This is a genomic window from Kribbella voronezhensis (assembly GCF_004365175.1).
GTDB lineage: Bacteria > Actinomycetota > Actinomycetes > Propionibacteriales > Kribbellaceae > Kribbella > Kribbella voronezhensis.
Map to the genome: position 1 here is coordinate 1259533 of NZ_SOCE01000001.1, position 230686 is coordinate 1490218.

The following is a 230686-nucleotide window of genomic DNA, read 5'->3' on the forward strand; positions in this document are numbered from 1 at the left end:
AGGCCGCTATCCTCACAAGGTCTCTGACCGCTTCATGCTGTGCCAGATGATCACGCCACTCACGGGCATTTTTCACCTGAGTCTCGACAAGCATTCGCTCACTGATTGTCGTTTCGTCGGGATGTTCGCCACTGCCATAAAGATAAGAGGGTCGAATCGTTAGATTCATTGATTTGGAAATTCTGATTGAATCAGGAGCCTTCAAGTGCAGGGAGGCTGACTCAAGGCGACCGTCTGGCGAGTACTTTTGCTCCGCATCGAGACTGTGTAGCCCGACCCAGGCACCCAAACCTTCGACCTGAGATCGAAGGCCGTTAAGTCGCGAGTAACGAGCCGTGCCTCGCGCGCCAAGCACGGCATAGTCACTTGCTAGAATCCCTACGCCAACGCCGCTCGGCCAGACCGCATTCCATGTTCGAACGCGACAGCCGACCAGAACCACCGAACCATTGTGGTCATGAAACTCAAAGGCGTCAGGTGGATCGCTCGAAGCCCGGGGGCCGTCTGCGTCGACGAACGTTGCAGCGCCGAACCAGTCTCGCTGCGGATGGGATTCCTCACCGTGGACCCAGGGAATAGAGATCTCGATGTCACCATCGTCAGTCTTGATGAGCTGTGCAGCGATATAGGGCGTGTCAGCGCGGCCATCAGCCAAAAAGCCAACTCGCGGCTGGCCGACAACCAGTATGTTCTTACCCACCATCAACACCCACTAGAACTCAGTCCGAAGAGCTGGCCTCAGGCTGAGCCTAGTCGGGTGCACTGCCAGCTTCTCTTGGCCGCGCCGAAGGCGCGCCTTGAACGGCTTTGTTAGGACCTGGCAGGAGGAGCGACCGCCGCGCCACCTGGTTCGCCTAGTCGGCCTGGAAGGCGGTGACCTCATCCGGCAACAGCAGCCTGAGTGCGGCCGCCGGCACCCAACGGCCACCTCCGCGCGGGTCGCGTTCCAGGAGGCTCACATACCCGTAGATGCCGTCAGGTTCGCCGACCCACATATGCAGCAAGGCGACCTCGAATCGAGTCGGCGTGATACGTCGCTCGACATGCTGAGCCGGGCTGCGATACCACGCGCGACTGTTGGGCCGTTCGCCGTTCTCGTCGTAGCGCAGGTTCAGCACCGCTGCATACCAGCTCGCCGCCTCCCCCGCGAGGCGCTGAACCACCCACTCCCGACTGGCTTCGTCCCGCACGCCGTAGCCGTGCTGAGGCACTGGCGCCTCGGCATCCCATACACAGGCGTACCGCACAGAAACCTCCCGATTCGAATATCTATTCGAACCTAAGGCAAGCGCCGGGTCTCCGCAATCCGGGGCTCGGCCAGCCGCGCGGGGGCTGACAGAACTGACAGAACCGACAAAACCCCGCCGAAGGGAGGTTCTGTCAGTTCTGTCAGCGGCGCTTCAGACGCGTGGCGACTCAGGTCGGGACTTACGCGGCCTGGCCGCGTGCCAGGTCTGGATGGTGCGCGGCTTCCAGCCAGGCGACCGGCCGAACATCCGATCGGGGGCAGGGATCTGGTCTCGTGTGACGTAGGCCCGGACCGTTGACGCCGACACACCTAGAAAGGTCGCCACGTCATCAGTCATCCACCAGTCCGAGGGCAGGCCCTCGGTGCCCTTGTCTGTCATTGGGTCACTTCTCCCGCCAGCTCAGAGGTGAGATCTCCAGAGCCACATCCGCCACCCGCTTCGCGGTCTCGGTCTTCAGTGCTGCGCGTGACGAATCGATCCAGCTCTGGACTCGCTGAACACCAAGGTCCCGATACTCGACCGCCTGAATCAGACATTCGAGCTTGTCAGCATCCCGAGCACAGATCGCCTCTAACGATTCCTTCGCTTCATACTCCTCAACTGCTTTCAGTACCGAATTGGCCAGTGGTTCAGCCATGCCCGCTACCTGGTCAACCGTGATCTCCACATTTCCCTTGGCTTCCACGTACGGCCGCGCACTGTGCGGGATATCGCCGATTCTCGTCTCTTGCGAGTCATGCCAAAGACCCATGTAGGCGGCCTTGGCGGGGTCGCCGCCCTCGGCCGCTGCAATCAGGCCAGCGAGCTGAGCAACTCGGAGGCTGTGCTCGGCAATCGACTCAGGATCGCGGACGCCGGCGTGCCACCATCCGGACCGTCGCTGACGCTTCAATACGCCCATCTCGAAGGCGAAGGCGGCAATAGCAGCGGCTTCCTTCTGGCTTTTCTCGTCACTCATTCCGCTACTCCCTCAGTTTCGCCCAGCGAGCTGTGTCGCAAAGCGTAGATTGGCCAGTTCTTGCCTAGCATGTCTTCCCAACTCACCTGCATCGGCCTGCTCAATTGCAGCCAAAGTCCTCTGTCGTAGCTCCGAGTCGGACTCAAGAAGCTCCTTTCTCGCCATCACAAGACACAGGAGGCTATGAATATTCATCTCCGCATTACGCGGATCATGCAGATGAGTAATCAGGTGTTCTATAAGCCGCCTGCCCGACCAGGACCGCGCACCCAACTCCACCATTTCACCATCATCTGCGAACGTATCGGGAATCTCCCCTAGCCAGTATGCCCAGTAGGTGAGGCTCGCAAGCGTCTGATTATCGCTCGCTAGCGTCCCTTGAATGAAATGTCGAACTGGCTCCAGGTCACCCTGACGCGCGATAGCCAAGGACGCAGTCCGACTGAGAATGCCTGACGGCAAATCCCGTTCATCAATAGAACGCGCCGCAGTTCGCCTATGTTCCCTGGTCAACCACTGCGCAGATTCTTCTCGCTCATCAAATGCCAACATGTAGGTAGCCTGTCGCCTGAGCAGCGTCGTCGTATTTCCGGCCATTTCCGCCGATGTAAGCATCTGATCGAAGAAGCTTTGTTGCATAGCCTTTGACAGCTGAGGACGATCGGCCACTGGACCGCGCGCCTTCGGCAGAGGCAGGTGCCTAACCGGCCCGGGAATTATCCCCGTGAACGGCCAGGTCACCAGCCCCACAAAGCTGCGCCGATGGACGCTGCTCGCGAGCGGATTATCCCACAGGGGCAGAGGTGCGGCGCCAGCTCGGACGGCAGTCGTCAGAAAGGCATCCGCCTCCACAGCCGAGGGCAGTAGCGATGTCGCGACAGCTGGCACACCCATCACCGTGAGCCGCTGACACAGGCGGGTCAGGTCAGCGGCGCGCAATGCAGACAGCGGCCGACGCCCGCTCTCCCATCCTTGGATCGTGTTGTCGTCCACGCTGAGGCGCTCAGCCAGGTCCACCTGCGTACAGCCAAGAGAGCCGCGCATGAGCTTGAACAGGTAGCCAGAAACGACGCCAAGTTCAGGCGTTTCGCCGGAACCCTGCGAGCCAGTCAGGGTTTGCCCTCGACCCATCCGGGTTAGCACCGCCTTCCGCGCCTGATCGACCGTCAACTACCCGTACTAGTGGTCAGTTCATCACGAGTCCCATCGACGGCACGGTTGAGACATGCCGACTACACCAGTGTTGCAATACAGCGCGATTGCTGTAAAGCTGTACAGCGTCGGCGCTGTACAGAACCTTGCTTCTGAGCCGACAGAGCGACGCCCCGGCGGGTGCAACCGCCGAGGCGTCTGGGTCGCACTAATCCATTCGCGTAGAGGAGCACTACCCGTGAACATCATCCACCTTCCCGCCGGTGACGGCGACGGCCCGTCGGCTCAGGATCTGGCCTCGATCGAGCGTGAGTGGCCGCTGATCGAGGCCGAGCTCGCTCTGCTGGACGCCGAAATTGCCTACATCACCGCTGGTCCGGCCGCGTCGGCGCTGGACCGCCGCCGGGTTCGCCGCGCACAGCGCCGCGTCCTGACCGTCGGCCGCGAACTGACCGCCGATCAGGCAGTCGCGGACGGTGCCGCGTGAAGCGCCACGCTGCCGCCGCGCCGAAGCCGGACGCTGCTCCGCTGGACCTGGCCGGCGCCTACGCCGAACGGCTCGGAGTCGAGACCAGCGGCCACGTGGGCAACGAGCTAGTTGCCCAGTTCGAGCACCTGTCGCAGTTCGTGCTGTCGGGCGACTTGACCTCGATGCGTCCCGGTGCGGTGTCGGCCGAGGCCGCGACCGCCTACGGCGAGTTGTGGGTGCTGACCGCGTTCCTGTCCGACGCCTGCACCGCCCTGACCGGATCGGAGATTCGGCGATGACCACGACTGAGGTTGCTACCAGCAACAAGCCGACCGGCGTGGACCGGCTGCGATCGCAGGCGGCCGAGGCGTCGCAGGTACGGGCGCTGTCCACCCACCCCGACGTGGTGGCTCTGCGAGTGGAGTCGGTCCGTACGCAGGTGGACGTGTTGATGTGGGTCGGGATCCTGCTCGGTCTGGCCTTCACGATGGTGAACGTTCAGGCGTTCGCGGCACGCGGCGCGACGCTGGTGTCGCTGCCCTGGCTCGCCGCCTGGCTGCTCGACCCGATGGTGTCGCTGGTCCTGATCGCGGTCCTGCGGGCGGAGCAGATCACCGCCCGGTATCAGGTCCCGAAGATCAGCAAGTGGATCACCGCAACGAAGCTATTCGCGTTCGCTGCGACCTTCGCGATGAACACCTGGTCATCGTTCCTCAAGCTCGACGCCGCCGGGATCGTGCTGCATGCGATCCCGCCAGTGTTGATCCTCTGCGCTGCCGAGACCGCGCCGGTACTGCGGGACCGACTGACCGAAGCCGTGATGCGGGCCGAGCGAACCGCTGCCCTGGCTGACCCGCACAAGGCCGCTGAGCCGCTCGCGATGCCGGTCGTTACGCAGGAGATGCCCCCGCCCCCTGCTGCCCTGGAATCGGCTCCTGAGGCGACGCGGGAGGCATCTCCCCACGCCGCCGCCAAGACGCCGCGTAAGCCGTCCAGCAAGCCCCGCAAGAAGGCCGCCGCAAAGGCGGGCCGCAAGTACCTGTCCGACTACGTGACCGACGCCCTGGCCGCTGTCGAGCCGGGCATTGATGCCGACGTGATCACCCCGGCATGGGCACGCAAGACGACCGGTTGCTCTGCCGGGCTGTCGGCCAAGGTCGCGGCCGGTGTGCGCGACCAGCTCGCTACCGCTGCGGTGTCCTCGATCGAGAGGACGGCTGCCTGATGACCGTCTACGTGGACGACATGCGCCGCCGCGCGCGGGTCGGCCGGACGGTGGCCCGCTGGTCGCACCTGGTCGCCGACCACCCCGACGAACTGGCCGCGTTCGCTGCCCGACTCGGGCTGAGGCCCGAGTGGCTTCAGGACGCGGGTAAGCCGAGCGAGCACTACGACGTCACCGACTCGATTCGGTGCCGCGCCTTGGAGCTGGGCGCGGTCCCGATGTCCTACCTGACGGAGATGGGCCAGTTCATCGCCGCCAAGCGCCAGAACGCCAACACAGACAAGGAGAACGGCCGATGATGGCGACCAAGCGCACCCGTACCGCCGCGCACCGTCCGGCTGTCCGCCGTCGCCGGTTCCGTCACGACACCCTCACCGCCCTGGACCTGTTCTCGGGGTTCGGTGGCCTGACGCAGGGCATCGAGCACGCCGGGTTCGACGTGATCACCGCCGCGAACCACAACCCCTACAAGGTCGAGGTGCACGAGGCGAACCACCCCACGACCGAGCACTTCATCGCCGACCTGGCCAACCCCGAATCGTCCGACTACCACGACGTACGAGACCTCCCGGCCGCCGACCTGCTCACCGCCGGCGTCTCCTGCGTGAACCACTCCCCCGCAAACACGATGAAGGCTTACGACCAGGGCCTGACCCTGTTCGACCTGGAAGACCCTGACTACGACGAACGGGTCACCAAGTCAGAGCGCGACCGGGCCACGGCCAACTGTGTCCTGCACTACGCCGCGATGCACCACCCCCGGCTGATCCTCGTGGAGTGCACGACCGAGCTGCAGTCGTGGGGCAACCTCGTTCCTGGTAAGCGGAAGGTCGGCGACGGCTCGACCTACCGTTGGTGGCTGAAGCAGTTCGAGCTTCTCGGCTACCGGTGCCAGGTGCTGTTCCTGAACTCGATGTTCTTCGGGGTCGGGCAGTCCCGCAACCGCGGCTTCTGGGCCTTCTCCAAGGCGTACCTCCCGGCGCCGGACCTTGAGCACCGGCCGCCGACCTGGTGCGACGGCTGCGAGACGATCGTTGAGGCCGTCTGGACCTGGAAGACCGGCATCCCGCCCACCGGGTCGGTCTGCTACGGCAAGCAGTACGAGTACCGGTGCCCGTCGTGCCGTCGCCCGATTGTGCCGCCGTTCACGCCGTCGCTGGACGCGCTCGACCTGTCCAACCTCGGGACCCGCATCGGGGACAAGCCGATCCGGACGTTCAAGGACGGCTCGACCGGACCGATGGCCGCCTCCACGATGGCGCGGGCCGAGCGGTGCCGCCGCCGGTTCGGCGACTTCCCCGCAGTGCTGATGCCCGCCAAGGCGAACCATGGCAGCGAGAAGCACCCGTGGCAGCCGATGTCCACCCAGACCAGTCAGCAGGAGACCGCGATCCTGTCTACCGGTGCACTGGCCGTGGACAACTTCCAGGGCACGGCACGCGGTGCCGGTGAGCCGCTGCCGACCCAGGGCGGCTCGGAGACCATGGCGCTGCTGTCGAGTGGTGTCGTCCCGTTCCGCAAACACACCACCCCGACGATCCACGGCGAGGCGATGCCGACTGTCACGTCCGAGCAGGTTCCCGGGGTGTTGTTCTCCGGCTGGTACAAGCAGAACGGGTCCACCGGCACCGAGACCGCACCGCACCCGGTCACCGACCCGCTCGGCTCGCTGACGTCCCGCGACACCACCGCGCTGCTGATCGCTGAGTGGCGTGAGGCTCTCGCAGATCTGACGCTCGAAGACTGCTACTTCCGCATGATGGCCACCCACGAAGTCGGCCGGGGGTGCGGCTTCGACGTGACCTTCGGCGACCACCAAGGCACCTACGTCGTATGGGGATCTGCCCGCGACCAGGTGGACGGCTACGGCAACGCCGTCACCCCCGCTATCGGCCAGTGGGTCGGCGGTCGCATGCGTGCGGTACTCCACAGCGAGGAGGTGGCGGCATGAACTTCGGCATCGCAATGTCAACCCTGGCAGGAGAAAACCCGTTGGCGCTCAAGCTCTACCTGCTGACCCGGACCGGGAACGTGGACTACGACGAGGCAGCGGCGATGGTCGTCGCGGCCTGCGAGCTGTGGCCGGCGCGGGCCATCGCGGCAGCCTCCCACGCCGCCGAGCCCGACGCCGAATGGACCTCACCGAACCACTCCACCTGCGACCTCATCGGCCTGGCCGCCGAGGGCATCACGCCCCGCGTCCTGCTGATCGACGTGAAGGGATGCTGACCATGCCCAACGACGAAACCGACAACGTTCACCGGCTGTACGACGAGACCGTTCAGGACACCGTTCACGACGACATTCATGACGACGCTCAGCCCATCGTTCACGGCGATGCGGAGCGGGTGGACACCGAAGACGTTCACGACAGCGATGGCGACGTGATCGAAGGAGAGGTGCTGACCGATGAGGAGTCGGCCGAACTCGACCGCCGGTTGGAGTCTCGCGGCGCGCTGGTCGTGCGACGTGCGATGGCACCCGCACGGGTTGCGAAGTCGGCGGCGGTCGCGGTCAGGTCCCACGAGCCGACCGTGAAGGTTGGCAAGGCGACCTTGCGGCACACCTGGACGGTGGTGCAGGGCGCGGAGTCGTTCGCCAAGCGCGCCTACGACGCCTCCACCTTCGGTATGTATCGGCGTCAGATGAAGGCTGCCGAGGCGGCCGGTGACCGCGAGGCGCTGAAGGAGTGGGCCGACCGCAAGGAGATGGCCACCGAACGCCGCCACAAGCGGCTGATGGACCTGCCCCGGCTGTTCATCGGCCTGGTCAAGGTGCTCGCCGCGACGCTCATCGGTATCCCGCTGGCGGTGTTCGTGATCGCGGTGCTCACCAAGCTCACCGGCAACGGATCGTTCACCGGCGTCTGGCTGGGGTTCTTCGCGGTGATCGGCTTCGTGATCGCTGCGGTGTCGTTCGTGTGGGGGCTGTTCCTGATCGCCGCGCCGTTCCTGCTGGTGTTGGCCATGTACCGCGAGGGTAAGCGCCGTGCGGCGCCGCCGAACTGGCTCGTCACGACCGGCGAGAACGAGTGGGATCTCGACATCGATGAAACGACGATCGCGCGCGCGTTGGACTCGCTGCGCATCCCGAACATCACCCGCTACCTGAAGGAGGGCTACAAGCTGCAGTTCATCACCCCGGCGCGGCAGCAGGGACGGGGCACTCACGCGCTTATCCGGCTGCCTGGCGGTGTGCCCGCAGCCGAGATCTCTAAGCGTCGCGTTGCTCTGGCGACCAGCCTGCACCGCGCTGGCTCGGAGGTCTGGCCGACCACCGGCGATGAGGCCGGGATCTTGGATCTGTGGATCGCCGACAAGGGCGCGCTCGTGGGTGGTCCTGGCGCGTATCCGCTGTTGTCCGAGGGGCTTGTGGACGTGTTCAAGGGTGTCCCGGCGGGCAAGTCGCTGCGCGGTGACGAGCTGCGTGAACCGGTGATGGGCCGTAACTCGATCGTGGGTGGTGCGCCGGGTCAGGGCAAGTCGTCGGCGTCGAAGACGTTCGTGGCCGGCTGCGCGCTGGACCCGACTGTTGAGATGCGGATCTGGGTGCCTGATCAGAACTTCGATTTCGAGCGGTTTAAGCGACGTTGTTCGCGCTACGTCATGGGTGCCGATGACGAGTCGATTCGTCAGATTCGCGACGACCTCAAGGAAATGTTCGAGGAGATGGGCCGTCGCGGCGACCTGCTGAAGGTCTACGAAGTCGAGCAGGTCACTCGCGAGCTCGCGGACAAGAACGTCGGCCTGCACCCGCTGGTCGGTCTGCTGGAAGAGGCCCACGTGGCCTTCCAGCACGAGGAGTACGGCGAGGAGATCTGCAAGTACGCCGTCGCGCTGGTCAAGCTCGGACGCAAGCGTGGCATGCATTTCCGGGTCTCTACTCAGGCTCCGACCGCCACGTCCCTGCCGAAGGATGTCACCCGCAACTGCACCAACAACGTCGCGTTCTACGTACAGGACTACGTCGCGAACGATGGCTTGCTGGGACAGGGCGCGTACAAGCAGGGGGTGCGGGCAACCGACCTGATCCCCGGTGAGAACCGTGGTACGGCGATCGTGAAGGGCTTCACCGCCGCGAAGTTCGAGACGTTGCAGTGGTACTTCCTGGATGGGGCCGAGGGCAACGACCAGATCACGCCCATCATCGACCGTGCTCTGGCCGCGATCAAGAAGCGCGAGCTACCCGCGCCCGGCGAGCTGAGGCGACCGGAGATCGAGACCCGCGACCTGCTCGCCGACCTGGACGAGGTTCTCGGCAACGACCCGGTACCGATCGCCGACGTGCCCGCCCTGCTGCGCGACCTCGCCCCGACCTGGACGCCCTACCAGACCCTGTCCGGCAAGGCCCTGGTCAAGATCCTGGCCGCCGATCACGGCATCAAGGTCCCCTCGACCGGAAACAAGTTCCCCCTCAATCCTGCTACCGTCCGTAACGCCATCGTGCTGCGGGACCGCGACGCCGGCGCGGCCGACGGCACCGAATTCGACGGCGAACCGATCGCCAGTTAGCTCCGAGTCCGGGGCCGGAAACCCCGCTCAGTGCGGCCTGACCAGCCCGTTTCCGACCCCGGTTAACTCGCCTCACTCGGTAACTAATCGCAGGTCAGAGCCATGTTCAGTCGATCTCACTCGCTGAGTGAGGAACCTAACCCGATCACCGGCAGCTAACCCAACCCCAGAATCCCCGGCGACGACCCGGCCTCCGGTCCTCGCCTCTACCTCTCACGCCCAGAACTGACTACAGAAGGTGACTGACTGTGGTGCCCGCGAATCATCTGCTGTTCCTGTTCGCCTCGACCGTCCTGCCCGCCAGCGTCGTCACCAGCAACCAGCCGATGACCCACAACCAGCGCGTCGCCGTCTGGATCGGCACCGGCCTGGCCGCCGTCGCGCTCTACCTGCTCGGCTGCTGGATCTTCCCCTTCGCCAACTGCACCAAGTGCGCCGGTTCGGGCAAGTCCCGCGCCCCGCGCGGCAAGGCGTTCCGCAACTGCCGCCGCTGCAAAGGCACCGGCCGTCGGCGTCGCGTCGGCACCGTCCTGCTCGACCACCGCGCCGCCCGCAAAGCCTCCCGCAAGCACTGACCCGACCAACCCTCAGGAGACCCGCACATCATGGCCACCGCACCCCGCAAGCGTTGCAAGAAGACCACCGACCAGACCGAGGCGCTGACGCCCGCACAGGAGTACCGGGCCGCGCTGGAGGAGTTCACCTCCTACTCCACCAACAACGAGACCGCCGAAGCCCTCGACGCCCGCGACCGGCTCGACCGGGCCGAGACCCGCCGCCGCTGGTGGCACTTCTGATGGCCGCGCGGCTGATGGACAAGGCGAGCCTGCACCCGGCCGCGTCGCGCCACATCGAACTGTGGAACGGCAAATTCGCTCTCGGCTGGGAGCTGAACGGCACACCAGTGTTCAAGTTCAAGTGGGCGCCCGGCGGGCTCGCCACCCGCCGCCAGCTCCGTGCGATGCGGATGTGTCCGGGCGGCCAAGAGCCCTACGCGGTGCTCGTGTGGCGCAACGGACAGCGCTGGGCCTGGCTGTACCGGCTCGACCTCGCCCGGCCGTCGCGGACACCGTCACCCGACCAGCTCAACGCCTTGGACAAGGCCATGCAAGCTCGCCGCACCTGCGGGCTGTGTGGGCAGGTCCGTGACTACTGCATCCCCACCTCGGACGGCCGATGCGTCGAGTGCATCGACGCCGCCGCCTGGACCACCGCCGCCTGACGAAAGCTACTCGAGGAGGACCCTTCCCGTGTCAGATCTGCTGACCGCCGCCCTGAACGCTGCCGAGCACGGCTGGCCCGTGTTCGTGCTCGGACGCTCCAAGCGACCCGTAGCCAACTGCGACGCCTGCCCGCTCGACGCACATGACCCGGCAAGCTGCGATCACCTGACCTGCCACGGATTCCACGCCGCCACCACCGACCCTGCCCGCGTCGCCGCGATCGTCGCCGCCGTACCGGCCGGACAGCTCGCTGTCCGTACCGGCGCGGTCTCCGGCCTGCTCGGCATCGATGTCGACCCCGCCCATGGAGGCAACGACAGCCTCGCCGACCTGATGGACGCCGAACTCGTGCCGCGCACCCTGCACGTGCACACCGGCAGTGGTGGCCTGCACCTGTACTACCGCCACCCCGGCGGCTACCTGATGTCGCGGCCGATGCCGAACCGGCCCGGCATCGACATCAAGGCCGACGGTGGCTACCTCGTCCTGCCCCCGTCGATCCACCACCGCACCCACCGCCCCTACACATGGGGCCAGACCGCCACTGACGTGGAGATGCCCCCCGCCGGACTGCTCGACGCCTGCGAGCCCCCAACGCCCGTCAGCACCCCGCAGAAGCCTCTACCGGCCACGTGGAAGGCGCGGGGCATCTCCCACCCCGACAAGCTCCTCGCCGCCCACCTGGCCGCCGTGGACAACGCCCCCGAAGGCAAACGCCGCACCACCCTCTACGGAGCCGCCAGAGGCGTCGCACGGCTGATCCTGGCCGGTGCGATCGACCACGCCGACGCCGTCACCGTACTGACCGACGCAGGCCACCGAGCCGAGCAGACCGACCGCGAGATCCGAGCCGCCATCACCGGAGCGTTCAAGGCAGAAGGGATCGCAGCATGACCGCCGCCGAACACCTCCCCGACTGGCTCCCACCGCTCACCGAGCCACCCGAAGACCCCTACGAACCCACACCGCCGACACCGATCAGAACCAACGACAAAACCTCATACACACCATTGCATCACGATCGATCGGGCGAGTTCCCGGCCGTCGTCGTGCCCGCCGGCCACAGCGAAGCCGACGCCGTGCAATGGGACGGCGACCCCGTGCCACTGAAGACCAACCGGCTCCTCCGACCGTTCCCGGTCGAGGTCTTCCCCGGCTGGCTGGCCGACCAGGTCACCGCGGTCGCCGAAGCCACCCAGACACCGATGGACCTCGCCGGATCAGTCGCGCTCGCCTGCCTGTCCACGGCAGCCGGCGGCAAGGTACTGGTCCAGGTCGATCGGTCCTGGATCGAACAGGTCAACCTCTACACCGTCACCGCCTTGTCGCCCGGTTCGCGCAAGTCGCCGGTGTTCAAGGTCATGACCGCACCTCTGTCCGCCGCTGAAGACGCGCTGCGGGAGATAGCAGCAGAAGCACGCGTAGAAGCCGAGCTGGCCGCCCGCGTCGCTCACGCCCGCGCCGAACAACTCGCCAAGAAGGCCGAAGTCCTCACCGCCAACCCGCAAGAAGCACTCGCCGACGCCACCGCCGCCGCGAAGGAAGCCGCCGCGATCACGGTGCCTGACCTGCCCCGGCTGATGACCGACGACGTGACCCCGGAGTCGTGTGTCTCGTTGATGGCCGCGCACGGCGGGCGGATCGCGGTCCTGTCGGCCGAAGGTGACGTGTTCGCCACCCTCACCGGCACCCGCTACTCAGCCGCACCCAACCTCGGTGTGTTCCTCAAAGGCCACGCCGGCGACAAGATCCAGGTCGATCGCAAAGGCCGCGAGTCCGAAACGATCGAGCGTCCCGCCATGACGCTCGGAGTCACCACCCAACCCGGCACCCTGCAAGGACTCGCCGCACAATCCGGCTTCCGTGACCGAGGCGTCCTCGCACGGATCCTCTACAGCCTGCCCACCAACACCGTTGGACAGCGCAACAACCTCGCCCAAGCCGTCCCCGAAGAGATCGAGACCACCTACGCAGACGCCCTGCGCACCCTCGTCCTGGTGCTCGACGGCCACGACACCCCGCACCAACTCGTCCTCACCCCCGAGGCTCGGCAAGTCCTGCTCGACTTCCAAGACTGGATCGAACCAAGGCTGCACCCGCAGACCGGCCAACTCGCCGCCATCACCGACTGGGCATCCAAGCTCGCCGGTGCCGTCGTCCGGCTGGCCGCCCTGCTCCACCTCGCCCACACCTTCACCACCGGCTACGCCACCCCCATCACCGCCGACACCATGCACAACGCCCAACGCATCGGCCGCTACTACCTCGACCACGCACTCACCGTCTACGACCTCATGGGCCAAACCCACCCCGCGCTGGAAGACGCACGCCAGATCCTCGCCTGGATCACCAAGCACTGCGCACGAACCGGCCGCGACACCTTCGCCCGCCGCGACGCCCTACGCGGCCTCCAAAGCAACCGCTTCGCCATCGCTACCGACCTCGACCCCGGCCTGGACCTCCTCACCGACCACGGCCACATCAGGCCCAAGGCCAAGGAGAAGAACAGCAAGGGAGGACGTCCCGCCTCCACCACCTACGACGTACACCCACAGGTCCTCGCAACCACAGGGAGGGACTGATGACACCAGAGGTTTTGTCAGTTCTGTCAGTTCTGTCAGCCCACATCGCTGCCCAGAGGAGCTATCTCGCATGACCGACTCCAACGTGTCGCCGCTGGTGCCGACCCGCGCTCTCTACACCGTCTCTGAAGCCGTTGTCCTGCTGAACTACAGCCGCAGCCAGGTCTACGAGCTCATCCGTATGGGCCGCCTCCAAACCGTCTCCGAGGGTCGGAGCCGTCGGGTCCCGGCTGAAGCCATCACCGAGTACGTCAACCTGCTGAAGATGGAAGCGAAGGAGGGCGGTAGTGCCGCAGCGGCGTAGCCAGGGCGACGGCGGAATCCACTGGGATGCCAGCAAGAAGCGTTACATCGCGGTTGTCTACCTGGGCCCTCCCGTGGGCAATGCAAAGCGTCCCCGGCTCACAGCGAGTGCCACGACCAAGACCGAAGCCAAAGAGAAGCTCAAGGAGAAGCTGAAGCAGGCGCAGGACCGTGCAGCACTCGCGGCCAAGGACTACACCGTCAAGGAGGCCGTCAACGACTGGTTCGACTTCGGCCTGCACAAGCGGCATCCCAGAACGGTCAAGAATCTGCGCAGCCTGGCGAACAAGCACGTCATACCCCACGCCATTGGCACGCAGAGGCTTCAGGAGCTGTCCGCCGACGAGGTTGACGAATGGCTTGGCGAGAAGGCCAAGAGCCTCAGCACGGACACTCTCCGCCGCCTCCACTCCATCCTTCGTCGATCGATCACACGAGCCCAAGCGAGAGAGAAGGTGCACCGCAACGTGGTGATGCTCTGCGAGATCCCCAACGGCGTAGGCGGCAGACCGTCGAAATCACTTACTGTCGGCCAAGCGCAAGCGCTGCTAGAGGCCGCCGCAGCATCACCGCTGCACGCCTACATCGTCGTCTCCATCCAGACCGGCGCCCGAACCGAGGAGCTGCGGGCACTGACCTGGGCCAACCTGGACCTCGATGGCCGGCCGAACGCGGAGCCTCCTGTACCGCCGTCGATCCGGGTATGGCGCTCAGTACGAGAGGGCGGCGACACCAAGACGTTCAAGTCCCGTCGGACGCTGGAGTTGGCCGTACGGTGCGTGGACGCGCTGAAGGCTCACAGAGAACGGCAAGACGTTCGGCGGCAGGCAGCCGGAAGCCGCTGGCAGCACCACGACCTGGTCTTCGCCACCGAGATCGGCACTGAACTCGATGCTGCGAACGTGCGTCGCGCGTTCCGAAAGGTCGTCAGGGAAGCAGGACTCGACCCAACGAAGTGGACGCCCCGCGAACTACGGCACAGCTTCGTCTCGCTGCTGTCGAGCAAGGGTGTCCGGATCGAAGACATCTCGCGGTTGGTCGGGCACGCCAGCACGACCGTGACGGAGAAGGTCTACCGACACGAGCTGCGACCGGTGCTCACGGAAGGCGCAACGAAGATGGATGAAATCTTCCCCAGCCAGGGCGACGGGGAGGCCAACGAGAAGCCGTAGCCTCCCGATTAGCCTCCCGGGTCAAATATCAGAGGCCCTTTCCCAACCGGGAAAGGGCCTCTGACCTGCGGTGGAGCTTAGGGGATTCGAACCCCTGACCTCTTCCATGCCATGGAAGCGCGCTACCAACTGCGCCAAAGCCCCTTGCGTTCTTGCGACTGCGAAAGTCTAACTGACAGCTGGTGTGAAAGAAAAATCGGGGTGGGCGGGTGGGTGGTTGCCCTTGAGTGAGGCGTGGAGGACCGGGCTTGCGGGGTGCGGGAGAGGGGGTTCAGCGTTGGGGGTCGTCGCTCATGACTGGTTCGGGGAGGGAGCCGGCGTTCCATTCCTCGATGCGCCAGCCGGCTCGGCCGGGGAGGAGGGAGACCCAGTTGCAGTTGGAGAGGCCGCCGAAGGCGGGCCAGTTGGCTTGGGGGATGCCTAGGAAGAGGCAGATGCCTACGCGGGCCGCCAGGCCGTGGGTGGCTACTACGACGGTGTCGGAGGGTTCCGCGTGTTCTACGGCGCGTTGGAGGGCCGGGGCGAAGCGGGCGGCTACCTCTTCGACGGTTTCGCCGGCGGTGCCTCGGCGTTGGGGTTCGCCGGAGCGGATGCGGGCGGCGGCTTCGGGGTGAAGGGCGGCCAGCTCTTCCATCGTCATGCCGGCCCAGTCGTCGACGTTGATCTCGCGGAGAGCCTCGTCGTACTCGACCTTCAGGCCGGTGAGGGCGGCGAGTTCACCTGCGGTGGCGGCTGCGCGCTGGAGGTCGCTGGAGAACAGGCGCGTGGGCGCGAGCGAGGCGAGGCGCAGGGCGGCGGCGCGGGCCTGGGCGAGGCCGACATCGTCCAGTGGGATGTCGGCCTGGCCCTGGATCTTGTCCTGCAGGTTCCATTCGGTCCGGCCGTGCCGCCAGACGATCAGCCGGCCCGCGCTCATTCGGCCGGAGCCGAGGGCGCAGCGAGGTGAGCGTCGGCGGAGACCTCAGAAGCGGAGGCGTCCGAAGCCGAGCCGTCCGTGGCAGAAGGAGCGTCTTCCTCGCCCGAGCGCGGCAGGACCGGCGCGGGCTCGGGGATCTTGCCGTCGGGGCCGGGGATCGGGATCAGCGGGCAGTCGCGCCACAGCCGCTCGAGGGAGTAAAAGTTGCGCTCCTCGTCGTGCTGGACGTGGATCACGACCTCGAGGTAGTCCAGCAGCACCCAGCGGCCCTCGCGGGCGCCTTCGCGGCGTACCGGTTTGGCGTCGAAGTCGACCCGGAGCTTCTCCTCGATCGCGTCGACGATCGCGCGGACCTGGCGGTCGTTGGACGCCGAGGCGACCAGGAACGCGTCGGTGATGGCGAGCTGCTCGGAGACGTCGAACGCGAGAACGTTCTCGGCCTTCTTGTCGTGGGCCGCCTCGGCTGCTGCGGTGAGCAGCTCGACGACGCGTTCGGTGGCAGGCATTTGTTCCTTACTGATGGTTGATGTAGAGGTCGCGCTTGGCGATGTACTGGACGATCCCGTCGGGTACGAGGTACCAGGTCGGGTTGCCTTTGGCGACGCGCCGGCGGCACTCGGTGGACGAGATGGCCAGGGCCGGTACTTCGAGCAGGGTGACCCGGTCGGGCGGGAGCTGGTCGAGTGGGAGCTCCAGCGATTCCGTCCCGGGCCGGGTACAGCCGACGAACCGGGCGAGTTTGAACATCTCGTCCACGTCCCGCCAGGTGAGGATCTGGGCGAGCGCGTCGGCACCGGTGATGAAGAACAGCTCGGCGTCGGGGAACAGCCCGGACAGGTCGCGCAGGGTGTCGATCGTGTACGTCGGGCCGGGCCGGTCGATGTCGACCCGGCTGACCGTGAAGCGCGGGTTGGAGGCGGTGGCGATCACCGTCATCAGGTACCGGTCCTCGGCGGGCGAGACCTCGCGATCCGACTTCTGCCACGGTTGACCAGTCGGGACGAAGATCACCTCGTCCAGGTCGAAGTACGCCTGTACTTCGCTCGCTGCCACCAGGTGGCCGTGGTGGATGGGGTCGAAGGTACCGCCCATCACGCCGATGCGCCGGCCGGGCCGTACCACGGAGTCCGCCATCGTGTTCAGCCGCTCAGCTGTGCGGCCGGCCCTTGCCCATGATCACCGTGACGGCCAGCAGCGCGACCAGCACGAACAGGGCGAACCCGCCGTACCACCAGGGCGAGATGTGCGACGCCTCGCCGGCGGCCTCTTCGACAGCCGCCAACTGCGGCAGGAGCAACGTAAGCATGAGGCGAAGCCTATCTCCTGCCCACCGACAGGAACGCGACCGGTGGCCAGTGGCGGCCCTCGGAAGGGCGCCGGGCCTGCCGGTCGCGCGGGTGGTGGGTCAGCTGTGCCGGATGTAACGGGTCAGCAGCCTGCGCCATGCGGACGGCGCGGCGGCCGCACGCTGGTGCATGGCGGCGACACGGTGCATCTCGTCGATGTGGGCACGGGCAACTTCAGGGGTGATCATGATTCCTTCGCAAGGTCTGTGGACGGTGTCGGAGCGACTGACTCCGACACTTCAAATTGTACGATATGCAGTGTCGTTACACAAACGAATTAAAGGCAGATCGCTTGATCTCCCTACGAATCTGCGGTGAACGAAGGAGTAACCCAGGATGGATGCGATCGATCGGCAGCTGGTCGAGGCACTGCGGGCGAACGGGCGGTCGAGCTGGGCCGAGCTCGGGCGGGTCGTCGGCCTGTCCGGGCCGAGCGTCCAGGAGCGGGTGAAACGGCTGGAGGACCGCGGCGTACTGCTCGGCTACCGGGCCGTCGTGGCGCCGGACCAGGTCGGGCTGGGGACGAGCGCGCTGATCGGGCTGTTCCAGCGCGACGACGTGGAGACCGACGACATCGTCGAAGGCGTGCGGCAGATCGAGGCGGTCGAGGACTGCTGGTTCGTGGCGGGCGACCAGGAGCTGGTGGTGAAGGTCCGGGTGCCGGACGTGACGCAGTTGGAGGCGGTGGTCGGCAGCCTGCGCCGCGTCAACGGCGTGGTCCGCACCCGCACCACGGTCGTCCTCTCCACCCGCTGGGAAGCCCGCCCCGCTCCCCTGCCCGACTGACAGCCCGTACTACGTGGCCTTCGGCTGGCCGCCATTGGACAGCTGAGCTGGACTGGACAGTACTGCGGGGTCTCGGCGCGTGTAGAGGACCGCACCGGCACCCAGAGCGAGCAGAGCGGCTGCCGGGTAGAGGACCCGAGGGGCGTGTTCGTAGACGGTGCCGCCGATGGCGGGTGCCAGGAACATGCCGCTGATGGAAGCAGCGGCGTACAGGCTGGAGAAGCGGCCGACCATGCCTTCCGGCGCAGCGTCTGCGACATGCGCGGTTGCTGTCGGCTTGTAGAGCATCTCCCCCGCTGTGATGAACGCAGCCGCGACGACAGCGCCACCGAGCACCGGCCAGACACCCAGCGCCGCATAGCCGAGCCCGACGAGCACGACCCCGACAGCGATCACCCGCAGCGCGTGATGGCCGCGGAGGTGAACAGCGAGCGGCGCCTCGAGTACGACGATGATCACTGAGCTCAGACCGATCAGTACGCCGTACGCCACCGCAGGCGAGCCGGCGTCGTGCAGTAGCAGCGGCACGGTGGCGTAGAGCTGCCGGTACACCGTGTCGACCACCACGATCGCCCCTAGCAGCACCAGCACGGATCGGTCGCGCAGGAGCGCTCTCCACACGCCAGAAACCACAGCGGTCGCCGTGCGCACGCCCGCTGGCACATACCGCCACACCACGGCTGCCAGCACCAGACTGCTCACGGCGTCGATCACGAAGACCAGGGAGAAGTCGTACGCCGCCAGCAGGCCGCCGAGCGGAGGGCCGATCGTGAAGCCGGCATTGCTCGCCGAACGCGACAGTGCGATCCCCTCGCGACGCCGTTCAGCGGGGAGCGCTGTCGCGACCAGACCGCTCAGGTTGGGCCTACTGGCGCCGCCACACAGTCCGGCGACCGCTGCCAGCGCAGGGAGCGCCACCGTCGGCACTACAGGCATCGCGAGACACGCTGCCGCCCAGGCGAGCTGACTGCCCACAGCAGCAGTACGCAGGCCGAAACGGTCACCGACCCAGCCACCGCTGAGGTTGCCGAACAACAGCCCCACGCCGTACGCCGAAGCCGCCAGGCCGGCCCGTTGCGCCGACAGACCGCGGTCCTGCACCAGATAGAGCGTCAGGTAGATCCACGCCAGCGACCCGGCCGAGCTGACCAACTGCCCGGCCATCACCGCCTTCAGCCACCCGGGCAACTCCCCTATCCGCCGCCAGTAACCGCGCATTGACAACCCCCGGGTTCTAGTGAGTTCCTGTTAGGAACTTAATCCGCCGGATAGCGTGGTGGCAACCTGATAGGAGGGTCCTGTGCGGCGCAGCAGCTATTCGCCGGAGCCCGATTGTGCGATCGCGCAGTCTCTCGCGGTGATCGGCGACGGCTGGGAACTCCTGATCGTCCGCGATCTCGCCCGCGGGGTCGATCGGTTCGACCTGCTGGCCGAATCGCTGCAGATCTCCCGGAAGGTGCTGACCGAGCGCCTCAACGGCCTGCTCGACAGCGGGATCGTGGACCGTACGGCGTACCAGGAGCACCCGACGCGGTACGCCTACCACCTCACTGCACGCGGCAAGGCCCTGCTCCCGGTGCTCGTCGCCCTGCAGGACTGGGGCGATCGCTGGCTCCTCGGCGACGGCGAACTCACCGGCACCAACGCCGCCGACGACGCCCCGGCCCATCGCGTCCACGAGCTGACGGGACGCCGGATCCCTGCCGATCTCTTGCTCCCGGCAACAAACGCAAACGCCGTACTGCGTGACGTGGTTGCCGCCGACGCCAACGCGACGGTGATCTTCGGCTACCCGGCGACGGGCCGCCCGTCACCGCTGCCGGCGAACTGGGCCGACATCGCGGGCACGGCGGGATGCACCCTGGAGAACAGACTGTTCGCAGAGCGCGCCACGGACTTCGCAGCTGCCGGCATCGCAGTACACGGTGTCAGCACGCAACGCCCCGACGAGCATGAGGCCTTTGCGAAGGCAGAGAACATCCCTCATCCGCTGCTGTCCGACACCGACCTGACCTTGGCCGCCGCGCTCCGGCTACCGACCTTCCGCGCCGGTGGATACGAGCGATTGAAGCGGATCGTCCTGGTGGCAGCGCCGGATCGGACCATCGCAGCGGTCCGCTACCCCGTGACCGACATCCCCGAGGCAGTCAGCTGGGCCTTCGACACGGCCCGCCGACTGGCGACGGGATGACAGCGGTCGAGGTCTGGTGGGCGAAGATCAGTGACGTCCGCTGGGAACTCGTCGCGGAGCTCGACGCGGCCGAGCGCGGGCGACTAGCGGCGTACGCGCGGCAAGAGGACAAGGACCGCTTCCTGCTCGGCTGCGCGGTGACGCGTCGGGTGCTCGGGATGCACCTGATGATTCCGCCGGCCGACGTGCGGCTCGACCGGACCTGCGACGACTGCGGCCGCCCCCACGGCAAGGTCCGCACGCACGAGATGGAGCTGTCCGTCTCACACTCGGGCGACCTGATCGCGGTCGCCTTTCACCCCAGTACGCCGGTCGGCCTCGACGTGGAGAAGGTGGATCCCGGGATCGACGCGGACTCGCTGGCCACGGTGAGCCTGGCCGAGGTGGAGGCGAAGGAACTCGCGAAGTACGAGCCGGCGGATCGGGCGCGCGCCTTCACGACGTACTGGACGCGCAAGGAGGCCGTCGTGAAAGCGACCGGGGACGGGATGCGGGCCGACCTGCGTCGCGTCGTCGTCAGCTCACCCGAGCAGCCGGCCGCCCTGCTGAGATGGCCCGGGTACGCGGGGCGCGTGCGACTCGTCGACCTCGAGGCCGGTTCCGACTACGCGGCCGCGCTCGCGGTCCTCACCGGCGACCCGGTCACCGTCCACTCGATCGACGCCGCTCCCCTGCTGAAGCAGACCGCCTAGTCGCGGATCTGGCCCTCGCCGATCACGACGTACTTCGTCGACGTCATCTCCGGCAGTCCCATCGGCCCCCGCGCGTGCAGCTTCTGGGTCGAGATCCCGATCTCGGCGCCGAACCCGAACTCGCCGCCGTCGGTGAACCGGGTGCTCGCGTTGACCACCACCGCGGCCGAGTCGACCGCCTGGACGAAGCGTCGCGCCGCCGCCTGCGATTTGGTGATGATCGCCTCGGTGTGACTCGAGCTGTACTTGCGGATGTGCTCGACCGCGGCCTCCAGCGACGGCACCACGGCCGCCGACAGATCCAGCGAGTTGTACTCCGCGCCGAAGTCCTCGTCGGTCGCCGGGACAATGTCCTTGCCCGCAGCAACAACCGCCGGGTCGCCGTGGACGGTCACACCCGCGTCGGCCAGCGCGGGCAGCGCGGCGGCCAGGAACTCATCGGCGACATCCGCGTGCACCAGCAGGGATTCGGCCGCGTTGCAGACACTCGGCCGCTGGGTCTTCGCGTTCAGCAGGATGGTCAGCGCGAGGTCCAGATCGGCCTCGGCATCGACGTACACGTGGCAGTTGCCGACCCCGGTCTCGATCACCGGCACGGTCGACTCCGACACCACCGTCTGGATCAGCCCGGCACCCCCGCGCGGGATCAGTACGTCGACGAACCCGCGCGCCTGCATGAGTTCCTTGACCGCGGCGCGATCGCCCGGCACGCCCTGGATCACGTCGGCAGGGAGCCCGGCCGACGCGGCGGCGGACCGCAGTACGTCGATGATCGCGGCGTTCGACGCGGCCGCCGAGGACGAACCGCGCAGCAGCACGGCGTTGCCCGACTTGAGGCAGATCCCGGCGGCATCGGCCGTCACGTTCGGACGCGCTTCATAGATGATGCCGACCACGCCGAAAGGCACCCGGACCTGGCGGAGCTCGAGCCCGTTCGGCAGCGTGTACCCGCGGACGACCTCGCCCACCGGGTCGACCAGCCCGGCAAGCTGTGCGAGCCCGGCGGCCATCGCGTCCACCCGGCCCGCATCGAGCGCCAACCGGTCCACCGTCGACTCCGGCGTACCGGCTTCGCGCGCGGCGGCGACATCCTTCGCGTTGGCCGCGACGATGGTGTCCGCGTTCTCGCGCAACGCGGCCGCCATGGCGTGCAGCGCGGCATCCTTGGTCGCGCGCGAGGCCGCGGACAACGCGTACGACGCCTCGCGGGCCTGCCGGCAGATTTCGATGATCTCGCTCACCCACCCATCGTAGGACGAGGCGATACGAGCGTGCGTCGGCGTCTCAGAGCAGAACGAGGTCGTCGCGGTGGACCACCTCACGCTCGTACGCCGCGCCGAGTTCGCGGGCCAGGTCGCGGGTGGAGCGACCGAGGAGGTCGGGGAGCTCGGCGGCGTCGTAGTTGACCAGGCCGCGCGCGATCACCACTCCCGCGGGTGACACGAGGTCGACCGGATCGCCTGCGGAGAAGGTGCCCTCGACCGCACTGATGCCGGCTGGGAGAAGGGAGGACCGGCGTTCTATGACAGCGCGGACCGCGCCGTCGTCGAGTTGGAGGCGGCCTTGTCCGGAGGTGGCGTGGGCCAGCCAGAGCAGCCGGGTCTTGCGACGGCGCCCGGTCGGGTGGAAGAGCGTGCCGACCGGCTCGCCGCGCAACGCCTCACCGACCCGGCCGGCCGAAGTGAGAACGACCGGAATCCCTGCCTCGGTGGCGATCGCGGCCGCTTCGACCTTGGTCTGCATACCGCCGGTGCCGACGCCGGACGAGCCGGTGCGGCCGATCTTGAGCGGCAAGAGATCGGCCGGGCCGCGGACGTCGGTGATCATCGTCGTCCCGGGTTTGCGCGGATCCCCGTCGTACAGGCCGTCCACGTCCGACAGCAGAACCAGCAGGTCGGTGTGGACCAAGTGGCTGGTCAACGCGGCCAGGCGGTCGTTGTCGCCGAAGCGGATCTCGGTGGTCGCGACCGTGTCGTTCTCGTTCACGATCGGGACGACGCCGAGCTCCAGCAGGCGCGCGAAAGTCCGGTAGGCATTGCGATAGTGGCTGCGCCGGGTGACGTCGTCGACGGTCAGCAAGACCTGGCCGACCTTGAGGCCGTGGGCCGCGAAGGCGTCGCTGTAGCGAGCCATCAGCAGTCCTTGGCCGACCGAGGCCGCCGCCTGCTGGGTGGCGAGATCCTTCGGCCGCGAGCGCAACCCCATCGGGGCCAGCCCGGCCGCGATCGCACCGGACGAGACGAGCACGACCTCCGTGCCCTTCACCCGCCGGGCAGCGATCGCGTCCACCAGCAGACGCAACCGCTCCAGGTCGATCCGGCCGCGCTGGGTCAACGACGACGAGCCGACCTTCACCACGATCCGCGCAGCCTTGACGACCTCTGGACGGTGCAACAGGTCCCGCATCAGTCTTCCTGACTCAGTGGGCGCATCAGCGGGGCCGGCGTCGTCGACGGCCTCCGGTCATGCGTTCTGGTTGTTGCTCTCAGCATCGATATCGATGATCTCACCGGCGGCGAACCGACGCTCGGCCTCCAGCTCTTCGGCGGCGGCCAGCTCGCGAGCCTGTTTGCGCGCGAGCCGCTCGGCGGCCTTCTGAGCCGCCTTCGCCTCCGCCGGTGTCAGGTCGACCTCGTCCTCGACCCAGCCCTTCCCGTACTCCGACAGGTCGGCCGGGCGCTCGAGCTGGCCCTCCCGCCGCAGGTGGTACTCGTAGTCCTTCTCCTTGCGGCGCTGCGCCGCGGGGCGATCCTCGTCCAGTCGCTGGTCCTCGCCGCGGCGCGCCAGCAGTTCCGCACCGGCCTGGACCTCGGGGGCGAAGTCGAAGACGACCGCGTTCGGGCCGTCACCGATCGACACCGCGTCGCCCGCCACCGCGCCCAGCTCGAGCAGTTGACGCTCGACCCCGAGCCGGTTCAGCCGGTCCGCCAGATAGCCGGTCGCTTCGGCGTTGTTGAAGTCGGTCTGCCGGACCCAGCGCTCGGGCTTCTCACCCTGGATCAGCCAGCCACCGTCCGGGGTCTTCTTGACCTTGAACTCCTGGCCGCCGGTCGCGCGCGGACGCAGGATGATCCGGGTGTTGTCCGGCTTCTCCTCCTCGGCGCGGCGCTTGGCGACGATCTCGGCCATCGCGAACTTCAGCGCGTCGAGGCCTTCGTGGCTCGCGGTCGAGATCGAGAACACCTTCAGGCCGCGCTCCTCGAGCTCGGCCGTCACCATCTCGGCGATCTCCTTGGCGTCCGGCACGTCCACCTTGTTCAGCGCGACCAGTCGCGGCCGGTCCTCCAGGCCACCGTGCGCCGCGAGCTCGGCCTCGATCACGTCGAGGTCGCTCAGCGGGTCCCGGCCGGGCTCGTACGTCGCGCAGTCGATCACGTGCACCAGAGCCGCACAGCGCTCCACGTGCCGCAGGAAGTCGTGCCCGAGCCCGCGTCCCTCGCTAGCACCCTCGATCAGGCCGGGCACGTCGGCCACGGTGAAGATGTGCTCACCGGCGACGACGACCCCCAGGTTCGGGATCAGGGTGGTGAAGGGGTAGTCCGCGATCTTCGGGCGGGCCCGGCTGATCGCGGCGATCAGGGACGACTTGCCCGCGCTCGGGAAGCCGACCAGACCGATGTCGGCGACGACCTTGAGTTCGAGGACGATCGTGCGCTCTTCGCCGTCTTCACCGAGCAGGGCGAACCCGGGGGCCTTGCGGCTGGAGCTCGCCAGCGCCGCGTTTCCCAGACCGCCCTTGCCGCCGGCGGCCGCGACGTACTCCGCGCCGTGGCCGACCAGGTCGGCGAGGACCTCGCCTTCCGGCGTACTGACCACTGTGCCGTCGGGGACGGGCAGGATGATGTCGCCGCCCTTGCTGCCGGCCTGGTGATCGCCCTTGCCCTGCGTGCCGTTCGGGGCCGAACGGTGCGAGGAGCGGTGGTAGTCCACCAGCGTGGTCTGGTCGAGATCGACGCGCAGGATGACGCTGCCGCCGTCACCGCCGTTGCCGCCGTCCGGACCACCGAGTGGCTTGAACTTCTCGCTGTGCACCGAGGCGCAGCCGTTTCCGCCGTTGCCACCGGTGACGTGCACCGTGACACGGTCGACAAAGCTGGGGATCGCCATCGGTGTTCAACTTCCTGCTGGGTGAATGCTGTACCGCGCCCGCCGAAACGAGCGCCCTTCCTGCTGCCGTACTACGCCCCGCCGGGGCGGAACGCCTTCTTACATAGCCGAAGGGCGGGTCGCGCTATTCCGCGACCCGCCCTTTCGACAACTACTGCAAAGGCTTCAGTATCTCCGGGTGGCGAAATTACTCCGCCGGGGCCGGGACGATGTTGACGACGCGACGCCCGCGACGGGTGCCGAACTCGACGTGGCCCTCGGCCAGCGCGAACAGGGTGTCGTCGCCACCACGGCCGACCAGGTTGCCCGGGTGGAAGTGGGTGCCGCGCTGGCGGACGATGATCTCGCCGGCGTTGACCAGCTGGCCACCGAAGCGCTTCACGCCGAGCCGCTGTGCGTTGGAGTCGCGACCGTTACGGGTCGACGCTGCTCCCTTTTTGTGTGCCATGTCTGTCTCAGCTCACTTCTTCTTGGCGTCGATCGCGGTGACCTTGACCTGGGTGTAGTGCTGGCGGTGCCCCTGGCGCTTGCGGTAACCGGTCTTGTTCTTGTACTTGAGGATGTTGATCTTCGGGCCCTTGGTGCGGCCGAGGACCTCGGCCGATACGGCCACCTTGGACAAAGCGGCGGCATCGGCCGTCACGGTGTCGCCATCGACGACGAGGACTGCGGGCAACGACACCGTGTCGCCGACCTGATCAGTCAGGCTGTCGATCTCGATGACATCGCCGACGGCGACCTTCTGCTGGGTGCCGCCACTGCGCACGATCGCGTACACCGTGGATCTCACTCTCTGTTTGTTCGGAAGTCTTACGGGGCCTGCACAGACCTACTGGTGCGGCCCACACAAAGGAGGCACGCGAGACGCGCGCCGAAGGACAAGAATACGGCGCGCGTCACGAGTGGGTCAAACCGGGGTGGACGCCAGCTCCGGGGCACTGACCTGCTGGTCGGTACCACTGTTGCCTGCGTCACCTTCATTACTGCTCGCGTTGCTCCGGCTACGGCTGCTCCGCCGCCTCCGGGTACTGCCGTTCCGCCCGGAGCTGTTCTGCTCGGAGCTGTTCTGCTCGGACTTCTCCTCCGAGCCGCTCCGGTCATCTGCCGAGGCGCTCCGGCCGTCTGCTGAGGCGCTCTGAGCGACCGTGGAAGACTCGCCGTCGGTCACCGCACCCTCGGCTCCACCGGTGTGCTTCTCGCCGTTGGCGAGGGTGGCTGCGGCGATCTGGGCCAGCTTCTGGGCGGCGTCACCGTTCGACGGCGTGTCGGCCGGCTCGGTGTGCTCGGCGACGTTCTCGCCCCGACCGCGACCGCGGCCGCGGCCCCGGCTGCGGGAGCTCTTCTTCGCGCCCTCGCCGTCACCGCCCTGGTCACCACCCTGCTGACCGCCCGAGTTCTGGCCGCCCGAATTCTGATTGCCTGAATTCTGATTACCCGAATTCTGGCCGCCGGAGTTCTGCTGGCGGTTGCGGCCGTCGTCGGCGCGGCGGCGCGACTCCTTCGGCTCGTCGTGCAGGATCAGCCCGCGGCCACCGCAGTGGTCGCAGTTCTCGCTGAACGCCTCCAGCAGGCCGGTCCCGATCCGCTTGCGCGTCATCTGGACCAACCCGAGCGAAGTCACCTCGGCGACCTGGTGCTTGGTCCGGTCGCGGCCCAGGCACTCCACCAGCCGGCGCAAGACCAGGTCGCGGTTGAGCTCCAGCACCATGTCGATGAAGTCGATCACGATGATGCCGCCGATGTCGCGCAGTCGCAGCTGGCGGACGATCTCCTCGGCCGCTTCCAGGTTGTTCTTGGTCACCGTCTCCTCGAGGTTGCCCCCGGAGCCGGTGAACTTGCCGGTGTTGACGTCGACGACCGTCATCGCCTCGGTCCGGTCGATGATCAGCGAACCACCCGACGGCAGCCAGACCTTGCGGTCGAGCGCCTTCTTGATCTGCTCGTCGATCCGGTAGTTGGAGAACACGTCCCCGTCACCGGACCACTTCTCGACCCGCTCGGCCAGGTGCGGCGCGACGGACGCGACGTACTCCTTGACCTGGTCGAAGGCGTCGTCGCCGGAGATGACCAGCTTGGTGAAGTCCTCGGTGAACAGGTCGCGGACGACGCGGATCAGCAGGTCCGGCTCGCCGTGCAGCAACTGCGGCGCCTGACCGGACTTCGACTTCTTGTCGATGTCCTCCCAGTACGCCTGCAGGCGGCTGACGTCGGCGGTCAGCTCCTCCTCGGTGGCGCCCTCGGCCGCGGTGCGCACGATCACGCCTGCCTCGTCCGGGACGATGTCCTTGAGGATGGTCTTCAGCCGGTTCCGCTCGGTGTCGGGCAGCTTGCGGCTGATCCCGCCGTTGCCGCCGCGCGGCACGTACACGACGTACCGGCCGGGCAGGCTGATCTGGTTGGTGAGCCTGGCGCCCTTGTGGCCGATCGGGTCCTTGGTCACCTGGACCAGGACCGCCTGGCCGGACTTGAGCACCGATTCGATCTTGCGCGGGCCGTTGCCGGCGCCGAGCGTCGCCCAGTCGACCTCACCGGCGTACAGGACTGCGTTGCGGCCCTTGCCGATGTCGATGAACGCGGCCTCCATGCTCGGCAGCACGTTCTGCACGCGGCCGAGGTACACGTTGCCGATCAGCGAGCTCTGCTCGGCCGTGGTCACGTAGTGCTCGACCAGCACGTTGTCCTCGGACACCGCGATCTGGGTCAGGTCGTCGCGGGCCCGGATCACCATCGTCCGCTCGACCGACTCGCGCCGGGCCAGGAACTCGGCCTCGGTGACGATCGGCGCGCGGCGGCGGCCGGCGGCGCGACCCTCGCGGCGGCGCTGCTTCTTGGCCTCCAGCCGGGTCGAGCCCTCGACGGCGGTGATCTCGTTGGAGGTGTTCTTGCTGCGCGGCTCACGGACCCGTACGACGATCTCTTCCGGGTCGTCCGGCGCGGAGGCCGCTTCCTCGCCCTTGCGGCGACGGCGACGGCGGCGACGGCGCGACGAGCTGCCCGCGCCTTCCGCGTCGTCCTCTGCATCGTTGTGATCGTCGGTGTCGTCCGCGTCGGAGTGGCTCTCTGCCTCGTCCTCGGAGTCGTCGTCGTTCTCGTCGGCGCTGTCCTCGGAACCGTCCCCGGCCTTGCGGCGACGACGGCCACCGCGGCGACGGCGGCGACGACGGGTGCCCTCGGCACCGTCCTCGCCGTCGGCGTCATCCGCCTCGGCGTCGGACTCGGTGGCCTCGGTGTCGGTGGCGTCTTCCGGCTCGATCCGGCGGGCCTCTTCGAGGACCGGCTCGGCGCGGTCGGCGGCGACCTCTTCGGCATCGCGCGTACGGCGGCTGCGCCGACGGCTCCTGGTGGCCGGCTGCTCGTCCGCGGCCTCGACCGCGTCGGATTCGACGGCCGCGGTCTCGGTGGTCTCAGTGGCTTCAGCCGCGCGCTCGGCGGCGGTCGAGCGGCGCCGCGTACGACGTCCGCTCGGTGCGACGGCGTCGTCGGGGTCCGCGCCGGCCGGGGTCGCCTCGACCGGGCTGGTCGCGGCGGCCTGCGCCGGGACCTCGGTCGGAGCCTGGAACAGCACGGCGGCTGCGGCAGGCGCCCGACGCCGGCGACGGGTGGACGTCTCCGCGGGCGCTGCCAGGGCTGCGGCCTCGGCGGCCAGCGCCTCGGCAGCGGCGGCTTCGGCAGCCGCGGCGGCCTCGGCTTCGGCGAGGGCCTCCTCGTCGACCTCGGCTTCGGCGACAGCGTCGTCGGTGGCAGAACCGTCAGTGACCGGGGTGGTTCCCGCGTCGGCGACCGGACCGTCGGTCACAGGGGTGTCCTGGGCCTGCAGGTCGGCCTTGCGGGCGGCGGCGCTCTTGCGAGTGCTGCGCTTGCGCGTGGTCTTCGCCGGCGCGGCGACCTCAGCAGCGGCCTCGGGCGCGGGCTCAGCCTGCGCCGCCGGCTCGGTGGCTGATTCGTCAGTCAGTTCGGGGAAGGCGTCCTGCGACGCGGCGGCCTTCTTGGCCGGACGCTTGGCAGCGGCCTTTTTCACGGTCCGCTTGGCGGCCGTCTTCTTCGCGGCGCGCTTCGCCGGCGCGGGCGCCGGATCGGCGGACTCGGCGTCGGACTGCGTGCTGATCGCGGTCTCGACCGGCTCCGCGCTGTGGCTACCGGCCGTGTTGTCGGCGGTCTGCGCACCGGCGTCGGTGGGGGCGGCCTTCGCCGCGGCCTTCTTGGCCGGGCGCTTGCGGGCCGTCTTCTTGGCAGCCGCCTTGGCGGCCTGCTCGGGGGCGGTGGCGGCCGTGTCGGCCGTCTGGGTGTCGTTCGGCTCGTTTTCGAGCATGTGGTGCGGGTCTCCTCTGGCCCTCCGGCGCATCCTGCGACCCCTGTCACGGGTCCGGCGCAGCCAGAAAGCGGTCTCGGTCTCGCCGCTCCCGGCAGTCGATGCCCGGTCCGGCGGAAGCCTCCTGGTCCCGCTCCCCCGCGCTCGTCAGGGCACAGATGGAGCGGCGGCGTCGCCCTCCGCTACATGCGTCTGGTGGTCGACCGCCTGGCCGGTCGCGGTCGCCTGGGTGGCGTCGCGGTCACGAGCGAGCGGATCGTCCACAGTGCCGGTTGCCGCGAGAAGCGGGCCCTGGGCGAGCCTGGTCAGAAGAGCCGGGCCCGTCACCGGAAGCGTCGCTACTTCGAGCACGCCGGCGAGAACGTCGTCGGGTCTCACGGCCGGGGTTCCGTGCCGTAACACCACTTGCAGTATCGCACACGTCGCAACCGGCGCCGGTTCACTGCCGACCGCGAGTCGGAGTACGGCGTCCCGACAGTCGAACGAGCGAAGTCCCCGCTTGGTCATGCGCTCGACCAGAATTTCCTCCCGGCCCAGGAACGCCTCGACCGCTCGCTGGGCCTCGGCCGGATCCACGCCTGGCAACGCGATCAGCCACTCGCTCGCCTCCAGCTGGTCGGCCAGCGAGCCGGGGCCCGCGACCACCACCTCGAGGATGTCGAGCCCGGGCGGCAACGCGGCGTCCAGCTCCGCCTTGACCTGCTCGGCATCGCGCTGCTGTGTGAGCGAGATCTCCAAGTACTCCGCCTCCGACGCAGCCCCGGTCGGCGCGGCACCGGCGTACGAGATCTTGGGGTGCGGGCTGAAGCCGTGCGAGAAGGCGACCGGCAGGTCCGCCCGCCGGACGGCGCGCTCGAACGCCCGCTGGAAGTCGCGGTGCGAGGTGAACCGCAGCCGCCCGCGCTTGGCGAAGCGGATCCGCAGCTTCTGCACGGCGGGAAGCTGCTGGGACGGCGGAGCCTGAACTGGTGCCACGCGCTCATTCTCGCAGCACCACCCACTCCGAGCGGAATCACCGCTGCGCGCATCGAGCCCCTGGCTGTACGGCGGAACTTCCGGGCGCCGGTTCGCCGCGCTCGCGAGGCGCCTACCCGGCGTCGTACGGCATCATGAGGGCTCGGGGAACGTGAGGGAGAGGACATCGATGACGGAACCGGCGCAGTCGCCGCGGCCCGAACCGGACCGCACCACCGGAGTCGACGACCCTGGTGAAGGCGACGGCAAGGGCATCTACTGGGTGCTGAAGCACGTGATCGTCGGCCCGCCGGTGCGGCGGTTGTTCCGGCCGAAGGTCGAGGGCGCGGAGAACATCCCGGTCACCGGTCCCGCGATCATCGCCAGCAACCACCTGTCCTACGCCGACTGGATCTTCATGCCGCTGGTCGTGCGCCGCCGGGTCACCTTCGTGGCCAAGTCCGACTACTTCACCGGTGCCGGCATCAAGGGCACCTTCCAGCGCGGGTTCTTCAAGGGCACCGGCCAGGTCCCGATCGACCGGTCCGGCGGCTCGGCGTCCGAGGGCGCGATCCGGGCCGGGATGAAGGTGCTCGAGCGCGGCGATCTGTTCGGCATCTACCCCGAGGGCACCCGCTCCCACGACGGCAAGCTCTACAAGGGCCGGACCGGCGTCGCCCGGCTGGCGCTGGAGGCGAAGGTGCCGGTGATCCCGTGCGGCGTGATCGGGACCGACGTGGTCGCGCCACCCGGCAAGATCGTCGCCTCGCTCGCCTCCCCGACGGTGAAGTTCGGCGAGCCGCTGGACTTCTCGCGGTACGACGGGATGGAAGGCGACCGGCTGATCCTGCGGGCCGTCACCGACGAGATCATGTACCGGATCATGGAACTGTCCGGCCAGGAGTACGTCGACATGTACGCCACCAAGGCCAAGGCCCTGGAGGGCCGGGCGACCACCGGTGCCCCGAAGAAGGTCCGCAAGTCGGACACCTGATCCAGAGGGTGAGACAGCATGGCGCTAGGCTGGGAAACCGTGGACGGACCGATCGCATACCAGGGTGAGCCAGGGGCCAATTCGGCGATGGCGTGCACCGAGATGTTCCCCGAGCGGGAACAGTTGCCCTGTACAACGTTCGAGGACGCGCTGGAGGCGGTGAGCACCGGGCGCGCCGGGCTGGCGATGATCCCGGTCGACAACTCGATCGCCGGCCGGGTCGCCGACATCCATCACCTGCTGCCGGACTCCGGGCTGCACATCATCGGCGAGTTCTTCCTGCCTATCCACTTCCAGCTGATGGCGACGCCCGGGACGTCGATCGAGTCGATCCGGACCGTTCGCAGTCACGTGCACGCGCTCGGGCAGTGCCGCAAGATCATCCGCGAGCACGGCTGGTCGACGGTCGTCGCCGACGACACCGCGGGGTCGGCGCGCGAGGTCTCCGAGCTGCAGGACCCGACGATCGCCGCGCTGTCGCCGCTGGCCGCGGCCGAGCTCTACGGACTGGACATCCTCGCCCGCGACGTCGAGGACGAGCACCACAACACGACCCGGTTCCTGGTGCTGTCCCGCGAGCCGCACGTGCCGCCGGTGGGTTCCGGGCCGACGATCACGAGCTTCGTCTACCGGGTCCGCAACGTGCCGGCCGCGCTGTACAAGGCGATGGGCGGCTTCGCGACCAACAGCGTCAACATGACGAAACTGGAGAGCTACCAGCTCGGCGGCTCGTTCTTCGCCACCCAGTTCTACGCCGACGTCGAAGGCCACCCCGAGGACCCGAACGTCGCGCTCGCCCTGGAGGAGCTCGCCTTCTTCTCGGTCGAGGTCCGCCTCCTCGGCGTCTACCCGGCCCACCCCTTCCGCGAACAGATCGCCGAGCCGGCCGCGAACCGGGCCCTCCGCCCCCACCACTGACACCCGCTTGCCGGAGCCGCCTGCGTAGGGTCGTGGGATGGAGATCGTCGGCGTCGGTGAGCAGGGGTTGTTCCGGGCCACGTATGCGGTGATCCAGGCTGCGACCCGGCGGGAGTTCCCCTCGGCGATCCCGCTGGATGAGGCGTGGAGGTTGGTGGAGTCGCCGCCCGCGGAGTACAGGTTCAGTTGTCTGGCGGCCGTTGACGACGATGAGGTTGTCGGCGGCGCATGGCTGACCTGGTCGCTGGCGGAGAACCGGCAACTACTCGTAGCCGAACTCGGCGTCGAGGCTGGACGTCGTAGGCAGGGCGTCGGGTCGGCGCTGCTGGACGCAGTGAAGGCCGCGGGCCTCGCGGACGGCCGAAACGCCTTGCTGTGCGAGACATTCAGCCCGTACGGCGATGGGCCGGGCGCGGGCGCCGCGTTCGCCGAAGCGCGCGGATTCACGCAGCAGTACGCCGCCTTGCACCAGGTGCTCGACTTCCCAGTGGCCGGCCTGGCCGAGAAGGCCGCCGAGATCGCTCCCCACCACCGCGACTACTCCCTCGCCACCTGGCCCGACGGATGCCCGGAGGAGTACGTCGAGCAGTACTGCGGATTGCTCAGCCTCATCGACGACGAGGTCCCCCTCGACGACCTCGAGATCGAGGCGAAGCGCTGGACGCCCGAACGCCTCCGCTCGGTCGAAGCACGTCGGCGTACGGCGGGCCACCTCACCAGTACGACGGTCGCCATCGCGCCGGACGGGATCCTCGCCGGCTACACCGAGCTGACGGGCAAGCCCCAGCAACCGAACCGCCTCGATCAGCACGACACCCTGGTCCGCCCCGAACACCGCGGCCACCGTCTCGGCCTCGCACTCAAAATCGCCAACCTGCAGGCTCTCCACGCGCGAACTGCCGGACCTGCCACGATCCACACCACGAACGCGGCCGCCAACGCCCCGATGATCGCCGTCAACACCCAACTGGGCTTCCGCCCGGTCGAACACCAGCACCTCTGGGTCGCCACCCTCGACTGACCACGCGAACACCGCCCGGTCTGCTGGCGGCGTGGACGCAGATGGGTGGCGCGGGCGAACGGGGCTGCTAGCGGAGGAACTTCCAAGCTGGGTAGGCAGTGCTCAGTACGTCGTGGTGGCCGGCCCAGTCCGTGGGGTCTCGGCGTACTGGGTCGAGGGTGTCCGGGTGGCCGCCGACGATGCGGTAGCCCCAGGTGAAAGCGGCGATCGGCTCGAGTGCGCGGGTGTGGATGACGTCGGGCGCGATCACCAGGAACGTGTCGGCGCGCCATTCGCCGTCGGGGTGTCCCGGGTTGCCCGGAGCGTCGAAGAACGTCGGCAGGTAGCCGTAGGCATAGAGCGGCCCGGCTTCGGCGAGGAACGGCAGTACGTCGACCGACACGTCGCCGTCGAAGCTCCGGGTGATCACCTGCACCCAGCCCATGACCGCGTTGAGTCCCTGCCCGTAGTACCGAAGCGTCGCCAGACAGATCGGGAAGCCGCGAAACGCTTCCGCGTCGAGCCCCGGTACGACGAGCCGGTGCCCGGAAGCCCAAGGGTCGTCGTTGGGCTGCACCCGGACGTTGATCAGCCCACGCTCGCCCCTGACCTCGAACGGCACCGAGACCTCACGTCGCATCCGGTCGTTCCTCCCCTTGCGCTTTCAAGCAATTCTCCAACGCCCGGCAAGGACAGGGCGGGACTGACTACCGGACCCTACGGGGTTGTGCACCGGCGGTGACGAGAGGAAGGTGGAATCGAGCAGCGTCTTGGGGGCAGCCTGTTCGGTGGGAGAGACGGCACCTGCCGCCTCGGCCGGAACGTGGGTCTGGGGGATCCGGGAGACCGTCCCGGTCCGGTACTACGGGTGCGCGCGCATTCTGCGGCGTCGCGTCCGGATCCGTCCTGCACGTCGCCCCCTGGGTCAGCAACAAGGGGGAAAGATGCCGAGGAAGGCCAACGGGCGAGCGGAGATGTCCCACCCGGCCGATGATCGAAGGATGCCGGGCGACCGGATGTCCGGTCCGGCCACGAACGGGCCGGTAGCCAACGGAACCGCCGGAGACACGCACGCCGGCGGCGGCAATGCGATGAGCGGCGGCGGCGCGATGAGCCCTGGTGGTGCCGGCGCGATGAGCGGCGGCGGTGGCGGCGCGATGAGTGGCGGCGGCGCGGTGAGTGGCGGGGGCGCGATGAGTGGCGGCGGCGCGATGAGTGGCGGCGGCGCGATGAGCGGTGGTGGCGCCATGAGCGGCGGTGGTGGCGCCGGGACGGGCGGCGGAATGCCAGGCGGTGGCATGTCGGGCGGTGGCATGTCGGGCGGTGGTATGTCAGGCGGCGGGGGCGACTCGGGCCGCGAGGACTATCCGCCGACGCGGCGCGCCTGCGGTGTGATGGAGGTGCACCGCCGGTTGCTGAGCACCTCGGCCGAGTACGTGCTGGCCAGGTCCGCTCTGGAGAACGCGACAACGCAGTACGTGGCCCGCCAGCAACGTTTTGCCGGTGTCGCGAGGATCCCCGTCGTCGTGCACGTCGTCTGGAACACCGCCGCGCAGAACATCTCGCAGGCCCAGATCGACAGCCAGATCGAAGTACTGAACCACGACTTCCGCGCCACCAACTCCGACATCGGCTTCGTCCCCGCGCCGTACACCGGACTGGTCGCCGACGCGCGGATCGAGTTCTCCCTCGCCACCGAGGATCCGGACGGCAACCCGACCACGGGTGTCACCCGGACCCAGACCAGTCAGGCCTCGTTCGGCACCGACGACAAGGTGAAGAAGACGGCGACCGGTGGCATCGATGCCTGGAACCCGGACAAGTACCTGAATCTGTGGGTCTGCCAGCTCGGCGGCGGCCTGCTCGGGTACGCGCAGTTCCCGGGCGGCCCGGCGGAGACCGACGGCGTCGTGATCCTGCACAGCGGCTTCGGCACCACCGGTACGGCGGCCGCGCCGTTCGACCTCGGCCGGACAGCGACGCACGAGATCGGGCACTACCTCAACCTGTTCCACATCTGGGGCGACGACGGCACCGGGTGCAGCGGCAGTGACGAGGTCGCGGACACCCCGAACCAGGGCGGCCCCAACTTCGGCGTACCGACGTTCCCCAAGCTGTCCTGCAGCAACGGGCCGAACGGCGATCTGTTCGTCAATTACATGGACTACACCGACGACCGCGGCATGGTGATGTTCACCAACGACCAGGTGGCGCGGATGGAGGCCTGTCTGGACACCGCGCGGCCGGATCTCAACCAGGGTTCGGGTACGACGTCCGCGGTACCGGAGCCGGCCGGGCCGGTGGTGTCGTGGGGCACGAACCGGCTGGACGCGTTCGTCGTCGGTACCGATCGCGCGCTGTGGCACAAGTGGTGGGACGGCTCGAACTGGGGCCCGTCGGTCAGTGGTTACGAATCCTTGGGTGGTGTCTGTATGAGTGCTCCGGAAGTCGCGTCCTGGGGACCGAACCGGCTCGACGCGTTCGTCCTCGGCATCGATCACGCCCTGTGGCACACCTGGTGGGACGGCTCCGCGTGGAACGGTTTCGAATCGCTGGGCGGGGTGTGCATGAGCCCGCCGCGGCTCGCGTCCTGGGGACCGGACCGGCTCGACGCGTTCGTCGTCGGCACCGACCGGGCGCTGTACCACAAGTGGTGGGACGGCTCGGCCTGGAACGGTTTCGAGTCCCTCGGCGGCACCTGTATGAGCCCGCCGGAAGTGGTTGCCTGGGGCACCGATCGCCTCGACGTGTTCGTGCTCGGTCCGGACAACGCGGTGTGGCACAAGTGGTGGGACGGCTCCGCCTGGGGTGGCTTCGAGTCGCTCGGCGGTGTCTGTACGTCGCCGCCGACCGCCGTTGCCTGGGGACCGGACCGGCTCGACCTGTTCGTCGTCGGCACCGACTCCGCGCTCTACCACAAGTGGTGGGACGGCTCGTCGTGGTCGGCCGACTGGGAGAACCTGGGCGGTATCTGCGCCGGCGCGCCGACGGTGGTCTCGTGGGGTGAGGGCAGGCTCGACATCTTCGTCACCGGTATCGACTCGGCCCTGTACCACAAGTGGTACGACGGGTCCTGGTCGACCGACTGGGAGTACATGGGTGGCGTCTGCGTCGGTGAGCCGCGGGTCACCGCCTGGGGCGCCGACCGGCTGGACGTGTTCGTCGAAGGTATCGACAGCGGGCTGTACCACAAGTGGTGGGACGGCTCGGCCTGGGGACCGTCGGTGACCGGCTACGAGCCGCTGGGTGGCGTGATCGCCGACTTCAAGCTGGCCCTGCCCGAAATGGCAGCGCCGGAACCGGCGGCGCCGGAACCGGCGGCGTCGGCGAGGCAAGTGGTGATGAACTGAACACCGCCGACCTGATCGGGCGGTGGACACACTCCTTCGAGGAGGACCACGACGGACTGACCGTCTACCGCCGCGACGACTTCGCCTTCCCGCCGGCCCGTGGCCGGCGGGGGGTGGAGTTCGGCCCGGACGGCGCCTTCGTCGAATGGGCGATCGGCCGCGGGGACGCCCCGGAACCCCGCCGCGGCCGGTGGCAGCCGTCCGGGGTGATCACCCGCGCCGGCGCGATGCCCGGTACGGCGTCCGGTTGGGGGCGCGTCGTCAGCGTCACGCCCGACCGGCTGGAACTGACTTGGCAGGAGTGACATGTCTACGAGACCACCAGTCCGCTATCACGTCGTCGCGACCGGCGAAAACGTCGAGGGCGCCTCGTCAGCACGGTTCGGCGACCAGGCGATCCTGTGGGTCCCGGCCGGTGAGCGGCTCGGCCGGGGTTCGCGGACCGCACCCGGCCTGCTGGTCGTCACCCAGGTCGGCCGGAGCTTCCAGGACGAGTACCCCGAAGTGGTGCCGCTGCTCGATCACGGCCGGCACCTGGTCATCTCGACCGCCGACAAGCCGCGGAAGAGATCGAACCACTGCTGGCGGATCGAGCCGCTCCAGCCGGGGAGCTACGTCGAGGTCGCCGCACCGAAGGCAGCCCGGGTCGACCCGACCGTCACGAACCTGCTCGACCGGCTTTCGCCGACGTCGTACGAGGCGGATCTCACCTGGCTGGCCAGCCTGCCCACCCGGCACTCGCTGAGCGCGTCGTTCACCGCCGCCGTGGACTTCGCCGAAGCCAGAATGGTTGCTCTGGGCTACAAAACGACGCGGTTGCCGATCACCGTGGGAGCCGGGCGCTCGGAGAACCTGATCGGCGACCGTCCCGGGCTGGGGCCGGGTTCGCGAGGGTTGGTGGTGATCACCGCGCACCTGGACTCGATCAACCTCGCCGGCGGGCCGGCCGGTAACGCGCCCGGCGCCGACGACAACGCGAGCGGCTCGGCCGGCGTACTGGAACTCGGGCGGCTGCTCGCCGGCCAGGGTTGGCAACACGACGTACGGCTGATCCTCTTCGGCGGTGAGGAGGAGGGGTTGTTCGGCAGCAAGCAGTACGTCGCCGCGCTGCCGGCTGCCGAGCGGGCGAGGATTCGCGCCGTCCTCAACCTGGACATGATCGCGTCCAGGAACTCCGCCACACCGACCGTGCTGCTGGAAGGCGCCCCTGTCTCGTCCGGGCAGATCTCGGAGCTGGCGGCCGCGGCGGCGACCTACACGGGACTCCAGGTCGAGACCTCGCTGAATCCCTTTGCCAGCGACCATGTGCCGTTCATCAACGCGGCGATCCCTGCCGTGCTGACCATCGAGGGCGCGGACAGTGCGAACGGGCACATCCATTCGGCCAACGACACCCTCGACTTCCTGGACTGGTCGCTGGCGGCGGAGATCCTCCGGATGAACGCCGCCGCACTGGCCGGCTGGCTGCTCCCCGCCACCGCCACCGTGCGCCGCCCGATCGTCGCGGGCCCGGTGGTTGCCTGGGGCCCCGACCGCCTGGACGTCTTCGTCACCGGCCCGGACTCCGCCCTCCACCACAAGTCCTGGACCGGCGACACCTGGTCGGACTACGAGACCCTCGGAGGCGTAATAGGCTAGCGGGGGTGACTCACCTGGACTGGAGTGGTTGTTCTAATGCCCGGGATGTCGGGGGGCTGCCGACGCGGTACGGCGGGCGGACGCGGGCGGGAGCGGTGATCCGGACCGACTCGCTGCACCTGCTCGACGACGCGGGGCGAGCCGCCGTTGCCGAGCTCGGACCCGGCCTCGTGCTCGATCTCCGGTCGGACTGGGAGCTCTCCGAGCCCCACCCGCTGGCCGGCGATCCGGCGTACCGGCACATCCCCTGGATCGATCCGGTCCGCGATCAGGAGTTCGTGCCGACGCCCGATCTCGCCGAGGTGTACCGCGGCAGCCTCGGGCGGAATCGTGCACAGATCGTGCAGGTACTACGTGCCGTGGCTGAGGCCCCGGTCGGCCTGCCGGTCGTGGTGCACTGCCAGGCCGGCAAGGACCGGACCGGCCTGTTGATCGCGTTGCTGCTCGAGCTGGCCGGGGTGCCGCGGGACGTGATCGCGGCCGACTATGCGGTGAGCGAAGTACGACTCGGCCTGCAGGACGGTGACCCGTTCCGCCGGACGATGCCCGAGACGATTCTCGACTCGCTGGCGCACGTGGATTCGCAGTACGGCGGGATTCGCGCGTACCTCGGTTGGCTGGGGCTGACGGCGGGCGAGGTTCATCGGCTGCTGGCGCGACTCGTGCACGTGCTGATCGAAGCGGTGGTGTTCGATTTCGACGGGCTGCTGATGGACACCGAGACGACGCTGGTCGCGAGCTGGCAGGCGGAGTGGCGGCATCACGGGCTCGAGCTGGATCTGGACGACGGGTTCTGGCCGGGTCACGGCGGTGACACCTTCGAGTCGCACCTCGCCCAGCTCGCCGAGGCGGTCGGCCCGTCGTTCGATCGGGACGAGAGTGTGGCGCGGCGAAGGGCGTACCGCGACGATCTGCACCGCGAACTGGACTTCCTGCCGGGGATCCGCGACTGGATCGCGGAGGCCCGATCAGGCGGCCTCCGCGTCGCGATCGCCAGCAGCTCGGACCGCGACTGGGTGGCCGGCCATCTGACCCGGGTCGGCGCGCTCGACCTGTTCGACCTCGTCGTGACCGGCGACCAGGTGTCGCGGCACAAGCCGGACCCGGAGATCTACCAACTCGCGCTGCAGCGGCTCGGGCTGAAGGGCGAGCAGGCAGTCGCCGTCGAGGACACCGCCCACGGCACGGCCGCCGCAGCTTCCGCGGGGATGTGGACGGTCGCGATCCCCAACCCGTTCGTCGCGGCCGAGGCCGTGGGGCATGCCGACCTGGTGCTGGGCAGCGCAGCGGACCTGCCCCTCAGCGAGGTCCTCCTGACAGTTTCGTCGACCAAAAGCTGATGACAGGGTCCACCGATCGTCGGGTGAAGTGAGTCGTCGGTGGGACGCGATGGTGTAGACCGCTCGGCAGACTTCGTCGCATGCCTCCATCACTCAGTCGGCGTGGATTCGTCGCGTCCTCCCTCGCTGTCGTCGCGGCGGCCGGCGGCGCCGAGGGCGCCCAGGCTGCTCGGTCATCGAACCCGCTCCCCCACGGCGTCGACGCGGCGCGGATCAAGCAGCTCCTGAGCCGGATGTCGCTGGCCGACAAGATCGCCCAGGTGAACATCCCGTTGGTCCTGCCGCAGTTCCTGCACGGCGACGACTCGACCGATCCGACCGGGACACCGGCGAACCAGGAGAAGTACGTCCGGGGCGGCGTCCAGGTCGGTCGCCTGAAACTCGGTCCCGGCGGTGGCTTCTTCGGCCTGGTGAACGAGTCGGTGTTCGGATCCTTCCCGCTGCCCGACGCGAAGACCCCGCGCGAGCAGGCACTCCGGCACAACGCGCTGCAGAAGATTGCCCTCGGCACCGAACTCGGCATCCCGTTGCTGCAGGTCAGCGAGGGCACGCACGGCTCGGTCGGTCCCGGCTCGACCGTGTTCCCCGAAGGGCTCGGCCTCGGCGCGACCTGGAATCCTGCGCTGATCGGTGAGGTCTACAGCGTGGTCGCCACCGAGGCCCGCGCTGTCGGCATCCACGCCGTCAGCACGGTGATGGCCGAACTCACCCGCGATCCCCGCTACGGCCGGGCGATCTGGTCGTTCAGCGAGGATCCCTGGCTCACCAGCCAGTACGTCGCGTCGCTGGTTCCCGCGTTGCAGGGTGACGACCTGCGCGCGGACGATGCGGTGATCGCCTCCCTGTGCACGTTCCCGCTCGAGTCGCCGAACATCGGCGGCCTGGAAGGGTCGGCCGTCGAACTCGGCGAGCGCGAACTCCGGTCCGTCCACCTCCCACCCTGGCGGGCCGGTTTCTCAGCCGGTGCGCTGATGACGGAGGCGAGCGAACAGGTGATCGACGGGATCTCGGTGCACGGCTCCCCGAAGTACCTGACCGGGCTTCTGCGCGAGGAACTCGGGTTCGCCGGCGCGGTGATCGGGATCGGGTTCGACGGGCTGACCCGCGATCGCGTCGCCGCCGACGACGTCGAGGCGGGCGCCCTGGCCCTGAAGGCGGGGCTGGACATCAACGTGGGCTGGCGCGATGCCTATCTGCAGTCGCTGAAGACCGCGATCGATCGCGGCCTGGTGTCCGAGCGGTTGCTCGACCGAGCGGTGACGCGCGTGCTCGCCCTCAAGCAGGTCCTCGGGCTGTTCGACCATCCGTACGTCGACGCCGAGCGGGCGCAGCGGATCGTCAACCAGCCGTCGCATCGTGCGATTGCCGCCCGGGTGGCGCGCGAGTCGATGGTCCTGCTCCGGAACGAGGGCGGCCTGCTACCGATCAAGCCCGGCGTACGGCGTCTTGCCGTGATCGGACCAAATGCGGACGATGCGCAGAACCTGCTCGGGGACTACGCGGCCGCTCCGCAGTTGCACGACGTACCGTCGATCCTGGCCGGGATCAGGGCCGTCGCGGGCTCGCGGTCGATCAGCTACGCGAAGGGCTGCGAGGTGACCGGCGACGATCGGTCCGGGTTCGCCGCGGCGGTCAAGGCTGCGAAGCAGTCCGAGCTGGCGATCGTCGTCCTGGGCGAGGAGACCAAAGGCGGCTATCTCGGGGCACGGACGAACGGTGAACTCGCCGACGTCTCCAGTCTCGACCTGTCCGGTGTACAGCAGGAACTGCTCGAAGCGGTGTCTGCGACCGGGACCCCGGTCGTGCTCGTCCTGGTGAACGGGCGGGCGCTGTCGGTGCGCTGGGCGGCCGAGCACGTCCCGGCGACTCTGGAGGCCTGGCTTCCAGGTGAGCAAGGGGGTCAGGCCGTCGCCGACGTTCTGTTCGGGGTAGCCGAGCCCGGCGGCCGGCTGCCGGTGACCTTCCCTCGCAGCGTCGGGCAGTTGCCGATGTACTACAACCAGAAAGGCTCGCGGTTCCACTCTGAGGGGTATGTCGACCTGCCCGGGTCACCGTTGTATCCCTTCGGGTTCGGGCTCAGCTACACGACCTTCTCCTGGGGCAAACCTCAGTTGACCACCGCCCGCATCAACCGGTCGGCGCAGACCGAAGTACAGGTTGAGGTCACCAACAGCGGAAAGCGTGCCGGCACCGAGGTCGTGCAGTTGTACGTGACCGATGTGACGGCATCGGTCGCACTGCCGGAGATCCAGCTGAAGGGCGCACAGATGGTCACGCTGGAGCCGGGAGCCAAGGCCACCGTGCGCCTCGTAGTACGGGCTGAGGATCTAGCTCTGGTGAACGCTGCCGGTTCGCTGGTTGTCGAGCCGGGTGACTTCGATCTGCACGTCGGAACGTCGTCCACGTCGTTTGCCGCGACGCTGCGGCTGACGGTTCGCTAGACCACGGACAGCGGTAGCAGCTTCTTGCCGGTGGGGCCGATCTGGATCTCGGTGCCCATCTGCGGGCAGACGCCGCAGTCGAAGCACGGGGTCCAGCGGCAGTCCTCGACCTCGATCGCGCCGTCCTCCTCGAGGGCGTCCTGCCAGTCCTCCCAGAGCCACTCGCGGTCGAGCCCGGAGTCCAGGTGGTCCCACGGCAGCACCTCGGCGTACTCGCGTTCGCGGGTGGTGTACCAGGCCAGGTCCACCGGCTCGCCGGCCAGCGCCTGGTCGGCGGCGGCGATCCAGCGGTCGTACGAGAAGTGCTCGCTCCAGCCGTCGAACCGGCCGCCGTCGCGCCAGACCTGCTCGATGATCCGGCCGACCCGGCGGTCACCGCGGGACAGCAGGCCCTCGATGATGCCCGGCTTGCCGTCGTGGTACCGGAAGCCGATCGCCTTCGCGTACTTCTTGTCCGAGCGGATCGCGGAGTTCAGCTTCGCCAGCCGCGCGTCGGTCTCCTCGACGCCGAGCTGCGAGGCCCACTGGAACGGGGTGTGTGGCTTCGGCACGAACCCGCCGATCGACACGGTGCAACGGATGTCGTTGCGCCCGGTCACCTCGCGGCCGGTCGCGATCACCCGCTTGGCCAGATCGGCGATCGCGAGCACGTCCTCGTCGGTCTCGGTCGGCAGACCGCACATGAAGTACAGCTTCACCTGCCGCCAGCCGTGGCTGTACGCCGCCGCGACCGTGCGGATCAGGTCCTCCTCGCTGACCATCTTGTTGATCACCTTGCGCATCCGGTCCGAGCCGCCCTCGGGGGCGAAGGTCAGGCCGCTGCGCCGGCCGTTGCGGGAGAACTCGTTGGCCAGCGTGATGTTGAACGCGTCGACCCTTGTCGACGGCAACGACAGCGAGACGTTGCTGCCCTCGTACCGGTCGCCCAGGCCCTTGGCCACCTCGGCGATCTCGCTGTGGTCGGCGGAGCTCAGGCTGAGCAGGCCGACCTCTTCGAAACCGGACTGCTTGAGGCCGTTCTCGACCATGTCGCCGATGGTGGTGATGCTGCGCTCGCGGACCGGCCGGGTGATCATCCCGGCCTGGCAGAACCGGCAGCCGCGAGTACAGCCGCGGAAGATCTCCACGGAGTACCGCTCGTGTACGGTCTCGGCCAGCGGCACCAGCGGCTTCTTCGGGTACGGCCAGGCGTCGAGGTCCATCACCGTGTGCTTGGCAGTGCGCCACGGTACGCCGGGCTTGTTCGGGGCGACCCGCTTGATCCGGCCGTCCTCGAGGTAGTCGACCGTGAAGAACTTCGGGATGTAGACGCCGCCCGACTTCGCCAGCCGCAGCAGCACCTCGTCGCGACCGCCCGGCTGCCCCTCTTCCTTCCACTCCCGGATCACCTCGGAGACCGCGAGCACGATCTCCTCGCCGTCACCGAGCACCGCGGCGTCGATGAAGTCGGCGATCGGCTCGGGGTTGAAGGCGCTGTGGCCGCCGACGAGCACGATCGGGTCCTCGTCGGTCCGGTCCACGGCGTACAGCGGGATCCCGGCCAGGTCGATCGCGTTGAGCATGTTCGTGTAGCCGAGCTCGGTCGACAACGACATCCCGAACACGTCGAACGCCCGGACCGGCCGGTGGCTGTCCAGCGTGAACTGCGGGATCTTGTGCTCCCGCATGACGTTCTCCATGTCCGGCCAGACGGCGTACGTGCGCTCGGCGAGCGTGTGCTCGCGCTCGTTCAGTACTTCGTACAGGATCTGGACGCCCTGGTTCGGCAGGCCGACCTCGTACGCGTCCGGGTACATCAGTGCCCAGCGGACACTGACCGAGTCCCAGTCCTTGCTGACCGAGTTGAGCTCACCTCCGACGTACTGGATGGGCTTCTGCACGGTGGGCAGCAGCGACTCCAGGCGGGGGAACAAGGACTCAACAGTCATCACAGAACTTCCAGCTCGAGGTCAAAGCGCCTACCAGCCTAACTCCGCTCTCCCCTGTGCCCATCATTGCGGGACGGCTGAATCTGCTCTGCCGGTCAGGTCAGATGGGCGAGGAGCAGCGGGTTGATGATGTCCGGGTGGCTGTAGGTCACCAGATGGGCGGCGTCCGGGATGATCTCGAGGTGGGCGCCGGGGATCTGTGAGGCGAGCGGGACGACGGTTTCCGGCGGGATCGAGGTGTCCGACTCGGCAGTGACCAGGAGGACGGGAGCGGTGATGTCCCCGAGCTTCTCGCGGAGGTCCAGCGCGCCGAGTGCCTCGCAGCAGGCGGCGTACCCCTCGTCCGAGGTATTGAGGAGTTGCTGGCGGATCAGTTCGACCTCGTCGGCGTGCGCCTCGGCGTACTCCGGCAGGAACCACCGCTTCAGGGTCGCCTCGGTGATGGCCTTGGTGCCTTCGGCGCGGACCTGGGCCGCCCGGTCGGTCCACATCTGCGCGCCCGCCGCCGGATACGCCGGTGGGCAGAGCAGCGCGAACCGGCTGAACCGGTCGGGCGCGTTCTCGGCCAGCCAGAGTCCGACGGCGCCGCCGAGCGAGATCCCGACGTACGCCGCCTGTTCCACCAGCAGCTCGTTCAGGAGCTCGACCACGTCACCGCCGAGGTCCTCGATCGAGTACGGGCCGGGTGGCGCCTCGGATCCGCCGTGCCCGCGATGGTCGAAGGCGACCACCCGGAACCGCTCCGACAGGGTTTCGAGTTGTGGCGCCCACATCGCCCGCGTCGCCCCGAGCGACGAGCCGAGCAGGACGACGGGTGCCTTCTCCGGTCCACTCACCTGATAGTCGAGTCGCATGATTCCTACCCTACGGACGTTGTTAGCCTGCGCCCATGAGCAACGGTGTCCCCGGGCTGGGTCAGGTCGTCGAGCTGGCCGAGGTGGTGCGGAACGGGTTCGTCGAGAGCCGGCACTTCGGGCTGGCCGTGGCGCTGGATCCGGACGGGATGCCGGTGTACGCCGCGGGGCAGGTCGACGCGGTCGTGTTGCCCCGGTCAACGGCCAAGCCGCTCCAGGCGGTCGGGAGCATCGCGGCCGGGGCCGAGCTGGAGGACGAGGAGGCGGCCATCGCGGCCGGTAGCCATACGGGTGAGGATCGGCACGTCACGCTGGTGGATCGGATGCTGGCGTCTGTCGAGCTGGGCCGCGATGCGCTGGGGTGCCCGCCGGATCGGCCTGAGGACGAGCCGACCCGGTTCCGTTTGATTGCTGAGGGCATCGAACCGGAGAAGGTCAGGATGAACTGCTCCGGCAAACATGCGGCGATGCTGATGGCAACAGTTGCTATGGGCAATAATTCTTCGGCCTACCTGGATGCCGATTCCCCCGTGCAGCGGGTGATCGCCGGTGAGATCGAACGCCTCACCGGCGCGGCGACCGGCATCGTCACTGTCGACGGTTGCGGCGCCCCGCTGCTCGGCATGCCACTCGACGGCCTGGCCCGCGCCTTCGGCCGCCTCGCGACAGCCCCAGCTGGTACGCCGGACAACCGCGTGGCGACGGGGATGCGGCGGCACCCGTACCTCGTCGGCGGGCAAGGCCATCTGAACAGCGAGGTGATGCGCCTGCTCCCCGGCGTCATCGCGAAGGGTGGCGCCGAGGGTGTGATCGGCATGGCCGCGCCGGATGGGCACGCGGTCGCGGTGAAGGTGATCGACGGGAACCCGCGCGCCACCACCGCTCTCGGCCTGACCCTGCTCGCCAAGTGCGGGGTCGACATCTCGGCGGCCGACTCCCTGCTGAGAGTGCCGGTGCTCGGTGGCGGCCGGCCGGTCGGCCAACTCGAGCTGACGATCTAGCTTCGGCTTCGAGGTTCGGCCTCCGCTTCGGCCGCGAGGTTCGGCTTCGGCTTCGACCTCGGCTTCGGCCGCGAGGTTCGCCGGGGCTGGGCTAGCGGTAGAGGGCGAGGGCGCCGGTCAGCGAGTCGATCGTGGCGCGGGGTCCGTAGAGGGCGAGGCCCAGGTATTCGAGGTCCTCGGCTTTGGTTCCGCTGATGGTTGCGGACATCTGGTCGTACGTGCGGGACCTCTGCGCCACCTGGTTCATGTCGTGCACGGTCACGCCGTCGCGAGCCACGGCCTGGGTCCGGAGCTCATGGAGTCGCTCGGCGGCTGCTCGTAGTACGGGGATCGGGTGGGCGCACATCCCGGTGTGGACGCCGCCGGAGCCATCGACGGTGTCCGCGCCGACGACCTCGTCGTGATGGTGGCCGAGGGCGACGCCGAGCAGCGCGGCAGTGTTCAGCGCGACGCCGGCCGGCGCCTCGTCGGCGATCACCACGACCATCTTGTTCGCCAGCATTTCTCTCCTTTGTGCACGGTTCGACGAGCTGAAGAGTAGGCAGATGCGCGCCGGAATTTCCTGGTCACCGAACAGAATTCGGCGGATCTGCCAAACTGGCGGACATGGACGAACTTGATACGGCGCTGCTGCGGCTGCTGCAGAATGACGCGCGCCGCACCAACCGGGAGATGGCGGCCGAGCTCGGCATCGCCCCGTCGACGTGCCTGGAGCGAGTCCGCGGGCTGCGCGACCGCGGGGTGATCAGCGGGTACCACGCGGAGGTCGACCTGCAGGCGATCGACCGGTCGACCCAGGCGATCATCTCGATCAAGCTCAGGCCGCAGGCGATGGCGGTCGCCACCACCTTCCAGGACTACGTGCAGGGCCTGCCGCAAACGCTCGCGATGTTCATGGTGTCGGGCGCCTCCGACTTCCTCGCCCATGTGGCCGTGAAGGACACGGCTGCGCTGCGAGACTTCGTGCTCGACCTGGCCAAGCGTCAGGAGATCGGCGACATCCGCAGCTCGGTCGTGTTCGAACACCACCGGCGTACGACGGTCATGCCGCTACCCGAGCGCTGACAGCTTCTCCGGGTTCGCCACCACCCGTACGCCGACCACCTGGCCGGCCTCGACCTGCAGGGTCAGCAGGTGCCGCGTGCGGTCGAGCTGCAGGTAGATCGCCGGCCCGGTGACCAGGTCGACCGGGGTCTGGATGAACCGCTTGCGCCGCGAGTACACGTGGGTGAAGTAGTGCGCCACCTTCTCGCTGCCGCGGATCGGCTTGCGAGCCGTCGGCACCTTGCCGCCACCGTCGCTCCACGCGGTGACGTCGTCGCGCAGCATCGCCTGCAGTCTGGGCAGGTCGCCTTCGCGGGCGGCAGCGACGAAGTCTTCGAGCAGTCGTTGCTGCTCGGCCCTGGTCGGCTCGAAGCGCGACCGGCCCTTCTCCAAGGCAGCGGCAGCGCGCTTGTGGAGCTGCCTGCAGTCCTCTGCGGTTCTGCCCAGGATCCCCGCGATCTCGTCGTACGGGAGGACGAAGGCGGTTCGTAGTACGTAGACAGCGCGCTGTGGCGGGGTGAGCTGCTCCATGAGGTGCAGCATCGCCATGGAGAGATCTGACTCGACTGCACTGTGTGGATCGGACAGGGCGGGCTCGGGGAGCCAGTCACCGGCGTAGCTCTCGCGGCGAGCCTGCCGAGCGCGCAGTGAATCGACAGCGAGCCGCGTCACCACCCTGGTGAGGTAGCGACGCGGCTCGGCCACGCTGTCGTGATCGACGCCGGCCCAGCGGACGTACGCCTCCTGCAGCACGTCCTCCGCGTCGTGCCAGCTCCCCAGCATCCGGTACGCCAGTCCCGCCAGGAACTGTCGGTGCTGAACGAACTCGTCGACGCTCAGGCCGGTATCCGGCACGCGACCATCATCCTGTTCCACACGTTGATGGTCGCAATCGCGAGGAGCAGGTCTGCCGTCCCCTCTTCGCCCCAGTGCTTCACCGCGTCGTCCCACACGTCATCCGGTACGCCGTGCTCGCCCAGGGTGGTCACCGCGTCGGTCAAGGCGAGCGCGGCCCGCTCCCGCTCGTCGTAGAGGGTCGACTCGTACCAGGCGGCGAGACCCATGAGGCGGCGCGTGGTCTCGCCCCGCTTGAGCGCCTGCTCGGTGTGCATGTCGATGCAGAAGGCACAGCCGTTCGTCATGGACGCCCGGATCTTCACCAACTTCAGCACCGTCGGCTCGACCTTCGACGAGGTGTACTTCTCGAGCCCGAGCACAGCCTGATAACCGTCCGGCACCAACTCGGCCCACGAAATTCTCTTGGTCATGCCACCACGACGGCCCAGGCACCCGCGGGCGTGACAACCCGGGATGTGACCCCGATCACCTTCGGCACCACCCACAACTTCGCGGGTCGCGGGAGCTTGTTCCGACCGGCGGCGGTACTGCTGCTTCCGCGTCGGCCGCGCTGATGTCCGCCGTCTGCGCCGGTGATGCTTCCGCGCGGTGGGTCAGGTGCCGCTCTTCGTACCGAGGACCTTCTTGGCCTTGTCGACGGCCAGCTTCATCGCGCCGTCGAGCTCGCCGGGCTGGCCCGCGTAGATGAAGACGGAGAGGATCACGTCGTTCACCCCGGCAAGGGCCGCCGTGGCCTCGCTCCCCTCCTGCGGTCCACTCAGACCGGTCATCCGGAACGCGAACGGGTGCTCGCCGAGCTTGGGCGCGGAGATCTCCTCCACCCCCATCGACGAGGTGCCCTGACCGGGAACCTTCAGCGTGACCTTCCGGCAGGAGTTCACCGCGGCCTTGTACGCCGACTGCAGCGCGGCCACCTTCTTCGCCTCACCCATCGCGTCCAGACCGTAGTCGATGTCCGGCCCCTCCTGCCCGGCCGAGAACGACCGGGACACACTCGCCGTCGAACCGGGTGCGGCGTCAGCGTTCAGGTACTGCACGAGCGTCTTGCACTTGGCGTCCTTGGACGAGAACGGCTTGAGCCCAGCGTCCGACGGATCTTCCGGAACGACCGACAACCCGCTGGGCAGATCCGCCAGCACCAGCAGCGCCCTGGTCAGCTGAGCCTTGGTCCGCTGCACCGGCTGCTCGCTGGTCGTAGGAGCGACGGTCGGCGTACTCGACGTGACCGGCGTGCTGGAGGTCGACGCCGAGGGGGTCACCGAAGGAGCCGGCGTACCAGTCTTCTTGTCGCCCCCACAGGAGACGAGCGAGACAGTCACCAGCGCGGCGAGCGACAACGAGACGATTTTCGACATGGTCCCTTCCAGGGCCGACCCGAACCAGAACCGCTGCAGCCTACAACCCACCCCCGCGATCCGCCCCCAGCCGCACCGCCCGCCCCACCTCCGACTCCCAATCGTCACCCAGCCGCGCGAAGTCCCCCGCTGCCCCCCACCTCTCACGAATCCGGTGGAGGACCGTCGGCCTGGAATGGCGGAGGTCAGACCTCGTGGGTGCGGAGGTGGATGTTTTGGAGGAGGCCGATGGCCAGGAGGCCGGCGAACATGGAGGAGCCGCCGTAGGAGACGAAGGGGAGCGGGAGGCCGGTGACCGGCATGATGCCGAGGGTCATGCCGATGTTTTCGAAGGCCTGGAAGGCGAACCAGCAGACGATGCCGGTGGCGATCAGCCGGCCGAAGGCGTCGCGGGCGTTGACGGCGATTCGCAGGCCGCGCCAGAGGATCAGCGCGAACAAGACGATGATGGCGCCGGCCCCGATCAACCCGAGCTCTTCCCCGGCGACGGTGAAGACGAAGTCGGTGTGCTGCTCGGGCACGAAGGCGTTCTGCGTCTGCGAGCCGTGGAACAGCCCCTGGCCGAAGACGCCGCCGTTGCCGATCGCGATCCGCGCCTGGGCGACGTTGTAGCCGATGCCCTGCGGATCCTGCGACGGGTCGGCGAACGCGGCGAACCGCGCCAACTGGTACTTCTTCAGCACGTTGAACTGGATCGCCAGCACCGCGACCACCGTCGCCGCGGTGACGATGCCGAGCATCCACCGCTTCGGGACGCCGGAGACGGCGATGATCCCGAACACGATCGAGCCGAGCACCATCACGGTGCCGAGGTCGGGTTGCAGCATCACCAGCATGACCGGCACGGCGGCCACCGCGATCGCCTGGAGGATGTCGATCGTGCGGGCGTTCTCCCGGTGGTTGGTCTCGCCCTTCTCGGCGATCAGCAGCGCCATCCCGACGATCACCGCGAGCTTCGCGAACTCGCTCGGCTGCACCGACATCCACGGCAACTGGATCCACGACCGGGATCCGTTGATCACCGCGCCGACGCCGGGCACCAGCACGAGAATCAGCCCGACCACCGACCCGGCGTACAGAACCGGGGCCAGGATGCGGACCCGGCGGTGGTCTGTCAGCGCGGCGCCGACGGCGAGCACCAGGCCGATGACGAAGTTGAGCGCGTGCCGGACCAAGAACTCGTGGGGGTTGCCGCCGTTGAGCGAGGGGCGGTGGTAAGTGGCCGACCAGATCAGCAGGCTGCCGATCGCCGCCAGCGCGAGCACGCCGATGACGAGCACCCAGTCGGCGTGCCACAGCGCCGACCGCCGGTCCATCCGCGGCCGCACCCCGCGCGACATCGTCAGCAAACTCATCGCTGCCCGGCCTTCTTCGCCGGTGGCGCGGCGGGCTTGATGTTGTAGAGCGTCTCGTAGATGTGCCGTACGGCGGTTCCGCCGGCGCCCGAGCCGGTACCGGCCTGGCTGAGCATCATCACGACGGCATACCGGTCGGTGTAACTGGCCAGCCAGGACGTCGTCTGCTTGCCGTAGACCTCGGCCGTCCCGGTCTTGGCACGGACCGGCACCTGGTCCAGCGGGAAGCCGACGAACTTCCAGGCCGCCGTTCCGGTCCGCGGAGTCTCCTTCAGGGCCTTGTCGATGTAGTGCAGCGTGGCGGCCGGGACCGGGAGCCGGCCGGCGATCTTGGCCGGGATCACCTTCGCCTTGCCGTTCGGGCCGATGACCTTCTTCGCCACCCGCGGCTCCCACAGGATGCCGCCGTTCGACAGCGCCGAGTAGGCCGTTGCCAACTGCAACGGAGTCAGCGTGGTGTCGCCCTGACCGATCGCGAAGTTGACCGCGTCGCCGGCCCGGTAGCGGTAGCCGTCCACACAGAACTCCCGGGAGAACTGCTTCAGGAAGCTCGACGTCCCGGCCGGCGGGTTGTCGGCGAGCTTGCAGTAGTAGTCCTTCTGCGCGTCGTAGTACTCCTTCTTCCAGGTCCGGTCGGCGATCCGGCCGGAGACCTCGCCGGGCAGGTCGATCCCGGTCGGCCGGCCGAGGCCGAACTTCTTCGCCATCTCGACGATCGGATCGTGGGCGTCAAGATTGCCGGACTGCCCGCCCTCCTTGAGCCACAGGTCGTAGGCGATCCGGTAGAAGAACGTGTCACAGGAGATCGCCAGCGCCTGGTCGAAGCCGATCATCCCGTAGGAGGCGGACTCGTAGTTCTTGAACTTGCGGTTGCCGACGACGAAGTTCGAGGAGCAGTCCAGCCTTGACCTGGTGCTGTAGCCATTGGCCATCGCCGCCGCGGTGGTGATCGGCTTGAAGGTCGACCCGGGCGCGAGCTGTCCCTGCAACGCCCGCGACAACAGCGGCGTACCGGAACCTGGTGAGTACAGGGCGTCCAGCTCGCGTTGGGAGATGCCGCCGACCCAGACACCGGGGTCGTACGTCGGGTAGCTGGCCATCGCGACGATCTGGCCGGTCTTGGTGTCCATCACCACGGCCGCGCCGGAGTCGGCCACGTACTTGCGCTTGGTCACCGGGTCGAACTGCTTCCGCGCGGTCATGATCGCGCCGCGGAGCTCCTTCTCGACCGATGCCTGGATCCGGGCGTCGATGCTCGTCACCAGCGTCGATCCCGGCACCGGCGCGGTCTGGCTCTGCACCCCGGTGGTGTAACCGACCGCGTCGACGATGACGTTCTTGACTCCTGGGGACCCGCGCAGCATCGCGTCGTACGTGCGCTCGAGCCCGGCCCGGCCGACCAGATCCGACCGGTGCCCGACCGAGTCCTGGCCGGCGTTGTCGAGCGCATCCAGCTCGGTCGTGGTGATCGGCGAGAGGTAGCCGAGCATGTGCGCGGCATTCACGCCGTACGGCGCCGGGTAGGCGCGCAGTGCGGTCGAGTCGGCCGCCACGCCGGGGAAGTCCTCGCGGCGCTCCATCACCTCGATCGCGACCTGCTCGCTGACGTCCTTCGCGACCGGGATCGGCTGGTACGGCGTGCCGTTCCAGCAGGCCGGCGGCTTCGAGGCGCCGGGCTCACCGCAGAGCATCGTGCGGGCCTTCAAGTCGGCAGGTTTCTGGCCGAGCACCTTCGCCAGCCTGACCAGCATCGCCTGCTGCTGCTCGTCGGGCAGCTTCGCCAGCACGGACCGGTCGACCGTGATCACCAGCGACACCCTGTTGCCGACCAGGGTCCGGCCGGCCGCGTCGACGATCGTCCCGCGCGGCGCCGGGATGAGGACCTCGCGGGTGTGATTCTCGGTGGCGGCCTGGGAGTAGTCGGCCGACGAGAGCACCTGCATGTACACGAGCCGGGCCAGCAGCGTGCTGAGCAGCGAGAAGACCAGCACGCCGATCACGAACAGGCGCAGCCGTGGCTTCAGCGGAGCTGGGTTGAAGCTGTCGAAACTCATGGCAGCACCCGACGACGCTCGCGGACCGGGACGAACCGGCGCATCACCCACAGCACCAGCGGGATCACCACGATCGCGCCGACCACGTCGTAGCCCGCGGAGATGCCGAGCCGGACGCCGAACTGGCCCCAGTCGACGGACGGATCGTGCAGCAGGGAGCCGGTCGCGCAGTACACGACGAGGGACACAGCTGCAGCCAGCACGACAGTCAGCGCCACCCCGAGCGGACCCACCGGCCCGGCCGACGCCTCGCGCCGGATCATGCCCGCGATGTAGCCCGCCAGAGCCAGCGCGAGCGCCCAGCGCCCGGCGGTGTGGTCAGCAGGTGGTGCGATGTCGAGCAGGAGGCCGCCGGTGAAGCCGGCGATCGCGCCCCACTCGGGACCACGCGCCAGGCCGAGCGCGACGACCACGATCATCACCAGGTCGCAGGTGACTCCGGCGACCGCCAACTGCGGCAGCACCGAGGTCTGCACGGTGACGGCGATCAGCAGGAAGACCGCCGCGACCGCGATCCGGAGCGAGGTCATGTCAGCCCCCGCCCTTCTCGGGCGGCACCGTGCCGCGCGGCGGCCGGGCCGGCGGCCCGGTCACCACGCCGACCAGGTCGATCCGGGTCGGGTCGACGAACGGTTTCACCACCGCGGTCGAGCCGAGGGTCCCCTGGTTCGGCGTGACGGTGGTGATCTCGCCGATCGGGACGCCCGGCACGTACGGCGCGTTGCCGCTCGAACCCCAGGTGACGATCCGGTCGCCGACCTTGGGCCGGGCCCGCAGGTCGACCAGTTTGTAGTCCAGCGAACCGGCGACGTCGCCGCGGCCGGAGACGAACCCGAGCGCCATCGTCGAGTTCAGCCGGCCGCCGACGGTCGACTCGCGATCGCCGATCAGCAGCACGGTCGCCGTGCCCTGCGTCGTCCGGACGACGCGGCCGACGAGGCCGTCCCCGTTCAGTACTGTCATGTCCGGTCTCACCCCGTCCGCTGTTCCGGCGTCGATGGTCAGTGTGTGGTTGAAGCTCTGCGCTCCCCCGATCCCGATCACCCGGGCCGGCGTGATCGTGTAGGTCGGGGCGACCTTGAGCAGCCGGTCCAGCTCCGCGGCCCGGTTGCGGGCGTAGTCGGTGGATCGCAGCTCGGTGGTCAGTTTCTCGTTGTCCGCTTGGAGTTTTTCGTTCTCAGCTTTCAACCTATCCACTTCGGCGAACCGGTCCCGCAGGTTGTCCACAGGCTGCCGGGCCGACGTCCCGGCCGACTCCAGCGGACCGAAGACAGCCGCCGCGCCATGGCGAAGCGGCTCGACCGGGGAACCTGCCGAGCGGCGCGCGTCGAGCACGATCAGCGTGAACGAGGCGAGGATCACCAGCGCCAGGATGGCCCGGCGGCGGCGGATCTCGCGCGGCAGGCCGGCCGACCTGACCAGGCCCCTGGCCGGAGTACCGAGGTCTTTGAGCATGCGCAGTACCGGTTCAGCGGCGGTCGGTGACGAGGATGCGGTTCAGGGTCTCGATGTTGTCGACGCACTTGCCGGCGCCCAGCACGACGGCGTCCAGCGGGTTGTCGGCGACGTGGATCGGGATGCCGGTCTCGTGCCGGAGCCGCTCGTCCATCCCTTTCAGCAGCGCGCCGCCACCGGTCAGCACGATGCCCCGGTCGACGATGTCGCCGGCCAGCTCCGGCGGGGTCTTGTCGAGCGTCGCCTTGACCGCGTCGACGATCGCCGTGATCGGCTCCTCGATCGCCTGCCTGATGGCGGCCGACGACACCTTCACGGTCCGCGGCAGCCCGGAGACCATGTCGCGGCCGCGGATCTCCGAATCCGGGCCGTCCGAGGACGGGTACGCCGACCCGATGGTCATCTTGATCTGCTCGGAGGTGGCCTCGCCGAGCATCAGCGAGTACTCCTTCTTGCAGTAGTTCACGACCGCCTTGTCGATCGCGTCGCCGGCCACCCGGATGGACTGCGACGTGACGATCCCGCCGAACGAGATCACCGCGACCTCGGTGGTCCCACCGCCGATGTCGACCACCATGTTGCCGGTGGCGTCGCGGACCTCGAGGTTGGACCCGAGTGCCGCGGCCATCGGCTCCTCGATGATGTAGACCTTGCGGGCCCCGGCCATGTAGCCGGCGTCGCGGACCGCGCGCTGCTCGACGGCGGTGATCCCGGACGGCACGCAGACCACGATCCGCGGTTTGGCGAAGTACCGGCGCCGGTGCACCCGCTGGATGAAGTAGCGCAGCATCTGCTCGGCGGCGTCGAAGTCGGCGATCACGCCGTCCTTGAGCGGCCGGATCGCGGTGATGTTGCCCGGCGTACGGCCGATCATCTTCTTCGCCTCGTGCCCGAACGCGACCGCCTCGCGCGGTTCGTCGGTCCGGGTGGCGACCACCGAGGGCTCGTTGAGGACGACGCCGCGCCCCCGGACGTAGACGAGGGTGTTTGCCGTGCCGAGGTCGACCGCCATGTCGCGGCCGAGCATGCTGTTCGCCATCGCAGGCGCCTCCTGCTGCTCGTAGATCTCAGGCTAAGCGCGCAGCCGGCGCCACCGAGGGACCGACACGTCCCCGTCTGCCCAGCACTGATCGTATCGGGCGTCTCACTGCTGGCGATGCCCGGGTGAGGAGTATCGAGTGGTACCGCTGCTGCCCGTGCAGCGGCACCACTCGCCCCCAGAGCTCGCCCCTCCCCTGACGGGCGAGCACTGCTCCTCCCACGGTGTGGCGGAGGCCGGTCCGGGTACGCCGGACTTCGTCACTCGCCCCGCGTCGGCAAGCTTGACCCGGCGTCCCTTCACCGCGCTTTCGCCGCGCTTTCACGCGGAACCGGGGCACAGTCGCCTTTTCCCGGTGACAATGGCCCATGGAGTTTCGGCTGCTGGGTCCGGTGGAGGTCCTCGACGACTCCGGCCGCCGGATCGAGCTCGCCGCGAACAGGTTGCGGGTACTGCTGGCCGCACTCCTGCTGCAACCCAACCGCGTGGTGGGCGCCCAGGCGCTGGTCGACACCCTGTGGGAGGACGACCTGCCCGCACGTCCGCGGTCAGCCCTCCAGACCTACATCTCGCGGCTGCGGACGATGCTCGGTACGCCGATCATCAGCACCGAGCCGGCTGGCTACCTGATCAGCGCGGACCCCGAGCAGATCGACCTGACCCGGTTCCGCGCCTTGGTCTCGGCGTCACAGGCGACGATCGATCCACACGACCGCACCCGCCTGCTCACCGAGGCGCTGAGCCTCTGGCGCGGTGAGCCGCTCGCCGGGCTGGCTGCCGGCGCACTGATCCGAGAAGCCGTGCCTGTGCTGGCAGAGGAACGCTTGCACGCGACAGAGCTGCTCTTGGGAGCACGGCTCGAGCTGGGCGAACACGCCCAGGTGATGTCGGAGCTGAGCGGTCTCACCAAGCGGCATCCACTGCGCGAGCCGCTCTGGGCGCTGTTGATGGAGGCACAGATCCGGGCCGAGCGCCCTGCCGATGCGCTGGCCACCTACAGCGACGCGTCCCGCAGACTCGCTGACGAACTCGTTCTGGATCCCGGACCGGCTCTGCGTCGCCTCCATCAGGCCGTACTCGCCACGGATGCGCGAGCGGCCGCAGTACGGACTTCTCGCGACGTTGTACCGCACCAACTGCCTTCTGTCGGGCGCAGTTTCGTGGGACGAACCAGGGAGCTAGCTGAGCTGGACCAGGCGCTACTGGGCTCGATCGGTCCAACCGCATCGGTCGCTGTGATCTCCGGGACCGCAGGAGTCGGCAAGACCGCGTTGGCGGTCGCGTGGGGCGAGCGGGTGGCTGCGGAGTTCCCCGACGGGCAGCTGTATGTCAACCTGCGCGGCTTCGACCCATCGGGCGACCTGGTGTCGCCGGAGGACGCAGTACGGGGGTTTATTGACGCGCTGCAGACTGCGCCCGGTCGTATTCCGTTCGGGGCGGCAGCTCAGGCTGCGCTCTACCGGACGCTCCTTGCGGACCGGCGGCTGTTGGTCGTGCTCGACAACGCTCGGTCGGCCGAGCAGGTGCGGCCCTTGTTGCCTGGCGGTCGAGGCTGTCGTGTCCTGGTGACCAGCAGGAATCGTCTGCCCGGCTTGCTGGCCAGCGAAGGCGCGCGGCCGGTGTCCCTGGACCTGATGGACTGGGAGCAAGCCCATTCGCTCATGGTGGGTGCACTCGGCTCTGCACGCGTCGCCGCCGAGCCTGCGGCTGCCGAGTCGCTCATAGCCCTCTCCGCGCGGCTGCCGCTAGCCCTGTCGCTCGTCGCGGCGCACGCTGCGGCTCACCCGACCTGGCCGCTCGAAACTGTCGCGTTGGACTTACGGCGTACGAAGCAAGGCTTGGACGCCTTCACCGGTGAGGATCAGATGACAGACCTGCGTGCGGTGTTCTCGTGGTCGTACCAGTTGGCGACCGGCAGCTCCGCCCGCGTCTTCAGGCTGTCCGGTCTGCACCCCGGCCCACACCTCCCCGTCGCCGCAGCAGCAGCCCTTGCCGGTACTACGCCGGAACGGGTCCGCGCCGCCCTTACAGAGCTGGAGCGGGCTCACCTGATGAGCCAGGTGGCGCCCGAGCAGTACACCTCCCACGATCTCCTTCGCGTGTACGCCGGTGAGCTGGCCAGCTCCATCGACAAGGAGCAGGAGTGCCGCCAGGCCCTGTGGCGACTGCTCGACCACTACCTGCGTACTGCGGACGCAGGCGACCAATGGCTACGGCCGCACCGCGACCCCGACGAACTGCCTGCCACGGCCGGATCGCCGTACGTGCTGAGCTTCGGCGGCTATCAGGAGGCGTTCGACTGGTTCGAAGCCGAGCACCCCAACCTGGTCGTGCTGATCGAGCACGCCGCACGGCAGGGCTTCGACGGACACGCGACACACCTCGCCCGGACGATCACGGGCTTCCTGGAACGGCGTGGACTGTGGAACACCTGGGTCGACGTCATGCGGACGGCCATCGAGGCGTCCCGGCGGTCCGGAGACCTCCCGGGTCAGGTGATGGCACACCGCTATCGAGCGCACGCTCTGGCGAGGCAGGGCCGTCTGGACGAAGCCCTGAGCGAGGCGGAGGCCGCATTGGACCTCGCAGTACGGTCTGGTGATCAGGTGGCGCAGGCGTGGTGCCAGCGGGTTGTGGCGTTCGTACTTGCGCAGCAGGAGCGGTTGAAGGAGTCGTACGACCACGACGTGATCGCGTCCGAGCTGTTCAGGGCCAGCGGGCATCGAACCGGGCAGGCACTGGCACTGAACTCACTCGGATGGCTGCACGCTTCGACGTTCGCTGAGTACGACCAGGCGGTCGAGTACTGCACTCAGGCCCAGCGGCTCTACCAGGAGGTCGACCACAAGCTCGGTGAGGCTGCCACCTGGGACCACCTCGGCTACGCCCACCGTGGACTTGGGAACCTGGCAGTGGCCGCACAGTGTTATCGAAAGGCCCTGGAGCTCTACCAGGAACTCAACGACCTCTACTACCAGGCTCTGATGCTCCAGAACCTCGGGGACATCGAGCACGAGCTCGGCGACCTCGAATCGGCCGGCGGTTGGTGGGAGCTGGCCCTGGACCTGCTGACCGAGCTCAACCACCCCACGGCCGAGATCGTGGACAGCAAACTGCGCTCGATCGATTCCTGACCGACCGAGCGCAGTACCTCACCTGGACTACGGCAGGTCGGGGAACCAGATCTTGATCTCACGGGAGGCCGACTCGGGCGAGTCCGAGCCGTGCACGAGGTTCTCGCGGTTGGACAGCGACAGGTCGCCGCGGATCGTGCCGGGCGCCGCCTTCCGGCCGTCGGTCGCGCCGTTCAGGCCACGGACCACCTCGACCGCCTCGTCGCCCTCGAGCACCAGGGCGACCAGCGAACCGCTGGTGACGAACTCGCGCAGCGGCGGGTAGAAGTCCCGCTCGACGTGCTCGGCGTAGTGCTGGTCGGCCAGCTCGCCGTCGATCGTGCGCAGGTCCATCGCGACGATGCTCAGGCCCTTCGCCTCGAACCGGCCGAGGATCTCGCCGACCAGGCCACGGCGTACCGTGTCGGGCTTCAGCAGGACCAGGGTGCGCTGCGACATTTCTCCACTCTCTCCATCTTCGATACTGCGACTTGGGCGGCAGTTCTTTGCTGACCTTGCGGCGGCCGAGCCTAACCGGCCTGGGCCTGCTGTGCCTTCTTCGCTTCGTCGATGCGCTTGCCGAGCACGTACGCCAGCACCCAGAACCCGGCGAACGCGAGGCCCAGCAGAAACATCACCGGTACGACGAAGCCGAGCCCGACCGCGGCGACCTGGATCACCCAGCCGAGAATGTAGCCGACCTGGTTGCGCAGCAGTCCGGCCGCGACGACGGCCAGCAGCGCCAGACCGAGGCAGACCGGGAGCGCAGTACTGGCCTTCACGTCGGCGACCGAGATCATCACCGGCGTGACGAGGGCCAGCACGAGTGCCTCGAAGCCGAGCACGATCGACGCGAGTGACCTCATCGCCCGGCCTCGTACGGGTTGGGCGCGCCCTTCTGCTTGCGGACCAGCAGCGTCCGGGCCTCACCGGCGGTGATGACGCTGCCGGTGATCAGTACGCCGCCGGTCCCCATCGCGATCGCGTTCTCCTCGGCCAGCCGGATCGCGTCGTCGATCGCGTCGATCAGCTTCGGCCGGACCAGCACCCGGTCCTCGCCGAACACCTCGGCCGCGATCTCGCCCAGCTCCTCGGCCGGCATCGACCGGTCGAACGAGTTCCGGGTGCAGACGACGGTCTCCATGATCGGTTCGTACGCCTCGAGGATGGCGTACACGTCCTTGTCCTTCATACAGCCCAGTACGCCGATCAGCGGGTTGAACGCGAACGCCTCGGTCACCGCGGCCGCGGTCGCCTCGGCGCCGTGCGGGTTGTGCGCGGCGTCCACGATGACCGTCGGGCTGGTGCGCACGACCTCGAGCCGCCCCGGGCTGGTCGCCTCGGCGAAGCCGGCTTGGACCAGCTCGTTGTCGATCCGGCCTTCGGTCTGTGCGGTCGCGCCGAGCAGGGCCTCGACTGCCGCGAGCGCAGTGGCCGCGTTGTGCGCCTGGTACTCGCCGTGCAGCGGCAGGAAGATCTCCTCGTACGTGCCGCCGAGCCCCTGGATCGAGATCAGCTGGCCGCCGACCGCGACCGTCCTGCTGGTGACACCGAACTCGAGTCCCTCCCGGGCGACCTGCGCGCCGACCTCGGCGGCCCGGCGCTGCAGCACCTCGAGCACCTCGAGGCTCTGCTGCGAGATCACCGCCGTACCGCCGGGCTTGATGATGCCGGCCTTGTCCTTGGCGATGGTGACCGGATCGGGACCGAGGATGTGCGCGTGGTCGACCGCGACCGGGGTGATCACCGAAACGATGCCGTCGGCAACATTCGTGGAGTCCCAGGTGCCGCCGAGGCCGACCTCGACGATCGCCACGTCGACGGGTGCGTCCGCGAAGGCCGCGAACGCCATCGCGGTCATCACCTCGAAGAACGACAGCGGGTGCTCGTTCTCGGAGTCGACGACATCGACGTACGGCGCGATCTCGGCGTACACCTCGACGAAGCGCTGCTCCTCGATCGGCTCGCCGTTCAGCGTGATGCGCTCCCGGACGGACTCCAGGTGCGGACTGGTGAACCGGCCCGTGCGCAGACCGGCCTCGCGCAGCAGGGCGTCCACCATCCGCGCGGTCGAGGTCTTGCCGTTGGTCCCGGTGAGGTGCACGACCGGGTAGGTCTTCTGCGGGTCGCCGAGCAGCTCGACCAGCCGCCGGACCCGGTCCAGGGTGGGGTCGATCTTGGACTCCGGCCAGCGGGCCTGGAGCTTGGCCGACACTTCGGCGTACGAGAGGTCACTCATCAGGTCGCCAGTCTAAGTGGCCTGTGGATAACCGGTCGTTAGCACCCCTTGACAACCACTAGGATTGCCGTATGAGCGAAGCGTCCCGTGTTCCTGACAAGCCCACCCTCGAAGGCCTCGAGGAGAAGTGGGCTGCGGTATGGAAGGAGCAGCAGACCTACGCCTTCGACCGGACCGCTTCCCGCGAAGAGGTCTACTCGATCGACACCCCGCCGCCGACCGTCTCCGGTTCGCTGCACGTCGGGCACATCTTCAGCTACACCCACACCGACCTGGTCGCCCGCTACCAGCGGATGCGCGGCAAGAAGGTGTTCTACCCGATCGGCTGGGACGACAACGGCCTGCCGACCGAGCGCCGCGTCCAGAACTACTACGGCGTCCGCTGCGACCCGTCCCTGCCGTACGACCCTGACTTCACGCCGCCGGCCAAGCCCGACCCGAAGAAGCAGATCCCGATCAGCCGGCAGAACTTCGTCGACCTGTGCGGCGAGCTGACCCACATCGACGAGCAGGCGTTCGAGGCGATGTGGCGCCAGGTCGGCCTCAGCGTCGACTGGTCCTACCTCTACACGACCATTTCCGAGGACTCCCGGCGGACGTCGCAGCGCGCGTTCCTGCGCAACTTCGCCCGCGGCGAGGCCTACCTGTCCGAAGCCCCGACGATGTGGGACGTCACGTTCCAGACCGCGGTCGCCCAGGCCGAGCTGGAGGCCCGCGAGTACCCGGGCGCCTTCCACCGGATCGCCTTCCACGGCGCCGACGGCCCGATCTACATCGAGACCACCCGGCCCGAGCTGCTGCCCGCCTGCGTCGCCCTGATCGCACACCCGGACGACGAGCGCTACCAGGACCTCTTCGGTACGACGGTCCGTACGCCGCTGTTCGACGTCGAGGTGCCGGTTCTGGCCCACCCGCTGGCCGAGCCGGACAAGGGCGCGGGCATCGCGATGGTCTGCACCTTCGGTGACCTCACCGATGTCATCTGGTGGCGTGAGCTGCAGCTGCCGATCCGCACGGTGATCGGTCGCGACGGCCGGCTGCTGCGCGAGACCCCGGAGTGGCTCGAGGGTTCGGAGCTGTACGCCGAACTGGCCGGCAAGACGATCTTCAGCGCCCGCGAGTTGACGGTGGCGAAGCTGCGCGAATCCGGCGATCTGGACGGCGAGCCGAAGCCGACCAAGCGGATGGCGAACTTCTACGAGAACGGTGACAAGCCGCTCGAGATCGTCTCCACCCGGCAGTGGTACATCACCAACGGCGGCCGGGACCCGCAGCTCAAGGCCGAGTTCGTCGACCGCGGCAACGAGCTGAAGTGGGTCCCGGAGCACATGCGGCACCGCTACCTGAACTGGGTCGAAGGGCTGAACGGCGACTGGCTGGTCTCCCGGCAGCGCTTCTTCGGCGTGCCGTTCCCGGTCTGGTACCCGCTCGACCGCGACGGCGAGCCGGACTACGCACACCCGCTGGTCCCCCGCGAGGAAGACCTGCCGATCGACCCGACATCGCAGGCTCCGGCCGGCTACGACGAGTCCCAGCGCGGCAAGCCGGAGGGCTTCCAGGCCGATCCGGATGTGATGGACACCTGGGCGACCTCCTCGCTGACGCCACACATCGTCTGCGGCTGGGAGCGCGACCCGGACCTGTTCGCCCGCACCTTCCCGATGGACCTGAACACGCACGCGCACGAGATCATCCGCACCTGGTTGTTCTCCCGCGTCGTCCGGGCCCACTTCGAGAACGGCACGCTGCCGTGGGCACGGTCGATGATCTCCGGCTTCGTCGTCGACCCCGACCGCAAGAAGATGTCCAAGTCCAAGGGCAACGCGGTCGTCCCGTCGGAGATCCTGGAGAAGTTCGGCTCGGACGCCGTGCGCTGGCGGGCCGCGATGGCCCGGCCGGGGCTGGACTCGCCGTTCGACGAGTCGCAGATGAAGGTCGGCCGGCGGCTGGCGATCAAGGTCCTGAACGCGTCGAAGTTCGTCCTGAGCTTCGGAGCGACGTCGGCCGACGCCTCCGCTGTCACCGAGCCCGTCGACCTGGCGATGCTGGCGCAGCTGCGCACAGTCATCGACGAGGCGACCGCGGCCTTCGATCGGTACGACTACACCGGTGCGCTGGAGGTCGCGGAGCGGTTCTTCTGGACCTTCTGCGACGACTACGTCGAGCTGGTCAAGGAGCGCGCGTACGGCGGTCACGGCGAGGCCGGGGCGGCGTCGGCGAAGGCGGCTCTGGCGGTCGCGCTGTCGGTCCAGCTGCGCCTGCTCGCGCCGTACCTGCCCTTCGCGACCGAAGAGGTCTGGTCGTGGTGGCAGGACGGCTCGATCCACCTGACGTCGTGGCCTGTCGCTTCGGTCGATGTCGCCTCCACGGCGCACGACCCGGCGGTGCTGGATGCGGTCGCCGAGGTCCTGGCCGGCATCCGGGGCGCCAAGTCGACCGCGCAGGTCTCGATGAAGACCGAGGTCTCCAAGGTCGAGGTCAGCGGCCCCGCCGACCGGCTCGCCCTGGCCGAGCAGGCCGAGGTCGACCTCCGCGCGGCCGGCCGGATCATCGGCGAAATCGTCTGGAGCCCCGACGAGTCCGACACCATCTCGGTCATCGCAGCTCTCTGACGGACCGGTGCGGGCGCCGGCGTACAGGCTCCTGCACGCCGGTGGTCGATCGCAGCTGTGCAACACCGTGGCAACCAACGCGGTCGGCGGTGGCGCGGCAGCACTGGCCGGGCGCCTCTCCCAGCCTCGCCGGTCTCGTGCTGTGCGGCGGCGGGCAAGTTCCGTCGCCCGTAGTCCCTTGACAGCGCCCGCTTCTCCGGAGGCGGACGCTACTTGCGTGAACCGAACGGCTACGCTGCGGAGCCAGTTGTCCCGGTGTGAAACCATCAGGACGGCAGTGGCTAGACCGTGACTTGTCCCGAGGAGCATGCCTGATGAGCGACCCGAACACCCCGGCCGATGCGGACCGCACCCCCGCGTCCGACACCCCGCCCGAGGTCGCTCCAGCCAAGAAGACTCCCACCAAGAAGTCAGCCACCCCCCGCAAACGCACCCCCCGAAAAACCACCACAGCCAAGTCGGCCCCCACCCCCACCGACTCCCCCAAAACGCCCCAGCCCCCCGAAGAACTCCCCTTCACCACCCCCTCTTCGGAAGACACCAACCCAACCCCCGCCAGCGCTCCCCCAGCCGACGCCAGCCCAACCACCCCCACCCCGCAAGCAACCACCCCAGCACCAGCCGCCGAAACCCCAGCCAGCCCGAGCGCGCCAACACCCAACAGCACGCGAAGCTCTCCTGCTGGCTCGACCAATTCCGGCACCTCGGCGGCCACCTCCGATAGCTCGACCTCAGCCGAAAGCACCACTCCGAGCCCGACGCCCGCACCTGCTACACCCACCGAGACGCCTCAGCCCGGCCGGCCAACCGCAACTCCGAGCGGCACCGCCACCACCTCAACAACTGGTGCAAGCACCGCGCCGAGTTCGCCGTCCACACCCAGCACACCTGCTGCATCTACCGAGACGGCCAAGGCTGGCTCGCCTGCCGGAACTACGAGCAGCGGCACCGCCAGCTCAAGAACCGGTGGAAGCTCTGCGCCGAGTTCGCCGTCCACACCCACGGCTTCTCCTACCGAGACGACCAAGCCCGGGTCGCCCGCCGGAACGCCGCGCAGCGATGCCGCCAGCCCAAGCACCGGCGGAAGCGCTGCGCCGAGTTCGCCGTCGGTGACCACCGCACTTGGTTCACCTTCAGCAACGAACAACCCCGGCTCGCCTGCTGCGACGCCGAGCAGCGCCACCACCACCTCAAGGACCAGCGGAAGCGTGGCGCCGAGTTCGCCGTCGGGGACCACCGCACCTGGTTCGCCTTCGGGGACGACCAAGGCTGGCTCGGCTGCTGCGACGCCGAGCAGCGCCGCCACCAGCTCAAGGAGCGGTGGAAGCGCTGCGCCGCCTTCGCCGTCCACGCCCACCACGCCTCCTTCACCTGCCGAGGCGACCAAGCCCGGCTCACCTGCTGGGACTTCGAGCACCGGCACCGTCAGCCCAAGTGCTGGAAGCGCTGCGCCGAGTTCGCCGTCGGGGACCACCGCACCTGGTTCGCCTCCGGGGACGACCAAGGCTGGCTCGGCTGCTGCGACGCCGAGCAGCGGCACCACCGCCTCCAGGACCGGTGGAGGCGCTGCGCCGAGTCCGCCGTCCACACCCACTACACCCGCCTCACCTACCGAGACGACCAAGCCCGGTTCGCCCGCCGGGACTTCGAGCAGCTCCGCCGCCAGCTCAAGGACCGGTGGGAGCGCTGCGCCGAGTTCGCCGTCGGGGACCACCGCACCTGGTTCACCTTCAGGGACGACCAAGGCTGGTTCGGCTGCTGCGATGCCGAGCAGCGGCACGGCCACCTTCAGGACCGGTGGAGGCGCTGCGCCGAGTCCGCCGTCCATACCCACCACACCCCCTGCACCTACCGAGACGAGCAAGGCTGGCTCACCTGCCGGAACCGTAAAGGCTGGGAAGTCGGCGGGGTCGTCGGGTACTGCGGGCGTCAGCTCGAGCACCGGGGCTGGTGCTGTGGGTGGTGGGGCTGGGGGTAAGGCTGCGGCGGACGCCGGTGGGGAGAAGGGCAAGAAGAAGCTGCAGTTGCGGAGGAATCCGTGGGTGACTGTGGGGGGTGTGGTGCTGGTTTTGTTGTTGCTTGCTGGGTTCGGGTATTTCGGTGGGTTCGGGCCGTTGAGTCGGTTGAATACGGCGCGCGGGATCACGCCGCCGGCGAAGTTGGCGGGGTTGGACCGCATCACCGACCCCGACATTCGTGGGCAGTTGCAGCTTGATCAGACGCGTCAGGCGCTGAGCCGGATCAACGACGGCAAGCAGGTGACGGTCGAGGCGTACGGGAACCTTGACGGCAAGCGGCTGTTCGTACTGATCGCGTTGCGCGGCAAGGTCGACATCGACAAGACGATCAAGGACTCGGGTGCCACGCCTGACAAGGTGAAGACCGTCGGCAAGTCCACCTGCGTCGAGTCGATCGCGAACCTCCCGGCCCAGTGCTACCGCGGATCGCACACGTTGACGATCATCGCCCAAGCCGCCAACGACGGAGCGACAGTCGAGGACGTCGGCCCAGTCTCCGACGAAGCCTTCACCGCAATGAAGTAGCACTCCACCGGCGGTCACCCCGAGCGAAACGGCCTGGACAGCCAAGGGCCGCGACACCATTCGACGTTGTCGTCGCCAGCCAAGATCACCGGCAGTGGCGATCACCTGATGGGAGTACCCATGTCCTCCACCGCAGCATCCACGGTCACCCAGACCGACCTGGTCCGCACGATGGACGCGTTCCTCGGCGCGTACGGGATCGACAACGGCGACTACAAGACGCACCAGCGGGATCCCGGCGCGATCCATTTCTGGGAGGCGTCGTTCATCCGGCAGACCCTGGCCGACGCCTCGCGGTTGACCGGGCTGTGGAAGGACGAGGTCAGCGACGCCTACTACCGGTACGAGAAGACTCACTCGGTGAACCGGTTCGGCAATCCGAACTGCTGGATCGCCAACGACGCGGACTGGAACGACGACTACTCCTGGGCGATCCAGTTCGCGCTGGCGGCGTACGAGGTCACCGGTGACGAGCACCTACGGGACCAGGCGAGATGGCACACCGACTTCTTCTATCGCGACCACTACGACACGGCGTACGGCGGAGGCTTCTGGCGGGAGCGTGGGACTCGGGACCAGAAGGACGTGCCCTCCAACGGGTTCGCGATCGCGGCGGCCGAGCTCGCTCGACACTTCCCGACCGCGACGGTCCACAACAACCCGATGAACACCGACAAGACTTATCTGCAGATCGCGACAGACACCTACAACTGGCTCAAGGCCAGCTTCCTGCGCGCCGACGGCGCGGTGCAGAACTCGTTCTCCGGCCGGCCATGGGATGACAACCTCTATACCTATAACGCGGGCGTCTTCCTCGAACTCGCAGCGAATCTCTACGACCTGACCAAGGACCAGACATATCTCACCGACGGCACCAAGGTCGCCGACTTCGCCCGATCCCACTTCACCACCGGACCGAACCAGCTGATCGTGGTCGAGGACGATGTCACCGGCAACGGTCTCTACCGGCCGGATCCCGTGGACAGCTACGAGATCGTGTTCAAGGGGATCCTGCTGCGTGGGCTGGCCAAATTCATCACGCTCGGGAAGCAGACGTCGTACGTGGGCTGGCTCAGTGACAACGCGCAAGCCGGCTACGAGAACCGGACGGATGACCTGCCGTCGGCTGTGTTCGACCAGACTCTCGGCAACGCGCGCTCGACCGGCGTGGCGACCGGCCTGGCCGCGATGACCTACACCCTGGCCGCAGGCGACCTCAGCGGCCGGACAATAACCTCTGCCACGTAAAGGAGGCCGGAGTCCGCCTGGCAGCGGACTCCGGCCTCCTCACACGATTGGGTGAAGCTCCCCCTGAAAGTCGTCAGGCGGTCTTTTCGCGTCGTTCGCGCTTGCGCTCGATCTGGTCGCGTGGGATCAGCGTCGGGTTGACGTTCTCCAGGACGACCTCGCCGGTGACGACGACCTTGGCGACGTCCTCACGGCTGGGCACCTCGTACATCACGTTGAGGAGCACCTCCTCCATGATCGCGCGCAGGCCGCGGGCCCCGGTACCGCGGAGCAGGGCCTGGTCGGCGATCGCTTCGACCGCGTCGTCGCTGAACTCCAGCTCGACGTTGTCGATCTCGAAGAGGCGCCGGTACTGCTTGACCAGCGCGTTCTTCGGCTCCGACAGGATCTTGATCAGCGCGTCCCGGTCGAGCGGGGACACGGTGGTGATGACCGGCAGACGGCCGATGAACTCGGGGATCAGGCCGAACTTGAGCAGATCCTCCGGCATCACGTCGGCGTACGTCCCGGCTTCGCGCGGCTTCTCAGTCTCGCGCGACATGCTGAAGCCGAGCGTCTTCTTGCCGACCCGCTGCTCCACCATGTGGTCCAGCCCGGCGAACGCGCCGCCGACGATGAACAGCACGTTGGTGGTGTCGATCTGGATGAACTCCTGGTGCGGGTGCTTGCGGCCGCCCTGCGGCGGGACGCTGGCCGTCGTACCTTCCAGGATCTTCAGCAGTGCCTGCTGGACGCCTTCGCCGGAGACATCGCGGGTGATCGACGGGTTCTCGCTCTTGCGGGCGATCTTGTCGACCTCGTCGATGTAGATGATGCCGGTCTCGGCCTTCTTGACGTCGTAGTCAGCGGCCTGGATCAGCTTCAGCAGGATGTTCTCGACGTCCTCACCGACGTAGCCCGCCTCGGTGAGCGCGGTGGCGTCGGCGATCGCGAAGGGCACGTTCAGCATCCGGGCCAGGGTCTGGGCCAGATAGGTCTTGCCGCACCCGGTCGGGCCGATCAGCAGGATGTTCGACTTGGCGAGTTCGACCGCCTCGTCCTTGGCGTGCCGGCCGGCCGTCGACGAGGCCTGCCCGTCGCGCACCCGCTTGTAGTGGTTGTAGACAGCCACCGCGAGGGCCTTCTTCGCCACGTCCTGTCCGACGACGTAGGCATTGAGGAAGTCGTAGATCTCGCGGGGCTTCGGCAGCTCCGTGAGGCCGACCTCGGAGCCCTCGTTCAGCTCCTCCTCGATGATCTCGTTACAGAGATCGATGCACTCGTCGCAGATGTAGACGCCGGGACCGGCGATGAGCTTCTTGACCTGCTTCTGGCTCTTCCCGCAGAACGAGCACTTGAGCAAGTCGCCGCCGTCACCTATGCGTGCCACCGGGACAGATCCCTTCTCTCACTAGCTGAGGCCGGTCGAGCCGAATTCGTCTCGAACCTAGATTCCGACGGTACCGCGCCTGGAGTCCGAACGCTGCTCTCCCGCACGCGTCGTGACTACGCCTGTGGCGAACGTGCAGGCCTCCAGACGGCGGCACCGCCGCAATCTCGAAGAACTCAGGCGCCGACGCCGACCGGGGTCTTGCGCGACTCCAGGACCGAGTCGATCAGACCGTACTCGACGGCCTGCTCGGCAGTGAGGAACTTGTCCCGCTCGATGTCACGGGAAACCTCTTCCAGCGACTTCCCGCTGGCATCCGACAGCATCTTCTCCAGCAGCGAGCGCAGGCGCAGGATCTCGTTCGCCTGGATCTCGATGTCGCTGGACTGACCGTAGGTGCCCTCGGTGGCCGGCTGGTGGATGATGATCCGGCTGTTCGGCAGCGCCATCCGCTTACCCGGCGTACCGGCTGCGAGCAGCACCGCGGCGGCGGAGGCCGCCTGGCCGAGGCAGACCGTCTGGACGTCGGCCTTGATGTAACGGATCGTGTCGTAGATCGCGGTCAGCGCCGTGAAGGAACCGCCCGGCGAGTTGATGTAGATGCTTATGTCGCGGTCGGGGTCCATCGACTCCAGGCAGAGCAGCTGCGCCATCACGGCGTTCGCGATCTCGTCGGAGATCGGCGTCCCGAGGAAGATCGTGCGCTCCTCGAACAGCTTCGTGTAGGGGTCGACGCGGCGCATGCCGTACGACGTGCGCTCCTCCCACTGCGGGATGAAGTAGTTCATGCTCGTGTCCTTACTACGGAGTGGGAGATCAGGAGTTCGGGCTGCCGCTGCTCAGCTGAGCGGCGCTCGCCACGACGTGGTCGATGAAGCCGTAGTCCTTCGCCTGGTCAGCGGTGAACCAGCGGTCCCGGTCGGCGTCGGTCTCGACCTGCTCGAGCGCCTGGCCGGTGTGCTCGGCGATCAGCTTGAACAGCTGCGCCTTGATGTGCAGCGACTGCTGCGCCTGGATCTTGATGTCGGAGGCCGTTCCACCCATCCCGCCGGACGGCTGGTGCATCATGATCCGCGCGTGCGGGAGGGCGAAGCGCTTGTTCTTCGCGCCGGCGCAGAGCAGGAACTGCCCCATCGACGCGGCCAGGCCCATCCCGACGGTGGCGACGTCGTTGGAGATCCACTGCATGGTGTCGTAGATCGCCATGCCGGAGTCCACCGAACCACCCGGGGAGTTGATGTACAGCCAGATGTCCTTGTTGGGGTCCTCGGCGTTGAGGAGCAACATCTGAGCGCAGATCGCGTTCGCGTTGTCGTCGCGAACCTCGGATCCCAAGAAGATGATCCGGTTGCTCAGCAGGCGCTGGTAGATGTGGTCGTCGAGTCCGCCGGATCCGTTGCCGCCCGCGGCGGTGGGGCTGGCTGCAAATGTCTCGTTCACGAAGCCGACATTACTGGTCGCCGTCGACAGACCGGAGGCCGGTCGGCAAGTGTTCGCTCACGGCGCACTGTGTCTGCCCTCAGCGAATCCCACCCACCCCATCAGCCCCGTACTACGCAGGGCCGCGCCCCGCACCACCCGCTACAACGTGCGGCAGGGCACAGCGCAGTACTACGTGGGGCAGGCGACCCGCACTGTCCGCTGCTACGTGCGGCAGGGCGCGGCGTAGTACGGGAAAGGCAGCGGCCCGGATCCGCAAGGGATCCGGGCCGTCGCTGGTGTTTCGGGGCTGTCAGGCCTTGGCGGGCTCTTCGGCCGGGGTCTCGTCGGCCGCGGCGTCGCCCTCGGCCTCCGGGTCGGCGTAGGTGCCGTCCGGCTGCAGCGTCTTGAGCTCGACGACGTTGCCGGAGGCGTCGGTGACCTTGGCGTTCTCGACCAGGTGGGCGAGCGCCTTGCCGCGGACGACCTCGGACACCAGGCTCGGGACGAGGTTGTTCTCGACCGCGTGCTGGGCGAACTGGTCCGGGCTGACACCCGAACGCTGCGCGTGCCGGACGATGTGCTCGGTCAGCTCCTGGTCGTTGACGCTCAGCTGCTGCTGCTCGGCGACCATGTCGAGCACGAACTGGGCCTTGATCGCGTCCTCGGAACGCTTCTTCAGGTCCTCGTCGAACTCTTCCTCGGTCTGCTCCTCGCCCTCGAGGAACTGCGCGAAGGTCATCCCGGAGTACCCGAGCTGCTGCTCGAGGTTCTCCTTGCGGGCGGCCAGTTCGTCGGTCAGCAGGCCCTCGGGGACCGGCACGTCGACCATGGTCAGGATCTTCTCGAGCACCGCGTCGCGGGCGTCGCCTGCCTGCTCGAGGCGCTTGCCACGCTCCAGCCGGGCGCGCACGTCGGCGGTCAGCTCGTCGGCGGTGTCGAACTCCGACGCGGTCTGCGCGAAGTCGTCGTCGTACGCCGGCAGCTCCTGCTCCTTGACCGCGGTCACCGTGACCTCGACCTGGACGTCCTCGCCCTTCAGCTCACCACCGACCAGCTGGGTCGTGAACGTGGCGGACTCGCCCGCGGACAGGCCGATCACGGCCTCGTCGAGACCGTCCAGCAGCTGGCCGCTGCCGACCTGGTACGACAGGCCGGTCGCCTGCGCCTCCTCGATCTTCTCGCCGTCCTTGGTGGCGGACAGATCGATCGTGATGAAGTCCTTGTCGGCCACCGCGCGCTCGACCGGGTTCAGCGAACCGAACCGCTGGCGCAGCGCCTCGATCTGCTCGGTCACCTCGTCGTCGCTGATCGCGATGTCCTCGACGCCGGCCTCGATACCGTCCAGGTCCGGCAGCGTGATCTCCGGGCGGACCTCGACCTCGGCGGAGAACTGCAGGCTCTCCTTGTCGTTGAACTCGGTCACGTCGACCTCAGGCCGGCCGATCGCCTTGACCTGGTTGTCCTGGACAGCCTGCGAGTACAGCTTCGGCAGCGCGTCGTTGATCGCCTCTTCGAGCACCGGCCCGCGCCCGACCCGCTGGTCGATCACCTGCGGGGGGATCTTGCCCTTGCGGAAGCCCGGCACGACGATCTGGCTGCCAATGCTCTTGTACGCCGCGTCGAGGCTCGGCTTGAGCTCCTCGAACGGCACCTCGACGATGAGCTTGACCTTGGTCGGGCTCAAGGACTCGACGGTGCTCTTCACGGTGGCGGTTCTCCTTGGTTGGTGACGTTCACAGCCGTGACCGGGCAGGCCACGCTGCAGGGTGCTGCAGGGGTTTGTCGGGGCGACAGGACTCGAACCTGCGGTCTCCTGCTCCCAAAGCAGGCGCGCTAGCCACTACGCTACGCCCCGCAGTGACCGCACGAGTCTAGTGGACGCAGACCAGTGCTCGCGCCCCCACCCCTGAATTGGGCCCTGCGAGCGAGATGTGGAATCATGTCCGAGCGCTCAACACGCACGCGGGTGTAGCTCAATGGTAGAGCCCCAGTCTTCCAAACTGGCTACGCGAGTTCGATTCTCGTCACCCGCTCCACCTGGTACGACGGGGGAAGATCCGCCCACGCGGCTCCTCCGTCGCCGCTCCCCACCCCCCAGCTACGGCACTCCTCCGTCGCACCTACGCTGCCTCGCTCTGAGCCCGCGACTTCGTGCGCCCGGCGGACGCGGGCGGTCCGCGATCTCTCGTGCGCGCTGTGCCGGCGCATGTCGATTGATCAGTGCGAGCCGGGCTGATCAGTGCGGGCCGGGCCGCGGGCATCGCCTAAGTAGGCAGAGCGTTCGCGGCCAGCTTGGTAGTTGCTCCACCAGGCGCCTAGCCACTTGACTGGATTCACGGACTCAGCCAACCACAAGGTGAATCGACCGCGGGGACGACTTAATCAAGCATGCCGCCCATGACCTTGGCCGCGGAGCCTGCCTCTGTTTGTCGGCGACGAGGCTACTGACAGACAAGTCGTTCGGTCTCAGGCGAACGGGGAGTTGAGGTTGTAGCGGTGCATGAGGTCGGGGACCCAGGTGGGGTCTATGAAGAGGCCGTACGACGTGGCGAGGGTTTCCAGGTCGGTGGGGTTCGGGGGGCCGGCTTCGACGAGCTCGGCCAGGTCGAAGAAGAAGCGTTCGAAGCCGGCGGGGGTGATGACCTCGATCATTCGCGCCTCGGTGTCGCCGGCGTTCCACATCGTGTGCAGTTCGCCGCGGGGCTTGGCGATGTAGCCGCCCGCTTCGAGGACGACCTCGTCGGGGCCGGAGCGGAAGCCGATCGTGCCGGCGGTCACGATCGAGAACTCGTCCTCGCGGGTGTGCACGTGCGGCGGCACCAGAGCGCCGACGGGGAAGGGATGCTCGACGATGGCCAGCTGGCCGCCCGTCTCCTCACCACCCAGCCGGAATCCGACGCCGATGGAGCCGATGGACCGGTCGGCAGCTTGCGGTCCCTGCAGCACCGTCAGCGGGAGCGCGCGCCCTCCTGCCGTTGCCTGTTGGAGCGTTGTCGGGACGGTTGGTGAGCTCATCTGCTTCTCCCCCGATAATTTCACTGAACAGCGATGTATAGTGAAATCAGGTGTACGCCTCACCGATCAAGGAGTCAATGCTTGGCTGCGCAGCCCGACGTACCGGCGTCCCGCGGTTACACCCTGCGGGCGCGCCAGGAACGCGTCGACCAGACCCGTCTGCGGATCACCGAAGCGACGATGCGCCTGCACGAGGAAATCGGCCCGGGCGCGACGACTGTGTCCGCCATCGCCGAGTTGGCGGGAGTGACCCGCCTGACCGTCTATCGGCACTTCCCCGATGACGAAGCGTTGGTGAAGGCGTGCTCGGCACATTGGCGAGGCCTGCACCCGCGGCCGGATGCCGCAGCTTGGGCATCCGTCGGCGACCCGATGGAGCGACTGCGTACTGCGCTGTCGGAGACCTACCGGTGGGCTCGGGGCGCGGAGCCGATGATGACGAAGATCCATCGCGATCTGCACGTCATGCCCGAGTTCGTCAGCCGATTCCTGACCCGGGACCAGCAGTCGCGGGTGGAGATCCTCAGCGAGGGCTTCCGAGCTCCGGGCAAGAAGAGCCGCCGGCTCAAAGCCGCCCTCGCACACGCCGTCGACTTCCGCACCTGGCATTCCCTGTGCATCGCCGGCGACCTCAGCGACGACGAAGCCGCCAACCTCATGCTCGCCACCGTCGCGGCGGCAATCGACAACACCTGAACCCGCAGATGAGCCGCGATACGGTTCAGGCTTAGCAGCGGGCCACGATCGGCGAGGACCCGGCCCCTTCATCGGGCAGCCGAATGGGGGGAGCGAGATGAACAGGCGCGAAGCTCAGGGCTGGCGCGGGGTGGCTGGGGGCGGCGTCGTGATCGTCGTGGGCGTGGCGCTGATAGCCAAGGACGTTCCAGTGTTCGGCGTGTCAGCGTTGCCGGTCGTAGGTGCGGGGATCTCCATGCTCACAGTGGGCCTCTACCGGCTGTTCATCGCTCGCCGAGGTCGGGGCAGGTAGGACCAAGGCTCAGCGGGAGAGGTCGAGGCGGTGGACTCCGACCTCGATGTCGTTGACGGTTTCGTGGCGGGAGAGGGTGAAGCCGAGGCGGTGGGCCAGGCGGAGGCTGGGGAGGTTCAGCGGGTTGATGACTGCGATCAGGTGGTCGTCCGGGAGGTTCGAACCAGCCCAGTCGATCCACGCGACGCAGCCCTCTTGAGCCAGGCCTTTGCCCTGGGAAGAGCGGGACAAGGCATAGCCGAGTTCGGTTTCGTTCCAGTCGGGCCACACTGAGAGACCGATGCGGCCGAGGAACGCGCCGGTCTCGCGCAGGATGACGGCGCTCTGGCCGTAGCCGCGGTCGGTCCAGGTCTGGGCCCAGCGCTCGGTCTGCTCGCGGGTGGAGTCGGGGGTCAGCGAATCGCCGCCGACGTACCGGGCGACCTCCGGATCGGAGTACACGTTCCAAAGCTCCCGAGCGTGCTCCGGGCCCAGCGGCACGAGCCGTAGCCGTGGTGTCTCGAGGATCATGCGGGCGGGGCGACGGTGGCGTCGGGGCGGTTGGAGCGGGTCAGAGAGGAGGCGATGAAACCGGTGGATTTCAGGTCTTCGATTAAAGCCCACAGGAAGGCGATCGTCTCGGGCGAGCGGGACTTCGTCGTACCGACTGCTTGCTGGATCTGCATGAAGCGGTCGGGGATCACGCGGAGGTCGGGGTGCGAGGCGACGTAGTCGGTGATCGGCTGGCGGATGCCGGCGGCAACCTCGAGGTTGTGGGTACGGAAGGCGGTGGTGCCTTCCTCGTCCTGGACGACGGTCGCGTGCTGGAGCGTGCGGGACAGATACAGGTCGTACGCCGATCCGCGCTTCACGCCGACCCGGATCCCCGGGCGGTCCACGTCGGCAGCAGAACGAATCGAGGACTCCCGCGGTACGGCGTACACGCCCTCGATCACCACGTACGGCGCGGTGAAGGCGACCTCCGCCTCGCGGGCGGGGTCGATCGCGAGGAAGCAGATGTCCGCCCGGCCCGAGGTCATCGCCTCGAACGACTTGCGCGCCGCGTCGAAGCAGATCAGCTCGACCGGTACGCCGAGCCGTGCACCGATCTCGCGCGCGATGTCGACGGTCACCCCGGCCGGTTCCTCGGCCGTCCCCTGCGCCAGCACAGGATTCCCCAGATTGATCGAGGCCCGCAGCACACCCTCCGCAGCCAGATCCTTGACCACCACATCACTCACGCTCACCATGCCGCCGACCTTACAAGCGACCCAGGCCCGGGTCAGGTCGTGTACTGATCACGACTCGTAATGACTGAGAGCCCGGTCACCGCTAGTTGCCGCGGCCACCCATTGCAGGAAGCGGCAATGGTTCACCGGGGAATGGAATTCGGGGGACAGCGGTTACCCATCTGGGGGATACTTGAAATTGCGCCGTTTTCCGGCCGCAGACCCCCTTCCGTGCCGAGCATGTTGGGAAGTGCGCCCCTCCAGATGCCCTCAGAGCCACCTGTCAAAGCGCCGTCGATTGCTGCCCCTTCGAAACGTAACCACCGGCGGAGCCAGAATCTCTGGCGACTCCGCCCCTATCTGCGCCCGCACCGCTGGCGCCTGCTGACGATGTTCTCGACCGCCATTCTCGGCGTGGGCGTCAGCCTGACCGTCCCGCTGGTCACCCGGGCGATCATCGACGGGCCGGTCACCCGTCGCGAGATCAGCCTGCTTCTCCCGCTCGGCCTGCTGGCCCTGGGCCTGAGCATCAGCGAGGTGCTGCTGGTCTGGATGCGCCGGTGGGCCCAGTCCAAGACCGTCAGCGACCTCGAGGCCACCCTGCGGCACGACCTGTACGTCCGGTTGCAGGCGCTCCCGATGGAGTTCCACAGCCGGTGGCAGAGCGGGCAACTGCTCTCCCGGGTCACCTCGGACCTGTCCATCATCCGCCGGTTCATGGGCTTCGGCCTGCTGTTCCTGGTGATCAACATCCTGCAACTGGTGGTCGTCACCATCTTGCTGCTGCGCCTCTACTGGCCGCTCGGTGTCGTCGTCCTGGTGGCCGCGGCGCCGATCATCATCGTGTCGCTGAAGTTCGAGAAGAAGTACCTGGCGATCTCCCGCCGGGTGCAGGACCAGCAGGGCGACCTGGCCACCCGGATCGAGGAGTCCGCGGTCGGCTTCCGGGTGATCAAGGCGTTCGGCCGCCGCGAGCACGTGAAGAAGCAGTTCGACGACGGCGCGGTGAAGCTCTACGACACCTCGGTGGACAAGGTCCGGCTGGCGTCGCGGTTCTGGACCTTCCTGGAGGTGATCCCGAACCTGACGCTGGTGATCGTGCTGCTGCTCGGTGCCCTCGCCGTCGGCCGGCACTCGATCACGCTGGGCACGCTGGTCGCCTTCATCACGCTGATGCTGTCGCTGATCTGGCCGGTCGAATCGCTCGGCACGATCCTGGCGATGGCCCAGGAGGCGATGACGTCGGCGGACCGGATCAGCGAGATCCTGGACACCGAGTCGACCATCACCGACGGCCCGGACGAGCTGGTGAACCCGCGCGGTCACCTGCGGTTCGAGAACGTCAGCTTCCGGTTCTCCCCCGACTCCGACGACGTACTGCACGACATCAACCTGGACCTGCCGCCCGGTACGACGCTGGCCCTGGTCGGCGCGACCGGATCCGGCAAGACCACCCTGACCGCCCTGGTCCCGCGGCTGCACGACGTGACCGGCGGGCGGATCACCATCGACGGCCACGACGTGCGCGACCTCACTCTCGCATCACTGCGCAGCGCGGTCGCGTCGGCCTTCGACGACCCCACGCTGTTCTCGATGAGTGCTCGGGAGAACATCACGCTGGGCCGGCCGGACGCGTCCGAGGAGGACGTGCAGCAGGCGCTGAAGATCGCCCAGGCGACCTTCGCGAACGACCTGCCGTGGGGCCTCGACACCCGCGTCGGCGAGCAGGGCATGTCGTTGTCCGGTGGCCAACGGCAACGACTCGCGCTGGCTCGTGCGGTGCTCGCGCGACCCGCAGTACTGGTTCTCGACGACACCCTGTCCGCGCTGGATGTCCACACCGAGGCCCTGGTCGAGGAAGCGCTGCGCAACGTGCTCGCCGCGACCACCGGCATCGTGGTGGCGCACCGGGCGTCGACAGTGATGCTGGCCGATCAGGTCGCATTGCTGCAGGACGGCACGATCACCCACGTCGGTACTCATGGCGAACTGCTCGCGACCGTTCCGGCGTACCGGACACTGCTCGCGGCCGAAGAGGAGGAGGTGCACGCATGACGACGACCCAGCAAACACCTCAGCCGACGGTCGAACAGCAGAACGACTCCTGGCGCGGGTACGCCGAAGAAGGCAACGACGAGTTGTCGAGGGCAACGACTGTCCGGCTGAAGGAACAGTCGCGCAAGTTGCTCGGTGAACTGCTGCGGCCCTACAAGAAGATGATCTGGCTGCTGATCGTGATCGTCGTGGTGGAGAACGCGGCCCGGCTCTCGGTGCCGTACCTGGTCCACCTCGGCATCGACAAGGGCATCCCGCCGATCCTGGCCGGCGAGGGCAGCAAGACCCTGGTCACCATCGTGGTCGTCGTGCTGGCCTCCGCGCTGATCCAGGCGGGCGCCCGGCAGGTGTTCCTGATGCGGTCCGGCCGGCTCGGGCAGACGATCCTGCTCGGCCTGCGCCGGCGGGTGTTCGACCACTTCCAGCGGCTCAGCCCGTCGTTCCACGACAAGTACACCTCCGGTCGGGTGATCTCCCGGCTGACCTCGGATGTCGACGTCATCGACGAGATGCTGGAGACCGGCTTCGACGGCCTGGTGACGGCACTGCTGACCCTGGTCGGTACGGCGGTTCTGCTGCTCACGCTGGACATCCGGCTCGGCTTGCTCGCGCTGCTGTCGTTCCCGGTGCTGTTCCTGTTGACGGCCTGGTTTCGTCGCAGGTCGGCGGTGGTCTACCGGCGGACGCGCGAGGCCGTCGTACTCGTGATCGTGCACTTCGTCGAGTCGATGCAGGGCATCCGCGCGGTACAGGCGTTCCGCCGGGAGCCGCGCAACGAGGAGATCTTCCACGAGGTCAACGACAAGTACCGCGAGGCGAACCTCGAGTCGTTCCGGATCAACGCGATCTTCATGCCGTCGATCAAGGGCGTCGGCAACATCACGATCGTCGCGATCCTCGCGTACGGCGGTTGGCAGGCGTACCACGGTCACGTCACCGTCGGCGTCCTGACCGCGTTCCTGCTCTACCTGCGGCAGTTCTTCGAGCCGCTGCAGGACATCTCGCAGTTCTACAACACCTTCCTGTCCGCGAGTGCCGCCCTGGAGAAGCTGTCCGGCGTCCTCAACGAGAAGCCCGACGTCGCCGAACCGGTCGAGCCCGCGCGGCCCGGCAACGCCCGGGGTCACCTCGAACTGCGCAACGTGCAGTTCTCGTACGTCGACGGCGTCCCGATCCTGCCCGGGCTCGACCTCGACGTGCCGGCCGGGCAGACGCTGGCCCTGGTCGGTACGACGGGCGCCGGCAAGACCACGATCGCCAAGCTGGTGTCCAGGTTCTACGACCCGACCGGCGGCCACGTGCTGCTGGACGGCATCGACCTGCGCAACCTGACCGAGGACGACCTGCGCACCAGGGTCGTGATGGTGACCCAGGAGAACTTCCTGTTCACCGGCACGGTCGCCGACAACATCCGGTTCGGCAAGCCGACGGCCACCATGGAGGAGATCGTCGAGGCGGCCAAGGTGATCGGCGCGCACGAGTTCATCAGCAAGCTGCCGAACGGTTACGAGACCGCGGTCGAGAAGCGCGGCAACCGGCTGTCCGCGGGGCAGCGTCAGCTGGTCGCGTTCGCCCGGGCGTTCCTGGCGGATCCGGCCGTGCTGATCCTGGACGAGGCGACCTCCAGCCTGGACATCCCGAGCGAGCGGCTGATCCAGCGCGCGCTGCGGACCATCCTGGCCGAACGCACCGCCATCGTGATCGCCCACCGCCTCTCCACCGTGGAGACGGCCGACCGGGTGATCGTCCTCGAACACGGCCACATCATCGAGGACGGCTCCCCCGCCGACCTGATCACCACCGGCGGCAACTACGCCGGCCTCCACCAGGCCTGGGAAGAGTCACTGGCCTGATCCACCGATCCTGGTCCCTCCCGGCAATCGGGAGGGGCCAGTGTCGTCTTCACGGGATCAGCAGCACCTTGCCCGTCGTACTGCGTGCTTCGAGGGCTGCGTGTGCTTCGGCGGTTTGGGTTAGGGGGTAGGTGGCGCCTATGCGAAGCCGCAGTCGGCCGGTCGCGAGCCAGTTGAAGACGGCGGAGGCGCGGTCGTGGAGTTCGGCGGGGGTGCTGACGAAATCGCTCAGGGTGGGGCGGGTGATGGTGAGGGAACCGAGTCGGCCGAGGCGGCTGAGGTCGAAGGGTGGCACAGGTCCACTCGACTGGCCCAGGAGGACGAGAGTGCCTCGTTTCTTCAAGCAGGTCAGGGAATCCTCGAAGGTCGCCTGACCGACGCTGTCGTAGACGACTGCTGCGTTGCCGGCCGCAACGGTGGTCAGCTCGTCGTACGGGACTGTCAGGTCGGCGCCTGCCTCCAGCGACAAGACGGCCTTTGCAGTGCTGGAGACAGTGGTGATGACGCGCGCGCCGCGGAGCTTCGCGACCTGGGTGAGGAGCAGGCCGAGGCCACCCGCACCGGCATGGATCACCACCACATCTCCGGGCTGAATCGCGTACGACGTGGTGGCCAGGTACTGCGCGGTCAGTCCTTGCAGCAGAATCGCAGCCGCCTCCTGGTCGCTCACCTCATCGGGAACCGGTAGCACCTTCCAAACCGGCGCGACAACCGCCTCGGCGTACGAGCATCGAACGCCTTGCCAGCAGACGCGTTGACCGACTCGCAGACCGTCGACGTCGCCCGCGAGCTCGGTGATGATGCCGCTGCCCTCACCGCCCGGCACGTAAGGGAACTCGCGAGGATAGACGCCGGTGCGCTCCTGGATGTCGAGATAGTTGACCCCGATCGCGGCCACCTTGATCCGCACCTCACCGGCGTCGAGCGCTCTCGACGGCCGATCGACGATTCTCAAATCATCCGGACCGTGGACCTCGACCTGCCTCATCGCTGCTCGTGAAACGACTCGACGACGCGCTGAACCCGTTGTGCAGCAGCGAAATCGGCCAGCTCGGGCGACGGCCGGCCAGCGATGAGATCGGCGAAGAGCGACAACCGGCTGTACTCCGAACCCTCCTCACCGGCCAGCTCGACCGGCACCCATTCGTGGCCCTCAGCAACGAACAGCTCGCGCCAGTCACGGAGCAGGAAAGACCGGCCACTCCCGCGCAGGATCCACTCGTACGTCGTAGGTCCTGGCGCGCCGGCCGATCCGGTCAGCACCACCGGGACGTCGCCCGCCAGCATCAGTCCGTACGCCGAGGCTTCGCTCGCGCCGTCCCGGTGATCGAGCCGCGTCTGCACCACCGAGAGCGGGCCGAGCAGCCGATCGGTCAGGTAGGCGAAGTGCGAGAACACCTCGCGCACGAACCCGCCCTGTTCCCGTCCTGCGACCCACGTCGCGTCCGCCTGGAACTTCCGCGGCCAGACCGGGAAGTGTAACCGGATCTCCACGCCGAGCACGTCGCCGACGAGGCCGTCGGCCAGCGCCTGCTCGACGTACCGGGTGGCGAGTCGATCCGAGAGCGCGAAGTTCACCGCGGTCGGCCGTCCGGCGGACGCCGACATCATTGCCTCCGCATCCGCCGCCGAGACGGCCAACGGCTTCTCACAGAACACCGCCTTCCCGCCTTCGAGCGCCGGTACGACGAGAGCCGCGTGGGTCGCCGGCGGTGTCGCCACATACACCGCGTCGACGTCCGCCTCGAGGACGTCGGCGGGCGTCGTACTGAACAGCACGCTCGGGTGCGCCGCCTGCAGCCGCGCGACGGTCGTCGGGTCGAGGTCGGCGGCGTGCGTGACGGCGTACCGGGGATGGTCCAGGCCGACTTCGAGGACGCGGCGGCCCATCGCGCCGAGGCCGACGATGCCGAGCCGGATCGGTTCAGTGCTCATGTCCCCATCGTCGGGCGTGAACGAGGTTTCAGTCCATCTACAGTTTGTGCATGGATAAGTTAAGTCCGGACTTCATGGACGATCTGCGCCGGTTGCGGGTGCTGCGGGAGTTCCGTGAGCGCGGCACGGTCACCGCGACGGCCCAGGCGCTGCACCTGACGCCGTCCGCGGTTTCTCAGCAACTTTCCGGGCTCTCCCATGACCTGGGCTTCCCGGTCACCCGCCGCAGCGGCCGGAGGATCGTGCTGACGCCCCGCGGTGACGCCCTGCTGAGCCATGCGGATGTGGTCTTCGCGCACCTCGAACACGCGCGTCACGACCTGCAGACGTGGGACGAGGCGCTCCGCGGTACGGTCACGATCGGCGCCTTCTCCACTGCGCTGGCCGGGCTGCTACCGACAGCTCTCGACACGCTCGCCGCCGAGGCGCCCGAGTTGGTGGTGAAGCTCCGGCAGGCTGAACCGCCCGTGCTGTTCGACCAACTGGACGCGGGTCAGGTCGATCTCGCGATAGCGGTCAGCTTCGAGGGCTCCCCAATGCTCGGCGATCCGCGCTACCACCGGGTCGAGCTCGGCCCCGACGTACTGGACGTCGCTCTACCGGCATCCCATCCGCAGGCCGCCGATCGCACCATCGACCTGCGCGACCTTGCCACCGATGCCTGGATCACCGGCAGCCCAAGCGGCTGCTGCGCCACCATCACCGCGACGGCCTGCGCCGCTGCCGGCTTCACCCCCGACATCCGCTATCAGGTGGACGACTGGCTGGCCGTGACCCAACTGGTCGCCCACGGCCACGGCGTCGCCCTCCTCCCCCGCCTCGCCCAACGAGACCTGCCCCCAACCCTCGTACTACGGCCAGTCGCGCGCCAGCAGCCCCGCCGCCACCTCTTCGCCGCCATCCCGGCAGGCGCCCAAGGCTCCCCGCTGCTCCAGAAGATCCTCAGCCACCTCACTAACTGATTCTGTCGGCCCGGGCCGGTAGCTTGGCCGGCATGCTGACCACGCTGGCCATCGAGAACTACCGCTCGCTGCGGCGGCTCGTGCTGCCATTGGGGCGGTTGAACGTGGTGACCGGGGCCAACGGGACCGGGAAGTCGAGCTTGTACCGGGCGCTGAGGTTGCTGGCGGACGCCTCGCGCAACGGCGCGGTGGCGGCGCTGGCCCGCGAGGGCGGGTTGTCGTCGACCTTGTGGGCCGGGCCGGAGAACATCTCGCGGGCCGTCCGCCGGGGCGAGCAACCGCTGCAGGGCACTGTGCGCAGCAAGGCGGTCAGCCTGCGGATGGGGTTCGCCTCCGAGGACTACGGCTATGCGATGGATTTCGGGCTGCCCCAGCCGCTGGGCGGCGAGCGCGGCGAGCCCTCGGCGTTCAGCCTCGATCCGGAGATCAAGCGGGAGGCGCTATGGGCCGGGCCGTTCCTGCGACCTGCGTCACTGCTCGTCGAGCGTGGTGGCGGTGGAGTGCGGATCCGCGACGGCGACGGCAAGTGGCACAACGGTGGGCACGCCTTGCAGCCGTTCGACAGCATGCTGAGCGAGTTCGCCGACCCGGAGCGGGCGCCGGAGTTGCTGATGCTGCGGGAGCGGATGCGGTCGTGGCGGTTCTACGACCACCTGCGGACGGACACCGACGCACCGGCTCGCCAGGTGCAGATCGGCACCCGGACGACGATCCTCGGTCCTGAGGGCGCGGACGTGGCCGCGGCGCTGCAGACGATCCGCGAGATCGGGCCACGCGGCGCGCTGGACGAGGCGATCGAGCAGGCGTTTCCCGGCAGCAAGGTCGAGATCCGCAACAACGCCGGCCGGTTCGAGATCGCCTTCCACCAGCACGGCCTGCTCCGACCGCTGTCCGGTGCCGAGCTCTCCGACGGCACCCTCAGATATCTGCTCTGGGTCGCTGCCCTGCTGACCCCGCGACCGCCCGCTCTCCTCGTCCTCAACGAACCCGAGACCAGCCTGCACCCGGATCTCCTGCCGGCGTTGGCGAATCTCGTGGTCACCGCCGCGAAGGACACCCAGGTCATCGTGGTCACCCACTCCCGCCCGTTCCTGGCCGCATTGCAAGCCGGGTCCGACCTCGACCTGCGCACGATCGAGTTGGTGAAGTCCTTCGGCCAGACCGCGCTCGAAGGCCAAGGCCCGTTGGACGAACCGCCCTGGAAGTGGCCGAGCCGCTGATCAGTGCAGGTTCTCGGCGGGGACCTGCGGCTCGGGATCCTTGACGCTTTCGAAGCGGACGAGGATGAGCGCGCCGATGGCGGTCACGACGAACCCGGCGACCGCGCCGAGGGTCCAGCCCGAGCGAACCTTGTCACCGAGGAGGAAGACGCCCACGGCAGCCGGAGTGATGGTCTGCAAGGCAATCATCGGCGTCGTTGCCAGGGTCACCGACCCACGCTGGAGAGCAAGCGAGTACAGGACGAAGGCGAGCGCACCACTGACCGGCAGCGTGTACGTCGTGGGCCCGCTGAGCAAGTCGCTCACCGAACCGTCCTGAAGCAGCCGGGCCGAGATCGCGACTCCGGCGTACCCAAGACCGGCCAGCAAGCCGAGCAGCGCGGTAGCGATGCCGTGCTTCGAGCGACTCAACAGTCCACCCAGTACGGCGATGCAGACCAATCCGATGATCAGCCCGATCGTCAGGCCGTGGTGGCGAGCACTGTCTCCCGCGTCACCGGCCGAGACCGCGAGCAGGCCGAGTCCGACGCAGACGCCGATCACGGCCGACCACTCGATCGCACTCAACTGGTCGCTCATCAACCGGGTGGCCAGCAGCGCGGTGACGACCAGACTCGCCGCGATCCCGGCCTGAGCCAGGTACAGCGGGAGCAGTCGCAATGCGACGAAGTGCAGGCCGAAGCCGGCGAGGTTGAGGGCCAGCGCACCGAGGAACGCCGGCTGCCGGAGCAACGCCCCGACGAAGGCCGCCAGCCGGCGCGGGTCGAGTTCCGAACTCGTCGGCACCCGCCGCGAACCGACCGCCTGCAAGATCGCCGCGATGCCGAAGAGCACCGCGGCTCCGAGGGCCGCGCCCAGACCGAGTACCACTCAGACGGCCTTGGTCCGGCGCGGAGACACGAAGGTGAGGTACAGACTGAGCGCCGCGTAGTACACGAGGTAGGCGAGCGAGATCGCGACGACGATCGCGTTCGGATTCGGCATCTGGGTCAGCAGTACGGCGTACGCGGCGAGCCAGACCAGCGTGGTCAGCAGGTTCATCGAGCGGAACGCCTTGGTGCGCGAGGGATAGACGTACTTCACGGGGACGAAGACCAGGATCGAGCAGATCAGCAGGATCAGCGCGGTCGCGGTGTGCCCGAGGCCGAGGATCACCACGTAGAAGGCGACCACGTTCCAGTAGCTGGGGAAGCCGAGGAAGAAGTGGTCGTCGGTCTTCGCGTCGACCCGGCAGAACTGGTAGCTCGACGCAAGCAACGGCAGCGCCGCGAGCACCGCGCCGTACCAGCCGTGCGGCAGGTAGTTGCCGGTCCACAGCAACACGATCGGCGCGAAGGCGTAGGTCAGGTAGTCGACGATGTTGTCGAGCATCGCCCCGTCGAACCACGGGATCGTCTCCTTGACCCGGAGCCGGCGGGCGATCATTCCGTCGGTGCCGTCGATCCACAGCGCGGCCAGGCCGAGCCAGAGCGCCCGGACCGCGTCGCCGTCGATCGCCGCGATCACGATGAGCAGCGCGAGCACCGTTCCGCTCGCTGTGTAGGCATGCAGTGCAAGTCCGGCCAGACGCAACCGCGTCGAGTAGACGAACGGTTCCCGCACCGCGTCGTGTGTGGTCAGGAGGGCTCCCAGAACTCGGTCGACGCAAGGCGTCGTGCCAGGTAACAAAAACCGGCCGCCGCCAGCGTCTCACAAGCGGGGTGCTCCTCCTGCCACCACCTGCCGTTGCGTTACTCGACGGGCTCCAGCACGAACTGCGGGATCTTCCGGGTGGTCTTCTTCTGGTACTCCGCGTAGTCCGGGTAGGCGGCTACGGACCGCTTCCACCACAGGTCGTACTCCTCGCCCTCGATCTCGCGGGCGACGTACTCCGAGGTGGTGGTGCCGTCCTGCACCAGGACCTTCGGGTCCGCCTTGAGGTTGTTGTACCAGACCGGGTTCTTCGGCGCTCCGCCGAGCGACGCGACCGCGGCGTACACACCGTCGTGCTCGACGCGCATCACCGGCACCTTGCGGATCTTGCCGGACCTGGCGCCACGCATGGTCATCAGGATGACACCCATACCGTTGAAGCCGGCGGTCTCGGTGCTGCCGGTCGCCTCGATCTTCTCGACGGTCTCGCGGACCCAATCGGTCGGGCTGGGGGCGTATTCATTCTCGGTTGACATGTCACCGATCGTAGCGGGTGACATGTCACCGAAAGCGTCCGTGGGTCGATGCCGCTCAGGCGCTGACGGGCTCCAGCACGAAGACAGGGATCAGGCGATCGGTCTTGGTCTGGTAGTTGGCGTAGTCGGGCCACGCCTCGACCGCGCGGTCCCACCACAGCTCGCGCTCGGCGCCCTCGAGTTCGCGGGCAACGAAGTCACGGGTGACGTCGCCGTCCATCAGCTGAACCTTGGGCTCCGCCTTCACGTTGAAGTACCAGACCGGGTGCTTCGGCGCTCCGCCGAGCGACGCGACCACGGCGTACCGGCCGTCGTGCTCGACGCGCATCAACGGTGTCTTGCGGATCTTGCCGGTCTTGGCCCCGCGCGTGGTCAGCAGGATGACACCCTTGCCGTGCTCGATGACCGCGGTCGTTCCTGCCTGCTCGATCTGCTCCACCATGTCGCGCACGAAGGGCGTCGGGCTGGGGGCGTATTCCGTTTCGGTTGACATGTCACCATCATAGGTTGACATGTCACCACGCGAAAGCCGACGCGCGGTCAGGCGACCTGGCGGGTGGCCTGCGCGCGGGCTACCCGGGCGGCGCGCTCGCGCTCCATCCGGCGGCGGGGGTCGAGGTGGTCAGGCAGGGTCGCCGGGCCGGCGATGTGCAGCAGCAGCCAGGTCAAGCGCCAGCGGAACCGGTACGCGAGGCTGAGGCCGGCGTTCTTGTCGGACATGGGGTCTCTCCTGATGCTTGGTGCGGCAATTGTTTGTACACCAATTGATAACATACTCCCATGGCTGAGAATTCCGAAGAGGTCGATCTGCTGGCGCTGGACCGTCAGGTCTGTTTCGCGCTGGCGGTGGCGTCCCGCAGCGTGATCGCGCTGTACCGGCCGCTGCTGGAGCCGATGGGGCTGACCCATCCGCAGTACCTCGTGATGCTCGCCTTGTGGGAGGAGTCACCGCTGTCGGTGAAGCAGCTCAGCGGACTGCTCCAGCTCGACCCCGGCACGCTCTCCCCGCTCCTGAAGCGCCTGGAGTCGGCGGGCTACCTAACCCGCCAGCGCGACCCCCGCGACGAGCGCTCCCTGGCCGTCCGCTTGACCGACTCCGGACAGGCCCTCCGCGAGGACGCCCTGAAGATCCCACCCGCCATCATCGCCCGCCTGGGCATGACGCTGCCCGAACTCGAGTCCCTGCACAAAAACCTGACCCGAGTGATCGCGGCCGCGTCGTCGAGTTAGCGGTGGTCCGGGCCGCACTCGGCCAGTTGAGCGGCGGTGGCGATCTTGGCTTCTATCCAGCGGCGGCGGAGGAAGTGGGCCTTGAGGAGGCGGTGGATGCCGTCGAGGACGACCAGCCGGCCGCGGTAGGCGACCAGGTGGATCGGGAAGTCGAGGTCGGCGTTCATCACGCGCTCGTAGTGGGCGCGGAAGTTCATCGGGGTGGCGGCGACCTGGTTCGGGGTGACCTTGAAGCGTTCGCCGTTCAGTTGCCACAGCGGCAGGTCGAGCATCCAGAGCAGGTCGGCGACCTCCACCGGCTCCACCTTGACGTCCAGGGCGAGGAGTTTGCCCAGTTGCCAGCGGGTCGGCGGGAACACCTCGCGCATCGACTCCGGTGTCATCGCCAGCAACTCGTCGAAGGAAACGTCCGGCGCAGCCTGGTCGGCCGCGTCCACCCCATCAATCGCCACGAGCGAGCACGCTACGCCACGCCCGGCTCGAAGCGCTGTCCTGGGACAGGATCAGGTGCGGTGGAGGGCGTCGCCTTCGAAGCGAAGTGCTGGGAGGTCAGGTGCGGTGGAGGGTGCGGAGAAGGGCGTGGCCGCGGCGGCGGAGGGTGGGACGCAGGGTCGGGAGGCAGGGCGGAGTGACCGGGTCGGCGGGGTTCATCTGGCGGTGGATGACGACGATGGCGGAGTCGTCGCCGCGGCCGCCGATCTGGACGACCAGTTCCTGGGCGGCGCCCTTGAAGCCTTTGGCGATCAGCCGTTCGGCGTGCCCGGCGAGCCGGTCCATCCCCTGGCCGATCTCGCGGTGCGGGGTCTCCACCATCCCGTCGCTGTACAGGAACAGCGCGTCGCCCTGCCGGAGCGTCCCCTTGTTCACAGTGAACTCCGGGATCTCCACCAGCCCTAGCAACGGCCCCTCGGCGTCCCGGGTCTGCCACCGCCCCGACCACGAGTCGAACAGGATCGCCGGCGGATGCCCGGCCGTCCGTACTTCGAAGTCGCCGGTCGCCAGGTTCACCGCGACCTGGACGACGGTCGCGAAGTCGTCGTCCCAGTCCTGCCGGCGCAGGTAGTGGTTCGCCGCCGGCAGGAACTCCTCGACCGGCACCACGCCGAGCAGTCCACCGAAGGCGCCGGACAGCAGCAGCGCTCGCGTCCCGGCATCGATTCCCTTGCCTGACACATCGACCAGCGCGACCTCGAGCAACTCGCCGTCGCGGATCGTCGAGACCACGAAGTCACCGGAGAACGACGCTCCCCCGGCCGACCTGATCGCCACCTCGGCCCGCCACCCGGCCGGCAACCGCGGCAGTTCGCCCTGCGCCGTCAGCGTGTCCCGCAATTCGATCAGCATCGACTCACCGCGGGTGCCCTGTACGCCGAGGCGGCTGCGCACCTTCGCCCCGGCCAGCACGATCCACGCCGCCACTCCCAGCGTCACCACGAACCCGGTCTTGGGCAGGCCCTGCGCCCGCTCGGACACGACGTACGAGCCGAGCACCAGCGTCAGCAACGTCAGCGTCACCAGTGGACGGAACCTGAGCAGCAATCCACCGAGCAACAGCGGAATGATCAGGATGGAAGTGGGTATGAACGAGGGCATCGAGAGCGCGGCAGCGCCGAGAGTGATCGTCAGCGCCAGCAGACCGACGAAGGTCAGCAGGTGCGACTGCCGCGCGTGGCGGACCGTCGAGCGCGCCTGTCGGCGGACCCGGTGCAAGCCAGCGAAATCCGCGCCGCTACTCATGGTGAGACGAATGTAACGGCACCGTGCGGTCCGCGCATCAAGTTGTCACAGTTTCTTTCGGGTCAGCCCGGTGCGCTGACATTTCGGGCACCAGAAAAGGTTGCGGCCCTCCATCAACTCGGTCCGGATCACCGAGTCGCAGACGTGACATCGTTGCCCTTGGCGACGGTAGACGTAGACCTCGCCGCCGTGGTCGTCACGGCGCGGATCGCGGCCCATCGCCTCCGGGGTGTGGTCGTCGGCGACGGTGTCGATCCGGCCGGTCTCGACGCCGTACTTCATCAGCTCCAGCAGGTCGTCCCACATCCCCTGCCACTCGCGCTTCTTCACCACGTTGCCGGCCGTCATCGGGTGCAGCTTGGCCCGGAACAGCACCTCCGCGCGGTACACGTTGCCGACGCCGCTGAGCACTTCCTGGTTCATCAGCAACCGGCCGATCGGCAGTTTGCTGCGGTGGATCCGTTTCCAGGCGAGCTCGGGGTCGGCGTCGTCGCGCAACGGGTCCGGGCCGAGCCGGGAGATCAGGGTCTCGCGTTCGCCGTCGGTCAGCACCTCGCAGACGGTCGCGCCGCGCAGATCGGCGTACGACGTGGCGTTCTGCAGCCGGAGTCGTACCTGCCCGACCGGGTCGGGGACCGGCGCGGGCCCGAAGTCGACCTTGCCGATCAGGCCGAGGTGGATGTGCAGCCAGCCGGCCCCGTCGAACTCGGCCAGGAAGTGCTTGCCGTGGGCCTCTGTCTGCCGCAGCACCTTGCCGTTGAGCAGCGCGGCGCCCTCGACGAAGCGGCCCTGCGGGCTGGACGCCTGGACGACCCGGCCGCCGAAAGCGTCCCAGACGTCGTTCGCCAGCCGGTGCAGTGTGTGACCTTCGGGCATGATTCCTCTTATGGGTGTGACAGCAGGCAAAGGCCGGGGCGGCGCGCCCACCCCGGCAGTGGTCGGTACCGGCCGCTCGATGCGCGCCCGGGATGTCTCCCGGCCGCGCCCCGGCAAACCGGCAACGGAGCGGCCGGCGCAGCCACCTCAGGAGGACGGCAAGGGCGGCAGTTCGCCGGTCTCCTCGTAGCTGTCCAGCATCTTGATCCGGCGGGTGTGCCGGTCCTCGCCGGAGTAGTCGGTGCTCAGGAACAGCTCGACGAACGAGGTCGCGTCCTGTTCGCTGTGCATGCGGGCGCCGATGCTGATCACGTTGGCGTCGTTGTGTTCGCGGCTGAGCTTGGCGGTGTCGGTGCTCCAGGCCAGCGCGGCCCGGACACCCTTCACCTTGTTCGCGGCGATCTGCTCGCCGTTGCCCGAGCCGCCGATCACGATGCCGAGGCTGCCCGCGTCCGCGACGACGGCCTCGGCCGTGCGCAGGCAGTACGGCGGGTAGTCGTCGACGGCGTCGTACACGGCCGGGCCGTGGTCGACGACGTCGTGCCCGGCACCTTGGAGGTGCTCGACAAGGTGGTTCTTCAGTTCGAAGCCGGCGTGGTCAGAGCCGATGTGCACTCGCATGGCGTGAAGTCTGTCAGGTTCTACTGACAGTCCGGGACGCCGGGGAGCTTGCGGGCGCCCGTGCCGACGTACACGTTGGTGACGTAGCCGCCGTACTTCGGTAGGTACGCCCACCACTCGCTCGAGCGGGAGGGTGCCTCGATCAGCTGCCCCTTCTTCTGGCAGCTCACCAGTACGTCCACACCTGACGGCAGCGTGCCCAGAACGCCACCCGACGTCGTCGGCTCGCTCCGAACGCGCACGCCGACGCCAACGGTCGTCAGCCAGCTACCAGCAGCCGGTACGCCGCCGGGCACGTTCAACGTGCGAGTCAACCGGGTCACGACGCTGTAGGCCTTCCCGTACGCCGTTCCGTCGGGGTGCAGCGTGTAGACGGCAACGATCGTGCGGTCTCCCGTCCCCACGGTGCCGGTGGTGTGCAGCGCCTCGCTGGTGAGGTCGAGCGTGCTCTGCTCGGGCTTGGCGCGATCCGACCGGAAGCCGCTCGATCCCATGAACCCGGACCAGCCCTGCTTGATGGCGAAGTCCTGGTCGAAGACCGACGCGATCCCGAAGTACTGGTCGAAGCCGTCGGTACCGTAGCGAGTCGCCTGGTGCAGGTTGCCGAGCACGTAGTCGCGCACCGGCGCCGGTGCCTGGTCGAGCAGGTAGCGGTAGATCCGAACGGTGTCGCCTGCAGTCAGCGCGACGTACCCCCAGAAGCCGGGGTGGGTCGCCGGCGGCCGTGCTGTGTGGGTGAGGCCGAGGCGCTCCACCATCCGGTCGACGATGTCTCCACCGCCACGGTGGTCCCAGTAGTAGCTCGCCGCATCGTCGTCGCTGCTGCGCAGCATCGGGTCCAGCCGGGCCTTGTCAGCCGCGGGCATCTCGTACTCCAGGCCGCGGTCCCACAGGTAGTCCAGCACGATCAGCAGCTTCACGACCGAGGCCGACCGGAACTGCAGTTCGGCGTTCACCTGCTCGGTGAACTGCCCGGTCTGCCGGTCGAAGACGGAGATCCCCGCCACGACGTCCGGCGGGATCGAGTCCGCAGCCGCCAGGGCCCGGCCGTCGCGAAGAAGCTTCATCGTTGAAACCTACTCACCAGAGGGGAAAGCTGTTGGTGAGCAACCTTCGCGTCAACGAGTGGAACGTTCAAGCCCTGTACGGCAGGACGAAGAGGTCTTGACGGCTGCCGCCGAAACTGCTGCGAGCAGAACCTGCTGTGAGCCGGAGCTGCTGTCAGTCGAAGATCGGGTCGCGGTCGCGGGTGCGCTTGAGCTCGAAGAACCCCTCGGTGCCGGCCACCAGCCGGACCCCGTCCCAGAGCTTGCCGGCCGCCTCACCCTTCGGCGCCGGGGTGACGACCGGGCCGAAGAAGGCGGAGCCCTCGACGGCGATGACCGGCGTACCGACCTCCATGCCGACCAGTTCCATGCCGGACAGGTGCGACTTGCGCAGGGCGTCGTCGTACCGATCGGTGTCGTGGGCCTCGATCAACGCGGCGGGCAGGCCCACCTCGGCGAGTGCCTCGGGCAGCAGGTCGGCGTACTTCGTGCCGCGGTGCTCGACGTGGATCCGGTTGCCCAGTGCGGTGTAGAGCGGCAGGAGCACCTCGTTCCCGTGCGCCTGCTCGGCCGCGATCAGCACCCGGACGATGCCCAGCTTGCGCTGCCAGTTCTCGTCGTGCTCGTCGCGCTCCTCGTTCAGGATGGCCAGGCTCATCACGTGCCAGGTCGTCTGCACGTCCCGCACCTGCTCGACCTCGAGCATCCAGCGAGACGTCATCCAGGCCCAGGGGCAGGCCGGATCGAACCAGAAATCAGCGGTGGCGGTCATGCTCCGATCGTACAAACTGCAACCAACTCGGTCACCGCCTGGCGTGGCGCGGTCACCGAGGGGCGGTGTCACGGCACCGTCGGGCCAATCGTTGGAAACGCTTTCGTATCCGTTGCTCAAGTCGGGGGGAAACCGTCGGCGAAGCTCGTCGGCAGGTGCATAGGATGCCGACATGCCTGGAACCAACCTGACGCGCAACGAAGCGCGGACCCGCGCCGGCCTGATCAGCGACGTGAGCTACTCGATCGAGCTCGATCTGACGACGGCCGCCGCCGGCGCCCCGACGTTCGCGTCGACGACCGTCCTCACCTTCGCCGCCGAGTCCGGCGCGAACACCTTCGCGGATCTGATCGCGGCGTCCGTGCGCGAGGTGACCCTGAACGGCCGGAGCCTCGACCCGGACAGCGTGTACGACGGCGCCCGGATCCAGCTGGACGACCTCGCCGAGCGCAACGAACTGCGCGTGGTCGCCGACTGCACCTACTCCCGTACCGGTGAAGGGCTGCACCGCTCGGTCGACCCGGCCGACAAGGAGACCTACCTCTACACGCAGTTCGAGGTGCCGGACGCGCGCCGGGTGTTCACCACGTTCGAGCAGCCCGACCTCAAGGCTCCCTTCACGTTCACCGTGTCCGCTCCGGCCCGCTGGGTCGTCATCTCGAACGCGCCGACGCCCGAGCCCACGCCGTACCAGGGTGACAACGGCGAGGAGTTCGCTCGCTGGGAGTTCGCGCCGACCGAGCGCATCTCGACGTACATCACTGCTGTGGTGGCCGGTCCGTACCACGTGGTCACCGATGTCTACGAGGGTCCGAACGGGTCGTACCCGTTGTCGCTGCTGTGCCGGCCGTCGCTGGCCGAGCACCTCGACACCGAGGACCTGTTCGAGGTGACCAAGCAGGGCTTCGAGCTGTTCGAGCGCGCCTTCGGTACGCCGTACCCGTTCCACAAGTACGACCAGGCGTTCGTGCCGGAGTACAACATGGGCGCGATGGAGAACGCCGGCTGCGTGACGCTGCGGGACGAGTACATCTTCCGCAGCCGTACTACGCACGCCGAGCTGGAGAGCCGCGCGAACACCGTGCTGCACGAGCTCGCGCACATGTGGTTCGGCGACCTGGTCACGATGACCTGGTGGGACGACCTGTGGCTGAACGAGTCGTTCGCCGAGTGGGCCAGCCATTGGGCCCAGGTGGTTGCCACCGAGAAGTACAACGGCGCCTGGACGACCTTCTGCAACGCGCGGAAGAACTGGGCGTACCGGCAGGACCAGCTGCCCTCGACGCACCCGATCGCCGCGGACATGGTCGACTTCCACGCCGTCGAGGTGAACTTCGACGGGATCACCTACGCCAAGGGTGCCTCCGCGCTGCGCCAGCTCGTCGCGTTCGTCGGCGAGGACACCTTCGTCGAGGCGCTGAAGGAGTACTTCGCCGACCACGCTTTCGGCAACACCGAACTGGCCGATCTGCTGAAGCCGCTGGAGAAGGCGTCCGGCCGCGACCTGGACGACTGGACCGAGCGCTGGCTGCGGACCGCCGGGGTGAACACGCTGCGCGCCGACTTCACCGTCGACGACTCGGGCGCCTTCAAGACGTTCGCGATCGACCAGACCGCCGCGGCGAACTTCCCCGTACTGCGGCCGCACCGGCTCGCGATCGGTCTGTACCGCAAGACCGACGCCGGCCTGGTTCGCACCGAGCGGTTCGAGGTCGACATCGACGGTCCGCGCACCGAGCTCGCCGAACTGGTCGGTGCGACTCAGCCCGACCTGGTGCTGCTGAACGACGACGACCTCACCTACGCCAAGATCCGGCTCGACGAGCGGTCGCGCGCGACCCTGGTCGACTCGATCGACCAGCTGTCCGACTCGCTGGCCCGCGCGCTCGCCTGGGGTGCCGCCTGGGACATGACCCGCGACGCCGAGATGCCGGCCAGCCAGTACGTCGGCATGGTGCTGCGCGGCATCCGGGCCGAGACCGACCTGACCGGCGTGCGTTCGCTGCTCGGCCAGGCGACCTCGGCGATCAACAGCTACTCGGCGCCGGAGCACCGGGCCGACCTGCGCGCGCAGTACGAGCAGACGCTGGCCGAACTGGTCGACGGGGCCGAGGCGGGGAGCGACCACCAGCTCGCGTTCGCGCGGGCCTACATCGCCGGCGTCTTCTCCGCCGCAGGCGCTGACCGGCTGGCCGGCTGGCTGGACGGCCGCGACCTGCCGACCGGGCTGGTGGTCGACACCGATCTGCGCTGGACACTGATCGTCGCGCTGGCCCGGCTGGGCCGGATCGACGCGGACGGCATCGACGACGAGCTGACCCGCGACACCACGATCACCGGGCAGGAGCGGGCCGCCCAGGCCCGCGCGGCACGGCCGAGCGCGGAGGCGAAGGCAGAGGCCTGGCGGATCGCGGTGGAGGCCGGAGACACCCCGAACGAGACCCAGTTCCGGACCATCCTGGGCTTCCAGCAGCCGGGTCAGGAGGAACTGCTGCGGCCGTACGTCGACAAGTACCTGACCGCCGCCAAGGACGTCTACACGCGACTCGGCTCGTCGATGGGCGAGAACGTCCTGGTCTACCTGTCGCCGCGCAACCTGCCGGAGGAGTCCACGCTGCAGGCCCTCACCGGCTGGCTGGACACCGAGGCCGAGTCGGTCGACGCTCCGACCCTCCGGTACGTCGGCGAGGCACGCGCCGACCTGATGCGCGCACTGGACGCCCAGCGCTGCGACGCTGCGGGGTAGTTCTTGGCTCGGAGCTCAGTACACCGGAGATAGTGTGCTGAGCTCCGATCTAGGAGACTATGCGGGTGGCTTCCCCTGATCCCGCCCTTGCTGGTGCTGCTGCTGTCGCTCTGACCGGACTGGCCGAGGCTTACCGCCCCCGGCCGATCACTCCGCTCCTCCCCTGGCGCTACCCGAACCGCCTGGTCAAGCCGTACGTCGTCACCGCCCGCGGCCGCGCCTGGGACGACCAGATGGTCGCGCTGGCCCGTACTGCGGCTTCCCGGCAGCTCGACTTCGACGACGCGATGGGCGGCATCGGCCTCGCTGTCGTCGTCCTGCACCTCGGCGACGACGGCGTCTACCTCGTCGTCCAGAGCTGGGCCAAGGACTTCCAGTCCCGCCTCAGCATCTTCTCCGGCTTCGACGTCGAAGACCTCCGCCCCGCCCCCATCGGCGCCGCACCCTGTGTGTGGGAACTAGAGGTCCTCAGCCACGAACGCGCCTCCTACGTCACCCACATCCTCAACGCCGAGGTCGACGTGGACGCCTGGCTGGAAGATGCCCTGGACACCCGCCCCACCCCACCCACCGACGGAATCCCGTCGGGCACCTGAACGCGCCCGCACCGCACCTGCTACGCCGGCCGCGGACTTTGACAGTTCATGGTTAACGATTAACTGTCAATTGGTCACCACTGTGATTCTTTGATGGGAAATCAGCACCGCTCGACGAGCAGAATCAGAAAGTGTTATCGCAAGTGCGTGGGGTGACATTCAAACGGTCGCTTGGACACCTATTGTGGCGGGTTGGTTCCGGGGCGCGATGCTTTGTCCAGAAGGAGATTCTCAACACCTGAGCAGGGCTCATTTCTTGCGGTTTCGGCATTAAGGTAGCGGCATCAGAATGCCCGACGGAACCCGGGGAGGGGCTTTGTCGTGACACACCTGGATCACCGGAAACCGCCCACCCGGGCCGCCAGGAGTAAGCACAGCGCCAGCAGTCCATCGAGCGACGCTGCCAGCCGCAAGACGACCGGCCGCTCGGCCGGCGACGGCACCGGCCGGCAGACGACGGACCGCTCGCTCGGCGACGGCACCGGCCGGCAGACGACGGACCGCTCGCTCGGCGACGGCACCGGCCGGAGGAAGACTAGCAACTCGCACAGTGCCGGCAGCCCGTCGAGCGACGGCACCAGGCGGCGCAAGGCGAGCCGGTCGCACAGTGCCATCGGTGCTGCTGTGGTCGGCGGTGCCGCGATGGTCGCCGCTTTTGCCTTCATCCTCACCAACGGCAACTCCCACACGACCGACGACAGCATCCGGACCGGCTCGCTGCCGCAGGCGACCTCGACGGTCGCGCAGCCGCGGACCAACTCGGCGCCGACGCTCGCCTCCGGCAAGGCGGACCGCAAGCCGCCGGTAGGCAAGACCACCACCAGCAAGACGACCGCGGGCAAGACCTCGGCCACTCCGAACACCGGCTCCGAGTCGCCGACCTTCCGCCGCGGCCAATGGATCGCCGTCGTCGACTCCGTCCAGGCAGACGCCGGGGTCGCGGCCGACCAACTGGCCAAGGGCCTCGCTGCGAAACTGATCGCGGCAGGCGTCCCCGCGAAGGCGCTGCTCGCCTCCGGCCAGTACCCGGGCCTAGCAAACAGCAGCTTCGAGCCGATCCGCGGCACCTGGATCGTCTACATCGGCCCGGTCAGCTCGGCCGACGCCGCCAACACACTCTGCGTCTCCCCGAAGACCCAGAAAGCAGTAGGCGCCATCCCAGCCTGCCCCACGTACGAACCAGCAACAGTCCACAACTGACCTCGTACGCCGCCCCGCCTCTCCGCGCGACCCCAGCACTGCGCTGCGCACCCTGACCCGCCGTACGCCGGCGCGCCTCACCGGCACGGCCAACTCGGCGTACGGAGGTGCTCAGCGGGCGGTCCAGCTCGAGGCGCTTTGGTTGCCGACGTCGGTGGTCCAGATCGGGTGGGGGGCTTGCCGGCCGTCGAGTGAAGCGACGTAGATGCGGGCCGAGGTGACGGGCCCGCGGCGGAAGGCGAGCTGGTCGCCGTGAGGGGACCAGGTCGGGTCCTGGTCGAGCGTGCTGCCGTCGGTGAACTGGCAGAGTTTGCCGCCGCCGATAGGGTTGCTGATCAGCGCTCGGTTGCAGGCCACGGGCGAGCCGTCCACGTTGGTCAGGAAGATCGCCCACGAGCCCTCGGCCAGGAAATGCCGGTACGCGATCACGCCCGGCAGCACCGGCGACCAGGCCGGGTCCGCGTCGGCGCCCGTCGTCACCTGGCGAGCTTTCTGCGTACCGTCGAGCGGCACCGTGAAGACGCCGGTGCCGACAGGAGAACCGGGCACGGGCCGGACCCGCTGCGCCTGGAAAGCAACCCGGTTGCCGTCCGGCGAGATAGCGGGATCGCTGACTCCGACACCTTGTCCCGATGCGGTGAAAAGCTGTTTCAGGACTTTGCCGTCCGTGTCGACCAAATAGAGCCCACTGGTCTTGCCCGCTAAACAGGCGACCACGAGCTGAGTCGGGACCTTGGTGTTCCACGCCGGGCGGGTGATGCCGTCCGCGCACTGCGCCGGCACTTTCGTGAACAGTGGACGCGCGCCGCTGCCGTCCGCGCCCGACACCCACAAAGCCGGCTTGGCGGGCGGCGTCGACCGCGTGAAGATCATCGATTTACGATCCGGCGACAGCACCGGCCCGGAGTCGACCCCGGCCGCAGCATTGCCGGCGAACCTGCTGAGCTTGACCGACTTGCCCGGATTGCCGGCGTCGGCCAGGTAGAGGCTCTGACCGTCGCCATTCTGAAGCGGGATGACGAGCTCCGACTCGCTGACCGGAATCCCTGCGAGCGGGAGAGCCTTCAAGGTCGGCGCCGTGACGGACGGCGTGACGGAGGTCGGCGCCGAGGTGACTACCGAGGTGGGTGTCGTGGCGGGCGGGTTCTGGGTCGCTTGGTTGTTGGAGTCGCCCGAGGTCAGCTGGATCGCCACGAACACACCGACGGCGAGCAACGCCACTCCCCCGGCAGCGATGGCGATCCGGCGCCGGGTCTCGCTCGAAATCGGTGTCCTGGTCGGTTTCGGCAGCACGCGGGACGCCGTACCGGTGCCTGCTGCACCGCCAGCCGCCTGTGACCCGCCTGCACCGACCGCCGGCAGCGATGCGGTGGCTCCGACAGCGGACAAGGGCGCGGTCGCCTCAGTGTCCGTGTATTGCACGGCGCCCAAGGCGATGTCGTGCTTCGGGTGGGTGTCCAGTGCCGTGGGAGTGGAGAAGCGCGACTGCAGCAAGTGGCTGACCAGGGGGATCCGCGAACTGCCACCGACGAGCACGATCGCGGTCAGCTGGTCGCTCGTCGTACCGGCGGCGCGTAGGGCCCGGCCGGTCGCCTCGACGGTCTGCTCGAGTGCGGGCGCTATCAGGGTCTCCAGCTCGGCGCGGGTCAGCCGGACCGACGTACTACGGCCTGGCAGGGTCACCGGGATCATCGTGTCCACGTCGACCGACAGGGCTTCCTTCGCCTCCACACAATCGCGGCGAAGCCTGGTCAGTGCGGTTCGTCCTTCCGGAGTGTCCAGGTCCAACTGCTCCATCGCCGGGCCGAGCGCGCCCACGACGTGCTGGAAAACGGCCTCGTCGAAGTCGACGCCGCCCAACTGCTCGATGCCCTCAGGATTGCCGAGGATGGTGAACCCGTTGCCGGTCTTCTCCAGCACGCAGACATCGAAGGTGCCGCCGCCGAGGTCGTAGACGGCCACCCGGTCGCCCGGCTGCAGGCGCGCCTGCGCGGCGTACTGGATCGCGGCCGCTTGTGGCTCGGGGCAGGTGACGGTCGGGCCGACGTCGGCCAGGGAGATCACCTGGTCGACCAGTTCTCGTTTGTACGCGCCCCAGTTGGCCGGGTAGGTCAGGACGATCTCGTCCGGTGGTGCGCCGCGGCGCTCGGTGGCGGTCGCGACCACCGAGGAGAGCAGGCGAGCGGACAGCGCCTGCGCCGAGAACGGCGTACCGGCGACCATCAGCGGGATCGGGTCGCCGATCCGGCGCTTGAACTCGCGGACGACCCGGGACGGATCGGTGGCACCACGGCGCTCAGCCGCCTCGCCGACCAGGAACTGGCCGTCCTCCTGCAGGTAGAGCACGGACGGGATCTGCAACGCCCGGTTGCCGAGGCCGAGCATGCTCGGTGGACCGCCGTTGCGCATCGCCGCGGCAGTGAAAGTCGTCCCCAGATCTACGCCCAGCCGATATCCCATTCCCCCACCTCGGATAAGCACCCCCGGGTCCGAATGGATCAGCCGACGGTGCACTCATCGTAGGGCAACGGCCTTAAAGTGGTCTTGGATCCACCGGGGGAAATCGCAGGGGGTTGTGATGCCGAAATTGTCGATCGCCGAGATCTACGATGCCGCGTTGTCCGCGGGATTCACGCCGCAGCAGGCAACCACCTGGACCGCCATCGCGATGGCCGAGTCGGGCGGCCGGACCGGCGCGCTCAACGACAAGGGCGAGCACTCGATGGGGCTCTGGCAGATCAACGTCGCGTCCGACGGCGGCCGCGCCAGCCGGTACGGCGACCTGAACGACCCGCGGGCGAACGCGAGGGCGGCGTACGCGATCTCGCACCACGGCACGGACATGCGGCCGTGGACCACGACGCACGACTCGCACAAGGGCACGGCGGCCGACTACCGCACCTACCTGGACGAGGTGGAAGCCGTCACCGGCGTGCAGGGCGACGACCGAGGAGTCGGCGGGTACAGCTCTCACCTGCCGCCGCCACTGCCCTCCACCAACGGGACAGCGCATCCCGCCATGCTGCAGCCCACGTCGTACGACCAGATCGACGCCGGACACACTGTCGTCGGGATGCAGTCGGACACCGACCACGACGGCCTGACGGACGCGTTCGAGCAGGCGGCCGGTACCGGTGTGAAGGTGGCCGACACCGATCACGACGGCCTCACCGACGGGTACGAGGTGGCCGTCAGCCACTCGAGCCCGCTGCTGGCCGACGGTGACTCCGACGGCCTGTCCGACAGTACGGAGGCGTCGCTGGGCAGCAATCCGCTGAAGTGGGACAGCGACAACGACGGGCTGTCGGACAGGGTCGAGCTCCAGTACGGCTCGGACCCGCAGCACGCGGACGCCGGTGACGGCGTGATCCCCGGCCCACCCCAACCCGCAGTACCGCAGCCCGCCGGGCAACAGCTCGCCGGGCAACAACTCGTCGGGCAACAACTCGTCGGGCAGCAAGCGGTGATGCAGCAGACAGGCGGCCAACTGCAGAGCATGCAGGCCGCCGGTACGCCGGGGCTCGGCGCCGGCTCCACCAAGGTGGAGCGGTTCGTCGACGTCGCCCTGGCACAGGAGGGCGACAAGTACGTCTTCGGCGTCCGGGCGAAACTGGACGATCCGAATCCGGACAAGTTCGACTGTTCCGAGCTGACCAAGTGGGCCGCGCACCAGGCCGGGGTGGAGATCCCGGACGGCGCGATGTACCAGTACCTCGATCTCAAGCAGAAGGACTCGCTGATCTCGGTCGACCAGGCCATGCACACCAAGGGCGCGCTGCTGTTCTACTTCTCGGACGAGCCGACGCCCGGCGGCGGCCGGCCGTCGAGGGCGCACGTCGCCATCAGCCTCGGCGACGGACGCACGATCGAGGCCAAGGGCACGAAGTACGGCGTGGGTGAGTTCACCGCGCACAACCGGTTCAACTACGCGGGCGTGATCCCGGGTCTCGATTCGTCGATGGCACCGGCCGGCCACGCGGCCGAATCCTTCCAGCCGGTCAGCGCTACTCCCGTCAGCCACTACGACCAGATCGACCTCGGTACGTCGATCGTCGCGCCACCGGATACAGATCACGATGGCCTCACCGATGCGTTCGAGAAGCTGGCGGGCACGAGCCCGACCTCGGCCGACACCGACAAGGACGGGCTGCCGGACGCGTTCGAGGCGATCAAGTCGCACACCGATCCGTTGACCGCGGACACCGATCACGACGGGGTGTCGGACCCGTTCGAGCTCTCCGCCGGTACCGACCCGGGCAAGATCCCCGGCGTCGCCGGAGTCGGCGGGCAGGGTCAGTTCGCCGAGGTGATCCGCGGCGGCGTGGTGGACAGCGACCACGACGGCCTGACCGACACGTACGAGACCAGGGCCGGGCTGAACCCGCACAGCATGGACACCGATGGCGACGGGCTGTCCGACAGCACCGAGCTGTCGCTGGGGACGAACCCGGCCGCGCTGGACTCCGATCACGACGGGATCAGCGATTCGCTCGAGGTTCAGTTCGGCGCCGATCCGGTCAACACCGGACTGGGCGGCGACCTGGGGGCCGGCACCGGCACGGGGGCGCTGACCGGAGTGGGCGACGGCCTGGATCACGAGCTGGGCGGAATCCATGGGCCGGAAGGTCTGGGCGGGACACCCGACAGTGCTCCACACTGAGACTTGGTGTCTTTCACCAGGCCGGGGGGCTTGCCGTGGGTTCTGTGGTGTTCAGGGAGAAGGTCCGACGACCGGAGCCGTCGGGTCTTTCGCGTGACCGGCTGGAACGGCCGTTGCTCGACGAAGCGGGGCCGAGTGTCGGACTGCTGCTGGCACCGGCCGGCTCGGGCAAGACGACCTTGCTCGCGCAGGTCGCCGCGACGCCGCTGCGTCCGACCGCTTGGTACCGGGCTCGGCCGGAGGATCGCACCGAGGACGCGCTCGTCCGGCACGTGACCGAGGCGCTGTCCGTGGTGTTGCCGGCGGCGCTGTCCACCTCGACGACTGTCGACGACCTGATCCTCGCCACCGAGAGCGGGGTTCCGGCGCCGGTGCAGTTGATCGTGGACGACGTGCACGAGCTGGCCGGGAGTCCGGCGGAGGCCGCGTTGGAGCGGTTCCTGGAGTTCAGGCCGCGGCACTTGCGGTTGCTGCTCGGCTCGCGTCGGCCGCTGGCGCTGAACACACCACGGCTGATCGTGTCGGGAGACCTGCTGGAGCTGGACAGCGACGACCTGCGCTTCCGGTCGTGGGAGGTCGAGGAGCTGTTCCGTTCGGTGTATCGGCAACCGCTCTCGCCTGAGGCTGCTGCCGCGCTGACCCGGCGTACGGGTGGATGGGCTGCGGGCTTGCAGCTGTTCCACTTGGCCACGATGGGGAAGTCCAGTACTGAACGCATCCGGGCCGCGACCGAGCTCGGTGGTCGGTCGCGGCTGGTGCGGGCGTACCTGACTCGCAATGTGCTGGCAGAGCTCGCTCCGGAGCGAAGGAACTTCTTGTTGGTGACCAGTGCGCTCGGCAGGCTTACCGGGCCGCTCTGCGATGAGTTGCTCGAGCAGAGCGGGAGTGCTGCGGTGCTGGAAGAGCTGGAGGCGCTGCAGTTCTTCACGACGTCCACCGACGACGGGGCGACGTACAGGTATCACCAGGTGCTGCAGACGCATCTGGAAGGCCTGCTGATCGACGAGTTGGGGGCAGCGGCGTCCCGGGAGATCCACGCCCGCAGTGCGACTCTGCTGGAGAAGGCCGACCATCCACGTGAGGCGATGCGGGCTTACGCGCTGGCTGACGACTGGGCGTCGGTAGCACGGCTGTTGCAACAGGGGAACTCGGTCGCCCACGACTGGGTCACGCGGTCGGGGCTACCGGACGACGACCCGTGGCTCGCGTTGGCGCGGGCACGACGGCTGTTCCGCTCCGGGTCGGTAGGCGCCGCCGTGACTGCCTATCGCGATGCCGAGGCACTGCTGGACGACCCTGAGTTCCAGGCGCGCTGTGCGAACGAACGCGCCCAGGCCGAGGTGTGGCTGCCACAGCCGCCGGCGTTCCCTGTACGGCGTACCGGGCAAGCGATCCGCCAAGCGCTCAGGCGGTTGCCGGGGCTCGGGCCCGGTGTGGATGCCAAGGCAGGCGTCGACCCGCTCTCGGCCGGGACGATCGCCTTGCTGGGTGGGCACTTCGACGCGGCCCGGGAGATCTTGATGCCGATCGCGGCGGACCCGGCCGTTCACAATGCCGGGCGGCTGTGGGCGGCGATCGCGGTGGTGGTGGCCGATCTCGCGCTCGGGAACTGGTCCCATGCCGAAGTACCGCTGGAGGAGGTCGCGCTCTCTGCCGAGCTCGACGAACTCCCCTGGCTGGCCCGGGTGGCGCGGGGCTTGCAAGCGACCGTATTGCTGGCGACTCGTCCCGATGACTGGCGGCCCGGCGGCTGCGCGTCGATGGTGGACGACTGTACCCGTGACGGCGACCGGTGGGGATCGTTGCTGATGGCAATCTTCGTCGGGTCGGCGCAGGTGAAGGCGGGTGACGACCAGGCCGCGATCGACTGGCTCCGGCGGGCGGCGACCGAGGCGGCCGGACTCGAGGCGCGGGTGCCACAGGCCTGGGCGCTCGCACTCGGCGCGATCGCGATGGCCAGGTTGCGACATCCGGGGACGGCTGTGCAGCTGACCGAGGCCGAGAGCCTGATCCGCTCAGCCGCCGTACCCGGTGCCCATCGACTCATCGACCATGCCCGCCAGCTGGCCGAGAGCGAACCGGTCACCAGCACCGCGGTACGGGGGTCTGCGCGGTTGTACACGCTGGGCGGCTTCCGCCTGGAGCTTGACGGACAGGCGGTGGACTGGCCACCGTTGCGCCCGCGGGCGCGAGCCTTGTTGTTGCTGTTGGCAATCAACGCGGGCAAGGATCTGCACCGGGAACGGCTGATCGACGCGCTCTGGCCGGACGCGCCCGCCGAGGCGGGGACGCATCGCTTGCAGGTGGCGGCTTCCAACGTGCGGCAGTGCCTGGCCGGTGTCGGACTGGGTGACCAGGCCGTGCAGCGCAACGGCGACGCCTACCGGCTGGTGCTTCCTGATACCTGGATCGACCTGGCCGAGTTCGAGGGACAGCTAGGACGAGCCAGGCGCTCCGGAAAGCTGGCGGACTGGTCCGGCGTACTCGATCTCTACGTGGGTGAGCTGCTGCCCGAGGTGGGCGCTGCCGAGTGGGTGCTGGCCGAGCGGGAACGCTACCGCCTGGCCGCAGCCGACGCCGCAGTACAAGTGGCCGGTCTGGCTCAGGACGCCCAAGCCCTGCGTGCCGCACACCGCGCTGTCGAGCTGGACTCGCTGCGAGACTCCTCCTGGCTTTTGCTGGCCGACCTGCAAGCAGAGCAAGGCGACCCGACCGCTGCGGCAGCGACCCGCCGCGAGCACGCCAGGATCTGTGCAGAGCTGGCAGCTCCCCTCAGTCCGCGGGGACGATCTGCACGCGATGGATGACGTGCGCCGGCTTGAGCGCCGCCACCACGTCCTTCAAGCGCTGCTCGTCGATCTCCTGCCCTGCCACCGGAAACACCTGTACTACGACGGCAGGCAGCGGCTCGCCCGGCAACGGATCAGTCGGGTCCACCGACCAGCTGGCGCCACCTGACTCGACCACCTCCGTCCGCACGCCCAGTACGGCGCTGATCGCCAGCTCGATGCCCAGACGTGTCCCCTGGCGACCGTGCAGGTCACTGGTCGAGCGCAGCAGCTCGCGCTGGCGCGCTGGGTCGTCACCGCGGTCGACTGCCAGTCCGATCCAATGCGCCAACCAGGGCAGCATGTCCTCGGGCGCAGTACCGAGGTCCAGGTACGCCGGCAGGTTGTCGAGCGCACCGATCACCGGCGCCAGTACGTCGTCGAAGCTCGCACAGAGCTGCTGCGTGAACAGGTCGGTCCGGTAGATCGACGGCAGCGTCTCGCCGAGCGGATGCGGACTCGGCAGGTCCCCCAGTGCGCCGCGCATCAGCGCACCCGCACTTGGTGTTCGTACGAGAAGACGAGAGCAGTAGCCGGTAGGTCGAGCCGCTGCACGGGTGCCGACCGTCGCCCGGTCACCGGGTCAGCAGGGAAGAGCGCGACGCTGATCTCCTGAGCCATGTCGACGCCGGGGATCCGGGCGAGCGCAGCGTGCACCTCGTGCGACTGCACCGACCGTCCGAACGGCCACCCGGTCCCATCAGGCCCACCCGTCAACGGATGCAGCAGGTCGTACAGAGCCTTGAGGACGCCCTCCTTCACTTCCTCCGGATCGAAGCGGGACCGCGCGCTCACGTCGACCACTGCCGTCAGCCCGACGTACTCCGGCGGCGCGACCAGCAGCCGCGTCCCGACCAGGCGCCGCTCGTCCAGCGTCTGGGTGATCCGCTCGAGCATGTCCTCCGGCGGGATCAGGTCGTCCCGCCGGATCCGCCCGACGGCGTCGCCGGACACATGCGGTACGACGAGGACGCGGATCCCGCCGGCATCGGCAGCCTCCGTCGCCGGTACGCATTGCACGCGGGCGGCGTCCGAGGCGACCTCGCGCGCGAGCTCCTCGAAGTCCTCCATGGTGACGGCGCGTCCGCGTGACCTGAGCAGCATCGGTCCGCGGACCTTGGCCTCGTCCAGCGTCTCCGCATCCGCTCCCCCGATCGCGGCCGCCCGGTTCTCGACCCGAGCGACGTACGGGACGCTGGACTTGAGCACCCGGACCTGCCCCCGCGCGACGTTGCCCCGCCGCCCACCACCGGTCCGGTACGCCGAGATGGCGACGCTGCTGCCCGAGGGCGGCGTCTTCCCGTAGTACTGAAGTCCCCCGTCGGCCGTCCGTACCGCGGGCCCGAACTGGATGCCACCGGCGAACGCGTCCAGCCGGAAGTGCCGATCGGTCTCGGTGGAGTCGGCGAACGTCGGCACCGGCTCCCACGTCTCGACTCCCTCGTCGTCGGTGATCTCGACGGTGCACGGCTCGTTGGAGAGCACGACCGGGTGCCGCTTCAGCGCGAACCGCTGCCCGGGCGTCCCGTCGGAGCGGCCGAGCACCTCGTGCCGGACCACCTCCGCATGCATCATCGGGACCGTGCCGCCGATGGTGAACGCCGAGGCGGACAGGATCCGCGGCGAGGCCGTGTACGTCGGTCGCCCGTCGTCCACCCTCAGCAGGCGGCACCGGATCCAGCCGGCCCGCTGCCGGGCGATGATCGAGGTCTCGTGCTGCGGCGGAACGTGGATCACGACGTCACCGGGCTTGTTCAGGCCACCGGTGTCGTCCTTGTCGAGATCGCATTCGCTCCAGCCGGAGCCGGTCCACGCCTCCCAGACCAGCGGCGGGTGCCGCGGATCCACGCCGACGCCGGACACGCTGCAGCTCAGCCGGATCGTCACCGCACAAGACGGCACCGCCTCGCTGAGACCGATCAGGAGCGCGTCGCCGGGGACGGGTTCCTCAGAGAAACAAGGGAATCCGTTCTTGCCGGACAACGCGGTGGTCAGGTCGGCCGGCGTACCGTCCGCCGGGGCCGCACCCGCTCGCGAGAACGAGCAGGGGATGATTTCCAGGTCCTGGGTGGTGGTGAAGACGATCGGCTCGTGGATGTCCGTCCGCGGCGTCGCGACCTCGGTCCCGGCCCTCACCAGCACGCGTTGGGGCTGGGGCGAGGAGAGCCAGAACGTCACCCCGCCTCGGGCGGCCGCCGGGGGCCGCAACTCGACCCCGATCAGCTCGAGGAACTTCACGTAGTTCAGGTCCGGCACGCGGTTCAGCCGGTAGATCAGCTGGTCGACCATCTGCGCGAAGGCCTCGATCAGCGTCACCCCGGGATCCGACACGTTGTGGTCGCTCCAGTCGGGGCAACGCCGCTGGACCAGTCGCTTCGCTTCGTCCACCAGCCCCTGGAAGGTCCGGTCGTCCAGATTCGGCGCGGGCAGCATCTCAGACCCCCAGCTCGGCCGGCACCGTCGTACCGGCGATCTCTTCGTCCGGAATCGTGTAGAAGGGGAAGACCAGGTTGCGCGGGTCGTTCGTGCCGAGGATGACGTAGCCGATGTCGACCAGCACACGGCCGTGGTCGATCCGGTCGTAGCCGACGCCGACGTCCTCGACCGAGATGCGCGGCTCCCAGCGTTCCAGGGCCTCGCGGACGTCGTACGCGATCTGTCCCGCGGTCGCCGCGTTCGCCGGGCCGAAGACGTGATCGTGGATCCGACAGCCGAACTCGGGCCGCATCGGCCGCTCACCCCGGGCGGTGCCGAGGATCAGCCGGATCGCCTGCTCGATCTCGCGTTCCCGGGCGACCAGGGCGATCCCGCCGGTGGCGTCCGTGCTGACCGGGAAGGCCCAGCCGGCGCCGATGAAGTCCGTACTCATCTCAGCCTCCGATCATGACGGTCGGCGCACCCAGCACGATCGGCGCACCACAAGCGGCCATATCACCCATCCGCGCGGCCGGCATGCCACCGATCAGCACGGTCGGGCAACCGGGCGGTGCGATCACACTCGGCGGGTGCACGGCCGGTGGTGGGAAGGAGCAGATGTGCGGCGTCCCCACCGTCGCCGCCGGCATCCCGGCGATCAGCACGGTCGGTACGCCGGGCGGGCCGATCACCCCGGGATGTCCGGTCGGGTCGCCGACCCGGGCTGCTGCTGGCATGAGACTGTCTCCTCAGTTGATCTTGACCAGGGCGGCCGAGACCGAGCACAGCGCGCCGCCCTTGACCTCGGTGTTGGCGCTGCCCTCGACGGTCGTGTTGGCGCCCTTGAGCTGCAGGTTGCCGGTGGCGGTGACCGAGACCTCGCCACCCTTGAGTTCGAGTTTCGCGGCGGCCGCGTCGATCACGATGCCTTTGCTGCCTTCGATCTTGACCGTGCCGTCGGCGTGCACCGTGATCGTCGTACTGGTCGAGTCGACCGTCACGCTGAGCTTGCCGTCACCGGTGGCCAGCGTGATGCCTTCGTGCTGGCCGTCCTGGTCGAGCAGGTCGATGCGATGGCCCTTCCTGGACACGATCGAGCGCCGGTTGACCGCACCCGAGCCGGAGTCGATCGGATCGATGCCCTGGGCATCCGGTTTGTCGACACCGTTGTAGAGACCGCCGAGAACGTAGGGCCTGCGTAGGTCGCCCTGCTCGAAGACGACCAGTACTTCGTCGCCGACCTCGGGGATGATCAACGTGCCGCGGTCCTTGCCCGCACCCGCGTGGACCGTCCGGGCCCACGCGCTCACGTAGTCGTCCGACAGCCACGGCAGCATCACCTTCACGCGGCCGAGCTTCTCGGGGTCGTTGTTGTCGCTGACCTGACCGATGACGACACCGGTCGGCGCCCGCTGAGTCCCGGTCGAGCCGGTCAGACCGAGCAGACTCCGGTCGTGGGCACCGGTGACCGCGAACGACGTCGTGTAGCCCGTGGTCGGGTCGATCCGGTGCCTGGTCGTGGTCACGGTGTACTTGCCGTCGAAAGGCGCACCGAGATTGTCGACGGTGATCGCCACGCCCGCTTTGAGGGCTGGGTTGCCTTGGGCAACACCGGTGAACTCGGCGAACGAACCCGCGAGCTCCTCAGCTATCGCGGCGGCGGCAGCATCCACCTCGGCCTGGGTCCGATGCGGTACGTCGGTCGCGACGTACACCTTGTCGCCGAAGGCATGCGCGAACTCGGCCGGACTCGCCTGCGGCAACTCGGCACCGGTGGTCTTGGCCGGCCGCCTGGTCGTGAGCGCCTGCTTGGTCGAGGTGTCCCACCCGCGGACCTCGACCTCCTTGACCTGTCCGGCCGAGGTGAGCACGGCACGGAACCTGAGCAGATCCGTGCCGAGCTTGAGCACCAGCGGGTTCTGTTCGTTGCTCGGGGCACCGGCTGCCGTCGTCGGCGGCCCGAAGTTGAACTTGCCGTCGCGGACCGAGACCTCGTACCCCGAGTCCGCGGCCAGCGCGTCCAGCAACTCCCAATCGCTCGTGCCCGCCTGCGACACGTGCTCGAACACGGTCGTCGTCGACTTGATCGTGCCGTTGGTGAAGCCGGCCCGCTGGGACACCTTCTGCGCGATGTCCGACGCCGTCATCTGCAGGTAGCTCCCGGTCCCGCGACCCCGGAACAGCCGATGAGCGGGGTCGTACCCCCTGAGCACCGTGAACGACCCGCCGGTGTCGAACTCGGCCTCCAACGCGGTGATCTCGCCGGCCATCAGCAGAGCGGGGGTCTGGCTGGTACTGGCCAGCACCGAGATCCGTACCGTCGAACCGATCTTCGCGCCGGTCTTCGCGAGCACGGTGTGGTCCCCGTCGCGGAACCTGATCTCGAACAGATCCGGCAACCGCTGACTGTCGTCCACGTAGATCGTGCTCAACAGGTTGACCACGTCGTCGGGCAGCGCAGTACCGTTGATCTCGATCAGGCAGCTGTTGACGATCGACATCAGACCAGCTCCTCGGCACCGGGGAACACGACCACCGAGCCACTCGGCAGCCGCATCGGATCGTCGATCCCGTTGTACCGCGCGATCGTGCGCCACATGCCGGGATCGCCGTACTCCGCGTAGGCGAGTGAGGCGAGCGTGTCACCGTCGATCATCCGGTGCGACCGGCGGACGGACTGGCCACCGGAGGTCGGGTTCTGCCGCCACGGCTCGTTCGGCATCTCCTCCATCGCGACACTGCAGACCGCGCGGATCGGGACGCCTTCGGAGCTGAACAGCGTGTACTTCACGTTCACCGACGTGACGAAGGCCGGGAAACTCGCGATCTTGCCCCACTGCAACATGACCAGCGGCGGCGTCGGCTTGTCCTTGCCCCTGCTCTCCTCGGTCGGAACGCAACAGCTGAACAGCTTCTCGACCGCGGTGACGACGCTGTTGTCCTGGTTGCCGGAGGCATCGAAGAACATCTCGACGGTGAGCTTGCACGGCTCGGCGCCGTTGAACTCCACCGAGCCGGCCGACTTCGCCTTCTTCGCGGGCTTGCGCTCCCACTTGGCCGACTTCTGGATCGTCACCTCTTTGGGGTTGAACTGGAACGGGATCTCGCCGCGATCCGTGCCACCGGCCTTGGTCGAGTCGAACAGCTTCAGCTTCGCCTTCTGCAGCGACTTCTTGTCCTCGGCCGGTGCCGAACTCCCGGCCCCACCGGACGCCTTGAGCGCGATCGGCTTGGTCATCAGGCCACCCGCTCGGCCTTGAACCCGTGATGGGCGATCTCCAGCGTCTCCATCGCCACCTTCGGCGAATCAAGGTTCAGCCCCGGGCCGTTCCACTTCACCGGGATCACGCCGTCCAGCTTCCACGTCGCGACCGGCTTGAGAGCCGCCGTCATCGCGGTGATGCTGCCGGTCGACGGCTTCACCCCGGACGTCATGCTGGCCAGCCAGGCCATCACCTCGGTGGTGTCCTGACACAGCGGCCGGGTCAACTTGATGTTCGTGTACTTGATCCGGGTCGGCAGTTGCCAGATGAACCCGTTCTGGCCGCCCTCCTCGCGCTGCTCCAGCACGATCTCCAGGCCGAGTCCTTCACAGCTGTTGAACGCACCCAGCCGCTTGTCGTCGATGGTCACGCCGAAGCAGACGGTCACCGCCGGTTCCGGATACTGCGGATTCATCCCGCCACCCCCACTGCACTCGGTCCTACCATCTGTCAGTCACCCGCCCGGCCCGCTCGCGATCCAGCCAGAGCTCAGCCTTCAACTTCGCGGTCAACGGTTCGTACAACCGCTTCGCCAACTCCTCCACCTCGGCCGCACTCACCCCCTTGGCCGGCGCCTGCGGCTGTGCCTGTGCCTGTGCTGCCGGCGCTGTCTGTACTACGGGCTGCGCGGCGGGCGTCTCTGCTATCGGGGCGTCATCCCGCTGTACTGCGAACTGCTCTGTCGGCTGCTCCTGCGTCGACGCAGCTCCGCTGAACATCTGCTGCAAGGACACCGACCGCACGGTCTCGGCCCGCTGCACCGCCGGCTCCTCGTGAAAGCTGTCCTCCGCCGACCACGCCAACACCCGCCCCTCGGGTTGCCCAACAGGCGCTTGTACTTCGGTGGGCTTGGTCGGCTGTGCCGGAGTCGTTCGACCACTACTCGGCGCACGAAGACCGGGATGATCAAACACCACCCGCTGCACAGCCGGCGGCACACTGGCCGCATTAGTCGGCTGTTGCACCTCCGGCACAGTCAACGGCTCCGCACTCGACAACGGCACCACACTGCCCGTCCCTGCGCCCTCCCGAGGCGGCCACAACAACTCAGCCACCGGCGCGACTCGCTGCGCCAGGGCCTGGGCCTCGACCGCCCGCTGAGCTACTGGACCAAGCTCAGCCGTCCGATTCGCAATCAGCCCAACCTGACCCTCAGCGCCCGCAACAGCTGCTCGCTGCACCACCATCGGCACAACTCCACCCTGCCGTTCCCCAGCGACCTGCTGCCCGCTCCACCCCAAGCCCCCTGCACCAACCGCGCCCCCGCCACCCTCCCCTTCGCGCTGCACCACCGCGCTTAGCCCCACGTCCCGCTGCACCGGCACGCCCGTCCCCGCGACGCGCTGCACCGGCACGCCCGTCCCCGCGACGCGCTGCACCGGCACACTCGTCACCGCCTCGCGCTGCACCGGCACACCGACCCCGCCGTCACGCTGCACCGGGCTCAGTCCCACCTCGCGTTGCCCCGCCACGCCCGGCCCGACGTTGCGCTGTACGACCGCGCTCACTCCCGCGTCGCGCTGCACCACCGCACCCATCCCCACGTCGCGCGGCACCACCGAACTCGTCCCCGCGTCGCCCTGCGCCACCGCGCTCATCCCCGCGTCGCGCTGCACCGGCACACTGGCCCCGGTGCGCTGCACCACCGCGCTCACCCCCACCTCGCGGTGCACCACCGCGCCCATCCCCGCGTCGCGCTGCACCACCGCGCCCGTCCCCGAGTCGCGCGGCACCACCGAACTCAGTCCCACCTCGCGTTGCATCGGCGCGGTCGGGCCGACCGCGCGCTGCACCGGCACCGGCGCGTGCGGCTCCGTCTGGCTGCTCACCCGACCGTGCTGCATCGAGGCATCCGGCGTCGCGGTGCGGTGCACCACCGGAGTGGCTGCTGGACGAGACTCGAGTGACCGCTGCACGACATCCCGCTCGGACTCAACCTGCGGACCACCCAGCGCCGACACGAAAGGCGACTGACCAACCGCTTCCGCCGAACCGATCAACGGCACCTGCTCTTCGCCCCACCCCGCAACCGGCGTACTGATCTCCCCGGCATACACGTCAGGCGCCGACCCGCTGGCCTCGACCACATGGCCGGAAGATCCGTGATCGCGAACCTGCGGCGACTCAACCGCGCGAGCGACTACCGGCAACTCCACCGATGCCGACAAACCCGAGGGCACAGCGACCACGGGCTCCGAAGAGCTCGCGGATGCATCAACCACCGACGCCGACGAGTTCGGGGGCCCGGCGACCGCCGGTTCCGAGGAGCCTGCGGGTGCGGCAACTACCGGCTCCGACGAGCTCGCGGATCCAGCTACCACCGGCTCCGACGAGCTCGCGGATCCAGCTACCACCGGCTCCGACGAGCTCGCGGATCGAGCTACCACCGGCTCCGAGGAGCTCGATGATCGAGCTACCGCCAACGCCGACAAGTTCGTAGGTCCGGCGACGGCCGGGGTGGGGTGAGGTTCGATCGCCGGGAGTTGACCCGCCGTGGTTACAGCCGACGGCAACGGAAAGGTGCGGACGGAAACCTCCGGCGCTCGCTGGACGCCGACCGACGCGGTGTCCCCCTCAACCGCGCGCTGGACAGCAGCAGGAGCACCGCTGGTCGCAGTACCGAAGCTTGCTGTGCCAGGCGGCAACGCGAACTCCCGGTGCGAGCCGACCGGCGCGGCCTGGGCGTAGTTGCTGACCTCGCCGGCCGGCGCGTCCGCCGTCAATGCATGGCCGAGCGGCGCCAGAAACCGCGGATCCTGGTGCGTCGACAACGACTCGCGAAACGCAAGCGGCGACGCGATCGACCCCAGCTCCGCCGTCGACCGCTGCAACGGCGGCAGCTCCCGCCACCCGCCCCGCGACCCGCGATCAACCACCTCACCGACGACATCGCCGCCCGACGACCGACCGGGGACATCAGCACCCGACGCCCCACCGGCGGCATCGGCACCCGGTTCGGCACCACCGCGGCCGGCCTTCACCACACCGTTGCCATCAGCAACAGATGATGCGGAAGCAGCGTGACGGAAGGGCCAGCGCATCGGTTCACCTTCCGGAGTTGGCGCGGGTGTTCAGTGCGGCGATCTCGTCGACGAAGCGGCGGCGTTCGGGGTGTTCCAGGTCGAGGATCTCCTCGCGGGACCAGTGGAAGTGGTAGGCGACGTACGCGACCTCGGTGTAGAGCTGTTCGGGCGCGTACGTCACGATTCCCCCAGGCGACCACCGGCCAGGTCGACGGCGAACGCATGCCCGCACTCCGGGCAGTTCACCCCGGCGCGGGTGTGCCCTTCCTGGTTCACCCGGCGATACAGGTCCTGCAGGAACGCCAGATCCGCGGCGAACAGGTCCTCGATCACGCCGGCATGAATGTCGGTGTGACTACCGAGCCGGGTCACGACGCGACCGAGCAGGACCACCGTCAGGTACGCCGGGTTCTCGCGCACCCGATCGTCTCGCAGCGGCACCAGTTCGTCGCGAGCCGTTGCCAGCCGCATCACCCCGTCGCGATGCACCACGCCCGCCGAGTCGACGTACCCGCGCGGCAGCACGAACGGGAACTCGGTCCGCAACTCCGGACCCGCGACACCGCTCGACGCCGGCGCGCCGGCCCCCGCAGTACCGGTGCCATCGGCAACCATCCCGGCGGCGGGCGCGCTGAACTGGTCGAGGGTGGCGGACGTGGTGCGGCGCATCACTCCACCTCGAGCCGCTCGCAGGTGACGACCAGTTTCTCGGTCATCACCGAGGTGTCACCGGCCTTCATCGTGCCGATCTCGAGACTCTTCGGCCACGCGTTGGTGAGCTTGTACCGCTTCAGTGGCGCGCCTTCGTAGTCGTACACGATGATCGCGCCGCCCTTGCGGACCGCGCCCATCTTGCCGAACTGCGAGTCCTTGATCCACTTGTCGAAACTCGTGTCCGACGACAGGCCGCGGGTCAGGGTGATCTCCGGCGCCTTCCAGCGGCCGGGCAGCTTCTTGATCACATACTTGCCGTCGGCACCGTTCTCCTTGAGCTCGATCACGTCCTGTTCCATCTTCAGGCCGCTGATCTCGGTGATGCTCTTGATCTGGATGCCGTCGAACTCCAGTCCGAAGGAGTGACCGACACCGGAGTCCATGTCCGGAAGAGCCATGATGTCTTACCTTTCCCGCTCGACTCGTTGGATGGTGGTGGTCACTCGCTGACCAGGCTGGTGCCGCCGGAGAACTGGGACAGCCGGAAGATGACGAACTCGGCCGGCTTCACCGGCGCGACCCCGATCTCGCAGACCACCTGGCCGGCGTCGATCCCCTCGGCCGGGTTCGTCTCCGCGTCGCACTTGACGAAGAACGCGTCGTCCGGCGTCTGACCGAACAAGGCGCCGTTGCGCCACTCGTTCACCAGGAAGGCGGAGATCGTACGGCGTACGCGGGCCCACAGCGCCTCGTCGTTCGGTTCGAACACGACCCAGTTGGTGCCGCTGAGGATCGACTCCTCGAGGTAGTTGAACAGCCGTCGGACGTTCAGGTAGCGCCAGGCCGGGTCGGACGACAGCGTCCGGGCTCCCCAGACGCGGTTGCCGCGGCCGGGGAAGGTTCGCAGTACGTTGATGCCGACCGGGTTGAGCAGGTCGTGCTCGGCCTTGGTGATCTGTACTTCGAGGCTCACGGCGCCCCGGATGATCTCGTTCGCGGGCGCCTTGTGGACGCCGCGGGTGTCGTCGTTGCGACCCCAGATCCCGGCCATGTGCCCACAGGGCGGCATGAAACCGAGCTGCCCGGTGGCGGGATCGGCCGTCTTGACCCACGGGTAGTAGAGCGCGCCGAAGGCCGAGTCGTAGCCGGCCTTGTCGACCAGCCACTCCTTCACCTGCTGGGCGTTGAGCCCGGGCGGCGAGTCGAGGATCGCGATCCGGTCGCCCATCAACTCGCAGTGGGCCAGCATCGCCAGCTGGACCGCCTGGACGGTCTCGAGGTCGATCGAGCCCTGCTGGTACGCGCTCATCAGGTCCGGCACGCAGAGCATGGTGATCTCGTCGACGGCTTCCAGCCCACCGAAACCGGTCCGGTCGGACACGTCACCGACATAGTCCTCGGCGGTCAACCGCGGCGACGGTACTGCGGGCGCAGGCGGCGGCGCGTTGAGCGCGACCTCGCCGTGCGCCGGCTTCTCCAGCGCGGCGCCGGTGATTTCCTCGATCTTGATCAGCTTCGAGTTCGCGTTCACCACGGTGGCGACGTTGGTCTTGCCGCGCGACACGGTCAGCCGGTCGAACTCCTCGACCTGGGTGCCGTTCTGCTTGACCACGATCTTGAACATGTCCTCGGACGGGTTCTCCCCGCCGGCGTCGGCGATCTCGACACTCACCTCGCCCGGCGCCTGGGCCGCGTCGAGCGCGACCACCCGGAACCGTCCCAGCATCGCCTGCGGCCCGGCCGGCAGCTCCTTGCGCCCTCGCGCACCCTTGCCGTCGGCGGCATCCGCTCCACCGCCGATCCGTACGACGTAACAGTTCCCGCCGCCGTTCAGGAAATACCCGTAGACGGCCTGCGCCAGATACGAGCCGGCCACGAAGCCGCCGAACGTATCCGTGAACGCGGTCCAGTTGCTGACCAGCGTCGCTTGGTTGAAGGGTCCGTCCTCGGCGAGCCCGACAAACGCGGCCACCGCCGTACCGACACCCTCGAGCGGGCGGGCGCCCGATTCGACTTCCTCCACATACACACCTGGTGACAGGTACGTCGGCATGCTGCCCCTCCTCGATCAGGATTTGCTCCAGCCTGACCCCCACCCCACCTCCCCCACCCGCCCAACCGGCCGCAGACAAGGGCACTCTCAACTGCCCAAAGGGGAACCCAACTGCCCGTTCGTACTACGCCCCGCGCGAGCTCCTTCGCCGCCCGCTCCCACCCACCCGCGGTCGCTGCTCCTCCGTCGCAGCTCAAACGAACACGTCGCGCCACACCTCAACTCCAAAGACCACCGGGTCGCCGGCCGGCGACCGCCCCGTCGCGCCACCCGGTTCGCTGCTCCTGGGCAGTCCAGCGAGATCGCAACGACCGGACCGGACGATCCATCACCCGCCACCCACCTACGATGGCTCGAACTCAACAGTCCAAGTCGTTAGGCCGCACCAAAGGACCAACCGCCGCCAACAGGGCGACAGCCCGCTCTCCAGGCCGGCCTTTCCACAGCCCCGAATCGTGTACTGCCGCCGCGTCGTGCCGTTGTAAGTCGCGCTCGCTCCACCGTCTACCAGCGGCGTGCTACTCCTCTTCTTCCTTGCCCTCTTCCTCATCGCGCTGGACGAATGCGCCCTGGACCTCTTCTTCCTTCTCCTCCTCAGCCGGCGCTTCGGCGCGCTGGACGTCCTCTTCGTGCTCCTCGTGCCGCTGCACGTCGGTCTCGTCCTCGGCGTGCCGTTGGACTCCAGGCGCACTGACAGCCATCGGTGCCGGCCCCGCCATCACCCGCTCGGCGTTGGCCGAAGCCTCGCGCTCGAACCGGTCCGACGGGTCACTCACCTTGATCCCGCCCGGCGCGGACGACCCGTCCACCGGCCCGCTCCGCTGCTGCACCACATGCGTCAACTCATGCGCCAGCATCGTCTTCCCGTCAGCCGACCCCGGGTCGTACTTGTCCCGCTGGAACACCACATTGCTCCCCACGGTGTACGCATGCGCATTCACCGCCTTCGCCGAATCGTGCGCCGCCGAGTCGTCATGCACCCGCACATCCGAGAAGTCGTGTCCCAACCGCCCTTCCATCTCCCCGCGCACCTCAGGCTCCAACGGCCGTCCCCCAGACGAAACAACGTCATGCACCGGCGACCGTTCCTCCTCCACCATCGCCGTCACCCCGCTGTTCCCCACCGCCCGCTGCAAGCCCAACATCCCGCGTCCGCCGAGCACATCGGTGCGCCCTTCAGCAGCAGCCTTCCCCACATGCTCGGACACCTGCTCCTCAACCCGCCCAGCCTTCGGCCGCAACGCAGCTTCCTCGGCATCGAACCCGTGCTCACGCATGACGCTCTCCTCTGGCACTGAATGACTTCTATCTGCGGCTCGCCGCGCGGCGAGCTGTGATCTGAGCATGGACGTCTGTGTCGATGATCTCCAGATCGAGATCGACCGGCTCCTCATGTCCGCCGGTGGATCGCACCGTGTCGCCGAGTTCCAGCTCGATCTGCTGCTCGGCATAGAGCCGGGCGATCTGCCGCGCTTCGCCGGCATTACGGGCGCGTTCGACGATCTGCCGTTCGACCGAACCGGCCGCACCGCCATCGCGGATCGCGTTGGCTATCCGCGCGAACCTCCGCGAGATGGAGGTCCGCGGATAGAGGTCGCGGTTCTGGCCGACTTCGTCGAGATGCTCGACATCGAGCGAGAACACGTCCCGGCCGCCGTACAGCGCCTGGATCGCTGACGCTGCTTCCCGGAGCCGCCGGTACAACGTCACTTCCTCCCTCGTTGCGACGGCCGCGTCGACCAGCCGATGGAAGCGCTCGCCCGCGGTCCGCTTCTGATCAGAGGTGACACCCGGCGCCGCGGCAATCCACCGATCACCGGAAGATCTGATCCGCCGGGCCGAGATTTCACTGAGCCGGATGGGCACCGCCCGGTTCTGGCCGACCGCTTCGCCACGTCGCGGTTGCCGCCAGTTCTGGAAACCCGCCATGGCGTCGCGACTTGTCTGTTCGGAGACTTCCTCCCAGAGGGTGGCGGCGTGCTGGGAATCCGCGGCCTCCTCCAGCGGCACCGTGGGTGTATCGGCGTCCTCACGCTGGACGTGAACGTGGAACGTACCGGGGGTGGTTCCTGGCACCACGTCTGCGGATCGCAGCCCGTGTCGCTGACGCAGGGCGGCGAGACCGCTGCGCACCGAGGACACGGTCGCCTTCGGCGCCTTCAACAGGTTCGTGGCGTCCTTCACCGCCGTCTTGATGTCACCCCCTGTGAGCCGCTCCTTGGCGGCGCTGACCTTTCCCTTGGCCCATTCCTTGCCGGATTCGACCTTGCCTTTGACGTAGGCCTTGCCGGCGGCGATCTTGGCCTTGGCCTTCTTGCCCAGGCCCTTGAGGCCTCGGATGACCGGGCCGGCCAGTTTCAGGCCGGTTTTGATGACGAAGTCGAGGGCCTTGTTGACCGGTTTCTGGAGTTTTTCTACGATCTCGCGGATCTTCTGGCCGATGCCGCCCAGGCCGATGACGCTGGCGAGGAAGCCGATGATGATGGGGACCATCTGGCCGAGGACGTCGTTGATCTTGTTGACGACGCCGGAGACGTTGCCCTTGACGATGTCGGCCACCGAGTCGATCACGGTGTTGACGAACTTCAGGATCCGGCTGCCGTTGTTGACGAAGAACATCACCACGTCGTAGATCAGCTTGCAGGCCTTGATGAAGGCGGCCGCCGGGTTCAGCAGCCCGATCAGCCAGGTGATACCGGCGGTGATGATCTTGGTGATGACGAAGTCCTTCACCTGCTCCAGGATCATCTCCTTGATGTCCCCGAGCTTCTCGATCAGCATCTGCCACAGCCCCGCGATCCCTTCGCTGCGAAGCTTCTGGAAGATCTCGACGCCCTTCTCCATCGCCGTCATCGCCGGCTCACCGACCTGCTTGACCAACCGGTTGCGAATGTTCGCCCAGGTCAGCCCGAACAGCGACAGCAGCAACTGCAGGATGCCGCGCACGTCGAACTTGTCCGGCAGCGTCACCCCACCCTCGGCCAGCGCGCCGAACAGCCAGCTCATCAGCCCCTTGCGCAGGTGGTCGAGGATATTGTCCTTGAACTTGAGGATGCCGCCCTTGACCCCGTCGATCAGGTTGGACAGGAAGCCGACCGGGTTCTTGACGATGTCGCCGACCACGCCGGCCACCCGGGCCAGCACGTTCTTCAGCATCCCGACGAGCTCGCGGATCGTGTTGATGACGGCCTTGATCGCGCCGATCGCCTTGTCCACCAGGCCCTTGTTCTCAGCCTGCAGTTCCTCGATCCGCTCGTCCAGTCCCTTGCGGGCCTCGCTGTACTTCGTCGCCAGCGAGTCGACCAGCGCGTCCTGCTTGGAGTCGACCTCGCCCTCCAGGTCCGCGAACTTCTCGCCGATCTCCTTCGACGCCTCGGACCCGACCTTCTGCAGGTCGGCGGGCAGGCTCTTGACGTACGCCGCGATCTCGCTCCGGCCGGCCGCGATCCGGGCCTTCGCCTTGGTCAGTCCGGCCCCGACGATGTCGGCCACCCGCGAGATCACGCCGTTCATCTGCTGCAGATACAGTTCCCGGCCGGCCACGTAGAACTCGTTGACCTTGTCCGGCATCCCGACCAGCTTGTCCTTGGCCCAGCGCAGTCCGCCGAGCCAGCCGCCGTACCGGTCTTCCTTGTACGCCGACATCTTGGCCGCCACGTAGTTCTCGAAGGCGGTCCGGGCCTGCTTCTCACCCTTCTCGAACTCGGCGTCCACCAGCGGATCGATGCTGTCCAGGGTCGCCTTCACGTCCGTCTCGGCGGCAGTGAAGATGCTCTGGATCTTGGTGGTGACCTCGGCGCGCTTCGCCTCGTCCTTGGATTTCGTCTTGCCCTTGTCGGCGACGATCTTGGCGAGCGCGGCCGCCTTCGATCCCTGCATCCCGGCCACGCCGGTCTTGGTCTCGGCCGCCGCTTCGGTCTTGTGCTGCTGGATGACCTGCTGCTCCTCGGCACGGAACGCGGCGGGTGCCGTATCGGCATGCGCCGCCGCGGTCTGCTTGTCGGCGAGCGCGCCCTGGAACTGCGGCTCGTTCGACTGCGCCAACTGCTGGTCGGTGACCTCGCCCTCGGCCATCTCCTGGTTGGCCTGGTACTTACCGGCAGCCAGGTTGGTCTGTTCGGGCGGCGCCACCTTCGGCGCGGCCCCGGCGGCCGGGATCGCGGCCGCCGAGCCTGGATCCTCGGTCTCCATCGGTGTGACCGGTTTGGCCACGCCCTTGGACATGTCCGGCGGTGCGGCGGTGGCGGTCTCGATGTCCTTGGCCTGCCCCTCCTTGCCCTGGCCGACCATCCCCTTGATCTCGCCCTTGACCTCCCCGGCCTTGCCGGACTCCTTGTAGTCGTCGGCCTCCTTGAGCGTCTTCGGCGACTTGGCCTCGATCGCTGTCTTCACCGCCGCGATGAACGCCTTCTTGTCGAACGTTCCCGCCTGCTGGGCATCCATCGTGTCGGCTTTGGCCGCCTTGGCCTGGCCGGTGAGGTCATCGGTCGGCGCCAGCGCGGCGTCCTGCGCCTCCTTCGCCTTCGAGGCCGCCGGCGGATGCGCCCGCTTCGCCTTCGCAAACCCCTTCACATGTCCGGTGACACCAGTGAAGGCAGGATCCTGCTCAGGCCGTACGCCGGTAGGCGGCACCGGCGGCTCCAGCACCTGCGCACCCGACAGTGGCGCCGGCCCAGCAGCCCCAGCCCCACCGCCACCAGCACTTGCTCCACCCCCGCCAGCCGCACCCCCACCGCCGCTCGACTTACCGCCCTTGCCACCGCGAGGCTTGACCGGCTTGGCAGCGGCCTTCCCCAACGGACTGACAGCCGGTACCGGCTTCGGCGGCGGCACCGGCTTCTTCGGCGCGACGGACTCCGGCCCGAACCCGGTCGTGGTCACCGCGAGCGCCGAAGCCGGCGGCTTCGGACCTTCGAGATCAACCGGTACGCCGGCCGCCTTCGCCGCCTTCAGCCCCTTCTCGACCGTGTCGATGGCCGGCTCCTCACGCTGGATCTCCACCAGCGCCGCGTCGATCTCCCCGGCCGCGTCGCCACCAGGTGACTTGAGCTTCCCGGCGAGCAACGCGTTCACCGCGGCATTGCCGGCCTTCCGCTGCAACGCCAGCAGCCCCGGTGGAACGGCAGCACGCGCCGGTGGAACGGCAGCACGCTCCGGGCGATCGCCAGCGGCCCGTCGCCGGCCTTCGGCGAGGGCGTCGCTGACGTCGGCCTTCACAGAGGGACCCGTCGGGCGCGCGCCGGCCATCTCCAGAGCGTGGGCCACCCGCGTACGCCGTACCGACAGCACGCAGGCACTCCCGCGGGCAATCATCTCTGCCCGAAAGGTCCTCCAGTGACTGGAACGACGCCGGGAGAACGCCCTGAAAGCACTGGACGCCCCCCGAGGAGGTTCAGCCGAGGGTGGGTCCGTCGAGCAACGCGTAGTACTGGCCGAATTCGCGTTCGAGGACGAGCCGGCCGAGTTTGCGGTACTCCTGGCCGACCGCCGCGATCACGTCGGCCATCCGCACCGGCTGGCCGGATTCTGCCGCCAGGTAGGCAGCGCTGACCGAGGCCGACCGAATGTTGCCTCCGGCAAGTTCAAAGGCCTCCGCACAGAACGGGAGGTCCAGGTCGTCACCGAGTGGCAGCGGTGGTGCCAGGCACTGTTGCCAGAGCCGGAGCCGCAGGTCGGGCGTGGGCGCCGGGAAGTCGATGATCGCGTCGAGCCGCCGGGTGAACGCGTCGTCGATGTTGGCCCGCAGGTTGGTCGCCAGGATCGCCAGTCCGTCGAAGCTCTCCAGCCGCTGCAGGAGGTAGGCGCTCTCGATGTTGGCGTACCGGTCGTGCGCGTCCCGGACGTCGCTGCGCTTGCCGAAGATCGCGTCCGCCTCGTCGAAGAACAGTACGGCGTTAACGCCACCAGCCTCGCTGAAGATCCGCTCTAAATTCTTCTCGGTCTCACCCACGTACTTGTCGACCACGGTCGCCAGGTTCACCGTGTAGAGATCCAGCCCCAACTCAGTGGCGATCACTTCGGCGGACATCGTCTTACCAGTGCCGGAATCGCCCGCGAACAAGGCGGTCACGCCACGCCCACGTCCCCCACCACGCCGCATCCGCCAATCGGTCAACACCGTGTCGCGATGCCGAGCCCGAGCAGCCAATCCCTGCAGCGCCCGCCGAACCGCCGGAGCAAGGACGAGGTCGTCCCACCCGACCTCCGGCTCGATCCTTCGAGCCAGCCGCTCGAGCCCAGCAGCGTTCTGAGCCCGTACGCCGCGGCGCAGGTCGTCTGCGGTGATCGCGGTGCCCGCCAGCAGCGCCGACGCGGCCGCGGTCTTGAAGACGTTCCGCACCTGTCCAGGGCCGAGCGCGAGATGGGAAGCCAGGATCTCGGGATCGAGTTCGGACTCCTGCAAGTGTTCGCGCCAGAGCTCGATCCGGTCATGCGCACCGAGCACTGGCGCATCCACGGTCAACGGCGTCTCCGGACTCCACCGCGGATCCCACGTCGTCGTACCGATGAACAGGACCGGGACCTCCCAGCGGCTCAACCGGTGCAGCGATTCCAGCGACGACTCTGCCAACGCCTCCACCGGCCCGACGACCAGCCCCGCGTGCTGCAACAAGGCCTCCCGGCCGGCGATCACCGCCAGCCCGAGTGGATCGGAGTCGCGAGCCATCAACCGCAGATCAACCGCCACGACGCCCCGCCCGGCAGCCGCCAACGCTGCCGCCGCGATGGATTGCCCGGTACCGGCCTCGTGCTCGCGCAGATGAACCAGCCGTACGCCGGCCGCCAGGCTCCGGCCGAGATCCGCGCTCGCATCGGTCTTGTACGCGGTCAGCTCCTCCAGCATCGGCACCAGCCGATGGTCGGGCAGGTCGTCACCGAGCAGATGCGCGGCAACCCGGTCCGGGACCCGGATCGCCCGGGTCAGGAACGGCCGCTCCGGATCCTCGACGATCAGCAGTCCGCGATCCACGAGCGGCCCACTCGCCGTCAACCGGCCGCGCGCCACCGACGACATCGACGAGGCACCGGCGAGTTCCAGGGCCAGGCCGACACTCGGCCGCCGCCGGGTCACATCGTCGTTGAGATAGCCGTAGAGCCGCTCGAACCGGCTGTCCAGGTCAGGCAGTAGCGCGATCACCAGCAACTCGGTGTCCAGCGCCGTCAGTCCCGCGACCGCGGCCAGCCGGCGCAACCTAATGACGTTGCCCTCGGCAATGTATTCGTCAGCCGACCGTTCCAGTGCTGCCAGAGCCGTTTCGTCGACAACAGCCGTGTGCGCCTGTCCGCTGAGCAGCCGGTCGACGAGTTCGTCGTTGACGTACAGGCCGCGGAACGGGTCGTCCATCGACGGGTCGTCCGCACGGCGCCGCGCCACGAGCGCCCGGATCCGGTCCTCGACCAGGCCCAGGCGCGCCAGAAGATAGTCCAGCCCTTGCGCGGTCACCCGGTCCTCTTGCGTGGCCGCCGGGGATTGGGTCGCTGCGGCTCGTTCGCAGTACTGCGTCCTGCCACTTCGCGGGGCGGCCAGCCGTCCGTCCCACCCATCGACACCCGTGGCGGCTGATCGACCAGCGTGGCCGCCTCGTAGACGCGACCGGTCGGGGTCGGCGCGCAGACCACGAGGTCCAGGGACGGTTTGAGTTCTCCGCCGAGGGCGGACCAGACGTCGGCAAAGGAACGATCTTCCGGCGGCGGCAGCGCGATGGAGACCGGCACCGAGAGACCCAGCTCGGCCAGCGGTCCAGTGAGCAGGTCTGTGGGCAGCGCCTCGTGCCGGAGGAAGCAGGAGAGCAGTCCGGACAGCAGCCGGTGCTCGTCCTCGGGCCGCTGCGTCCAGGCCGTCACCAGATAGGACAGCTTGAAGTACCGCGGGGGCAGGTGGCGTGCGGTGATCCGCTGCTCCGCGTCGTACTCGTTCAGCAGACCGCGCTCGCGGCGGCGCAGGTCTTCGCGGATGTCGTAGAGGTACACGTCGATCGTGGGTGCGTTGCGACGGCTCGACCACTCCTTGGTGGGGGCGTCGAACACCACCTCGACGTCCCGCGCGCCGATCGCTTCGCGCTGGATCAGAGTCTGCAGCGCAGAGTCCACCTCTTGGATCACAGCACGAGTGTTCTGCCCGGACGCTGGCGGGCCGAAGCGGGCTGGGGTCGAGCCCGGGGCACCGTCTGCTGCCCGATCGGGCAAGCCCGGCTGCACCGCGAGGCAGGCGGCCGGCCCTGCACGACGTACGCAGTACGGGCTTAGCCTGTGAGCGACGCCGGTGATCGACCTGGCGACGGAGTAGGGGGAGAGCCGAGTGACGGACCCGGTACTGCGGTTGGAGACGACCCAGTTGACTGTCGAGCCCGGCGGCCAGGCCCGGGCGGAGGTCACCGTCCTCAACCCCGGCACGATCGTCGAGAGCTACGCCCTGGACGTCGTCGGCGAGCAGCCGATCCCCTGGGCCGAGGTGACCCCGCCCGTCCTGTCGGTCTATCCGCAGCAGCAGGAGACGGCCACGATCGTCTTCAACCCACCGACCGGGCCGACCGGGCCGGCCGGTACGGTCCCGTTCGGGATCCGGGCGAAGTCGCAGGTCGATCCGCTGAACAGTGCGGTCGTCGAAGGGCAGCTCGAGATCGGCCAGGTCTTCGGGCTGCAGGCCAAGCTGACGCCGGTCACGTCGTCCGGGCGCTGGCGTGGGCTGCACACGATCCAGTTCAGCAACTGGGGCAACGCCCCGGCCCGGTTGCGGATCGTCGCGTCCGACCCCGACCAGGCGCTCGGCTTCCTGATCCGCCCCGACGTCGTCGACGTACCGCTGGGCGCCACGGTCACCGCGCGGATCAAGGCCCGCACCCGCAAACCCGTACTGCGCGGCTCGACGACCCGCCTGCCCTTCAAGGTCGTCGGCGAGCCTGATCCCCCACGCCCCTTCGGCATGCCGGAAACCCCGGGCGCCGATCCCGGTCGCCCGATGGTGGACGGAGCCTTCACCCAGAAGCCGATCCTCACGCGCGGCGTCATCACCGCAGCCACCGTCGTAGGAGCCGCCCTGATCGGCGTACTGGCGTTCGCCCTCACCCGAGGTGGCGGTGCCGCGGCGACCCCGACGGGCGACGGCACAACTCTGCCCGGCAAGCCTGTCTTGACCGCCGCTGCGGCAGGACCCACGTCCATCGCGCTCGTCTGGGCCCAGCTGCCCAATATCGATTCGTATGCGCTCTACTACGTCGACGACGCCGGGCACGTCAACAAGTCCGAGCGCGGCGTCGACGTGAAGCAGACGGCGAAGACCGTCACGGGCCTGAACGCCGGGGTTCACTACTGCTTCAAGTTGAGCGCGGTCAACGGCAAGCTCGAAGGGCCGCCCTCTGCCGCTGCCTGTGCAACCACAGGGAAGGCGACGCCGACTTCCGCACCACCCAGCAGTGCGCCGCCGTCGGGTGGAACGTCTACTGCGCCGCCCGGTGGGGTGACCACCTCCGCACCGCCCAGCTCCGCCGCGACCCAGACCGGCCAGCCATCCGCCTCCGTCGGAGTCGACGCACCACAGTTCGCACCAGGCCAGTGGATCGCGGCCGTGGACCTCGCTCCCGGCGCACTCGTGAACGCCGAACAGAACGCCAAGAGTCTGGCGGCGCAGCTGAAGAGCGCCGGAGTCGATGCGAAGGCTCTGCACGCCACCGGCCAATACCCGGGGCTGTACCGGCTCGACACCAAGAAGCCGATGCCGGACGACTGGGTGGTCTACGTGGGCCCGGCGGCCTCACCCGACCAAGCGCAAGCGGTCTGCAGGTCCCCGCAGGTGCAGCAGATCAGAAGCTCGACCTGCCCACGCTTCCAGCCTGCCGTCCCACCGCCTGGCTAGCGCGGGCGGGACAGCGCGGTCAGGCTGGTCAGCGCGGTGAGGTTCTGAGGCGCATCGGGACGCGCGGGATAGGTCCCGCCGACAGCGAGCAGTAGCTGCTTGACCGGTACTCCGGTGTCGAGCTTCAGCTTCTGCAGATCGCTGCTGTCCTTGAGTTGAAGCTCGCTACAGCGTCCCTCGTACATCACGAGCAGCGTGCTCGGCCGGAACTGCAGTTGGCGATTGGCGTTGGCAGCAGGCAGGCCGGCGCGCACGTCCAGTCGTCGTACGCGCACAGGGTCCTTGAAGTTCACGGTGACCATGCCCCTGGCTGCGGACTTCCCCGGACAGCCGTCGAGCGGTGCGAGCTTCGTCGGATCCCAGGCGGTGGCCCAGGCATCGTCGAGGGGTGCCGTGCCCAGCGCGGCGGCAGCGTAGGTGGGTGCGACCGACTGCGGCGGAGCGCCGGCGAAGACGACCGGATCGACCGCCACCAGGGTGCCGCGTACGTCGTACAGGCGGTCTTTTGCCCAACTCACAGGGTTCTTGCCGACGACGGAGAACACCACCAGGACTGCGGCGATGCCGACGACTGCGGTGATCACGCGGCGCCAGCGGTAGAGCGGCGGCAGACTCCGGCGGTACTCGCGGCGTGCCTTGCGGTCCTTGGGATCCCACAACCGCTGCCACCAGGTCTGGCTTGCGACGGCCGACGGCTTCTGGTTGGTGAACGCTGTCGGCCGCAGCACCTTGCCACACTTACTGCAGAACCTGAGCGTCACCGCATTCGGCACACCGCACTGCGGACACGCCACCTCGCCTGGCTTTGGCCGGCCCGACACATCCTCGTACTGCGAGGTGCGGACTGGCGCTGCCTGTCCGGGTGACGGGTCAGCGGAGGGAGCCTCTGTCGACAGCGTTGCGGCAGGTCCGGCCTGACCAGAACGCTGGGTCGCCACCGCGCTCTGCTCACTGGCGGACTGACGGACCGGCGGGCGCTCTTCCGCCGTCGCCTGGTCCCAGCCGAGGTAGACACCGCAGTACAGACAGAAGGCCGAGCCGGCCGGGTTGCGCTCACCGCAGGCGGTACAGACATCCTCGCTCATCGCCATCTCCCCCTTGCGGGTGATTATGGCACTGGCGGCCCGGCTCAGGACGCTAATCTGTGGGATACGACGGTGGAACCGACGGACGCCGGGGGGATCGGCAACCGATGATCAGCTGCGACAACTGCGGACGCGCGAACGACGACGGCGCGCTCTTCTGCACGTCGTGCAACACCTACCTGGCCTGGTCCACCGAAAAGCCCACCCCCGCAGAACCCGCCACCCCTGCAGAACCCGCCACCCCAACCGCCACGCCCGCCGAGCCCGAGCCGCCCAGCCCCGAGCCGCTCGCACCCGAGCCCGAGCCGCCCAGCCCCGAGGCTGAACCGCTTGCACCCGAGCCGGAGCCGGAGCCGCTTGCACCCGAGCCGGTGACGCCGGACCCGCTCGCTCCCGAGCCGCTCGCGCCGGAGCCGATTCCGGTGCCGCCGGATCCCGTCGTACCAGAGCCTGAACCGCTCGCACCGGAGCCTGTGCTCCCCCAACCGCCCCCACCGCTACCTGACCCTGAGCCCATGCCGGCGCCGAGGCCGCGCACCAGCGTCAGCCAGTTGATCTCGGCGATCGACCAGGGCCGCACCCTCACCAAGGATCGCCAACGCCCCGACCTGACCGCCCGGCTCGAGACCGCCAAGAAGAAGCTCGACTCGCGCACGGTGACCGCAGTCGTCGTCGGTGAGTTCAAGCGTGGCAAGAGCACCCTGGTGAACGCGCTCCTCCAAACCGCGGTCTGCCCCGTCGACGCGGACATCGTGACCGCAGTGCCGACGCTGGTCCGGTACGGCGAGCAGGCCGGCCTCACGGCGTACCGGCAGACCGATCCCAGCCAGCCGCCTGTCGGCTACCCGGCACCGCTCAACCAGATCGCCCAACTCGTCTCGGAATCCTCCGACGCCGACGAGCAAGGCCGTCTGCAGTCCGTGACCGTCGAAGTCCCCCACCGCATGCTCCGCTCGGGCCTCAGCCTCCTCGACACCCCCGGCGTCGGCGGTCTCGACTCGGTACACGGCCAGCTCACGCTCGCGGCCTTGGCTTCGGCAGACGCGATCCTGTTCGTCACCGACGCGGCACAAGAGCTGACAGGGCCAGAGCTCGAGTTCCTCAAGACAGCGATCTCCCGCTGCCCGGCAGCAGCGCTGGTCATCACCAAGACCGACCTGTACGGCCACTGGCGCCGCATTGTCGAGCTGAACCAGGCCCACCTCGCCAAGGCCGGCATAGACCTGCCGATCCTCCCGGTCTCGTCCTTCCTCCGCCTCCGCGCAGCCCAGCGGCCAGAGCTCAACCAGGAGTCCGGTTTTGCCCCACTGGTCGAGTTCCTCGCCACAGCAGTCGTAGTACCGGGTACTACGCGCGCAGCGGCCACCGTCGCGCAGGAAGTCGACTTCGTGGCCGGCCAGTTGGCGCAGGAGTCCGACGCGGAGCGCGTAGTACTGACCAAGCCGCAGAGCCGGCCAGAGGTGCTCTCCAAGCTCGCCCGGGTTCGCGACCAAGCAGCAGGACTCACTGCCGCCAGCGCGACCTGGCAGCAGACCCTGTCGGATGGAATCGCCGACCTGGTCGCGGATGTCGAGCACGACCTGCAGAGCCGGCTGCGCACGGTGATGCGGGACGTCGAGACGATCATCGACCAGGGCGATCCGACCGAGACGTGGACGGATACCGAGGTCTGGCTGCGCCGCCAGGTCGCCGTCGTCGGAGTGGCGAACCGCGACCTGCTGATCGAACGGGCCCGCGAGCTGGGCGAACGCGTCGCGGAAGCGTTCGATCTCGAGGCAGGGACCGAGATCGAGGTCGAGCTGTCCCAGTTCGGCGCCGAACTGGATCAGCTCGAGCTGGCCTCGGTCGCGAGCCTGTCGATGCCGGGCGGCCGGCTCCAGTCGTTGATGATGGCCGGCCGGACCGGGATCTTCGTCCCGATGATTGCCTTCAGCATCGTTTCTGCGCTGATCACCCCGGTCGTCGCGGTCGGGATCGCGGCCACCCTCGGCGCGGGCATCGGCGGCAAACTGCTCAAGGACGAACGCAAGCGGCAGCGCACCTACCGCCAGCAGCAGGCCAAGGCCGCCGTACGCCGGTACATCGACGAGGTCGCGTTCGTGATGAACAAGGACACTCGCGACAGCCTGCGCAAGACGCAGCGCCAACTGCGCGACGACTTCCAGGAAAGAGCCGGCCTGATCCATCGCTCTGCCACCGCCGCACTGACCGCCGCGGACCGCACTGCCAAGCTTCCGCCCGCCGAGCAATCCGCAAGAGCGGCACAACTGGCGGCGGAGACCGAGCGCCTGCGCTCGATGCGCACCGACCTCCGCGAACTCGCCCTCGCAGGCGCCCGCCCGGCCGGCCAACCCGACGCCTCCCGGTCCAGCGCCACCCCGTCCAGCGTCGCCCCGTCCAACGCCGACCGGTCCAGGGACGGACGAGCGGGAGGTGGACGATGACAGACGATCTGTCGGCCGCAATCCTGGCGGTCATCGAGCAGGCTCAGCAGTCGGCGCCCACCTACAAGGACCGGTTGCAACTGGACGAGATCTGCGCCCGGCTCACCGGGCCGCTGCGGCTGGCGATCGCCGGCAAGGTGAAGGCCGGCAAGTCGACCCTGCTGAACGCCTTGCTGGGCGAGGAACTGGCACCGACCGACGCTGGTGAGTGCACCCAGATCGTCACCTGGTACTTCCTCGACGACCGTCCGCACGCGACGCTGATCCCGCTCGACGGCGAACCCCGCGAGCGCCCGTACGATCGTGACGGCGGCGCGCTGCAGGTGGACCTCGGCGGCCTGCGCCCGGCCGACGTCGACCATCTCGAGATCGGCTGGCCGACCAGCCGGCTGCGCGACCTGACCATCCTCGACACCCCTGGGATCGCGTCGATCTCGGCCGATGTGTCCGCACGCACCCAACGCGTGCTGGCCGCCGACGACGGCCGGGTCCCGGTCGCGGACGCGATCCTCTACCTGCTGCGGCACACGCACTCCAGCGACATCCGGTTCCTGGAGTCGTTCCACGACGACGAACTCGCGCACGGGACGCCCATGAACGCGATCGGCGTGCTCTCCCGAGCCGACGAGATCGGCTCCTGCCGGCTCGACTCGATGGAGGTCGCCGAGCGGGTCGCCCAACGGTACGAGGCCGAGCCGCGGCTGCACCGCCTGTGCCCGGTGATCGTCCCGGTCAACGGACTGCTCGGCCACACCGCGACCACCTTGCGCGAGGCGGAGTACGCGATGCTGGCCGCGATCGCCCAGGCCCCGATCGACGAGGTCGCCGAATTGCTGCTGACCGCCGACCGCTTCACCTCGACGCCGAGCGGCCTACCCGTCACCGAGCTCGAACGCGAACACCTGCTCGGAAGACTCGGCCTGTACGGCGTACGGCTGAGCGTGGAGCTGATCCGAACCGGCGTCGCCACGAACTCGTCGGAGTTGAGCTCGGAGCTGACCGAGCGCAGCGGTCTCAACCGGCTCCGCGCGATCCTGGTTCGCCAGTTCGAGACCCGCAGCCGTGTACTCAAGGCGTACTCCGCGGTCGCGGCGCTCACCGAACTGCTGCGCGCAGGCAACTTCGAGCCCGGACTGCAGGCCAGGGTCGAGGAGATCAGCGCCGGGGCCCACGAGTTCCAGGAGATCCGCCTGCTGTCCGATCTCAGGTCGGGTGGCGTCACGCTGAAGCCCGAACGGACCGAGCAGCTCGATCGCCTGCTCGGCGGCTCCGGCCACGCGCCCACCGCGCGCCTCGGGCTGCCCGACGACGCCACCGACGACGACGTCCGCCAGGCAGCCCTGACCGCATTGTCTTCCTGGCAAGGCTTCGCGACCCATCCCCTCACCAGCCGCCCCGCCCAGTTGGCCGCCCGGGTAGCCACCCGAACCCTGGAAGGCCTGCTAGCCGGCTAGCCCGTACGGCGTACTCGAGCGCGCCCCGATCGACCGGGCGATTCGCGAGCGCCCGAGCCGCGCCGCGTGACCCCGAGCTAGATGAGTCCCTCGCGTACGGCGTACGCGACCGCATGTGAGCGGTTGCGGAGCTGGAGCCGCGTGGTGAGTTCGTGCAGCACGTTCTTCACGGTGCGTTCGCTGTAGTTGAGCGAGTCGGCGATCTCACCGGTGTCGAGCCCGTCCGCCACCAGTCGCAGTACGTCGACCTCGCGCGGGCTGAGGCCGGTGAAGGTCAGGCCGCGTGGCGCCAGCACCTGGCGCTGCAGCCGGCCGAGCTGCTCCATCAACCGCCCGAGCAGGTCGGGTGGGATCTCACCGTCGCCGGTCGCCACGCGCGTGATCGTCCGCACCAGCGCATCGGGCGTCGCATCGATCCTGCGCAGCAACCCGCCGACCCCGATCTCCGCCGCGACCACCAGCGCCGCCTCGTCGAGCACGGTCGCGACCAGCAGCAGGCGCGGCAGGTCCCCACGCCGCAGGGCTCGCATGGCCCGCGCGGTCTCTTCGTCGAGGACGTCGGTGACCACCAGGGCCACGGCGGCTTCGTCGACCTCCATCTCGTTGACGAGGCGGATCTCGGGCCGGGCCCGGAGCTGACTGATCACCCCCGCCCGCGAGATCGGGTCACTGCCGTGGACGTAGGTCAAAATCGGCGCGCTCATCGGAACCCCTCCCCAAGGACAAGGCCCTCACTGTCCCGCACCGCGCTCCACGCCGGTTCTACGCGCGCTCTACAAACCCTCATCGGTGGCCAGGCGGGCGTGCAGATGGGAGTCGTGACGGCGGCCGTCGAGCTCCACGTAGTAGTCCCGCATGGTGCCTTCGAGACGGAAGCCCGCGTGCGTCGCGACCTTGCAGGAGCCCTCGTTCACCAGCGCATGGTCGAGGGACAGCCGATGCAGGCCGAGGCCGCCCTCAACCGTCGGAGTGAAGGCCCAGCGGGCAGCCGCATCCAGGGCGCGGCCTGCGATCCGCCGACCGCGAGCGACCGGGCTGACCCAGTAGGCGCAGACGGCCTGATCCGGCACGCGGTGCACGTCCCGGAGCGTGACCGACCCGAGCACCTGATCGGTACCGGCCTCAGCGACCGCGAAGACGGCGTTGCCTCTGGCCCACCCGTCGATCCGGTTCTCGAGCCATTTCGCCGCGCGCTGCTCGGCCGGCGTCCGCAGTACCGCCGTACCGGCTGTCCAGCGCAGGATGCCGAGATCTTCGAGCGCCACGGCCACGGCCGGCTCGTCGCCGGCCGTGAACGGACGCAGTACGAGCTCGTCGACCGCGAGCCGACGAGGTTGCAGTACTGGCAAGGCTTATTGCTGGTGCGGCTCGTTGGCGTGCAGCATCGGCGCCTGGTGAGCGTGCGCACCGAGTTGCTGGATACCGGTGACCAGGCCGCCGGTGAGATCGCCGGTGGCGAACGAGGTCTGCATCGCCAGCGCGGCCAGGCCGGCCTCGGTGTCGCTCAGCTGACGCCGGGCCAGCGGGCCGGTGACGATCTCCAGCCGGCGACCGGCCGGGTCGACGAACACCAGCACGCTGCGGTCCGGGTCCGGCAGCTCGTTCAAAAGCTCGATGGCGAACGGCCGGGTCTCGGAGTCGGCGCCGCCGACGTACACCGAGAAGCGCAGGCCCGAGACCGTCTCCGCGTGCCGGACCGCGCGCTCGATGTCGTAGAGCTGGTCGGGGGTGAATGCGTCACCAGCTGGCACTTGCGCCTCCGGTCGTGCGGGCGACGCCGGTGGCGGCGGTCGCGGAGTTGTCGCCGGCGGGCAGCTCGGGCAGGTTCGCCGGGTTCGGCTTCAGCGGCTCGGGGCCGCCGATCCAGACCGGCGGAGCCCACCAGGACAAGCCCGGCCGGTAGCGCGGTCCACTCGCGATCGAGGACGCGAACACGAGCAGCGCCACCACCGCGATGACCAGAGCGGGGATGCCGACGAACACCAGCAAGGTGTGGCCGGAGAGCAATGGAGTCACGACCCGAAGCCTAGCCTGGACAGCGCCGTGCCCACCCAGGGCCTCACCCCAGGCGGGCACGCGGTACGCCGTACGCCGGTACGCTGCTCCGCTTGGTTCAGCAGCCGCCGCAGTTGAAGTAGGTGATGTCCCAGTGGCTTCCCTCGTCGACATAGAGGTTGCCGGCGCCCGATTGCCACTGGGGATAGCCGTCGCCACGGTTCGCGATCCGGGTGAAGGTGTTGTGGATGTAGTTGCCGATACAGGTGTACTTGCTGATGTCCACCTTGTAGCCGTTGTAGTGGCTGTACGTACCGGAGGCGTGGCCGACCTCGGTGCCGCCGGTGATGTTGATCGCGCAGCCACTCGCCTGCTTGAGCGTGCGAACGCCGTACACGGTGGTGCTGTTGATCTGCTCGAACGACGTGCAGGTCGAGTTGGAGCGAGTCGTGCACCCGCCGGACGAAGACCACGTGATGCCTGCCGCGCTGAAGATCGACGCTGCCTGGGACTGGGTCATCTTGGTGACGGCTGACGCCTGCTCGACCGCGATCACGCCGGGCAGCAGCCCGACGATCAGTGCGACGACCGGGACGAGGACGCGACGGAGGACGGATTTCATGGGCGGCACTCCTTGAAACGATGGGGCGGAAGGTTTCAAGGAGTGCCTTGCCCAGGAAAGTTATTGACCAAACCCGGACCGGGTGGTCCGTAACGCGAACTCGGAGGCCGGGCCGGGGGCGGTCGGCCCGGCCTCCGCATCGTGCTCCGGTCAGAACCTGACGTCGGAGCACTGATAGAAGGCGTTCCCCGTGTCGGCGATCGTCCAGACGGCCAGGATCATGTGGCGTCCGGTCCGGTTCGGCAGCGTGCCCGGGTGGGCGACATCGGCGGCCGGGCGGGCGCCGTTGTACGGGACGGTCAGGAACGGCGTGAGTTCGAGCGCGGAGCGGGTCAGCGGGGCGTTCTGGTTCCAGCCCTGCTTGGTGATGTAGTACTTGAAATCAGTGGTGGCGTGCGCGGCGGTCAGGTGCCAGCGGAACGTGTAGCTCGCGCCGGCGGTCAGCTGAGTGGCCGGCCAGGCACCGCCCCGCTGATCGTCCAGCTGGGCGAACTGGGACAGCCCCGCAGAGCAGAGCTTGCCATCGGGCGGACCCGCGGCCGGGAAGCCCTTCGGGCCCTCGGTGCTCTGCGGCTCCCACTGGATCGGGCCACAGTTCTGCACCGTGCCGTTGGCACAGTTCTTCGCGCGGCTGATCGGCGAGGTGGTGTACCCGTGACCGTAGGCCAGCGGGATCGACGTACTGACCGTCAGCGCCAGGGCGCCGACGGCGATACCGGCCATGCTGAGTTTGCGTGCTCGCGTCATGCGGACACTCCTTCTTCTTCCCGTGGAGCTGGGGGCGGCAGGAATGGAAGGAAGGCGCCTTCGATGGGGATAGATAACAACCGTTCGAATCTATTGTCAACGGCTCAGGGCCTGATCTTCTGACTTTCTGTGATCCCGTCAGCACGGACGGCGACTGTCGCGCGCGCCGTTCACGCTCAGCCAAACCGGTCGCCTGGCTTGCGGAGCGGTCTATGCCGGAAATTGATCAAATCCGTTTATTAACCTTCAAATAACCAAGGGAAATAACCAACTGAGCAATCTCTTGGGTTGAATGTGGTTCACAGCTAATGCCGGTTCGAAGGGCCGGAATATCAACACGTTGCATCGTGACAAAACTTGCCCCGCGTGCTCACGGCGTGTGATCATGCTGGTCAGACAGGCGTGCGAGGGCCTCGGTGGAGGTACTGGAAAAACCAGGTGAACAAGGGGTGGCATCCCTGATATAGGCGCTCATCGGTGCACCCCAAACGCCCGGATGATCACCTTCAGGGTGTTGCCAAAGCAACTTCAGGACAGTCGAATACTGGTGACATCGCGTCGGCGCGCAGGCAGGGTCGTGGCATCGAGAAAACCACGACCAAGCTGGGGGAAACACCATGAAGAATGTCTTCCGCACCGTCCGAATTGTCATCGCCGCGACCGCCGTCGTGCTGGTGGGGGCCGGCACGACGATCGCCTCGGCGGCCGCCGACCAGCACGGCACCTCGGCGACGGTGACGGTGGCCGGCCCCGACCAGCCCGAGTGCATCGGCTGCTGGGGCTGAGGGACCGATCGAGCCGAGTGACGACGATGATCAGGTTCCAGCTCCTCGGCCCGATCGAGGTCACCCGGGGCGGTGAGCGCCTCGCCCTCGGCGGGTCCAAGATCCAGACCGTCCTGGCCACGCTGCTGCTGAGCCGTGACCAGGTGGTGTCGGACTCGACGGTCTCCGAGATGCTCTGGCGGGGCAAGCTGCCGAGCACCTCGAACGCACAGATCCAGACCTACGTGTCCCGGCTCCGCAACCAACTCGGCCCCCAGGTCGAGCTGGTCCGCCAGCGCGGCGGCTACCTGCTGCGTGCCCCGGGAGCGTGGGTGGACCTGGACGAGTTCCAGGCCCACGCCGCCACTGGACACGCAGCGCTAGCGGCCGGCCGGTACGCCGAGGCGGTGACCTCGCTGCGCTCGGCGCTGGCGCTGTGGCGGGGCCATGCCCTCGTCGGCGCCACCGAATACCTGGCCGCGATCGAGCAGCCCGGCCTCGACGAGGCCCGGCTGACCGCCGGTGAGGCACTGATGACGGCAGAACTTGCCCGCGGCAACCATCACCGGGTGGTGTCCGAGCTGGCCGCGATGGTCAACCAGCACCCCTTCTCCGAACGGGTCCGCGGCCTGTCGATGCTCGCGCTCTACCGCTGCGGCCGCCAGGCCGAGGCGCTGTCGACGTACGACGCCTGCCGCCGCCACCTGGCCGAGGAGCTCGGCATCGACCCGGGCGAAGAACTGAAGGAACTCCACCAGGCGATCCTGGAACAGGATGCCGACCTCACCGCCCCGCCAGTGGTCGAGGTCGTCACCCGGCCGACGCCGACAGCGCCGGCCCAGTTGCCGCCGGCACCCACCGACTTCACCGGCCGGACCGCGCTGGCCGACCGACTGGACGCAGTACTGCGTGCCGGTGGCGGCACCGCGGCCGTGGTCGGCCTGGCCGGAACCGGCAAGACCGCCCTGGCGCTGCACGTGGCCGACCGGATTCGCGACGAGTTCCCGGACGGACAGCTCTACCTCGACCTGGCCGGCAGTACGGCGGACCCGATGGAGCCGTCGACCGCCTTGGCCGAACTGCTGCACTCGCTCGGGGTGACCGAGGCCGAACTGCCGGCCGGACCGTCCGAACGGACCCAGCTCTTCAGGCATCTGGTGTCCGGGCGACGGCTGCTCGTAGTACTGGATGACGTGGCTGACGAGCACCAGGTTCGCTGGCTGTTGCCTGGTGGTGGGAAGAGCAGCGTGCTGCTCACGTCGCGGGCTCGGCTGGCCGCCCTGGAGGGCGCGAATCACCTTCGGTTGAACGGTTTCAGCACTGCCGAGGCTATGCGGTTGCTGGATTCACTGGCCGGGCCGCGACACGGGTCCGACTCCCCGGCCGCGGTCCGAAGGTTGCTCGCGGCAACTGGTCGCCTGCCGCTGGCGATCCGGGTGGTCGCCGCCCGGCTGGCCGCCAATCCGGACCTGACCGTGACCCAGGTGATCGGCCGGCTGACGTACGGCATGCAGCCGTTCGATCAGCTGCGGCTGGGCGATCTGGACGTCGGCGCCCGGATCGAAGCGAGCTACGACCAACTGCCACTGGCTCGGCGACGCGCCCTGCGGCTGATGGCGCTCGGGCTGACCGGGGAGTTCTCGGTCTGGCACACCGCAGTACTGCTGGATGCTCCGCTTGCCCAGGTGCACGACCTGCTGAACGCCTTGGCCGACCGAGGCCTGGCGGAGGTCAGTGGCAGTCGTGTCGGACAACTCGACCTGTACACGATGCACCCGTTGGTGCGCGCCTACGCCAGGGAACGCGCACTCACCGAGGAAGCGCCTCACGAACGCGGCGCCGCCCTGGAACGCATCCACCACAACCCGCACGCCTGGCAACCCGCGGCCTGACCACTACCTCTGATTAGAAGTGGGACTCCATGACCACCTGGCTCGTCCGCCTTGATCCTCCCACCACCGCGACCGGGCCACGCGTAGCGGTCAAAGACGCGATCGACATCGCCGGCCTGCCAACCACCGCGGCCTGCCCGGCAGTCGGCGACCACGCGAAGCCAGCTGTCGAGGACGCCCCAGTAGTCGCCCGCGCCCGCTCAGCCGGCGCCGCCATCGTCGGCAAGACAAACCAAACCGAGCTCTGCCGCCCACCCGACGGCGTCAACCCCTGGACCGGCACCCCACGCAACCCGCTCGACCGCACGTTGGTCCCCGGCGGCTCGTCAAGCGGCTCTGGCGTCGCGGTAGCCAAAGGCGAAGCCGACATAGCAATCTGCACCGACACCGGCGGCTCCGCCCGCCTCCCCGCCGCGTGCTGCGGAGTAGCCGGCCTGAAAACCACCACCGGCCGCCTTCCCCTCGACGGCGTCTTCCCCTTCGCCCCAACCATGGACACCATCGGCGCCATCGCCCCCGACGCCGCCGGCCTGATCCAAGCCATGCAACTCCTGGAACCAGGCTTCGCCGTCGCCCCGTACGACGGCCCCATCGCCCGCCTCCGCCTACCAGAGCTGACCATCGACCCCACCATCGACCAAGCAATCGACGAAGCTCTGGCCAACTCCGGCCACGAAATCATCGACGTCCCCCTCACCGGCTGGCTCCGAGCCGGCGTCGCCGCAGGCCTCATCATCAACGCCGAGGGCTACGAGTCCCACCAACATCTCTTGGCCGACGGCCGAATGAGCGACCGAGTCCGAGACTGGATCACCCGAGGCAAACACCTGGACGCCTCAATGATCGCCGACGCCCGCACCCTAGGCCGCCACTTCCGCACCCAACTGGACACGTTGCTATCCCGGTATGGCGCCCTAGCCCTCCCCACCATGACCGCACCCCCACCCAAACTAGGCACCGAGTCCCACTTCGACTTCCCCGCCCTAACCTCCCCCCTCAACCTAACCGGCCACCCCGCCATAACCCTCCCCCTCCTCCCCACGGCCCCCATCCCCCCATCCCTCCAACTAATCGGCCCCCACAACTCCGAACCCCACCTCTTATCCCTAGCCGCCACCTTCAACTAACCCCGCCCACGCATCTCCTACGTCGCCGCTCCCCACCCCCCAACTACGGCACTCCTCCGTCGCCCCTCCGCTGCCTCGCCCAACGACCGCAGCCAACCGAAACCCCCGGACCCGCGAGCGGTCGTGACCACCCCTCAATACAAGGGCGTTCACCGACTCCACGACGAATTGCGCCGATCAACCAATCTCCAAGACCCTTCGAAGATGGTGTAGATGTCTGTGGGCTGAGAGAGCCAGTGTGGAGATGCATGGGGTATGCACCTCGACCCGTGGCCTGCTGCTCATCGGCACTAGGTCGCCACAGGAGCGGCACCAGGTTCGACTGGTGTCGCTATCTGACTCCTCGATATGTGTTCGGCACGGTGTCGGCGGGTATGGCGGGGATCGGCAGTGGTCGGGCGGCGAGGAAGGCTTTCACCAGGTCCGCATAGGCGTCGGGACGCTCGTTGTAGGCCTGGTGTCCGGCATCGGGGAAGAGCACGACCCGGACGTCGGGCAGCCAGTGCGCGTACTTCGTAACCGGTGCCCAGGGCAAGTAGTCGCACATCGGCTTGATGACCAGCGTGGCCGCGTGCAGCCGGTTCCGGACGCTCGCAGGGAGCGGCGACGGGAGCGGGTCACCGTTGCTGACGGCGAGCGCGTTGTGCATGAAGTGGCCGACGCCGGCGATACCGAGCCGGTCGGTCAGCGTGCGGTCACAGAGCAGGCCGGGCCTGGTCCGCGCGTAGATCTGCGCGAACCTCGCATCCAGCTCGGCGTCGCCGGCGACCTCGCGGGCGAGACGAGGATTCGCTGTGCCCAGTCCGTACAGGAACAGGTTGCGTGGACGCAGCAACTGGCCGTACAGGCGCATCCGATCGGCGACGGACATCAGTGCGGAGGGATCGCCGAGCTTCCCCGTGTTGTCAGACGTCGACGGCGCGTCGGGAGAACTCAGTACCAGCGCCGCGACCTGGTCCGGATACATGACGGCGAACCGCGTCACCAGTCGCGCGCCCCACGAATGCCCGAGCAGCGCCACCCGGGCAGCTCCGGTCATCGCCACCACTCGTTGCAGGTCAGCCACGGCACGCTGCTCGGTGTACCCCGACGGATCACGCAGACGGCTAGAGCGTCCAGCGCCGAGCTGATCGTAGACGTAGACGTCCCGGTCCTGCGCCAGCCGCGCGAAGGCGGGAACGTCGTGCGCCATGTCGGCCACTCCCGGGCCGCCATGGACGACGATCAGCGGTGGCTGGCTCGGACGAGAAGCAGGCGTGCGGTGGACGGCCAGCTTCTCGCCAGGCCCGACGTCGATGAAGACAGTGCCCGGTACGACAGGCTGGGGAATCGGTTCGGCGTGCGGCCAGATCCAAGTCACAGACAGCGCCAGGGCGACACCACTGGTGCAAAAGCCACGCAGCGGACGCGCGCGACGACCGCGGCCGAAAGCCCTGGCCAGTTCTGCGAGGGCCGGTACCGCGACGACCACCCCCAGTGCGGCCAACGGCCAGGCCCACGAGCCACTGATCTTCGCCACGCCGATGACAGCTCCCGCAGCCGTCCCCGAAATCAGGACCCCGCCGAGCAGGACGGTCAGCGCTGCACGAGTCGGGACGACGAGCGACCTCATATGTCGTACTGGTCGGGTGCCGTCGGGAATCTGTCGGTCCACGGAACCACACCATCAGATGTGACGACCGGCCCGCCATCCCTCCATCGGCAGATGGTGCGCGGCGGCACCGCGGCGGATCCTGAGCTGACCATGACAGAGAAGGACGACCAGATCCCAGTCCACTTGCGGGACGCGCCCCTCCGACGCACGCCTCGGGCGATGCCGGAGAACCTTCCGCCCTACTCCTTCTTCGCGGCGCTGCTCGCTGTCGCCTACGCGATCGCCCACGTGCTGTGGTCGCTGACCGCTCCGCCTGCCTTCGTCCGCACCGAGTTCTTGTTCGGACCCGTCTGGCTCGCCGCGCTCCCGGCCACTCTCGCCACCGTGGGCTACTCATTCCTGCGAGCAGCCGCGACAAGCGTCCGGGTGCTCGCGGTGTGTGCCACCGGGCTGGGATGTGTTGCCCTGGGCGCTTACTGCATGCTGCTGTGGCCCGGTCTCGCGCAGCTCCTGACCGTGCCGTTCGGCGAGCCGATAAGCAGCACCGAGATCGGAGCGATCGTGCTCCGTGCGATCGGTACAGCGGCTGCGCTCGGTATCGCGACCGCGATCGTCCCGGTCGCCCGGGCCCTCCGCCACGTCTGCGTGAACTGCGGTCGCAACCACGCGGCGCCCGACAACGAGGCGCTGCGCTGGGGCCGTATCGGCGGGTACTTCGCGCTCGCCTCGTTCACCGTCCGGATGGTGCCGGCGGTCCACAGCTGGATCGTGGAAGGCGGCCTCGGCGATCCCGCCGGATTCCCGCTGTTCATCGCTTTGATGATCGCGGCGGGAACCCTGCTGCCGCTCGCGTTGATCAGCCCGTGGGGCCAGTACTGGCCGAAATGGCTCGGCCCGATCGCCGGGCGGCCCGTGCCGCGCTGGATGCTTCTCGGTCCCGGCTGGATGATGAGTGCCGGGCTCGGTGCGTACTTCGGGATCGGCGGTCTCACCGCCGTCGCGCTCGGCCGGACCGGCGGCGCCCTGGAGATCCTCGCCTACACCGGGTGGGGCGCCGGGCTCGCGGTGGCCTGCGCGTCGTACGCCCGCCGGACTCGACCCGTGTGCACCGATCACCGGTGATCGCGCGCGCACGTCGCGCACTGCTCCCTTCGCGAGCCCGTCCGGCTGGACGCGGTGTACGTCGTTCCGCTGAACGACATGCTCACCTGCTGACCGTGATGCCGGCCGGCGGCCGGGCCTCGAACGCACCGTCGGACAAACCCCGCAACTGAAGGTCAAGGAACGCGCGAACGTAGCGGTGAACCGCGTTGCCGGCCGGCACCGTGCCGATCTCGCGCTCAACCGCCGCGGCAGTCCGTGGGTACGCCTTCGCGATCTCCGCCAGGACGATCCCGTCGTCGGTCAGCCCGCATTCCGTGGTGCCGTCCATCGTGACAACTCGCCAGGCGCCGGGAACGGACGGTATCCGGGTGCTGCGCGGTGCGAGGACCAGCAACGGCGTGGAGGAGTCGCCGCGGGCACCGTCGGGAACCGCACCGATTGCCGCGATCGCCCGTACGCCGGGCATCGCCGTCAGAATCCTCGACGCACGGGTGCCGAGTCCCACCCAACCGACAAACCCGATCCGGCTCAGGTCCGCGACCCGCGCGACGTCCGCATCGACATCGGCCAGATGAGTGGCGACGTACCGGAGGTCGCGGGCCCGGTTGTCGTCGGCCACCGCGGCGGACACGTTCGTCGTGGCGTCCGCAGGTGAAACGACCCGGCGCGTCGGGAAGAGCTCGACAACCGCGCTGTCGTACGAGTGATCGACCGACACCACGACGTACCCCTGGCCGGCCAGTTCCTCGGCGAGGCTCCTCCAGTCCGTGCGCCGTCGTCCAGGTCCCGCGGAGAGCAGGACGACCGGATACCTCCCGTCCGCGATTGGCGCCCACTCGTGGCCATGGGTCCGGAACAGCCAGTTCACCTCGTCGGGGACGAGACCGAACTGCTTCTCCCGATCCGGCGCCCACTGCAGAACGCCCAGCTCGGTCGCGGCGTTGGACAGGTAGTAGTGCTCGAGCGACATCGATCCTGCAGTCGCCGGGTAGTGCACGTCGACCATCACGTGCCGGGGCTCCGCGGGCGCCCACGGATCGCGGCGGCTTTCGTCCGTCAGCAGCTTCCGCCGGGCTCCGACCTGGTGCGGCCCGTCGAGGTACGGGAGCGACGGGCTGAAGGTGTCGTGCCAGCCGCTCGTTCGGCCGTGCGCGGGCATCGCCAGCATCGTCGCCACGGCAAGACCGACAGCAGCGATCGTCGCGACCGCATGGTTCCTGAGCATGGCACCATGATCGAACGCGATCGCTGGAGACCTCCGTCTGCCATCCGGCCGGGTTTCCGGTGTCTCCGGCCCGAAAGATCCCCCGGTCGGCACAGGTGCGCGTCGGTACGGCGCTGACATCCTCGGACCATGAATTCTCGGTGGACCCGCCGGCCGGAGGGCTGGCGCTTGCGCTCGTGGCGTAGCTGGTCTGCGGTCGGCGCCTCGGCCTGGTCGGCGTTCGTGACCGCACTCGGGATCTATTGGTGGATGGGCGGAGCGGGCTTCCCGTTCGGCCGGAACGACGTCGTGGGACCGGACTACTCGTCGCTGCTGACCTGGCTGGAACCGCGCTCCGGCGGCGCTGCCATCACTCTGGCAGGTCTGGTCTGTCTCGTCGTGGCGGTCAGGCTCGACGCCGGAATCCCCCGGCACGGCGAGCGCACAGTGGTTCTTCCAGCCGGTGGGGCCATTGCCGTCGTGCTGGTCGGTGGCGTCCTCGACGCGCGGATGATCACGCTGCTGCCGCCGCTCGGAGTACTGATTCCGGTGCAGTGGCTCGACGCCGACTGGCCGACGATCTTCCGCGGGCTGGTGACCGTAGGTTCGGCTTTGTTCTTCCTCGCCACGGCGGCGTACGCCCGGCGGACCGCGCCGTCCGACACCAGCTCGCTGCGCAGGGAGGCCCGGCGGGCGCACCGATGGATCCGGGTCGGCCGCGTGGCGACCTACGTCGCGATGGTCTGTCCGCTGCCCTACGCGACGATCCGCCTCGCCTGGTCGCGCGGTTGGGCCTTCGGGGCGCCCGCGCCGTTTGTTGCCTCCCTGCTGCGGAATCAGCCGGAGAACGTCTACATCGAGCCCGTCCTGGCCGGGTTCGCGCTCGGTGGGGCGGTGCTGACCGGCGGCCTGTTGCGCCGCTGGGGCAGGGTCTTTCCCGGCTGGATGCCTGTGATCGGCCGGCGACAGGTGCCGATGTGGTTTCCCCTGACGCTGGGGGCCTCGGCCGCGATCGGGATCTTCACCTTCGGCCGCGGCCTGCTGACCGAACAGCTCGGGCTGCACATTCCCGGTGAGCTGGACAAGGTCCAGGCCTGGGGGCAGCCTCTGCGAGGCTGGGCCTACTGGGGTGCCGGAGGACTGGGGTGGCTGCTCTTCCCGGTCTGGGGAGTCGCCGTGGCGCTCGCACTGGTCGGCTACTACTACCGGTACCGCGACCGGCCCTCGGCGGGTTAGCGGCAGTCGCTGGGATCGGCGACGCCGTGCTCCCATGCCCAGGCCGCGATACCGACCCGGTTGCGCACCTCGAGCTTGGCCGCGATGTTGGCCAGGTGGGTCTTCACCGTCCCCGCGGAGATGAAGAGCTCGGACGCGATCTCGCTGTTGGTCTGCCCCTGCGCGACGTGCCGGGCGATCTCGGTCTCCCGAGCGCTCAGCACGTCCGCGCCGGATAGCCGGCCCGGGGCCGACCGCTGGTTCAGGTGGCTCAGCAGCCGGACGGTGATCTGTGGACTGATGAGCATGTCGCCGCTGGTCGCGGCCCGGATGCTCTCGATCAGCAGGGCGGGGCCGGACCGCTTGAGGAGGAAGCCGCAGGCGCCCAGCGAGAGCGCCGTGCGGACGTACTCGTCGATGTCGAAGGTGGTGACCACGATGATGCGGATGCCGGCCGTGCGGGGATCGCTCAGCAGCCGCTCGGTGACCTCCAGCCCGTCCATCCGCGGCATCCTGATGTCCATCAGCATGACGTCCGGGCACAGATGCCGTGCCACGTCGAGGGCCGCCGTACCGTCGGCTGCCTCGCCCGCCACCACCATGTCGGGCTGCGAGTCGACAATCATCCGGAAGGCACTGCGGATGTCGGCCTGGTCGTCGGCGACCAGCACCCGAATCTTGCCCTCAGCCACTGTCGGCGTCCCTCCGTTCGGCGCGGGCTGGACTCATGGAGAGACGGTAAAGCCTTCCACGCATCAGAAGTTGAGCCAATAGGCGACGCGCAGCGGCAAACCCTGCGTTGCGATGCCGAACCAAAGCCAGCGCCATACCAGACAGCCTCTCCGGTGGCCCTTGATCAGCTGTACCAACAGGGAAAGGACAACGAGCAGAGTCGTGCATCCCAGCAGGGCGAGACCGAGTAGCCCGTAGCCCGCCAGGAGCAGCGCGAAACCGGCCGCAACCCACAGCGCGCCACCGATGACGGACGCCGGGCTGTACGGAGCATCGCGCGTTGTCCACGGCTGTTCCGCGGAAACTCCGCAGCGGCACCGGAGCGGCCCGCTCATGAGTGATTCGTCAGGACGAGCATCCGGTTCGCCCCTCGCTGCTGTTCGTACGGCACATCACGAATCTCCCACCGCGCGCCGGGCGTCGACGACGTAGCGGGGTCCACGGCGACGGCGTCCGAGCCTGCCCAGTGCGCCTCGGCGGTGAACTCGAAACACCGGCACAACAGTCGAGAATCCGTGCAGGCAGCTTGTCGAGGTCGAACATCGCGACGTACTCGGCGTACGAGCGAGCTGTGATCAACATGGCTGTTCTCCGGGGGTCGACCGGCGGTGCGTCGACCAGCCAACACGACCCGGGCAGGGAGCACCATCGCCCGTATGGGGGATTCGAGCCGCAGTCACCCCGAATTCCCGGATGCCAGCGGCAACTCGCAGTGCAGGATCCAACCTCCGTTGTCGTCCGGCCGGCCCTCCAGGTGGCCGCCGAGCTGCCGGACGCGCTCGCCGAGGGTGGCCAGGCCGGTTCTCCCGCTCGCCCGCCCGGGCAACAGCGGGCGCCCGCGGCCCGGGTGGTCGTTGGCCACGTCGATCAGGAGCAGGTTGGGAGGGCTCGGTTCGACCGTGACCCTGACCAGGCGTGCGCCGGCGGCGTGCCGCCGTACGTTGGTGAGGCCTTCGATGACCACGCGGGTCGCGGCCAGCTGGATCTCGGGAGTGAGCTCGCCGAGGACCGACTCGTTCGCCACCAGGGCCACGGACCGGTCCGGGCTCTCGCGCCGGAAGCTGTCGACGATCGCCGCCAGCCCCTTGAACCCGGCCGTACGGACACCGAACTCCGGATCCGCGTCGTCGCGCAACATGTCCAGGATCGAGTCCATCGCCGTCAGCGCCTCCTGCCCGGTGGTCTCGATCCGCTCGAGGGCAGTGCGCATCGCGGCCGGATCGTCGGCCGCCGCGAACCGGGCCGCCTGCGCCTGCGCGACCATCCCGGTCACGTCGTGCGCGACGTAATCGTGCAGGGCATGTGCGAGGTGCAGCCGTTGACTGTTCCGTGCCGCGGAAACGGACTGCCGGAGCCTGGCCGCTGCGAGCCGGGGATAGCTGCCCGCCACTGCTGCGACCACGGCACCCAGCGACCACATGAAGACACCGCCGACAGTGGTCAGCAGATCGGCCGCCGGCATGAACCGCAGAATCCAGGCCGCCTCGGCGACGCCCAGGACGGTCGAGACGACGACGGCGGGCCACGGCCGGGCGCGGCGAGCCACCAGACCGAGGAGTACGAGCAGCCCGGCCACCTCCAGCCCCGCAAGACTCTGTTCACCTGGCCGCGAACCGTACACCGCGAGCACGCGCCCGGTCGCGGCCAACGACGTCACCGCTCCGAGCGTTCCTGCCCAGGCGATCCACGCACTTGGAGCCGGCCAACTGACGACAGCGGCGAGAGCCAGACAGCCGGCGACGGCGGTCGGGACAGCGTTCACCACGCCCAGCTCCGGTGTCAGCAGCCAGGCCACCGGCACCATCGCCGCGGCGACCACGACCCCCAGCAACCTGCGCGCCCGCATACCTGTCAAGGTACGCCGAGCGTGGAGCCATCGTCGTTCGTCGACTGGATGCGTCGGCGCAGACGGTAGGCCAGCACTGCCACTGCCAGCAGCGGACCCCAGACGGGGAAGGGGAAGATGAGGACGGTGAGCACGACACCTGCAACGCCATGGCCGGCACCGTTGCTCTCGAGTCCGGACAACAACAGACCGGGACCAGCCATGGTGGCCGCCGCGGCGACGACGCTGCCCGGGACCACCGCGAGCGCGGGCGGCACGCTCCGACAACCGACGAACGGAGTCCAGCGAGGGAATACTTCACCCCACCGACTGATCAGACCGAAGGTGAGGATGCACCCGATGAGTGCGGCCACGCCCAGGAACGCGCCCTGCATCCTGACCTCTGGGCGATCCATGTCGGCACGCAAATCGACCGGCCACGGGGTCAGCCACAGGAGCCGGAGGAACGCGTACGGCAGTGGGCAGACCGCTGCGGCGATCGTCGCCACTCTGCCCCAACGACGAACAGCGCGCGGACAGGTGAAGATCGTCGACTGACCCATGCGGCCACCGGCGGCGAGTCTGGCTGCCGCCCAACCCCAACTCGCGGCGAGCGACGCCATCAGCAGCGCCCAGCCAAGACGCGCCTCGAAGGACTCGAAGCTGTGCGACACGTTCCCCCAGAACGTGGTGACGACCCGGAGCTGGAGGAAGCCGGTCGTGGTACCGATCACCACGAAGCCGACAGCGGCGGCCGCGATGACGTACCCGACGACGTTGTTGCGCAGGCACAAGGCGATGACCGTCGCCACCAGGATGGCCGGACCCGCGAAGGCGACGGTGTACCCGAGAAGACTCATCACCGACGCGTCAGTCATGACCAGGCCGAAGAAGACCGCCTGGAGGAGAGCTACGGCAAGGACCGCCCGCTCCACAACACGCGTCCAGTGCAGGGCAGCCACAGCCAGCGCCGCCACCCCGATCAGAGCGGACACGACCAGCATGCCGCCGGCCGTCGCGTGCTCGATGCGATGGGTCACCGATACCGTGACCCGGTCGTGCGAGCCGAACGGGTAGAGATCCGGCTGGGCAAGCCACAAGGCCCCGATCCCGCCGGTGGCGAGGGTCGCCAGGACTGCGGCGGGCTGCCAGGCCTTACCGCGATCGGATGGGACATCGGCGAGCTCGCTCATGCCACCATGAGACATCGCGACCGGACGGGCCGGTATCTGCCGAACGGCAGATCCACCCGAACGCCGATTCGGGCTCGTCAACGGTCCAGCCGTGCCTGCCGCCCAGCCGCTGGATCCGCGAAGTACCTTCGATGGTGTTGGTCTTTGCTCAGCTGTTCAGGGTGGGTGGGGACTGTAGAAGGTCTTTGATGGTGGCTATTCCGTGGCGGATTGCTGGTTCGTTGGTGTCGCCGAAGCCGAAGACCACGCCGGGTGGGCCGGGGTGGGCGGGGGATCGGTAGCGGGCTAGCGGTTGGAGGCCTATTGAGCGGTGGGCTGCTTCGGCGACCAGCGCGTTTTCGTCGGTGCCGTCGGGGAGTAGGGCGACCGCGTGGAAGCCGGCGGCTAGGCCGATCAGGTTGAGGGTGGGGGCGTGCTCGGCGATTGCGTCGACCAGTGCTGCGCGGCGGGCGGCGTAGACGGTGCGCATGCGGCGGAGGTGGCGGTCGAAGCGGCCTGATTCGATCAGGCGGGCCAGGGCCAGCTGGTCGAGGGTGGGCGTGCCTCGGTCGCTGCGTTGCTTCTCCTCGATGAGGTACGGCACCAACTGGCGCGGTGCCAACGCCCAGCCGAGGCGGAGCGCGGGGGCCAGGGTCTTGCTGACCGATCCGATGGTGACGACGTGGTCCGGGGCGAGGCCCTGGAGTGCGCCGACGGGTTGCTTGTCGTAGCGGAACTCCGAGTCGTAGTCGTCCTCGATGACCACTCCCCCGACTTGCTCGGCCCATCGCAGGAGTTCCAGCCGGCGTTGAGGGGTCAGTACGACGCCGGTCGGCGTTTGGTGGGCCGGCGTGACGATGACGGCGGTGGCCCGGGTTCGGGCGAGGTCGTCGACCACCAGGCCTTGGTTGTCGACGGCAACGAAGCTCGGGGTGAGGCCGGCGCGGCGTACGAGTAACGGCATCTCGAGGTGGCCGGGGTCCTCCACGGCGACCGAGGTGACACCGCTTGCTCGCAGGGCGGCCAAGGTCAGTGCGGCGCCTTGGGTGAAGCCGCTGCAGATCACCAGGTCGTCCGGCTGCGCGAAGGCGCCTCGGACTCGTTGTAGATAAGAGGCGATGACTGTTCGCAAGGTGGGCGCGCCGCGACCGTCGCCGTACCCGAAGTCGCGGGCCGACGCCGTACGGGTTGCCTCGCCGCACGCCCAGAGCCAGTCCCGTGCGGGAAAGCTGTTGAGATCCGGACGGCCGGGCACGAAGTCGATCGCCGGCTTCGCCGGTACGACGGTGTCGGGTGCCGTGGCCGTGGTCTGCTGCGGGCTGAAGGCGACCCGCGTCGCCGAGCCGGAGAAGGCGCGCACGTATCCCTCGGACTCCAACTGGTCATAGGTGGACTGCACCAGACCGCGCGAGACACCCAGGTCGGCGGCAAGTTTCCGCGACGACGGCAGCCGCTCTCCGTTGACCAGGCGGCCTTCTCGAATCGCGCCGCGGAGCGCGTTCTGCAGCTGCGAACCCAGCGTCTCCGAGCTCTCCCGATCCAGCCGGACCAGCACCTCCGGCGACAAACCGGACCACTCAACAGCCATGGAACTGGACCTTACAGAGTGCCACCTGCCACGCCTAGCGTTTCAGGCATGAACGCAGAGCTGCAGAACCTGTACGCCGTGGTGCGCGGCGCAACCCGGATCCCGCGCGACTGGCAGACGGTGGTCGGCCATGTCGTCAAGGGCCTCGAAGGGGAACTCCCCACGGCCGAGGCGATCCTGCGGGAGGTACCGATTGCGGCACGCAGCGGCTGCGAGCGGAGCCAGCTGCTGCATGTCGAGCCGGATGGAAGTTTCTCAGTGGTCGCGCTCGTTTCGGGTCCCGGGCAGGCGACCAGCGTGCACGACCACACGACGTGGTGCGTGGTCGCTGTCGTCGCCGGGAGCGAACGCGAGGAGCGGTTCAGCCTCGACGACAGCGGCCGGCATCTGGTGCTGACCGGAGTACGGATCGATCGGCCCGGCACGGTCAGCGGTTTCGCGCCACCGGGCGACATTCATCGCGTGACGAACGACAGCGCTACCGTCGGCATCTCCTTGCACATCTACGGCACCGATCTCGGCCGCATCGGCAACAGCGTACGGCGTACCTACGACCTCCCGATTCTTCAACCACAGGAGCGTTTCTGATGACCACGCGAACAGAGCCGCGGACCGGCAAGGTTCTCTGGCACTTCATGATGTCGCTGGACGGATTCATCGCCGCGCCGGGGCAGGACGCGCTCGGCTGGCTCGAAGGGGTTTCGATCCGGCCTGGGGTGGTCGCCGAGTACGCCGACCGGATCGGTGCCGTCCTTGGTGGGCGGAAGGGTTGGGACGCCTACCCCGACTCCAGCGCGCCGTACGGCGGGGCGATGGGCGGGCCGACCTTCATCCTCACCCACCACCCGGAGGACGCGAAGGCTGACCAGGCGGGGTCCGGTCCCGGGGTGACTTTCCTCAATTGCGAGGTGGCGGAGGCGACACGAATCGCGCTGAAGGCTGCGGGTGGCAAGGATTTGGTGGTGTTCTCGGCTGACATCGGCCGGCAACTACTCGAGCAGGGCTTGCTGGACGAGCTCCACTTGCACATCGCACCGATCCTGCTCGGCGACGGCACTCGCTTGTTCGACAACCCTGCCGGCGTCCCGATCCAGCTCGAAAGGCTTACAGGCGACAATCTCCGCGCGAGCGTGGACGTGACCTATCGCCCGGTTCGTCCCAACGAAGCAAATCCACAGCGCGCGACCGACCGCGAGTAGAGAGCGGCGCGGCCGGCGTTTGTCGGGTGGCGGGCAGAAGCACTCCGAGGAGGACCACCCGCACCCAACCGCGACCGCCAGCCGTAGCGAGCCGTGACGCAGGCGCCGACGGAGGAGGTGGGTGGGGAAGAACCCCGGGCGCGGAGGGAGGCGCCCGGGGTTCTCGGTTTCCCTTGTTTACAAGGGGGTCAGCGGATCATTACGTGGCTGTCGGCTGGGCGGAGGTGGCGGGAGGAGCGGAGGTCTCGGAGGGAGAAGGTTCGTTGGAGCCAGCGGTCGCGGCCGTCGTAGCGGGGGGTGAAGCTGGTGCGGCCGTGGACGGAGACCCGGTTGTCGACGATGGCGAGGTCGCCCGGCTCCAGGTAGATGGTGTCGGCCGTGGCGGCCAAAGTCCGTTGGAGTTCGCGCATCGCTTCCACCGCGTCCGGGCCGAGCGGCTTCGTCGCGGCGAAGTCGACCAGGAGGTCCGGGTCGTCCGGGGCGCCGCTGAGGATGCCGTGGGGCTCGGTCAGCTCACCGGCGTCACCGAAGGACGGCGGCGGGGCGGTGATGTAGATCGGCCGGAAGAGCGCCTCGACGCATTCCTTGCTCAGCTTGTCGAGCGCCTTGCGGATGCACGACACCCGCAGGCCGGCGACGCGTTCGTGGTCCGCGCGCAGGCAGAGCAGCAGGACGTAGTCGGGCCGGTGGGCGTGGAAGGCGTTCTCGTTGTGGAAGGAGAGCATCACCGATCCCTCGTTGCCCTGGAACGCTTCGCTCCCCGGCACCGGTACGACGTCATGCACGAGCGCGCCCGACTTCTCCGCCAGGAAGGCCGCCGGGTCCCCCAAGCCACTCGCGATCAGGGTCAGCAGCGCCGCCGGGATCGTGCCCTCCTTCTGCACGGAGCCGCTGTACGCCGGCGTGTCCGGTACGGCGCTCTCGTCGACAGGCAGACCCCGAACCAAGAAGGCTCCCCCCGGGCCGGAGTCGCGGCGGAACTCCGCGAGCGCCTTCCGCAGTACGGCGGGCAGGTCGTGGTACCCGTCGCGGGCCGCGTTCAGCCAGGCTTCGGAGTTGACCCAGCCGTCGCCGTCGGACACGACCCGGCGAGCGACCTGCTCGGCCAGTTCGTGGTCGGCCGGGCCGAGGATCACCGGACCCGCGGCCCGGGCTTCGAATACTTGTTGCAACAGCGAGTTCATCGTGCACTCCTTAGGGAATCTTCGCTTGGGTGAAGCAGGTGGTGCGGATCAGTCGCCGTAACCACCCCACTCGACCAGCAGCCGGTCCTGCTCGGCCTGGCTGACCGCGCCGAGCTCGGCGATCGAGGAAACGTCGGAGGAGGTCATCTCCTGCAGCAGCTCGATGTACCGGCGCAGGTGGTCTTCGGTCTCCGCCCGGGTGAACGCGTCCGGCCGGGAGTCGAGGTTCAGCTGGAACCCGTCCGCCCCCGGGAACACGCTGAGCCGCAACGCGAAGTGGGTGTCGTCGCGGGCGTCGATGTGCACCAGCCGGACCCCGTTCACCGCCAGGTTCATCACGCCGGCGTCGATCGGGTAGTTGAAGAACACGACCGTGCTGTCGAACAACGGGCCGAGTCCCGCGCCGGCCAGGATCTCGCTGGTGCCGAGCTGGTGATGGTCGGACAGCGCGGTCTGCTCGTCCTGCAACCGCCCGAGGAAGTCCTCGACTCCATCCTCCGGCCGCAGCCGGACGCGCACCGGGATGGTGTTCACGAACAACCCGACCATCTGCTCGATGCCGCTGATCTCCGGCGGCCGGCCCGACACCGTAGTACCGAAGACCACGTCGTCGCGGCCGGTCAGTCGGGACAGCAACAATCCCCAGGCCGACTGGATGACGGTGTTGACGGTGACGCCCGTACGCCGAGCCAGCGCGGCCACCGCCTCGCCCAGAGCAGGACTCAGGTGCTCGGTCACCCGCTCGGGCAGAACCGCCTGTCCTTCGGTGATGCCGGGCGCGATCAACGTCGGCTCGGTGAGCCCTTCCAGCGCTGCGTTCCAGGCCGTCCGGTCGGTCTCGAGATCCTGCTCCGCCAGCCATTCCAGGTAGTCCTGGTACGGCGCGACGCGGGGCAGCCCGGTTGCTTCGCCACCTTCGGCGTACGCCGCAAACAGTTCGCGCAGCAGCACCGGGATGGACCAGCCGTCGAGCACCAGGTGGTGGTTCGTCAGCACGAGCCGGTGCAACGCGGGTCCGAGTTTGATCACCACGAACCGCAGCAACGGCGGTCGTTCCGGGTCGAACTTGGTCAGCTGCTCGGCCTCCAGCAACCGCAGTACTTCGGCCTCTTGGCTGAGCTCGTCCAGCTCACTCAGATCGACCTCGGTCCACGGCATGTCCAGCTGCGAATGCACCACCTGCAAGGGATTCCCGAGTGCATCGTGGGTGAAGCTGGTACGCAGAGTCTCGTGCCTGGCCAGCAAGCCATCGGCTGACCGGCGCAGCCCCGGTACGTCGAGCGGCCCTTCGAGGTCCATCCAGATCCGGCCCGTGTAGAGGTCGATCCCCTCCCCCTCCAACAGGGAGTAGTAGAGAAAGCCTTCCTGCAGAGACGTCACCGGAAGCAACGAAACCAGGTCCGGGTGCTTTGCCTCCAGCAGCGACAGCCGCTCCTGGTCGATCGACACCAGCGGGAAGTCCGACGGCGTGTGGCCCGAGGCTTCCGCCCGCACCAGTTCAGCCAACGCGTCCCACCAGAGCCGCGCGAGCTGGGCGATCTCGGCCGAGGTCAGTACGCCGTCCGCCCAGGTCCAGTCGGCCTTCAGTTCGGGCCCGTCCGGACCGTCGAGCACCATCGCGTTCAACTCGATCGCGTGGCTCAGCGGCATGCGCGGATCCGCGCCCGGGATCACTCCAGCACCACCCGAAGCCAGCGACCAGTCCTTCGCCGCAGGCGCCTCCACTCGGCCCAGGTAGTTCACGATCATCTGTGCCCGCCCTGACGCAGTTGCCGTGCGCAACTGCTCCTTGACCGCCTTCAGTGTCGCGCCCGGGTCGTCGTCGACCGCCGTCAGCCGCACCGGCCGAATCTCGGTGAACCAGCCGACCGTCCGGGAGACGTCAGCCCCCAGTACGGCGTCGCGGCCGTGCCCTTCGAGGTCGATCAGCACGGAGTCCTGCCCACGCCACCGCTTCACCGCCAGTGCGAGGCCGGCCAGCAGAACATCATTGATACCGCCATGAACGGCCTGCGCCACCCTCGTGATCAGCGGTTCGGTCGCCGCAGCCGGAAGCACCAGCTCCAAACGACCCGCGTTGGCAACAACATCAGACGGCTCCAGCGGCCGGCTCCCCAGCAACGGCTCATCGGTCGACGAGAGCACAGTTGCTGCAGGCAACTGCTTGCTCCACGCGGCGAACGACGTACCGACCGGGTCGAGCGCTTCATCGTTCCAGGCGGACAACAGATCCGGCAGCAGGATGCGCCACGAGACGCCGTCCACCGACAAGTGATGGATCATCACGAGCAGCCGCCCGGATTCCGAAGGTCCCGCATCGAACCAGACCACCTGCAGCATCGTCCCGTCGTACGGCGCCAGTCGGTCGCGCGCGGCCTCGGCCGCATCGACCTGGACGACCTCCAACTCCTCAGCGCTCAGCCCGGCGATGTCCACCCGAGTCACACACGCAGCGGCATCGACCGAACCAACCGCCCGCTGCTCCAACTGCCAAGAGGCGCCGTCCTTCCGTACGACGAACCGCAGCGCGTCGTGATGGTCGACCACCTTCTGCAGCGCGCCGGTCAACCGATCGCGTCCAAGTTCCGCAGGGACCTGGACGAGAACCGACTGGTGGAACCCGGACCACGCATCCCCGGTCGCGGCGAGCGCCGCCTGAAGCGGCGTCAACCGCACCGGCCCAACCTCGCCACCACCACCGCCCGTGCCCGCCCCAGCGAGCCCGCTCGCACCCCCGAGGGCGGCTGCACCAGCGACCGCAGCATCGAGCGATGCGGCCGCGGCGAGCTTGGCCACGGTCTGGTGCCGGAACACGTCCCGCGGCGTGAAGGACAGCCCGGCCTTGCGCGCCCGGCTCACCAGCTGGATCGACATGATGCTGTCGCCACCCAGCTCGAAGAACCCGTCGTCGAGCCCGACCTCGGAGATCCCCAGCATCTCGGCGAAGAGTCCTCGCAGCAGCGTCTCGGCCGGCTTCTGCTGCACGGTCTCGTCCACAGTCGTGACGGCCGCGAGCTTGGCCACGGTCTGGTGCCGGAACACGTCCCGCGGCGTGAAGATCAGCCCGGCCTTGCGCGCCCGGCTCACCAGCTGGATCGACATGATGCTGTCGCCACCCAGCTCGAAAAACCCGTCGTCCTGCCCGACCAGCTCGACGCCCAGCACCTCGGCGTACAGCTCGGCCAGGGTCTGCTCGATCGAACTGCTCAGCGCCGAGCGCGAAACCACCGCGGGAGCGGCAGGTGCGGGTAGCCCGGCGCGATCCAGCTTGCCATTGGGTGTCAGAGGCAACGAGTCGAGCGAGACGATGCTGCTCGGCACCATGAACTCGGGCAGCGATTCGGCCAGGTAGGCCCGCAGGTCAACTGTTTCGGTCGCGACGACGTAGCCGACCAGCCGCTTGTCGCGGACGATCACCACGGCGTGCTGCACGGAAGGGTGTGCGGACAGCGTGGTCTGGATCTCGCCGAGTTCCACCCGCGCCCCGTTCAGCTTCACCTGGTCGTCGACGCGACCGAGGATCTCCAGCCGGCCGTCCGTGGTCCAGCGCACCTGGTCGCCGGTCCGGTACAGCCGCCCGTCGGGGCCGAAGGGATCCGGGATGAACCGCTCCGCCGTCAACTCCGGTCGCCGCAGGTATCCGCGGGCCACACCAGCGCCCCCGATGAACAGTTCGCCAGGCGTCCCGGTCGGGACGACAGCCAGGTCTTCGTCAAGCACATAGAGCCGCACGTTGTCGTGCAGTCCCACCTGACCGGACACGGCAGCGATCGGCACGCGGTGCAGCCCTTCGAGGCTCTGCGGGGTGACGCGCCAGGCCGTCGAGTCGATCGCGGTCTCGGTCGGTCCGTACTGGTTGTAGAACTCCGCCCAGGGAAGGCGTTCCAGCACCTGCCGAGCCAGCGACACCGGAAGCTCCTCGCCACCGGACAGCAGGACCCGCAGCGATCGGCACTCCTCCAGACCGCCGTCAGCGAGCATCACCGCGAGCATCGACGGAACGAAGTACACCTGGGTGACCTGCTGCTCCTTGATGGTCTCCCGCAGGTACGCCGTGTCGAGGTGCCCACCGGGTTTGGCGATCACCAGCCGGGCGCCCTGACTCAGCGGACCGAAGATCTCCCCCACCGAGACGTCGAAGCCGGTCGGAATCTTGACCAGGACAGAGTCCTCGGGCGTGTAGCGGAAGTATGCGCGCTGCGTCCAGTGGAACCGGTTGACCGCACCGCGATGGGTCGCCAGCACTCCCTTCGGGCGGCCGGTCGAGCCGGAGGTGTAGATCAGGTAGGCGACGTCGTCCGGCCCGGCAACAGCCGGCAGATCCACGGCCGACGTATCCGCCCAGTCATCGGAATCGATCAGTACTACGTGCGCGTCGGTGGCCGGCAGATCGCTCACGAGATCCGACCGGCTGATCACCAAGGACGCCTCGGCATCCTCCACCAGATAGGCCAACCGGCTCGCCGGATAGTCCGGGTCGAGCGGCAGATATACGCCGCCCGCCTTCAGGACCGCCAACGCGCCGACGACCAGCCCGGCGGACCGATCGACGTGGACGCCGACCACCACGTCCGGCCCGACCTCCAACGAGCGCAGGTGATGCGCGAGCTTGTTCGCCTCGGCATTCAGCTCGGCGTAGGTCAGCGAGGCGCCGTGATCGTGGACCGCAACAGCTGACGGAGTACGGGCGACCTGGCGTTCCACCAGCTCGGAAATTGTCGACCAATCGATCTCCCGGTCCGTCTCGTTGCGTCCGGCAATCAACAGCTCACGCTCGTCGGCGCCGATCACCTCGAGTGCACCGATCCGCTGGTCCGGCGCCTCCGCGACCTGCCGGAGCACCTGGCCGAAGCGCTCCACCAACTGCGAGGCAGTCCCACGGTCGAACAGATCCAGCGCGAACTCCAGGTGACCGGACAACCCGTCCACGCCTTCGCGCAGAGCGAGCTGCAGGTCGAACTGGGCGATGCCCGAGTCCACCGGAGCATGCGAGACCGTCAATCCGGGCAGCTCGACAGCCGCCGGATCGTCGCTCTGGTACGGCATCATCACCTGGAACAGCGGGTGCCGCGCGGTCGACCGGACCGGGTTGACGATGTCGACCAGGCGGTCGAACGGCAGGTCCTGGTGCGCGTACGCCGACAGGTTGGTCTCCCGCACCCGGGCCAGCAGTTCCTCGAAAGTCGGGTCGCCGGAGGTGTCGGTTCGTAGTACGAGCGGGTTGACGAACATGCCGACCAGGTCGTCGAGCGACTCGTCGGTGCGGCCCGCGTTCGGCGTACCGATCGGCACGTCGGTGCCGGCGCCGAGTCGCGTGAGCAAGGTCGCGAAGGCGGCCTGCAGCAGCATGAACAGGCTGACATGGTTGGCCTGCGCCAGCGCCGACAACTCGGCGTACAGGTCGGGAGCAACAGCAACCGGTACGACGTCGCCGCGGTTGCTCGCGACGGCCGGGCGCGGGCGGTCTGTGGGCAGTTCCAACTGGTCGGGCAGACCAGCGAGCTGATCGGTCCAGTAGTCGATCTGCTGGCGGGCACGGCTGTCCGGGTCGTTCTCGTCTCCGAGCAGTTCCCGCTGCCACTGGGCGTAGTCGGCGTACTGCACCGGCAGTGGGGTCCAGGCCGGTGCATCACCGGAGATCCGCGCCGCGTACGCCGTGGCGATGTCGCGAGCCATCGGCGTCGTCGACCAGCCGTCACACGCAATGTGGTGCAGCGTGATCAACAGGACATGACGGTCGGCCCCCAGGGCGAACAAAGTCGTCCGCAGCGGGGTCTCGACGCTCAGGTCGAAGGCGTAACCCGCACCCTCATCAAGGCGCGCAGCCAGCTCGTCCTTGCCAATGCTTGCTATTGGCAACTGGATGGCTGCCGCGTCCAGCACGACCTGATACGGAGTTCCGTTGTCGTCGGCAAACATCGTTCGCAGCGTCTCGTGCCGCTCCACCACGTCGCCCAGCGCAGCCTGCAGCGCCTCGATGTCGAGAGTGCCGTCGAGCGTGACCGCGAAAGCGTTGTTGTACGTCGCCGACGGACCCTCGAAGCGGTTCATGAACCACAGCCGCCGCTGCGCGAACGACAGCGGCACCTGCTCCTCGCGTTCGCTCACGCGGATCGGCGGCCGGGCAGCGGTCACCCCGTCGAGCTGCGTGGACAGACCGGCGACGGTCGGGTGCTCGAACAGCGCGCGCACCGACAGCTCCGCGCCGAGCGTGGCCCGGATCCGGCTCATCAGCCGGGTCGCCATCAGTGAGTTGCCGCCGAGCTCGAAGAAGCTGTCGTCGATACCGACCCGGACCAGCCCGAGCAACTCGGCGTACAGGCCGCAGAGGATCTCCTGCTCGGGTGTGCGCGGGCCACGGGACGTGGTCAGCGATGAGAAGTCCGGCTCGGGCAGAGCCTTGCGATCCAGCTTGCCGTTCGGCGAGACCGGCAGGTCGTCGACCTCGATCACCAGGCTCGGCACCATGTACTCCGGCAGCCGGGCGGCCACCGCGTCGCGGAGCGCGACCGGGTCGAGACTGTTGCCGCCGCCGACGACATAGGCAACCAGCCGCTGATCGCCGGTGGACGACTTGTGCACGATCACGGCGGCCTTGGCCACCTCGGGCTGTTGCAGGAGCGCGGCCTCGATCTCGCCGAGCTCGATCCGGAAGCCGCGGATCTTGACCTGGTCGTCGGCGCGGCCGAGATACTCCAGGACGCCGTCGGCGTTCCAGCGCACGACGTCACCACTGCGGTACATCCGGCTGCCCGGTACGCCGTACGGGTTGGCCACGAAGCGCTCGGCCGTCAGGCTCGGGCGATTCAGGTAGCCGCGGGCCAACTGAACGCCGGCCAGATAGAGCTCTCCCACGAAGCCGGGCGGCACCGGGACGAGGTTGTCGTCGAGCACGTACACCTGGGTGTTCCACACCGGCCGGCCGATCGGCACCGCGCCGGCGGGCGTCTCGTCGCCCGGCCGCAGCCGGTACTCCACCGAGCCGACAGTTGCCTCGGTCGGACCGTACTCGTTGACGATCGTGACGTCAGGGTGCGCCTCTCGCCACTCGGTCAGCGCGGAACCCGGCAGGTTCTCACCACCGAGCAGCAGCGCGCCACTACCGAAGCGGTCAGCCGAAACGCCTTCCAGCAACGCCAGGTGGCTCGGCGTCGCCTTCACGAAGGTCAGCGGCGCATCGACCCCCACCACTCCGTCGTCGAGCGAACCGAGCTGGACGCACCCACCGCGAACCAGCGTGCCGAAGATCGACGTGACGGTCAGGTCGAAGGACACCGGTGTGTGCAGCAACGCCTGCCCGTCGAGGCCGTCGTATCGCTCGGCCGAGTAGCGCAGGTACTGCCCGAGCGCACGATGCTCGATGACAACGCCCTTCGGCTTGCCGGTCGACCCGGACGTGTAGATCAGGTACGCCGGACTGCTCGGCGAGATCTCGACCTGAGGAATCGGTGCGGCCGGCTCGCCCGCCTCCAGTGCTTCGAGCAACAAAGTCGGTACGCCGGTGTCGGGCAGGTCGACCGATTCCTCGGTGACGATCAGTGCCGGCCGCGCATCTTCCAGCAGATAGGCGATCCGCTCGGCGGGATAGGCCAGATCGACCGGCAGGTACGCCGCCCCGGCCTTCACCACAGCCAGCAGGGTCACCAGCAACTCGGGCTTGCGCGGCAGCGCGACCGCCACGAAGCGCTCCGATCCGGCGCCGTGCTGGATCAGCACCCGCGCCATCCGGTCGGCCGCCGCGTCCAGCTCGGCATAGCTCAGCCGCCGATCGCCCGAAACCACCGCAGGCTGTCCCGGAACGCGAGCGACCTGCGCGGCGAACATCGTCGGCAACGTGCTGGCTGTCTCGCCGGCGTGCTGCCAGTACGACACGTCGATCGACGCCTCGGTCGGCCCGTACAGGTTGTGCAGCGGTACGTCGGGCAGCTGGAATCGGAAGTCCTCCGCGAGCTCCATCGACAGCGCCTCGCCCGAGCAGAACACGCGGCGCAGCCCTGTACACGAAGCGGCCCCCGGGTCGGCCAGGAACGCGGTCAGCATCGAAGGCACGAAGTGCACCGTCGTAACGCCCTCGTCCTGGATCAGGTTCGCCAGGTACGCCGGATCGCGGTGCCCCTCGGGCTTCGCGATCACCAGACAGGCGCCGACCTGCAAGCCCCAGAAGAACTCCCAGACGGACACGTCGAACCCCATCGGCGTCTTCTGCAGCAGCCGATCCCCGGCTTCCAGCCGGTACTCGGCCTGCATCCACAGCAGCCGATTGACCACCCCGGCGTGCGGGACCAGCACGCCCTTGGGCCGACCGGTCGAGCCGGAGGTGTAGATCACGTACGCCGGGTGCTCGGGCGTCAGCGCGATCGTCCGGTCGGCATCGGTCGGGTCCGTGTCCGGCCGCGAGGCGACCAGGTCTTCGAGGTGGCTGTCGCTGAGCAGCAACCGCACGCCGGCGGGCATCGCACCGGCAGCCGACTCGGTGGTGATGACGAACGCCGGCTCGGCGTCCTCGACGATGTAGGAGATCCGGTCCGCCGGGTAGCTCAGATCGATCGGCAGGTATGCCGCCCCGGTCTTCACCACGGCGTACATGGCGACCAGCAGGTCGATCGACCGCGGCAGGGCCAATCCGACGACCTTCTCGGGCCCGACGCCCTCACTGATCAGGTGATGCGCGAGCTTGTTGGCCCGCCGGTTCAACTGGGCGTAGGTCACCTCGGTGCCGTGGTAGCGCAGCGCGACCGCGGTCGGCGTTCGGCGTACCTGGGCTTCGAAAAGGTCCGCGAGCGAACCACCGTCCAGTGGTACGGAGGTCTGGTTCCAGTCGACGAGGACTTTGTGGCGCTCGTCGGCGGAGACCAGTTCGATCTGGCCGATCGGCAGTTCCGGCTCGGCGACGACGCGCTCGAGGAAGCTGACGAAGCGGGTCTGATAGCTGTCCAGGTCGTCGGTGTCGTAGCGGTCCGCGCTGCCGTCGATGTCGATCCGGAGCCCGGCACCGTCGTCGTACACGGCGATCGCCAGGTCGTCGATCGCGCCGTGGGACAGGTTGTGCAGAGTGGTCCGGTGGCCGCCGAACCGCAGGTCGTGGTTGAAGGCCATCACATTGAGCATCGGGCCGGCGATCCCGCCACCGTCGGCGGGCAGGCCGAGGTCGTGCCGGATGTCCTCCTGGCGGTAGCGCTGGTGCTTGAGAGCAGCGCGCAGCGCCTCGGTGACTACGGGAACCAGTTCGGCCATGCTCTGCCGGGGCGACACGGGAACGCGGAGGGGAACGTGGTTCGACAGCATGCCTGGAGTCGCCAGCGAGAGCGCGGTCGTGCGTGCCGTGACGGGCAGGGTGAGGACCAGATCCGTCAGTCCGGTAACGCGATGCAGGTACGCCGCCGTGACCGCGATCGTCCAGATCGACCAGTGCGTGCCGGCTTTGCGCGCCGCCTTCCGCAACCGGGTCGTGTCGTCACCGGTCAAAGCGCCCGAGCTGCGCAGCGGTACTTCGTTCGTCCGCTCGCGACCCGGCGTTCGCCAGCTCAGCCGGGCCGGATCGGGCAGGTCGGCGAGCTGATCCATCCAATAGGTGCGATCCGCAACGAATGCCTCGGAGCCGCGGTATTCCTGCTCCTCCGTGATCAGCTCGGTGAGGGTGCCGAACGGTGACGGGCCGAACGGGCGGCCCGCCACCAGGTCGTCGTACAGGGCAGCCAACCGCTTCGCTACGACGCCACCTGAATAGCCGTCGAAGGTCACGTGGTGGCCGCGCTGGTACCAGATCGCCGAGTCGGCGGAGACGGTGAACAGCACCGTGGCGGTGAGCTCGCCGGTGGTCAGGTCGACCGCCTGGGCCAGATCCTGACGCATCCAGGCGAACGCTGCTTCGCGCGGGTCGGCCTCATGGGTGAGATCGACTGTCCGAACGATGTCGGCCGGCACTTCGGTGTGCAGTTCCTGGCTCAGGCCGTCCTCGTTGTGGACGGCCCGCACCCGGCAGGCCTCGGCCTCGTGCGCCAGCTGGCGCCAGGCCTGCTCGAAGCGGGCGGGATCCACGGCGCCGTGGATCTCCACGCACTCGCCGATGGTGTAGCGGTGCCCGGAACGATCGAGCTGGTGGGCATACCAGACGCTGGTTTGGGCAGCCGACAGCGGCAGACGGACGATCGAATTCTCAGCCATGATCCTCATCGCACGATCGGTGCCGCCACTTCGGCAGAAGGGCGGGGGTTACGGACAGGGGGTTTTGTTCGGGTCAGACGCGGACGCTGGCGGGCCGCATGTCGGTCCACTGGGTGTTGATGAAATCGACGCAGGCGGCACGGTCGGTGCGGTCCAGCGCGACCTGCCAGCCCGCCGGTACGGCGGCGAACTCCGGCCACAGGGAGTACTGGCCCTCGTCGTTGCGCAGCACCAGATAGGTGGCGGAGTCGTCCTCGAACGGGTTGGTGGTCACGGGTGTGCTCCCTCGGTGGTGAAGGTACGGGCGATCAGGTCGGTGACGAGCCCGGGCACCTCTTCGGTGTAGAAGTGGCCGCCCGGCAGGGTTTCGGTGACGATCCCGGCGGTGGTGTGCTGCGCCCAGTGCCCGGCGTCGGCGGCGCCGAAGGTGTGGTCGCCGGAGCCGGCCAGCACGGTGATCGGGCAGCTGAGCCGGCCGCCGGGCTGGTAGTGGTAGCTCTCCATCAGCCGGAAGTCGGCCTGCAGCATCGGCAACGCGAGCTCCCGGAGGTCCGGGTCCTCGAGCAGTTCGACACCGGCCCCACCGAGACTGCGGATGTAGGCCATCACCTGGTCCTCGGTGTCGAAGCTGATCCCGAGGCGGGTGGCCACCGCGGGCGCAGTACGGGCCGAGGCGAACAACCGGACCGGCCCGTTGCCGAGGGCATCCAATCGGCGGGCGGCCTCGAAGGCAACGGTCGCGCCCATGCTGTGGCCGAAGTACGCGGTCGCGCCTTGCAGGGTTGCCAGCTCGGCTGCCACGCCGTCGACCAGGGCGGTGAAGTCAGTGAGGAGCGAGTCATGGAAGCGGTCCTGCCGGCCGGGGTACTGGACCGCGATCAGCTCGATCTCCTCGGGCAGCAGCGCCGCCCACTCGCGGTACGCGCTGGCCGCCCCGCCGGCGTGCGGGAAGCACACCAGCCGGAGGTTGGCCCGCGGCCGTGGGAGATAGGTACGGAACCAGCTCACGCCGGGGCTCCGATCCGGGCGGCGTCCGACGGGTTGAGAGCCGCTTCGACCGGCGGTACCGAGGTGGCGTCGGGCTGGAACGCCTCGGCCATCGCGACCGCGATCTTGCGCGGACCGGTGAACGGCTCGCGGGCGTGCGCCGAGAGCATGTTGTCCACCAGCAGCAGGTCACCCTGCTTCCAGTCGATCCTGGTCCACTCCTTGCGGTACGCCGCGCGCAGGTGGTCCATCACGTCGTCGGGGATCCGGCCGCCGTCGCCGTAGTACGTGTTGGTCGGCAACTCGTCCTCGGTGAGGAACGCAAGCAGGCCTTCGCGAATCGAGGCCGGCAGCGTGGTGTGGTGGAAGAAGGTGATGTGGTTGAACCAGACGTGGTCGCCGGTCTCCGGGTGGATGCGGATCGGCTCGCGGACCGCCGTCGTACGGAGGCCGCCGTCGCCGATCCACTCGGTCTTCAGCCCGTTGCGGGCGCAGTGCGCCTCCACGTCGGACCGGCTCTCGGTGTCGAACACGTGCTGCCAGGCAACGCCGAAGTCCTCGTGGAAGTTGCGGACGACCATCCACTTGCGACGGGCGAACTCCTCGCGAACGGCGGGATCGATGGCGTCGTACACGCGGCGGATGTCGGCCAGCGGGGTGGCGCCCTGGGTCTCCGGCTCGATGTCGCAGTAGAAGTAGAGCAGCCGGGGCCACGCGGCCTGGTAGGAGTTCTCGTTGTGCAGGAAGATCTCCTCGGTCGGCGGGTAGTCGGTCGAGGTGTAGACGTTGCCCTTGATCGAGCGACGCGGGGAGGAGCGTTCGGCGTACTTCAGCGGTTCGCCGGACAGCGCGATGACGGCCTGCTCCATCCCGGCGACGCCGTCGACCTTGCAGTCGCGCAGCATCACGGCGCCGTGCGTGGTCAGGAGTTTGCGGATCTCGGCGCCGTCGGTGGTCAGCCGCTCGACGATGCCCGGGCCGTCCGGGGTACCGGTGATGAGGTACGGCAGCGTGCTCATGTGTCTTCTCTCCTCTTGGTGGTCAGGCCGACATGGCGACGAGGACCCGTCGCGCGCCGGTGAAGGGGCGGCGGCCGTGGCCGACCAGCAGGTTGTCGATCAGCAGCACGTCACCGGTGGTCCAGTTGACGTCGACGGCCGAGTCGAGGCCGCGATCGCGGATCTGGACCGCCCACGCGTCGGGGATCGGCGTACCGTCGGCCAGCGTGACCGCCTGCGGCAGCTCCTCGGCCGGCATGATCTGGGCCAGCGCCTGCGCGGTCTCGTCACCGAGGCCCGCCGGGTGCCACTGGTCGGCCTGGTTGAACCAGACCTCGGTGTTCGTCACCGGATGCTTGATGGTTGCCGGACGCAACTGGATGATCCGGAGACCGCCGTCGTTGGTCCACTCGACGTCGGCAGCGGACTCCGCCAGGAACGCGGTCACCTCGTCGCGGTCGGAGGTCTCGAAGGTGTCCTGCCAGCTCTTGCCGAGACCCATCCCGCCGTGCAGGTTCTGCAGGTAGCGGACGCCGTCGGCGAAGGCGTCGGTGATCTCGTCGTCCAGCGCCTCCAGCCAGCGCACGCCGTCCACGACCGGGGTGGCGCCGCCGGTCTCCGCGGCCTGCTGGCAGAAGAACATCAGCCTCGACGGGTAGGAGTGCGCATACGAGAGCTCGTTGTGCATCGAGATCGTGTACTCCGGCGGGTACTCCGTGGAGGTGTAGACGTTGTCGCCGACCTTGGTACGGGGCGAGTTGCCGTGCACGTAGGCCAGCCGGCCCGGGAGCAGCAGGTCCATCACCGGGTCCAGGTGGTCGGGATCGACACCGAACCCGCGGAACACCAGCGCCTTCTCCTCGACCAGCAGGTCGTCGAGATCGGTTCGGTCCCGCAGGTAGTCGATCAGCCCGGCCGCGCTCGGCGCCACGCCGGCCTCGGCGGGCGTGATCACCCGCGGCTCCCACTCCTGCACTGCGCTCATCTGTCCAGCCCTTCCCTCGGTCCGTCTCCTGATCCGACTCTCGACGGAGCGGCCATACTTTTTCGCTACTCGCTCAGGGGGCGCCGTGCAGCGCCGGAACGACGGTGAGATTGGCGTACAGCCGCAGACAGCCCGGGCTGCGCGAGTCGTTGGCGATCCGCGCCTCGAAGTCGCGGTTGCCGGCCGGGATCTCCTCGACCGGATCCAGTTCGTCATCGTGCTGGACCTCCAGGCGGTCCCCTGGTCGGAGGAAGCTCCGCAGGTACGCCTCACTCAGCACGTGATGCACATGCGTCAGATAGGCCCGCCCGGTGACGCTTTTCGTTGCCACCCGCAACAACATTCGCCGACCGGTCGGCGCCCCGCCGGGGACGTACACCGGCACCTCGTCCGGTACCTTCAAACTCCCGCCGAACCGCTCCAACGGCAGCTTGGTGAACCGCTCCGGCCCGCCCGGCCCGAGCCAGCCGATCGCCCCACTGTCAGCAAGAAAGTCCCTCGCCCCCGCCTCGCCACCTCCGGCGAGGTCGGCCCGGTGGGCACTCTCAGCCGACTCCCCGTGGTCGATCTGTTCTGCCGGGTTGCCCGTGAAAAAGAGGGTTTTGGTGAGGTTGCGCCACCAGGCGTCTCGGGTTTCCAACGGGAGTTGCGTCAGGAAGTCGAGGAGACCGGTGATGAAGGATTCGCAGTCGACGTCGCCGACGACGGCCATCACCGAGAGAGCCGGCGTACCGGGCTGCACTGCTGGTGGGCGGCGGTCTTCCCAGCCCAACCACTCCACCGGAGTCGCGGCGGGCAGGCCTCTCTTGGCGCGGTCGCAGCGGCGTTGAGAGATCTTGCGGAGGATGAGCTGGCGCTCCAGCGGGCCACCCGGCTCGCCGCGCTTCGGCAGCGTTTTGGTGCTCATGCGAGTACCCCGGCCACGAGATCGCCGGCCCACTGCAGATGCGGCGGCTCCTGGTGCGGCGGTCTGACCGGGACATGTGGAAGCTTGGAGCTGACGAGATTTGCCACCCGCTGTGCCGATCGACCGCTCACGTCGATCCGGTGGACGAGTACCCCGCGTGTCTCCAACCAGTCCGTGACCCGCTGGTACTGCTCACGCAGGATCGCCAGTCGAGCCTCGCTCACCCCGCGTCCACCAAGCCGCTGCGCCAACTCGACTTCCTCTGCGTCACCCTCGCCGCCCAACCGCCGTACTGCTTCAGCAGGGTTGACATCGAGCAGTACGACGACGTCGGGCAGGTTCGCTCGGAAGCGACGGCGGAAGCGTTCGAGCAGCCGCTCCAGCGGAAGGTCGTGCAGCGACAGCACCTCCGCGCCGAGTGCCCGCAGGTCTGTCGGGCAACCGATCCCCTCGGCCCACGCCTCAGCCGCTGCCAGTACCTCGGGATCGATCGCGTGCTGCCAATCGCCTTGCGATGGGGCGACCGGCGGCCGCTGGATCGGGAGATGCGCGAGCGTGTCGACCAGCGGGTGGCCGGCGGTGACTAGGGATTCGGGCTGGTAGGCCTCGATCATGAAGTGCTCGACCGGCGCGTACGTCGACAGTTGCAGATAGAGCGCCGCGGCCTTGAGCTCGGGCTCGTCGAGCAGCTCTGCCGCTGTGGCCAGCGAGTGCAGCTTGCGAGAGAGATGCCTGAACGGCGCCCCCGGCGTCTCGTAGGGCCGGAGCGCATGAACCACGGTCAGGTCCTGCTCAACCAGCTGCCGATCGGCAATGGCACCGTCCTGCAACAACCGGCAAATCGTCGTACGGCCCGCCCCATCGATCCCCACGACCGCAACCCGCGTCGTAGATCGAGGCCGCCGCCGAGTCACAGCAAATGTCATGGGTCTGCCCTCCGGGGGTCCGTAACTACCAGGCCCCCGACGCTGCCACCCCCACCCATACATTTCCCTTACTACCAACCCCTCCCATCCCTTACTACCAACCCCTCCCACCGGCCGAGACCGCCAACTCCCGCCCGACTACCCCCACACAGAGCCCCGCCAACTCACCCACCTCAAACCCAGCTCCGACACCCGCCTCCCCTCACCCCACCTCCCCTCACCCGCCCCGCCTCACCCTCCTCCCCTCACCCGCCTCTCGCCTCTCGCCTGGCTGCTGGGCCGCACGTGCTGGCATCCACATTTTGTTGCCTTCGGCCCTTACACCACCCAGCTCCATCATCGTCGATGACGACGTAGCTGTGGATAACCAGACTGCGTTTGACGCTCCCGAAATCCCTTATCCACAAGGCTTTTTCGCGATCAGAAACTGTCGGCGGGATCGTCTAGAGTTTGAGGCATGGAGCTCGAAGGGCTGCGGCCGGCGTACCTGATGAGTGGCGAAGAAGCACTCGCCACTCTCGACGCCCTGCACGCCCAGATCGCACTTCTCGAGACCTACAGCCTCGAAGTGATGTCCCGCCTCGACGACACCGGCTACGCCAAGGAGATCGGCGCCCACGACACCGCCCGCCTACTCGCAACCAGGCACCGCAAGAACCTCGGCGGCGTACGACGCGACCTGGCTCTCGCACTCGCCCTCCCCAAGTACGCAGCCGTCTCAGCAGCCCTCCCCGACCCACATGCCGTCGCCGGTCCGGACCCAACCATCCAATACGCCGAGGCAGACCCGGATGCCAACCCGACCAACGCGCCCCTCAACGCGCCAACCGAGTCCGCCGATGCGGACGACACCACCCCCGACGCCCACGCACAACGTCTACTGCCCGTGATCCTGCACAAAGATCAGGCCCAGTCGATCGTCGCAGGCCTCGAGGCAATCCCGCCGGCAGCGATGGTCCCGGTCGAGGACATCCGCATCGCCGAGGAGCAGATGGTGGAGGCAGCGCGACACCTCACACCGCGCGAGCTGACCCTGCTGGCGAAGCAGGCACGAAACCTCCTCGACACCGACGGCCCCGAACCAGCCGAAGACGCCGCGGCACGGCGAGAAGCTTTCTGGCTGAAGAACGCCGACCAGGGCGTAAAGTTCGGCGGCTATCTCTCCAGCGAACGCGCCGCCCTCCTCCGAACCCTCATCGAACCCGCCGCCAAACCCCGCAAAACCATCGACGGCGAACCGGACCCACGCTCCAGGGAGAAGCGACAGGCCGACCGCTTCACCGACATCCTCCACCTCGCCGCCGAAACGGCCGAGCTACCCAGCAACGGCGGAGTAAAGCCACACATCACCGTCACGATGGACCTGTCAGATCTCGTCGCTGCGGGCAAAGACGTCACCGGAGACCTCCTCTTCGGCGAATCGCTGTCCGCAGGCGCCGTACGCCGATTGGCCTGCGACGCCGAAATCATCCCCATCGTCCTCGACACCGACTCCGCACCCCTCGATGTCGGCCGAGCGAAACGCCTCATCACCCCCGCAATGCGCAAGGCCCTGAACCTTCGCGACAAGGGCTGCGTAGTCTGCGGCGCCGCCCCCATCTACTGCGACGCCCACCACATCATCTCCTGGCTGGACGGCGGCCCCACCTCAATCGACAACCTCGCCCTCTTCTGCCGAGCCCACCACACCGACGTAGACAAAGGCCACTACACAGTCACCATCACCAACGGCACAGTCCACCTAACCCGCCCCACCTGGGCAGACCCACCCCCACCACCCCACCCACCAACCGCCAATCCGCTCCCCCCGCTCACCCACCCCCTCCACCCCCGCACGTCCACCCCCAACCCCCGCACGCCCACCACCCCACCGTCACCCGAGCCACCCCACCAAGAAGTTGCCCCCGGCAACCCCCTTCACCCACACCGCACGTTCCCACTCGCCGCGGACCCACCACCCCTCACCGCCAACTCCACCTTCGACCCCTGGTCCGAGCAACCACAGGACACCAGTTCCGACGATCCCTCACCCCTCGCCACGAACTCCGCGCGCCACCAACCTGCGGTCCCGGCAACCAGGTCCGACGGTCGGCCCTTCGACGCCGCCAATGCCTTCGACCCCTGGGCCGAACAACCACAGGACACCAGGTCCGACGCTCCCCGACCCCTCGCCACCAACTCCGACCCCCATGAACCTGCGGTTCTGGGCAACCGGTCCGGCAGTCGGCCCTTCGACGCCGATCCCGCCCTCGACCCATGGGGCACAGACGTCCTCGATACGGGGTAACCCGGACCCGCCGACAGAACCGGCCTCCTTTCACCGACTCCGCGGCGTGGACGCCACCGCCCCATACCGCCCCGTCCGTGCGACTCCAACCGCAGTGCTCGACACCAGGGCCCGGTAGTCGGAAGCGACTGACGCCGGTACTGCGTATGCGGCGCGCCTCACGTCGGCTCCCCCCGCCTGCAGACCGCGGTCTCAACATCACACAACCGGCCACCCCACCACCTCGCCGTCGATGCCGACCTCGATCCCTGGGTACAGACATGCTGACGCCGCGTTGACCTTCGCTCCCTGAGGGCCGCCCTCGGCCAGCCGCAACTCCGGCTCCGGCTCCAGTAGAGGCAGTACGCCGTACGTCGAGCGCCCGCTCACCGATTCGAGCGTGTCGACGGCGCTGCACCACGAAGCTGACGACCCATCTCGCGATGCCCAAGCGGAGCGGCGAACAACTGCTCCGCGTAGTACGGGTTTGATTCCCTGGGGTCAAGAGGCGCACCACGAGGGCCGGAAATCCATCAGTCCTCGACGGCAGACCCCACATCGAGTCGTGGCGGACCGAGATACCCGAGACCGGGTAGGGCTTCACCATGATCGAGTCGGTGGAGTGTGGGGACAAACGCTTCATCAATCGTCACGTCCACCCGGTGACTCCGTGACCTGACAAGCCGGTGCGCCGAACGAGCGCGCTCCGACCAAGGCGGCGGAGGCGGGAGGCGGGGAGGTCGATGTTCGTGCTCACCGCTCATTCGGCCCCGGCTTTCTCTGCGAGCTGGCTGTGTGAGGCCGTCAACTGCGGCAGATAGGCCGCCGGCGTGCTCCAGCCGTGGGCGATGGCTTCCGGACGGTGCTGGTCGAGATCCTGCCGGATCGTCGTCGTTGGATCGTGGCGGTAGAGCTGCGCGCGGTCGGGGCGTCGAACGAAGTGTGTGCCTCATCCAAATCTTCTGTCGGATGGGGAGCGTAGGGTGCCCGATTGTGGAAGACTTCGACGCTTGGCGCCGGACGGCTGCGCATCTTGACTTCCGCGCCTCAGCTGGGAATAGCCGCGTTCCCTGCCCGGTCTTCAGGAGCCGACCATGGACGACGAGATTCAGCTGATCAGTGACGGCGATGGGCTGGCGGTCATCGGGGATCCGGCTGCTGTCGAACGCTTCCTGGTCTCAGAGGGACTGCCGTCGAAGGACCTCGGTCTGCAGCGGCTCGGATCGGTTCTCAGCACTGGGGCTGCGGCTGCACAGGCCGGCTCCGAGATCGCTGCCAACTCAGGTCGCTGGGTGAAGCTGACCAAGGAGTCCGCCGAGGCTGTCAACAAGTTCGGCTTGATGAAGGGTTCGAGCCCGGGCGTCAGCCGTGCTGTGTTGACGGATCACGGCAAGATCAAAGGAATCGTCCAGTTCACGAAGGGGTCGGCTCTGTCCAACCCGGCGCTTTTGGCTGGTGCTGCCGGGATCATGGCGCAGCTTGCGATGCAGCAGGCGATGGACGAGATCACCGACTATCTCGCCACGATCGACGAGAAGGTGGACGACGTGCTCCGCGCGCAGAAGGACGCGGTGTTCGCGGACATGATCGGCGTGGACTTCGTGATCGAGGAGGCCCTGACCATCCGGGAGCAGGTGGGGCGGGTTTCCGAGGTCACGTGGTCGAAGGTGCAGGGCACGACGATGGCGATCGCGAAGACTCAGGCGTACGTGTTGCGTCAACTCGACGCGCTCGCGGAGAAGATGGAGCGCGACACCAAGATCGGTGACCTCGCCAGGACGGCGAAGGAAGCGCAGGCCAAGGTTCAGGAATGGCTCGCCGTTCTGGCTCGCTGCTTCCAACTGCAGGATGCGTTGGCCGTCCTGGAGCTGGACCGGGTGCTGGATGCGTCTCCGGAGGAGTTGGACCGGCATCGCCTCGGGCTCCGGGCTGCTCGTACCAACCGGTTGGAACTCATATCGCGGAGCACCGAGCGCCTGATGGCGCGTATGGACGCGGCCGCCGGGACGGCCAACACGCAGGTGCTGCTGCACCCGACCAGTTCCCGGGAGGTGGTGGTTTCGAGCAACAAGGTCGCTGACGCCGTCGTTGATTTCCACGGCAGGCTCGGGATCGAGCGCGGCCGGCAGTCGTTGGAGGCGCGACGATGGGCGGAGGCGGCTACAGAGGTGCGGGACAAAGCGCTCGAGACAGGGGCAGACGGCGTCGACGCCGCCAAACGTCTCGGCAACGAGACCTTCGACCGGGCCAAATCGGTGACTGGCAAGTTCTCCAGCCGGATCACCGAGCGTGCGTTCCGCCGGCCGAAGGACGAGAAACGCGACGACGAGGACTGACCAGGCGACGGCCGGACAACGTTCATGGTGATCGCCGTTGGTGGGCTCGGCGATGCGGTCCTGGTCGGTAGGGGGCAGCTTTCGCTACAGCTCTGACATCGATAGTTCTTTCTCGGTGGGGGCTGGGGTGGGGTGGTGGCGGTGGGCGGTGATTGCTGCGGTCAGGGCTAGTGCGGCCATGACTACTGCGGATGTCAGGACTGTGGGGGTTGTGCCGAGGGTGCCTAGGAGGAGGCCGGCGGTTAGGGGGCCTAGGGAGTTGGCGCCTGAGGTGACCAGGGAGCTGACGCTGCCGGCTCGGCCTTGCATTTCTTCGGGGGTGATCTGGACCTGGTAGACGCCGCCTACGACGTTCATCAGGCCGCCGGCCCAGCTCATTGCGGCGAAGAGGGCACCCAGGATGAGGGGGCTGCTGGTGAAGGCGATGGTGGGGATCATCAGGAAGCGGAGGAGCAGGGTGCCGACGAAGAGGGTGCTCAGGCTCAGGCGGGACATGAACCATGAAGCGCACAAGGCGCCCAGTAGGCCGCCGATGCCGCTGGCTACTCCGATGATGCCGATCGTCGCCACGGATCGGCCGCTCTCGCGGATGATGAGGACCATCGAGAGGCTGAGGACCTGGGTGATGATGTTGGTGCACGAGATCAGTACCAGGGCGCTGCGGAGGAGCTTCTGGCCGTGCATCCAGCGCAGTCCCTCGGCGAGTTCCTTGGGGACGCTCCGGCGCGCGGTACGGCGTTCCTTCTGGAAAGGGGTGCGGATGGCGAGCAACGTGAGCAGTGAAAACAGATGCCCGAGCACCGTGACGATGAATGGCATCCACGAGGCGAGCGAGAGCAGCCCGGTCGAGATCGGCTGGCCCAGAAGACCGGCGCCCTTGCTGCGCGCCTCGTTCTGGGAAAGGGCTGTCGGCAACTGTTGAGGGTGCACAACAGCTCGTACTGCGGCGCGCTCGCTCAGCTGGTAGCCGATGGCCGCGCTGCCCTCCAGGAAGGCAGCGATCAACAGATGCGGCAGTGACAGTCCACCCATGAACAACGCGGCGAGCACACTGCCGATCGCGACGATGCCGATGACATCGCACGCGATCATCACCTTCTTGCGGTCCAGCCGGTCAACCACCACCCCGGCCGGCAATTGGATCACCAGTTGCGGCAACAGCGCGGCGAACCCGACCAACCCGGCCCGCTCCGGCGATCCCCCGTCGAAGACGACCAGCAGCGGCCAGGCGATCGAGCTGACCCGCATCCCCAGGATCGAGAACGCCGCGCCGGACCAGAGCAACCCGAAATCCTTGTTCTTCCACAAAGCCAAGGGCTCCCCACCCGCACCGCCTCCGGCAGTGGGGGTAGAGGTGGGAGCGCCGGCCCCACCGGCGGGGGCGGGCGCGGAAGCCAGCGCCGGTTTGGCGGGGGCGGGCGCGGAAGCCAGCGCCGGTCTGGCGGGCGCGGCCGCGGAAGCCGGCGCCGGTCTGGCGGGCGCGGACGCGGAAGCCGGCGCCGGTTTGGCTGAGGCGGGCGCGGAAGCCGGCGTCGGTTTGGCTGAGGCGGAGGCCGGCGTCGGTCTGGCTGGGGTGGGGGGCGGGGGTTGTTGGGCGGGTCGGGTGCTCATTCCATGATCCCGCGGCGGCACCAGTCGAGGACTGCCATCGCGCCGTGCATCTTGTTCTCCGCCTGGTCGAAGGCGATGCTCATCGGGCCGTCGAGGATTTCGGCGGTGACCTCTTCGCCGCGGTGGGCCGGCAGGTCGTGGAGGAAGATCGCCTGGGGGTTCTGGTCCCACAGGGCGAGGTTGACCTGGAAGGGGGCGAAGATGTCGCGCCAGTTCGCGTCGGGCTTGGTGGTGCCGGTGGTCTGCCAGCGCGTGGTGTAGATCGCGTCCAGCTCGTCCGGCAGGTCGTCCATGTCGTGGCGCTCGATCACCACAGCTCCACACCGCGCAGCGTGAGCAGCAGCCCGGGCGGCGATCTCGGGATCCAGCCCGTAGCCCGGAGGCGTGCGCAGTTCCAGGTGTACGCCGGCGTAGCGGGTGGCGGCCAGGGCGATCGAAGCAGCCGAGTTGTTGCCCTCCCCGACGTACAGGAGGCGCAGGCCCTCGATCTTGCCGAAGTGGCGTTGCAGGGTGACCAGGTCGGTGACCGCTTGGGTCGGGTGTTCGGCGGAGCTCATCGCGTTGATCACCGACATCCGATCCTGCGACGCCCAGGCCCGCATCTCCACGGGATCACCGGCGGTCCGTGCCACCAGTACGTCGAGCATGCGAGAGAACACCGCACCGGTGTCCTCGCTCGTCTCGCCGGTATTCAGCTGCAGGTCATCGGGGCCGTAGGCAACGATCTGCGCGCCGAGCCGAAGAGCACCCGCGGAGAAGGCGGTTCGGGTCCGGGTCGAGGTCTTGCGGAAGTAGATCCCCGCGATCTGCCCGGCCAGCGGCAGGTCCAGCGCAGCCCGGCCGGAGGAGAAGTCGTCGCCGCGGTTCACCACATGGCGCAGTTCGTCGTCGGTCAGGTCGTCGGTCGAGATCAGGTGTCGGACGGTCATCACAAAGCTCCTTAGGAAGAGGCGAGCCGGGAGGCCAGCCCCTGGGCGAGGTTCTTGCCGGTGGTGGCGTTGGCGAGCAGGACGAAGCCGTGGCCGGGGCCGGTGCGGCAGATGGTGCCGCCGTAGTAGCCGCGCGGTTCGCCGCCGTGGCCGAACTGCACGTCGTCGCCGTTCAGCTCGACGGTCGCGCCGAGGCCGAACGAACCGTCCCCGGACGGCGTCAGCATCTGCCGCGCGATCGCCTGCGACAGCAGGGCACGCGGTCGGCCGAGGTACGACCGGCGGATCTCCAGCGTGAGCGTGGCGATGTCACCGGCCGTGGTCCACAGACCACCCGACGCTGCGTCCGCCCGTACCCGCCAACCGCCTTCCAGCGGTACGCCGTCAGCCAGGTGACCCAAGGCGACAGCGCGCCCGACCGGGAACGACGGGTCGTAGCTGGACCCCGTCATCCCCAGCGGATCGAGCACGAGCCGGCGCATCACCGCCTCGAACGGCGATCCCGTGACGTCCTCGATCACCTGCTGCAGTACGACGAAGTTGGCGCCCGCCTTGACGAACTTCTCCCCCGGCTTGTGCTCACACCGGATCGGCTCGTTGGCCGCGGACCCAGTGCCATTCAGTACGTCGAGCAGCGTCGGCGCCTCGTCGGAAGGCGCCACCCCGCCACCAGGCGACACTGTGAATCCGGACCGATGACCGAGCAGTTGCCGCAGAGTCACCCGCGGACGACCCGGCACTTCCCAGCTGGTCAGGTAGCTGTGGATGTCCTCGTCGAGATCAAGTACCCCGTCGTCGACCAGCTTCAATGCGCCGACCGAGCTCACCAGCTTGCTGACCGAAGCCACGGTGAACAGCGTGTCCCCCGTCACCGCCTCGCCCCCTTCGGACACCGAGCCGAACGCACGCACGGCAACCAGTTCACCGCCTTCCATCAGGGCGACCGCCGCACCCGGCACCTGGAGCTCCTCCATTGCCTGAGGCAACATGTCGACACCGGGTCCGTACCAACTGGCCACCGAAGAGCCCTGCTCGGCCGCAAGCGCGGCATCGACAGCCAGCGCGAGGTGGTCCAGCCGGTCGCTGTCGTAGTACATGAACAGCGACAGCGGCAGGCCCTTCGCCTTGGCCTTCGAGACCGTCTTCACCAGCAGCATCGAGTAGCCGCCGAGGTCGAAGAAGTGGTCGAACCGGCCGACCCGCGGGAGGTCGAGCAGCTTCGCCCAGATCTTCGCGAGGATCCGCTCGGTCTCCGTCTTCGGCGGCACGAAGGCGGGACCCTCCGACGCCTGAGCAGCAGGCTGAGCGGTCAGCCCGGCCCGATCAGCAGCAGGCAGCAGTTCGTACGTGTCCCACCGAGCGTCCGGTGCCTCGACCAGAGCCTCGAGCGCCTTCCGGTACATCCCGGCCAGCTTGTCGGCCGCTACCCGGTCGAGTGCGTGCGTGTTGGAGCGAACAGCCAAGTACCCGGGCCCGGTCGCCACCGACAGCGGGAACTCGGTCGTCCCGCTGGCAACGCTCGCGTCCAGTCCCTCGATCCCGCTCCCGTCGGCTCGAGCCGCCACCGACGAGTAGTCCTGGTAGCTGAAGAACACATCCAGCAACCGGCGCTGCGAACTGAACTCCCGCTGGATCACCGGCATCGGGAAGAACCGGTACGGCCACAGGTCCGCTTCGGCCGCGAACGTCCGCGCCACCAACTCGCGCCAACTTCCAGCAGTACGGCGATGCGGCACCGGCAACATGTTCAGGTGCATGCCGTACACCCGCTCAGCGCCTTCAACCGCCGGCCTGATGTGGCAAGTCAGACCGCTGTGGAACTCAGGGCTGTCCGTCAGCGAGCTGAGCACCGCCAGATGAGCAGCGAAGAACACGCTCTTCAACGACGTCTGCGCCTCGGAAGCGACCGCCCGCAACTTCTGCTCCAGATCGGCGTACGACACCTCGATCCGGTACGCCGTACGCTCGCCGGCCGTGTCTCCCGCCCAGCCGGCCGGGATCGTGAACTTCGGCAGCGCCGCCACCTTCGCCCAGTACGCCCGATCCTCCTCGGACCGCCGTGCCTTGAGCTCGCCGGCGATCGCGTCGGCGAAGCGCACCGGCGGAGCCTTATAAGCCGCTTGCACATCACCGTCACGGAAGCGCAGGTAGTAGTCCAGCAACTCCATCACCAGACCGTGATGACTCCAGCCCTCCAGGATCACGTGGTTCTGAGTGACGGTCGCCTCCCAGCTGTGCTCGTCGATCTTGTGGACGGCCAGCCGCAGCAACGGCGGCACCTCGTGGTCGAAGTGCGTCGCCTGCTCCCTAGCCTTGAAGGATGCGATCGCCTCAGCCTGCGCAGACACAGAGAGACCAGTGAGGTCCTCCACGTGCAACGGAAGCTCTGCAGTCGCATAGACCAGTTGCATCGGCACAGAGAAGTTCTCCAGGTCGACGCCGGTTCGCAGTACCTCGTGGCGCTCCAGCAGCAAAGCCGCCGCCTGACGCAAAGCCTCGACAGACAAGGGCTTCTCGTCGGTGAGCCGGGTCGAGACGACGTTGTGGTAGTTCCGCGGCGTCTCGCTCGACAACAGCTCGACCATCATCCCGGTCTGTGCCTCGGACAGCGGATACGCGTCCACAACCCCCGCGGGAACCAACGCCCTGTCATCCGAGGAGATCAACTCGAACGGCTGGACAGCAGCCTCGGCGACGACAGCCGGGCGCCCGGTGATCTTCTCGGCGAGAGCAGCCACGGTCCGCAGTTCGAAGACATCCCGTACGCCGGCGTCCAGCCCGGCGCGGCGAAGCCCGCCGACAACGGAGACGGCACTGATCGAGTCGCCACCAAGATCGAAGAAGCTGTCGTACGCCCCCACCCGATCGATCCCGAGCGCCTTGCGCCAAACCGCCGCCACCTGCTGCTCCGCCGCCGTCCGCGGAGCCACGAACTGGGCCGGCTCCACGACGAACGAAGGCGCCGGCAACGCAGCCCGATCCAGCTTCCCACTCGCGGTGAGCGGCAACGAAGGCAACTGCACAAGCGCCGCAGGCACCATGTACTCCGGCAGCCAGCCGGCCACGACCTCGCGCAGCTCGTCGAGATCCAGACCCGCACCAGCCGGTACGACGTACGCGACCAGCTTCTTGTCGCCAGGACGGTCCTCCCGGGCGATCACGGTTGCATGCCCCACAGCCGGGTGCCGCAGGATCGTCGTCTCGACCTCGCCGAGCTCGATCCGGTAGCCGTGGATCTTCACCTGGTCGTCGACCCGGGTCGGGCAGCTCAGCGTCCCGTCCGCGTTCCAGGCCGCCAGATCGCCGGTCCGGTACATCCGCTCCCCCGGCGCGCCCCACGGACAGGCGACGAACTTCGCGGCCGAGAGATCCGGACGGTTCAGATAGCCACGGGCGACCTGCGGCCCGGCGACGTACAACTCTCCGACCACGCCGATCGGAGCAGGCTGCAGGTTCGCGTCCAGCACGTAGATCCGCAGGTTCGGCATCGGCCGGCCGATCGTGACCGGCCCGTCGGCCAGCGGATCGCCCGGCGCGAAGGTGATCGCCGTACAGGCGACCGTGGTCTCGGTCGGTCCGTATTCGTTGATCACGGCAACGTTCGGGTTGGCTGTCCGCCAGGCCTGCATGACCTCGCCGAGCAGCGGTTCGCCGCCGGTCATCAACATCCCGCCGGGCGACCAGGTAGCAGACAGCTCGGCCAGCATCGGCAGGTGACTCGGGGTCACCTTGACGAAGGCCGGCTTGGCCATCGGCTCTTCCTCGGTGCCGTCCAGGGCTCCGACGACGACAGTGCCACCGAAAGCCAGCGGTCCCCAGAGGGCGTTCACCGTCAGGTCGAACGAGGCCGACGAATGCAGCAGGGACGACTCCTTGAGTGGCGGGCACTCCTCCGCACACCAGGCCAGGTAGTTCGCGACCTGGCGGTGTTCCAGCACGGCGCCCTTCGGCTTGCCGGTCGAGCCGGACGTGTAGATCACGTAGATCGCGTTCTCGCGCCGGAGCGGGGAGATCCGGTCCGCGTCGGTGATCGGTCCACCCGACTGATCGGCGTACGACGCTGCGTCGGTCAGCAACACCGGTACGTCGCCGACGGGCAGCCGGTCGAGCAAGTTGTCGGCCGTGAGCAGCAGGATCGGAGTCGAGTCGGTGAGGACGTACTCGACCCGGTCGGCCGGGTTCTCCGGGTCGATCGGTACGTAGACACCACCGGCCTTGATGACGGCCAGCAGCGCAACGATCAGCTCGGGCGATCGCGGCAGTGCCACGGCGACGCGAGCCTCCGGGCCGACGCCGCGGGCGACCAGCAGGCGGGCCAGCTTGTTCGCCTGCTCGTCGAGTTCGGCGTACGTCAGTTCGAGCCCGGGTGCGAGCAGCGCGGTCTTGTGCGGGTTCTGGACGACCGAGTTCTCGATCAGTTCGAGCAGGATCGGCGGTTCAGGATCGCCGTCGGGACCGTTGGCGAACTCGCCGAGCACCTGGGCCGCCTCACCGGCGGGCAGGTGGCTCAGCCGGGCATCGCCTTCGGGGTCAGCGGCCATCGCTTCGAGCACCGAGCGGTAGATCCCGGCCAGTCGCTCGGCGTTCTCCAGGCTGATGACGCGCGAGTCGGCGGTCAGGATGATGTAGCCACCGCGAGAAGAGACCGTCAGCGGTACCTCGGTGATGCTCTCGTTCTGCAGGCTCATCCGACGGGCCGCGACGACCGGCATGTCGTCGAGAGACTCGTAGCTCTCGCCGGCGTACGGGTCGACCAGATCGTCGTCGAGCTGACGGAAGTCCTGGTAGTTGAAGAACACGTTGATCAGCCGCCGGCCGGAGTCGCGCTGGATCTGCGGCATCGGGTAGCGGCGATGCGGCCAGAGTTCCAGCTCCCGGGCGAAGGTCTGCTCGACCAGTTCGCGCCAGGTGCGGGCACCCCGCTCGACCGGGAACGGCAGCGTGTTCAGGTACATCCCGTGCACCTTGTCCGCACCGGCGGCCTCGGGTCGCGCGTCGCAGACCAGCCCGGTGGTGAAGCTGGTCTCGGCGCTCAGCAGGCTCATCACCTTGAGGTGCGCGGCCAGCATCACACTCTTCAGCGACGCGTCGGCCTTGGCGGCCAGGGCCCGCAGCCCGTCTTCCAGGTCCATGCTCCGCGCACCGGCGTACAGGGCGGTCGCTTCGCCGGCCTCGCCCCAGCCTACGGGCAGCTCGACCGGGTTGTAGCCGGTCGCAACGTTCAGCCAGTAGGCCTTGTCCTCCGCGGAGGCGACGGATGCCAGCTCACCGGCGATGTAGTCGGCGTACCGGACCTTCGGCACCTCATAGGCCTCGAGCTCCACGCCGTCGCGGATCGCGCGGTAGGTGGTCACGAGCTCCATCAGCAGCGAGTGGTAGCTCCAGCCCTCGGAGACCGCGTGGCACTCGGTGCTGGTCAGCCACCAGCCGTCGGTCTCGGCTGTCGTGTGCACATGGAAGCGCAGCAGCGCGGGCGAAGACAGATCGAACGGGTTGGCGCGCTCCGCGGCTCGGAACGCCCGCAGCGCCTCGTCGCGCTGCTCAACAGTCACGTCACCAAGCGACGTGATCCCGATCGGCATGACGGCTTGGGCGTGGATCAGTTGCAGCGGTCGCGAGTACGAGCTCAGGTCGATCGACGTCCGCAGGTTCTCGTGTCGCTCGACCAGGATCGCGGCTGCTCGCTGCAGCGCGGCGGGCGCGAGCGGCTGGTCGTCGAGGATCCGGTGCGAGGTGGTGTTGTGGTAGTGCGCCTCGTCTTCTCCAGCCAGCATCTCCGCCACCATGCCGGTCTGCGCTTGAGACAACGGATAGGCATCGGTCACCCCCATCGGTAGCCGTTCGCGGTCGTCCGCCGTGATCAGGGCGAAGGGAGCGACGAACGTCTCCTCCTTCGCCGCGCGGCCGGTCAGCTTCTCCGCCAGCGCCGCCACGGTGCGGTACTCGAAGACGTCCCAGACCGCCACGTCCACGCCGGTCTCGCGCAGCGCGCCGACCACCGCGACCGCGCTGAGCGAGTCGCCGCCGAGTTCGAAGAAGCTGGTGTGGACATCGACCTCGGTCAGGCCGAGGACCTTGCCCCAGACCGCGGCCAACTGCTCCTCGGTCGTCGTCCGGGCGACGACCTTCTCGGTCGAAGGCTGGGACGGTGCTCCCGGTGCGGGCAGCGCCCGGAGGTCGGTCTTGCCGTTCTCGGTCAGCGGGATCGCGTCCAGTACGACGAAGGCCGACGGCACCATGTACTCCGGCAGCCACTCCTGCACATGCCCCCGCAACCCGGCCTGGTTCAACTCCACCCCGGCAGCCGGTACGACGTACGCGACGAGCCGCTTGTCGCCGGCCAGCCCGTCGCGGGCGACCACGATCGCCTGGCTGATCCCCGCGTGCCGCTGCAGTGTCGTCTCGATCTCGCCGAGTTCGATCCGGTAGCCGTGGATCTTGACCTGGTTGTCCACCCGGCTCGGGCAGGTCAGCGTGCCGTCGAGGTCCCAGGCCGCCAGGTCGCCGGTGCGGTACATCCGCTCGCCGGGCGCACCCCAGGGACAGGCGACGAACTTCTCCGCGGTCAGGTCGGCACGGTTCAGATACCCGCGCGCGACGCAGTCTCCCGCGACATAGACCTCGCCGACGACCCCGATCGGGGCCGGCCGCAGGAACGCGTCGAGCACGAAGATGCGCGAGTTCGGCATCGGCTTGCCGATGGCCAGTCCGCCCGCGGGCAGCTCGTGATCCGGCTCGATCCGCAACGCGGTACAGCCCACGGTCGTCTCGGTCGGTCCGTACTCGTTGATCACGGTCACGCCGGGATGCTTCGCCCGCCAGGCATCGACCGATTCGCCGGTCAGCGCCTCGCCACCGGTCATCAGGTCGACCGTCGGCGAGAACCCGTCCGGCAGCTCGACCAGGAACGGCAGGTGGCTGGGCGTCACCTTGACGAACGTCGGCGCCACCTCGGGAGCGGGCGCACTGCCGTCGAGCGAACCGATGACCACGTGCCCGCCGAGCACCAGCGGTCCCCACAGAGCGTTCACGGTCAGGTCGAACGACACCGACGAGTGCAGTAGCGAGGAACCCGCCAGACCGTCGTACTCGCGGGCGCACCAGGCGAGATAGCCGGACAGCTGCCGGTGCTCGATCACCACACCCTTGGGCCGGCCGGTCGAACCGGAGGTGTAGATCAGGTACGCCGGGTTGTCGGGGCCGGCCGTCACGCCGAGATCGTCGGTGGACAAGCCGGCGAAGCGGGCCTGGTAGTCGACGGCAACGGTTGGCACGGAAGTTGCCGGGAGCCCCGAAGTCGACGCTCCGGAGACCAGGATCAGTTCGGGATCGGAATCTTCGAGGATGTAGCTGTTCCGATCGGCCGGGTAGTCCGGGTCGATCGGGACGTAGGCGCCACCGGCCTTCAACACCGCCAGTACTGCGACGATCAGGTCGGCGGAGCGCGGCATCGCGACGGCGACCCGCGACTCAGGCCCGACGCCCTCGTCCACCAGGAACCGCGCCAACTGGTTCGCGCGCCCGTTCAGTTCGCCGTACGACAGTCGCGTCCCGCCGTCGACGACCGCAAGCTCATCGGCAGCCTGCCGCGCGACCTGGAGATAGACCGGGTCGGTGATCTCCAACTCACCACCACTACTAGCGAACCCGTCGGTCAACTGCTCGAACTCGACCGCGCCGTACATCTCCAACGCGGACAGCCTCGTCGTCGGTGCCTCGACCGCGGCCGCGAGGAGCCGGACGAAATGTCCGGCCATCCGCTGCACCGTCGACCGGTCGAACAGCGCCGTCGCATACGTCAGTACGCCGTCCAGCGCGCCCTCGGCCGTCTCGGTGAGTTTGAGGTTGAGGTCGAACTTCGCCACGGTGAAGTCGCTCCGGACCGGCTCGACCACGACCTCGCCGAGCGTGAACGCGTCGGGCTGCGCCTGCCGCACGATGAAGGCGACCTGGAACAGCGGAGGCCGGGACATGTCCCGCTCGGGCTGCAACTCGTCCACCAGCTTGGCGAACGGCACGGTCTGGTGGTCGTGCGCGTCCAGCACCCGGGCGCGGGTCTCCTTGACGAGCGACTCGAAGGTCGGATCACCGGTCCAGCGGTTGCGGATCACCAGCGTGTTGATGCCGTAACCGATCAGCTGCTGCAGCTCGGGCCGGGTCCGGCCGGAGACAACGGTGCCGACGGCAACATCCTGTTCACCGGTGTAGCGCGACAGCATCAACTGGTACGCCGTCAGCATCACCACGAACGGCGTGGTGTCGTGCTGACGAGCCAGTTCGCGCACCTTCCCCGCCAGCCCGTCCGGGAGGGCGAACGGAAGATCGGCGCCGGCCTTGCTCCGGACGGCCGGGCGAGGCCGGTCCGACGGCAGGTCGACCGGGCGGATGCCGTCCAGCTGGTCGCGCCACCAGCCGATCTCCTTGGTCAGGTCCTGCGATCGCTGCCAGGCCGCGAAGTCGGCGTACTGAAGCGGCAGTTCGGCCAGCGAGGGAGTGATGCCGGCCGCGTGCGCGCCGTACAGCTCGCTCAGCTCGGCGGACAGCAGCTCTGTCGACCAGGCGTCACCGGCGATGTGGTGGAGTACTACGACCAGCAGGTGATCGTCAGTTGCCGCGCGCAACAGAGTCGCGCGCGCCGGCCATTCGTGCTCGAGATCGAAGCCTGCCGAGGTCTCCAGCGCGACGAGGTCGGTCAGCTTGGCCTCCCGCTCGGCCGCCGGAACATCGCTGACGTCGACCAGGCCGAGCTCGCTCCCACCGGACGAGTCGACGACCTGGACCGGCTCGCCGGCGCGCAACTCGTACCGCGTGCGCAGGATCTCGTGCCGGGCCAGCAGGTCCGACCAGGCAAGGCGCAAAGCGTCGAGGTCGAGCGGTCCGCGCATCCGCAGGGCGGCGGGCAGCAGGTACTCCGAGCTGTCGGTGTCCAGTCGGTTCAGGAACCACATCTGCTGCTGACCGAACGACAGCGGCAGCGGCTTGTCCCGGTCCGCACGGGCGATCGTGGAGCGGTTGCCTCCCCGCCCGCCGGCCAGCCGGCGGCGGAGCAGTTCTTCGCGGGCGTCAGCGGTGCTCATCGCCTAGTTCTCCTCAGAAGTTGATGCGAGTACTTCGGTGTCGGACAGGGCCTCGATCTCGGCCCGGATCCGGTCCTCGACGGCCGTCGCCAGTTCGGCGACGGTGGGCCCTTCGAAGACGGCCCGGACCGGCAGGTCGATCTCGAACGCGTTCTGGAGCTTGGCGATCAACCGGATGGCGAGGATCGAGTTGCCACCGCTGCGGAAGAAGTTCTCGCGGATGCCGACCTCGCGGTCCAGCAGTTCCGCCCAGATCTCGGCGATCCGTTCTTCGACGACGGTGCCCGGCAGTTCCAGCTCGCCGGTCGCGGTGTCCTCCGGGATCGGCAGGGCGGCGCGGTCTACCTTGCCGTTCGCGTTCAGCGGCAGTTTGTCGAGCGCAACGAAAGCGGTCGGCACGAGGTAGTCCGGCAGCGAACGGGCCGCGTGGGCAGCCAGGTCGTCCTCGGCGGCCGTGCCCACGTAGTACGCGACGAGTCGCAGGTCGCCGGGCTTGTCCTCCCGGGCGATCACCAGGACATCGGTGACCTCGGCATGCGCGGCCAGGACGATTTGGATCTCCTCGGGTTCGATCCGGTAGCCGCGGATCTTCACCTGGTGGTCGGTCCGGCCCAGGAACTCGACGTTGCCGTCGGGCCGGCGTCGTACCAGGTCGCCGGTGCGATAGAGCCGGCCGTACGGGCTCTCCAGGAACCGCTCGGCGGTCAGCTCCGGGCGGTTGACGTAGCCGGTGGCCACACCAACACCGCCGACGTAAAGCTCTCCTACGACGCCGACGGGCACTGGCTGCTGGTCGGAATCAAGGACGTACATCGCCATGTTCGGCAGCGGCAACCCGATCGGCAGGACATCGGACTTGTCGTCCGCCGGCACCGGATAGATCGACGTACCGACAGACGCTTCGGTCGGTCCGTACTCGTTGATCACCCGGACATCCGGTGCCAAGGCCCGCCAGGCCTCCAGCGCGCGACGGGTGAACGGCTCACCGGCCACCACCAGCACCTCGGCCAGCCCCTGCGCCTGCTCCGCCGTCAGCTGTGCCGACAGGATCTCCAGGTGCGACGGCGTCAGCTTCACGAAGCTGTACGGCGCGTGCTCGGTCATCGCCTTGCCGAGGTCGCCCAGGTCGAGGTCGGCCGGCATCATGTGCACGGTCTGCCCGGCCAGCAGCGGCGCCCAGAGGTTCGGTACGCCGAGGTCGAAGGCGACCGACGAGAACACCGGAGCACCACCCGTTCCAGCACCGGCCAGCTCTCGCGCCGCCCAGTCCAGGTGGTTCACGAGACCTCGGTGCGGAACCTCCACACCCTTCGGCTTGCCGGTCGATCCGGATGTGTAGATGACGTACGCCGCGGAGTCCAGGTCGGCCTCGATCTCCAGCGGCTCACTCGACCGGGCCGCGATCAGGTCCGCGTCCTGGTCAACCAGTACTACGTTGCTCCCGGCGACGTCGACGTACCGAGCTTGCGTGATCGTCGTGTGAACGGCCGCATCCTCTTGCAGGTAAGCGATCCGGTCCGCCGGAGTGGACGGGTCGATCGGCAGGTAAGCCGCGCCCGCCTTCCATGCACCCAACATCGAGGCCAGCAGCAACGGTCCACGATCGAGCAGAACGGCTACGACATCACCCGGCTCGACGCCACGAGCGGCGAGGTGGTGCGCGACCCGGTTGGCGTTCCGGTCCAGGCACTTGTACGACTTGCCGCCCGTCTCGCTGGTGACCGCGATCGCGTCCGGCGTCTGGGCTGCTTGAGCCTCGAAGCGCTGCGCGGTGGTCAGCGCGGGAACCTCGACAGCGGTCTCGTTCCAACCGACGATGAGCTGGTGACGATCAGCCGCTGACAGCAGGTCGACCGCGCCGAGGGCGGTGGTCGGTGCGGCGGCGAAGCTTTCGAGCAGCTGCACGAAGGCCTCGGTGATCCGCTCGATCGTGCGGCGGTCGAACAGCGCCGTCGCGTATTCCATTGCGCCGAGCAACGATCCGTCCGCCAGCTTGCGCATGTTCAGGGTCAGGTCGGTCTTCGCCACCTGCAGCGAAGCCTCGACCGTGGCGAGGTCCGCCTCGTCGCCCTCGGCACCGGAGAAGCCTTCGCCATGGAAGTCGAACGCTGCCTGGTAGAGCGGCGTACGGGACAGGTCGCGGTCCGGGGCCAGTTCGTCGACAAGCCGGTCGAAGGGCAGGCCCGCGTGGGCGAACGCGTCCTCACAAGCGGCCCGGACAAGTTCCAGCGAGGCGTCGAAGGTCAGGTCGGCGGCCAGCTTGCAGCGCAGTACGACCGTGTTCAGGAAGAAGCCGACCAGGCTTTCCAGCTGACCGAGGTCGCGACCGGCGACCGGCGCGCCGACGGTCACGTCCCAGGTCCCGCTGAAGCGCGCGAGCACGGTGGCGTACGCGGTCAGCAGGGTGCTGAACGGAGTACAGCCGTGCTTGCGGCCGAGCGCGTCGAGGGCGGTCGCCAGTTCGGCAGGGATCGTAAAGGTGACCATCGCGCCGTGCGGGTCGCGGGTCAGCGGCCGGCTGTGGTCGGTCGGCAGGTCGAGCGGGACGACTCCGTCGAGGGTGGCGCGCCAGTGGTCGAGCTCTTGCGCGACCACCTCTTCGGTCAGGGTGCGATGCTGCCAAGCGGCGTAGTCGGCGTACTGGAACTCCAGCGGCTCGAGGGTCTTGCCTTCCAGCAGCGCGGCGAAGTCGCGGGCGAGCACAGAGGCGGACCAGCCGTCGGTGGCGATGTGGTGGATCGCGAGCGTGAGCAGGTGTTCGCGGGGCGACCGGGTCAGCAGCGCCCGGAGTACGGGACCGTTGACCAGGTCGAAGCCGGTGCTGAACTCCTCTGTGAGGACCGCCGCCAGCTCGTCGGACTCGATGTCCAGGACCCGAAGGTCGACGGGGGCCGGCGCCTCGATGACCTGGGTGGGCTCGCCGTCGACCACCTGATAGCGGGTGCGGAGGGTCTCGTGCCGCGCGACCAATGCGTCCACGGCCTTCTGCACAGCGACGAAGGGAGTGTCCGCGGGGACTCGCAGGAACGTGGGGGCGACCCACTCGCTGCTCCCGGTCTCCAACTGCTCCATGAACCACAGGCGACGCTGGCTCGCCGACAGCGGCAACGCACCGGTCCGCGGTACGGCGGTGAGCCGGCTGCCGTCGTCCATCACTGCGGAGATCAGCTTCGCCTGGGCTTCGACAGTCGTTGCCCGGAGCAACCCTCGGAGCTGGATCTCGCCGCCGGCGGTCGACCGGAGCTGGTTGGCCAGCCGGGTCAGGGTCAGCGAAGTGCCGCCGAGTTCGAAGAAGCTGTCGTGGACGCTGATCTGCTCGACACCGAGCAACTGCCGCCAAACGTCCGCGACCAACTGCTCGGCCGTCGTCCGCGGGGCGACGTACTCGCGGCCGGCGCGGCTGAACGGGTCAGGCAGCGCGTTCTTGTCGACCTTGCCGTTGGGCGTCAGCGGGAACTCGTCCACGGCCACGAAGACGCTCGGCACATGGGTCTCGGGGAGCCGGTCCAGCAGGTGGTTGCGCAGACCGTCGGTGTTGACCGCCTTCACATAGCCGATCAGCTGGGTACTGCCGTCCGCCTTGGCCTTCGCGGTGACCACAGCGCCGGCGACGTTGTGGTGGGCCGTCAGGGCGGCCTCGATCTCACCCGGCTCCAGCCGGACGCCGTTGATCTTGACCTGGTCGTCGGTCCGGCCGACGTACTCCAGGTTGCCGTCCTCGCGCCAGCGAACCAGGTCGCCGGTGCGGTAGAGACGCCAGCCGTCCTTGCCGTACGGGTCCGGCACGAACCGGTCAGCGGTCAGGTCGGGGCGGTTCAGATAGCCGCGGGCCACGCCGACGCCACCGGCGTACAGCTCACCGACGGCACCGACGGCAGCGGGTGAACCGCTGACCGGGTCGAGGACCAGGACCCGCATTCCCTTGATCGGGCGGCCGATCGGCACCGGGCCGGTCTTCTGCTCCGGGTCGAAGCGGAAGGCGGTCACGTCGATCGAGCACTCGGTCGGGCCGTAAGTGTTCCACAGTTCGACGTCGGTGCACTTCAGCAACCGCTGTGCCAGTTCGGCATGCAACGGTTCGCCCGCGCAGGACACGAGTCGCAGCGAACCGGTCGCATCCCAACCGGCCTCGTCCACCAGCAACCGCAGTACGGACGGCACCACCTGGAGCACCGTGATCCGCTCCCGGGTGACGGCCTCCAGCAGCGCCTTGGGGTCGCTCTCGGAACCGGCCGGTGCCAGAACGACCGTGCCGCCGCTGACGAGCGGGCCGAAGAACTCCCAGACCATGGCGTCAAAAGTGATCCGGGTCTTCTGCAGGATCCGGTCGGTCGAGGTCAGCGACTGCGCGTCGACGGCCCAGCGAACCCGGTTCCCGATCCCGGCGTGCGTGACCGCGACACCCTTGGGCTGACCGGTCGATCCGGAGGTGTACATCACGTACGCGAGCCCGTCCGGATCCAGCGTCCGGGCGGGCTCGATCGGCCGAACCGCGATCGCGGTGACCAGCCGGGACGGCAAGATCACCCGCGCGCCGGTGCTTTCGATCGCCTCGGTGAGGTGGTGCTCGGCCAGCACCACCTCGGCGCCGGTGTCGTTCAGCAGCCACCGCATCCGGGCCGCCGGGTAGGCCGGGTCGATGGTCACGAAGCCGGCTCCGGTACGCCAGACCGCGAGCAGTGCGACCACCAGGTCGATGCCGCGCTCCAGTGCGATTCCGACCACGGCTTCCGGGCCGGCGCCTTCCTCCAGCAGCAGGTGGGCGAGCCGGCCGGCCCGCTGGTCGAGCTCGGCGTAGCTGAGTTCACGCTCCCCCTCGACGACGGCCGTCGCGGCCGGCGAACTCGCCGCCTGCTGGGCCACCAGGGCGGGGATGCCGGTGAATGCGGCGATCAAAGGGTTCTCGGTGGTCTGCACACTCATGGCAGTCGTCTCCTGGCGGAAGTCTCGAGCGGGAAGTCAGGCGGTGGTGGCGAGCCGGCGGCGCAGGCTCACCGGACGCAGGTCGGTCCAGGTCGCACCGATGTGCGCCAGGCAGGCGGTCCGGTCGCCCTCGAAGCCGGCCGGTCGCCAGCCCTTCGGCAGCGGGCGATCGGCGAGCACGAGCGAGTACTGCTCCTCGTCGTTGCGGACCACCCGGTAGGAGCGGTCATCAGTTGCTTCAGGCATCTTTCGTGCTCCTCAGGCAGGAATGAAGTTCTCGAAGGTGGCGCCGAGCCCGCAGCGTTCCGCCTCGGTCCGGACGTAGTCGGCCAGCGCCATGTCCAGCACGCCGAGACCGAACGGCGAGTAGACGACGAGCTCGTCCGGGTCGCGGTCGAGGGTCGCCGTACCGCGGAGCAGGGCGCCGATGGGCGCGTCGATGAAGGCGCGGCCGCCGGTCTGCTGCTCGGCCAGGTAGAGCGAAGTGCCTTCCCGGCAGACATGGTCGGCGTCGTCGACAATGTTGCGCGCGGCAACGATCGCGTCGGCGTACAGGTCACGCAGCGACAGGTGCAGTACGACGGTGCCTGGTTGGCACGCGTCCAGGCCGGTGTGCGGCTCGATGGCCGTGGTGGCGAAGGAGATCAGCTTCTGCGCTGCCAGTGCATCGTCGATCGTGTCCGCCTGGGAGGCCTTGACGGGCTTGATCTCCTGGCACTTCCCGGCGAAGCTCGCGGCTCGCTCGGCGTCGGTGTCGAAGACGGTGATCTCCTCGATCGAGGGCAGCGCCACGGTGAGGAAGCGGAACACTTCCAGGTTGATGACACCGGTCCCGATCAGCGTGACCCCGGTCGGCGGATCACCCGCGGTCAACTGCTGCGCCGCGACGGCCGCGCTGGCGGCGGTCCGGCGGGCGGAGATCTGGGAGCCCTCGATCAGTGCCTCCGGATGGCCGTTCTGCAGCGAGTTCAGCAAGATCGCGGCACTGGCGCGCTGCAGGCCCTTCTCGACGTTGCCCGGGAAGGACGCGATCCACTTCATCCCGGCGACCGGCCGGTCGCCGCCGGCGAAGGCGGGCAGCCCGATGATCCGGTTGCGGTTGTCGCCGGGGAAGCGCAGGAAGACCGAGTGCGGTACGGCGGACCGCCCCTCGTCGTGCAGCCGGTACGCCGCGGCGACCACGTCGAGGGTCTGCTGCTCGTGACCGGACAAGATCTCGTGGACGTCCGAATGACCGAGGATGATCATGCGGGAACGCTCATCTCAAAAGGTTCCTTCCAAAGATGGGAGACCTCGCCGAAGTTCCGGCGGACCCAGGTGTCGGAGTAGACGGTGTCGACGTAGCGGTCGCCGCCGTCGGGGAAGATCAGCACGCAGTTCGACCCGGACGGGACCCGGTCGGAGACCTTCTCCAGCGCGGCCACGGTCGCCCCCGACGAGCCGCCGCCGAGGATCGCCTCGGTCATCAGCAGCCGGCGGCAGGAGACGACGGCCTCCAGGTCGGAGATGTGCACCACCTCGTCGACCATCGAGTTGTCGGCCAGCGGCGGCCGGACCGAGGCACCATGGCCGGGCAGCAGCCGCGCCGCGGCCGGCTGGCCGAAGATCACGCTGCCCACCGCGTCGACGCCGACCACCGTGGTCGGCAGACCGGCCCGGCGGATGTGGTCGGCACAGCCGCGCAGCGTGCCGAAGGTGCTCACCGAGGCGAACAGGTAGTCGACCTTGCCGGCCAGCGCCTCCTCGATCTCGCGCATCGTCTCGTGGTGCGCGCGGGGATTCATCGGGTTGGCGTACTGGTTCGGCCAGTACGCGTTCGGGACGGTCGCGGCCAGCTCGCGGACCCGCCGCAGCCGGGCGGCGAGCAGGCCGCCGGCCGGATCGGGCTCGGTGACCACCTCCACCTCGACCTTGAACGCGTCCAGGATCGCGAGATTGCGCTCCGTCGTGTTCCGGTCGACCACGCAGACGAAGCGCAGCCCGAAGTACCGGCAGATCTGGGCCAGACCGATGGCGAGGTTGCCCGAACTCGACTCCACCACCACCGACCGCCCCGGCACCAGCTCACCCGACTGCAGCGCGGCCCGGATCATGCTGTACGCCGTCCGGTCCTTGATGCTGCCGCTGGGGTTGAACCGTTCCATCTTCGCGAAAACGCGGGAGCCGAAACCGGGGATCAGGTTCCCCAGCTCCACCAGAGGCGTGTCACCGATGCTGTCGAGAATGCTCGGCACAACTTTTCGCGTCATCTTTGTCACCACCAACCTCACTGCTTCGCCGGTGACCGCCAAACGGCGGCCGTTCAGGGGACTCACGAACTCCCCTGAAGACTCACCGGCAGCGCCATACCGGCCCTATATGGGCAAGGCGCCGCGTGCTATCGGCGGAATATAGGCGCGCTCTGAACAGTGGGCGGTGTCGGTGACCTGTGGGTGCCGGCTTCTTCCGAGAAAGCACGCAAAGGAGCGAGACGCTATGTCACAGCTAGATGAGACCCCGGTGCTGAACCGGGTGGTCACCGCCGGCGAGGTCACCGACTTCCTCCGCGGCCGGGTGGCGCGGATGATCGGCGTGACGCCGGACGAGGTGGACGCGGCCGCGCCGCTGGCCTCGATCGGTGTCGACTCGGTGCACGCGATGGAACTGGTCGCCGAGCTCGAGGAATGGCTGGGGACGCACGTACCGGACCACCTGGCCTGGTCCTACCCGACCATCGCGCTGATCTCCGAGCAGCTGGCGAGCGCCGAGAGCCTCGCCTGATGTCCACCGCGACCCACCCGGAGGTGAGAGCGGGCCGCAGTTCGGTGCACGAGACTGTCGAGGACTTCGAGGAGTTCCTCGGCGACCCGCGCGACCCGGGCTCGCGGATCACCTTCGCGGAGCAGATGGAGTACGACGAACGCGAGGAGAAGGCCGTCCCCGCTTTCGACGCGCTGGCGGAGTGGGGTTATCCGCTGCACTACGTGCCCGCCGCCGAGGGTGGCCGGTTCCACGACATGGAGCGGATGTTCGGGTTGATCCGGTCGCTGGCACGCCGCGACATGACCCCCGCGCTCAGCTCCGGCGCGACCTTCCTCGGCGCGATGCCGGTCTGGGGCTGGGGTGACGCCGCCCAGCGCGCCCGGGTCGCCGAACTGATCAAGGCCGGTGCGTTCGGTGCGTTCGGGTTGTCCGAGGCCGATCACGGCTGCGACGTCGTGGCCGGCGAGGTGCTCGCCGAGGGCGGCGACGAAGCCGGCTACCTGCTGACCGGCACGAAATGGCCGATCGGCAACGGCATCCGCAGTACGTTCGCCACCATCTTCGCCCGCACCGGCCCCGCCGGGCCGCGCGGCTTCTCCGCCTTCCTGGTGGACAAGGAGAAACTCGACCCGTTGCACTGGGCAACCGAACCGCGGGTGAAGACGCTCGGCCTGCGTGGCGCGGACGTCTCCGGGATCACCTTGGAGGACTGCCCCGTCCCGGCCGACGCGGTGATCGGCAGCCGTGGCCGCGGGATGGAAGAAGCGATCAAGACCCTGCAGATCAGCCGGACCCTGGTCACGGCGATGTCGATGGGCGTCGCGGACACCGGCCTGCGGACCACGCTCGACCACATCCGCAGCCGCCGCCTCTACGGCCGGACCGTGCACGAGATCCAGGTGATCCGCGAGCAGGTCCTGGCGGCGTACGTCGATCTGCTGGTCGCCGAATGCACCACGGCCGCCACGGCACGGGCCATCTCGGTGATGCCGGAGCGGCTCAGTCTGTGGTCCTCGGTCACGAAGTACCTGGTCCCCGGCCTGATCGACGAGGTGCTCGGCAGTCTCGGTTCGGTGCTCGCGGCACGGCATTTCATGCGCGAGGGCGTGAACGACGGCATCTTCCAGAAGATGCTGCGGGACAACCGCATCGTCAGCATCTTCGAGGGAACCAGTCATGTCCATCAGCACGTGGTGGCCAGTCAACTGCCTTCGCTGTTGCTGCGGCCGGAGTACGACCTGAACACCGAGGCGCTGCTGCAGGATCTCTACGACCACGAGTACGAACCGGCCGAGTGGGATCTGCGGTTCGACCGGTTCAAGCTGACCAACGGCGGCCTCGACGAGATCACCCAGAGCCTGCCGGACGTCGTCGCGGCGATCCCCGCAGAGTACGCGACGTTGAAGCAGGTCGCGGCAGAAGTCCTTGCTGTGCAGGAGAAACTGCAGCAGGGCATCCGGCAGTTGGTGAAGCAGGGCAACGACCTGCACTCGAATGCCCGCGGCTTCACGCTGGCGCGACAGCACTGCCTGGTGCATGCGGCGGCGGCTTGTCTGCACACCTGGAACGCCAACGCCGGTCGCGGCGGCTTCGTCGGCCGGCCGGAATGGGTCGTGCTGGCGCTGCAGCGGATCCTCACCCGGCTGATCCCCGACCAGCAACTCGATCCGGACAGCCTCGTCGTCGTCGAGGCCGAGATGCTCAGCAGCTGGGAGGACGAGCGGTTGTTCTCGCTGGTCCCGCTCCGGCTCGGCGGTACCGGAACCGACTGACGTCCCCTCGACCCCCATGGCCACGGCCGCCCCGCCGATGGCCGGCGGACAGGAAGGAAACCCATGCAGCACGACAACCTCTTCGGCTCGACCCGCGAGTACGCGCAGACCATCGGCGATCAGAACGCGATCGTCTTCCTGCCGGACGGCCCGGGATCGGCGGTACGGACCGAGCTCAGCTACGCCGGGCTCGACCTGCGGTCCCGGCGACTGGCCTCCTGGCTGCAGGAGCATCGCACCGCGGGCGACCGGGTGCTGCTCCTCTATCCGCCCGGCGCCGCCTTCGTGACGGCCTTCTTCGGTTGCCTCTACGCCGGGATGATCCCGGTGCCCGCACCGCTGCCCGCCGGTGACGGCAAGGGCAAGGTCGACCGGCTCCGTACGATCGTCAACGCGGCCGGCTGCTCGGTGCTCTTCACCGACCACGCCAACCTGGCCGACCTGCAGGAGCAGCTCGCCGAACTGATCGACAACGACATCCTCTGCGCCGCCACCGACGCCGACGACCTCGGCGATGCCGACAGCTGGCGCGAACCGGTGATCCGCCCGGAAACCCTTGCACTGCTGCAGTTCACGTCGGGCTCGACCAGCGAGCCGCGCGGCGTGATGGTGTCGCACGGGAGTCTGTGGCACAACCTCGGCCTGATCAAGCAGACCTTCGGGCTGCCGACCGGCGCCAAGGTCGCGTCCTGGCTGCCGCACTACCACGACATGGGCCTGATCGGCGGATCGCTGTCCTCGATCTTCCTCGGCGGCACGCTGTCGCTGATGTCGCCGATGAGCTTCCTGCGCGATCCGTACCGCTGGCTCGACCTGATCGACTCCGAGGGCATCGACATCAGCCCCGCGCCGAACTTCGCCTACGACCTGTGCGTACGCCGGATCAAGCCGGCCCAGGTCGAGCAGCTGGACCTCAGTCGCTGGCGGCACGCCCTCAACGGAGCCGAGCCGGTCGACCCCGCCACCTTGAAGCGCTTCGAGCTGCACTTCGCGGCAGCCGGCCTGAAGCCGGAGACCATCCGGCCCTGTTACGGCATGGCCGAGGTCGGGCTGCTGGTCACCGGCACCGACGAGAACCGGCGGCCGAAGCCGGTCCGGGTCGACGCCGCCGACATCGAGCGTCGCCGGTTCACTCCGACCGACGACCTGGCCGCGGGCCGCGAGCTGATCAGCAGCGGCCCGGTGCCGACCGGATTCGACCTGCGGATCGTCGACCCGGACTCCCGGACGCCGTTGGAGGACGGCCGGATCGGCGAGATCTGGCTGGCCGGCCCGAGTGTTGCCCTCGGCTACTGGGGCAAGCCGGACGAGAGCGCGGCCGTCTTCGACGCCTACACCAGCGACGACGAAGGCCCCTATCTGCGCACCGGTGACCTCGGCGTCTGCCACGACGGCGATCTCTACATCACCGGCCGGATCAAGGAGCTCATCATCGTCAACGGCCGCAACATCTACCCGCAGGACCTCGAGCGCAGACTCGGTCTGCTGCACCCGGCCCTGGCCGAGGGGGCCAGCGCCGCGTTCGGCGTACCGGGTGACGGGGCCGAGCGGATCATCGTCGTGCAGGAGATCCGGACCGCCGGAGCCGCCGCGCCGACCGAGTTGCAGCAGCTCGCCGACCTGGTGAAGTCCGAGCTCTCGGCGTACGCCGGCAGTCCGGTAGCCAACGTCTGTTTCGTCAAGCGGGGCGGCGTTCTGCGCACCACCAGCGGCAAGGTCCGCCGGACCAGCATGCGCGAGCTGTTCGTCACCGACGGACTGCAGCCGCACTTCGAGGACCTCGAGCCGTCGATCAAGAAGTTGCATCGGGCAACGAAACCGCTGGAGGCACTCGCCGGGGCCGGAGTCTGACATGACCGTGGATGCCCAGGGGTTCCCCCCACCGCCGACAAGCGGTGCGGTGCACCTGTTCCGGGGGCGGGCCCCGACCGAGCCGGCGGCGGCGGATCTCGCGATCCTGGACGCCGCGGAGCTGGAGCGGTTCGCCCGGATGGTGCCGTCGGCCGGCGCGCAGTTCGCCGGCTCACGCGCCGCCGTACGCCGGATCCTGGCCGGCTATGTCCGGGAGACTCCGGGCCGGCTGGGATTCGGGCGACGGAGCTGTCCGGGTTGCGGCAGCCCGGATCACGGTCCGCCACAGCTGATCAGGCCGGCCACCAGGCTGGCCTTCAGCCTGTCGAGGTCCGACTACGACTGGCTGCTCGCGGTCACCGCGGACCGGTTGGTGGGAGTCGACATCGAAGGTGCCGCCGCGGTCGACTTCGAGCGGGTGGCCCCGATGGTGATGACGCCTGCCGAGCTGGCAGCGCTACGTGCCGAGCCTGAGGAGCAGGCCCGGAAGGCCGTGTTCCTGCGCTGCTGGACGCGGAAGGAGGCCGTTTTGAAGGCCAGTGGGATCGGCCTGATGGCGCCCCTGCGCGAGATCGATGTCCTGCCTGCGTCCAGCGGACTGGTCACGGTGTCGCACGAAGCGATCGTCGGCGCTGCGTCCTGGTCGGTTCAGGACCTCCCTGCCGGGTCCCGATGCGTGGCCGCGCTGGCTGTCCAAGCAGGCCTGCCAGCCGTCGAGATCAGTTGGCCGGCAGTCGATTGGCAGCAACTTGCAGCCGTCGTTTCATGACAATTCAAAACCGGCCACCGCGGTGACGAAGTCGTCAATACTCACTGAGAAGCAGCAGAACGGGCTTATCGGTAGGAGGCGATGACGTGAACGAGGATCTGGTCACCAGGTTCGGCCGGCAGGTGCTGGACGACCCGTCCCGCCCGGCGCTGATCGAGGTCAGCCACCGGGACGGGCGGGCCGCCGGCAGCACCGCGACGTACGGGGAACTGCATGACGGGGCCCGGGCGATCGCCGGGTGGCTGCGGGCGCACGCGGTACCGGGCGACCGGGTGCTGCTGCTCTACCCGTCCTCGATCGACTTCGCCAAGGCGTTCTGGGGCTGCCTGTACGCCGGTTGCGTGCCGGTGCCCGCTCCCTTGCCGGGCACCTTCGGTCATCACCTGTCCCTGACCACCGGTATCGCGCTGGATGCCGGACCGCGGCTGGTCCTCACCGACACCGAACACCTGGACGGCGTGGCCGACTGGTTGATCCAGGACCGGCTGAACGAGCTGGCCCTGTTCGCCACCGACCTCGTGGATCTGTCCCGGGTGCAGGCTGCCGGGCCGATCGAGGTGCACGGCTCGTCGCCGGCGTTCGTTCAATACACCTCGACTGGTACGGACCTGGCCGGGCACGCGATCTCGCATGCTGCCCTTGCCCGCGACATCGAACTGCTGGACAACACCCTCGACCTGGCCGCCCACGGCACGGTCGGCGGTTGGTTGCCGATGCACCACAACCTCGGCCTGGTCGGCCTGCTGCTGGCGCCGCTGGCGGTCGGGGCGACCAGCGTGCTGATGTCACCGACCGAATTCCTGAAGCACCCGCAGCGCTGGCTGGAACTGATCGACACCTTCGACCTCCGGCTCACCGCGGCGCCGAACTTCGCCTACGACCACTGCGTACGCCGGATCTCCCCCGAGGCCGCCGCCTCCTTCGACCTGTCCAGGCTTCGTACTGCGGTCAACGGGCCCGAGCCGGTCTCGGCCGCCACGCTGGCCGCCTTCGCGCAGCGCTTCGCCCCGGCCGGCCTCAACCCGCGGGCACTCACCCCGGCGTACGGGCCGGCTGACGGGGCCCGGCTGATCACTGTCTCCCCGCCGGGTGACCGGATCGACGGTCCGCTCATCACCCCGGCCGATCGCTGGGCCCTGGAACGAGACACCCTCCAACCGGCCGTCGGCGGGCTCGAGCTGGTCAGCTGCGGTCCTGTGGAGGGCACCGGTCTGCAGATCTTCAACGCGGCCACGCAGACCGAACTGCTCGACGGCCTGGTCGGTGAGATCTGGCTGGACGGCTATGCACCGACCGGCGACCTCGGAGTGATCCACGGCGGCCAGCTGTACCGGACCGGCCGGGTCAGTGACCGGCTGGCCATCGACGGTCGCAGCCTCTACGCGCAGGACATCGAGCAAGCACTCGCAACACTCGATCCGGCCTTCGCGGAGCTTCCCGGCTGCGTCTGCGCGGTCGACGTACCGCGAGAGGAACTGGTGGTCCTGCAGGAGGTACCTGCGCGCAGCAGCAGCGTGGAGCTGACAGCACTGGCCACTGTCGTTCGCGACGCGCTACGCGATCGGTACCGGGTGCGGGTCGCCAACGTCGTCTTCCTCAGGCCAGGACAGATTCACCGAGTCGCCGGACGGGTGCAGCGCACGCTGATGCGCGAACTGTTCCGCAGTGACGCACTCGCCCCTGTCTACGAGGTCCTCGGCCGGCAGACCCGCCAGCGGTTCCGTTTCACCGAGCCACCGGCCGCCGTTGCGCCGGCTCAGCCCACCCGCCGGAGGAATGCCGCTGTGCCGGCCGTGGCGGCCCAGTGATGCACAAGCCGTACCAGTTGGCTGCTGACCTCGATGCCAAACTGGGCGACCCGACAGACCCCGGCCAGCTGTTCTCGTACGAGACCTGTGCGGGTCTGGACGCTCGGGACGAGTTCCCGGCCGCCATCTGCGAACAGCTCGACAACCTCGGCCTGTCGGCGTACTACGTGCCGTCGCAGTACGGCGGTGCACTCCAGAACTTCGAGGACCTCTTCCAGCTCCTGCGAACGGTGGCCCGGCGAGACCTGACCGTCGCGGTCGCCCACGGCACGGCGTACGTCGACGCGGTGCCGACCTGGATCGCCGCTACCCCCGCACTCGCCTCTCGACTTGGGGCCGAACTCGTCCGCAGCCGGCTCGCCGAGCGGCGATTCCAAGGCGGCGTAGGGGACGCCGTGGACAGCAGCCCGCCGAAGTCGATCGGGCCGCCCGTGGCTGTCGCCTCACCGGCCGGCTACGTGCTGACCGGCACGACACCGGCAGCGCCGCGGACCCGTGGGCCGTTGACCGGACTGCTGGCCCGGACCGGTGACGAGCTGGCGGAACTGTCGATGTTCCTGGTCGAGACCGACCGCGCCCAGCTCGATCCGCCGGCCCGGCTGCACGGGATTCGCGGTACCGATCACGGCAGCCTGACTTGGTACGGCACCGAAGCCGACCTGATCGGGACGGAAGGCTCCGGCGTCGAGCTCGCGATGAAGAGCCGGCAGCTGACCTGGATCCTCGACGCCGCGGTCTCCCTGGGCGGCATCGACCAGGTACTCCGGCTGGCGCTCGGCCGCGTGATCGAGGACACCGTCTACGACCTCCGCCTGGTCGACCTGCCGCAGGTCCGCCGACGATTGACGGAGGCCTACGCCGACCTGCTCGCGGCGGAGGCGGTCGCGCTGGTCGCCACCAGAAGTGTTCACCTCAGCCCGAACGAGCTGGCGGTGACCGGACCGGCTGCGACGGTCTTCCTTCGCGACCGGGCCGATGACCTCATCCAGCTCGCCGCGGAGCTGACGAGCGAAGAGGGCAGGGTCGGCAAGGCTTTGCGCGATCACCAAACAGCCGGAGCTGTCTCTGGCGCCACGCGAGTGCTCCGAAGCCTTGCCGGGCAACTGCCGCTACTGGCCCGCAGCTATGGGCATCCGGCTCCACTTGCTGCTGCCGCGGCTCTGTCCACCGACCTACCCGACCTGCGGCCGGATCAACTCCAACTGCTGGCCCGCAGCGGCTCAACCCTGATGAACGGACTACCGGCCGCTGTGGCCGAGCTCGAATCGCTGGCCAACGCGGGAGTGGTCAGCCATCAGCTCGCCGGCAGCGCCGGAGTACTGCTCAGCGTCGCCGACGACCTGCACTGCCAGCTGAGCGATGCACTCGACCCGTCGATCGCCTTGGAGCTGGCCCGGCGCTATTCGCTTTGTTTCGCTGCTGCTGCGTGTGTCCAGGTCTGGCTGCGCAACTACGCGGAGCACTCCAAGGACGACCTCTGGACCGGCGCTGTCTGGCTGGAGGCCTGTCTGGTCCGGCTGCTCGGGCTGCTGCGGGTGCCGCCGGCAGGGCTCGCCGAGACCGTGCAGATCGCCTACGGCCGGTTGATGCCGGCGATGGTCCAGCAGCTTCGCGCCGGCCAGTTGCTGTCCCTCTTCCCCTACCCCCTGCCCGAAGAGAGTCGGCCTGTCGACGAGCGGAGCCGGGCATGACCTCGACCGAGACGCTGCTGCCCGCCGCGATCGAGTCGGCCCTCGGCGACCCCGCTGATCCCCACAACCCGTTCAGCTTCGACGCTGTCCTGGGCGCCGACGAAGCCGCAGTACCGCTGCCTGGTGCCAGTGAACTGCTCACGGAGATCAACTGGAGTGCCGAACTGGTACCGCGCGTTCACGGCGGCCGCCTGAGCACCACGGATCGCCTTGTCCAGTTGCTGCGCCCGCTGTTCCGCAGAGACGCCACCGTCGGGCTCGGTGCAGGGATAGCGCCACTGCTCAGTGCAGCGCTCGTCTGGTCGTCCAGTGATCCCGGTCAACAGAAGCCACTCGCCGCCACCATGCTGGCCAACCGCCTACCACTGGCGTCGTACGGCGAAGCCGACAGCCAACTGCCCGGCTCGGAACTGACCGCCCGCCGGTACGGCGATGAGTTGGCACTGGAGGGTTCACGGCCCGCCGTGTCGGCCTTGACCGGCTGGGACGCGCCGGTTGCCCTGGTCGCACGAACAGGCTCCGCACTGGGCAGTACGAAGTACTCGGTGGTCCTGCTGCCGCACGGGCCCAAGCCACAGGCGCCTCGGCAGCACACCGGGGTCCGAGGCTTGCGATTCGGTGATCTGGACCTGGGAGCCCAGCGACAGGAGGCACAACTCGTCGGGGGCTTCAACGGTGGGCTGGAGCTGGCCACCACTGCCTTGACCGTCACCCGGACCACGTTGGCCGGTGCGACCGTCGGACTGCTGGACACACAACTGCGGTCAGCACTGGATGCAGCGCAACGACGCAAGCGCGTGCCGTACGTGCGATCTGCGTTGGCCGGTGCCTTCGTCGACCTCCTGGTGCTCGACTGCCTGGCCACTGTCGCCGCACGAGCGCTGCACCTGATGCCTGGCCGGCCTGCGAGCTACCTGGAGGCGGTGGATCGCCTGACCGCCGTACTGGCTCGTGACGTGGTGTCGGCACTTGATGGAGTGCTCGGGATGGAGGCCCATCGGCGGGACGCGATCTTTCAGAAGCACCGGCGCGACCTGCTGGCCGGTCCGCTGGTCGCGACCGGTGGGGCACGGCGACGAGCCGGCTTGATTCCTGGTCTGCCAGGCGGTGAGACCGAGCGCGACTCGCCGGAGCCGGCCGCGCTGTTCGGTCTCGACGAGCCGCTTCCCGATCTCGACTTCGGGCAGTTGGCGAGAGCCAGGCTCAGCCCCGGCGACCCGTTGGCCACGATCACGGCCGAGACGTTGCCCGGAGACCTTCTCTCGTCGTACGGCGATCAGTTGGCGGCCGGCGTACGGCAGGTGCAGGCACGGTGCCGGGCGCTGCCGCCACGGGACCGCACGCCGCTGGCGACGCCGGATTCGTTCGCCTTGGCCGGCCGGTATGCCTTGCTGGTCGCGGCGGCGTCGTGCATCGGGGTCTGGCGTCACAACCAGCGAGGCTTCCTTCAGGACCCGACCTGGCTCACGTCGGCGTTGCACCGGTTGCTGCGACGGCTGGGTGAGCCGGCGCTCAACCAGCCGGTGGAAGTGGAAGAACGGGTGATGGCCGAGTTGCTCGACCGGCACAGCGAGCGGCGGACCTTCGACCTGACCGCAGCCCGGCTCTCCTCAGGCTGAGCAACGCGGGTCGGGTCACGCTGAGCGCCGCGGGTCGGGTCGGGTCACGCTGAGTGCCGCGGGTCGGTTGGGCTCAGGCCGAGTCCGAGCTTGCGGGAGCCGGGAAGAACTGGTCGTCGTCGTCGACGGGCAGCCAGCCGGCGCGGATCGCCCGGACGCCGGCCTGGAATCGGCTGCGGGCATCGAGGCGGACCATCAGGTCGGCCGTCAGCCGGCGGCTGGTCCGGACCGAGACGCCGAGCCGGCGCGCGACCACGTCGTCGGTGTGACCTTCCGCGAGCAACTGGACGACCGCACGCTCCTGCCGGGTCAGGCCGACGTCGTCGCGGCCGGACCGGCTCGCACCGAAGCTCGCGCTCTTCTCCCAGACGGCCTCGAAGAGGGCGCACAGCGCCGCGACGACACCAGTGTCGCGGATCAGCAGCGCCCCTTGCGCGGCGTCGGTGACGTCCATCGGGACCATCACGGCCTTGCGGTCCGCGATCAGCATCCGCAGCGGCAGAGTCGCGGTCGTCCTGATCCGCGCGCCGCGCTCGTGCAGCCAGCCGACGTACCGGGCGGTGGGGCCGTCGTTGGCCAGGCTGTCCAGGTAGACGCCGCGCATCCGGACGCCCCGCTCCAGCATCGACTCGTCCAACGGCCGGCCCGCCTCCAGAGTCGCCGCGGTCTGCGGACCGCCGTCGGAGAAGGCCATCACCTCGGTCTCCACACCGGCCAGCAGGACCTCCAGCCGGAGCCGGATGTTGTCCACCCCGACCAGCCGCTCCGCGTCGTGATACCCACCGGCGGCGGCGCGGTCGCCGTACTCCGCGACGATCTCCTCGATCGCGACCCGGCTGGCGACGACCTCTTTCTGCTTGTCCAGCAAGGCGAGCTCCTGCTGAGTCAGCAGCGGCACCAGGCTGACCTCGGGGCTGACCAGGTGCAGTTCGTGCGGGCGTTCCCAGGAGTACCGGACCAGAGCCAGTTCGAGCAGTTCGTTGACGCCTGCCTCGAGGCGGTCGGCAGGCCAGCCCATCCGGGCCGCCAGCGGTGGGATCTCGGTCCGCGGGTCCTCCAGCAGACACCGGTAGATCTTCTCGGCGTCGGCCGACAGTCCCAACGGTCTGAGCATCTGTTCGTCCACGGATCCGCTTCTCACCGATATGCCTCCCCAAGCAGCCGGCTCCTGACCGAGGAGCCTTCCCGGCCCCGTCCTCGCACCAACTCTAAGAGCCGGCACCGACGACAGTACTGACCCGCCGGGCCAGAAGCCCGATTTGATCAGACCCGGTTGAGCGCTGAACCGACGACCCTTCGACCACGATCGAATGCCTTGCGTACTGGGGTTTGTGGGACTAGATCGACAGCGTTCCGATCAGGCGGCGCAGGCGCTGGTTGGTGGGCAGGTCCTCGATCATCACCGGCATCCCGTCCGGTCCGCCGAGCGGGATCCGCCAGTTCGGGTACTCGTCGGTGGTGCCGGGCTGGTTCTGGGTCCGGCGTTCGCCGACCGCGTCGGTCAACGCGACGCCGACCAGCTTGGCCGGCGTGTGCGCGACGTACCGGTGGAGTGCCTCCACGATCCGTTCCACATCGCCGTCCGCGTTGCCGAGCAGATGCCTTTCCCGCAAGGCGTTCAGCCACGCGTCGCGCTCGGCCTCGTCCACCGCGAGCTCCTCGGCGACCGGCCGGGTGAGCAGGCCGAGGCGGTCGCGAAGGTCCACGTGATCGCCGGCCAGGTAGCCCGCGGTCGGCGGCAGGTCGTGCGTGGTGACGGTGGCCAGGCAGAGTTCGCGCCATCGCTCGGGTGCCAGCGGCCGGCCGTCGGCGTCGCGCTCGAACCAGAGCACCGACGTACCGAGGATGCCGCGCTCGGTGAGGTAGTCGCGCACCCACGGCTCGACCGTGCCGAGGTCCTCCCCCACCACGACGATGCCGGCCCGGGCCGCTTCCAGGACCAGAATCCCGATCAGCGCCTCGTGGTCGTAGCGGACGTAGGTGCCCGCGGTCGGCGACTCCGGCGACGTCACCCACCAGAGCCGGAACATCCCCAGGATGTGGTCGATCCGCAGGCCACCACCGTGCCGGATCACCGCGCGGACGAGGTCCCGCCAGGGCGCGTACCCGCTGTCGGCCAGCGCGTCCGGCCGCCACGGCGGCTGCGACCAGTCCTGGCCCTGCTGGTTGAACGCGTCCGGCGGGGCACCGACATGGATCCCGGCGGCGAGCACCCGCTGCAGCGCCCACGCGTCGGCGCCGTCGGGGTGGACGCCGACCGCGAGGTCGTGCAGGATCCCCAGCGACATTCCCGCGCTCTTCGCCCGGGCCTGGGTCCGGGCCAGTTGCTCGTCCAGCTGCCACTGCAGCCAGCAGTGGAACTCGACCGCATCCGGGTTGTCGTTGCGGAAGGCAACGACCGCCGCGGCGGCCGGGTCGCGCAGTTCCTCGGGCCACTTGCTCCACTCCGGCCCGTGCACGTCGGCGATCGCGGCCCAGGTGGCGAAGTCGATCAGCCCCTGGCCCTCCCGGTCGCAGTACGCGCCGTACTCCGCGATCCGCCCGATCGACGGCCGTACGCCGAACAGCAGCTGCAGCGCCTCGCGCTTGGCCGCCCAGACGGTGTCGCGGTCCAGCGCGGTCGCGTCCTCACTCAGAGCCCGGGTCTGCAGGCCGAGGGTCCGGACCCGGTCGCGCTCGGCCGGCGCGAGGTCGCCGTACTCGTCGATGTCCTCGATCCGCAGGTACAGCGGGTTCGCGAACCGCCGCGAGGCCGGCAGGTACGGAGAGGGCTCCATCCGCCCCGCCGTCTCCGCGGCGTGCAGCGGGTTGACCAGGACGAACCCGGCGCCCAGATCGTTGGCCGACCACGAAGCGAGATCCGCGAGGTCGTGCAGGTCGCCGATGCCCCAGGAGCGGCGGGAGCGGACGGAGTACAGCTGCAGCACCCAGCCCCAGGTGCGCTGCAGCTTCTGCGGCTGGAGCTTCTGCGGGGTGACGATCACCGTGCCGACGGAGATCTCCGGGCTGCCGCCGATGCGCGCGCACAACCGGTGATAGCCGAGCGGCAGATCGCCCGGCAGCTGGAAGGTCGCCTCACCGATCTGTACGCCGTCGATCCACTCGGGCTCGACCCAGTGCTCCTGCTGCCGGATGTCACGACGCTGGCCGCCGTCCTCCAGATCGACCCACACCTCGGCGGTCGACCCGTGCGGAAGGTGTACGGCGAACCACGGCGTCCAGCCCTCCCGCATGATCACGGTGGCGGGCAGCACGCGCCGCCAGCGAGCCTGCCGGTGCTCCGCCAACGCAGTGGCCGCTCGCTGCGGCGTCGACGCGTCCACCCCGAGCGCAGCCAGCACAGCGGCGACGACCTCACTGGAGACCTGGACATGTTTGCCCTGCCAGTCCCAGTACTCGGTCGCCACTCCGTGGGCAACGGCGAGTTCGACAAGAGCCGCAGTAGGAGCAGTCACCCGAGCGAGTCTGCCGTATCAACAGACCCCGGGTGAACAGACCACCCCACCCGGGGTGTCGGGAGCGCGTTATCTGGGGGCGGGGTAGGGAAGGCTTTCGACGGGCTTCCCGTCAACGCAAGTGAGGGCGAGCATCCTGATCGATTCGCTCTCTTCCGACCTCGTCACGGGTTTGTGGCCACTCTTGAAGAAGGTGGCAACGACGCCCGCCTCGCCGGGCTTCCTCGGCGATTTACCTACCGTCGGGCTGAAGATCACGGCCTGCTCGATCCGTACCTGGTATTCCGGCTTGGCAACAGCCCGGAAGTCGGTCACCCGGTTGCCCCCGCAGCGCAGGTACACCGTGCCGGCCACGGAATCGACCGTCCATTCACCGCCGCTGTACTGCGCTCGCGTGAGTGCTCGAGGTACTACGTGGACCCCGAGGGCGCCTCGAGTGTCAGGCAGTGCGGGGCTGGTCGGTTGCGGGTTCTTGGCCAGTTCGGCGCGGACGTCGGACTGGGTGAGGACTTTGGCGCCCGGGCTGCCGCCGGAGGTTGCCAGGGCCGTGGTGGTGCCGCCCGCGACGACAGCCGCGGTGGCGATCCAGAGGGTGGTCATTGCCATTGTTCGCTTCATGTCCACCACCTTCGGCGCGGCCCGGTTAAGGCCACACTAAGGCGATCGCAAGGTCTCGGCAGGCTTCGCCCCGGCGGCCTTCGGCGCGGTTACGGTTCCTTCATGCCGCACGTACTGGTCGTCGAGGACGACGCCAAGGTCCGCGACGCGCTCCTGCGCGCGCTCACCGACCGCGGCTACGCGACCAGCTCCAGCGGCACCGGGCTGACCGGCCTGGCGGAGCTGACCCGCGGTGGTCCCGATCTGGTCCTGCTCGATCTCGGCCTGCCCGACGTGGACGGCCAGGAAATACTCCGCATGCTGCGCGCCGTCAGCCAGATCCCGGTGATCGTGGTGACCGCACGGGACGAGGAACGCCAGATGGTGACCGCCCTCGACGGCGGCGCGGACGACTACCTGGTCAAGCCGTTCGGCCCCGGCCAACTCGACGCCCGCATCCGGGCCGTACTACGCCGCGCCGGCGCGGACCGCCGGCCGGCGCCACTCACCGTCGGGGGGCTCGTCGTGGACCCGGCAGCGCGGACCGCTCTGCTGGACGGGACCGAGCTGGACCTGGCCCCGCGCGAGTTCGACCTGTTGCGCTACCTGGCTGAACGAGTGGGCGAGGTGGTCACTCGTCGCCAACTGCTCGTCGACGTCTGGCAGCTCAGCTACGGCGGCGCGGAGAAGACCGTCGACGTTCACCTTTCCTGGCTGCGCCGCAAGCTCGGTGAGAGCGCCCAGGAACCCCGCTACCTGCACACCGTCCGCGGCGTCGGCATCCGCCTGGCCGCTCCTTCCTCAGAACAGGCATGACGCGGTGCGGCGGCAATTGGCGGGTCTGGTCGCCGCGATCACTTCGCTCGTCCTGATCGCCTTCCTCGCACCGATCGCACTGCTGCTGCGTTCCGAGGCTGCAGAACGGGCGATCTCTGTCGCCACCCTCGATGCCCAGAGCACCGCCCAACAGCTTCCCGGCCTCGTCAACGGCTCACTGCCCGACGACGGCCGTACGACGGTGTTCCTCGCCAACGGCAAGGTGCTCGGTACGCCGGCAGCCAAGTCGCCATCGGTCGAGCTTGCCCTGCGCGGCGAGTCCTTCGTCGCCGAGACCACCGGCGGCCGCGAGGTGATGCTCGGAGTGGTCTCCACCGACGGCAACGCAGTGGTTCGTGTCTTCATCGCGAACTCGGCGCTGTACGCCGGTGTGACGCGCACCTGGGCCCTGCTTGCCTTGCTCGGCGTCACGCTCTTCGTCCTCGGCATGGTGGTGGCCGATCGCATCGGGCGGCGGATGGTTGCCCCGGTTCTTGCACTGGCCGGGACTGCTGACCGATTGCGGCGTGGTGACATGTCCGCCCGGACCGTGCCGGCAGGGCCGCCCGAGGTCCAGCAGGTCGGGCGAGAGCTCAACCAGCTGGCCGACCGCATCGACGAGTTGCTGAGCACAGCGCGTGCCGAGGCGGCCGATCTGGCGCATCGGCTCAGGACTCCACTCACCGCACTCCGGCTCGACATCGACGGCCTGCGTGATCCGCAGGAGGCCGCGCGGTTGGCGGACAGCCTGCGCGACCTGACCGTCGAGGTGGACGAGCTGATCCGTACTGCGCGCAGACCGGTTCGCTCCGGCGCCGCACCTGCTGCTGACCTCGCCGTGGTGGCACGGGAGCGCCTCACCTTCTGGTCAGCGCTCGCCGAGGACATCGGTCGGCCGCTCACCGGTGAGATCCCCGAGCGCCAGGTGATCGTCCGGGCCGGCGCTGACGATCTGGGCGCGGTGTTCGACGTACTGCTGGACAACGCCTTCCGGCATACGCCGACCGACTCCGCAGTACGGCTTGTTGTTCAGGAGGACGGGCAGGCCTGGGTTGAGGATGCCGGGCAGGGGTTGTCGCCTGCCGCTGCCACTGCGCCCGGCACTACCGGGCTCGGCCTCGACATAGCGCGTCGCACCGCCGCGGCCTCGGGCGGCTCGCTCCACCTGGAGGACTCCCCGCTCGGCGGCGTGCGGGCACGCCTGGTGACGCCGCTACTCGGTGAGGCGGCGTTGGTGGCGGGTCATGATCAGGACGGCGACGAGTAGGGCGGCGCTGGCGATCACCAGGCCGACGGCGACGCCGGCCATGTTGTCGGTGAGTTGGTAGAGCGCGGTCGGCCAGATGACCAGCAGGATCGAGCAACCGACGACGGCGTACGCCGATGCGTGGCGGCGACTGTAGGCGACCAGGAGGGCCGCCGGTCCCGCGGTACCGACGGCGAGGGCCATGATCTCGCCGCGCTCCTGGATGAGCCAGCAGATCGACGAGCTGAACATGGCGGCCCCGGCCAGGGACCAGGCGGTCACCTGGTCCCGCACCAGGCCGAGCATCGCCATCACGAAGGCCACCAGGATGAACCCGGTCCCGGCGATACCGGCCGAGTTGGTGGCCGTCCCGCTGTCCGGCGTCAGCAGGTCCGAGGTGATCACCAGGACACCGACGCCGAGGACCGCGAAAGTTGCCACGAGCAACGATGAGCCGGCCAGCCACCAGAGCCCGACCGCGGCCAGCGCGAGCGCCACCGCGACACCGATGACGCGACCCGCCTCACCCTCGATGGCGACGTACGTGGCGAAGCCGGCGACGCAGCAGCCGAGTGACGCCAGCGCTGAGCTGAGCTGATCCCGGCGCTGGAGCAGGGCGAGCACGACAGCCGTTCCGAGCAGAATGACGGCCGCGCTCCCGCCGGTACTGATCCGGGCGGCGCGACTCATCTCACCCCAGTTCGCCAGTGTGAGGAGCGCGACGGCGCCCAGGAGCAGCGCGCCGCCGAGGTAACCGAGCACTTCGATCAGCGCGGACGCGTGTGTGACCACCGGCGGAGTCCGCGGCGACCGGGTCTCGGCGTTCGCCGTACCGGCTGGTTCCGGCGGGCGCGGGGAGAAGTCGGCCTCGGCGGCGTCGCGCAGGGCGTCGGCCTGGTACTGGCGGAGTACACCCGCGCTCACCAGCCTGCGCAGCTCGTCATCCAGCCGGGTCGACAAGACCGTGCCTCCTCGGGAACTACTCGGGTCCTCGCGGACTTTCTCGGGGTGGGTGCGGCGAACGTGACGGCGAACGCATCACTACAGTAGGGCGGCGAGATGCCTATTCTGCTCAGTCACCCCGTGTCCCTGTACAGTCACCCCCTGTTTTCGCTCCCCGCGACCTTCCCGACGTTCTTCCGCCGAGGGAACGACGGCAAGCTGGAAGTGACCGACCAGATCGTCACCGTGCCGGCCCGGATCGTCGGCCTGGTGCTGGCGTTCTTCATCGTCAGATGGCTGCTGCACAAGGCGATCCGCCGGTTCGCGCGGCGGACCGGCAACGGCGCCGTGGCCGGCGTGCTGGCCAAGTCCAAGCGCGGCCAGGAGTTCGTCGAACAGACCCTGATGAGCGAACGCCGCAGCCAGCGCGCCGAGACGATCGCGTCGCTGCTGTGCAGCACGGTCACCATCATCCTGACCGCCGTCCTGGTGGTGATGGTGCTGGCCGAACTCGGCTTCAACATCCTGCCGGTGGTGGCCTCGGCGAGCATCATCGGCGTCGCGCTCGGCTTCGGCGCGCAGACGCTGGTGAAGGACTTCCTGGCCGGCATCTTCATGATCTTCGAGGACCAGTACGCCGTCGGCGACCTGGTCGACATGGAGAAGGCCACCGGCGTCGTCGAGGCGGTCGGCCTGCGCGTCACCCAGTTGCGCGGCGAGGACGGCACCATCTGGTACGTCCGCAACGGCGAGGTCCTCCGGGTCGGCAACCTGAGCACCCGCGACCCCTCGGCTCCGCCGACCTCCACCACCGGGGTCGGCAGCGCCGCGGAGGCGGCGGACGGCCTGATCCAGACCGAAGCACCCAGTGAGGCACCGGCCACGGAGAGTCGTAGTACGGCGGCCGATCCGGCCGCCCCGCACCGCGGTGTCGGCGGACACGAACGCGAGAGCTGACACAACGCGGGTGAGAGCGGTTGCAGCGGGCTATCGTTGATCAACTGATGGACGGTTGGCTGGCGGGAGGACTCGGGGTGGCACGACCGGCAGGTTCGGCGCGGCTGTTGCGCGGGATGAACGAGGCCGCCGCCCTGGCGTACCTGTTCGAGCGTGGGCCGCTGACCCGGACCGACTTACGAGACCTGACCGGGCTGTCGAAACCGACCGCGTCCGAGGTACTGCGCCGGCTGGAGGATGCCGGGCTGGCGATCGTCGTCGGGCACTCCAGCAGCGGCCCCGGCCCCAACGCCGCCCTGTACGCCGCGAACGCGGAAGCGGGCTACATCGCGGCCCTGTCGGTCCGCGACGTCGGCGATCTCGGGCAGCCGTCCGTCTCGGCCACCCTCACGGACCTGGCCGGCCGGACGCGCGCCACCGTCGAGAGCGACGTGGCCTTCGGCGGCGCCGACCCGGTCGACATCGTCGCGGACATCGTCACCGAGCTCTGCCGGAAGGCGAAGATCTCCCGCGACCTGCTGCTGCAGGTCCAACTCGGCGTACCGGGCTCCCCCGATCCGCGCACCGGCGACATCCGGTACGTCGATGTGCCGGGGCTGGACCGGCCCGGACTGGTGAACGAGATCCGGGACCGGCTCAAGACCGAGGTGATGGTCGACAACGACGTGAACCTCGCGGCGATCGCGGAGCGCTCGCACGGGGTCGCGGCCGAGGTGGATGCCTTCACGGTGCTCTGGCTGGCCGGCGGTTCGGGGTTCGCGATCGACCAGGGTGGCACCTTGATGCGTGGCGCCCACGGCTGCGCGGGCGAGCTCGGCTACCTCCCGGTGCCGGCCGTCGGGACCGAGGCGCGGGACTTCCAGGACCTGGTCGGCGGCGGTCCCGTCCTCGAACTCGGTGAGCGCTTCGGCTTCGCGGGCGGCACGCCGCAGGAAGTGGTCAGCGCGGCCGTCGCGGCACTCGGCGAGGACCGCGCCCAGGAATTCCTCAAGGGTCTGGCCGAGCGGGTCGCGATCGGGCTGCTCGCGGCGATCACGTTGATCGACCCGCCGCTGATCGTGCTGGCCGGCGAGGTCTCGCAGGCCGGCGGGACCGTACTGCGCGACGAGGTGGTCGACGCCCTGGCTGCCCTTTCCCCGCTCGGCACGCAGATCGAGGTCACCGGGGTCACCGGCGACGCGGTCCTGCTCGGCGCGATCAGCTCCGCGACCACCGCGGTACAGGATCGTCTGCTGGCCGGTCTCACCACTCCGCAGCAGGCGGCTGTCAGCAGCTGAAAAGCATCAAGGCGCCGAACGGATCGGCGCCTTGATGCTGCTTCGTGCGATCAGGATGCCGCGGGCGATCAGGCCGTGAAGGTGACGTCCAGGGTGATCGTCGTCCCGGCCAGCGCCTGCGAGACCGGGCAGTTCTTCTTGGCCTCTTCGGCGAACTCGGCGAACTGGTCGGCGGTCAGGCCGGGGACCTTGCCGTTCACCGACAGCTTGATGCCGGTGATGCCCTCACCCGGAACGAAGGTGACGTCGGCGGTGGTGTCGATCGCCTCCGGCGCGTTGCCGGCGCCGGCGAGTGCGTGCGAGAGCGCCATCGAGAAGCAGGTCGAGTGCGCGGCCGCGATCAGCTCTTCCGGGCTGGTCTTGCCCTCGGCCTTGTCGTTCGACCGGGCGGCCCAGGTCACGTCGAAGGAGCCCAGGTTCGACGACTCGAGGTTGACCTGACCGGCGCCCTCCAGCAGCGAACCTTCCCAGTGGGCCTTGGCGGTGCGAATTGCAGCCATGCTGTCTGTGTCTCCTCGGAGTCAGTTGCCGGACGCGTCGATCGCGCCGGGGTACTGCGGTTCGTCGGTGTTCACCATGCTGTGCGCGGCCATCACCATGTACGTCCAGATCTCCTGGTCGCGGTCCGGATCCAGCTTCAGCTCGTCCAGCGCGGCCCGCATGTGGCCCAGCCAGCGGTCCCGGGCGGCCGGCGTGACGGCGAACGGGTGGTGCCGCATCCGCAGCCGCGGGTGACCGCGCTGCTCGGAGTACGTCCGCGGGCCGCCCCAGTACTGCTCGAGGAACATCCGGAACCGTTCCTCGGCCGGACCGAGATCCTCCTCGGGGTACATCGGCCGCAGTTCCGGGTCGGCGGCGACACCGCGGTAGAACGCCGCCACCAGCCGGTGGAACGTGTCGGCCCCGCCGACGGCGTCGTAGAAGCTCATCGATTCGGTCATCGCTGTCCAGTGTCTCAAGTCGCCGAAACAGGCGGCACGAGGGCGTCCCGTTCGGCCTCGCTCAGCGGCCGCTTCGCCTGCGTCCGGCCGTCCACGGCGACGATCACCGACATCGCCCGGGCGTAGACCAACTCGGTCTCCCCACCCCGATCGACGATCCGCGAACCGAGCGTGTACGACGTCGTACCGACCGACTCGACCCACACGTCGACGTCGTACGGCGGGTGCCGGAGCAGGATCGGCCGCAGGTAGTCCACCGTCTGGCTGACCAGCACACACGGGTACGCCGCGAAGTAGTCGGCCTCGCCCACCAGGTCGGACAGGAACGCGATCCGGGCTTCCTGGAGATAGTCGAAGTACCGGACGTTGTTCACGTGGTCGTAGGAGTCGATGTCCGACCAGCGGACCAGAACCGGATACGTGAAGGTCATGAGCCCACCAGCTTCGACAGGGCCTCGCGCTCGACCGGTGTGATCCGGCGCAACCGGTTCGCGGCGAAGTCGAACGGGACCAGCCGGGTCCGCGCCTCGACGTACGTACGGCGTGGCTCCGCGTCGAGGATCTCGTAGTCGACGGTGAACGAGGCCGCCTTGATCTCGCTGATCCACAGCTCGATCCGGACCGGCTCGGGGCGGAAGACCAGCGGCGCGCGGTACTGGACCTCGTGCCGCGCGACCAGCAGGCCGGTCTCCAGGTCGTCCGCGCCCAGCTCCTTGGCCGTCCGGAAGAGGAAATCCACCCTGGCGTCCTGCAGATAGTCGACATAGCGGCCGTTGTTCACGTGACCGAGGGCGTCCATGTCACCCCAGCGGAGCGGGCAGTGATAGACGTGCCGGTTGTGGGGGCTGTCGTGATCAGCGCTGTGATCATGCACACGGCGATCATCCCATCCACGACACACCGGCGCTGAGCTGGCGTCGGTAGTGTGCATCCCGGACCCGTAGTCGGCTGATGAAGGAGCAGGGCGCAATGAGCGAGCAGCAGAGGGTGGCGATCGTGACCGGGGCAGCCCGGGGAATCGGTGCCGCTGTGGCCCAGCGGCTCGCCGCCGACGGCAACGCGGTCGCAGTGCTGGACCTGGACGAGGCGGCCTGCGCCGGCACCGTCGACGCGATCACCGCCGCGGGCGGCAAGGCGATCGCGGTCGGCTGCGACGTGAGCAAGGGCGACCAGGTCACCGCCGCGGTCGAGCGGGTCGCCGCCGAGCTGGGCGCCCCGACGATCCTGGTGAACAACGCCGGCGTACTGCGCGACAACCTGCTCTTCAAGATGACCGAGGACGACTGGGACACCGTCATGTCGGTGCACCTGCGCGGCAGCTTCCTGATGTCCAAGGCGTGCCAGGCCCACATGGTCGAGGCGTCGTACGGCCGGATCGTCTTCCTGTCCTCCACCTCGGCGCTCGGCAACCGCGGCCAGTCGAACTACGCCGCCGCGAAGGCCGGCCTGCAGGGGCTGGCCAAGACGCTGGCGATCGAGCTGGGCAAGTTCGGCGTCACCGCGAACGCGATCGCACCGGGCTTCATCGAGACCGACATGACCGCCGCCACCGCGGCCCGGGTCGGGGTCGACTTCGAGGAGTTCAAGAAGGCGACCGCGGCGAGCATCCCGGTCCAGCGCACCGGCAAGCCCGAGGACATCGCCGCCGCCGCGTCGTTCTTCTGCAGCGAGGAGGCCGGCTTCGTCTCCGGCCAGGTCCTGTACGTCGCCGGTGGACCCCGCAACTGAAGGAGTTTGCCCATGCAGACCTTCCAAGGCGTCGACGAGGTCGTCCACGCGGTCGGTACCCCGCTCGGCGAGACCGAGTGGCTGGAGATCACCCAGGAGCAGGTGAACCAGTTCGCCGAGGCGACCGGTGACCACCAGTGGATCCACGTGGATGTCGAGCGGGCCGCGAAAGGCCCGTACGGCGGGACGATCGCGCACGGCTACCTGACCCTCAGCCTGATCGCCCGGTTCGGCGCGGAGCTGTTCGACGTGTCGGGCGTCTCGGCGAAGCTGAACTACGGCGTCAACAAGGTCCGCTTCCCGGCGCCGGTCCCGGTCGGCTCCAGGATCCGCGCGGGCGCGTCCATCGCGGGCGCGCAGGAAACCCCGGCCGGCGTCCAGGTCTCGCTGCAATGGGTCATCGAACTGGAGAACTCCACCAAGCCGGCCTGCGTCGCGGAGACCGTGGTACTGCTCGTTCCCTAGGGCGTTCCTACAGCGGGCAGACCAGGACCGAGTGGGTTGCGATCCGGCGGTAGCCGAGCCACTCGTTGACGGCGAGCATCGGCGCGTTGCCGTCGTAGTTGGCGGTGTAGGCACCCCGTACGCCGGCGTCGGCGGCCCGGTGCAGCGCGGCACACTTCACCAACTTGGCCAGCCCCTGCCCGCGGTACTCCGGCATGGTCGCGGTCATCCGCGACCAGATCTTCTCCTCGTCGCCGCTGGACCGGGTGAAGCCGATCACCCGCTCGCCGTCGAGCGCGGCGAAACTCAGCTCCTTCAGCGTCGAGCGCGTGTTCCAGACCGCGCCGAGCCAATCGTCGTACGGGCGGGTGGTGATCTTGGCGTCTCCCGGTTTCGTCCGCTGAGCCACCATGTCGGCCTCGTAGACGAGCCGTGGATCCACCTCGCTCAACGGCACCACACTCACCCCGTCCGGTACTGCGGGCAGCGGCGGCGCGGCCGCGGGTTCGATCTCCGCGTAGTGCACCTGCCGGGTCTGCGCATACCCCCAGCGGGCGGCCCAGGCCGTCGAGGCCGGATCCGCGAAGATCCTCGACCTGGTCGCGCCACCGGCCCGCAACTCCGCGTGGACCGCGTCGAGCAACTCGGTGCCCAGGCCCTGGCCGCAGTAGTCCGGATGCACCATCAGCCGGTGCTCGCCGTCGAGCGGCTCGGAGCCGGCGATCAGCCCGCAGCTCGCCCAGCCGACCAGCCGCCCGGCGGAGACCGCGACGAAGCTGCCGCTCCCCGGCCGCTTCGGCGCGGTCAGGCGATGCCGCAGGTCGGCCTCGGTGTAGACGAGGTAGGGCACCAGTTCGTCGTGCAGCGCGACGGCGGCCTCGAGGTCGCCCAGCTCAGCAGGCCTGATCACCATCCGAACTCCTTCACCGAAGTTCTGGCGAAGATAACCCCTACCTGGTCCAAAGGCACCCCTGCATGAGATCGGCCGAGTCGCGGTCCGAAGTCAGCCCGGCCGCACCATGCCCGTGTGCGTGGCGACCCGCGAGTACCCGAGCCAGTCGTTGATCGCCCGCATCGGGCGGTTGTCCTCGTGGTTCACCGTGTAGGCACGGGTGATTCCCGCCGCCGCGGCGGCTCGCAGGCAGGTCGTCTTCACCACCTTCGCCAGTCCCCTGCCCCGGTACGCCGGCAGCGTGCCGGTCATATCGGTCCAGAGCCGGTCGCCGTCGGTCAGCACGTTGGTGAAGCAGGCGATCTTGCCATCGGCAACTGCCACCGTGCTGAGTTCGCGGTCGAGACTGGCCGAGTTCCAGACCTCCCGCTCGAACAGTTCGAGGGGGAGCTGGCTCCAGTCCTGCTCGCCCGGGATATCTCCGGCCGTGGCCACGAACGCGGCGTACGCGGCTTCCAGGTCGAGCGCGGCCAGGTTGGTCAGCTCGAAGCTGTCCGGTATCGCGGACGGATCCGGCACGAGCCGCGGGTCGACCTTCGCGTAATGCACGACCTCGGTGGCCTGGAACCCTTGCCGCAAGGCGAAATCCATGCCGTCGTCGGTCGCGCTCCCGACCACCCGTCGGGCGTTCTGCTTGACCAGCAGGTCATCCAGCGACTCGGCCAGCGTCGTACCGATTCCTTGCCTGCGGTGATCCGGATGCACCAGGAGGACCACGTGATACTCGCCCGGCTCCGGCGACCAGGTCGAGAGCGTGGCCGAGGCCCAGCCGACCAATCGATCGCCGGCCTCGACCGCGAAGCTACCGTGGTGCTTGTCAGCGGCACCGTCTTCCAGCGAAGTGCGCAGATCGGTCAGCCGCAGCACGCGGTACGGAAGAACCTCGCTCCTGAGCGCGAGCAGCCCTTCGGCGTCGGCCGGCGTACCGGGTCTGACCTGGGTCACAGCTTCTTCTGCAGCCCGTGCTCGGTGGCGATCCGGCGGTAGCCGAGCCAGTTGTTGATGGCAAGCATCGGGCCGTTCTCGTCGTCGTTCGAGGTGAACGCGCCGGTGATCCCGGCCGCCGCGGCCCGTCGCAGCGCCGCGGACTTGATCACCTTGGCCAGCCCACGGCCGCGGTACGCCGGGATCGTGCCGGTCATCCCCGACCAGGCCCGGTCGCCGTCCCTCTCGAGGATGGTGAAGGCGGCCACCTCGTCACCAGCCACCGCGGCGACGCCGAGTTCGTGGTTGGCTCCGGGCGAGTTCCAGATCTCCTCGAGCCACTCCTCGTAGCTGACCGCGTCCAGCGGCGAGTCGCCCGGCTCGTCCAGCGACGAGATCGAGTCGGCCAGGTACACCTGGCGCGGTTCGAGCCGATCGATCGTCACCAACTCGATGCCGTCGGGCGTGGCCGGCTGCTCGGGCAGCACCCGCGGATCGACGCCGGCGAAGTGCACCTGCCGCGAGCCGTCGTAGCCACGGCGCCGCGCGAACTCCAGCCCGTCGGGCGTGGCGCTGGTGGACACCCGGACCGCACCGATCTCCTGCAGGTGCTCGTGCAACCGATCGGACAGCGCCCGGCCGGTACCGGCTTGCCGATGGTCCGGATGCACGTAGATCGAGATGCTGCCCTTGCCCTCCTCACTGGTCCAGACGTTCAGGCCGGCCGAACCCCAGCCGACCAGCCGCCCGTCGGACTCGGCGACCAGAGCCAGGAAGCGCTCCCCCGGCGACTGCACGGTGATCATGTGCCGGGCGGCCGCGGCCGACAGCACCTTGTAGCTGAAGGTCTCCCGGCGGAGGCGGGCGACCTCGTGGGCGTCAGCGGCCACAGCCGGTCTGATCTGCATGGTCCGGACCCTAGCCAGCGACCCGGTCGGCCCGCCATGGAAATACCGGCCGTCGAGAGTTGGGACGTGATCGCAACAGCCGATGGACGCCCGTGATTCACGGGTGACCGCGCTGGGCCTTAGGGTTGCCCGGTGCCCGTGATCGCGACCACAGCGTTGACCAAGCGTTATCCGCGCGTCACGGCCCTGGACGAGCTGACTGTCGAGGTGGGGTCCGGCGTGACCGGACTGGTCGGAGCCAACGGTGCCGGCAAGTCGACCCTGCTGAAGATCTTGCTCGGACTGATCGCCCCGACCGCCGGAAGCGCCATCGTGCTGGGACACGACGTGGTCACCGGCGGCGAGGCGGTCCGAGCGCTCGTCGGCTACATGCCCGAACACGACTGCCTGCCACCCGACGTGTCCGCGACCGAGTTCGTCGTCCACCTCGGCCAGATGTCCGGCCTGCCGGCGACCGCGGCCCGCGAGCGGGCTGCCGACGTACTGCGGCATGTCGGTCTCGACGAGGCGCGCTACCGGCCGATGGGTGGCTACTCGACCGGCATGAAGCAGCGGGTGAAGCTGGCCCAGGCACTCACGCACGACCCGAAACTCGTCCTGCTCGACGAGCCGACGAACGGGCTCGACCCGGCCGGGCGCGACGAGATGCTCGCGCTGGTCCGCCGGATCGGCACCGAGTTCGGCATCCCCGTGCTGATCACCTCGCACCTGCTCGGCGAGCTGGAGCACGTCTGCGACCACATCGTCGTCCTGGACGGTGGCCGGTTGCTCCGCTCGGAGTCGAAGGCGGCGCTGACCGGCGAGACCGGAGTACTGGCTGTCGAAGTACGGGATCTCGGTGGCCGTGATCGGCTCGGGGCAGCGCTCGACCGGGCCGGTGCGCGAGCGAGGCCCGACGGTCCGCTCGTCCTGGTGGAGATCACCGGCGAGGAGACGTACGACGTGGTCCGCGACACCGTGGCCGAGCTCGGGCTCGGGCTGGTCCGGATCGAGCAGCATCGCCACCGGCTGGAAGAGGTCTTCAGTGTCTGATCAGCTGCGTCCGCCCGGCGCAGGTGTCATCCACGACATCGGTTACCGGCACTACGACGGCCCCCGGCTGGGCCGCTTCGCGATCACCCAGGCGTTGACGGTGAGCAGCCTGCGGCATGCCTACGGACTCGGCCGCTCCGGCAAGTCCAAGGTGATGCCGATCCTGCTGCTCGCGGTGATGGTCGTGCCGGTGGCGATCATGGTCGGCATCGAGAACGCGTTGCAGTTCGACAACCCGCCGCTGTCCCAGATGCGCTACATCTTCTTCCTCCAGGCCGTGATCGCGCTGTATCTGGCCTCGCAGGCGCCGCAACTGTTCTCCAGGGACCTGCGCTACGGCTCGATCGTGCTGTACCTCGCCAGGCCGCTGCGCCGCACGGACTACGCGCTGGCGAAGCTGACCGCGCTGGCGCTCGCGCTGATGGTCCTGATGGGCCTGCCGATGGTGATCCTGTACGCCGGTGCGCTGCTCGCCAAGTTCGACTTCACGCTGATGACGAAGGAGTTCCTCAGCGGCCTGGTCACCGCGCTGCTGCTGTCGATCCTGCTGGCCGCGATCGGCGGCCTGATCGCGGCCGCGACCCCTCGCCGCGGTTTCGCCGTCGCGGCGATCATCGCCGTCCTGATCGTTTCGTTCACAGCCGTCACCGTCGTCACCGCGATCCTCGATCCCGAGGGCACGCACCGCGACGTCGCTTCCCGGTACGCCAACCTGGGTTCGCCGTTCAGCCTGGTCGAGGTGTTGTCGTCCTTCGTCCTGCGCGGCGGCGGCGACTGGCTGCCGAGCACGACGCAGGGGCTGGTCTTCGCGGCGGTCTACGTCCTGCTGGTCGCCGGCTGCTGCTGGGGCGTCAACGCCCGCTACGCCAAGGTGGCCCGCGGGTGAGCGTGATCCAGATCGACCAGGTCTCCCGCTGGTACGGCAATGTGGTGGCGGTCAACGACGTCACGATGACGATCGGTCCGGGCGTCACCGGCCTGCTCGGCCCCAACGGCGCCGGCAAGTCCACGCTGATCACGATGATGGCCGGCTTCCTGCCGCCCTCGACCGGTTCCGTCACCCTCGACGACGTTCCGGTCTGGCAGAACCAGGCCGCCTACCGCCACATCGGCCTGGTCCCGGAGACCGAGGCCGTCTACGACACGCTGACCGGTGCCCAGTTCGTCCGGGCCAACGCCGAACTGCAGGGCCTGTCGAACCCAGCGGCCGCGACGACGGCGGCGATCTCGACGGTCGAGCTGACCGACGCGGCGCGGCGCCGCATCTCGACGTACTCCAAAGGGATGAAGCAGCGGATCAAGATGGCCGCGGCGCTCGTACACGAACCGTCGGTGCTGTTGCTGGACGAACCGTTCAACGGAATGGATCCACGGCAACGGCTGCACCTGATGGACCTGCTCCGCAAGATGGGCGCGGACGGCCGGACCGTGTTGTTCAGCTCGCACATCCTGGAAGAGGTGCAGCAGGTCGCCACCCACATCGAGGTGGTGATCTCCGGCCGGCACGCCGCCTCCGGTGACTACCGCGCGATCCGCACGCTGATGACGGACCGGCCGGTGCTCTACCGGCTGCGCTCCTCCGACGACCGCCGGCTGGCCTCGGCGCTGATCGGCGACCCCTGTACGTCGGGCGCCGATCTGGCCGCCGGATCGCTGCAGGTCCAGGTGGCCGACTTCGAACGGTTCAGCCGGATCGTGCCCGCGCTGGCGCGCGACCTCGGCATCCGGCTGCTCGAGGTGGCCCCGACCGACGAATCGCTCGAGAGCGTCTTCTCCTACCTCGTCGGGAGGCGCTGACGATGAATCTGACGATCGCCCGGCTGACGATGTCCACCCTGTTCGGCCACCGGCGAGGACTGCTGCTCTTCATCCTGCCGGCCGTCATGCTCGCGTTGTGCGTACTGCTGGCACTGACCGTCGACGACACGGCCGAGTTCAGTACGGCGCTGCTGCAGATGTTCGGGCTGGCGGTGATCGTCCCGCTGGTTTCGTTGCTCGCGGCAACGGGTGCGCTCGCGTCCGAGATCGACGACGGCTCGATCGTCTACCTGCTCAGCAAGCCGATCAGGCGATCCACGATCATCGTGACCAAGGCACTCGTCGCCGTCGCGGTCATCGTCGTCCTCGGCGCGGTGCCGATGGTGATCGCCGGCCTGATCCTGGACTTCGGCGATCCGCGGACCGCGCTCGCCTTCGGTGCCGGCACGCTCGTCGCCGGGATCGCCTACACCGCCATCTTCACCGCCCTGTCGGTGATGTCCGGCAACGCGGTGACGATCGGCTTGATCTACGCGCTGCTGTGGGAAGGCGTGATGGGTCAGTACGTCGGCGGCGCCAAGGCGCTCAGCGTCCAGCAGTGGTCGCTGGCGGTCGTCCAGCACCTCACCGACGCACCGCACGTGAAGTCCGACGTGAAGCTGCCGATCGCGCTGATTCTGCTGGTCGCCGTCACCCTCATCGGTATCACTCTGGCCATCGGCCGGCTGCGCTCGCTGGTCCTGTCGACAGCGGAGTAAATTCGCCCGCTCCTGCCGCGATCCTGAAGTACGCTGTCGCCATGACAGGAGTGAAAGCGGCTACGGTACTGGCAGGATTGATGGTCTCCGAGCAGCCGCGACCGGAGTTCGAGCAAGCGCTCAGCCCGTTCGCGCCACTGATCGGCAGCTGGGACCTCGACGTCTCGTGGTACGACGACGACGGTCAGGTCGTCCGGGAGACCAAGGGCGAATGGCACTTCGCCTACGCCCTCGACGGCCGTGCGGTGGCCGACATCTGGATCACCCCGAGCCGGGCCCGGCGCGAGGTCGACGGCGACGGTGAATGGGGGCTGTCGATCCGGCTGTACGACCCCGAACTGAACGCGTTCCGCTCGACCTGGATGGGCCCGAAGTACGCGCTGGTGATGACGTTCGTCGGGCACACCGGCGACAACTCCATCACTCTGGAAGCCAACGAGCCCAAGTCCGCCAAGACCCGCTGGATGTTCACCGACCTCTCCCCCACCGGCTTCAACTGGCGCAACGAGGACGAGGATGCCGACGGCAACATCATCGTCCGCCAGCGCTTCGTCGGCCGCCGCGCTCAGCTGTAGGTCGCTACCGCGGCCGATGCCAACTCGAGGAGCCGGCCGCGGAGGTCCGCCGGCTCCAGCACCTCGACATCACCACCGAAGCCCAGCAGCACACCGCACGCTGCCTCGCGAACCCGGAACCGCATGGCGACATGAGGCCACTCGTCGTCCGCCGGTACGTCGCGCGCCTGCTCACCCTTCGCCAGCATGGGCGTGGCGATCCGCCTGACCAACTCGGCCCGCTCCGGTCGCACCCTGACCACCACGTCGACTCCGGCCGGCAGACTCCGCTCCAACCCGGACCGGAGCCGCTGCCATTCCTCCTGCAGATCAAGGCCTTCCGGCCGTTCGCTTGGCTGGTCCAGTACGTCGACCTGCTCGATCCGCGACACCCTGTACATCCGGGAGACCCCGCGATGCGCGGCGATGAGATACCACCGGCCCGCCTGCTCCACGAGCCCCCAGGGGTCGACGGTACGGCGTACTGGGCGTCCTGCTGTCGCCGAGGCATACCTGACGCGTACGCGCCGACGGGTCACCACCGCCTGACGTAGTACGGGCAGTGCGCCGGTGTCCTCGGCCTCTGCGAACCAGCGGCGCCGGTCGACCACGATCGCTCCCGACAGCGCTTCGGCGTCGTCCTGCAGTTGCAGTGGAAGGGTCGACGACAGCTTGCCCATCGCGGACTGCAGCGCGTCCCGCAGGCCCAGCTCCTCCGACAGGGATGCGCGGCCGGACCACGCGAACAGCGCCTGTGCCTCGCGCGGAGTCAGGCCGCTCACGTCAGCCCTGTAGCCGGGCAGCAGAACGCAACCGCCGTTGCGGCCGCGCTCGGTGTAGACGGGCACGCCTGCTGCCGACAGCGCCTCCATGTCGCGCATCACCGTGCGCCGCGACACCTCGAGCCGCTCAGCGAGCTCGCGCGCGCTCAGCCGCGGGTGCTGTTGCAGCAGCAGGATGATCTGCAACAGGCGATCGGCTCTCATGACTTCGAATATAAGACAGAAGATGTCCCATATCTGCCGCCAGAGTGGTACTCACACCAACTACTGGAGGAATCGTGACGGACCCACGCCCGATGCTCGCGCTCGCCCTGGACCAGACCCAGGCGATGATCGACACCGTCGGAGCCGACGACCTGGACCGGCCGACGCCGTGCCCGGAGTACGACGTACGCACACTGCTCGGCCATCTCGTCACGGTCGTCGGCCGGATCAACCTCGCGCTGACCGGCGGCGACCCGCTGACCATCCCGACCGTGACGCCCGGCATCACGGACTTCGCGGGCGCCTGGAAAGAACGTCGTGCGGTTCTCGACGACACCTTGTCCGACCCGGCTGTGCTCGCGGTGACCTGCAAGTTGCCGTGGGGGACGCTGCCGGGAGCAGCGGCGATCGCTGCCTACGTGGGTGAGCTCACCACTCACTCGTGGGACATCGCGAAGGCGACCGGGCGCACTGACCTGCTCGACGAGTCGCTGGCGGAGTACTGCCTGCCCCTGGTGCAGCAGTTCATCCCGGCCGAGCCACGGGGTGGGCACGTGCCGTTCGGGCCCGTGGTGGAGGTGGCGGACGACGCACCGGCGTACGACCGGCTGGTCGCCTGGGAAGGCCGCAAGCCGTAGTACTGGCTCGGCCCGGCTGGTTTGTCCGGCCGGGCCGGGGGTCAGCCGACGATGCCGCCGTTGAGGGTGAGGCCGCCGTCGATGGTGATGGTCTGGCCGGTGATCCAGGAGGCCTCGTCGGACAGCAGGAACCAGACGAGCGAGGCGACGTCCTCGGGACGGCCGAGCCGCTTCATCGGGTACGCCTTGGCGACCTTGTCCTCACGGCCCTCGTACAGCGCGCCGGCGAACTTGGTCTTCACCACCGCGGGTGCGACCGCGTTGACCCGGATCACCGGCGCCAACTCGACGGCCAGTTCGCTCGTCACTCGCGACAGCATCGCCTTGGTCGCGCCGTACCAGCCGATACCGGGTGACGGCGACAGGCCGGCCACCGACGACACGTTCACCACAGCGCCGCCGTGCACGCCCATCCAGGCGTCCCGGCAGGCCTTCACCCAGGCGATGGTCGCCAGCACATTCGTGTCGACCATCTTGGTCGCCACGGCGTGGTCCACGTCCAGTAGGGAGCCGTAGATCGGGTTGATGCCGGTGTTGTTCACCAGCAGATCCACCGACCCGTACGTCGCCACCGCGGCGGCCACGACGCTCGCACGATGCTCCGGGTCAGCCGCCTTCCCCGCGACGGCCAGTGCGTTCTCCCGGCCGCCGAGGGACTCCACTGCCTGGTCCAGCGTCTCCTGCGTGCGCCCGGTGATCACGACGCGGGCACCGTCGGCAACGAGGCGCTGCGCGATCGCCAGTCCGATACCGCGCGAGGCGCCGGTGACGATCGCCGTACGGTCCTTGAGGCTCATCAGCTGAGGCGCTCGAGGATGACAGCCATACCCTGGCCGCCGCCGACGCACATGGTCTCCAGGCCGAACTGCTTGTCCTCGAACTGCAGCCCGTTGACCAGTGTGGTCATGATCCGCGCGCCGGTGGAGCCGAACGGGTGGCCGAGCGCGATCGCACCGCCGTGCACGTTCAGCCGGTCCTCCTCGATGCCGAGCTCGCGCGCCGAGCCGATCACCTGCACGGCGAAGGCCTCGTTGATCTCGACCAGGTCGATGTCGCCGATGCTCATCCCGGCCCGCGCCAGCGCCTGCTTGGTCGCCTCGACCGGACCGAGGCCCATGATCTCCGGCGACAGGCCACTCACGCCGGTGGAAACGATCCGGGCCAGCGGGGTGAGGCCGAGCTCGCGGGCCTTGGTGTCGCTCATGATCACTACGGCCGCGGCGCCGTCGTTCAACGGGCAGCAGTTGCCGGCCGTGACAGTTCCGTCGGGGCGGAACACCGGCTGCAGCTGGCTCACCTTCTCCAGCGTCGTACCGGCTCGCGGGCCGTCGTCCTTCGTGACGACCGTGCCGTCGGGCAGCGTCACCGGGGTGATCTCGCGCTCGAAGAAGCCGTTGCCGATCGCCTTCTCGGCCAGGTTCTGCGACCGTACGCCGAACGCGTCCTGGTCGGCGCGGCTGATTCCCTTCAGCGTCGCCACGTTCTCCGCGGTCTGGCCCATCGAGATGTAGATGTCCGGGATCAGGCCGTCCTCGCGCGGGTCGTGCCAGGTCTCGTTGGTCTCGGCGTACTTCTCGGTGCGCTGGACCGCGTCGGCGAACTCCTGGTTGAACGAGCTCGGGTCGCCGACTCCCGCGGACCCGAAGTTCTTGTACCGCGAGACGCACTCGACGCCGGCGCTGACGAAGATGTCGCCCTCACCGGACTTGATCGCGTGGAAGGCCATCCGCGCGGTCTGCGTCGACGACGCGCAGAACCGGTTGATCGTGGTCGCCGGGGTGTTGTCCCAGCCGAGCTGTACGGCGATCCGGCGGGCCATGTTGCCGCCGTGCTCGTCGTGCGGCTCCGCGCAGCCGACCATCAGGTCCTCGATCTGGTCCCCGGTCAGGCCCACCTTGTCGACGGCCGCCTTGATCAGCTGGACGGCCAGGTCGTCCGGGCGGATGTCCTTCAGCGAACCCTTGCCGGCCCGGCCGATCGGCGACCGCGCGGTGGAGACGATGACTGCTTCGGGCATGACTTTGGCCTTCTTTCTCAGGGATTCCGCCGATGGAGGACGAGTTCTTGCTAGAGCCCGAGGTCTCTTCCGATCAGCTCTTTCATGATCTCGTTGCTACCGGCCCAGATCTTCGTCACCCGGGCATCGCGCCACGCACGGGCCACGCGGTACTCGTTCATGTAGCCGTAGCCGCCGTGCAACTGGACGCACGCGTCCAGGATCTCGTTCTGGATCTGCGCGCTCCACCACTTCGCCTTGGCCGCGTCGACCGCGGACAGCCGATCCTCGTCGTGCGCCACGATCGCGTTGTCGACGTACGCCTGGGTGACCTCGGCCTTGGTGACCAGTTCGGCGAGCACGAACTTGTTGTACTGGAACGAGCCGACCGGCTGGCCGAAGGCCTTGCGCTGCTTCACGTACTCGATCGTCTCGTCGAGGATCTGGGTGGCGTGCGCGATGTTCGACACCGCCGCGCCGACCCGCTCCTGGGCGAGGCGCTCCATCATGTGGATGAAGCCGCGGTCGACCTCGCCGATCACGTTCTCGTCGGGGACGAAGACGTCCTCGAAGAACAACTCCGACGTACCGGACTCGGTCTGGCCGACCTTGTCCAGCTTGCGGCCGCGGGCGAAGCCCTCCATCCCCTCCTCGATCGCGAACAAGGTGATGCCCTTGGCGCCCTTGCCCGGGTCGGTCCGGGCGGCGGTGATGGTCAGGTCGGCCATGTCGCCGTTGGTGATGAAGGTCTTCGACCCGTTCACCACCCAGCCGCCGTCGGCCTTCTTCGCGGTCGTCTTCAGCGCGGCCAGGTCGGACCCGCCGGACGGCTCGGTCATCCCGATCGCGGCGATCAGCTCACCGGAGCAGAACTTCGGCAGCCAGCGCTGCTTCTGCTCCTCGGTGCCCAGATCCACCAGGTACGGCGCGGCGCAGTCGAAGTGGATGCCGAAGCAGCTCGACAGCGAGGCGGAGACCTTGGAGACCTCCTCGGCGAACACCGCGTTGAACCGGTAGTCCCCGACCGACGAACCGCCGTACTCCTCCGGTACGTCGAGGCCGAGGAAGCCCTGCTTGCCGGCTTCCAGCCAGGCGGCGCGCTCGATCGTCTTCTCCTCGAGGAACTTCTCCATCCGCGGCACCAGCGACCGGTCGGCGTACTCCTTCGCACTGGCTCGGAAGGCGTGGTGATCCTCGCCGAAGATGATGCGGTCCATCGTTGGGGCCTCCCGATCTCAGTGCTGGCGCTGTGCTGGCTTTTTCCGTGGTCACTAAGCGCTTGCTTAGCTTTACCAATCTAGGGCAGGGTGTCAACGTGTCCGCAGTCACCAGTCCCCTCGTCTGGGAGCATGTCCAGCCCCCCGCCGCCCGGCGGCTCCTCACCGGCGCCATCGACGCCTTCGCCGAACGCGGCTTCCAGGCGACCACCACCCGCGACATCGCCTCCCGAGCCGGCATGAGCCCCGCCGCCCTCTACGTCCACTACCCCTCCAAAGAACGCCTCCTCTTCGAAATAAGCCTCTACGGCCACCAAGCAGCCCTCGAAATCCTGACGAAGGCCGACTCAGGCGCGGCGCCGGCTGATCGGCTGCGGGCGATGGTCTCGGCGTTTACTGCTTGGCATGCGGAGCATCACACGATTGCCCGGGTAGTGCAGTACGAGTTGGCGGCGCTGAGTCCTGAGCATTTCGCGGAGGTGGCGACGATTCGGCGGGCGATCTCGGCGATGATCGAGCAGGTGCTGGCCGACGGTGTGGCCGATGGGTCGTTCGCGGTGGACGACCTGCACGGTACGACGCTTGCGGTGCTCTCGCTGTCGATCGACGTGGCCCGCTGGTACTCACCGTCCCGCCAGGATCCGGCCGAGCTCGGCGCACTGTACGCCGACCTGGCGCTTCGGATGGTGCAGGCCTAGAAAAAGCCGAAGGCCCCGCGCTTCCCAGATTCGGGAGGCTCGGGGCCTTTCAGTTCACCGCGAGACTCGGCTCAGCGGCGTACCGGCGTACGGAAGATCAGGCCTGCAGGGCAGCCTGGACGTCGAGGTGGATGTCGACCTTGTCACCGATCAGCAGCTTGCCACCCTCGAGCGGCACGTTGAAGTCGATGCCCCAGTCCTTGCGGCTGATCGAGCTGGAGGCCTCGAAGCCGATGATGGTCTGGCCGTAGGCGTTCTGCTCGACGCCGAGGAACTCGACGGCGAACTCGATCGGCTTGGTGACGTCCTTGATGGTCAGGTCGCCGGCGAGGATGTAGTCGTCACCCTCGGGCTTGAAGGCGGTGCTGACGAACGTCATCTTCGGGCTGTTCTCGGCGTCGAAGAAGTCACCGGACTTCAGGTGCCCGTCGCGCTGCGCGTTGCGGGTGTGCACGGAGCCCAGCTCGACGCTCACGTTGGCGGTCGACTCCTCCAGCGAGTCCTTGACGACGATCTCGCCGCTGAACTCCTGGAAGGTGCCACGGACCTTGGTCATCAGGTGACGAACGGTGAAGCCGATCTCGCTGTGTGCAACGTCCAGCGCGTACGTGCCGGTCACCAGGCCGGGGATGGTGTTGGTGGCGGTCGCGGTCTCGCTCATTACTGGTTCCTCTCAAGGGGGCAATGTCTGGTCGGGGGCGACGCAGCATCGGAGATGTTAAAATTTCAACGATTGCTACGACAGTAGACAGTAACGGTTTAAAAGTCAACTACATTCCCGGTACACTGGTGCCGTGACGATGACGACTGGGACCCGGTGGCTGAACTCCGAACAGCAGGTGGCGTGGCGCGCGTACCTGCTGGGCACTGCGCGCCTGATGGCCAAGCTCGATGACGACCTGCGCCAGTTCGGCCTGGGCATCAACGACTACGAGATCCTGGTCCGACTGTCCGAGGCACCCGACCGGCGGCTGCGGATGGCCGAGCTCGCCGACCGGCTGCACCAGAGCCGCTCCCGCCTGACCCACACCGTCGGCCGGCTCGAAGCCGCCGAACTGGTCCGCCGGACGTCCTGCAAAAGCGACAAGCGAGGCGTCTGGGCCGAGCTCACCGACGCCGGCATGTCGCTGCTGGAGCAGGCCGCGCCGTACCACGTGGAGGGCGTCCGCGAGAATCTCGTCGACCTGGCCTCGCCGGACGACTTCGCCGCGGTCGGCCGGGTCTTCGACGCCGTCTCGGAACACATCGGCCAGCGTTGAGCTTGTCCGAAGCCCTGGTGGCGGCGGGATCCCTCGTCGTCTTCCAGGGTGACTCGATCACGCACGGCGGACGCGGACCTTCGGAGGACCCCAACCACATCCTCGGGCATTCGTACCCGTTCCTGATCGCCGCCGAAGCGGCCGCGCGCTACCCCGAGCGCGGCTGGCAGTTCGTGAACCGTGGCGTCAGCGGTGACACAATCGCGGATCTCTCCGCTCGCTGGCAGCCGGATGCGCTCCACCACCGGCCCGATGTCCTGAGCATCTTGGTCGGCGTGAATGACGTCGGCGAAGTGATGGACGGGAAATCGGACGACAGTTCCGGGGTCGCCTTCCGGTCGGCGTACGGGGCTTTGCTGGAGCGGACTCGCGAAGCACTGCCGTCTGTACGCCTGGTGCTCGGCGAGCCGTTCTACCTGCCGACCAGCCCGCGGCCCGAAGTACGAGAGACCTGGGCCGCACTCGTCACGACGTACGCCGGTATCGTGCGCGAGCTGGCCGCCAGCTACTCCGCAACCTTCGTGCCCTTCCAGCAGGCCCTGGATGCCGCCGCCAAGCGCGCTCCTGCTGAGCACTGGATCTGGGACGGTATCCACCCGACGTACGCCGGCCAGCGCATCCTCGCCGACGCCTGGATCGCCGCGGTCTCCAGCTAACTCCGGCTGGCTCGGGTCAGCGCGGATTGGCGCGGGCTGCCGCGGTCTCCGGCTAGCTCGGGTTGGCCCGGGCTGCCTCGGAGTGGCTCGGGCCGGTGATCTCGAAGGCGGCCTCGTCGCGGTCGGCGCCGCGGAAGGCCAGCATCTTGTCGCGCATCCGGCGCTTCACCGGGGACACGTGATTGACCAGGCGCATCGAGGTCCGCATCCCCGCCAGCACGACCCGGCCGATCAGGGGCTTGTGGATCGGGTCGTTCGCGCTCATCTGCTCGCGCGACTTGAGCACCGCGTCGAACCCGTACTCGATCATCTTCGCCTCGTACTCACCGACAGCCGCGACCAGCCCGGTACGCCCGTCCCGCACGTCGATCAGCTTGCGGCACAGCAGCAGAGCATCCCGCAGCGCCGTGTTCGCACCGACGCCGCGACCCGGCGTCATGGTGTGAATGGCGTCGCCCAGCAGCGTCACATTGCTGCTCGGCCACGGGTCCAGCGGCACCGAGGTCCAGATGTTCACCGGGAAGCAGGTGCCCACATCGGTCAGCTCCATCAGGCGGCGCAGGTTCGGGTGCCAGCCGGGGGTGAGCTGGAGCGCCAGGTCGACCAACTCCTGACCGCGAAGGTCCATCACGTTGGCCGGGAACTTGTCCGCAGCCGCCGACAGTCCCCAGTTGATGTAGTCGCGGGTGTTGTCGAACTGCAGCCCCGGCCATTGCCGGATCAGCTCCTCGGTGTTGCCGCCGATCCCCTGCTTGACCTTGCCGTCGTGGTCCCACTGGAACTCCATCACGTGAATGATGCAGGACAGCCCGAGCGGGGCGAACACCATCGAGATGCCCTCGAACACCTTCGGCGGAACGAGCTTGCCGCTCTCCTCGGTGAGCGGGAGCTTGCCGGCGATCGCGATGATCCCGGTCTCCTCGGTCTTCGCCTGCGGCAGGTACTGCCGGCGTACGCGCGAGCCCGATCCGTCCGCCGCCACCAGCAGGTCCCCGGTCGCCTCGGACCCGTCCGCGAAGTACGCCGTGACGCTGTCGCCGTGCTGCTCGAAGCGGACGAACTCCTTGCCGAACTCGACGACGTCCTCCAGGCCGGTCAGCAGCACCTGGCGCAGCGTCATCCGGCTGATCGACTTCTCGCTCTCCACCGGGTCGGTCGAGGCCGGGATCTCCAGCGAGAGCACCTCCTTGAGGTCCTCGGTCAGCATGTTGAAGTACTTCGGGTCGCGGGCCTTGGTGGCCACGAACGTGTCGTACAGGTCGCTGGGCAGCAACGCCTTCAGCGCCCGGCTGCCGTCGGGGTCGATGCCCACCCGGTAGCCGTGCAGCCCGTCGGTTCGCAGTACGTCGCGCTCGAACACGGTCACGCCGATGCCGGCCCGCTTGAGGCCGTGCGCCAGCGCGAGTCCGCCGGTCCCGCCGCCGATCACCAGCACCTTCATCCCGCTCAACTCCTCTAAGATCAGTTCTCTCGGTTCTTCAAGTATCTCGGTAATCCGAGTATCTTGGAGATCCGAGAGAAATGCAAGCCTGGATTCGAGGAGGTCGTGATGAGCACCCGAGAAGAACTCACCGCTGAGCTGCAGGAGCGGATGGTTCGCTTCATCGCGGAGGTGATCCTGTTCAACCACGCTGTCTCGGCCAAGCTCGGCCTGGGCGCGAGCGACTCCCAGTTCATGACGCTGCTGCAGTCACACGGTCCACTCACGCCGCGGCAGCTCTCCGAGTACACGAACCTCACCTCGGGCACCGTCACCGGTGTGATCGACCGCCTGGAGTCCTTCGGCCTCATCACCCGGGAACCCGACCCCCACGACCGCCGCAAAGTCCTCGTCACGCCGTCCTTCGAGGCCATCCAGGACAAGCTCGCTCCCCTCTACGAGGAGCAGGGCCGCCGTCTGCAAGCCGTTCTGGCGGCCCGCTCGGACCACGACCTCCGGGTCATCGCAGACTTCCTCGCCGACGCCATCGCCAACGCCGAGCCCGCCTCCTGAACCCGCGCGGCTACTTCCGGGGAAGCTGAGCCGGAGGCGCGAAGGCGGCCAGGAGTGTGGCGCTGATGTACCCGGCGGCCTTGTCCTGCGTCAAGCGGCCCGCGTTGATCTCGTCGGCCGCGCCGTGCATCACGCTGTGCATGACGCCTACCAGCCAGGTGGTCGGAAGGTCGACGCGGAACACTCCTTCGTCGCGGCCGCGCTCCACGAGGCGCTCGATCCGCTCGACCGGTCCGGCGTGCAGCTCACGGATCCTGCCGGGCGGAAGGACGTCCTGAGCTGCGATCAGCAGCAACCGCGACTGGCTCACCAACTGCCAACTGGAGACGATCAGGCGAGCGAGTGCTTCTCGCGGGTCGCCTTCCAGGTCCACTGCATCCAGGCCCGCGTGCCCCTCCTCGACGGCACGCCTCAGCGCCGCGTCGACAAGGTCCGCACGGTTGGGGAAATGGCCGTAGACAGTCACCCGCCCGACGCCGGCCGCTTTGGCGATCTCGCTGACGCTGGCGTCCGGATTCCGGCTCAAACAGCGGACCGCGGCATCGAGGATCGCCTCGATACTGCGCTGCGCGTCGGCTCGTTTCGCCGGCGTCTTCTCGCGCGTCGCGGCCACCCGACCTCCTCTTGTCGAACACCAGTGTACGAGTTACTGTAGCGCAGATAACTCATACACTGCTGTACGAATTGGAGGTGTCGCCGTGTCCGAACGAACCGTCGCCGAGACCGGCCCCGTGGCTGCCGATCCCCGGCGTTGGCGCATGCTCGCCATGCTGGGGGTCGCGCAGTTCATGCTGATCCTGGACGTCACCGTCGTCGCGATCGCGCTGCCGCACATCGGTGCCGACCTCGGCCTGGCGCGCGACACGTTGACGTGGGTCGTGAGCGCTTACACCTTGATGTTCGGTGGGCTGATGCTGCTCGGCGGCCGGACGGCCGACTTGTTCGGCGCTCGCCGGGTCGTGCTCACCGGCCTGCTCCTCTTCACGGCCGCCTCCTTGGTCACCGGCATCGCCGGCAATGCCCCGACCATGATCGGCGGGCGGGTCGCCCAGGGCATCGGTGCCGCGATGCTGTCTCCGGCCGCGCTGTCGATGGTGACCAAGACCTTCCACGGCCCCGAGCGCAACAAGGCTCTCGGCATCTGGTCGGCTCTCGGCGGTGGCGGCTCGGCGATCGGCGTACTCCTCGGCGGGCTGTTGACCGCGGGACCTGGCTGGCAGTGGGTCTTCTACATCAACGTGCCGATCGGCATCGCGGTCTTCATTGCGCTGAGCCGAACTCTGCCGGCCGATCTGCCCACCGGACCGCGAGCACGCCTGGACGTGCCGGGAGCGTTGCTGGTCACCGCGGGCACCGGTACGGCCATCTATGCGCTGATCAACGCCGGTGACCGAGGCTGGCTCAGCGGCAGAACGCTCGGGACGCTAGGCCTGGCAATCCTGCTGTACGCCGTATTCGCCGTGGTGCAGCGCGCTGTGAAGTCGCCGCTGATGGATCTGCGGATCCTGACCCGCCGGCCGGTCGCCTCGGGGACGTTCCTGATCCTGGTGGCGACGGCGTTGATGATCGCCATGTTCTTCCTCGGCTCGTTCTACCTCCAGCACCACGAGGGCTACGGCGCCCTGCGCACCGGACTGCTGTTCTTGCCGGTCGCAGTGGCGACAATCATCGGGGCCCAGCTGGGAGGACACCTCATCGCAGTCGCAGGCGCTCGCGCGGTCGCCGTGAGCGGGCTGCTGATCACCGCCGCCGGCACTGCGATCGCGGCGCTCTGGATCGGCCCGGTCATGGTGGTGGTCGGTATCGGTGTCGGCACGGCTGGAGTTGGTGCGGCGTTCGTCGCCTCGTCGACCACCGCCCTGGCCCAGGTCGGGCACCACGAGGCCGGCACAGCGTCGGGCCTGCTCAGCACGTTCCACGAGTTCGGCGCCGCACTCGGCGTCGCCACAGTCTCCAGCATCGCCGCCCCAAGCATCGCCGGAACCAGCACCAACGGCTTCACCCACGCCTTCACCGCCGCCACCATCACAGCCGCTGCGGCCGCCCTACTAGCAATCCTGATCGTCCCCACCATCAAGCCCCCACCCGGCTCCCCCACCCACACCCACTAACCCCACCGACGGGCGGCCGAACCCACTCCTTAACCCACACCGCCACCCCATCACCGACACCACCACCGCCGAGGCGCCCCAGCCGTCGTCGGTGGTGGTCGAACCGCAGCAGCTTCGCCCGACACCGCCACCATTTCGGCCGACGCAGCCCGACTCCCCAACCCACGCTTACTGGCGCCGGTAGCGAGGCTTCGCCCACACCGCCCCTCCCCGCGACACCATCGCCCGTTTGCACACACCGCCGCCCGACTCCCCCACCCGGGCCCACTGACACCACCTATTGGGCTTCGCCCACACCGCCACCCCTTCGCCCGCGCCGGCACCCCTTCGCCCAACACCGTCGCCCAGCTTCCCCGCCCACGCTGACCGACCCCAGCCGGCGGCTTCGCCGACACCGCCACCCCTTCGCCGGCACCCTCTGCCCCACACCGCGGCCCCAAATGCCCACACCTCACCGCCATCGCCCGAGCCCGCCCCACGGATGCCGCTCGGATGGGGTTGCTCACCCTCGATATGCGAAACCCCCGCACAGGTTGCTGTTCGGGGGTTTCGTGGGTGTCTTCGTACGACGAACCGCGGGTGGTGCCGTGGGTGCGAACGATGTAGGGCAGCTCGGTGGGAGCCGAGTGAATCAGTCGCGGGTGAGTTTGCGGTAGGTGACTCGGTGCGGGCGGGCGGCTTCCGCACCCAGGCGCTCGACCTTGTTCGCCTCGTAGGCGGCGAAGTTGCCTTCGAACCAGAACCACTTGGACGGGTCCTCGTCGGTGCCTTCCCAGGCGAGGATGTGGGTCGCGACGCGGTCCAGGAACCACCGGTCGTGGGAGATCACCACGGCACAGCCCGGGAACTCGAGCAGCGCGTCCTCGAGCGACTGCAGCGTTTCGACGTCCAGGTCGTTGGTCGGCTCGTCGAGCAGCAGCAGGTTGCCGCCCATCTTCAGCGTGAGCGCCAGGTTCAGCCGGTTCCGCTCACCACCGGACAGGACGCCGGTCGGCTTCTGCTGGTCCGGGCCCTTGAACCCGAACGACGCCACATACGCCCGGCTTGGCATCTCGAAGTTGGCGACCTTGATGTAGTCGAGCTCGTCCGATACCTGCTGCCAGACCGTCTTCTTGGGATCCAGGCCGCCGCGCGACTGGTCGACGTACGAGATCCGGACCGTCTCGCCCAGCTTCAGCGAACCGGCGTCCGGGGTCTCCTCACCGACGATCATCCGGAACAGCGTCGACTTGCCGACACCGTTCGGACCGACGATGCCGACGATGCCTGCGCGGGGCAGCGAGAAGCTCAGGCTGTCGATCAGCTTGCGGTCGCCGAAGCCCTTCTCCAGCTTGCTGACCTCGAGCACCGTGCTGCCCAGCCGGGGACCGGCCGGGATGTTGATCTCGTCGATGTCCAGCTTCTTGGACCGCTCGGCCTCGGCGGCGAGCTCCTCGTACCGGGCCAGCCGGGACTTGCTCTTGGTCTGCCGCGCCTTCGCGTTCGACCGGACCCACTCGAGCTCGCGCTCCAGGATCTTCTGCCGCTTCGCGTCCTTCTGGCCTTCGACCACGAGTCGCTGCTGCTTGGTCTCCAGGTACTTCGAGTAGTTGCCCTCGTACCCGTAGGTCTTGCCGCGGTCCATTTCCAGGATCCACTCGGCGACGTTGTCCAGGAAGTACCGGTCGTGGGTGATCGCCAGGACGGCACCCGGGTACTTCTGCAGGTGCTGCTCGAGCCACAGCACCGACTCGGCGTCGAGGTGGTTGGTGGGCTCGTCGAGCAGCAGCAGATCGGGCTGCTGCAGCAGCAGCTTGCACAGTGCCACCCGGCGGCGCTCGCCACCGGACAGGTTGTCCACGATCGCGTCGGCCGGCGGGCAGCGCAGCGCGTCCATCGCCTGCTCCAGTTGCGCGTCCACGTCCCACGCGTTGCGATGATCGAGCTCGGTCTGCAGGTCACCCATCTCGGCGAGCAGCGAGTCGTAGTCCGCGTCCGGGTCGGCGAGCTCGGCGGAGATCTCGTTGAAGCGGTCCAGCTTCGCCTTGGTGTCGCCGACGCCTTCCTCGACGTTCTCCAGCACCGTCTTGCCCTCGGTCAGCGGCGGCTCCTGCAGCAGGATCCCCACCGTCGCACCTTCGGCCAGCCGCCCCTCACCGTTGGAGGGCTGGTCCAGCCCGGCCATGATCTTGAACAGCGAGGACTTGCCGGTACCGTTCGGCCCGACCACGCCGATCTTCGCCCCGGTCAGGAAGTTCAGCGT

At 68.4% G+C, this 230686-nt stretch carries 199 protein-coding genes, 3 tRNA genes and 1 pseudogene (2 of these 203 running past the window's edge); 82 read left to right on the forward strand and 121 right to left on the reverse strand.

Annotated elements, in window-relative coordinates; translation table 11 throughout:
- The 4 genes from EV138_RS05530 to EV138_RS05550 form a co-directional block, all read right to left on the reverse strand.
- A protein-coding gene (locus EV138_RS05530; RefSeq protein WP_133977351.1) for an ApeA N-terminal domain 1-containing protein crosses the window boundary here: on the reverse strand, nt 1–703 show its 5' portion. It extends 644 nt beyond the left edge of the window; the window shows 703 of its 1347 coding nt (coding positions 1–703); its start codon is at nt 701–703; its stop codon lies off the left edge, out of view.
- Nucleotides 704–854: 151 nt separating this feature from the next.
- Complete coding sequence (locus EV138_RS05535) at nt 855–1190, reverse strand: hypothetical protein (protein WP_133977352.1); 336 nt, start codon at nt 1188–1190, stop codon at nt 855–857.
- Nucleotides 1191–1632: 442 nt separating this feature from the next.
- A complete protein-coding gene (locus tag EV138_RS05545; RefSeq protein ID WP_133977353.1) occupies nt 1633–2208 on the reverse strand; it encodes an HD domain-containing protein in 576 nt (191 codons plus the stop codon).
- A 12-nt stretch (nt 2209–2220) separates the two neighbouring features.
- The gene (locus EV138_RS05550) at nt 2221–3378 is read right to left on the reverse strand and encodes a helix-turn-helix domain-containing protein (protein ID WP_238157972.1); all 1158 of its coding nucleotides are present in this window, start codon (nt 3376–3378) and stop codon (nt 2221–2223) included.
- Between the two features lie 220 nt (nt 3379–3598).
- Between EV138_RS05550 and EV138_RS05555 the strand changes: the two genes are divergently transcribed.
- The 14 genes from EV138_RS05555 (at nt 3599) to EV138_RS05620 (ending at nt 14845) form a co-directional block, all read left to right on the forward strand.
- Nucleotides 3599–3847 carry a DUF6284 family protein gene (locus EV138_RS05555; protein ID WP_133977354.1) on the forward strand — a complete coding sequence of 83 codons (249 nt, stop codon included), beginning with the start codon at nt 3599–3601 and terminating at the stop codon, nt 3845–3847.
- Nucleotides 3844–4128 carry a hypothetical protein gene (locus tag EV138_RS05560; RefSeq protein ID WP_133977355.1) on the forward strand — a complete coding sequence of 95 codons (285 nt, stop codon included), beginning with the start codon at nt 3844–3846 and terminating at the stop codon, nt 4126–4128. Before EV138_RS05555 ends, EV138_RS05560 begins: the two co-directional genes overlap by 4 nt.
- On the forward strand, nt 4125–5054 hold the full coding sequence (locus EV138_RS05565) for a hypothetical protein (protein WP_133977356.1): 930 nt from the start codon (nt 4125–4127) through the stop codon (nt 5052–5054). Before EV138_RS05560 ends, EV138_RS05565 begins: the two co-directional genes overlap by 4 nt.
- Nucleotides 5054–5353 carry a DUF4031 domain-containing protein gene (locus tag EV138_RS05570; protein WP_133977357.1) on the forward strand — a complete coding sequence of 100 codons (300 nt, stop codon included), beginning with the start codon at nt 5054–5056 and terminating at the stop codon, nt 5351–5353. The genes EV138_RS05565 and EV138_RS05570 overlap by 1 nt, the downstream gene beginning before the upstream one ends.
- Nucleotides 5350–7005, forward strand: a complete 1656-nt coding sequence (locus tag EV138_RS05575; protein ID WP_133977358.1) for a DNA cytosine methyltransferase — start codon at nt 5350–5352, stop codon at nt 7003–7005. Before EV138_RS05570 ends, EV138_RS05575 begins: the two co-directional genes overlap by 4 nt.
- Nucleotides 7002–7283: a hypothetical protein gene (locus EV138_RS05580; protein ID WP_133977359.1), complete on the forward strand. Its 282-nt coding sequence runs from the start codon at nt 7002–7004 to the stop codon at nt 7281–7283. The genes EV138_RS05575 and EV138_RS05580 overlap by 4 nt, the downstream gene beginning before the upstream one ends.
- Nucleotides 7284–7285: 2 nt before the next feature.
- Nucleotides 7286–9565, forward strand: a complete 2280-nt coding sequence (locus tag EV138_RS05585; protein ID WP_238157973.1) for an SLC5/6 family protein — start codon at nt 7286–7288, stop codon at nt 9563–9565.
- A 251-nt stretch (nt 9566–9816) separates the two neighbouring features.
- Nucleotides 9817–10140 (forward strand): DnaJ-like cysteine-rich domain-containing protein, encoded by a 324-nt coding sequence (locus EV138_RS05590; protein ID WP_202866625.1) that lies wholly within the window; start codon nt 9817–9819, stop codon nt 10138–10140.
- 30 nt (nt 10141–10170) lie between these two features.
- Nucleotides 10171–10362 (forward strand): hypothetical protein, encoded by a 192-nt coding sequence (locus tag EV138_RS05595; RefSeq protein WP_133977360.1) that lies wholly within the window; start codon nt 10171–10173, stop codon nt 10360–10362.
- Nucleotides 10362–10787, forward strand: coding sequence for an RRQRL motif-containing zinc-binding protein (locus tag EV138_RS05600; RefSeq protein ID WP_238157974.1), 426 nt, complete (start codon nt 10362–10364; stop codon nt 10785–10787). The genes EV138_RS05595 and EV138_RS05600 overlap by 1 nt, the downstream gene beginning before the upstream one ends.
- A 28-nt stretch (nt 10788–10815) precedes the next feature.
- Nucleotides 10816–11682: a bifunctional DNA primase/polymerase gene (locus EV138_RS05605; RefSeq protein WP_133977361.1), complete on the forward strand. Its 867-nt coding sequence runs from the start codon at nt 10816–10818 to the stop codon at nt 11680–11682.
- Nucleotides 11679–13370 (forward strand): YfjI family protein, encoded by a 1692-nt coding sequence (locus tag EV138_RS05610; protein WP_133977362.1) that lies wholly within the window; start codon nt 11679–11681, stop codon nt 13368–13370. Before EV138_RS05605 ends, EV138_RS05610 begins: the two co-directional genes overlap by 4 nt.
- 70 nt (nt 13371–13440) lie before the next feature.
- Nucleotides 13441–13674, forward strand: coding sequence for a helix-turn-helix domain-containing protein (locus EV138_RS05615; protein WP_133977363.1), 234 nt, complete (start codon nt 13441–13443; stop codon nt 13672–13674).
- The gene (locus EV138_RS05620; RefSeq protein ID WP_133977364.1) at nt 13658–14845 is read left to right on the forward strand and encodes a tyrosine-type recombinase/integrase; all 1188 of its coding nucleotides are present in this window, start codon (nt 13658–13660) and stop codon (nt 14843–14845) included. Before EV138_RS05615 ends, EV138_RS05620 begins: the two co-directional genes overlap by 17 nt.
- A gap of 71 nt (nt 14846–14916) precedes the next feature.
- Here EV138_RS05620 and EV138_RS05625 read toward each other — a convergent pair.
- From EV138_RS05625 to EV138_RS38370, 6 genes and pseudogenes are all read right to left on the reverse strand, one after another.
- Nucleotides 14917–14989: transfer RNA gene (locus EV138_RS05625), tRNA-Ala, on the reverse strand.
- A gap of 127 nt (nt 14990–15116) precedes the next feature.
- Nucleotides 15117–15761, reverse strand: a complete 645-nt coding sequence (locus EV138_RS05630) for a histidine phosphatase family protein (RefSeq protein ID WP_133977365.1) — start codon at nt 15759–15761, stop codon at nt 15117–15119.
- 146 nt (nt 15762–15907) lie between these two features.
- Nucleotides 15908–16267 (reverse strand): annotated as a pseudogene (gene rsfS / locus EV138_RS05635) (ribosome silencing factor); the annotation flags it as partial.
- A gap of 7 nt (nt 16268–16274) precedes the next feature.
- Nucleotides 16275–16895, reverse strand: coding sequence for a nicotinate-nucleotide adenylyltransferase (gene nadD, locus EV138_RS05640; RefSeq protein ID WP_133977367.1), 621 nt, complete (start codon nt 16893–16895; stop codon nt 16275–16277).
- A gap of 13 nt (nt 16896–16908) precedes the next feature.
- Complete coding sequence (locus tag EV138_RS37190; protein ID WP_166678498.1) at nt 16909–17067, reverse strand: hypothetical protein; 159 nt, start codon at nt 17065–17067, stop codon at nt 16909–16911.
- A gap of 99 nt (nt 17068–17166) precedes the next feature.
- Nucleotides 17167–17295: a hypothetical protein gene (locus EV138_RS38370; RefSeq protein ID WP_255513651.1), complete on the reverse strand. Its 129-nt coding sequence runs from the start codon at nt 17293–17295 to the stop codon at nt 17167–17169.
- 148 nt (nt 17296–17443) lie between these two features.
- Between EV138_RS38370 and EV138_RS05645 the strand changes: the two genes are divergently transcribed.
- Nucleotides 17444–17893 (forward strand): Lrp/AsnC family transcriptional regulator, encoded by a 450-nt coding sequence (locus tag EV138_RS05645; RefSeq protein WP_112245803.1) that lies wholly within the window; start codon nt 17444–17446, stop codon nt 17891–17893.
- 9 nt (nt 17894–17902) lie between these two features.
- On the opposite strand, the gene EV138_RS05650 is transcribed toward EV138_RS05645, so the two are convergent.
- The gene (locus EV138_RS05650; protein ID WP_238157975.1) at nt 17903–19111 is read right to left on the reverse strand and encodes an MFS transporter; all 1209 of its coding nucleotides are present in this window, start codon (nt 19109–19111) and stop codon (nt 17903–17905) included.
- Nucleotides 19112–19193: 82 nt separating this feature from the next.
- On the opposite strand from EV138_RS05650, the gene EV138_RS05655 reads away from it, so the two are divergent.
- Together EV138_RS05655 and EV138_RS05660 are read left to right on the forward strand one after the other, a co-directional pair.
- Nucleotides 19194–20084, forward strand: a complete 891-nt coding sequence (locus tag EV138_RS05655) for a winged helix-turn-helix transcriptional regulator (protein ID WP_133977368.1) — start codon at nt 19194–19196, stop codon at nt 20082–20084.
- Complete coding sequence (locus EV138_RS05660) at nt 20081–20776, forward strand: 4'-phosphopantetheinyl transferase family protein (protein ID WP_133977369.1); 696 nt, start codon at nt 20081–20083, stop codon at nt 20774–20776. Before EV138_RS05655 ends, EV138_RS05660 begins: the two co-directional genes overlap by 4 nt.
- Here the strand turns inward: EV138_RS05660 and EV138_RS05665 are convergent.
- The 7 genes from EV138_RS05665 to EV138_RS05695 all read right to left on the reverse strand — a co-directional run bounded on the left by EV138_RS05665 (nt 20773) and on the right by EV138_RS05695 (nt 30167).
- Nucleotides 20773–22041 carry a glutamate-5-semialdehyde dehydrogenase gene (locus tag EV138_RS05665; protein ID WP_133981736.1) on the reverse strand — a complete coding sequence of 423 codons (1269 nt, stop codon included), beginning with the start codon at nt 22039–22041 and terminating at the stop codon, nt 20773–20775. The two genes, EV138_RS05660 and EV138_RS05665, sit on opposite strands and share 4 nt — an antisense overlap.
- 19 nt (nt 22042–22060) lie before the next feature.
- Nucleotides 22061–23182 carry a glutamate 5-kinase gene (proB, locus tag EV138_RS05670; RefSeq protein ID WP_133977370.1) on the reverse strand — a complete coding sequence of 374 codons (1122 nt, stop codon included), beginning with the start codon at nt 23180–23182 and terminating at the stop codon, nt 22061–22063.
- Nucleotides 23183–23239: 57 nt separating this feature from the next.
- Nucleotides 23240–24883 carry a GTPase ObgE gene (gene obgE, locus EV138_RS05675; RefSeq protein ID WP_133977371.1) on the reverse strand — a complete coding sequence of 548 codons (1644 nt, stop codon included), beginning with the start codon at nt 24881–24883 and terminating at the stop codon, nt 23240–23242.
- A gap of 187 nt (nt 24884–25070) precedes the next feature.
- Nucleotides 25071–25331 (reverse strand): 50S ribosomal protein L27, encoded by a 261-nt coding sequence (rpmA, locus tag EV138_RS05680; RefSeq protein WP_112245816.1) that lies wholly within the window; start codon nt 25329–25331, stop codon nt 25071–25073.
- 12 nt (nt 25332–25343) lie between these two features.
- Nucleotides 25344–25661, reverse strand: a complete 318-nt coding sequence (rplU, locus tag EV138_RS05685) for a 50S ribosomal protein L21 (RefSeq protein ID WP_112245818.1) — start codon at nt 25659–25661, stop codon at nt 25344–25346.
- A 129-nt stretch (nt 25662–25790) separates the two neighbouring features.
- Complete coding sequence (locus EV138_RS05690) at nt 25791–29192, reverse strand: Rne/Rng family ribonuclease (protein ID WP_133977372.1); 3402 nt, start codon at nt 29190–29192, stop codon at nt 25791–25793.
- Between the two features lie 147 nt (nt 29193–29339).
- A complete protein-coding gene (locus EV138_RS05695; protein WP_133977373.1) occupies nt 29340–30167 on the reverse strand; it encodes a TIGR03936 family radical SAM-associated protein in 828 nt (275 codons plus the stop codon).
- Nucleotides 30168–30336: 169 nt separating this feature from the next.
- On the opposite strand from EV138_RS05695, the gene EV138_RS05700 reads away from it, so the two are divergent.
- The 3 genes from EV138_RS05700 to EV138_RS05710 are packed head-to-tail and all read left to right on the forward strand — an operon-like array spanning nt 30337 to nt 33079.
- Complete coding sequence (locus EV138_RS05700) at nt 30337–31140, forward strand: lysophospholipid acyltransferase family protein (RefSeq protein WP_133977374.1); 804 nt, start codon at nt 30337–30339, stop codon at nt 31138–31140.
- 39 nt (nt 31141–31179) lie between these two features.
- Nucleotides 31180–32058, forward strand: a complete 879-nt coding sequence (locus EV138_RS05705; RefSeq protein ID WP_133977375.1) for a prephenate dehydratase — start codon at nt 31180–31182, stop codon at nt 32056–32058.
- 37 nt (nt 32059–32095) lie between these two features.
- The gene (locus tag EV138_RS05710; RefSeq protein WP_133977376.1) at nt 32096–33079 is read left to right on the forward strand and encodes a GNAT family N-acetyltransferase; all 984 of its coding nucleotides are present in this window, start codon (nt 32096–32098) and stop codon (nt 33077–33079) included.
- 67 nt (nt 33080–33146) lie between these two features.
- Here EV138_RS05710 and EV138_RS05715 read toward each other — a convergent pair whose 3' ends face one another.
- Entirely contained in the window at nt 33147–33698 is a 552-nt protein-coding gene (locus tag EV138_RS05715; RefSeq protein WP_133977377.1) for a hypothetical protein, read from the reverse strand.
- 304 nt (nt 33699–34002) lie between these two features.
- Between EV138_RS05715 and EV138_RS05720 the strand changes: the two genes are divergently transcribed.
- The 5 genes from EV138_RS05720 to EV138_RS05745 all read left to right on the forward strand — a co-directional run bounded on the left by EV138_RS05720 (nt 34003) and on the right by EV138_RS05745 (nt 41827).
- On the forward strand, nt 34003–36408 hold the full coding sequence (locus EV138_RS05720) for a DUF8189 domain-containing protein (protein WP_238157977.1): 2406 nt from the start codon (nt 34003–34005) through the stop codon (nt 36406–36408).
- Between the two features lie 113 nt (nt 36409–36521).
- Nucleotides 36522–36713, forward strand: coding sequence for a hypothetical protein (locus EV138_RS37580; protein WP_202866626.1), 192 nt, complete (start codon nt 36522–36524; stop codon nt 36711–36713).
- A 1-nt stretch (nt 36714) separates the two neighbouring features.
- Nucleotides 36715–38046, forward strand: a complete 1332-nt coding sequence (locus EV138_RS05730; RefSeq protein ID WP_133977378.1) for a M28 family metallopeptidase — start codon at nt 36715–36717, stop codon at nt 38044–38046.
- 5 nt (nt 38047–38051) lie between these two features.
- Nucleotides 38052–39386, forward strand: a complete 1335-nt coding sequence (locus EV138_RS37585) for an HAD-IA family hydrolase (protein WP_202866627.1) — start codon at nt 38052–38054, stop codon at nt 39384–39386.
- Nucleotides 39387–39466: 80 nt separating this feature from the next.
- Complete coding sequence (locus EV138_RS05745; protein ID WP_133977379.1) at nt 39467–41827, forward strand: glycoside hydrolase family 3 C-terminal domain-containing protein; 2361 nt, start codon at nt 39467–39469, stop codon at nt 41825–41827.
- On the opposite strand, the gene EV138_RS05750 is transcribed toward EV138_RS05745, so the two are convergent.
- Both EV138_RS05750 and pcaD read right to left on the reverse strand, forming a co-directional pair.
- On the reverse strand, nt 41824–43755 hold the full coding sequence (locus EV138_RS05750; protein ID WP_133977380.1) for a TIGR03960 family B12-binding radical SAM protein: 1932 nt from the start codon (nt 43753–43755) through the stop codon (nt 41824–41826). The genes EV138_RS05745 and EV138_RS05750 overlap by 4 nt on opposite strands.
- A gap of 95 nt (nt 43756–43850) precedes the next feature.
- Nucleotides 43851–44609 carry a 3-oxoadipate enol-lactonase gene (pcaD, locus tag EV138_RS05755; protein ID WP_133977381.1) on the reverse strand — a complete coding sequence of 253 codons (759 nt, stop codon included), beginning with the start codon at nt 44607–44609 and terminating at the stop codon, nt 43851–43853.
- A 35-nt stretch (nt 44610–44644) separates the two neighbouring features.
- Here pcaD and EV138_RS05760 point away from each other — a divergent pair, with 35 nt between their 5' ends.
- Complete coding sequence (locus EV138_RS05760; protein WP_133977382.1) at nt 44645–45610, forward strand: asparaginase; 966 nt, start codon at nt 44645–44647, stop codon at nt 45608–45610.
- A gap of 91 nt (nt 45611–45701) precedes the next feature.
- Here EV138_RS05760 and EV138_RS05765 read toward each other — a convergent pair whose 3' ends face one another.
- Complete coding sequence (locus EV138_RS05765) at nt 45702–46112, reverse strand: DUF2000 domain-containing protein (RefSeq protein WP_133977383.1); 411 nt, start codon at nt 46110–46112, stop codon at nt 45702–45704.
- Between the two features lie 104 nt (nt 46113–46216).
- On the opposite strand from EV138_RS05765, the gene EV138_RS05770 reads away from it, so the two are divergent.
- Nucleotides 46217–46675, forward strand: a complete 459-nt coding sequence (locus EV138_RS05770; protein WP_133977384.1) for an Lrp/AsnC family transcriptional regulator — start codon at nt 46217–46219, stop codon at nt 46673–46675.
- Here EV138_RS05770 and sigJ read toward each other — a convergent pair.
- The 8 genes from sigJ to EV138_RS05810 all read right to left on the reverse strand — a co-directional run bounded on the left by sigJ (nt 46661) and on the right by EV138_RS05810 (nt 54770).
- Entirely contained in the window at nt 46661–47509 is an 849-nt protein-coding gene (gene sigJ, locus EV138_RS05775) for an RNA polymerase sigma factor SigJ (protein WP_133977385.1), read from the reverse strand. The two genes, EV138_RS05770 and sigJ, sit on opposite strands and share 15 nt — an antisense overlap.
- Nucleotides 47491–47922 carry a carboxymuconolactone decarboxylase family protein gene (locus EV138_RS05780; RefSeq protein WP_133977386.1) on the reverse strand — a complete coding sequence of 144 codons (432 nt, stop codon included), beginning with the start codon at nt 47920–47922 and terminating at the stop codon, nt 47491–47493. Before EV138_RS05780 ends, sigJ begins: the two co-directional genes overlap by 19 nt.
- A 183-nt stretch (nt 47923–48105) precedes the next feature.
- On the reverse strand, nt 48106–48867 hold the full coding sequence (locus tag EV138_RS05785) for a hypothetical protein (RefSeq protein ID WP_133977387.1): 762 nt from the start codon (nt 48865–48867) through the stop codon (nt 48106–48108).
- Nucleotides 48868–49052: 185 nt separating this feature from the next.
- On the reverse strand, nt 49053–50222 hold the full coding sequence (gene rodA, locus EV138_RS05790; RefSeq protein ID WP_133977388.1) for a rod shape-determining protein RodA: 1170 nt from the start codon (nt 50220–50222) through the stop codon (nt 49053–49055).
- The gene (gene mrdA, locus EV138_RS05795; RefSeq protein ID WP_133977389.1) at nt 50219–52276 is read right to left on the reverse strand and encodes a penicillin-binding protein 2; all 2058 of its coding nucleotides are present in this window, start codon (nt 52274–52276) and stop codon (nt 50219–50221) included. Before mrdA ends, rodA begins: the two co-directional genes overlap by 4 nt.
- Nucleotides 52273–52806, reverse strand: a complete 534-nt coding sequence (gene mreD, locus EV138_RS05800; protein ID WP_133977390.1) for a rod shape-determining protein MreD — start codon at nt 52804–52806, stop codon at nt 52273–52275. Before mreD ends, mrdA begins: the two co-directional genes overlap by 4 nt.
- A 1-nt stretch (nt 52807) precedes the next feature.
- Nucleotides 52808–53731, reverse strand: a complete 924-nt coding sequence (mreC, locus tag EV138_RS05805) for a rod shape-determining protein MreC (RefSeq protein WP_133977391.1) — start codon at nt 53729–53731, stop codon at nt 52808–52810.
- Nucleotides 53732–53744: 13 nt separating this feature from the next.
- Entirely contained in the window at nt 53745–54770 is a 1026-nt protein-coding gene (locus EV138_RS05810; RefSeq protein ID WP_112245873.1) for a rod shape-determining protein, read from the reverse strand.
- Between the two features lie 368 nt (nt 54771–55138).
- On the opposite strand from EV138_RS05810, the gene EV138_RS05815 reads away from it, so the two are divergent.
- Nucleotides 55139–57904, forward strand: coding sequence for an AfsR/SARP family transcriptional regulator (locus tag EV138_RS05815; RefSeq protein WP_133977392.1), 2766 nt, complete (start codon nt 55139–55141; stop codon nt 57902–57904).
- Nucleotides 57905–57931: 27 nt separating this feature from the next.
- Here EV138_RS05815 and ndk read toward each other — a convergent pair whose 3' ends face one another.
- The 3 genes from ndk to EV138_RS05830 all read right to left on the reverse strand — a co-directional run bounded on the left by ndk (nt 57932) and on the right by EV138_RS05830 (nt 60122).
- Nucleotides 57932–58342 carry a nucleoside-diphosphate kinase gene (gene ndk, locus EV138_RS05820; RefSeq protein ID WP_133977393.1) on the reverse strand — a complete coding sequence of 137 codons (411 nt, stop codon included), beginning with the start codon at nt 58340–58342 and terminating at the stop codon, nt 57932–57934.
- A 71-nt stretch (nt 58343–58413) separates the two neighbouring features.
- On the reverse strand, nt 58414–58749 hold the full coding sequence (locus EV138_RS05825) for a DUF4233 domain-containing protein (RefSeq protein WP_133977394.1): 336 nt from the start codon (nt 58747–58749) through the stop codon (nt 58414–58416).
- Nucleotides 58746–60122, reverse strand: coding sequence for a bifunctional folylpolyglutamate synthase/dihydrofolate synthase (locus tag EV138_RS05830; RefSeq protein WP_133977395.1), 1377 nt, complete (start codon nt 60120–60122; stop codon nt 58746–58748). Before EV138_RS05830 ends, EV138_RS05825 begins: the two co-directional genes overlap by 4 nt.
- 71 nt (nt 60123–60193) lie before the next feature.
- Here EV138_RS05830 and valS point away from each other — a divergent pair, with 71 nt between their 5' ends.
- The gene (valS, locus tag EV138_RS05835) at nt 60194–62734 is read left to right on the forward strand and encodes a valine--tRNA ligase (protein ID WP_133977396.1); all 2541 of its coding nucleotides are present in this window, start codon (nt 60194–60196) and stop codon (nt 62732–62734) included.
- A gap of 790 nt (nt 62735–63524) precedes the next feature.
- On the opposite strand, the gene EV138_RS05840 is transcribed toward valS, so the two are convergent.
- Nucleotides 63525–64562, reverse strand: coding sequence for a hypothetical protein (locus EV138_RS05840; protein ID WP_166678499.1), 1038 nt, complete (start codon nt 64560–64562; stop codon nt 63525–63527).
- Nucleotides 64563–64776: 214 nt separating this feature from the next.
- Here EV138_RS05840 and EV138_RS05845 point away from each other — a divergent pair, with 214 nt between their 5' ends.
- Together EV138_RS05845 and EV138_RS05850 are read left to right on the forward strand one after the other, a co-directional pair.
- Nucleotides 64777–65277, forward strand: a complete 501-nt coding sequence (locus tag EV138_RS05845; RefSeq protein ID WP_133977398.1) for a hypothetical protein — start codon at nt 64777–64779, stop codon at nt 65275–65277.
- A 120-nt stretch (nt 65278–65397) separates the two neighbouring features.
- Entirely contained in the window at nt 65398–66525 is a 1128-nt protein-coding gene (locus EV138_RS05850) for a glycoside hydrolase family 76 protein (RefSeq protein ID WP_166678500.1), read from the forward strand.
- Nucleotides 66526–66598: 73 nt separating this feature from the next.
- Here EV138_RS05850 and clpX read toward each other — a convergent pair whose 3' ends face one another.
- The 5 genes from clpX to EV138_RS05875 all read right to left on the reverse strand — a co-directional run bounded on the left by clpX (nt 66599) and on the right by EV138_RS05875 (nt 71171).
- On the reverse strand, nt 66599–67894 hold the full coding sequence (gene clpX / locus EV138_RS05855; RefSeq protein ID WP_112245890.1) for an ATP-dependent Clp protease ATP-binding subunit ClpX: 1296 nt from the start codon (nt 67892–67894) through the stop codon (nt 66599–66601).
- Between the two features lie 176 nt (nt 67895–68070).
- A complete protein-coding gene (locus tag EV138_RS05860; protein WP_133977400.1) occupies nt 68071–68682 on the reverse strand; it encodes an ATP-dependent Clp protease proteolytic subunit in 612 nt (203 codons plus the stop codon).
- Nucleotides 68683–68710: 28 nt separating this feature from the next.
- Complete coding sequence (locus EV138_RS05865) at nt 68711–69334, reverse strand: ClpP family protease (RefSeq protein ID WP_133977401.1); 624 nt, start codon at nt 69332–69334, stop codon at nt 68711–68713.
- A 292-nt stretch (nt 69335–69626) separates the two neighbouring features.
- A complete protein-coding gene (gene tig / locus EV138_RS05870; protein ID WP_133977402.1) occupies nt 69627–71021 on the reverse strand; it encodes a trigger factor in 1395 nt (464 codons plus the stop codon).
- Between the two features lie 77 nt (nt 71022–71098).
- Nucleotides 71099–71171: transfer RNA gene (locus EV138_RS05875), tRNA-Pro, on the reverse strand.
- A 107-nt stretch (nt 71172–71278) separates the two neighbouring features.
- Between EV138_RS05875 and EV138_RS05880 the strand changes: the two genes are divergently transcribed.
- Nucleotides 71279–71352 (forward strand) — tRNA-Gly (locus EV138_RS05880).
- Between the two features lie 430 nt (nt 71353–71782).
- Here EV138_RS05880 and EV138_RS05885 read toward each other — a convergent pair.
- Nucleotides 71783–72331 (reverse strand): cupin domain-containing protein, encoded by a 549-nt coding sequence (locus EV138_RS05885; protein WP_133977403.1) that lies wholly within the window; start codon nt 72329–72331, stop codon nt 71783–71785.
- Between the two features lie 81 nt (nt 72332–72412).
- On the opposite strand from EV138_RS05885, the gene EV138_RS05890 reads away from it, so the two are divergent.
- Together EV138_RS05890 and EV138_RS05895 are read left to right on the forward strand one after the other, a co-directional pair.
- Nucleotides 72413–73027 (forward strand): TetR/AcrR family transcriptional regulator, encoded by a 615-nt coding sequence (locus EV138_RS05890; protein ID WP_202866628.1) that lies wholly within the window; start codon nt 72413–72415, stop codon nt 73025–73027.
- A 97-nt stretch (nt 73028–73124) separates the two neighbouring features.
- A complete protein-coding gene (locus EV138_RS05895) occupies nt 73125–73319 on the forward strand; it encodes a hypothetical protein (protein WP_133977405.1) in 195 nt (64 codons plus the stop codon).
- Nucleotides 73320–73328: 9 nt separating this feature from the next.
- Here EV138_RS05895 and EV138_RS05900 read toward each other — a convergent pair whose 3' ends face one another.
- Nucleotides 73329–73829: a GNAT family N-acetyltransferase gene (locus tag EV138_RS05900; protein ID WP_133977406.1), complete on the reverse strand. Its 501-nt coding sequence runs from the start codon at nt 73827–73829 to the stop codon at nt 73329–73331.
- A complete protein-coding gene (locus tag EV138_RS05905) occupies nt 73826–74548 on the reverse strand; it encodes a transporter substrate-binding domain-containing protein (RefSeq protein ID WP_133977407.1) in 723 nt (240 codons plus the stop codon). Before EV138_RS05905 ends, EV138_RS05900 begins: the two co-directional genes overlap by 4 nt.
- A gap of 369 nt (nt 74549–74917) precedes the next feature.
- On the opposite strand from EV138_RS05905, the gene EV138_RS05910 reads away from it, so the two are divergent.
- Both EV138_RS05910 and EV138_RS05915 read left to right on the forward strand, forming a co-directional pair.
- Nucleotides 74918–76582, forward strand: coding sequence for an ABC transporter ATP-binding protein (locus EV138_RS05910; RefSeq protein ID WP_238157978.1), 1665 nt, complete (start codon nt 74918–74920; stop codon nt 76580–76582).
- Complete coding sequence (locus tag EV138_RS05915; RefSeq protein WP_133977409.1) at nt 76579–78435, forward strand: ABC transporter ATP-binding protein; 1857 nt, start codon at nt 76579–76581, stop codon at nt 78433–78435. Before EV138_RS05910 ends, EV138_RS05915 begins: the two co-directional genes overlap by 4 nt.
- Before the next feature lie 49 nt (nt 78436–78484).
- Here EV138_RS05915 and EV138_RS05920 read toward each other — a convergent pair whose 3' ends face one another.
- Both EV138_RS05920 and EV138_RS05925 read right to left on the reverse strand, forming a co-directional pair.
- Entirely contained in the window at nt 78485–79423 is a 939-nt protein-coding gene (locus tag EV138_RS05920) for a quinone oxidoreductase family protein (RefSeq protein WP_133977410.1), read from the reverse strand.
- Entirely contained in the window at nt 79420–80370 is a 951-nt protein-coding gene (locus EV138_RS05925; protein ID WP_133977411.1) for a Gfo/Idh/MocA family protein, read from the reverse strand. The genes EV138_RS05920 and EV138_RS05925 overlap by 4 nt, the downstream gene beginning before the upstream one ends.
- A gap of 50 nt (nt 80371–80420) precedes the next feature.
- On the opposite strand from EV138_RS05925, the gene EV138_RS05930 reads away from it, so the two are divergent.
- Both EV138_RS05930 and EV138_RS05935 read left to right on the forward strand, forming a co-directional pair.
- Nucleotides 80421–81332 (forward strand): LysR family transcriptional regulator, encoded by a 912-nt coding sequence (locus EV138_RS05930; RefSeq protein WP_238157979.1) that lies wholly within the window; start codon nt 80421–80423, stop codon nt 81330–81332.
- A 32-nt stretch (nt 81333–81364) separates the two neighbouring features.
- Nucleotides 81365–82552 carry an AAA family ATPase gene (locus EV138_RS05935; protein ID WP_133977412.1) on the forward strand — a complete coding sequence of 396 codons (1188 nt, stop codon included), beginning with the start codon at nt 81365–81367 and terminating at the stop codon, nt 82550–82552.
- On the opposite strand, the gene EV138_RS05940 is transcribed toward EV138_RS05935, so the two are convergent.
- From EV138_RS05940 to EV138_RS05960, 5 genes are all read right to left on the reverse strand, one after another.
- Entirely contained in the window at nt 82553–83422 is an 870-nt protein-coding gene (locus tag EV138_RS05940) for a hypothetical protein (RefSeq protein ID WP_133977413.1), read from the reverse strand.
- The gene (locus EV138_RS05945) at nt 83423–84154 is read right to left on the reverse strand and encodes a CDP-alcohol phosphatidyltransferase family protein (RefSeq protein WP_133977414.1); all 732 of its coding nucleotides are present in this window, start codon (nt 84152–84154) and stop codon (nt 83423–83425) included.
- Nucleotides 84155–84282: 128 nt separating this feature from the next.
- Nucleotides 84283–84720, reverse strand: coding sequence for a nitroreductase family deazaflavin-dependent oxidoreductase (locus EV138_RS05950; RefSeq protein ID WP_133977415.1), 438 nt, complete (start codon nt 84718–84720; stop codon nt 84283–84285).
- 55 nt (nt 84721–84775) lie between these two features.
- On the reverse strand, nt 84776–85213 hold the full coding sequence (locus EV138_RS05955) for a nitroreductase family deazaflavin-dependent oxidoreductase (protein WP_133977416.1): 438 nt from the start codon (nt 85211–85213) through the stop codon (nt 84776–84778).
- 47 nt (nt 85214–85260) lie between these two features.
- A complete protein-coding gene (locus tag EV138_RS05960; RefSeq protein ID WP_133977417.1) occupies nt 85261–85440 on the reverse strand; it encodes a hypothetical protein in 180 nt (59 codons plus the stop codon).
- Between the two features lie 60 nt (nt 85441–85500).
- On the opposite strand from EV138_RS05960, the gene EV138_RS05965 reads away from it, so the two are divergent.
- A complete protein-coding gene (locus EV138_RS05965; RefSeq protein ID WP_133977418.1) occupies nt 85501–85950 on the forward strand; it encodes a MarR family winged helix-turn-helix transcriptional regulator in 450 nt (149 codons plus the stop codon).
- Here the strand turns inward: EV138_RS05965 and EV138_RS05970 are convergent.
- From EV138_RS05970 to EV138_RS05995, 6 genes are all read right to left on the reverse strand, one after another.
- Entirely contained in the window at nt 85947–86402 is a 456-nt protein-coding gene (locus EV138_RS05970; RefSeq protein ID WP_238157980.1) for a hypothetical protein, read from the reverse strand. The genes EV138_RS05965 and EV138_RS05970 overlap by 4 nt on opposite strands.
- A 97-nt stretch (nt 86403–86499) precedes the next feature.
- Nucleotides 86500–87687, reverse strand: coding sequence for a PP2C family protein-serine/threonine phosphatase (locus EV138_RS05975; protein ID WP_133977419.1), 1188 nt, complete (start codon nt 87685–87687; stop codon nt 86500–86502).
- Between the two features lie 45 nt (nt 87688–87732).
- Entirely contained in the window at nt 87733–88563 is an 831-nt protein-coding gene (locus EV138_RS05980; protein WP_133977420.1) for an Fpg/Nei family DNA glycosylase, read from the reverse strand.
- A 147-nt stretch (nt 88564–88710) separates the two neighbouring features.
- Nucleotides 88711–89184, reverse strand: a complete 474-nt coding sequence (locus EV138_RS05985; RefSeq protein ID WP_133977421.1) for a ribose-5-phosphate isomerase — start codon at nt 89182–89184, stop codon at nt 88711–88713.
- A gap of 20 nt (nt 89185–89204) precedes the next feature.
- Nucleotides 89205–90251 (reverse strand): SH3 domain-containing protein, encoded by a 1047-nt coding sequence (locus tag EV138_RS05990; RefSeq protein ID WP_133977422.1) that lies wholly within the window; start codon nt 90249–90251, stop codon nt 89205–89207.
- A 154-nt stretch (nt 90252–90405) separates the two neighbouring features.
- The gene (locus EV138_RS05995; RefSeq protein WP_133977423.1) at nt 90406–91002 is read right to left on the reverse strand and encodes a DsbA family protein; all 597 of its coding nucleotides are present in this window, start codon (nt 91000–91002) and stop codon (nt 90406–90408) included.
- A gap of 172 nt (nt 91003–91174) precedes the next feature.
- On the opposite strand from EV138_RS05995, the gene pepN reads away from it, so the two are divergent.
- From pepN to EV138_RS06010, 3 genes are all read left to right on the forward strand, one after another.
- A complete protein-coding gene (pepN, locus tag EV138_RS06000) occupies nt 91175–93748 on the forward strand; it encodes an aminopeptidase N (RefSeq protein ID WP_133977424.1) in 2574 nt (857 codons plus the stop codon).
- Nucleotides 93749–93813: 65 nt separating this feature from the next.
- Entirely contained in the window at nt 93814–94344 is a 531-nt protein-coding gene (locus EV138_RS06005; protein WP_238157981.1) for a hypothetical protein, read from the forward strand.
- 321 nt (nt 94345–94665) lie between these two features.
- The gene (locus tag EV138_RS06010; RefSeq protein WP_133977426.1) at nt 94666–95544 is read left to right on the forward strand and encodes a hypothetical protein; all 879 of its coding nucleotides are present in this window, start codon (nt 94666–94668) and stop codon (nt 95542–95544) included.
- Between the two features lie 111 nt (nt 95545–95655).
- Here EV138_RS06010 and EV138_RS06015 read toward each other — a convergent pair whose 3' ends face one another.
- Nucleotides 95656–98004, reverse strand: coding sequence for an Hsp70 family protein (locus tag EV138_RS06015; protein ID WP_133977427.1), 2349 nt, complete (start codon nt 98002–98004; stop codon nt 95656–95658).
- Between the two features lie 118 nt (nt 98005–98122).
- Here EV138_RS06015 and EV138_RS06020 point away from each other — a divergent pair, with 118 nt between their 5' ends.
- Nucleotides 98123–100204 carry an NlpC/P60 family protein gene (locus EV138_RS06020; protein WP_166678501.1) on the forward strand — a complete coding sequence of 694 codons (2082 nt, stop codon included), beginning with the start codon at nt 98123–98125 and terminating at the stop codon, nt 100202–100204.
- Between the two features lie 35 nt (nt 100205–100239).
- Nucleotides 100240–103011, forward strand: a complete 2772-nt coding sequence (locus EV138_RS06025; protein ID WP_166678502.1) for an AfsR/SARP family transcriptional regulator — start codon at nt 100240–100242, stop codon at nt 103009–103011.
- On the opposite strand, the gene EV138_RS06030 is transcribed toward EV138_RS06025, so the two are convergent.
- The 8 genes from EV138_RS06030 to EV138_RS06065 are packed head-to-tail and all read right to left on the reverse strand — an operon-like array spanning nt 102977 to nt 110797.
- Nucleotides 102977–103519: a phage tail protein gene (locus EV138_RS06030; RefSeq protein WP_133977430.1), complete on the reverse strand. Its 543-nt coding sequence runs from the start codon at nt 103517–103519 to the stop codon at nt 102977–102979. The two genes, EV138_RS06025 and EV138_RS06030, sit on opposite strands and share 35 nt — an antisense overlap.
- Nucleotides 103519–105465, reverse strand: coding sequence for a putative baseplate assembly protein (locus tag EV138_RS06035; protein ID WP_133977431.1), 1947 nt, complete (start codon nt 105463–105465; stop codon nt 103519–103521). Before EV138_RS06035 ends, EV138_RS06030 begins: the two co-directional genes overlap by 1 nt.
- A gap of 1 nt (nt 105466) precedes the next feature.
- Nucleotides 105467–105901, reverse strand: a complete 435-nt coding sequence (locus EV138_RS06040; protein ID WP_133977432.1) for a GPW/gp25 family protein — start codon at nt 105899–105901, stop codon at nt 105467–105469.
- Nucleotide 105902: 1 nt separating this feature from the next.
- Nucleotides 105903–106184, reverse strand: a complete 282-nt coding sequence (locus tag EV138_RS06045; protein WP_133977433.1) for a PAAR domain-containing protein — start codon at nt 106182–106184, stop codon at nt 105903–105905.
- Nucleotides 106185–106196: 12 nt separating this feature from the next.
- A complete protein-coding gene (locus EV138_RS06050; RefSeq protein ID WP_133977434.1) occupies nt 106197–107948 on the reverse strand; it encodes a VgrG-related protein in 1752 nt (583 codons plus the stop codon).
- Complete coding sequence (locus EV138_RS06055) at nt 107948–108685, reverse strand: CIS tube protein (RefSeq protein ID WP_112245999.1); 738 nt, start codon at nt 108683–108685, stop codon at nt 107948–107950. Before EV138_RS06055 ends, EV138_RS06050 begins: the two co-directional genes overlap by 1 nt.
- Nucleotides 108685–109125, reverse strand: coding sequence for a phage tail protein (locus EV138_RS06060; protein ID WP_112246000.1), 441 nt, complete (start codon nt 109123–109125; stop codon nt 108685–108687). The genes EV138_RS06055 and EV138_RS06060 overlap by 1 nt, the downstream gene beginning before the upstream one ends.
- 25 nt (nt 109126–109150) lie before the next feature.
- Nucleotides 109151–110797 carry a hypothetical protein gene (locus tag EV138_RS06065; RefSeq protein WP_133977435.1) on the reverse strand — a complete coding sequence of 549 codons (1647 nt, stop codon included), beginning with the start codon at nt 110795–110797 and terminating at the stop codon, nt 109151–109153.
- A 406-nt stretch (nt 110798–111203) separates the two neighbouring features.
- Between EV138_RS06065 and EV138_RS06070 the strand changes: the two genes are divergently transcribed.
- Together EV138_RS06070 and EV138_RS06075 are read left to right on the forward strand one after the other, a co-directional pair.
- Nucleotides 111204–111398 (forward strand): hypothetical protein, encoded by a 195-nt coding sequence (locus tag EV138_RS06070; protein WP_133977436.1) that lies wholly within the window; start codon nt 111204–111206, stop codon nt 111396–111398.
- 38 nt (nt 111399–111436) lie between these two features.
- On the forward strand, nt 111437–111718 hold the full coding sequence (locus EV138_RS06075) for a hypothetical protein (protein ID WP_133977437.1): 282 nt from the start codon (nt 111437–111439) through the stop codon (nt 111716–111718).
- 37 nt (nt 111719–111755) lie between these two features.
- On the opposite strand, the gene EV138_RS37195 is transcribed toward EV138_RS06075, so the two are convergent.
- The 8 genes from EV138_RS37195 to EV138_RS06110 all read right to left on the reverse strand — a co-directional run bounded on the left by EV138_RS37195 (nt 111756) and on the right by EV138_RS06110 (nt 122543).
- Nucleotides 111756–111914: a DUF6760 family protein gene (locus EV138_RS37195; RefSeq protein WP_166678503.1), complete on the reverse strand. Its 159-nt coding sequence runs from the start codon at nt 111912–111914 to the stop codon at nt 111756–111758.
- The gene (locus EV138_RS06080) at nt 111911–112402 is read right to left on the reverse strand and encodes a hypothetical protein (RefSeq protein ID WP_133977438.1); all 492 of its coding nucleotides are present in this window, start codon (nt 112400–112402) and stop codon (nt 111911–111913) included. Before EV138_RS06080 ends, EV138_RS37195 begins: the two co-directional genes overlap by 4 nt.
- Nucleotides 112402–112845: a phage tail protein gene (locus EV138_RS06085; RefSeq protein ID WP_112246009.1), complete on the reverse strand. Its 444-nt coding sequence runs from the start codon at nt 112843–112845 to the stop codon at nt 112402–112404. Before EV138_RS06085 ends, EV138_RS06080 begins: the two co-directional genes overlap by 1 nt.
- Before the next feature lie 41 nt (nt 112846–112886).
- Nucleotides 112887–114440, reverse strand: coding sequence for a phage tail sheath family protein (locus EV138_RS06090; protein WP_133977439.1), 1554 nt, complete (start codon nt 114438–114440; stop codon nt 112887–112889).
- Between the two features lie 518 nt (nt 114441–114958).
- The gene (locus EV138_RS06095; RefSeq protein WP_133977440.1) at nt 114959–115717 is read right to left on the reverse strand and encodes an eCIS core domain-containing protein; all 759 of its coding nucleotides are present in this window, start codon (nt 115715–115717) and stop codon (nt 114959–114961) included.
- A 28-nt stretch (nt 115718–115745) separates the two neighbouring features.
- Entirely contained in the window at nt 115746–119687 is a 3942-nt protein-coding gene (locus EV138_RS06100; RefSeq protein ID WP_202866629.1) for a phage tail protein, read from the reverse strand.
- Nucleotides 119688–119832: 145 nt separating this feature from the next.
- A complete protein-coding gene (locus EV138_RS06105) occupies nt 119833–121884 on the reverse strand; it encodes an ATP-binding protein (protein ID WP_202866630.1) in 2052 nt (683 codons plus the stop codon).
- Nucleotides 121881–122543 (reverse strand): Pvc16 family protein, encoded by a 663-nt coding sequence (locus EV138_RS06110; protein WP_112246017.1) that lies wholly within the window; start codon nt 122541–122543, stop codon nt 121881–121883. The genes EV138_RS06105 and EV138_RS06110 overlap by 4 nt, the downstream gene beginning before the upstream one ends.
- Before the next feature lie 196 nt (nt 122544–122739).
- On the opposite strand from EV138_RS06110, the gene EV138_RS06115 reads away from it, so the two are divergent.
- Nucleotides 122740–124293, forward strand: coding sequence for a fibronectin type III domain-containing protein (locus tag EV138_RS06115; RefSeq protein ID WP_133977441.1), 1554 nt, complete (start codon nt 122740–122742; stop codon nt 124291–124293).
- On the opposite strand, the gene EV138_RS06120 is transcribed toward EV138_RS06115, so the two are convergent.
- Nucleotides 124290–125378 (reverse strand): zinc ribbon domain-containing protein, encoded by a 1089-nt coding sequence (locus tag EV138_RS06120; RefSeq protein WP_133977442.1) that lies wholly within the window; start codon nt 125376–125378, stop codon nt 124290–124292. The genes EV138_RS06115 and EV138_RS06120 overlap by 4 nt on opposite strands.
- A gap of 515 nt (nt 125379–125893) precedes the next feature.
- Here EV138_RS06120 and EV138_RS06130 point away from each other — a divergent pair.
- Both EV138_RS06130 and EV138_RS06135 read left to right on the forward strand, forming a co-directional pair.
- Complete coding sequence (locus EV138_RS06130) at nt 125894–127822, forward strand: dynamin family protein (protein ID WP_133977444.1); 1929 nt, start codon at nt 125894–125896, stop codon at nt 127820–127822.
- Entirely contained in the window at nt 127819–129276 is a 1458-nt protein-coding gene (locus EV138_RS06135; RefSeq protein ID WP_133977445.1) for a dynamin family protein, read from the forward strand. The genes EV138_RS06130 and EV138_RS06135 overlap by 4 nt, the downstream gene beginning before the upstream one ends.
- A 77-nt stretch (nt 129277–129353) precedes the next feature.
- Here the strand turns inward: EV138_RS06135 and EV138_RS06140 are convergent, their stop codons facing one another.
- The 6 genes from EV138_RS06140 to EV138_RS06165 form a co-directional block, all read right to left on the reverse strand.
- The gene (locus tag EV138_RS06140) at nt 129354–129980 is read right to left on the reverse strand and encodes a response regulator transcription factor (protein ID WP_133977446.1); all 627 of its coding nucleotides are present in this window, start codon (nt 129978–129980) and stop codon (nt 129354–129356) included.
- Between the two features lie 69 nt (nt 129981–130049).
- On the reverse strand, nt 130050–130625 hold the full coding sequence (locus EV138_RS06145; protein ID WP_133977447.1) for a GNAT family N-acetyltransferase: 576 nt from the start codon (nt 130623–130625) through the stop codon (nt 130050–130052).
- Nucleotides 130626–130628: 3 nt separating this feature from the next.
- Entirely contained in the window at nt 130629–131027 is a 399-nt protein-coding gene (locus tag EV138_RS06150) for a DUF5130 family protein (protein WP_133977448.1), read from the reverse strand.
- The gene (gene ctaJ / locus EV138_RS06155) at nt 131014–131292 is read right to left on the reverse strand and encodes an aa3-type cytochrome oxidase subunit CtaJ (RefSeq protein ID WP_133977449.1); all 279 of its coding nucleotides are present in this window, start codon (nt 131290–131292) and stop codon (nt 131014–131016) included. The genes EV138_RS06150 and ctaJ overlap by 14 nt, the downstream gene beginning before the upstream one ends.
- A gap of 97 nt (nt 131293–131389) precedes the next feature.
- Entirely contained in the window at nt 131390–131893 is a 504-nt protein-coding gene (locus tag EV138_RS06160) for a hypothetical protein (RefSeq protein WP_133977450.1), read from the reverse strand.
- A 150-nt stretch (nt 131894–132043) separates the two neighbouring features.
- The gene (locus EV138_RS06165) at nt 132044–132640 is read right to left on the reverse strand and encodes a lytic polysaccharide monooxygenase auxiliary activity family 9 protein (RefSeq protein ID WP_133977451.1); all 597 of its coding nucleotides are present in this window, start codon (nt 132638–132640) and stop codon (nt 132044–132046) included.
- A 617-nt stretch (nt 132641–133257) separates the two neighbouring features.
- On the opposite strand from EV138_RS06165, the gene EV138_RS37200 reads away from it, so the two are divergent.
- The 3 genes from EV138_RS37200 to EV138_RS06175 are packed head-to-tail and all read left to right on the forward strand — an operon-like array spanning nt 133258 to nt 136423.
- The gene (locus tag EV138_RS37200; protein ID WP_166678504.1) at nt 133258–133425 is read left to right on the forward strand and encodes a hypothetical protein; all 168 of its coding nucleotides are present in this window, start codon (nt 133258–133260) and stop codon (nt 133423–133425) included.
- 26 nt (nt 133426–133451) lie between these two features.
- Nucleotides 133452–135296 carry an AfsR/SARP family transcriptional regulator gene (locus EV138_RS06170; protein ID WP_166678505.1) on the forward strand — a complete coding sequence of 615 codons (1845 nt, stop codon included), beginning with the start codon at nt 133452–133454 and terminating at the stop codon, nt 135294–135296.
- Between the two features lie 29 nt (nt 135297–135325).
- Complete coding sequence (locus EV138_RS06175; RefSeq protein ID WP_133977453.1) at nt 135326–136423, forward strand: amidase; 1098 nt, start codon at nt 135326–135328, stop codon at nt 136421–136423.
- A 331-nt stretch (nt 136424–136754) separates the two neighbouring features.
- Here EV138_RS06175 and EV138_RS06180 read toward each other — a convergent pair whose 3' ends face one another.
- Nucleotides 136755–138035 carry an alpha/beta fold hydrolase gene (locus EV138_RS06180; RefSeq protein ID WP_133977454.1) on the reverse strand — a complete coding sequence of 427 codons (1281 nt, stop codon included), beginning with the start codon at nt 138033–138035 and terminating at the stop codon, nt 136755–136757.
- A gap of 201 nt (nt 138036–138236) precedes the next feature.
- Between EV138_RS06180 and EV138_RS06185 the strand changes: the two genes are divergently transcribed.
- Nucleotides 138237–139139 (forward strand): hypothetical protein, encoded by a 903-nt coding sequence (locus EV138_RS06185; RefSeq protein ID WP_166678506.1) that lies wholly within the window; start codon nt 138237–138239, stop codon nt 139137–139139.
- Between the two features lie 82 nt (nt 139140–139221).
- Here the strand turns inward: EV138_RS06185 and EV138_RS06190 are convergent, their stop codons facing one another.
- On the reverse strand, nt 139222–140346 hold the full coding sequence (locus EV138_RS06190) for an alpha/beta hydrolase (protein WP_166678507.1): 1125 nt from the start codon (nt 140344–140346) through the stop codon (nt 139222–139224).
- Nucleotides 140347–140475: 129 nt separating this feature from the next.
- Here EV138_RS06190 and EV138_RS06195 point away from each other — a divergent pair, with 129 nt between their 5' ends.
- Nucleotides 140476–141561, forward strand: coding sequence for a hypothetical protein (locus EV138_RS06195; RefSeq protein ID WP_133977457.1), 1086 nt, complete (start codon nt 140476–140478; stop codon nt 141559–141561).
- Here the strand turns inward: EV138_RS06195 and EV138_RS06200 are convergent.
- The 5 genes from EV138_RS06200 to pdxR form a co-directional block, all read right to left on the reverse strand.
- Nucleotides 141558–142232, reverse strand: a complete 675-nt coding sequence (locus tag EV138_RS06200; RefSeq protein WP_202866631.1) for a response regulator — start codon at nt 142230–142232, stop codon at nt 141558–141560. The genes EV138_RS06195 and EV138_RS06200 overlap by 4 nt on opposite strands.
- Nucleotides 142233–142295: 63 nt before the next feature.
- Nucleotides 142296–142607 (reverse strand): hypothetical protein, encoded by a 312-nt coding sequence (locus tag EV138_RS06205; protein ID WP_133977458.1) that lies wholly within the window; start codon nt 142605–142607, stop codon nt 142296–142298.
- A 341-nt stretch (nt 142608–142948) separates the two neighbouring features.
- Nucleotides 142949–144118, reverse strand: coding sequence for a sensor histidine kinase (locus EV138_RS06210; RefSeq protein WP_133977459.1), 1170 nt, complete (start codon nt 144116–144118; stop codon nt 142949–142951).
- A gap of 5 nt (nt 144119–144123) precedes the next feature.
- Nucleotides 144124–145290, reverse strand: coding sequence for a hypothetical protein (locus tag EV138_RS06215; RefSeq protein WP_133977460.1), 1167 nt, complete (start codon nt 145288–145290; stop codon nt 144124–144126).
- A gap of 148 nt (nt 145291–145438) precedes the next feature.
- Nucleotides 145439–146857 (reverse strand): MocR-like pyridoxine biosynthesis transcription factor PdxR, encoded by a 1419-nt coding sequence (gene pdxR, locus EV138_RS06220; RefSeq protein WP_133977461.1) that lies wholly within the window; start codon nt 146855–146857, stop codon nt 145439–145441.
- 48 nt (nt 146858–146905) lie between these two features.
- On the opposite strand from pdxR, the gene EV138_RS06225 reads away from it, so the two are divergent.
- Together EV138_RS06225 and EV138_RS06230 are read left to right on the forward strand one after the other, a co-directional pair.
- Nucleotides 146906–147445, forward strand: coding sequence for a cysteine dioxygenase family protein (locus EV138_RS06225; protein ID WP_133977462.1), 540 nt, complete (start codon nt 146906–146908; stop codon nt 147443–147445).
- The gene (locus tag EV138_RS06230; RefSeq protein ID WP_133977463.1) at nt 147445–148056 is read left to right on the forward strand and encodes a dihydrofolate reductase family protein; all 612 of its coding nucleotides are present in this window, start codon (nt 147445–147447) and stop codon (nt 148054–148056) included. Before EV138_RS06225 ends, EV138_RS06230 begins: the two co-directional genes overlap by 1 nt.
- A 188-nt stretch (nt 148057–148244) precedes the next feature.
- On the opposite strand, the gene EV138_RS06235 is transcribed toward EV138_RS06230, so the two are convergent.
- From EV138_RS06235 to EV138_RS06270, 8 genes are all read right to left on the reverse strand, one after another.
- Nucleotides 148245–149240: a TauD/TfdA family dioxygenase gene (locus tag EV138_RS06235; RefSeq protein ID WP_133977464.1), complete on the reverse strand. Its 996-nt coding sequence runs from the start codon at nt 149238–149240 to the stop codon at nt 148245–148247.
- A 48-nt stretch (nt 149241–149288) separates the two neighbouring features.
- The gene (locus tag EV138_RS06240; protein ID WP_166678508.1) at nt 149289–159404 is read right to left on the reverse strand and encodes a non-ribosomal peptide synthetase; all 10116 of its coding nucleotides are present in this window, start codon (nt 159402–159404) and stop codon (nt 149289–149291) included.
- Nucleotides 159405–159477: 73 nt separating this feature from the next.
- A complete protein-coding gene (locus tag EV138_RS06245; protein WP_133977466.1) occupies nt 159478–159678 on the reverse strand; it encodes an MbtH family protein in 201 nt (66 codons plus the stop codon).
- Entirely contained in the window at nt 159675–160412 is a 738-nt protein-coding gene (locus tag EV138_RS06250; RefSeq protein WP_133977467.1) for a thioesterase II family protein, read from the reverse strand. The genes EV138_RS06245 and EV138_RS06250 overlap by 4 nt, the downstream gene beginning before the upstream one ends.
- Complete coding sequence (locus EV138_RS06255; protein WP_133977468.1) at nt 160409–161410, reverse strand: TauD/TfdA family dioxygenase; 1002 nt, start codon at nt 161408–161410, stop codon at nt 160409–160411. The genes EV138_RS06250 and EV138_RS06255 overlap by 4 nt, the downstream gene beginning before the upstream one ends.
- Nucleotides 161411–161432: 22 nt before the next feature.
- A complete protein-coding gene (locus EV138_RS06260) occupies nt 161433–162374 on the reverse strand; it encodes a TauD/TfdA family dioxygenase (RefSeq protein ID WP_133977469.1) in 942 nt (313 codons plus the stop codon).
- 73 nt (nt 162375–162447) lie between these two features.
- A complete protein-coding gene (locus EV138_RS06265; protein WP_133977470.1) occupies nt 162448–163281 on the reverse strand; it encodes a DUF6182 family protein in 834 nt (277 codons plus the stop codon).
- On the reverse strand, nt 163278–164153 hold the full coding sequence (locus tag EV138_RS06270; RefSeq protein WP_133977471.1) for a nucleoside/nucleotide kinase family protein: 876 nt from the start codon (nt 164151–164153) through the stop codon (nt 163278–163280). Before EV138_RS06270 ends, EV138_RS06265 begins: the two co-directional genes overlap by 4 nt.
- Before the next feature lie 511 nt (nt 164154–164664).
- Here EV138_RS06270 and EV138_RS06275 point away from each other — a divergent pair.
- Nucleotides 164665–166494 (forward strand): HNH endonuclease, encoded by a 1830-nt coding sequence (locus tag EV138_RS06275; RefSeq protein WP_133977472.1) that lies wholly within the window; start codon nt 164665–164667, stop codon nt 166492–166494.
- 198 nt (nt 166495–166692) lie between these two features.
- Here the strand turns inward: EV138_RS06275 and EV138_RS37205 are convergent, their stop codons facing one another.
- A complete protein-coding gene (locus EV138_RS37205) occupies nt 166693–166863 on the reverse strand; it encodes a hypothetical protein (protein ID WP_166678509.1) in 171 nt (56 codons plus the stop codon).
- A gap of 704 nt (nt 166864–167567) precedes the next feature.
- On the opposite strand from EV138_RS37205, the gene EV138_RS06280 reads away from it, so the two are divergent.
- Nucleotides 167568–168809 (forward strand): hypothetical protein, encoded by a 1242-nt coding sequence (locus EV138_RS06280; RefSeq protein ID WP_133977473.1) that lies wholly within the window; start codon nt 167568–167570, stop codon nt 168807–168809.
- A gap of 84 nt (nt 168810–168893) precedes the next feature.
- Here EV138_RS06280 and EV138_RS06285 read toward each other — a convergent pair whose 3' ends face one another.
- The 7 genes from EV138_RS06285 to sbnA form a co-directional block, all read right to left on the reverse strand.
- Nucleotides 168894–170123: an MFS transporter gene (locus EV138_RS06285; protein WP_133977474.1), complete on the reverse strand. Its 1230-nt coding sequence runs from the start codon at nt 170121–170123 to the stop codon at nt 168894–168896.
- 293 nt (nt 170124–170416) lie between these two features.
- A complete protein-coding gene (locus EV138_RS06295) occupies nt 170417–171349 on the reverse strand; it encodes an ornithine carbamoyltransferase (RefSeq protein ID WP_133977476.1) in 933 nt (310 codons plus the stop codon).
- Between the two features lie 11 nt (nt 171350–171360).
- The gene (locus tag EV138_RS06300; protein WP_133977477.1) at nt 171361–180426 is read right to left on the reverse strand and encodes a non-ribosomal peptide synthetase; all 9066 of its coding nucleotides are present in this window, start codon (nt 180424–180426) and stop codon (nt 171361–171363) included.
- A gap of 3 nt (nt 180427–180429) precedes the next feature.
- Nucleotides 180430–185349, reverse strand: coding sequence for a non-ribosomal peptide synthetase (locus tag EV138_RS06305; RefSeq protein WP_238157982.1), 4920 nt, complete (start codon nt 185347–185349; stop codon nt 180430–180432).
- 36 nt (nt 185350–185385) lie between these two features.
- On the reverse strand, nt 185386–185595 hold the full coding sequence (locus EV138_RS06310; protein ID WP_133977478.1) for an MbtH family protein: 210 nt from the start codon (nt 185593–185595) through the stop codon (nt 185386–185388).
- A 12-nt stretch (nt 185596–185607) separates the two neighbouring features.
- Nucleotides 185608–186597 (reverse strand): 2,3-diaminopropionate biosynthesis protein SbnB, encoded by a 990-nt coding sequence (gene sbnB, locus EV138_RS06315; protein ID WP_133977479.1) that lies wholly within the window; start codon nt 186595–186597, stop codon nt 185608–185610.
- Complete coding sequence (gene sbnA / locus EV138_RS06320; RefSeq protein WP_133977480.1) at nt 186594–187598, reverse strand: 2,3-diaminopropionate biosynthesis protein SbnA; 1005 nt, start codon at nt 187596–187598, stop codon at nt 186594–186596. The genes sbnB and sbnA overlap by 4 nt, the downstream gene beginning before the upstream one ends.
- 226 nt (nt 187599–187824) lie before the next feature.
- On the opposite strand from sbnA, the gene EV138_RS06325 reads away from it, so the two are divergent.
- The 7 genes from EV138_RS06325 to EV138_RS06355 all read left to right on the forward strand — a co-directional run bounded on the left by EV138_RS06325 (nt 187825) and on the right by EV138_RS06355 (nt 197601).
- On the forward strand, nt 187825–188109 hold the full coding sequence (locus tag EV138_RS06325) for an acyl carrier protein (protein ID WP_133977481.1): 285 nt from the start codon (nt 187825–187827) through the stop codon (nt 188107–188109).
- Nucleotides 188109–189863, forward strand: coding sequence for an acyl-CoA dehydrogenase family protein (locus EV138_RS06330; RefSeq protein WP_166678510.1), 1755 nt, complete (start codon nt 188109–188111; stop codon nt 189861–189863). Before EV138_RS06325 ends, EV138_RS06330 begins: the two co-directional genes overlap by 1 nt.
- Nucleotides 189864–189926: 63 nt before the next feature.
- Complete coding sequence (locus tag EV138_RS06335) at nt 189927–191714, forward strand: fatty acyl-AMP ligase (RefSeq protein ID WP_133977483.1); 1788 nt, start codon at nt 189927–189929, stop codon at nt 191712–191714.
- 1 nt (nt 191715) lies between these two features.
- Nucleotides 191716–192483, forward strand: a complete 768-nt coding sequence (locus tag EV138_RS06340; protein WP_133977484.1) for a 4'-phosphopantetheinyl transferase family protein — start codon at nt 191716–191718, stop codon at nt 192481–192483.
- 86 nt (nt 192484–192569) lie between these two features.
- Complete coding sequence (locus tag EV138_RS06345; RefSeq protein ID WP_166678511.1) at nt 192570–194291, forward strand: AMP-binding protein; 1722 nt, start codon at nt 192570–192572, stop codon at nt 194289–194291.
- Nucleotides 194291–195982 (forward strand): acyl-CoA dehydrogenase family protein, encoded by a 1692-nt coding sequence (locus tag EV138_RS06350; protein ID WP_133977486.1) that lies wholly within the window; start codon nt 194291–194293, stop codon nt 195980–195982. The genes EV138_RS06345 and EV138_RS06350 overlap by 1 nt, the downstream gene beginning before the upstream one ends.
- Nucleotides 195979–197601: a hypothetical protein gene (locus EV138_RS06355; protein ID WP_133977487.1), complete on the forward strand. Its 1623-nt coding sequence runs from the start codon at nt 195979–195981 to the stop codon at nt 197599–197601. Before EV138_RS06350 ends, EV138_RS06355 begins: the two co-directional genes overlap by 4 nt.
- A gap of 73 nt (nt 197602–197674) precedes the next feature.
- Here the strand turns inward: EV138_RS06355 and EV138_RS06360 are convergent, their stop codons facing one another.
- From EV138_RS06360 to EV138_RS06370, 3 genes are all read right to left on the reverse strand, one after another.
- Nucleotides 197675–198715: a helix-turn-helix transcriptional regulator gene (locus EV138_RS06360; protein ID WP_133977488.1), complete on the reverse strand. Its 1041-nt coding sequence runs from the start codon at nt 198713–198715 to the stop codon at nt 197675–197677.
- Nucleotides 198716–198938: 223 nt separating this feature from the next.
- Nucleotides 198939–201056 (reverse strand): 4-alpha-glucanotransferase, encoded by a 2118-nt coding sequence (malQ, locus tag EV138_RS06365; RefSeq protein ID WP_133977489.1) that lies wholly within the window; start codon nt 201054–201056, stop codon nt 198939–198941.
- A gap of 69 nt (nt 201057–201125) precedes the next feature.
- Nucleotides 201126–201674, reverse strand: coding sequence for a hypothetical protein (locus EV138_RS06370; protein WP_133977490.1), 549 nt, complete (start codon nt 201672–201674; stop codon nt 201126–201128).
- Between the two features lie 102 nt (nt 201675–201776).
- Between EV138_RS06370 and EV138_RS06375 the strand changes: the two genes are divergently transcribed.
- Together EV138_RS06375 and EV138_RS06380 are read left to right on the forward strand one after the other, a co-directional pair.
- Nucleotides 201777–202469, forward strand: a complete 693-nt coding sequence (locus EV138_RS06375) for a response regulator transcription factor (RefSeq protein WP_133977491.1) — start codon at nt 201777–201779, stop codon at nt 202467–202469.
- A 4-nt stretch (nt 202470–202473) separates the two neighbouring features.
- Nucleotides 202474–203736 carry a HAMP domain-containing sensor histidine kinase gene (locus tag EV138_RS06380; RefSeq protein ID WP_133977492.1) on the forward strand — a complete coding sequence of 421 codons (1263 nt, stop codon included), beginning with the start codon at nt 202474–202476 and terminating at the stop codon, nt 203734–203736.
- Here the strand turns inward: EV138_RS06380 and EV138_RS06385 are convergent.
- Nucleotides 203683–204675: a DUF2157 domain-containing protein gene (locus EV138_RS06385; protein ID WP_133977493.1), complete on the reverse strand. Its 993-nt coding sequence runs from the start codon at nt 204673–204675 to the stop codon at nt 203683–203685. The two genes, EV138_RS06380 and EV138_RS06385, sit on opposite strands and share 54 nt — an antisense overlap.
- 123 nt (nt 204676–204798) lie before the next feature.
- On the opposite strand from EV138_RS06385, the gene EV138_RS06390 reads away from it, so the two are divergent.
- Together EV138_RS06390 and EV138_RS06395 are read left to right on the forward strand one after the other, a co-directional pair.
- Entirely contained in the window at nt 204799–205614 is an 816-nt protein-coding gene (locus EV138_RS06390; RefSeq protein ID WP_238157983.1) for a mechanosensitive ion channel family protein, read from the forward strand.
- A 77-nt stretch (nt 205615–205691) separates the two neighbouring features.
- Entirely contained in the window at nt 205692–206891 is a 1200-nt protein-coding gene (locus tag EV138_RS06395; protein ID WP_133977495.1) for an ROK family transcriptional regulator, read from the forward strand.
- Between the two features lie 68 nt (nt 206892–206959).
- Here the strand turns inward: EV138_RS06395 and EV138_RS06400 are convergent, their stop codons facing one another.
- Genes EV138_RS06400 through EV138_RS06415 form a run of 4 tightly spaced genes read right to left on the reverse strand, consistent with a single transcriptional unit; the run spans nt 206960 to nt 208706 of the window.
- Nucleotides 206960–207391: an OsmC family protein gene (locus EV138_RS06400; protein WP_133977496.1), complete on the reverse strand. Its 432-nt coding sequence runs from the start codon at nt 207389–207391 to the stop codon at nt 206960–206962.
- A gap of 21 nt (nt 207392–207412) precedes the next feature.
- Nucleotides 207413–207832 carry a globin gene (locus EV138_RS06405; RefSeq protein ID WP_202866634.1) on the reverse strand — a complete coding sequence of 140 codons (420 nt, stop codon included), beginning with the start codon at nt 207830–207832 and terminating at the stop codon, nt 207413–207415.
- 14 nt (nt 207833–207846) lie between these two features.
- Nucleotides 207847–208263 (reverse strand): acyl-CoA thioesterase, encoded by a 417-nt coding sequence (locus EV138_RS06410; protein ID WP_133977497.1) that lies wholly within the window; start codon nt 208261–208263, stop codon nt 207847–207849.
- Entirely contained in the window at nt 208260–208706 is a 447-nt protein-coding gene (locus EV138_RS06415) for an acyl-CoA thioesterase (RefSeq protein WP_232828204.1), read from the reverse strand. Before EV138_RS06415 ends, EV138_RS06410 begins: the two co-directional genes overlap by 4 nt.
- A 95-nt stretch (nt 208707–208801) precedes the next feature.
- On the opposite strand from EV138_RS06415, the gene fabG reads away from it, so the two are divergent.
- Entirely contained in the window at nt 208802–209560 is a 759-nt protein-coding gene (fabG, locus tag EV138_RS06420; protein WP_133977499.1) for a 3-oxoacyl-ACP reductase FabG, read from the forward strand.
- A 12-nt stretch (nt 209561–209572) separates the two neighbouring features.
- Nucleotides 209573–210025 carry a MaoC family dehydratase gene (locus EV138_RS06425; RefSeq protein ID WP_133977500.1) on the forward strand — a complete coding sequence of 151 codons (453 nt, stop codon included), beginning with the start codon at nt 209573–209575 and terminating at the stop codon, nt 210023–210025.
- Between the two features lie 7 nt (nt 210026–210032).
- On the opposite strand, the gene EV138_RS06430 is transcribed toward EV138_RS06425, so the two are convergent.
- The 3 genes from EV138_RS06430 to EV138_RS06440 form a co-directional block, all read right to left on the reverse strand.
- Complete coding sequence (locus tag EV138_RS06430; protein WP_133977501.1) at nt 210033–210917, reverse strand: GNAT family N-acetyltransferase; 885 nt, start codon at nt 210915–210917, stop codon at nt 210033–210035.
- Between the two features lie 90 nt (nt 210918–211007).
- On the reverse strand, nt 211008–211901 hold the full coding sequence (locus EV138_RS06435; protein WP_133977502.1) for a GNAT family N-acetyltransferase: 894 nt from the start codon (nt 211899–211901) through the stop codon (nt 211008–211010).
- Entirely contained in the window at nt 211898–212788 is an 891-nt protein-coding gene (locus EV138_RS06440) for a GNAT family N-acetyltransferase (protein WP_133977503.1), read from the reverse strand. Before EV138_RS06440 ends, EV138_RS06435 begins: the two co-directional genes overlap by 4 nt.
- Before the next feature lie 132 nt (nt 212789–212920).
- Between EV138_RS06440 and EV138_RS06445 the strand changes: the two genes are divergently transcribed.
- The 5 genes from EV138_RS06445 to EV138_RS06465 are packed head-to-tail and all read left to right on the forward strand — an operon-like array spanning nt 212921 to nt 216911.
- Nucleotides 212921–213820: an ABC transporter ATP-binding protein gene (locus EV138_RS06445; RefSeq protein ID WP_112239167.1), complete on the forward strand. Its 900-nt coding sequence runs from the start codon at nt 212921–212923 to the stop codon at nt 213818–213820.
- Nucleotides 213813–214706 (forward strand): ABC transporter permease subunit, encoded by an 894-nt coding sequence (locus tag EV138_RS06450; RefSeq protein ID WP_133977504.1) that lies wholly within the window; start codon nt 213813–213815, stop codon nt 214704–214706. The genes EV138_RS06445 and EV138_RS06450 overlap by 8 nt, the downstream gene beginning before the upstream one ends.
- A complete protein-coding gene (locus tag EV138_RS06455) occupies nt 214703–215617 on the forward strand; it encodes an ABC transporter ATP-binding protein (protein ID WP_133977505.1) in 915 nt (304 codons plus the stop codon). The genes EV138_RS06450 and EV138_RS06455 overlap by 4 nt, the downstream gene beginning before the upstream one ends.
- A gap of 2 nt (nt 215618–215619) precedes the next feature.
- Nucleotides 215620–216336, forward strand: coding sequence for an ABC transporter permease (locus EV138_RS06460; RefSeq protein ID WP_133977506.1), 717 nt, complete (start codon nt 215620–215622; stop codon nt 216334–216336).
- A 41-nt stretch (nt 216337–216377) separates the two neighbouring features.
- Nucleotides 216378–216911: a hypothetical protein gene (locus EV138_RS06465; protein ID WP_133977507.1), complete on the forward strand. Its 534-nt coding sequence runs from the start codon at nt 216378–216380 to the stop codon at nt 216909–216911.
- Here the strand turns inward: EV138_RS06465 and EV138_RS06470 are convergent.
- Nucleotides 216902–217876, reverse strand: coding sequence for a helix-turn-helix transcriptional regulator (locus EV138_RS06470; protein WP_133977508.1), 975 nt, complete (start codon nt 217874–217876; stop codon nt 216902–216904). The two genes, EV138_RS06465 and EV138_RS06470, sit on opposite strands and share 10 nt — an antisense overlap.
- Nucleotides 217877–217950: 74 nt before the next feature.
- On the opposite strand from EV138_RS06470, the gene EV138_RS06475 reads away from it, so the two are divergent.
- On the forward strand, nt 217951–218514 hold the full coding sequence (locus EV138_RS06475; protein WP_238157984.1) for a TIGR03086 family metal-binding protein: 564 nt from the start codon (nt 217951–217953) through the stop codon (nt 218512–218514).
- A gap of 41 nt (nt 218515–218555) precedes the next feature.
- On the opposite strand, the gene EV138_RS06480 is transcribed toward EV138_RS06475, so the two are convergent.
- From EV138_RS06480 to EV138_RS06490, 3 genes are read right to left on the reverse strand one after another with little or no spacing between them, the layout of a single operon-like run.
- Nucleotides 218556–219311, reverse strand: coding sequence for an SDR family oxidoreductase (locus EV138_RS06480; protein ID WP_133977509.1), 756 nt, complete (start codon nt 219309–219311; stop codon nt 218556–218558).
- A complete protein-coding gene (locus tag EV138_RS06485; protein WP_133977510.1) occupies nt 219311–220531 on the reverse strand; it encodes an acetyl-CoA C-acetyltransferase in 1221 nt (406 codons plus the stop codon). The genes EV138_RS06480 and EV138_RS06485 overlap by 1 nt, the downstream gene beginning before the upstream one ends.
- Before the next feature lie 50 nt (nt 220532–220581).
- Complete coding sequence (locus EV138_RS06490) at nt 220582–221727, reverse strand: acyl-CoA dehydrogenase family protein (protein WP_133977511.1); 1146 nt, start codon at nt 221725–221727, stop codon at nt 220582–220584.
- A gap of 98 nt (nt 221728–221825) precedes the next feature.
- On the opposite strand from EV138_RS06490, the gene EV138_RS06495 reads away from it, so the two are divergent.
- Nucleotides 221826–222425, forward strand: coding sequence for a TetR/AcrR family transcriptional regulator (locus tag EV138_RS06495; protein ID WP_133977512.1), 600 nt, complete (start codon nt 221826–221828; stop codon nt 222423–222425).
- A 97-nt stretch (nt 222426–222522) separates the two neighbouring features.
- Here EV138_RS06495 and EV138_RS06500 read toward each other — a convergent pair whose 3' ends face one another.
- Nucleotides 222523–223086: a YceI family protein gene (locus EV138_RS06500; RefSeq protein WP_133977513.1), complete on the reverse strand. Its 564-nt coding sequence runs from the start codon at nt 223084–223086 to the stop codon at nt 222523–222525.
- A 139-nt stretch (nt 223087–223225) separates the two neighbouring features.
- Between EV138_RS06500 and EV138_RS06505 the strand changes: the two genes are divergently transcribed.
- Both EV138_RS06505 and EV138_RS06510 read left to right on the forward strand, forming a co-directional pair.
- Nucleotides 223226–223684 (forward strand): MarR family winged helix-turn-helix transcriptional regulator, encoded by a 459-nt coding sequence (locus EV138_RS06505; protein WP_133981746.1) that lies wholly within the window; start codon nt 223226–223228, stop codon nt 223682–223684.
- Nucleotides 223685–223686: 2 nt separating this feature from the next.
- Nucleotides 223687–224340, forward strand: coding sequence for an SGNH/GDSL hydrolase family protein (locus tag EV138_RS06510; protein ID WP_166678512.1), 654 nt, complete (start codon nt 223687–223689; stop codon nt 224338–224340).
- Between the two features lie 52 nt (nt 224341–224392).
- Here EV138_RS06510 and EV138_RS06515 read toward each other — a convergent pair whose 3' ends face one another.
- A complete protein-coding gene (locus EV138_RS06515; RefSeq protein WP_133977515.1) occupies nt 224393–225781 on the reverse strand; it encodes an FAD-dependent oxidoreductase in 1389 nt (462 codons plus the stop codon).
- Nucleotides 225782–225889: 108 nt separating this feature from the next.
- Here EV138_RS06515 and EV138_RS06520 point away from each other — a divergent pair, with 108 nt between their 5' ends.
- Nucleotides 225890–226333 (forward strand): MarR family winged helix-turn-helix transcriptional regulator, encoded by a 444-nt coding sequence (locus EV138_RS06520; RefSeq protein WP_202866635.1) that lies wholly within the window; start codon nt 225890–225892, stop codon nt 226331–226333.
- A gap of 10 nt (nt 226334–226343) precedes the next feature.
- Here the strand turns inward: EV138_RS06520 and EV138_RS06525 are convergent, their stop codons facing one another.
- Nucleotides 226344–226946, reverse strand: a complete 603-nt coding sequence (locus tag EV138_RS06525) for a TetR/AcrR family transcriptional regulator (RefSeq protein ID WP_133977516.1) — start codon at nt 226944–226946, stop codon at nt 226344–226346.
- Between the two features lie 85 nt (nt 226947–227031).
- On the opposite strand from EV138_RS06525, the gene EV138_RS06530 reads away from it, so the two are divergent.
- Entirely contained in the window at nt 227032–228444 is a 1413-nt protein-coding gene (locus EV138_RS06530) for an MFS transporter (protein ID WP_369410734.1), read from the forward strand.
- Between the two features lie 631 nt (nt 228445–229075).
- On the opposite strand, the gene ettA is transcribed toward EV138_RS06530, so the two are convergent.
- Nucleotides 229076–230686: the 3' portion of an energy-dependent translational throttle protein EttA gene (ettA, locus tag EV138_RS06535; protein ID WP_133977517.1), read on the reverse strand. The gene runs 72 nt beyond the window's last position; the window shows 1611 of its 1683 coding nt (coding positions 73–1683); its start codon lies off the right edge, out of view — the gene reads right to left on this strand; its stop codon occupies nt 229076–229078.

What these genes read in the sequence shown, in the direction of transcription:
- EV138_RS05925 (WP_133977411.1), bottom strand. Translation starts at nt 80,370, where the DNA reads ATGAGCACTGAACCGATCCGGCTCGGCATCGTCGGCCTCGGCGCGATG.
- EV138_RS06140 (WP_133977446.1), bottom strand. Translation starts at nt 129,980, where the DNA reads ATGAGCGCGCCGATTTTGACCTACGTCCACGGCAGTGACCCGATCTCG.
- EV138_RS05965 (WP_133977418.1), top strand. Translation starts at nt 85,501, where the DNA reads ATGGCTGAGAATTCCGAAGAGGTCGATCTGCTGGCGCTGGACCGTCAG.
- EV138_RS05770 (WP_133977384.1), top strand. Translation starts at nt 46,217, where the DNA reads ATGGACGAACTTGATACGGCGCTGCTGCGGCTGCTGCAGAATGACGCG.
- EV138_RS05690 (WP_133977372.1), bottom strand. Translation starts at nt 29,192, where the DNA reads ATGCTCGAAAACGAGCCGAACGACACCCAGACGGCCGACACGGCCGCC.
- EV138_RS06300 (WP_133977477.1), bottom strand. Translation starts at nt 180,426, where the DNA reads ATGAGCACCGCTGACGCCCGCGAAGAACTGCTCCGCCGCCGGCTGGCC.
- EV138_RS05660 (WP_133977369.1), top strand. Translation starts at nt 20,081, where the DNA reads ATGACAGCGGTCGAGGTCTGGTGGGCGAAGATCAGTGACGTCCGCTGG.
- proB (WP_133977370.1), bottom strand. Translation starts at nt 23,182, where the DNA reads ATGCGGGACCTGTTGCACCGTCCAGAGGTCGTCAAGGCTGCGCGGATC.
- EV138_RS06055 (WP_112245999.1), bottom strand. Translation starts at nt 108,685, where the DNA reads ATGACCAAGCCGATCGCGCTCAAGGCGTCCGGTGGGGCCGGGAGTTCG.
- EV138_RS05930 (WP_238157979.1), top strand. Translation starts at nt 80,421, where the DNA reads ATGGATAAGTTAAGTCCGGACTTCATGGACGATCTGCGCCGGTTGCGG.
- EV138_RS05980 (WP_133977420.1), bottom strand. Translation starts at nt 88,563, where the DNA reads ATGCCCGAAGGTCACACACTGCACCGGCTGGCGAACGACGTCTGGGAC.
- EV138_RS06080 (WP_133977438.1), bottom strand. Translation starts at nt 112,402, where the DNA reads ATGCGCCGCACCACGTCCGCCACCCTCGACCAGTTCAGCGCGCCCGCC.
- EV138_RS38370 (WP_255513651.1), bottom strand. Translation starts at nt 17,295, where the DNA reads ATGATCACCCCTGAAGTTGCCCGTGCCCACATCGACGAGATGCACCGT.
- EV138_RS05985 (WP_133977421.1), bottom strand. Translation starts at nt 89,184, where the DNA reads ATGCGAGTGCACATCGGCTCTGACCACGCCGGCTTCGAACTGAAGAAC.
- EV138_RS06235 (WP_133977464.1), bottom strand. Translation starts at nt 149,240, where the DNA reads ATGAACTCGCTGTTGCAACAAGTATTCGAAGCCCGGGCCGCGGGTCCG.
- EV138_RS05990 (WP_133977422.1), bottom strand. Translation starts at nt 90,251, where the DNA reads ATGAAGCTTCTTCGCGACGGCCGGGCCCTGGCGGCTGCGGACTCGATC.
- EV138_RS06225 (WP_133977462.1), top strand. Translation starts at nt 146,906, where the DNA reads ATGAACGCAGAGCTGCAGAACCTGTACGCCGTGGTGCGCGGCGCAACC.
- EV138_RS06100 (WP_202866629.1), bottom strand. Translation starts at nt 119,687, where the DNA reads ATGGCCGGCGCGCGCCCGACGGGTCCCTCTGTGAAGGCCGACGTCAGC.
- EV138_RS06275 (WP_133977472.1), top strand. Translation starts at nt 164,665, where the DNA reads ATGGAGCTCGAAGGGCTGCGGCCGGCGTACCTGATGAGTGGCGAAGAA.
- EV138_RS05860 (WP_133977400.1), bottom strand. Translation starts at nt 68,682, where the DNA reads ATGAACTACTTCATCCCGCAGTGGGAGGAGCGCACGTCGTACGGCATG.
- EV138_RS06120 (WP_133977442.1), bottom strand. Translation starts at nt 125,378, where the DNA reads ATGAGCGAGGATGTCTGTACCGCCTGCGGTGAGCGCAACCCGGCCGGC.
- EV138_RS06020 (WP_166678501.1), top strand. Translation starts at nt 98,123, where the DNA reads ATGCCGAAATTGTCGATCGCCGAGATCTACGATGCCGCGTTGTCCGCG.
- EV138_RS05720 (WP_238157977.1), top strand. Translation starts at nt 34,003, where the DNA reads ATGCCGAGGAAGGCCAACGGGCGAGCGGAGATGTCCCACCCGGCCGAT.
- EV138_RS06350 (WP_133977486.1), top strand. Translation starts at nt 194,291, where the DNA reads ATGCACAAGCCGTACCAGTTGGCTGCTGACCTCGATGCCAAACTGGGC.
- EV138_RS05745 (WP_133977379.1), top strand. Translation starts at nt 39,467, where the DNA reads ATGCCTCCATCACTCAGTCGGCGTGGATTCGTCGCGTCCTCCCTCGCT.
- EV138_RS06470 (WP_133977508.1), bottom strand. Translation starts at nt 217,876, where the DNA reads ATGAGAGCCGATCGCCTGTTGCAGATCATCCTGCTGCTGCAACAGCAC.
- EV138_RS05700 (WP_133977374.1), top strand. Translation starts at nt 30,337, where the DNA reads ATGACGGAACCGGCGCAGTCGCCGCGGCCCGAACCGGACCGCACCACC.
- EV138_RS06430 (WP_133977501.1), bottom strand. Translation starts at nt 210,917, where the DNA reads ATGGTGATCAGGCCTGCTGAGCTGGGCGACCTCGAGGCCGCCGTCGCG.
- EV138_RS06175 (WP_133977453.1), top strand. Translation starts at nt 135,326, where the DNA reads ATGACCACCTGGCTCGTCCGCCTTGATCCTCCCACCACCGCGACCGGG.
- nadD (WP_133977367.1), bottom strand. Translation starts at nt 16,895, where the DNA reads ATGGCGGACTCCGTGGTACGGCCCGGCCGGCGCATCGGCGTGATGGGC.
- EV138_RS06135 (WP_133977445.1), top strand. Translation starts at nt 127,819, where the DNA reads ATGACAGACGATCTGTCGGCCGCAATCCTGGCGGTCATCGAGCAGGCT.
- EV138_RS06325 (WP_133977481.1), top strand. Translation starts at nt 187,825, where the DNA reads ATGTCACAGCTAGATGAGACCCCGGTGCTGAACCGGGTGGTCACCGCC.
- rpmA (WP_112245816.1), bottom strand. Translation starts at nt 25,331, where the DNA reads ATGGCACACAAAAAGGGAGCAGCGTCGACCCGTAACGGTCGCGACTCC.
- EV138_RS05750 (WP_133977380.1), bottom strand. Translation starts at nt 43,755, where the DNA reads ATGACTGTTGAGTCCTTGTTCCCCCGCCTGGAGTCGCTGCTGCCCACC.
- EV138_RS06360 (WP_133977488.1), bottom strand. Translation starts at nt 198,715, where the DNA reads ATGCTCAGACCGTTGGGACTGTCGGCCGACGCCGAGAAGATCTACCGG.
- mreD (WP_133977390.1), bottom strand. Translation starts at nt 52,806, where the DNA reads ATGACCTCGCTCCGGATCGCGGTCGCGGCGGTCTTCCTGCTGATCGCC.
- EV138_RS06160 (WP_133977450.1), bottom strand. Translation starts at nt 131,893, where the DNA reads ATGAAATCCGTCCTCCGTCGCGTCCTCGTCCCGGTCGTCGCACTGATC.
- EV138_RS05955 (WP_133977416.1), bottom strand. Translation starts at nt 85,213, where the DNA reads ATGTCAACCGAAACGGAATACGCCCCCAGCCCGACGCCCTTCGTGCGC.
- EV138_RS06015 (WP_133977427.1), bottom strand. Translation starts at nt 98,004, where the DNA reads ATGGGATATCGGCTGGGCGTAGATCTGGGGACGACTTTCACTGCCGCG.
- pdxR (WP_133977461.1), bottom strand. Translation starts at nt 146,857, where the DNA reads ATGGCTGTTGAGTGGTCCGGTTTGTCGCCGGAGGTGCTGGTCCGGCTG.
- EV138_RS06425 (WP_133977500.1), top strand. Translation starts at nt 209,573, where the DNA reads ATGCAGACCTTCCAAGGCGTCGACGAGGTCGTCCACGCGGTCGGTACC.
- EV138_RS05895 (WP_133977405.1), top strand. Translation starts at nt 73,125, where the DNA reads ATGAACAGGCGCGAAGCTCAGGGCTGGCGCGGGGTGGCTGGGGGCGGC.
- EV138_RS05815 (WP_133977392.1), top strand. Translation starts at nt 55,139, where the DNA reads ATGGAGTTTCGGCTGCTGGGTCCGGTGGAGGTCCTCGACGACTCCGGC.
- pepN (WP_133977424.1), top strand. Translation starts at nt 91,175, where the DNA reads ATGCCTGGAACCAACCTGACGCGCAACGAAGCGCGGACCCGCGCCGGC.
- EV138_RS06465 (WP_133977507.1), top strand. Translation starts at nt 216,378, where the DNA reads ATGACAGGAGTGAAAGCGGCTACGGTACTGGCAGGATTGATGGTCTCC.
- EV138_RS06355 (WP_133977487.1), top strand. Translation starts at nt 195,979, where the DNA reads ATGACCTCGACCGAGACGCTGCTGCCCGCCGCGATCGAGTCGGCCCTC.
- EV138_RS05920 (WP_133977410.1), bottom strand. Translation starts at nt 79,423, where the DNA reads ATGAGGCAGGTCGAGGTCCACGGTCCGGATGATTTGAGAATCGTCGAT.
- obgE (WP_133977371.1), bottom strand. Translation starts at nt 24,883, where the DNA reads ATGGCGATCCCCAGCTTTGTCGACCGTGTCACGGTGCACGTCACCGGT.
- EV138_RS05810 (WP_112245873.1), bottom strand. Translation starts at nt 54,770, where the DNA reads ATGGCGAACAGCATGCTCGGCCGCGACATGGCGGTCGACCTCGGCACG.
- EV138_RS06210 (WP_133977459.1), bottom strand. Translation starts at nt 144,118, where the DNA reads ATGCGGGCGCGCAGGTTGCTGGGGGTCGTGGTCGCCGCGGCGATGGTG.
- EV138_RS05885 (WP_133977403.1), bottom strand. Translation starts at nt 72,331, where the DNA reads ATGAGCTCACCAACCGTCCCGACAACGCTCCAACAGGCAACGGCAGGA.
- EV138_RS06505 (WP_133981746.1), top strand. Translation starts at nt 223,226, where the DNA reads ATGACGACTGGGACCCGGTGGCTGAACTCCGAACAGCAGGTGGCGTGG.
- EV138_RS06165 (WP_133977451.1), bottom strand. Translation starts at nt 132,640, where the DNA reads ATGACGCGAGCACGCAAACTCAGCATGGCCGGTATCGCCGTCGGCGCC.
- EV138_RS05645 (WP_112245803.1), top strand. Translation starts at nt 17,444, where the DNA reads ATGGATGCGATCGATCGGCAGCTGGTCGAGGCACTGCGGGCGAACGGG.
- EV138_RS06400 (WP_133977496.1), bottom strand. Translation starts at nt 207,391, where the DNA reads ATGGCTGCAATTCGCACCGCCAAGGCCCACTGGGAAGGTTCGCTGCTG.
- EV138_RS05950 (WP_133977415.1), bottom strand. Translation starts at nt 84,720, where the DNA reads ATGTCAACCGAGAATGAATACGCCCCCAGCCCGACCGATTGGGTCCGC.
- EV138_RS05910 (WP_238157978.1), top strand. Translation starts at nt 74,918, where the DNA reads ATGTTCTCGACCGCCATTCTCGGCGTGGGCGTCAGCCTGACCGTCCCG.
- EV138_RS05780 (WP_133977386.1), bottom strand. Translation starts at nt 47,922, where the DNA reads ATGACCAAGAGAATTTCGTGGGCCGAGTTGGTGCCGGACGGTTATCAG.
- EV138_RS06330 (WP_166678510.1), top strand. Translation starts at nt 188,109, where the DNA reads ATGTCCACCGCGACCCACCCGGAGGTGAGAGCGGGCCGCAGTTCGGTG.
- mrdA (WP_133977389.1), bottom strand. Translation starts at nt 52,276, where the DNA reads ATGAGTTTCGACAGCTTCAACCCAGCTCCGCTGAAGCCACGGCTGCGC.
- EV138_RS06040 (WP_133977432.1), bottom strand. Translation starts at nt 105,901, where the DNA reads ATGAGTACGGACTTCATCGGCGCCGGCTGGGCCTTCCCGGTCAGCACG.
- EV138_RS06215 (WP_133977460.1), bottom strand. Translation starts at nt 145,290, where the DNA reads ATGAGCGAGCTCGCCGATGTCCCATCCGATCGCGGTAAGGCCTGGCAG.
- EV138_RS37200 (WP_166678504.1), top strand. Translation starts at nt 133,258, where the DNA reads ATGAAGAATGTCTTCCGCACCGTCCGAATTGTCATCGCCGCGACCGCC.
- EV138_RS37190 (WP_166678498.1), bottom strand. Translation starts at nt 17,067, where the DNA reads ATGCTTACGTTGCTCCTGCCGCAGTTGGCGGCTGTCGAAGAGGCCGCC.
- EV138_RS05960 (WP_133977417.1), bottom strand. Translation starts at nt 85,440, where the DNA reads ATGTCCGACAAGAACGCCGGCCTCAGCCTCGCGTACCGGTTCCGCTGG.
- EV138_RS05905 (WP_133977407.1), bottom strand. Translation starts at nt 74,548, where the DNA reads ATGGTGAGCGTGAGTGATGTGGTGGTCAAGGATCTGGCTGCGGAGGGT.
- EV138_RS06410 (WP_133977497.1), bottom strand. Translation starts at nt 208,263, where the DNA reads ATGACCTTCACGTATCCGGTTCTGGTCCGCTGGTCGGACATCGACTCC.
- EV138_RS06280 (WP_133977473.1), top strand. Translation starts at nt 167,568, where the DNA reads ATGGACGACGAGATTCAGCTGATCAGTGACGGCGATGGGCTGGCGGTC.
- EV138_RS05935 (WP_133977412.1), top strand. Translation starts at nt 81,365, where the DNA reads ATGCTGACCACGCTGGCCATCGAGAACTACCGCTCGCTGCGGCGGCTC.
- EV138_RS05915 (WP_133977409.1), top strand. Translation starts at nt 76,579, where the DNA reads ATGACGACGACCCAGCAAACACCTCAGCCGACGGTCGAACAGCAGAAC.
- EV138_RS06375 (WP_133977491.1), top strand. Translation starts at nt 201,777, where the DNA reads ATGCCGCACGTACTGGTCGTCGAGGACGACGCCAAGGTCCGCGACGCG.
- EV138_RS05825 (WP_133977394.1), bottom strand. Translation starts at nt 58,749, where the DNA reads ATGAGGTCACTCGCGTCGATCGTGCTCGGCTTCGAGGCACTCGTGCTG.
- EV138_RS05575 (WP_133977358.1), top strand. Translation starts at nt 5,350, where the DNA reads ATGATGGCGACCAAGCGCACCCGTACCGCCGCGCACCGTCCGGCTGTC.
- EV138_RS05610 (WP_133977362.1), top strand. Translation starts at nt 11,679, where the DNA reads ATGACCGCCGCCGAACACCTCCCCGACTGGCTCCCACCGCTCACCGAG.
- EV138_RS06500 (WP_133977513.1), bottom strand. Translation starts at nt 223,086, where the DNA reads ATGAGCGAGACCGCGACCGCCACCAACACCATCCCCGGCCTGGTGACC.
- EV138_RS05760 (WP_133977382.1), top strand. Translation starts at nt 44,645, where the DNA reads ATGAGCAACGGTGTCCCCGGGCTGGGTCAGGTCGTCGAGCTGGCCGAG.
- EV138_RS06310 (WP_133977478.1), bottom strand. Translation starts at nt 185,595, where the DNA reads ATGCCTGAAGCAACTGATGACCGCTCCTACCGGGTGGTCCGCAACGAC.
- EV138_RS05840 (WP_166678499.1), bottom strand. Translation starts at nt 64,562, where the DNA reads ATGGACGGCGGACTCGGCGCAGCGCCTCCACCGGTCCTGAAGGTGGCC.
- EV138_RS05650 (WP_238157975.1), bottom strand. Translation starts at nt 19,111, where the DNA reads ATGCGCGGTTACTGGCGGCGGATAGGGGAGTTGCCCGGGTGGCTGAAG.
- EV138_RS06335 (WP_133977483.1), top strand. Translation starts at nt 189,927, where the DNA reads ATGCAGCACGACAACCTCTTCGGCTCGACCCGCGAGTACGCGCAGACC.
- rodA (WP_133977388.1), bottom strand. Translation starts at nt 50,222, where the DNA reads ATGAGTTTGCTGACGATGTCGCGCGGGGTGCGGCCGCGGATGGACCGG.
- EV138_RS06060 (WP_112246000.1), bottom strand. Translation starts at nt 109,125, where the DNA reads ATGAATCCGCAGTATCCGGAACCGGCGGTGACCGTCTGCTTCGGCGTG.
- EV138_RS05830 (WP_133977395.1), bottom strand. Translation starts at nt 60,122, where the DNA reads ATGAGTGACCTCTCGTACGCCGAAGTGTCGGCCAAGCTCCAGGCCCGC.
- EV138_RS05995 (WP_133977423.1), bottom strand. Translation starts at nt 91,002, where the DNA reads ATGACCGCCACCGCTGATTTCTGGTTCGATCCGGCCTGCCCCTGGGCC.
- EV138_RS06480 (WP_133977509.1), bottom strand. Translation starts at nt 219,311, where the DNA reads ATGAGCCTCAAGGACCGTACGGCGATCGTCACCGGCGCCTCGCGCGGT.
- EV138_RS06075 (WP_133977437.1), top strand. Translation starts at nt 111,437, where the DNA reads ATGGCCGAGCGGCGCCAGAAACCGCGGATCCTGGTGCGTCGACAACGA.
- EV138_RS06255 (WP_133977468.1), bottom strand. Translation starts at nt 161,410, where the DNA reads ATGAGCACGCTGCCGTACCTCATCACCGGTACCCCGGACGGCCCGGGC.
- EV138_RS05710 (WP_133977376.1), top strand. Translation starts at nt 32,096, where the DNA reads ATGGAGATCGTCGGCGTCGGTGAGCAGGGGTTGTTCCGGGCCACGTAT.
- EV138_RS06265 (WP_133977470.1), bottom strand. Translation starts at nt 163,281, where the DNA reads ATGAGCACCAAAACGCTGCCGAAGCGCGGCGAGCCGGGTGGCCCGCTG.
- valS (WP_133977396.1), top strand. Translation starts at nt 60,194, where the DNA reads ATGAGCGAAGCGTCCCGTGTTCCTGACAAGCCCACCCTCGAAGGCCTC.
- sbnB (WP_133977479.1), bottom strand. Translation starts at nt 186,597, where the DNA reads ATGATCATCCTCGGTCATTCGGACGTCCACGAGATCTTGTCCGGTCAC.
- EV138_RS06370 (WP_133977490.1), bottom strand. Translation starts at nt 201,674, where the DNA reads ATGAAGCGAACAATGGCAATGACCACCCTCTGGATCGCCACCGCGGCT.
- EV138_RS05900 (WP_133977406.1), bottom strand. Translation starts at nt 73,829, where the DNA reads ATGATCCTCGAGACACCACGGCTACGGCTCGTGCCGCTGGGCCCGGAG.
- EV138_RS06260 (WP_133977469.1), bottom strand. Translation starts at nt 162,374, where the DNA reads ATGAGCGCAGTGCAGGAGTGGGAGCCGCGGGTGATCACGCCCGCCGAG.
- ndk (WP_133977393.1), bottom strand. Translation starts at nt 58,342, where the DNA reads ATGTCGCAGCGCACCCTGGTCCTGCTGAAGCCCGACACGGTACGCCGT.
- EV138_RS06085 (WP_112246009.1), bottom strand. Translation starts at nt 112,845, where the DNA reads ATGGCTCTTCCGGACATGGACTCCGGTGTCGGTCACTCCTTCGGACTG.
- EV138_RS06295 (WP_133977476.1), bottom strand. Translation starts at nt 171,349, where the DNA reads ATGACCGTCCGACACCTGATCTCGACCGACGACCTGACCGACGACGAA.
- EV138_RS06195 (WP_133977457.1), top strand. Translation starts at nt 140,476, where the DNA reads ATGAATTCTCGGTGGACCCGCCGGCCGGAGGGCTGGCGCTTGCGCTCG.
- EV138_RS06205 (WP_133977458.1), bottom strand. Translation starts at nt 142,607, where the DNA reads ATGAGCGGGCCGCTCCGGTGCCGCTGCGGAGTTTCCGCGGAACAGCCG.
- EV138_RS05580 (WP_133977359.1), top strand. Translation starts at nt 7,002, where the DNA reads ATGAACTTCGGCATCGCAATGTCAACCCTGGCAGGAGAAAACCCGTTG.
- EV138_RS05600 (WP_238157974.1), top strand. Translation starts at nt 10,362, where the DNA reads ATGGCCGCGCGGCTGATGGACAAGGCGAGCCTGCACCCGGCCGCGTCG.
- EV138_RS06170 (WP_166678505.1), top strand. Translation starts at nt 133,452, where the DNA reads ATGATCAGGTTCCAGCTCCTCGGCCCGATCGAGGTCACCCGGGGCGGT.
- EV138_RS05975 (WP_133977419.1), bottom strand. Translation starts at nt 87,687, where the DNA reads ATGAGTAGCGGCGCGGATTTCGCTGGCTTGCACCGGGTCCGCCGACAG.
- EV138_RS06045 (WP_133977433.1), bottom strand. Translation starts at nt 106,184, where the DNA reads ATGCCAGCAGCAGCCCGGGTCGGCGACCCGACCGGACATCCCGGGGTG.
- EV138_RS06090 (WP_133977439.1), bottom strand. Translation starts at nt 114,440, where the DNA reads ATGCCGACGTACCTGTCACCAGGTGTGTATGTGGAGGAAGTCGAATCG.
- pcaD (WP_133977381.1), bottom strand. Translation starts at nt 44,609, where the DNA reads ATGCGACTCGACTATCAGGTGAGTGGACCGGAGAAGGCACCCGTCGTC.
- EV138_RS06340 (WP_133977484.1), top strand. Translation starts at nt 191,716, where the DNA reads ATGACCGTGGATGCCCAGGGGTTCCCCCCACCGCCGACAAGCGGTGCG.
- sbnA (WP_133977480.1), bottom strand. Translation starts at nt 187,598, where the DNA reads ATGACGCGAAAAGTTGTGCCGAGCATTCTCGACAGCATCGGTGACACG.
- EV138_RS06515 (WP_133977515.1), bottom strand. Translation starts at nt 225,781, where the DNA reads ATGAAGGTGCTGGTGATCGGCGGCGGGACCGGCGGACTCGCGCTGGCG.
- EV138_RS05595 (WP_133977360.1), top strand. Translation starts at nt 10,171, where the DNA reads ATGGCCACCGCACCCCGCAAGCGTTGCAAGAAGACCACCGACCAGACC.
- fabG (WP_133977499.1), top strand. Translation starts at nt 208,802, where the DNA reads ATGAGCGAGCAGCAGAGGGTGGCGATCGTGACCGGGGCAGCCCGGGGA.
- EV138_RS05585 (WP_238157973.1), top strand. Translation starts at nt 7,286, where the DNA reads ATGCCCAACGACGAAACCGACAACGTTCACCGGCTGTACGACGAGACC.
- EV138_RS05570 (WP_133977357.1), top strand. Translation starts at nt 5,054, where the DNA reads ATGACCGTCTACGTGGACGACATGCGCCGCCGCGCGCGGGTCGGCCGG.
- EV138_RS06050 (WP_133977434.1), bottom strand. Translation starts at nt 107,948, where the DNA reads ATGTCGATCGTCAACAGCTGCCTGATCGAGATCAACGGTACTGCGCTG.
- EV138_RS06030 (WP_133977430.1), bottom strand. Translation starts at nt 103,519, where the DNA reads ATGCGCGGCGCACTGGGGGACCTGCCGAGTCCGCATCCGCTCGGCGAG.
- EV138_RS05545 (WP_133977353.1), bottom strand. Translation starts at nt 2,208, where the DNA reads ATGAGTGACGAGAAAAGCCAGAAGGAAGCCGCTGCTATTGCCGCCTTC.
- EV138_RS06190 (WP_166678507.1), bottom strand. Translation starts at nt 140,346, where the DNA reads ATGCTCAGGAACCATGCGGTCGCGACGATCGCTGCTGTCGGTCTTGCC.
- EV138_RS06035 (WP_133977431.1), bottom strand. Translation starts at nt 105,465, where the DNA reads ATGCTGCCCGCGCCGAATCTGGACGACCGGACCTTCCAGGGGCTGGTG.
- EV138_RS06440 (WP_133977503.1), bottom strand. Translation starts at nt 212,788, where the DNA reads ATGCAGATCAGACCGGCTGTGGCCGCTGACGCCCACGAGGTCGCCCGC.
- EV138_RS06185 (WP_166678506.1), top strand. Translation starts at nt 138,237, where the DNA reads ATGCCGGAGAACCTTCCGCCCTACTCCTTCTTCGCGGCGCTGCTCGCT.
- EV138_RS06520 (WP_202866635.1), top strand. Translation starts at nt 225,890, where the DNA reads ATGAGCACCCGAGAAGAACTCACCGCTGAGCTGCAGGAGCGGATGGTT.
- mreC (WP_133977391.1), bottom strand. Translation starts at nt 53,731, where the DNA reads ATGCTCAAAGACCTCGGTACTCCGGCCAGGGGCCTGGTCAGGTCGGCC.
- EV138_RS06180 (WP_133977454.1), bottom strand. Translation starts at nt 138,035, where the DNA reads ATGAGGTCGCTCGTCGTCCCGACTCGTGCAGCGCTGACCGTCCTGCTC.
- EV138_RS05565 (WP_133977356.1), top strand. Translation starts at nt 4,125, where the DNA reads ATGACCACGACTGAGGTTGCTACCAGCAACAAGCCGACCGGCGTGGAC.
- EV138_RS05765 (WP_133977383.1), bottom strand. Translation starts at nt 46,112, where the DNA reads ATGCTGGCGAACAAGATGGTCGTGGTGATCGCCGACGAGGCGCCGGCC.
- EV138_RS06230 (WP_133977463.1), top strand. Translation starts at nt 147,445, where the DNA reads ATGACCACGCGAACAGAGCCGCGGACCGGCAAGGTTCTCTGGCACTTC.
- EV138_RS05715 (WP_133977377.1), bottom strand. Translation starts at nt 33,698, where the DNA reads ATGCGACGTGAGGTCTCGGTGCCGTTCGAGGTCAGGGGCGAGCGTGGG.
- EV138_RS05615 (WP_133977363.1), top strand. Translation starts at nt 13,441, where the DNA reads ATGACCGACTCCAACGTGTCGCCGCTGGTGCCGACCCGCGCTCTCTAC.
- EV138_RS06485 (WP_133977510.1), bottom strand. Translation starts at nt 220,531, where the DNA reads ATGCCCGAAGCAGTCATCGTCTCCACCGCGCGGTCGCCGATCGGCCGG.
- EV138_RS05730 (WP_133977378.1), top strand. Translation starts at nt 36,715, where the DNA reads ATGTCTACGAGACCACCAGTCCGCTATCACGTCGTCGCGACCGGCGAA.
- EV138_RS05630 (WP_133977365.1), bottom strand. Translation starts at nt 15,761, where the DNA reads ATGAGCGCGGGCCGGCTGATCGTCTGGCGGCACGGCCGGACCGAATGG.
- EV138_RS05850 (WP_166678500.1), top strand. Translation starts at nt 65,398, where the DNA reads ATGTCCTCCACCGCAGCATCCACGGTCACCCAGACCGACCTGGTCCGC.
- EV138_RS06240 (WP_166678508.1), bottom strand. Translation starts at nt 159,404, where the DNA reads ATGGCTGAGAATTCGATCGTCCGTCTGCCGCTGTCGGCTGCCCAAACC.
- EV138_RS06130 (WP_133977444.1), top strand. Translation starts at nt 125,894, where the DNA reads ATGCCGGCGCCGAGGCCGCGCACCAGCGTCAGCCAGTTGATCTCGGCG.
- EV138_RS06460 (WP_133977506.1), top strand. Translation starts at nt 215,620, where the DNA reads ATGAATCTGACGATCGCCCGGCTGACGATGTCCACCCTGTTCGGCCAC.
- EV138_RS06405 (WP_202866634.1), bottom strand. Translation starts at nt 207,832, where the DNA reads ATGACCGAATCGATGAGCTTCTACGACGCCGTCGGCGGGGCCGACACG.
- EV138_RS06095 (WP_133977440.1), bottom strand. Translation starts at nt 115,717, where the DNA reads ATGCGTGAGCACGGGTTCGATGCCGAGGAAGCTGCGTTGCGGCCGAAG.
- EV138_RS05785 (WP_133977387.1), bottom strand. Translation starts at nt 48,867, where the DNA reads ATGTCGAAAATCGTCTCGTTGTCGCTCGCCGCGCTGGTGACTGTCTCG.
- EV138_RS06305 (WP_238157982.1), bottom strand. Translation starts at nt 185,349, where the DNA reads ATGAGTGTGCAGACCACCGAGAACCCTTTGATCGCCGCATTCACCGGC.
- EV138_RS06490 (WP_133977511.1), bottom strand. Translation starts at nt 221,727, where the DNA reads ATGGACCGCATCATCTTCGGCGAGGATCACCACGCCTTCCGAGCCAGT.